Raw genomic sequence first — 227,396 nt, 5'->3', positions numbered from 1 at the left:
TCCGGCCGGCGGGCCGCCCGCGCCGCCGCCGTGGCGAGCGCCCGCACCGGCTGGAGCGTCGGATGCAGGTAGCCGCCGCTGAGCGCGGCCGTGCCGTCCGGCGCCGGGGTGAGCAGCCACGACACCCCCGACGCGTCCACCGACCGGTCTCCGAGCGTCACCGCCTGCCAGTCGTGGTCGGGCGGTTCACAGGCGGCCTCGGGCCGCGGTGCGGCGAACGCCCCGCTGCCCGGCCGCGTCACGACGAGGCCCTCGGCGGCCAGGAGGCCGAGCGCCCGGGACACCGTGACCGGGCTGACGCGGTGCCGGTCGACCAGCGCCCGGCTCGACGGGAGGCGCTCCCCGGGGGTCATCCGGAGGACCTCCGCGCGCAGCCTGCCGGCCAGCGCCGCCACACTGCTATCGTCTTTCATGAGGACACAAGATAGCGCTACTGCCCCCCGGGCGATAGCGGCCGGCACTTCGGGGGCGGGGCTGGGGCTCGCTGCCCTCGGCGTCCTGACCTTCTCATTCACCATTCCGACCACGGTCCTCGGGCTCGAAGGGCTCGACCCGTACGTCATCGGCATCGGCCGTTCCGCCGCCGCGGGCGTCCTCGCCGTCATCGCACTGCTATCGGTCCGGGCGCGCCCGCCGCGCCGCGGGCAGTGGGCGAGCCTGGCGGTCGTCGCCGCCGGAGTGGTCTTCGGGTTCCCGCTGTTCTCCACCCTCGCGCTGGACCACGGCGCCTCCGCCGCCCACTCGGCCGTCGTCGTCGGGCTGCTGCCCGCCGCCACCGCCGTGCTCGGGGTCCTGCGCGCGGGGGAGCGCCCGTCCCGCGTCTTCTGGCTGGCGAGCGCGGCCGGCGCGGCCTGCGTCACCGGCTTCGCCCTGGTCCGCGGGGCGGGCCGCGTCACGCCCGCAGACCTGCTGCTGTTCACCGCCCTCCTCACCTGCGCCGCCGGCTACGCGGAAGGCGCGCGCCTGGCCCGCGACATGCCGGGCTGGCGCGTCATCTCCTGGGCGCTCGTGCTGGCGGTCCCCGTCACCGTCCCGGTCACCGGGTGGCTGCTCGCCACGACCCGTCCCGTCTGGACGGCCCACGCCGTGCTCGGCTTCGGCTACGTGTCCGTCTTCTCCGCCTACCTCGGCTTCTTCGCCTGGTACGAGGGCCTGGCGCGCGCAGGGATCGCCCGCGCCAGCCAGATCCAGCTCACCCAGCCCATGCTCACGCTGCTCTGGTCGGGTGTGCTCCTCGGCGAGCGGATCGACGCCACGACCGCGCTGGCGGCCGTGGCCGTGCTGGTCTGCGTGGCCCTCACCCAGCGCGCCCGGATCCGGCGCACCCTGCCCGATCTCGCGCAGGAGCGCGCGGTCGGCATGCCCGCCGGGCACGCCCGGCACGGGTGAGGTCAGTCCTTGACGATCTGGGCCAGGAGCGTGACGACCGCCACGCCCACCCCGATCGGGATCGCCAGATCCGGGGCGGCGGCGGCGAGCGCGGCGGCGCCGACCGCCGCGAGGACGATCACGAGGGCCCGCGTACTGATCAGGGGGCGGGGCTCGCCCTGCCTCGGTGGGACTCGCATGCCGGTTGACCTCCATCCGCGTGGACGGTAAGGGCCGAGCGGCTCCCCATCGTGACCAACGGGCCGACACCACGAGCCGCCTCGTGAATACAAGGTTCCCCCGTTGTCAACCGCTGCCGCGCGCGGCGCGCGAACACGTCCCAACCATGATCATTTTATGGCCGGACCGTGGGGCGCGGCTGGGGCGCCGCTGGGACGGCGGCGCGCTCGCGCCCGGCTCATCCGCCATGATTGCGCGATGCGGGTTTTGGGGCGGGTCGGACGGATTCTGGGGTGGGCGGCGGCCTACGTGCTCGGCCTGGCCGCGCTCGTGCTCGCCGGGGCCTGGGTGTGGTGGCAGCCCGAGCCCCTGGCGCGCGGCACCGAGGCCAACGCCCTGTGGGCGCGGCACCAGTGGGTGGGGGAGCCCCACAGCGACGCCGAGTACCAGGCGCTCGGAAAGCTCCTGGCGGAGAACCGCATCACCGACGTCTTCTTTCATACGGGGCCGTTCGAGGCGGACGGCACCGTGCCGGAGAGCAAGTACCGCTACGCGCGGCAACTCATCGCCGCCATGCGAAAGTACGCGCCGGGCGTCCGCGCGCAGGCGTACCTGGGGCAGATCCGGATGGTGGACGGCAAGGGCGTCATCGACCTGGACGACCCCGCCGTGCGCGCCCAGGTGGTCAGGACGGACGCGACCCTCCTCGACCTCGGGTTCGACGGCATCCACTACGACTTCGAGCCGATCTACCCCGACGACCGCGCCTTCCTCGCGCTCATGGACGCCACCCGCGAGCTGACCCGGGCGAAGGGGAGGCTGCTGTCGGTGGCGCTGGAGCAGCCGACTCTCCTGGACGCCGTCCAGCCCGTCTACAAGGCCCTCATCCCGCGCACGGGGAAGATCCACTATCCGCCGCGTCCGACGGAGGACTTCCTGCGCGCCGTCGCCGACCGCGCCGACCAGGTCGCGATCATGACCTACGACGTGGCGCTGCCGACGCGCGCCCTCGCCGGGTGGCACTTCGCCCGGCACACCCGCAGGACGCTGGAGCTCATCGGCGACCGGACCACGGTCTTCATGGGCGTCCCCACCTACCGGCCCCTCGCGGAGTGGGCGGAGGACCTGTCCGTCGCGCTGCGCGGCGTCCGGCGGGGGATCGACGACCTGGAGCGGCCGCCCAGGCGCCCGTACGGGGTGGGCGTGTACGCCGACTGGACCACGAACCCGTCCGAATGGTCACGTTACCGCGCAACCTGGCTACCCCGGGCGACAGGAAGTTTTGGCGGCTGAGAAACCCGCGCCGTCACGTTCCGAAACGCCGGTATCCCCAGGTAAAAAGGGGTGGATATCCGTACATCCACGGGGGTAGTGGAGGGTGCGGAAGGTCAAGCTTCGACTGGCGGATGCCAAAGGAAGTGGAGACGGCCGATGGGCACTCAGCAGTCCGCGCGGTACGACGCCGACCGGATCGGCGAACTGGCGGCCGAGTTCGCCGACTGGCGGATCGGCAGGGGCGGGTCCGGCCAATGGTGGGCGGTCCGGGGGAACGACCTCGTGCGCACCTCCGACGTCGAGGAGCTGCGTGTCCGACTCCATGAGATGACCGATGGGTCACGTTATCCAACCGAGTCCGGGACGTGGCCGGACTGACCCCGTAACGCGGCTTTTGCGTGCCACGATGTGCGTTGTGGGAGCCGCCGCCACGCGTACCCCCGAGCGTGTGGCGGCGGCTTCCTTCCGTTTTCGCTCGTTCTGCTTCGACCTGCGGGTCCAAGTGGATGGGCCGGAACGGTACCGTTCGTTGCATGGCACCCAGCACATCCACTGGCGCTCCGTTCGGACGGATGCTGACCGCCATGGTCACCCCGTTCCTGCCCGACGGCGGCGTCGACTACGACGGCGCCGCGCGCCTCGCGACCCACCTGGTCGATGAGCGGCGCCATGACGGCCTCGTCGTCAACGGGACGACGGGCGAGTCGCCCACGACGAGCGACGAAGAGAAGAGCACGCTCCTTCGCGCGGTCATCGAGGCGGTCGGCGACCGCGCGGTGATCGTCGCCGGTGCCGGGACCAACCACACCGAGCACAGCCTGAAACTCGCGCGGCAGGCCGAGGCGGCGGGCGCGCACGGCCTGCTCGTGGTCACGCCGTACTACAACAAGCCCCCGCAGGAGGGCCTCGTCCGCCACTTCACGGCGGTGGCCGACGCGACGGGGCTGCCCAACATGCTGTACGACATCCCGGGGCGCGCCGGGGTGCCGATCCAGAACGACACGCTCGTGCAGCTCGCCGAGCACCCGCGGATCGTCGCCGTCAAGGACGCCAAGGGCGACCTGTTCGGCGCCTCCAGGGTGATGGCCGAGACCGACCTCGTCTGGTACTCCGGTGACGACAACCTCAACCTGCCGTGGCTGTCGGTCGGGGCGGCGGGGTTCGTCAGCGTGGTCGGCCACGTGGTCGGGACCGAGCTCCATGAGATGATCGACGCCTATCTGGCCGGCGAGCACGGCCGGGCGCTGGAGATCCACCGGCGGCTGCTGCCCGTGGTCGCCGCCATCATGACCCGTACGCAGGGCGCCATCGCCGTCAAGGCAGCGCTGAACCTGCTCGGCCTCCCCGGAGGCGGCCCGCTCCGCGCGCCGCTGGTGGAGGCCTCGCCGGAGTTCGCGGCGCGCCTGCGAGAAGACCTCACGATAGGGGGAGTCAAAGTGCCGGAGGTCGTCATCCCGGAGGTCGCCCGGTGAGCCATCCTCACCCGGATCTCTCGGAACCGCCCGCACCGCCCAAGGGGGGCCTGCGGATCGTCGCGCTGGGCGGGCTCGGGGAGATCGGCCGCAACATGACGGTGTTCGAGTACGGCGGCCGCCTGCTCATCGTCGACTGCGGCGTGCTCTTCCCCGAGACCGAGCAGCCCGGCGTCGACCTGATACTGCCCGACTTCGAGTACATCAGGGACCGGCTCGACGACATCGAGGCCGTCGTCGTCACGCACGGCCACGAGGACCACATCGGCGCCGTCCCGTACCTGCTGCGCGAGCGCCGCGACATCCCGCTGGTCGGCTCGCGGCTGTCGCTGGCGCTGCTGGAGGCCAAGCTCACCGAGCACCGCATCAAACCCGTGACCGACGTGGTCGCGGAGGGGGAGCGCCGCTCGTTCGGGCCGTTCGACTGCGAGTTCCTCGCCGTCAACCACTCCATCCCGGACGCCCTCGCCGTCGCCGTGCGCACGCCCGCCGGGCTCGTCCTGCACACCGGCGACTTCAAGATGGACCAGCTCCCGCTGGACGGCCGGCTCACCGACCTGCCCGGGTTCGCCCGGCTCGGCGCCGAGGGCATCGACCTGCTGATGTCGGACTCGACGAACGCCGAGGTGCCCGGCTTCGTCACCAGCGAGCGCAACATCGGGCCGGTCGTGGACGAGGTGTTCCGCACGGCGCAGGGGCGGCTCATCGTCGCCTGCTTCGCCTCGCACATCCACCGCGTCCAGCAGGTCCTGGACGCCGCCGTCGCCAACGGCCGCAAGGTCTGCTTCGTCGGGCGGTCCATGGTCCGCAACATGGGCGTCGCGCGCGAACTCGGGTACCTGAACGTCCCCGAGGACATCATGGTCGAGCAGAAGGTGATCGACGACATCCCCGGCGACCGGCTCGTGCTGGTGTGCACCGGGTCGCAGGGCGAGCCGATGTCGGCGCTGTCGCGGATGGCCAACCGCGACCACTCGATCCGCATCACCGAGCGCGACACCGTGATGCTGGCGTCGTCGCTGATCCCGGGCAACGAGAACGCGGTCAACCGCGTCATCAACGGCCTCACCCGGTGGGGCGCCCGCATCGTCCACAAGGGCAACGCGCTCGTGCACGTGTCCGGGCACGCCTCGGCGGGCGAACTGCTGTACGTGCTCAACATGACGAAGCCGGCGAACTTCATGCCGATCCACGGCGAGTGGCGGCACCTGCGCGCCCACGCCAAGCTCGCCGCGCTCACCGGCGTGCCGGACGAGGGCATCGTCATCGCCGAGGACGGCGTCGTCGTCGACCTCGTCGACGGCCAGGCCAAGATCGTCGGTGCGGTCCCCGCCGGGTACGTGTACGTGGACGGCCTGTCGGTCGGCGAGGTCACCGAGACCTCCCTGAAGGACCGGCGCATCCTCGGCGAGGAGGGGTTCGTCTCCATCGTCATCGGCGTCGACTCCAGTTCCGGCAAGCTCGTCGCCGGGCCCGAGGTGCACGCCCGCGGCGCCGGCATCGTCAACGAGGACTTCGACGAGGTCATCGCGCGGATCGAGGACGTGCTGCGGGACGCGGCCGGCGACGGCGTGAACGACGTGCACCAGCTCAACCAGCTGATCCGGCGCACCGTCGGCAAGTGGGTGAGCGAGAACTACCGCCGCCGCCCGATGATCATCCCGGTGGTCGTCGAGGTCTAGCGGCGCCGCCGTCCGGACGGCCGCGGACCGGTCCCCGACCGGGGCCGGCGACCGCGGCCGTCCGCTCGACACGCCCGCCCGCCATCCCGGGAACCGGGAGGGTCCTTGGTTACTCTCATAACCATGGCCACACGTGCGTCTGGAGGCGCGAAAGCCTCCTCGCGTGCGGGGGGCACGGCGGCTCGCAAGCCCGCAGGTTCGTCCCCCCGGAAGCGACCGAGCGGCAACCCCAAGGGGAGCGGCGGCTCCAGGGGGGGCCGCGGCTCCGGCCGCGGGCGCCCTCCCCAGAAGCCCGACCCGTTCTCGCAGGCGGTGCTCGGGTTCTTCAAGCTCCTGTTCAGGCTGTACCTGCTCGCCGCGGTGACGGTCGGATCGGTGTTCCGCGCGTACGGGAACGGCGCCCGCAACCTCGACCCCGAGCACCGCCGCGACGGCCTCGGCCTCGCGCTGCTCGGCTCGTCCATCGTGCTGGCCTCCGTGACCTGGTTCCGGCCCGACGGCGTCGTCACCATCGCGCTGGAGAAGGTCGCGCGCGGCGGGCTCGGCATCCTGGCGATGGCGCTGCCCGTGCTGCTGGCGCTGCTGGCGTGGCGGACGCTGCGCCACCCCGAGCACCACGAGGACACCGGCCGCGTCGTCATCGGCATCACCGCGCTCGGCGTCGGCGTCCTGGGCATCCTGCACATCGCCGCGGGCGTCCCGTCCCCCGCGAAGGACATGGACGGCGTGCGCGGGTCCGGCGGCGTGGTCGGCTGGCTGGTGTCGGCCCCGCTGGACGCGGCGCTGAGCGGATGGGTGGCCGTCCCGCTGCTGCTGCTCCTGTCCGGGTTCGGGCTGCTGGTCGTCACCGCGACGCCGATCGCGAAGGTCCCCGAGCGGGTCGCCGACCTGTGGGCGATGGCGACGCTGCAGAACCGTCCCGAACGCCCCGCCGCCGAGGAGGCCGAGGGCGAGAGCGCGCCGAAGAAGCGGCGCCGCAAGAGCAAGTCCGAGGACGGCGACGAGCTGGAGGTCGGCGAGCACTCACGGCCGTACGACACGCCGCTGCTGGAGGACGCGCCGAAGAAGGCCGACCGGCCCCGCCGCGACCTCGCCGACGAGCTGTTCGAGCCCGACCCGTTCGGCGGGCAGGTCCCGCCCCCTGCCCCGGCCCCCGACGACGAGCCGATGGACGAGCACGTCGCCGGCGCGTCCATGGTCGACGATCCGATGGCCGCCGACCCCGTGTCCGCCGATCCGGCGACCGAGGCCGACCATCCCGAGGTCCGCGACCCGACGCCCGCCCCGCGCCGGACCGAGCAGCTGCCGCTGTCGTCGTCCGGCGAGATCTACGTGCTGCCCGACCCGTCGGCGCTGCGGCCCGGCAGCGTGTCCAAGCCGCGCACGAAGGCCAACGACACGGTGGTGAACGCGCTCACCGGCGTGCTGGAGCAGTTCGACATCGACGCGCAGGTCACCGGGTTCACCCGCGGCCCGACGATCACCCGGTACGAGATCGAGCTCGGCCCGGCGGTGAAGGTCGAGAAGGTCACCGCGCTGACCAAGAACATCGCCTACGCGGTGAAGAGCGCCGACGTGCGCATCATCTCCCCGATCCCCGGCAAGTCCGCGATCGGCGTGGAGATCCCCAACACCGACAAGGACATCGTCAGCCTCGGCGACGTGCTGCGCTCGCCCGCCGCGACCAACGAGCACCATCCGATGATCGTCGGGCTCGGCAAGGACGTCGAGGGCCGCACGGTCGTGGCGAACCTGGCGAAGATGCCGCACATCCTGATCGCGGGCGCCACCGGGGCCGGCAAGTCGACGTGCATCAACGGCCTGATCACCTCGATCCTGATGCGCGCCACCCCCGACGAGGTGCGGATGATCCTGGTCGACCCCAAGCGGGTCGAGCTGACGATGTACCAGGGCATCCCGCACCTGATCACCCCGATCATCACCAACCCCAAGAAGGCCGCCGAGGCCCTGGACTGGGTCGTCGGGGAGATGGACCGCCGCTACGACGACCTGGCCGCGTCGGGGTACCGGCACATCGACGACTTCAACAAGGCGGTGAAGGCGGGCAAGCTCACCGCGCCGCCCGGCAGCGAGCGCGTCTACACCCCGTACCCGTACATGCTGGTGATCGTGGACGAGCTGGCCGACCTGATGATGGTCGCGCCGCGCGACGTGGAGGACTCGGTCGTCCGCATCACCCAGCTGGCCCGCGCCGCCGGGATCCACCTCGTCCTGGCGACGCAGCGCCCGTCGGTCGACGTCGTCACCGGGCTCATCAAGGCCAACGTGCCGTCGCGGCTGGCGTTCGCGACCTCGTCGCTGTCCGACAGCCGCGTCATCCTCGACCAGCCGGGCGCGGAGAAGCTCGTCGGGCAGGGCGACGCGCTGTTCCTGCCGATGGGCGCGAGCAAGCCCATGCGCATCCAGAACGCCTACGTGTCGGAGAAGGAGATCCACGGCGTCGTCGACCACTGCAAGGGGCAGATGGAGGCGAGCTACCGGGAGGACGTCGCCGCGGCCGGCGCGCCGAAGAAGGAGATCGACGAGGAGATCGGCGACGACATGGACCTGCTCGTCCAGGCCATCGAGCTGGTCGTGTCCACCCAGTTCGGGTCGACGTCGATGCTGCAGCGCAAGCTGCGCGTCGGGTTCGCCAAGGCCGGGCGGCTGATGGACCTCATGGAGAGCCGCGACATCGTCGGACCCAGCGAGGGCTCCAAGGCGCGGGACGTGCTGGCCAAGCCGGATGATCTCCCCGGGGTGCTCGCGGAACTGCGCGGCGGCGGCTGAGCGCGCGCTGCCGGGGCATTGCGGAATGATGCGAAATCTTGCCCTGTTTCGAACGTGTTGGCTGTCGCCGAACGGGCACGCCCGTTCCTAGACTGGTTTCACAGTCGTGCGTGATCGGCCACGAGCTCCTCAGAGGAGGCCCGGCGTGAGCATCGGTGAGACCTTGGCGGAGGAGCGTCAGCGGGCCGGTCTCTCGGTGACACAGGTGAGCCTCCAGACGCGGATACGCGAGACGGTCGTCCGCAGCATGGAGGCCGACGACTTCTCCGCATGCGGGGGCAACTTCTACGCCCGCGGCCACATCCGCAGCATCTCGCGCGTGATCGGCATCGATCCGGAACCGCTCGTCGCCGAGTTCGACGCCGCGCACGGCGGCGCCCCGCAGCCGGTCTCGGCGGTGTCGGCGTTCGAGCCGGAGCAGCCGGTCGCGTTCCGCGAGCGCCGGTCGCCGAACTGGAGCGCCGCCATGGCGCTCGCCCTCGCGCTCGTGGTGATCTACGGCATCGTGCAGGTGGTCGGGCACGGTGGCGGCGAGCGGCGCACCGCGCGGCAGGTCGCCGGGACGCCCGCGCCGCGCACCCCGTCCGCCGCCCCGACCGCGCCGCCGACGAGCAGCTCCCCGGTCGCCGAGGCGCCGCGCACCAAGGTCGAGGTGCGGGTCGAGGCGAAGCGGACCACGTGGCTGAACGTCCAGGGCGACAAGGGCAAGACGCTGTTCAGCGGGATGCTCCGCCAGGGCGACCAGAAGGACTTCACCGCCAAGAAGAAGGTCCGGCTGGTGGTCGGCATCGGCGGCAGCGTCAACCTGACCGTCAATGGCAAGGACCTCGGATCGCCCGGCAAGGGCAAGGGCGTCCAGCGGCTGACCTTCGACCGCAACGACCCCGAGTCCGCCTGATCCGGCCCCGGGGGCTCCGGGGCGGGCGCGTCGGGCGGGACGACTTCCCACGCCGATGCCGCGGGCCGATGGTCCGCTCCGGCGCGGGCGCCCATTACCTTAGGGGCATGTCCACTCGCCGCAAGGTCTCACTCATCACGCTCGGCTGTGCCCGCAACGAGGTCGATTCCGAGGAGCTCGCCGCGCGCATCGAGGACGCGGGCTGGGACCTGGCGGACGGCGCGGACGGCGCGGACGTCGTGGTCGTCAACACCTGCGGGTTCATCGAGGCCGCCAAGAAGGACTCGATCGACACGCTGCTGGCCGCGCACGACTCCGGCGCCAAGGTCGTCGCGGCCGGGTGCATGGCCGAGCGGTACGGCAGCGAGCTGGCCGAGGCGCTGCCCGAGGCCGACGCGGTGATCGGCTTCGACGACTACACCGCGATCGGCGAGCGCCTCGACGACGTCATGGCGGGACGCCGGCGCGACGCGCACACCCCGCGCGACCGCCGCACCCTCCTGCCGATCAGCCCGGTCGAGCGGCACGGCGCCCGGGTCGCCGTCCCGGGGCACGGCGGCCAGGACGACCTGCCGGACGGCGTGGCCCCGGCGTCCGGTCCGCGGGTGCTGCGGCGGCGCCTCGGCGGCGGCCCGGTCGCGCCGCTGAAGCTGGCGTCCGGCTGCGACCGGCGCTGCACGTTCTGCGCGATCCCCGCGTTCCGCGGCGCGTACGTCTCGCGCCCGCCCGCGGAGGTGCTGGAGGAGGCGCGCTGGCTCGCCGGCCACGGGGTCCGCGAGGTGGTCCTCGTCAGCGAGAACTCCACGTCCTACGGCAAGGACCTCGGCGACCTGCGGGCCCTGGAGAAGCTGCTGCCCGCCCTCGCCGCCGTCGACGGCATCGAGCGGGTCCGGGTCAGCTACCTGCAGCCCGCCGAGACGCGCCCCGGACTCATCGAGGCGATCTGCGGCACGCCCGGCGTCGCCCCGTACTTCGACATGTCGTTCCAGCACGCGAGCGGCCCGGTGCTGCGCTCGATGCGCCGGTTCGGCGACCGGGAGCGGTTCCTCGGGCTGCTGGACCAGATCCGCGCGCTGGCGCCGGAGGCGGGCGTGCGCTCCAACTTCATCGTCGGGTTCCCCGGCGAGACCGAGGACGACTTCGAGGAGCTGGTGGAGTTCCTGTCGGCGGCCCGGCTCGACGCCGTCGGCGTGTTCGGCTACTCCGACGAGGAGGGCACGGAGGCCGCGAACCTGGACGGCAAGCTCGATCCCGCCGACGTCGCCGCCCGCGTCGAGGAGTTGTCCGGCCTCGCCGAGGAGCTGACCGCGCAGCGCGCGGAGGACCGCGTCGGCGGCCGGATCCGCGTCCTGCTGGAGGACAAGGCCGAGCAGGAGGGCGGCTTCGAGGGCCGCGCCGAGCACCAGGCGCCGGACGTGGACGGGACGGTCCTCGTCCGCGGCGAGGGGCTCGCGCTCGGCGACATCGTGGAGGCCCGGGTCGTGGGCAGCGACGGGGTGGACCTCATCGCGGACGTGTCATGATCGCCGGCACCCCGGATCCGGTCGCGGGCGCGCAGGACCCGCCGCCGGCCGGCGTCTGGAACATCGCCAACGCCCTGACGCTCCTCAGGATCGCGCTGGTGCCGCTCTTCGTCTGGCTGTTCTTCCTGGACGGCACCGCCATGCGGCTCGCCGCCTTCGCCGTGTTCGCGGTCGCCTCGATCACCGACAAGATCGACGGTGACATCGCCCGGGCGCGCGGCCTCGTCACCGACTTCGGCAAGATCGCCGACCCGATCGCGGACAAGGCGCTCACCGGCGCGGCGCTGGTCAGCCTGTCGGTGATGGGCGAGCTGTGGTGGTGGGTGACCGCCGCCATCATGGTCCGCGAGATCGGCATCACGCTGATGCGGTTCGTCGTGATCCGCCGCGGCGTGATCCCGGCGAGCAAGGGCGGCAAGCTGAAGACGATGCTCCAGGTCATCGCCATCGGCTTCTACATCCTGCCGGGCCCGCTCGACTACGTCCGCTGGGCCACGATGGGCGCGGCCCTCGTCGTCACGGTCGTCACCGGCGTCGACTACGTCGTCCAGGCCTGGCGCATGCGCCGTCCGTCCGCCGACGCCTCCTGAGCCTTCAGGACGCGGCCGGCTCAGAAGTCGCGCTCAGTTCGTCGTCCACATGGAGGGCGCCGAGCGCGCGCGGGATGCCGAGCCGGCCGAACATGATCTCGCGGACGCCGGCGAAGCGCTCGGTCCGGTAGCGGGCGAGGGCCCGCAGCGGCTCGGGGGACCGGCGCGCGGTGTCCTGGTCGGTGTTGACGATGACGCAGCGGCCGCACGGCCGGACGAGTTCGATCTCCACCCGGTCGCCGCGCAGCCGGGTGACGGCGTCCTCGCCGTAGGGGCCGAGGCCGCGCAGGACGATGTTGGGACGGAAGCGCGCCATGGAGAACCGGGCGTCCGCCCGCCGGTTCAGGTCGTCGAGCGACTCGGCCGACAGCACCGAGACGGGGTAGCCGTCGGCGTACGTCAGGGTGCCGCCGCCGAGGAGGGTGGGACGGGTCCCGGTGAAGCGGACGAGGCGGCAGGGGAGTCCGAGGATCTCGGAGAACCAGCCGGCCGCGTCGTCGCCCTGGTCCATCCCCTGGCACGGGCGGCGGTGCACGGTCACGTCGAGGGCGGGGCCGTCCACCGCCTCGCACACCAGGGGCGACGGCGCGAGCGGGGTGTGGACGCTGAGCTTCACACCGTCGAAGGCGGGGTGCAGCAGCGCCAGTTCCGGGGCCTCCCGCTGCGACAGGTGCCGCCCGTCCGGGCGGACGAGCATGAACTCCCGGTCGTGGCGCAGCCCGTCCGGGGTCAGTTCGGCCTCGGCGACCGGGACGGCCCCCGCGCTCTTGATCGGGAAGACGTTCAGCCCGGCGACGATGGCGTTCATGCGACGGACGTTACGGACCGGTTCGACCCGGTGGCCAGGGGCACGGGCCATACTTGACGCGGATTCGTCAGTTTGGAGGCCGGAGGGCATGACCGGGGACGACTTCACCTACGCCGAGGTCGGCGCGACGCGCGATGCGGAGCGCCCGGCCGGGTACCGGCACATGCGGCAGCGCATGCTCGTCGGGCAGGGGCCCGCGGCGTTCCGGAACGCCGCGGACGCGGTCATGGAGTTCTGGATGCACCGCGCGCTCCCGGTCCGGGTGGAGGCGTCGGCGCCGCGCGCCGCGCCGGGCGTCAGCGTCGTGATCGGGCTGGGCGTCGGGCCGCTGCGCCTGAAGGCGCCCTGCCGCATCGTGTGGACGCGCGAGGAGGAGCGCTACGCCGGATGGGCGTACGGCACGCTCCCCGGCCACCCGGAGTCGGGGGAGGAGTCGTTCGTCGTGCACTTGGACGACGAGGGCGACGTGTGGCTGACGGTTACCGCGTTCAGCCGTCCGGCGACGGCGGCGGCGAAGCTGGCGGGCCAGTTCGGAAGGCTGTTCCAGCGCGCCTACGCCCGCCGCTGCGGTGCCGTGCTGCGCCGCCTGTCGCGGGCCTAGGTGGGCCGCGGGACCACGCCCACCCCGGTCGTGGCCCCGCGGCCCCGCTCCAAGGGGTGCCGCGGTATTCGATTATCCCTGCCGGCGTCCGCCCGCACGAATCCACCGAATGAGTTTTGACTCACAATGTGACCTGCGCTTCTCTCGCTTGTCGGCGGCCGGAGCGGCGACGTGCGGCGACGATGCGCGTTCCGCGCGGGGCCCGTGCCGCGCGCGGTGTTCCGAGGCCCGCGCGCGGCGGACAGAAAACGCGGCCGTCCCAATTCTCGACGACGGAAAAGCGTTATGCCGGTTGGACCGTGCGAAGCGGCCGGGGCCGGTGTCGTCCTCATTCGGCCGGTTCTTCCGGTGAACCGGCGGTCCGCCGGGCCCGTCGTCGGTGCCCGCCGGTAGATTCGGGGGCGCCTGGGATTCGGGGCGCCTGCGCAACGGGGACGGATGGGGACGCGATGCGGGTCGAACTGCTCACCGTCGGGGACGAGCTGCTCCTCGGCGACACCATCAACGGCAACGCCGCGTGGCTCGGCCGCCGGCTCGCCGACCACGGCGTCGAGGTCACCCGCAGCGTGGTCGTCGGCGACGAGCTGGACGTGATCGTCGCGGCGGTGGAGTCGGCGCTCGACCGGGCCGACGCCGTCATCACCACCGGCGGGCTCGGCCCCACCTACGACGACGTGACGCGCGACGCGCTCGCCAAGGCGGCCGGCGTCGCCCTCGTCCGCGACCCGGAGCTGGAGCGGCGGCTGCGCGAGCGGGTGGCGCGGGCCGGCCGCGAGCTGCAGCCGATGGCGCTGCGCATGACCGACGTCCCCGAGGGCGCCCGGCCGCTGACCAACTCCGCCGGTTCGGCGCCCGGCCTGCGCGTCGAGCTCCCCGGCGGGGTCGTCTACGCCCTGCCGGGCGTCCCGTTCGAGATGCGCACGATCATGGACGAGATCGTGCTGCCGGAGCTCGCGGAGATCGCCGGGCTGCCCGCGGTGGCGCGCCGCACGCTGCGCACCGCCCGGCTGTGGGAGTCGGTCGCCGCGACCCGCCTCGCCGAGGTGGAGGCGATGGACGGCGTGAAGCTCGCCTACCTGCCCGATCCCGCCGAGGTGAAGATCCGCATCACCGTGTCCGGCGAGGACGCGGCCGGGCGGCTGGCGGGCGTGGAGTCGCGCGTCCGGGAGCTGCTCGGCCCGTCGGTCTACGGGGTCGAGGACGAGTCGCTCGGGCTGGTCGTGCACCGGCTGCTCCTGGACCGGGGCGAGACCGTCGCCACCGCGGAGTCGCTGACCGGCGGCCTCGTCGGCGCAGAGCTGACCGCGACGCCCGGGTCGTCCGCGACGTACGCGGGCGGCGTGGTCGCCTACGCGACCGGGCTGAAGGAGAGGCTCCTCGGCGTGCCGGGCGACCTGCTCGCCGAGCACGGGGCCGTCCACCCGGACGTGGCCGCCGTGATGGCCACCGGCGTCCGCGACGCGCTCGGCGCGACCTACGGGCTCGCGGTGACGGGCGTGGCCGGTCCCGACCCGCAGGACGGCCGTCCCGTGGGAACGGTCTATGTCGGTTTGGCCGGACCTGGAGCCTCGCCGACGGTGGTCGGCCCGAAACTCCCGGTGCCCGGCGCGGGGCCGGAGATCCGCGCGGTGATCCGGCGGATGACCGTCGTACACGCGCTTGAGCTGCTGAGACGCCGCCTTCTGGGGCTTGACGTCGAGGACGGGAGCGGAGAGGCTCAGGAAGATCGGGAAGATAGGGGCTGATTACAGCGTTACGTTCCGAGCGAACACGAAATCAACGGTCTGCCATCGCCGCCGTCAGGGCGGGTACGGTGGAACCGGCAGATGGTCCGAACTGAGGGAGGGAGCGAGACGATGGTCCTGCTTCGCCAGCTGCTCGGTGACGTACTGCGGCAGCTGCGGCTGCGCCAGGGACGCACCCTCCGTGAGGTGTCCGCGGCAGCGCGGGTGTCACTCGGCTATCTCTCCGAGGTCGAGCGGGGGCAGAAAGAGGCCTCTTCGGAGTTGCTGTCCTCTATCTGCAAGGCCCTGGGCGTTCCGCTGTCGCACGTGCTGAGGGAAGTCGCGGATCAGCTCGCCCTCGCCGAGCTTCAGCACGAGCCCGTCATGGCGGGTGCGCCGGAGCACGAGCGGATCTCCGCCGAGAGCATTCCGGAGACCCCGGAGGAGATCACCGGCGAGTTCCGCGCCGACATGGTCGCCGCCTGACCGCAGACGGCGCGTTCATGCCCCTGGCCGGGGCCGCGGGTGTGCGCGGCCTCACGGCATGAACTCGGCATTCGCGGGGATTCTCCTGTGTTGTAACGGATAAACCGTAACGATGCGGAAGGAGCCCGTTCATGGCGTCGGTCAAGAGCCCGCTCACCGAGTCGGACCTGAAGGCCGCCGGGGACGCCTTGCAGGGCGCTCTCGTCGACTTGATCGATCTTTCTCTGGTGGCCAAGCAGGCGCACTGGAACCTCACCGGCCGCAATTTCAAGGTCGTCCACGAGCACCTCGACGAGATCGTCGCGCTGGCCCGCAGCGGCCAGGACGACGTCGCCGAGCGAGCGGTGGCGATCGGGGCGAACCCCGACGGCCGCGTCCGCACGGTCGCCGACCGCACTCAGCTCCCGCAGCTGGAGGCCGGCTACCTCGACGACGACAAGGTCGTCGCCGCGATCACCGACATCCTTGCGCAGATCATCGCGCGGTTCCGGGAGCGCATCAAGGCGACCGACGAGCCGGACCAGGTGACCCAGGACCTGCTCATCGGCATCACCGCCGAGCTCGAGAAGCAGCACTGGATGTTCCAGGCGCAGACCTGACGGACGCGATCGGTCCCGAGGCGCCGCGGCCCCGGTGCCCGTGCCGGACCGATCGATGAGCCCCGGCCCCGCCGTCTCCCGACGGGGCCGGGGCTTTTCCGCGTTCGGCCGCGCTCTGCCCGCGATGCAGTGATGATGGGGGTATGCACCCCCTCTCCCGAGCCGTGCCGCTGGCCGCCGCTCTGCTCGCCCTGGCCGCCTGCGGCTCCGAAGGCGACGGCGCGGGACGGCTCTGCACGCTGATCGGGACCGATCCCGGGGTGAGCCTGGTCATCCCCGACGGGTCCCGTGCCGCGTCCGCGTCCCTGCGGGTGTGCTGGGACGGGATGTGCCAGGAACCCCGGATCGAGCTGGGCCCGACCTCGAAGACCGTGTCGACCGGCTGCGACGGCGACGGGCCGGACGCCGTCTGCGGCGCCTCCGCCTCCCCTGACGGGGGCAAGAGGGCCTTCGCCCGAGTCGAGGGTCTGCCCAAGGCGCCCGTGCGGGTGACGCTGAAGCTGCGCGACGCGGAAGGGCGGACGTTCGTCGACGAGCGGCTCGACGTCACGCCGAAGGCGACGTTCCCGAACGGGCGGCACTGCCCCGAGGGCGCGCCGCAGGTGGGGCTGACCGTCGCGAACGGCCGGGTGACCGCGCGCTGATCACGTGCGCAGGTGCGCCAGGACGGTCTCGGCGAACTCGACGGCGAGCGGGCTCAGGGCGTCCCAGCGGCGTGCCGCCCATCCCGCGGTGAGCGGCGGCAGGTCGGGGATCGGCACCAGCCGCACGTCGCCCGAGCCGTCTCCCCAGCCGGGCAGCGCGGGCAGGATCGCCTGGCCGAGGTCCAGTTCGGCCAGCAGGAGCGCGGTGTCCCAGTCGGCGACGCTCGTCGTGGACGTGAGGCGCACCCCGTGACGTTCCAGGTGCATTTCGAGGTGGACGCGGGACGTCGAATGCGCGGGCAGTTCGATGTAGCGGATCCCGGCGAGTTCGTCCAGCGCGACGGACGCCCGCTCGGCGAGCGGATCGCCGGCGTGCACGGCGAGCACCCACGGCAACTCCCGCGACGCCCGCTGCTCCACGCCCTCCAGCGGCGGCCCGATCGTGACCCACGCGAGATCGGCGGTGTGCGACCGCACCGCCTCCAGGCAGCGGCGGCTCGACCCGGCGGTCTCGAACTGGAGCGCGGCGTCGGGGTGCCGCGCCCGGAACGCCGCCACCCCCGCCGCCATGAAGTGCCGCACGGTCGTGGCCCCGGTCGCGACGCGGACCGTGCCCCCGACCCCGCGGCGCAGATCGTCGAGCCGGCGCAGCGCGGCGTCCAGCCCCGCGATCCCCTCGGCCGCGGCCGCGTGCAGGATGCGCCCCGCGCGGGTCGGCACCACGCCCCGCGGCCGGCGCTCCAGCAGCACGAGCCCGGTCTCGCGTTCGAGCCGCTTGACGTGCTGGCTGACGGCCGACTGGCTGCACGACAGGTCCCGTGCCACCGCGCTCAGGTTGCCCGCCGCGCAGACGGCCACGAACACGCGAAGGTCGTCCAAGGTCACAAATCCCCAAGCTAGACCTGGGGAGCCGCCAAGAAAACCCGAGAATTGACTTGGAGCGCTCCTCGGGCAGACGATCTCCATGAGGGCGCAGGATCCGGCGACCCGGAAAGGCGGCGACCCGCCCTGGAGCCTCAGGGGGCAGGGCGGGCGCCGACCGGCTGGCAGCGCGGGCACCAGAACGTCGCCCGCGCCGCGCCCGGAGGGCCCTGGTCCGCCCGCTCGATCCGGGTGCCGCACCGCCGGCACGGACGGCCCGCCCGCCCGTACACCCAGTGCTCCCGCCCGCGTCCCAGCTCACCGGTCGTGATGTGGCCGTGCCGCTCCTTGTTGGCGTCCAGAAGGCGCTGAGAGAGCTGCACGAGGCCCGAGATGTCGGGAACGTTCCCAACGGCGGTCCACGGGTTCACGCCCCGCAGGAACAGGACCTCGGCCTTGTAGACATTGCCGATCCCGGCGACCCTCGTCTGGTCGAGCAGCGCCTCGCCGACCGCCCGGTCCGGGTCCTCCGCCAGCCGCGCGACCGCCTCGGCTTCAAGCCGCGGCCCCCAGTCCGGATCGAGGAGGTCGGGCCCGAGGTGCCCCACCGCCGCGTCCTCCTCGTCCGTGCGCAGCAACTCGACCAGCCCCAGCGAGGACCCGACCGCCTGCCACTCGGCGTTCGCCAGCACGAGCCGCACCCGATGGTCGCGCGGAGGAGGCCCGGGCCGGCGGATCTGCCAGCGCCCCTCCATCATCAGGTGCGTGTGGATGGTCAGCCCGCCCTCCACCCGCACCAGGATGTGCTTGCCGCGCGACACCGCGTCCAGCACGGTCCGCCCGCGCAGGTCGGCCGTCGCGTACCGCGGCACGCGGAAGTCCGAACGCGTCAGCACCCGCCCCTTCAGCGCCTCGCGCAGGCGCCGGGCGGTCAGCCAGACGACGTCGCCTTCGGGCATCTCAGATCAGCGAGGGGCTTTCCCAGGCGGAGGGGTCCTCGGTCAGCTTCCGGACGGGCTCCGGCAGCTCCCCGGCGGCGATGTGCGCAAGCGTGACCTGCTCCAGGATCGCCCGCTCGCTGGCGCGCAGCGCGATCCACACCTCCTGCAGGGAGTGCGCGGGCCCCTCGTACCCCACGTGCTCGGGCCGCTCGCCCCGCACGCCGAGCAGCGGCCCGTCGATGGCGCGGATGATGTCGGCCAGCGAGATCCGCTCGGCCGGACGCGCCAGCCAGTAGCCGCCCTCGGGTCCCCGCTGGCTCCGGACGATCCCGGACCGGCGCAGCTGTCCGAGGATGTTCTCCAGGAATTTGGGCGGAATCTGCTGGGCCTCCGCGAGCTGCACCGCGGTCACCGGATGACTCCCGGCGACCGCCAGCTCGGCGGCGGCACGCAACGCGTAGTCGACCCGGGCGGACAATCGCATAGCCCCATTATCCCTTGCCGATAGAACTACTTCGGTTCATGGCAGTGCTCTCCTCCTTCGGGCCTTGGCGGCCCTCCATCGTCGAGCACTGCGGGCGATCGCTGGCATCGCTCCGTCTCGCCTTGCGGCTCGCTGCGCGATCAGGTTCTCGCTGCGCTTGAACCTGCCTTCGGACGCGATCGCGACCATTGAGGTCGTCGTGGGGTTGCGGTGCGGGCTGAGGTAGGCGCGCGCTCTGTACCTACAGGTATGTACACTTCAGGGCGACCCGCTCTTGAAGGGACACTTGACCATGCCGCTCGTCCGCATTGATGCCCTCCGCATGGACCCGCAACGGCTGGAGGCCCTGGGGGACGCGGTACATCAGGCCCTGATGGAATCGATCGGGTTTCCCGCCGAGGATCGCTTCCAGATTCTGACCAGCCACGACGGCGCCGCGAGCACGCTCCGGCACGGCACCTACCTGGACATCCCCCGCGACGACGGCATCGTCTACATCGACATCACCATGCGCGTCGGCCGTACCGACGACCAGAAGAAGAAGCTCTACGCGCGTGTATGCGCCCTAGCCCACGAGCGCGCCGGCGTAGCCCCCCACAACGTCTTCATAGTCATCCACGAGAACACCCCCGCAGACTGGTCCTTCGGCCACGGCCAAGCCCAGTACCTCCCCTGACACGACGCGCCCCCCGGAACCGGGCTCTTGTCCGGAGGGCGCGCCGTGGGTCTCGTCAGCCGCGCGACGACTTCGTGGCGCGGAGGAGAAGGGGAGTGATCAACCCAGACCCAGGAGTTCTGCTGCGGCTTGGGCGTTGGCGGCGGCGGCGCCGTAGGTGGCCAGGTGGACGGCGGGGGCGGGGCGCCAGACGGGGAGGCCCATCTCGACGACGACGGTGTCGGGGCGGGCGGCCAGCAGGGCCGTGGTGAGGGCGCGCTGGGCGGCGTGGCGGTGGGCGTCCCGCAGGACGACGATGAGGCCGCGTCCCTTGGCACGGTCCAAGACATCCTCCACCGTCCCGTCCGCGCCGTCGGCCCGGACGGCGTCGGGCGCCCACGGGTGCAGGCCCCAGGGGGTCGGGCCTACCGCGATGTTGCCGGACGACTCGGTCTCGACGACCAGGGGCGTCCCGCTCCAGGCGGGCAGCGTGCCGGTCAGGCGGAGGGCGCGGCGGGCGGCCTCCAGGCCGGCGGACCGGTCGACGACGGCGGGGCTTCGCCCGGCGAGCCACTCCCGGAGCAGGCGGGTGCGCTCGGCCGCGGCCGCCAGCCTGACGAGGGGGAGGCGTCCGGTCCGGACGGCCTCGTCGATCGCCGCGAGGGTGGCCTCAACGGTCTCGGCGTGCTCGTTCGGGCCGAGGCACAGCAGGTCGGCGCCCGCGATGAGGGCCCGCACGGACGCCTCCGGGATGCCGATCGCGCCGCTCGCGCCCTCCATGTCGAGCGCGTCGGTGACGATCACGCCCTCGTAGCCGAGGCGCTCGCGCAGGAGTCCGGTGATCGCGTCCTGGGAGAGGGTGGCGGGCGCTCCGCGCGTGATGGACGGCAGGTTGAGGTGCCCGGTCATCACCGCGCGGGTGCCGGCCGCGATCGCCGCCCGGAACGGGACCAGCTCGCGCCGGTCCAGCAGGTCCAGGTCGGCGTCGACGAGGGGGATCGCCAGGTGGGAGTCCTCCACGGTCGCGCCGTGGCCGGGGAAGTGCTTCGCGCAGGCGGCGACGCCCGCCTCCTGAGTGCCGGTGACGGCGGCGGCGGCGTGCCGCGCGACCAGCGCGGGGTCGGAGCCGAACGAGCGGGTCCCGATGACCGGGTTGTCGTCGGCGGTGTTGACGTCGACCGACGGCGCGAAGTTGAAGTTGACGCCGACCTCGGCCAGTTCGGCGCCGAGCGAGCGGTAGATGCGGCGGGTCAGCTCCGGGTCGTCCACGGCGCCGAGCGCGGCGTTGCCCGGGTAGGGGCTGCCGGTCGCGTGGCCGCCGAGGCGGGTGACGTCGCCGCCCTCCTCGTCGATCGTGACGAACGGGTCGCCGGCCTTGCGCATCTGCGCGGTGAGCGCGGCCAGCGACTCCGGGCTCGGGACGTTGCCGGTGAGCGCGAACAGCGTGACGCCGCCGAGTCCCGCCTCCAGCTCGTCCAGGAGCCAGCGCGGCGCGGTCGCGCCGGGGAACGACGGGAGCAGCGTGCCGCGGGCGAGCCGGGCGATCTCCGCCGTGGTCGTGGTGTCGTCGGTCGTCACCCCTTCACCGCCCCGGCGGTGAGGCCGGACACCATGCGGCGCTGGACGACGAGGAAGAAGGCGATGACGGGAATGGTGAGCAGCGTGGACGCTGCCATGATGGGCCCCCAGGCGTTGCCGCTGCGGCCGAAGAAGAACTGCAGCATGATCGGCAGGGTGTACTTGGTCTGGTCGTCCAGGAACGTGAACGCGAAGATGAACTCGTTCCAGGCGGTGATGAAGGAGAAGATGCTGGTCGCCACCAGGCCGGGGGCGACGAGCGGGAGCAGGACCCGGAAGAACGTCCGGACGGGCCCGGCGCCGTCGATGGCGGCGGCCTCCTCCAGCTCGCGCGGCACCGCGGCGACGAAGCCGCGCAGCATCCAGATCGCGAACGGGACGGCGAAGCCGATGTAGACGACGACGAGGCCGGCCAGGCTGTTCAGCAGGTCCAGCTGCTTCAGGTCGAGGAACAGGGGGATGACCAGCGCCTCGCACGGGACCATCTGCACCACCAGCAGCATGATCAGGAAGGTGGTGCGGAAGCGGAACCGGAAGCGGGCGACGGCGATCGCGGCCATCAGCGAGAGCAGCGCCGACACCAGGACGGTGACGAGCGCCAGGATGGCGCTGTTCCGGAAGTACTCCCAGAAGGAGACCTCCGCGATGCCGCCGTTCAGGACCAGGTCGAAGTGCTCCAGCGTCGGGTGGGACGGCAGCGGCTTCGGCGTGGTGCTGAAGATCTCGGTGTTGGGCTTGAAGGCGGTGGAGGCCATCCAGAAGACGGGGAACACCGCGATCGCGAAGACCAGCAGCCCCGTCCCGTTCAGCAGCAGCTTGCGCGGCAGGCGCCTCATCGGGTCTCCCCCTGACGGACCATGACCCGCACGTAGAGGGCGGTGACGACGAGCAGGATGAGCGTCAGCACGAGCGCGATCGCCGAGCCCATGCCGAGCTTCGGATTCAGCGAGCCGAACGCCTCGGAGTAGCCGTACAGCGACAGGTTGAACGCGTCGCGGTTGGCCATCCCGGCCATGATGAACAGCTGCGTGAACACCTTGAAGTCCCAGATGATCGACATGACGATCAGCACGAGGAAGATCGGCTTGAGCATCGGGTAGGTGAGGCTCCAGAACGTCCGCCACGGGCCCGACCCGTCCACGCGGGCCGCCTCGTACAGCTCGCCCGGGACGCTCTTCAGCCCGGCCAGCACGGACACCGCGACGAACGGGCACGCCTGCCAGACGACGCACACGGTGAGGACGGTGTAGGTGGACAGGGGCGTGGCGAACCAGTTGTAGTCGCTCCAGCCGCCGCCGACCAGGAAGTCCGGCAGCAGGTCCAGGCACCAGTTGACGAGACCGCCGGTGGTGCCGAACAGCCAGCTGAAGATGATCGCGGCGGTGACCGGCGGGGTCGCCCAGGCGACCATCACGCCGCCCGCGACGAAGCCCGACATCCGCTTGCCGAGCTTGTGGAGCAGCAGCCCCACCAGCGTGCCGACGACCAGGGTGAGGGACACCGCGACGGCGGCGAACAGCACGGTGTGCCGGAGGGTCTGCCAGAAGAACGGGTCGTTGAAGATCTTGTCGAAGTTCTCGGTCCCCACCGACTCGGCCGGCTCGCCGCGCAGCTGGCGGTTGCCGACCTTCTGGAACGACATGATCCCGATCTGGATCATCGGCCAGAACATCAGGACGGCGATCACGACCACGGTGGGCGCGATCAGCAGGTAGGGCCCGAGGCGGGGCCGGCGGCGGGGCCGCGCCCGGCCGGAGGATCTCCGGCCGGGCGCTTTCCGCACCGCGGGAGCGGTGTCGAGCATGGACGTTCCGATCAGCCGGGTACTAGGGGTTCAGCAGCGTGTTGGCCTGCTCGTTCGCCTTCTTCATCTCCTCCTCGGCGGACTTGCCCTGCATGATCGCCTTGACCGCGTTCGGCAGCACCTTCTTGGCCTGCTCGAACTCGCCCCAGCCGGCGCTGATCGGCGGGAACTTGGTGTTGCCGGCGATCGAGGTGAAGACCTCGAGCTTCGGGTCGGAGAACTTCACGTCCGACCGCATGGAGGAGAAGCCGCTGTAGTCCGCCCAGATCTTGGCGTTCTTGGCGTTGTTGAGGATCGTGATGTAGTCGAAGGCCGCGGCCTTGGCCTTGCTGTCGTTCCACACCGCGAGGTCGGAGCCGCCCGCCATGACCGGGGCGTTGCCGCCGGTCTTGCTCGGGATCGGGAAGACGCCCCACTTGTCGGCGTTCTTCGCGGAGACCTTCTTCATCTCCTTGAGCGCCCAGCTGCCGTCGACGTACATGCCGAGCTTGCCGAGCGCGAAGTCGCGCTGCGGGCCCTCCAGCTCGTTCTTGCCCACGTACTTCTCGGGCGCGACCTTCTCGGTGGTGACGAGGCCGGCGTAGTACTTGACCGCCTCGACCGCCGGCGGCTGGTCGAGCTGCCCCTTGAAGCCGCCCTTGCCGTCGTCGGCGGCGACCTCGCCGCCGTTGCCCCAGATGAAGCTGAGCAGCGCGTTGGTCTGGTCGCTCGGGATGCCGATGCCGGGCACCTTCTTGGAGTCCTGCACCTTCTTGGCCGCGGCGGTCAGGTCCGCCCACGTCTTCGGCGGCTGGATGCCGAGCTCCTGGAACCAGTCCGTCCGGTACCAGACGCCGCGGACGCCCCCATACCACGGCACGGCGTAGGTCTTGCCGTCCGCGGTGTCGTTGCCGAGGGCGGTCTTGTTCAGCGTCTTGCCGTCCGCCCAGCCCTTGTACTCGTCGGTGATGTCGGCCAGGCTGCCCTGCTCGATGTGGGACTGGACGTCGGTGTTGCCGAGCTCGGTGACGTCGGGCCCCTCGCCGCCGGCCGCCGCCTTCTGGAAGGTGGTGGCGACCTGCGGCCACGGCACGTACTTGATCTGGACGTCGGTGTTCGGGTGCTTCTGCTTGAACTCCGCCTCGACGCCGTCGAGGATCTTGGTCTGCTCGGGCGTGCCGTCGCCCATCATCCAGACCTTGAGCTGCGCCGGGTCCTTGCCCCCGTCCTTGCCGTCGCCGTCCTTGCTGTCGCCGCCGCAGGCCGTGGCGGCCAGGGCGATCGCGGCCGTCGCGGCCGCAACCTTGATGTACTTCACTGGGGATCCTTTCCGGCATCGCCTCGCGCGGCCTTGTGGCCTGCGGTGCGGGTGGAGACGGCGCGGACCCTTTAGGGTCCCAGCCATGCCCTCCTCGCGTTCGCATCGCTCGCGGGCGCCCTGCTCGCCAGTCCGCGCTCTGCGCGCGCCTCCGGCCCGGGGTACCGTGCCGGTCGGCGCTTGGGCGTAAACTAACAAGAAACTTTCCTAAACAAAACTGCTCGTTAGCGGATTGAGACATCAGAGGTGCCAGGATGGCAAGACGCCCGGGAACGCCGCGGCTGCTGCGTGAGCTGAACGACCGCGCGGCGCTGGACCTGCTCGTGGAGCAGGGCCCGCTGACGCGCGCCCAGATCGGCGAGCACACCGGGCTGTCCAAGGTGACCGCGTCCCAGTTGCTGTCCCGGCTGGAGGAGCGCGGGCTGGTCTCGGTGGTGGGGGAGCAGGCCGGGGGGCGGGGCCCGAACGCCGCGCTCTACGCGGTCGTCCCGTCCAGTGCGTACGTCGCGGGCCTGGAGGTGGGGCCGGACGGGGTCACGGCCGGCGTCGCCGACATCACCGGGAACATCGTCGCCCAGGTCACCGTCGACCCGAACGGCGCCGACGAGCCGGTGAAGATGGTGCACAGCGCCGTCGTCAAGGCGTGCCGCTCGGCCAAGGTCGCGGTGTCGAGGCTGAGCGCGTTCGTCATCGGGACGCCCGGCGTCGTCGACCCGCGCTCCGGCGACGTCCAGTTCTCCTTCGACCTGCCCGCCTGGCACGAGGGCGTCCTCGCCGCGCTGCGCACCGACCTGCGCCGCCCCGTGACCATCGAGAACGACGTGAACCTCGCCGCCATCGCCGAGCGGGCCTACGGGGCCGCGCGCGACGCCGACGACTTCGCGCTCATGTGGTTCGACCGCGGCATGGGCCTGTCGGTGATGCTGGGCGGGCGGCTGCACCGCGGCCGGTGGGGCGGCGCGGGGGAGATCGGCTACCTGCCCGTCCCGGGGGCGCCGCTGCCGGTCGGCGCCGCCCGCCGCGCGGCGCAGGACGAGGGCGTCACCGAGTCGACGACCTGGGGGATCCCGACCCTCGCCGGCGGCTACGGGGCCCTGGTGGGCGCGGACGCGGTCCGCGCGCTCGCCCACCAGCACGGCATCGCCGAGCCCACCGCCATCGACTGCGTGCGCGCGGCCGCCGCCGACGAGGACCGCGGCGGGGCATTCCTCGACGAGCTCGCCGACCGCATCTCCTACGGCGTGACCTCGGTCAACATCGTCCTGGACCCCGGGCTCGTGGTGCTGTCGGGAAGCCTCGGCCGGGCCGGCGGATGGCCGCTCGCCACCCGGATCGAGGCGATCGTCGGCCGGATCAGCCCGACCCGTCCCGCCGTCGCCGTCACCGGCGTCACGGGCAACCCCGTCCTGCGCGGCGCGCTGCACGCGGCCCTGGAGCAGGCCCGCGACGACGTCTTCTCGGCCGCGGGGGCCTAGGAGGGCGACGCGTGCGGGAGAACGCGCCCGCGGAAGCGGGAAGCGCCCCCGCCCGGCCGGCGGAGGCGCTTCCCGATCGCGCGATGGACCGTTCCCCTACGCGTCCCCTACTTGTCCCCTTAGCGTCCCCTACTTGGCGGCCGCCGCCGCGACGGCGGCCTCCTTGTGCCGCCGCGGGTCGTTCAGCGCGCGGTCGATGACCGTCTGGCTGATGATCTGGCGCTTGCGCCGGAGCGCGGCGGCTTTGCGTGCCGTAGGTGTCATGGCGAAACCCCGTTCCGCGGTGGCGCTTTCCCCTTGGCCACCGCAAACCCCGTGATGCGTCCATGGTCTCAAACGAAAGGGCCGGGGGGTATCCGCCCGAGGAATGAATTCGAGGTCAGACCAACAGCGGAGGACCACCCTGGACACCCCCCGGGGCCGCGCGCTGAGATCATGGGAACGCCGTCTTCCACCTGCCCGTTGGGGGAACCGTGAGCGACGAACCGAGGGGACGCCATGGCGCTGCGTGACCGGCTGCGGCGCCTCGTCCAGAAGCCGGGGAGCGTCGATCTGGCGCCGCTGCGCGCCCTGGCGGACGAGGCCGGGGCGCGCGAGTCCCGCGTCCGGGGGCTCTCCGACGCCGAGCTGACCGCCGCCGCGTCCGTCCTCCGCGAGAAGGAGGACCTCGCCGAGCTGTGCGCCCTCGGCCGGGAGGCCGCCCGCCGGACCCTCGGGGAGCGCCCCTTCGACGTCCAGCTCGTCGGGACGCTCGCGCTGCTGTCCGGGCACGTCGCGGAGATGGCCACCGGCGAGGGCAAGACCCTGGCCGGCGCCCTGGCGGCGGCCGGGTACGCGCTGCGCGGCCGCCGGGTCCACGTGATGTCGGTCAACGACTACCTGGCGCGGCGCGACGCCGAGTGGATGGCCCCGCTGTACGCGATGCTGGGGGTCACCGTCCGCTGGGTCGGCCAGTCGTCCACGCCCGACGAGCGGCGCGAGGCGTACCGGGCGGACGTGACGTACGCGCCGGTCAGCGAGGTCGGGTTCGACCTCCTGCGGGACCGGCTCGCCACCGGCGCCGCCGACCTCGTGCTCCCCGAGCCGTCCGTCGCGCTCATCGACGAGGCCGACTCGGTGCTGGTGGACGAGGCCATGGTCCCGCTCGTGCTCGCGGGCGCGGCCGACTCGGGCGCCGCCGACCCGCGGCACGCCGACCTGGTCCGGCGGCTGCGCCCCGGGCTGCACTACTCGACCGACGACGAGGCGCGCAACGTCCAACTCACCGCGGCCGGAGCCCGCGAGGTGGAGCGCGTCCTCGGGCTCGACCTCTACGCTCCGGAGAACCTCGGCACGCTCACCGCGGTGAACGTGGCGCTGCACGCGGAGGTGCTGCTGCAGCGCGACGTGGACTACATCGTCCGGGACGGCGCGGTGAAGCTGATCAGCGAGTCGCGGGGCCGCGTCGCCCTGCTGCAGCGCTGGCCGGACGGCCTGCAGGCGGCGGTCGAGGCGAAGGAGGCGCTCGACGCCTCCCCCAGCGGGGAGATCCTCGACTCGATCACCGTGCAGGAGCTGATCGGGCGCTATCCCGTGCGGTGCGGCATGACGGGCACCGCGATGGCCGTCGCCGGGCAGCTGACCGAGTTCTACGGGCTGCAGATCGCGGTCGTCCCGCCGAACCGGCCGTGCGTCCGCGTGGACGAGCCCGACCGCCTGTACGCGACCGCCGCCGACAAGGAGGTCGCGATCGTCGAGGAGATCGCCGCCGCGCACGCCGGGGGCCGCCCGGTCCTCGTCGGGACCGGCGACGTCGCCGAGTCCGAGCGGCTCGCGCGCCGGCTCGCCCGCGCCGGGCTGGACCGGGTCGTCCTCAACGCCAAGAACGACGCCGAGGAGGCCGCGATCATCGCGGAGGCGGGCGCGTACGGCGCGATCACCGTCTCCACGCAGATGGCCGGCCGGGGCACCGACATCCGGCTGGGCGGAAGCCCCTCGCCGACCGCCCCCGGCACGGCCCCCGCCGAACATGACGGGACCGACCACGACCGGGTCGCGCGGGCCGGGGGCCTGCTGGTCATCGGGACCGGCCGCTACCACAGCAGCCGCTTGGACGACCAGCTCCGCGGTCGAGCGGGGCGGCAGGGCGACCCCGGCGGCTCGGTGTTCTTCACCAGCCTCCAGGACGACCTCGTCACCCGCTACGCGCCGGACGAGGAGTCGAAGGCGCCCGCCGGCGACGACGGGCTCATCACCGACAAGGGCGCGCACTGGATCGTCGGCCACGCCCAGCGCGTCGCGGAGGGCGTCGACCTGGAGCTGCACCGCAACACGTGGCGCTACAACCACCTGATCGGGCTTCAGCGGCGCGAGGTGCTCGCCGAGCGCGACGCCGTCCTGCACGGCGACGCCGCCGACCGGGCCATGGCCGCCGACGCCCCGGCGCGGCACGCCGAGCTCACCGGGACCGCGGGCGCCGAGGCGGTGGCGGCCGCCGCGCGGCAGATCGTCCTGTACCAGCTCGACCGCTGCTGGGCCGAGCACCTGGCCTTCCTCGCCGACCTGCGCGAGGGCATCCACCTGCGGTCGCTCGGCCGGGGCCTGGACCCGCTCATCGAGTTCAACCGGGAGGCCGTCCCGGCGGGAAAGCGGCTCCTCGGCGACGCGCGGAAGCGGTCGGTGGCCGCCTTCGAGGCCCTCACCGCGTCCGAGGACGGCATCGACCTCGACTCCGCGGGGCTGAAGCGCCCCTCGGCGACCTGGACCTACCTCGTCCACGACAACCCGTTCGGGTCCCTGGACGAGCGGGCCCTGCGCGGGCTGATCAACATGTTCAGGGGGCGGCGGCGCTGAGCCTCCGGGGAACGATCGCCTCGGCGGCGGCCCGGGCGGAGGCGGTCGCGTCGCGGATGCCCGCGACGCTGAACGCGACGACCGCGCCCTCGTGCAGGATGAGCAGCTGGTCGGCGAGCACGCCGTCGCCCACCAGGCCGGCGTAGAGGGCGCGCACCCAGGCCTTCTGCTCGGCGGCCACCCCGTGCACCGGGTGGGACGGGTCGGGCAGTTCGGCGCACGCGTTCACCATCGAGCAGCCGCGCCCGCACTCGGTGGCCAGCCATTCCCCGAGGGCGTCGAACGTGGCGAGGACCCGCTCGCGGGGGTCGCCCGCCTCTGCGATCCGCTCGGTCATGAAGGCGCGCCACCGCTCGTCGCGGGCGCGCAGGTAGGCCAGGATCAGCGCGTCCTTGGAACCGAACCGGTCGTAGACGGTCTTCTTCGTGACACCCGCCTCGGCGGCGATCAGCTCCATGCCGACGGAGCCGATGCCGCGCTCGTAGAACAGCTCGCTCGCGACCTGGAGCACCCGCCGGGCGGCGGGGGTGAGCGGCCGGTCGTGCACGGGCATCGGGACTCCTTCCACCGGGGTGACCCTGAGTATACATACCGGTATAGCTACCGTTGTAGCTATACCGGTATGTATACATGGGAGGGTTCATGCGCGACCGTCGATCGGACGTCCTGCTGGGCGCCGCGTTCGTCGTCATGTGGAGCTCCGGGTTCGTCGGCGCCGAACTCGGCACCCGGGCCGCGCCCGCGAGCGCGCTGCTTGCCTGGCGGTTCATCATCGGCGCCGGCGCGCTCGCCGTGTGGCTGCTGTGGCGCCGGCGCCGGATCCCGCCCCGGGACCTGGCCCTGCACACGCTCATCGGGACGCTGGGACAGGTCGGCTATCTCGCCGGCGTGTTCCTCGCCGCCCAACACGGCGTCGCCGCGGGGATCAACAGCCTCATCACGGCGCTGCAGCCGCTCGTCGCGGTCGCGCTCGCCGCGCCGGTGCTCGGCGAGCCGGTCGGCCGCCGGCGGCTCGCCGGGTTCGTCGCCGGGCTCGGCGGCGTCGCGCTCGTCGTCGGCGGCGACCTGGACGGGAGCGCACCCGCCTGGGCGTACGCGCTGCCGTTCGCCGCGATGCTCTCCCTCGTCGGCGCCACCCTCGTGGAGCGCCGCACGCGCCCCTCGCTGGAGCTTCCGGAGGCCCTGGCCGTCCAGGCGGGGGTGAGCGCGGTGGTGTTCTCGGGCTTCGCCGGTGCGGACGGTTCCCTGGTCCCGCCCGCCGACCCCGTCTTCTGGACCGCCATCGCCATCCTCGTCCTGCTGGCGATGTTCGGCGGCTACGGGCTGTACTGGGTCAACGTCCGGCGGACGGGCGTCGGCCGCGTCTCCGCCCTGCTCTACCTCACCCCGCCTACGACGATGCTGCTGGGCTGGATGATGTTCGGCACGACGCTGACCTTGCCGTCACTCCTGGGCATGCTGGTGTGCGCCGCCGCCGTGACCGTGGCGCTGCGGCGCCCGCGCGATCAGGAGCGCAGGCGCAGGCCGCGCGGCGTGGGGTGGAATCCGGCCGACTCCAGGGCGGCGGCCAGCGGGGAGTCGCCGATCGCCTCGCCGTCGGCGCGTTCGACGGTCAGCTTGCCGAGCGCCCCCTCGCGGACGGCGAGGGCGAGCGCGTCCACGGCCGGTTGCAGGACGCCCGGGCCGTCGTCCCAGGTCAGGAGCGTCCGGCCGCCGCGTTCGACGTAGAGGACGAGGCGCCCTTCGACGAGGACGACGAGCGCGCCGGCCTTGCGGCCCGGCTTGTGGCCGCTGGCGACCTCGTCGTCGCGCTCGGGCCAGGGCAGGGCCGCGCCGTACGGGTTGGCGGGGTCGGCCGCCGCCAGGACGAGCGCGCGGACCTCGGGCTTGCGGGGCGACTCCCACAGGGCGGAGATGTCGTCCGGTGCAGCGGCCGTCGCCGGGCGCAGCGCGCGGAGCCGGTCGACGGCCCCCGGCAGCGCGAACTGGGCGGCCCCGAGCCCCTCGACGAAGTACCCCCGCCGGCAGCGGCCCGTCTCCTCGAACGCGCGCAGGACCGGGTAGACGGCGGAGAAACCCCCAGGGGTGCGCTCGGCCGCGACGGCGCCGCGGATGACGATGCCGTACCGCTCCAGGAGCGATTCGGCGAGGGCGTGCGAGCGCAGGGTGGCGGTGGACTCGCGCTCGGGGAGCGGCCACCAGCGTCCCGCGACCGTGGGCGGACCCGTCCGGGACGGCAGGACGGGACGCCCGCGGCGCGTCGTCCGGGACCGGTGCGTCGGACGGCCGGACCCGAGCGCGGACCGCAGCGGGGCCAGCGTGTCGTTGGTGAGATGGCCGGACCACACGAGATCCCACACGGCGGTGACGAGGTCGGCGTCGCTCGCGGTGACCTGCTTGTTCACACGGTCGGACAGCGTCCGGAAGAACAGCGCGCCCCCGTCGCCGAGGGCGTCCAGGACGGCCTGGTGCGCGGGCGAGAGCGTGATCTCGGCCGGGTGCGGCATGAGCAGCGGGGCCGTGTCGGCCAGGTACAGCGCCACCCAGCCGTCGCCGCCCGGCAGGCCGCCCTGGCCCGCCCAGACGACCTCGCCGGCGGACGTCAGCTCGTCCAGCATGGCCGGGGTGTAGCCGGGCACCCGCGAGGGAAGGATCAGCGACTCCAGCGCGGACGCGGGCACGGCCGCGCCCTGCAGCTGCTCGATCGCCTGGACGAGCGCGTCGATGCCCCGCAGCCGCGATCCGCCCGAGATGCCGTGCCAGGCCGGGAGGAACCGGCCGAGCGACTCCGGCGGGGACGGCTCGACCTCGGCGCGCAGCCGCGCCAGGGAGCGGCGCCGCAGCATGCGCAGCACGCCCGTGTCGCACCACTCGGTCGTCAGCGGCCCCGCCACGGACCCGACCGGCAGGAACTCGCCCTCGACGACGCGCCCCGCCCCGGACAGCCGCCGCAGCGTCTCGACGACCACGGCGACGCCGAGCCCGAACCGCGCGGCGGGCTCGGCCGCCCGGAAGGGCCCGTGCGTGCGCGCGTACCGGGAGATCAGGTCGCCGAGCGGGTCGTCGACCGGTTCGAGGAACGCCTCCGGAATCCCCACCGGGAGCGGTGCGCCGAGCGCGTCCCGCAGCCGGCCGGCATCCTCGATCGCGGCCCAGCGCTCCTCCCCGGCGATCCGCACGCGGATCGCCCGCCGCGTCGCCTCCAGCTCCGCCAGCCACCGCGACACCTGGACGAGCACCCCGTCCGGAACGCCCCCGCCCACTCCAGCGGTGGCGACCTCTTCCGCACGGGTCCCGGTACGCGCGGCCTCTGTACCGCCGGAGTCGGTACCGGCCGTTTCGGAACGGGCGGCCTCGGTATCGGCGGCCTTGGTATCGGCGGTGTCCGTGCCGGTGCCCTCCGCCGCGCCTGGGGCAGGGCCGGCTGCCGCGTCATCGGCCGCTGGCAGTGCCGCGCCGTCGTCCGGTGAGGCGTCGACGCCCGCGGGGAGGGTGCGTTCGGCCGTTTCCGCCGTGGTGAGCGGGCCGAGGGTGCGCAGGAGGTCGGCGACGCCCTCCAGGTCGCGGGCGCGGCGGTCGACTGCGAGGCGCTGGAGCTCGCGCTCGGTCTCGGCGACGGCGTCGGGGTCGAGCAGCTCGCGCAGGTCGGCCTGGCCGAGCAGCTCGGCGAGGAGCGCCGAGTCGAGGGCGAGGGCCTGCGCGCGGCGCTCCGCCAGCGGCGAGTCGCCCTCGTACATGAACGCGCCGACGTAGTGGAACAGCAGGGAGCGCGCGTAGGGGGACGGCTCGGAGGTCTCCACCTCCACCATGCGGACCTTGCGCCCCGACATGTCGCGCATGAGCTGCACCAGGCCGGGGACGTCGAACACGTCCTGCAGGCACTCGCGCATCGTCTCCAGCACGATCGGGAACGACGGGTACTTGCTCGCCACGGCCAGGAGCTGCGCGGCGCGCTGGCGCTGCTGCCAGAGGGGCATGCGCTTGTCGGGACGGCGGCGGGGGAGCAGCAGGGAACGCGCCGCGCACTCGCGGAACCGGGCGGCGAACAGCGCCGATCCGCCGAGCTCGTCGACGACGATGCGCTCGATGTCGTCGGCGTCGAAGACGGCCAGGTCGAGGCCGGGAGGCTCGTCCATGTCCGGGATGCGGATGACGATGCCGTCGTCGGCGTGCATGGCCTGCGCGTCGACCCCGTACCGCTCGCGCAGGCGGCCGGCTATGGCGAGCGCCCAGGGCGCGTGCACGCGCGCGCCCAGCGGCGAGTGGACGACCATGCGCCAGTCGCCGAGTTCGTCGCGGAAGCGTTCGACCACCATCGTGCGGTCGTCGGGTACGTGGCCGGTGGCCTCGCGCTGCTCGTTCAGGTAGGAGACGAGGTTGGCGGAGGCCCAGTCGTCCAGGCCGGAGGCGGTGACGCGCTCCTGCGCCTCCTGGGGGGACAACCCGACCAGTTCCCGGGTGAACGTACCGAGGGCGCGGCCCAGTTCGGCGGGGCGCCCCAGCGTGTCGCCGTGCCAGAACGGCAGCTTGCCGGGCTGGCCCGGAGCGGGGGAGACGAGCACCCGGTCGGGGGTGATGTCCTCGATCCGCCAGGAGCTCGCACCGAGGACGAACACGTCGCCCACGCGCGACTCGTACACCATCTCCTCGTCGAGCTCGCCGACGCGCGACGCCTTCTCCCCGACGAGGAACACTCCGAACAGGCCCCGGTCGGGGATCGTCCCACCGCTGGTGACGGCGAGGCGCTGGGCGCCCGGACGGTCGCGCAGGACGCCGGTGACGCGGTCCCAGACGAGGCGGGGGCGCAGCTCGCCGAACTCGTCGCTGGGGTAGCGCCCGGCGAGCATGTCGAGGGACGCCTCCAGCGCCGACCGGGGCAGCGTGGCGTAGGGGGCGGCGCGCTTGACGAGGGCTTCGAGGTCGTCGACCGTCCACTCGTCCATGGAGACCATCGCGACGATCTGCTGGGCGAGGACGTCGAGGGGGTTGCGCGGGTACCGCAGCTCCTCGATCTCGCCGCCGCGCATGCGTTCGGCCACCACGGCCGTCTGGACGAGGTCGCCCCGGTACTTGGGGAAGATGACGCCCTTGGACACGGCGCCGACCTGGTGACCGGTCCGCCCGACCCGCTGGAGCCCGTTGGCGACCGAAGGCGGCGACTCCACCTGGACGACGAGGTCCACCGCGCCCATGTCGATGCCGAGTTCCAGACTGGACGTCGCCACGACCGCGGGCAGGCGGCCCTCCTTCAGAGCGTTCTCGATGCCGGCCCGCTCCTCCTTGGAGACGGAGCCGTGGTGCGCCCTGGCGATCTCCAGGGGCGCCCCCCTGGCCGCACCCGCCTGGGCCATCGTCGCCGCGGGGGAGTGGTCCTCAGGCAGGGGCTCGCCGGCGGCGCGCTCGTAGGCGAGTTCGTTCAGCCGGCCGCACAGCCTTTCGGCCAGGCGCCGGGAGTTGGCGAACACCAGCGTCGAGCGGTGCGCCTGGATGAGGTCGAGCAGGCGGTCTTCCACGTGGGGCCAGATGCTGCGCTGGCGCGGGTCGGCCGCCCCCGAGTCGTCGACGAACTGGCCGACCTCGCCCATGTCCTCCACCGGGACGACGATGTCGAGCTCGAAGACCTTCTCGGAGGGCGGCTGTACGACGGTGGCGGGCCGCGTCCCGCCGAGGAACGCCGCGACCTCGTCCGCGGGGCGGACCGTCGCCGACAGGCCGATGCGCTGGGCGGGGCGTTCGAGGAGCGCGTCCAGCCGTTCGAGGGACAGCGCGAGGTGCGCGCCGCGCTTGGTGCCCGCCACGGCGTGCACCTCGTCGACGATGACGGTCTCCACCCCGCGCAGCGACTCGCGCGCCCGCGAGGTGAGGATCAGGAACAGCGACTCCGGCGTCGTGATCAGGATGTCGGGCGGCTTGACGGCCAGCCGGCGGCGCTCGTCGGCCGGGGTGTCGCCCGACCGCATCCCGACGCGGACGCCGGGCTCGGGCAGGCCGAGGCGGCGCGCCGCGTGGCGGATGCCGGCCAGCGGGGCGCGCAGGTTGCGTTCGACGTCGACGGCTAGGGCCTTCAGTGGCGACACGTACAGGACGCGGCAGCGGCGCAGCGCCTCCTCGGGCACGGCCTCGGTGGCGAGCCGGTCGAGGGACCACAGGAACGCCGCCAGGGTCTTGCCGGACCCCGTCGGCGCGACGACCAGCGTGCTGTCGCCGCCGGCGATGGACTCCCAGGCCCCCGCCTGCGCGGGGGTGGGTGCGGCGAACGCCCCGGTGAACCAGGCGCGGGTCGCCGGGGAGAAGCGTTCGAGCACGTCACCGCCCATGGCGCCATACTGCCTCGCCGGTCCGACAGAATGCGCCCGCGTGGTGTGTGTCACCTCAAAAAGGAGCGAAGCGATCGGGGGGTGTGGGGGTCGTCCCCCCACAGAGGGCACAGGCGAGCGAAGCGATCGGGGGGTGTGGGGGGTCGTCCCCCCAAGGAGGGCACAGGCGAGCGAAGCGATCGGGGGGTGTGGGGGGTCGTCCCCCCACAGAGGGCACAGGCGAGCGAAGCGATCGGGGGGTGTGGGGGTCGTCCCCCCAAGGAGGGCACAGGCGAGCGAAGCGATCGGGGGGTGTGGGGGTCGTCCCCCCAAGGAGGGCACAGGCGAGCGAAGCGATCCGGGGGTGTGAGGGGCGTCCCCCACAGAAACTCTTGTAAGCAAGCGCTTGTGTGGGCAAGGTATGGCGGGCAGGCCAATGCTCCGCAAAGGGAGTCCTGATGCCTTACGTCCTCCTCGCCCTGGGCCTCCTGTTCGCCCTCACGGCCGCCAACGCGTACGCCCCGCGGCGCAGCCCCCTGCTGCTCGCGGGGAGCTTCTTCGCGGGCTGGCTGACGATCGAGCTGGCGCCGCATGTCCTGGTCGCCTGGGCCGCCGCCACGGCGCTCGCCGCGGCCTTCGGGGGACTGGACGGCTGGGCCGGCTGGGCGGGGCTCGTCCTGGCGCTCCTCGGCATGGCGGGAGTCGCGGCCACTCTCGCGGCCTCGCGCCGTACGGTCGTCACCCTGCGGGAAAGCGGCGCGCCCCTCGACCTCGACCCGGAAGGCGCGCCGCGCTACCCGCTCGGCCACCTGATCGTGCCCCCGCTGTGCCTGGTCCCGCGCAGGGGAGTGAAGGTCGAACGCAACATCGTGTACCGGGAGGAAGGCCGCCTGCGCCTGAAGGTTGACGTCTTCCGTCCCGACGGTGAGCGCGATGCCGCCGGACGTACCGGCGGCGGGCTCCGTCCAGGGCTCATGCAGATCCACGGCGGAGCCTGGGTGATCGGCGACAAGCGGGAGCAGGGGCTGCCGCTGCTCAACCACATGGCCCTCCAGGGCTGGGTCGGCTTCAACGTCAACTACCGGCTCAGCCCCCGCGCCACCTGGCCGGACCACCTGGTCGACCTGAAGCACTTCGTCGCCTGGTACAAGGAGCACGCCGAGGAGTACGGAGCGGATCCCGACTTCCTCTGCGTGACCGGCGGTTCGGCCGGCGGGCACCTCACCGCGATGGTGGCCCTCACCGCGAACGTCCCGGAGTTCCAGCCGGGCTTCGAGGACGCCGACACCACCGTGCAGGGCGCGGTCCCGTTCTACGGCGTCTACAACTTCTTCGAGCCGGGCCCATGGCCTCGCCCCATGGGCGACACACGTCTCCTGGAGCGGATGGTCGTCAAGCGGCCCTTCGCGGAGGACCGGGAGGCTTACGCCAAGGCGTCCCCGGTCACCTACATCCGCGAGGACGCGCCGCCCTTCTTCGTCATCCACGGCAGCCGCGACTCGCTCATCCCGGCGGCCGAGGCCCGCCGCTTCGTGGAGCGGCTGAGGGAGGTCTCGGACTCGCCCGTCCTCTACGCCGAGATGAAAGGCGCCCAGCACGCGTTCGACGTGTTCCCCTCCTACCGGACGGCCAGGGTCATCGAGGGCGTCGAACGGTACCTGACGGGACTGCACCGCCAGTACCGCCAGGGCCGTGCTCCCGAGGTCCCCGGCGAGGTGACGCGGTCCTTGGGAGAGCCGACCGTCGGATAGCGTGGGACGTGTGCGGCTCACAGTTTTCTGGGATCGGATGAACCAGCAGTTCGGCGAGCACTACGCCGAGAGCGTGGCCAAGGACTACGTCATGGCCGAGCTGGGCGGCCGCACCATCGAGCAGGCCCTCGCAGACGGCGAATCCGCCAAGAAGGTCTGGCGGGCCGTCGTCGCCACCTTCGACGTCCCCTCCGCCCTGCAGTAGCGGCCCGCTACAGTCGTGCGGGCAGGTGCCCTTCCCATCTAAGGGTGGGGGCGGAGGTTCGGGCTGGGAGGTCATCCGGGACAGGTGCTGGGCACCTTGTATCGGAACTTCGTCACGAAGACCAAGTGCGCATGCATCTCAAGAACACCGTGCCTACAAGTGCGGATGCCGTCACTTTCAGCATCTGTCACTGACACTATGGCGACGTGCAGCTCCGTTACAACTACCGTGTGCATCCGACGCCGGGCCAGCAGGTCAAGCTGGCGAAGGCGTTCGGGTGCGCCCGCGTGGTGTTCAACGACGGGCTGCGCGCACGCCAGAACGCCCGTCAGGCGGGCCTGCCGTACATCTCCGACGGGGAGTTGTCCAAGCAGGTCATCACCGAAGCAAAGAAGACCGGCGAGCGGGCATGGCTGGGCGAGGTGTCGGCCGTCGTCCTGCAGCAGTCTCTGGCGGACCTGAACACCGCCTACCGCAACTTCTTGGCCTCCCTGACCGGTCGGCGGAAGGGGCCGAAGGTCGCCGCGCCCCGGTTCCGGTCGCGCAAGGACGGGCGGCAGGCGGTTCGCTTCACCCGCAACGCCCGGTTCTCGATCACGGCGGGCGGGAGGCTGCGCCTGCCGAAGATCGGTGATGTGCGGGTGCGCTGGTCGCGGGAGCTGCCCGCCGAGCCGTCCTCGGTCACGGTGATCAAGGATGCGTCCGGGCGGTACTTCGCCTCCTTCGTGGTCGATGTCGCCGCCGAGTCGTTGCCCGCGACGCCGGGCGAGGTGGGGATCGACCTGGGGTTGACTCATTTCGCGGTCCTGTCGGACGGCCGGAAGATCACAAATCCCCGGTTCCTGCGCCGGGCGGAGCGACGCCTGCGCAAGGCGCAGCAGACCCTCAGCCGTAAGCAGAAGGGGTCGGCGAACAGGAAGAAGGCCGTCGTCAAGGTCGCGCGGGCGCACGTCCGGGTGGCCGACGCGCGCCGCGACTTCGCCCACAAGCTCTCCACGAGCATCATCCGTGACAACCAAGCGGTGTACGTGGAGAACCTGTCGGTGAAGGGTCTGGCGCGCACGAAGCTGGCCAAGAGCATCCATGATGCGGGCTGGTCGGCCTTCACCCGGATGCTGGAGTACAAGGCCGCCCGGTACGGGCGGACCTTCGTCAGGATCGACCGCTGGTTCCCCTCGTCGAAGCTGTGTTCGGCGTGCGGCGCGGTCGCCGAGTCGATGCCGCTTTCCGCCCGGTCGTGGATCTGCGCCTGCGGCGCAGACCACGACCGGGACGTCAACGCGGCGATCAACATCCTGGCCGCCGGGCGGGCGGACAGGCTAAACGCCTGTGGAGACCCGGTAAGACGGCCGCTCGCGGTCGCGCGGGTCGACGAAACAGGAAGCCGCAGAGATGCCGCGTCAACGCGCGGCACGGACTGACTCCCCGGCCTTCAGGCCGGGGAGCACGTCAAAGCGGGATGCGGTGCGGGACGAACGACGACGTGTCGTCGGTGATGAGCCCGGACGTCTCCCTGATGCCGATCCCGGCCGCCCCGTCGTGGACCACCCACGCGCCGAGCACGGGGTGCTCGCCGTCGAACTCCGGCAGCGCGCAGAACTCCTGGAAGACGTAGCCTTCCGCGCCGTAGTCGCCCTGGGTCCTCTGCTCGGAACCGTCCGGCGTGACGATGCGCATGCTCGCGCCCTCCCGTCCGAGCAGGGGCTTCTGCACGTAGGAGGTCAGGTCCGACGGCGTGTTCAGGTAGGTGGGCAGCAGATTCGGGTGGCCTGGGAACAGTTCCCAGAGCAGGACGAGCAGGGCCTTGTTGGAGAGCACCATCTTCCAGATCGGCTCTATCCAGGACGTGGGCGTGCCCGGGATGTTGCGCCCGAACGGCTCGGCGACGATCCACTCCCACGGGTAGAGCTTGCAGAGCGTCCCGATCTCCCGCTCGTCGAGGTCGACGAACCGCCCGCGCGCGGCGTCCCAGCCGATGTCCTCCATGGCGATCGCCACACCCGGCAGGCCCGCCTCCTCGGCGGTCTCCTGCATGTAGGCGATCGTCATGACCTCCTCGCCGGTCTCGTCACCGGTCGTCCAGGCGAAATGGACCGGCCCGCCGTCCACGGCGGGCGCGAGCTCCTTCCAGCGCGCCACGAACCGCTCGTGGATGGAGTTCCACTGGTCGTCCCCGGGATGGGTGTCCTGCAGCCAGTACCACTGGACGACGGAACTCTCCACCAGGGCGGTCGGCGTATCGGCGTTGTACTCCAGGAGCTTGGCGGGGCCCCGGCCGTCGTAGCGCAGGTCGAACCGCCCGTACAGATGGGGGTCGCCGCGCCGCCACGACGCCTCGATCAGGGGCGCCACCCAGTCGGGGATGCCGAGGACGTGGTAGCGCCCGGTGGACACGACGTGCTCCACGACCTCCAGGCACATCCGGTGCAGTTCCTCGACGACGCCTTCGAGGGCCAGCACCTCGTCCATGTCGAAGACGTAGTGCACGGACTCGTCCCAGTAGGGCCGGGTCAGATGCTCGGGGTGCGCGGTGCGGTGGAAGGCCAGGCCGTGCGCCTCGACCTTCTCCGCCCAGCCCTCGCGCGGCTGAGAACGAACACGGCGCACGGGTCAGCTCCCGCCCCGGCCGCCGCCGCCGAACCCGCCCCGGCTCAGCGTCCGCCCGCCACTCGACTTGATCTTCCCCTCCGGCCGGTACCGGCTGCCGCCGGACACGAAGCCGGAACGGCTCTTCCCGCCGTAGTACCAGAAGTAGCGGCCGTAGGAGGGCGACCCGTGGTCGATGTCGCCGGTGTCGCAGTAGCCGTCCGAGACGACCTTGTACCCGCTCTTGCCCTTGGCGGGCGCGTTCCGGTCCACGCACCGCGCCGTGGTCGAACCGGAGCCGCAGGCGACGAGGGTCAACGACAGGGCGCTCACCATCCCCACCTTCACGGCGCGGGAGCTGAGCCGGCGAGGGGGCTCCTGTGGGGGCAAGAGAACACGTCCTTCTCACGCAGGGACCGACCGGACGGTCAGGGCCGTCACAGGCCATAAGACGATGAAGACCTTAATCCGGTTCGATCACGCCCACAGCAACCTGTGCGGCCGCTAGTCCGGCACCGGGAGATGCGCGTAGAGGTCCATCGCGTCCACGGACGACGGCAGGTCGCTGACCTGCCCGTCTCCGACCTCCACGACCCGCCAGGCGCCGTCCGTGCGGCGGGCCAGGTCGGTGGTGATGAACCGGCACCCCAGCGCGCGGACGGCGGGAGCCACCGCGCCCAGGTCGGGATCGAGCTCCACGCCCGGACTGTCGGGGTGCGGACCGACCAGCGCGGGCTCGCCGTCCACCCACCACACGCGCGCCTCACCCGCGTCGTCGTACTGCTCGAACTCCCGCACGACGAGGCCGCCGGCCAGATGGTCGTCCCGGAGCGCGACCATCTTGGCCGCGATGTCGTGCAGTCGGGCGAGGTTCTTCACGTCGGGGACGAAGCACGCCTCCTCCCACTCGTGCTTGCACGACTTCACGTAGTCCTTGACCACGCCGGGTCCGCTGCGCAGCGGCTTGACGAGCTCACCCAGTTCGCCGAGGGGGCCGGGGTCCTGGCCCGCGCCGAGGGGGCGCCACACGCTGTGCGGGGTCAGCCCGGCGAACGTGTCGTGCCAACCAGGCAGCTCGTGTGCGCGGCGGTAGTCGTCCGGGTGCGTCAGGAGGACAGTGCCGCTCCGTTTCAAGGCGGCGGCCATGGCGCCGTACTCGTCCGCCGAGAGCATCCACCCGCGGTACCAGACGGGGCCCAGGTCCGAGGGGACCGCGTCGACGGCGTCCTCGACGTCCCCGCGCCGCAGCGCGTCGTGGTCGATCAGGGCGATCTCGCCGTAGTGGTCCCGCACGGCGGCGGCCTCGCGGGCGAAGTGGGGGTCAACGCGCCGGGGGTGGAGCGGATCGACGCAGAAGAGGACGGTCAGCGTCATGATTGGAACCCTCCGTCAACTCCGCCAGGTTACGGGTCGGGGGCCACGATCGCACGGAGATTCCACCGCAAATCGGCATGTGGGACGATGATCGAACGGATGTTCGGTAAGCTGGTCGCGGCCCGCGGCGCCGCCGTCGGAGCGTCCAGGGGTCGAAAGTGTCGGTGGCCCGCCGTAACGTCGCCCTCGACATCGCAAGCAGCGGCCGAGAGCCGACACACCACAACGAGAAGGACATCTCAATGGCAGCGAACGACCGGGAGAAGGCTCTCGAGACCGCACTCGCCCAGATCGAGCGGCAGTTCGGCAAGGGATCGGTCATGCGGATGGGCGAGGAGGCGCGGGCGCCCGTCGAGGTGATCCCCACCGGCGCGATCTCCCTCGACATCGCCCTCGGCATCGGCGGCCTGCCGCGCGGCCGCGTCGTCGAGGTGTACGGCCCCGAGGGCTCCGGCAAGACCTCCATCGCGCTCCACGCCGTGGCGAGCGTCCAGAAGAAGGGCGGCATCGCCGCGTTCGTCGACGCCGAGCACGCGCTCGACCCCGAGTACGCCGCCAAGCTCGGCGTCGACATCGACGCCCTGCTGGTCTCCCAGCCCGACACCGGCGAGCAGGCCCTGGAGATCACCGACATGCTGATCCGCTCCGGCGCGATCGACATCGTCGTCATCGACTCCGTCGCCGCGCTCGTCCCCCGCGCCGAGATCGAGGGCGAGATGGGCGACAGCCACGTCGGCCTCCAGGCCCGGCTCATGTCGCAGGCCCTGCGCAAGCTCACCGGGGCGATCAACCAGACCAAGACCACCGCCATCTTCATCAACCAGCTCCGCGAGAAGGTCGGCGTCATGTTCGGCTCCCCGGAGACCACCACCGGCGGCCGCGCGCTGAAGTTCTACGCCTCCGTCCGCCTCGACGTCCGCCGCATCGAGACGCTCAAGGACGGCACCGAGGCCGTCGGCAACCGCGTCCGCGTCAAGGTCGTCAAGAATAAGATGGCCCCGCCGTTCCGCGTCGCCGACTTCGACCTCCTCTACGGCCAGGGCATCAGCCGCGAGGGCGGCCTGATCGACCTCGGCGTGGAGCACGGCTTCGTCCGCAAGTCCGGCGCCTGGTACACCTACGACGGCGACCAGCTCGGCCAGGGCAAGGAGAACGCCCGCAACTTCCTCAAGGCCAACCCCGACCTCGCCGACGGCATCGAGAAGAAGATCAAGGAGAAGCTCGGCATCGGCCCGAAGGTCGACAAGGAGGCCGAGCCCGCCGCTCCCGCCGCCGCGCCCGAGCCCGCCGCCGCTGCCCCCGCCAAGGCCCCCGCCGCCAAGCGGGGCGCCAAGGCCGCCAAGGCGGGTGATTCCTGACCGGGAATCCCCCGAGGCGGGTGACTCTTGACGACGAGTAAGCGATGATCTCGTATGCAGGGCGGCGGCGCCTAACCCGGCACCGCACGACCGGTGCCCGGAACTTCCCCGATGGCGCCGCCGCTCCCACGGCCAACGGCACCGCCCGGACCGGCTCCCGATGACGGACGCCCGCGATACCGACCCGGAGCCTGGGGCCCGCGAGAGGGGCCCGGAGGCGAAGGCCCGCGACACCGACCCAGAGGCGAAGGCTCGCGAGATCTGCCTGCGCCTCCTGTCCGCCTCCCCTCGCACGCGAGCCCAGTTGGCGGACGCGCTGCAACGCAAGCACATCCCCGACGACGTGGCCGAACGCGTGCTGGGCCGCTTCACCGACGTCGGCCTCATCGACGACGAAGCCTTCGCCCAGGCCTGGGTCCAGTCCAGGCACGCCGGCCGGGGCCTGGCCAAGCGCGCACTGGCCGCCGAACTCCGCCGCAAGGGCGTCCCCGACGAGACCGTCAACGACGCCGTGGACGCCCTCGACCCGGCGCAGGAAGAGCAGACGGCCCGCGCCCTGGTCGCCCGCAAGCTCCGGGCCACCCGAGGCGCCGACCCCGCCAAGCGCATGCGCCGCCTGGTCGGCATGCTCGCCCGCAAGGGCTATTCGCCCGGCCTGTCCTACCGGGTCGTGAAGGAAGCCCTGGCAGAAGAGGGCACCGACCCGGAAACCCTCCCCACCCCTCTCGACTGACCACGCGCCACCCCCTCAACATCGCCACGACCGCCACGAGCCCGAAAGACCGCGCGGCCCCAGAAGCCCACGCGAGCCGGAAGGCCGCGCGGGCCCGGAAGGGCACGCCGGGTAACGGCGCGTGAGCCCGGAAGGCGCGTGAGTCTGCAATGGCACGTGAACCCGGAAGTCCGCGTGAGCCGGGAGGGCGTGCGAGCCCGGAAGGTCGTGTGAGCCCGGAAGGTCGTGTGAGCCCGGAAGGCCGCGCGGGCTCGGAAGACCGTCCGAGTCGGGAGGCCGGGTGAGCCCGGAGGGGCTCGCCGGGTGAGGGCGCGTAAGTCGGGAGGTCGCGTGAGCCCGGGAAGGGCGCTGCGAGAGGGGCCGTGGGGTCAGGGTTGGGGCGGTGGGTGGGGGACGGGAATGGGGCGGGCGCGGGGGTGTCGGGGGGCGACACGCCGGGGCGGGGGAGGGGATGACCCGGGGCGATCGGTTCGTGACTCCGCCGGGGGCGTGATGGTGCAGGTGGTGCGGGGTCAGGGCGGTCAGGGGAGGCGGTAAGGAAGGAGTCACGCCGACGTTCGGTTAGTCCGGAATGCCCGTCGTTTGCTTGCTCATTACCTCTGTGCCGCTTACCGTTACGGCAGTGAGGAGTTACTCCGCGTCTTGCGGATTGCCATACGACCGAGCACGTTCCAGCAGCTGAGAGGCATAAAGGACACGTTCGTCGACCGGATTCGGCCGGGTCGCCGGGACGCGCCCGCGCGCGGTCCCGCGATGTCGTGCATCCGTGCGCGAGTAAATCCTCGCTAGGCAGGGCCCCGCACACCGGACGGGCCCGCGGCGAGGGAGGATCTGCCTCATGGAGAGCGTCCTGCTGGGTGCAGCGCTGCTGGTGACCCTGGTCGCTCTCGTGATCGTCGTCGTATGGCGTCCCGGCACGCCCGGCAAGGCCGCCGCGGAGATGGCGCGGGCGCAGGGCGACGCGGACGAGGTCAGGGCGAAGGCCGCCAAGGAGGCGCAGGCCGTCCTGGAGAAGGCCGAGCAGGAGGCGCAGCAGGTCGCCGCCGCCGGGCGCGCGGAACTCGACGAGGAAGGCCGCGCCCTGCGCGACGACATCCGCACCCTCCGCGAGGACCTGGAACGCCGGGAGGCCCGCCTCGCGGAACGGGAGCAGCGGCTGGACGCCGAGATGCGCCGCCTGGAGGAGTGGCAGGGACGGCTCGCCGAGACCAAGAAGGCGCTGGAGGCCCGCAGGCAGGAGCTCGACGGCATCGCCGAGGAGCGGCGCAAGGTCCTGGAGCAGGCCGCCGGGCTGACCGCCGAGCAGGCCAAGGCCGAACTCGTCGCGGCGGTCGAGAACCAGGCGAAGCGCGAGTCCATCCCCATCGTGCGGGAGATCGAGAACGCGGCGCGGGCGGAGGGCGACAAGCGCGCCCGCAAGATCGTGACGCTGGCGATCCAGCGGGTCGCGAGCGAGCAGACGGCCGAGTCGGTGGTGTCGGTGCTGCACCTGCCGAGCGACGAGATGAAGGGCCGCATCATCGGCCGCGAGGGCCGCAACATCCGCGCCTTCGAGACGACCACCGGCGTGAACCTCATCATCGACGACACGCCGGAGGCGGTGCTGCTGAGCTGTTTCGATCCCGTGCGCCGCGAGGTCGGGCGGCTGACGCTGGAGAAGCTCGTCCTGGACGGCCGGATCCACCCCCAGCGGATCGAGGAGATCTACGAGCGCAGCCGCAGCGACGTCGAGCAGCTGTGCGTCCGGGCCGGTGAGGACGCTTTGGTCGAGGTCGGCATCGGCGACATGCACCCGGAGCTGATCGCGCTGCTCGGCCAGTTGCGGTACCGGACGTCCTACGGGCAGAACGTGCTCAAGCACCTGATCGAGTCCGCGCACATCGCGGGCATCATGGCGAGCGAACTGCGGCTGCCGGTGGAGGTCGCCAAGCGCTGCACGCTGCTGCACGACATCGGCAAGGCGCTCACCCACGAGGTGGAGGGCAGCCACGCGCTGATCGGCGCCGAGATCGCCCGCCGCTACGGCGAGCACGAGGACGTCGTCCACGCCATCGAGGCGCACCACAACGAGGTCGAGGTCCGGACCGTGGAGGCCGTGCTCACCCAGGCCGCCGACGCGGTGAGCGGCAGCCGGCCGGGGGCGCGCCGCGAGTCCCTGGAGGCGTACGTCAAGCGCCTGGAACGGCTCGAGGAGATCGCCCGCGACAAGCACGAGGGCGTGGAGAAGGTCTTCGCGATGCAGGCCGGACGCGAGATCCGGGTGATGGTGAAGCCCGACGCGGTCGACGACATCCAGGCGCAGGTCATCGCCCGCGACATCGCCAAGCAGGTCGAGGACGAGCTGACCTACCCCGGCCAGATCCGCGTCACCGTCGTCCGCGAGTCCAGGGCGATCGAGTTCGCCCGCTGACCCCCTGACCCGCTGACCCCCCGACCCCCTGATTTAGGGGTCGGTGGAGCTGTTTCGGTGGAATTCGGTGGCTGGTCTGGTGTTCGCCAACTTCCGCGGTGATGATCAAGTCATTTCCAGGCGGGAGGATCTCTTGAACAGGATCGCCATGATCGGGGGCGGGGCCGTGCTGGCCGCCGCCGTCGCCCTCGCGGGCAGCGCACAGGCCGCGCCGGAGACCACGGGCAAGCGGACGCACGTGGTGGTGCTCGGGCACCGCGGGTCGCCGGGGCAGGCCCCCGAGGAGACGCTCGCGTCCTACCGCAACGCGCTGCGCGACAAGGCGGACGTGCTCGAAGGCGACGTGCAGCTCACGTCCGACAAGCAGATCGTGCTCCTGCACGACGACACGCTCGCCCGGACCACCGACGTGGAGCAGGTCTTCCCCGACCGGGCGCCGTGGCGGGTGGGTCAGTTCACGCTGGCCGAGATCAAGAGGCTGGACGCCGGGTCCTGGTTCGACGCGCGGTACGCGGGCCAGCGGGTGCCGACCCTGAAGGAGCTCCTCGCCGTCAGGGACCGGCGGACCGGGCTGAGCCTGGAGCTGAAGTCCCCGGCCAACAGCCCGGGCATCGCGACGCTGCTCGCCCAGGAGTTGAACGCGGCGCGCGTCACCGACGGCGGGACGCTCCCCTCGGGGGCCTACCGGGTGCAGGTCCATTCGCGCGACCAGGCGGCGCTCAAGGAGTTCCACGAGTCCGCGCCCAAGGTGCCGCTCTCGTACCTGACCGGCGGGAGGATGCTCGCCGACGACGAGCTCGCCGCGCTGGCGGGCTGGACGGTCAGCGTGTACGCCCACCCCCGGGTGACCAGTGCGGACGACGTCAAGCGCGCGCACGCCAAGGGGCTGAAGGTGTTCAGCGACCCGGTGGACAGCCAGGCCGAGGTCTCCATGGGGGCGAACCAGGGCTACGACTGGCTCGCGACGAACTTCCCGGCGACGACGCGGCGGATCCTGGACGGCCGGAAGCCGTTCCCCGAGGCGAGCGGCGTCGTGATCGACAGTGTCCTCCCCGACCCGAGCGGCGACGACGTGCAGCCGGAGAAGAGCGAGCACGTGGTGCTGCGGAACACGACGTCGAGGCCGATCGACGTCGGCGGCGGCTACCTGCGCGACCAGGCGAGCAACCTGATGAAGATCGGCCCTGGCTACGTGATCCCGCCGGGCAGCCTGCTGCGCGTCCACGTCGGACCGGGCACGAACCGCCCCGACGCCTACTACAACGGCCTGACGGCCGGCTTCCTGAACAACACTTCAGGCGACACGGTGTCGTTCTTCGGGGCCGACCACAAGCTGCTCGACATCTCCTCCTACGTCCTGCCCTGAGCGGTCAGCCGACCGTCAGGTTGATGGGCTCGACGTCGCGCGGCTCGAACCCGAGGGTCTGGCCGTAGAACGCGAGCTCCGCCTCCAGGCAGCGGATGACCGTGTCGGCCTTGCGGAAGCCGTGCGACTCGCCCTCGAAGGTGAGGTAGGCGTACGGCATCTTCTTCTCGGCCAGCGCCTGCGCGAACCGCTCCGACTGGTCCGGCGGGACGATCGGGTCGTTCAGCCCTTGCAGGAGCAGCACGGGGCAGGCGGTCTTGTCGGCGTGGTTGATCGGCGAGCGCTCCTCGTAGGCGCGCTCGAAGCCGGGGAGGGGGCCGATGAGGCCGAACAGGTAGTGGGACTCGAAGTCGTGGGTGCTCTCGGCGAAGCGCTGCAGGTCGCTGATCCCGAAGTAGGACGTGGCGGCCTTGAACACGTCGGTCTTCGTGACCGCCGCGAGCGTCGTCCAGCCCCCGGCGGAGCCGCCGCGGATCGCCAGCCGCTGCGGGTCGGCGATGCCGCCGTCCACGAGGGCCCGGGCGGCGGCGACGGCGTCCTCGACGTCGACCACGCCCCACTGGCGGCGCAGCCGCTCCCGGTAGGCGCGGCCGTAGCCGGCCGACCCGCCGTAGTTGACGTCGATGACGCCGATGCCGCGGCTGGTGAAGTACGCGCGCTCCATGTCGAGCACCGTGGACACCCGCCCGGTGGGGCCGCCGTGCACGAACACCACGTACGGCGGCAGCTCGTCCTCCGGACCGGCGGCCTCGGGGTTGGTCGGCGGGAACACGTAGGCGTGGACGGGACGCCCGAACGGCCCCTCCAGGCGTTCGGCGCGCGGCCTGGACAGGTAGGCGACGTCGGGCAGTTCGGCCCGCTCCCGGCGCAGGCCCTCGACGCGCCCGGTCGTCGTGTCGACCCGCACGACCGAGGCCGGCAGGTCCGGGCCGCCGGCGATCCCCACGATCGTCGTGCCGTCCGTGGACAGCTGCGGCGCCCAGTGCTCGTAGGGGACCTCCAGGTCCACCAGGTCGAGCGTGTCGGTGTCGTAGACGCCGAGCCGCATGTCGCCCTCGCCGTGCAGGACGGCGAGGCGCCCGTCGCCGAGCAGCGCGTACGGCATGCCGCCGAGCTGCCACAGCGGCGCGGCGAACTCCTCCTCGGCCGGGTAGAGCGCCTGCGCGGACTCGCCGTGCAGGCCGACCTGGTAGATGTTCCACCAGCCGGGCCAGTCGGAGATCACGTACAGGGACTCGTCGTCGCGCCACAGCGGTGCCAGGGCCGACTCGGTGAGGCCGCCCTTGACGGTCCGCGGGGCGACCACAGCACCGTCCTCGATCGCCGCCACGCGCACCTCGGTGCCGTCCCACGGCATGCGCGGGTGGTTCCACTGGACCCAGGCCAGGTGCCCTCCGCTGGGGGACGGCGCCGGCCCGGCGTAGAACTGCGCGCCCGACACCATCTCGCGGATCGCGCCGGCGTCCCCGGCGGCGCTGCCGTCCAGCGGGACGGCCACGATGGCGCGCCGGATGCCCGTCACGGGCTGTTCGTCGGCGCTCTCCGCACCCTCGGCGCCCTCGGCGCCTTCAGGGGCCGGCTCGGCGATGTGCCCCTCGCAGACGCACCAGATCTCCGTCCCGTCCGGGGACAGGACGTAGTCGGCGTAGCGCAGCCCCGCTGGCACGGCCGGTTCGGGCGTCAGCGGGTACGGCTTGGGGTCGCCCTCGTCGAGCCGGTGGAGCCGCTGGTCCTCGTAGTTGGAGAACACGATCGACCAGCCCGCGCCGGTACGGATCGGCAGGTACGACCGGCCCCCGTACTCGTGGACGCGGGTACGCGCGTCCCAGGGCGCCTGCAGCAACTCGGTGCGATGACCGTCCTTCAGATGGATGACCGTGGTCCGGCCGCCTTCCTCGGGCCGCGTCTCCTGCCACCACACATCGTCACCCGAGACGGTGGGAAAGCTGAGGCGCAGCCGGGCGCGGGCGACATCGGCCGCAGAGATGGGTGAAGGCCATGAGCCGTAGGGAAGGGTCGCACGAGCGGTCATAACAGGAATCGTCCCGCATACGGGGATCGGTTGGGGCCATGACGGGCCGTTTGAGGTCGGAAAGATACAAGCCCGTCGCCGGAAAACCCGCCGGTAACACCAAGGTTCGCCGGGTTCGACGCGTGAGGGGTGCCGCCGGACTCCGGCGGCACCCCTCACGCGTCAGACCGGGGCCCGGTGGCACTCAGAGGCGTGCCGCGCCCCCGCCGATCTGGCCGGCCGCGGCCATGCCCGGAGCGGGCGGGGCTCCGACGTCACCGCCCATCGTCCTGCCCGCCGTCTTGCGGCTGCGGCGTCCCCGGGCCTCCAGCCACGTGGCGAGCCGGCTCACCAGCATGTTGAGCGCGATGTAGATGATCGCGACGACGATGCCGGCCTGGAGCTTGTTGTTGTGGTAGTTGGCGGGCACCTGCCGGAACCCCGCCGACAGCAGCTCGGAGTAGGCGATGATGAACCCGAGTGCGGTGTCCTTGAGCAGGACCACGAGCTGGCTCACGATCGCCGGCATCATGACCGTGACCGCCTGCGGCAGCAGCACCAGGCGCATGACGCCGTTCTTGCGCAGGCCGATCGCGTAGGCCGCCTCGGACTGCCCGTTCGGGATCGACTGGACGCCCGCGCGCACCACCTCGGCGAGCACCGAGCCGTTGTACATCACGAGCCCGAACACGACGGCGGCGAACGCCGGCACCGTGATGGTCCCCGCGTTGATCTCCACGCCGAAGATCGAGAAGAAGTTGTCCACCAGCACCCGCTGCAGGGTGCCGAACTGCGAATCCGCGATGACCGGGCTGATCTTGTTCGGGACGAAGAACGCCAGGAAGATCAGGATCAGCAGCGGGATCGCCCTGAAGAACTCCACCACGACGCCGGCCGGGACCCGCAGCCACCAGTGGTCCGACAGCCGGGCGAGGCCGAACACCACGCCGAACAGGAGCGCGAGGACGGACGCCACCGCCGCGGCCTTCAGGGTGCTCCACAGGCCGGGCAGGATCAGCTTGTCCCAGACCGTCCACTTGAGGAACGGGGTCCACAACTCGCTCTCGAACTGTCCCCGCTCGTCGAAGCGCCAGATCAGCGCCGCGAAGAGGGCGAGCAGCACGGCGGTCGTGACGACGGTCACCGCCCTGTTCCGCGCGCGCGCCCGGGGCCCGGGGGCGTCGAACAGGACGGTCGCTTCCTGGCTCATCGGGCCACCGCCATCCGCTTGTGCAGCCAGCCGAAGAAGAATCCGGTCGGCAGGGTGAGGATCATGAAGCCGATGGCCACGCCGATGAACAGCGGGAGCGCCCCGCTGGTGAACGAGGGCAGGTCCAGCAGGTCCTTGGTGACCGCGGCGGCCTCGCCGTAGCTCGCGGCGGAGGCCACGGTGGTGTTCTTGATCATCGCGATGAGGACGCTTCCCAGCGGCGCGATGACCGAGCGGAACGCCTGCGGGAGGATGATGATCCGCAGCGACTGGGTGAAGGTCAGCCCGATCGAGCGGGCCGCCTCCGCCTGCCCCAGCGGCACGGTGTTGATCCCCGCCCGCAGCGACTCGCAGACGAACGCCGCCGTGTACCCGGACAGGCCGAGTACCGCCCACCAGTAGTACGTGGTGGGGGGGTTGTCGGAGAACTGCAGAGCCAGGACGTCGTTGAGCCCGAGGCTGCACAGCAGCAGGACCAGGGTCAGCGGCGTGTTGCGCACGACGTTGACGTAGGTGGTGCCGATGACGCGCAGCAGCGGAACCGGCGCGACCCGGAAGCTCGCGAGAACCGTGCCGATCAGCAGGGACAGGACCGCGGAGAGGGCGGCGAGCCGCACGGTCGCGTAGAACCCGTCGAGGATCTTGTCGAAGTTGTCGAAAAACGCGCCGAAGTCAAACATTGCTCAGCTGTTCCATGGCGGTCCAAGGGGTCGGGCCATCACCGGGACCCCCCGGGGGAGACGCGTATGCCTTCCCCGGAAGGCCCCGGCGTGACGATGTTCAGCCCAGGATCAGGCGCAGCCTTCCATCTGCGGCGCGGTCGTGACGAGCTTGAGCCCGGTGCCCGCGAAGTGCTTCTCCAGCAGGGTCTTGGCCGTGCCGTCGGAGTACATCTGGGCGATGGCCTTGTTGACGGCCTCGCAGGTCTCGGTGTCGCCCTTCTTGAGGCCGACGCCGTACTTCTCGTCGGTGAAGGGGTCGTTGATGACCTTGAAGGCGCCCTTCTGCTGGTTGGCGAAGCCGGCGAGGATCAGGTCGTCGGTGCTGACCGCGTCCACCGCGTCCGACTTCAGCTTGGCGACGCAGTCGGAGTAGCTGGAGGCGTCCACGAGGGTGACGCCCTTGATGTTGAGCTTGCCGTCCGGCGGGCCCTCGGTGATGCGGCGGAAGGAGTTGGAGCCGGCCGCCTTGCAGAGCTTCTTGCCCTTGAGGTCGGTGGCCTTCTTGATGCTGGTGTTGTTCGCCTGGACCATCGTGTCCTGGTGGGCGACGTAGTACGGGCCGCCGAAGGTCACCTGCGACTTGCGCGCGTCGGTGATGGAGTAGGTGGCGACCACGAGGTCGACCTGCCCGCCGCCGAGGAACGACTCGCGGTTGGCGGAGGTCGTCTCCTTGAACGTGATGCCGTTCTCGGGGACGCCGAGCGACTTCGCGATGTACTTGGCGACGTCGACGTCGAAGCCGTCGTAGCTGCCGTCGGGCTTCTTCAGGCCGAGGGCCGGCTGGTCGAACTTGATGCCGATGGTCAGCTTCTTGTCGTCCTTGGCCTTCTGGACGACCGTCTTGGCCTCGGTCTTCTCGGTGTCGCTGCCGCACGCGCTGAGCGCCAGCGACAGCGCCATCCCCGCCCCGATGAGGGCGCCGAAACGACGTACTCGCATTTTCGTCCTACCTCTGCTCTCTGCCGGAGCCCCGCGGCTCAGTGCGTGAGGATCTTGGAAAGGAAGTCCTTCGCGCGCTCGGTCCGCGCGTTGGTGAAGAACTCGTCGGGGGTGTTCTCCTCGACGATCTGGCCGTCCGCCATGAACACGACCTTCTGGGCGGCCCGCCGCGCGAAACCCATCTCGTGCGTGACCACGATCATGGTCATGCCCTCGCGGGCCAGTCCCGTCATGACGTCCAGGACCTCGTTGACCATCTCCGGGTCCAGCGCCGAGGTCGGCTCGTCGAAGAGCATCACCTTGGGCTTCATCGCCAGGGAGCGCGCGATCGCCGCCCGCTGCTGCTGCCCCCCGGACAGCTGAGCGGGGTACTTGTGCGCCTGGTTGGCGATGCCGACCCGGTCGAGCAGTTCCATCGCGTGCTTCTGCGACTCCTGCTTGCCCTGCTTGCGGACCTTGATCGGCCCGAGCATGACGTTCTCGAGGATCGTCTTGTGGGCGAACAGGTTGAACGACTGGAACACCATGCCCACGTCGGCGCGGAGCCTCGCCAGCTCCTTGCCCTCCTTGGGCAGCTCCTTGCCGTCCACGAGGATCTTGCCGTCGTCGATCGGCTCCAGCCGGTTGATCGACCGGCAGAGGGTCGACTTCCCGCCGCCGGAAGGGCCGATCACGACGACGACCTCACCGGAGTCCACGGTGAGGTTGATGTCCTTGAGGACGTGCAGCTCGCCGAAATGCTTGTTGACGTGCTCGACCACGACGAGGGGCCGGTCACCTGCGGCGGCCGGCTCCGGGGCGGAGACCTCCGGCCCGGTCTTGGTGAGCTCGGGCCCGCTTTCGCTGTCCGTCATGGGCTCGGACTTTACGTCATCGCCGGCGCTGCCCGAGTTGCCCTGCGGTACCGATACGATCACGAATACCCACGTCGGACGGGGTCCGGCCGTGGCGGAGAGTGATCATCAGAGCTGGCGGCGCGGTGCGCCGTCCGTTCGGCCATGTAACGGCGGGCCCGTACCCTTGATGACTGTCATGAGTGCGCCTATGGAGACGGCACCGCGTACGTACGAGATCCGTACCTACGGGTGCCAGATGAACGTCCACGACTCCGAGCGGCTGTCGGGCCTGCTGGAGTCGGCCGGGTACGTCCGCGCGGTGGACGCCGAGCCCGACGTCGTGGTCTTCAACACCTGCGCGGTGCGGGAGAACGCCGACAACCGGCTCTACGGCAACCTCGGCCATCTGCGGCCCGTCAAGGACGGCCATCCCGGCATGCAGATCGCCGTGGGCGGCTGCCTGGCGCAGAAGGACCGCGACACCATCGTCAAGCGCGCTCCCTGGGTGGACGTGGTGTTCGGCACGCACAACATCGGGTCGCTGCCCGCGCTGCTCGAACGCGCACGGGTGCGGAGCGAGGCGCAGGTCGAGATCGAAGAGTCGCTGGTGACCTTCCCCTCGACGCTGCCGACGCGCCGCGAGTCGCCCTACGCCGCCTGGGTGTCGATCTCCGTGGGGTGCAACAACACCTGCACGTTCTGCATCGTCCCGTCCCTGCGCGGCAAGGAGCGCGACCGCCGGCCGGGGGAGATCCTCGCCGAGGTCGAGGCGCTGGTCGCCGAGGGCGCCCTGGAGATCACGCTGCTCGGGCAGAACGTCAACGCCTACGGCTCGGGCTTCGGCGCCCTGTCCGCCGCGCCGGACGACGTCCGCGCGATGACCCGGGACGGGCAGTCGGCGTTCGCGGGTCTGCTGCGCGCCTGCGGCGGCGTCGAGGGCCTGGAGCGGGTCCGGTTCACCTCGCCGCACCCCAAGGACTTCACCGACGACGTGATCGCCGCGATGGCCGAGACGCCCAACGTGATGCCGTCCCTGCACATGCCCCTGCAGTCCGGGTCGGACGGCGTGCTGCGCGCGATGCGCCGCTCGTACCGGCAGGCGCGCTACCTCGGAATCATCGAGAAGGTCAGGGCCGCGATCCCGGACGCGGCGATCACCACCGACATCATCGTGGGCTTCCCCGGCGAGACCGAGGCCGACTTCGAGGAGACCCTGCACGTGGTGCGGGAGGCCCGGTTCGCGTCGGCGTTCACGTTCCAGTACTCCAAGCGCCCCGGCACCCCGGCGGCGACCATGGACGGCCAGCTGCCGAAGGAGGTCGTCCAGGAGCGGTACGAGCGGCTCATCGCGCTGCAGGAGGAGATCTCCTGGGCGGAGAACCGCAGGCAGCTCGGCCGCACCCTGGAGGTACTGGTCGCCGAGGGTGAGGGCCGCAAGGACGAGGCGACGCGCCGGCTCTCGGGCCGGGCGACCGACAACCGCCTGGTCCACTTCAGCGCGCCGGAGGAGCCGGTCCGCCCCGGCGACATGGTCACCGTCGAGGTCACCTACGCCGCGCCGCACCACCTGGTCGCCGACAAGCCCGCGCTGGGCGTCCGCCGCACGCGCGCGGGCGACGCGTGGGAGGCCCGCCAGGGCGGCGGCGGCGGGGCCAGGGGCGTGTCGCTGGGCATGCCGTCGATCGGGCGGCCGGCCGCGTCGGCCGCGCCCGCGCCGGGCTGCTCGACCCGCCCCTGAACTCCGGCATGATCGGGTGGTCCCCGGCGGCCGGCCCGCCCTCAAGGAGGCAGCGTGCTCGTATCGGCGGCGGTGTGCCCGCATCCGCCCCTCCTCGTTCCGGAGATGGCGGGGGAGGCGGCACCGGAGCTGGACGCGCTCCGGGGCGCCTGCGACCGGGCCGTCCGCGGCCTGGCGGGAGCGGACGCCCTGATCGTGGTCGGGGGAGGGCCGGAGACCCGCGCGTACGGGAGTGACGCCTACGCGACGCTGCGCCAGTACGGCCTCGACTGGACGATCCCCACCCGGGTCACGCGCGATGCCGAGGCGCTGCCCCTCTCTCTCACCATCGGGTTCTGGCTGCTGGAGCGGCAAGGCTTGGGCGCAGGGGCGCGCTACCAGGCCGTCGGATTCGACGCCTCTCCTGACGATTGCCTGGCGCTGGGACGTGAACTCGCCGAATCGGCCGACCGTGTCGCCCTTCTGGTGATGGGGGACGGCTCGGCATGCCGCTCGGAGAAGGCTCCCGGCTACCTCGATGAGCGCGCGGCCCCGTACGACGAGGGTGTGGCGCGCGCGCTCGGGCAGGGCGACGCCGGGGCCTTGGCCGCCCTCGATCCGGAGCTCTCCCGGGCCGTCCGGGCGGCCGGGCGTGCGGCGTGGCAGGTGCTCGCCGGTGCGGCCGCTCAGGACGGCGACGCGTTCACGGGCGAACTCCTCACCGACGAGGCCCCTTACGGCGTCGGTTACCTGGTGGCGGGCTGGTCACGGGCAGGCGGGCCCGCCTAGTAGGGCTGCCCGCCAGTGCCGCCGGGCTGTTCCCCCGTGCCGCCGGGCTGCCCCGGCTGCCCGGGCTGTTCCCCCGCACTGCCGTGCTGCCCGGGCTGCCCGCCTTCGCCGCCCCCGCGGTCGATGTACTTCTCGGCCTGCTCCTGGACGCGGTCGACCTTGTCGGCGTACTTGCCGCCGGTGCGCTGGTCGAACTTGTCCCCGGCCTTCTCCACGCCCTCCTTGGCCTTGTCGGAGTGCTGCCCGAGCATCTGCTTGACCTTGTCGACGATGGACATCGAATCCCCCCGGATCCCTCGTCCCGTTCGGCGCCGCCGGGCCGGTGCGGCGCCCGTTCATCCCGGCCATACCCGTTCTGTTGCCACAATCGATCCCGTGACCCCACCCAATGCCCCGCATGTGATCGCGGTCGTCGGCGCCACGGCGGCCGGCAAGTCCGACCTGGCCGTCGAGCTGGCGCTCCGCCTGGACGGCGAGGCGGTGAACGCCGACTCGATGCAGCTGTACCGCGGCATGGACATCGGCACCGCGAAGCTGTCGGCGGACGAGATGCGCGGGGTCCCGCACCATCTCCTGGACGTGTGGGACGTGACGGTCACCGCGAGCGTCGCCGAGTACCAGCGGCTCAGCGCGGACGCCATAGCGGAGATCAGGGGCCGGGGGCGGCTGCCGGTCCTGGTCGGCGGGTCCGGGCTCTACGTCCGCGCGGCCCTCGACCGCCTGGAGTTCCCGGGCACGGACCCGGCCGTGCGGGGGCGCCTGGAGGAGGAGCTGGAGCGCGTCGGGCCCGGCGCCCTGCACGAACGGTTGCGCGGCCTCGACCCCGCGGCGGCGGAGGCGATCCTGCCGAGCAACGGCCGCCGGATCGTGCGGGCCCTGGAGGTGATCGAGATGACCGGCCGCCCGTTCACCGCGACCCTGCCCGAGCACCGGTACCGCTATGACTCCGTGGTGCAGATCGGGCTGAGCGTGCCCCGCGGCGAGCTGGACGAGCGCATCGCCCTGCGGGTGGAGCGGATGTGGGAGGCGGGCCTGGTCGACGAGGTCCGGGAACTGGAGAAGCGGGGCCTGCGGGACGGCCTGACCGCCGGGCGCGCCCTCGGCTACGCGCAGGTGCTGCGGTTCCTCGCGGGGGAGTGGACGGAGGACCAGGCCAGGGAGGACACCGTCCGGACGACGCGGCGCTTCGCCCGCCGCCAGGAGTCGTGGTTCCGCCGCGACCCGCGCGTCCAGTGGCTCCCCTACGACGCCCCGGACCTGGTCGATCGCGCCCTGGCGCTGGTGAGCCGGGGGACGGCGGACCCCATATGATCGGGGGCATGCGGTTCGTCAAGGGGCACGGCACCGAGAACGACTTCGTGATCCTTCCCGATCCGGACGGCGTCCTCGACCTCACGCCGCGGGCCGTCGCGCGGCTCTGCGACCGGCGGGCGGGCATCGGCGCCGACGGCGTCCTGCGCGTGGTCCGGACGAAGGCCGCGGAGCTCGACGCCGACGCCGAGTGGTTCATGGACTACCGCAACGCCGACGGCAGCATCGCCGAGATGTGCGGCAACGGGGTGCGCGTCTTCGCCCGCTACCTGGTCGACGCGGGCCTGGCCCCGGCAGGGGAGTGGGACGTCGCCACCCGCGCGGGGCTGCGGCGCGTGTCGCTCGGCCCGTCCGGCGACGTCAGCGTGGAGATGGGCCTGCCCGAACTCCTCGGTCCAGGGGAGGCGTCCCTCGCGGGGGCGGCCTTCGCAGGCGAGCGGGTCAGCGTCGGCAACCCCCATCTGGCGTGCCGCGTCACCGGGCCGGTCGCCGCCCTGGACCTGTCGCGCGCCCCCGGGTTCGACCCGGCCGCCTTTCCCGACGGGGTGAACGTCGAGTTCTTCCGGAGCGTCGGGGAGCGGCACGTGGAGATGCGGGTGTACGAGCGCGGCTCCGGCGAGACGCGGTCGTGCGGCACCGGGACCGTCGCGGTCGCCGCGGCCGCGGCCCGCGGCGCCTTCGACGGCGCCGAGTGGACCGTGGACGTCCCGGGCGGCCGGGTGGCCGTCGTCCTCGACGGCGACACCAGCCACCTGAGGGGCCCGGCCGTCCTGGTCGCCGAGGGCGAGACCCGGCCCGGCTGGATCTGACCGGCCTTCCCTTCGACCTGGACTGGTACGGGTGCCGCTCCCGGTCCCGGCACAGACGGGACAACGGTCCCTCTCCAGCGGGACCTTCCCCCGCATAACTTCTTTCTTGCACACCCTCTGGTGAATGGCCCGTATGGACCGGGATGGGAGCCCCGGGGCCGTACGGAGCCTGAGGGCCGGTGGCGACCTTCTTGGCGGGGGGCGGTCACCGGCCCTCCCACCCGGAGGGTGCGGCACCTCAGGGCTCTCGGGGGAGCCCTCAGGACGAGACGCCGTTGACCGGCAGTCTGGCGCGGACCAGGGTCCCGCCCTTGGGGCCGGGCCCCACCGTGCATGATCCGCCCAGTTCGGCCGCGCGTTCTCGCATGGAGGACATGCCGATGCCGGAGCGCACCTGGTAGGGCAGCCCCACACCATCGTCGTCGACCGTGACGTGCAGATCACCGTTCAGATGCAGCCGCACCTCGGCGCGGCCCGCCTTGGCGTGCCGGTGGACGTTCGTCAGCGCCTCCTGGACGATCCGGTACGCGGCGACCTCGGCCGCGGCCGGCAGGCCCTTCAGGTCGCCCACGACGCGCACGTCCACCTGGGGGCCGTCCCCGGAGGCGACGACGCCGCCGAGCGCCTGGATCGCGCCCTCCAGCCCGAGGTCGTCCAGAGCGGGAGGCCGCAGGCCGTACACGAGCTCCCTGATGTCGCCGATGGTGCGCCCCATGGTGGCGCGCAGCTCCTCCAGCAGCCCGTCGACCGCCTCCGGGTCGGTCTTGAGCGTGATGCGCGCGGCGTCCACCGTCATGGCGAGGCTGGCCAGCGTCGGGCCGAGGCCGTCGTGCAGGTCGCGGCGCAGCCGGCGGCGCTCCTCCTCCCGCGTGCGCAGGATGTGCTCGCGGGACCGCTGGACGTCCGCGGCGAGCCGCGCCGCGTTCGCCAGCTCGGCCAGGTTGCGGGCGAGGACGTTCGACAGCCGCGCGTCCGGGGTGCGGGTGACGCCGAACAGCAGCCGCCCCACCGGCTCGCCGTGCCACACCAGCGGGATGAGCTGCGGGCGGTCGCCGAGCACGCCGTCCTCCGCCGCGATCTTCCGGCCGTCGCGGTCCAGCACCTCGATCGTGACGCCGGTCGCGTGCAGGGCCGAGCGCGCGACCTCGGCGGCGACGGCGAGCGCGGCGCCGGGGTTGGCGGCGGTCTGCAGCCGCCGGTTGAGGCGGTCGGCGATCCGGTACGGGTCGCGCTCGCCGTGGATGAACCCGTCCACCGTGCGCTGGAGCCGCCGCCGGACCGGTTCGAACACCGCGCCCGCGACGATCGCCCCGGCGAGCCCGGCGAGGGTGCCCCGGCCGTGCGCGAGCAGGCTCGCGGTGCCGACGAGCGCGAAGTACACGCCGGTGATCACGACCACGAGGCCCGCGTACACCAGCGTCCGGCTGACCACGAGGTCGATGTCGTACAGCCGGTAGCGGGTGATCGCGATGGCGATGCAGATGGGGACGGCGACGATGGTGAGGTCGCGCAGCGGGTCGCCGATCGGGCTGTTCTCGCCGACGAAGATGATCGCCTCGGCGACGATCCCCGGATAGACCACCCAGGCGATCTGCCGCCGGACGTCCGGCGGCGCCTGGACGAACCGCACGGCCACCGAGAACAGCCCCGCGGCCAGGGCGGTGACGATGACCACGCTGATCGGGAGCGGGATCCGGTCGAACGGGTAGACCGAGACGCCGTTGTGCCAGCGGCGCACGTCCGGGTCGATCGTCAGGTGCACGCACACGACGACCGGGACGAGGCAGGCGAGGGCGAGGGCCGGACGGAACCACCGCGACACCAGCCGCCCGTCCGGGAAGATCAGCGGCAGCACCAGTGTCAGGGCGTAGGTGTCAACGGCCCACAGCCAGACTCCGAGCCACTGGACGAACCCGGCCCCGGGCAGGCGGTGCAGCTCGAACCAGGGGCCGAGGTTGAGCGAGAGCACGTAGAGGGAGGCGCTGAACCCCGCGCCGACCATGAGCCAGGCGACCTTCAGCCCCGGCCGGTGGCGCAGCAGGACGGCGCCCACGGGCGTCCAGGCGAGGGCCACCAGGATCTCGGGATGCCACCACACCATCCGCTGCTCGGACGGGAGGCGGCCCCCGATGACCAGGGACGCCGCGACGGACACGACCGCGCCGAGCGCGAAGAGGGCGCCGATGCGCCGCGCCGCGCGGTCGTGCTCTTCCGTCTGCATGCACACTCCCCGCCGAAAGTAATGGAATGTTAAAACGCCCGGCTCTCTGTCCTGCAGTCCAAAACGCGACCGCCTCAGGACACCGCTGATCGGGTTCGGCGGAGGATTCCCCGGTCGCGATGCGGGCGGACGTGTCGTGATGGTAACCGTGGATACGCCTGAAATGAACGGAAGACGCAGGTCAGCGTCCTGTTCCGGTCGCCTTACCACACGCTGGGCGCGGTCGGCGCGGTGTGCGGGCGCGGTCGGCGCGCGGGGGTGGGCGCGGCCGGGGTTCGGGAGGCGGGTGCGGGTCAGACCGTGAGAGTCAACATGCTGTCGCGCGTCAGCGCCTTCACCCCGCGCCGCATGTCCTCGGGAGAGAAGTCCTTGAGGAGCAGGCGCTGGATCAGGAAGCCGGGGAAGAGCGCGAACAGCGTCTTGCCGGCGGCCGTGACATCGGTGTCGGCGGGGAGCAGGCCGGCGTCGACCAGCCGGCGGATGTAGCGGGTCCAGGTGTCGCGCAGGCCGATGACGTTGTCGGCGACGTACGCGGCGATCTCGGGGTCGTGCATGGCGAGCGCCCAGGCCTGGGGCGCGAGCCGGAGCGGGCCGTTCTCGCCGGAGAGGGCGACGATGTGGTCGGCGAGCCGCTCGGCCATCTCGTCGACCGGGAGCAGCGGGTCGCTCTCGGCGAGCGCCGTGAAGAACGCGTGCAGGTCGCCGACCACGGTGGCGATGTTCGCCTCGACGATCTCGTTCTTGCTCTTGAAGTACCGGTAGACGGCACCGGCGGAGAGGCCGGCCTCGGCGAAGATGTCCTGCATGGACGTCGCGTGGATGCCCTTGCGGATGAAGCAGGTGCGGGCCGCTTCCAGGATCTGGCGGCGGCGGCGCTCCAGGTGCTCCTCGCTGACTCTCGGCATGGCGCCAATATAAAACGAACGTTCGTTTCTTGACAAGCCCAGAGCGCGGTGCGACTCTGGCGGCGTCAAAAGAGAACGGACATTCGTTTTTTTGGAGGAGATCGTGCGGTCCTCCCCTGCCGCCCGCGCCATGGGCGCGGCCGTCGGCGCGGCGCTGCTGCAGCTCATCATGATCGTCGCCTTCTCGTGGCCCGCCGCGCGGACGGAGCCGCGCGACGTCCCGATCGTCGTGACCGGCCCGCAGGCCGCCGCGGTCGCGGGCGCGCTCGACCGCCGGCGGCCGGGCGCCTTCGACGTGCGGGTCCGTCCGGACGAGGCGGCCGCGCGGGCGGCGATCGCCGATCGCGAGGCGTACGGCGCCCTCGTCACGGCGCCGTCCGGCCCGAAGGTGCTCACCGCCTCCGCCGCCTCGCCCCTGGTCGCCCAGCAGCTCGGAGCGATGGCCGCGGAGCTCCGCGCTGGGGGCGCACCGGCCTCCGCGCCCGTCCAGGACGTCGTCGCGGTGGACGCCGACGACCCCCGCGGGGCCGGTTTCGGCGCCCTCGCGCTCCCGCTGGTCATGTCCGGGCTCGCGGCCGCGGTGCTGCTGACGTTCGCCCTCCCGTCCCTCGCCTGGCGCGCCGCCGGCACGGCGATCTTCGCCGTGCTGGGCGGGCTGGACGTCGCGTGGATCGCGCAGGGCTGGCTGTCGCTGCTTCCCGGCCCCTACGTCACGCTCGCCGGGGTCATGTCGCTGACCCTTTTCGCCGTGACCGGCACCGTCGTCGGCCTGGCCGCCGCCATAGGCCGCGCCGGAATCGGCCTCGGCGGGCTCACGCTGCTGCTGCTCGGCAATCCGCTGTCGGCGGCGACCTCGGCGCCGGAGCTGCTGCCGCAGCCGTGGGGGACGATCGGCCAGTACCTGCCGCCGGGTGCGTCGGCCACCCTGCTCCGGTCGGCCGCGTACTTCGACGGCGCCGGAGGCGCCGGCCCGCTCGCCGTCCTCGCCGCCTGGGTCTTCGCCGCCCTCGCGCTCATGGTCCTGGGCGGTATGCGGAGGCGCTCGAGAGGCGAGTTCGTGCCCGACCGCGAACCGGTGCCCGCGTGAAGTCCTTGCGCGACTCTGGGCGATTCCATGCGCGATCCGTACTCGCTCAATAGCATTCTGTGACACTTGAGTGGTGCGGAGGGCGAGACGGTGGCGGTGTTCGTGGTCCGGCGGCTGGCGAGCCATGCGGTGCTGGCCGTGCTCGCCGCCAGCCTCGGCTACCTGCTCGCCGCCGCGGCGCTCGATCCGCGGGCCGCTCTCGAAGGCGGCGCGCTCCGTCCGCCGGAGGCCGTCATCGACGCCAGGCTGGACGCCCTCAACCTCGATGACCGGACGCCCCTGGCCGAGCGGTACCTCACTTGGGCCGGGGGCGTCTTGCGCGGCGACTTCGGCCGGACGTGGGAGGGCGAACCGGTCAACGCCGAACTCTGGCGCCGTCTCGGTGTCAGCCTGCGCCTGGTTCTTCCAGGAGCCGTTTTGGGAGCCGCGATAGGGGTCGCTCTCGGCGCCTACGCCGCCGTCCGGCATGGTCGGGCGGCCGACAGGCTCATCTCGAGCGGCTCCTACCTGCTGCTGGCGGTTCCCGTGTTCGTCCTGGCGGTGCTCTTACAGATCCTCGCTGAAGAAGCCAACGACGCCATGGGCTTGCGGGTGTTCGCCTGGGTGGGCGAATCGACGCCGGGGGCGTCTCACGGCGCGCTGTGGAGCCTTGCGGATCGAGCACGCCACCTGCTGCTGCCCACGGCCGCGATCGCGCTGTGCCAGTCCGCTCTCTACGCCCGCTACCAGCGGGGCCTGATGCTGGACGCGCTGCATGCCGACCACGTGCGCACCGCGCGGGCCAAGGGCCTCCGGCGGCGCAGCGCGCTGCTGCGGCACGGGCTCCGGACCGCGCTCGTCCCGATGACGACCTACTTCGCCTACACGGCGGGCCTGGTGCTCCTAGGCGGGGTCTTCACCGAGACCGCCTTCGGGTGGCACGGCCTGGGTGAGTGGCTCGTCGACTCCATCTCCCGCGGTGACGTCAACGCGGTGGCCGCCATCGACTGCCTCGCCGCCTGCGCCGTCCTGCTGGCGGCTCTCGCGTCCGACGTCCTGACCGCCGCGCTGGACCCCCGCGTCCGCGCGGGGGTCCTGCCATGACCGGCGGACGGCGTGCGGTGGCCGGGGGCGTCCTGCTAGTGCTCCTGGTCCTGCTGGCGTTCGCGGGGCCGCTCGCGTCACCGTGGGGGTGGGACGAGACGGACTTCGCGGCCTTCCGGCAGGGGCCGTCCGGAGAGCACTGGCTCGGCACGACCCAGAGCGGGCGGGACGTCTTCTCACTCACCCTGCGCGGGGCGCGGAACTCGCTGTCGGTCGGGTTATGCGCCGCGGTGCTGGCGACCGGATTCGCCGCCGTCGCGGGGACGGCGGCCGGGTTCCTGGGCGGCGCCGCCGACCGGATGCTGATGTGGGGCGCCGACCTGCTCCTGGTGCTCCCGTCCCTGCTCGTCGTCACCGTCCTGGCGTCCAGGGCCGCCGGGGGATGGCCGGTGCTCGTGCCGCTGCTGGCCGCGTTCATGTGGATGCTCACCGCCCGCGTGGTTCGGGCCGCGACGCTCTCGCTGCGGGAGCGCGAGCACGTGCTGGCCGCCCGGTACCTCGGCCTGGGCGCGCCGCGCGTGATCGCGCGGCATGTGCTGCCCCATCTGGCGTCCCTGCTGGCCGTCGACGCGAGCCTGAACGTCAGCGTCGCGGTCGTCGCCGAGAGCGGGCTGTCCTACCTCGGGTTCGGGGTGCGGCCGCCGGACGTCTCGCTCGGCTCGGTGATCGCCGACGGCCGGGGCGGGGCGACCGCGCTCCCCTGGGCGTTCGGGTTCGCCGCCGGGCTGCTCGTCCTGATCGTCGTCGCGGTGAACCTGGTCGGGGACGGGCTGCGGGACGCTCTCCACCCGGAGGCGGGGCGTTGACCGTCCTGCGGGTCGCGGACCTGACCGTCCGCCACGCCTCCGGCGCCCGAGCCGTCCGCGGGGTGGGCTTCGCCGTCGAGGAGGGGGAGGCGCTCGGGATCGTCGGCGAGTCGGGAGCCGGCAAGACCGCGCTGGCCCTCGCCCTGACGGGCCTGCTGCCAGAAGGGGCCCACGTGGCCGGGAGCGTGCGGCTGCGCGGTGCGGAACTGCTGGGACGGACCGACGCCGAACTCTCCCGGGTGCGCGGCAAGGACCTGGCGATGGTCTTCCAGGATCCGCTGTCGGCCCTTTCACCCGTCCAGAAGGTGGGCGACCAGATCGCCGAAGCCGTCCGGGTCCATTCGGCAGCGGGCCGCGCGGCGGCGCGATCACGTGCCGTCGACCTGCTCGAACTGGTCGGCATGCCCGACGCGGCCCGGCGGGCCCGCGCCTACCCGCATGAGCTCTCCGGCGGAATGCGGCAGCGCGTGATGATCGCCATGGCCCTCGCCCACGACCCGGTGGCGATCGTGGCGGACGAGCCCACCGCGGCTCTGGACGCGACCGTCCAGGCGCGGGTGCTGGACGTCCTGCGGGCGGCCCGGGAGGCGAGCGGCGCCGCCGTCGTGCTGATCAGCCATGATCCCGGCGTCGTCGCCGGGTTCGCCGACCGCGTGATGGTCATGCGCGAGGGACGGGTGGTCGAGGCGGGAACGGTGGAGGAGGTCTACCGGCGGCCTCAATCGCCGTACACGCGCGGCCTGCTGCGCTCGACGCCGCGCCCAGGCGATGTCTCTCGGCCCCGCACCGGGCGTCCGGTCGTGCTCCGGGTGGAGGGCCTGGCCCGTCACTACCCCCTCACCAGAGGGACGCTGACGCGGCGGCGGGTCGGCGAGGTGCGGGCCGTGGACGGCGTGAGCTTCGACGTCCGCGAGGGGGAGACGCTCGCGCTTGTCGGGGAGTCAGGATCCGGCAAGACCACGACGCTGATGGAGGTCCTGCGGCTGACCCGCCCGCAGGAGGGGCGCGTCATCGTCTTCGGCCACGACACGGCCGCCTTGCGCACCGCCCACCGCAAGGCCCTGCGCAAGGACGTCCAGGTGGTGTTCCAGGACCCGTACGCCTCGCTGAACCCTCGGATGCGGGTGGCCGACATCCTCGCCGAACCGCTCACAGCGCACCGCATGCCGATCGGCGGGCGCGTGGAGGAGTTTCTGGCGATGGTGGGCTTGGAACCCGGTCATGCACGGCGCTTCCCCCATGCGCTCTCAGGCGGGCAGAGGCAGCGCGTGGCCCTGGCCAGAGCGCTCGCACTGGAGCCCCGCCTTCTGCTCTTGGACGAGCCCGTGTCGGCGTTGGACGCCGCCGTACAGGCGGGCGTCATGGAGCTGCTGGAGGGGCTCCGGGAACGCCTCGGCCTGGCGTGCCTGTTCGTCACCCACGACCTCGCCCTGGTCCGGGGCTTCGCCGACCGGGTCGCGGTCATGCACAGGGGCCGCGTCGTGGAGATCGGGTCGGTGCCCGATGTGTACGGCGCTCCCGCCCACCCGTACACGCGGGCGCTGCTGGACGCGATCCCTTCACCCGATCCAGAACGAGACCGACGTACCCGCTTCCTTCTGCACGATGACCCGTCCGATCCCAGGCCCATGGGCATTGCCTTGGGCTGCCGGTTCCGGACCCGCTGCCCGCACCACGCCACGCTCACCCCCGACGACAGACACCTATGCGAAGACCACGATCCGATGCCGCGTGCCATAGGCGCGGACCACTCCGCCGCCTGCCATCACCCGCTCGTCCCGGCGAAGGCCGAACGATGAGACATCTCCTCGCCGCGGTCCTCCTGGGGATCGCGCTCCTGAACGGCACCGGATGCACGGCCCCTGAAGCGTCGACGCCGGGCACACCTGGGCGCCTGCCTGCGGCGGACATCAACCCGACCCCGCGTGACCGTGTCTCCGGCGGCGGGACGCTGCGCTGGCCCCTGCCCGAATTCCCGTCCCAGTGGAACTCGGGCCATGTCAACGGCGCCAAGGGCGCGGTCGAGCACGTCATCCAGGCCGTCATGCCGTATCTGATGCGCGCCGATGAGAAGGCCGTCCCGCGCCCCGTTCCGGAGTATCTGGAATCGGCCACCTTGAAGCGGACCCGGCACGGCCAGACCGTCACCTACAGGCTCAACCCGCGCGCCAGGTGGTCGGACGGCAGGCCCATCGGGTACGCCGACTTCCGGGCGCAGGCCCATGCCCTGTCTGGACGCGACCCCCGCTACGAGGTCTCCGCCGTCACCGGCTACCAGCAGATCAAGCGCGTCGAACGCGGCGCTGACGAGCACGTCGTCAAGGTGACGTTCGCCCATACCTACGCGGACTGGCGCGGCCTGTTCAGCCCTCTGTATCCGGCTTCCGCCTACTCCAGCCCACGCGCGTTCAACACCGCATGGACGGACCGCATACCCGTCACGGCCGGACCGTTCAGATTCCAGCGGATCGACCGGACTGCCAAGACGCTCACCCTGGTGCGGGACCCGGCGTGGTGGGGCGCGCCCGCGAAACTCGACCGGATCGTTTACCGCGCCATGCACACCAGCGCGATGCCCGGCGCGTTCGCCAACAAAGAGATCGACCTGATGGACGTCGGCCTCGACGCTGATGCGCTGCAGCGCGTCCGGCACGTCCCCGGCGCCGTCGTCCGGAGGGCGGGCGGGCCGGACTGGCGGAACTTCACCTTCAACGCGGCCGGGCCCATCCTGTCGGACGCCCGGGTACGGCGGGCGGTGACGCTCGGCATCGACCGGCGCGCCATCGCGCGGTCCGACCTGTCCGGTCTCGGCGTGCCGGTCCAGCCGCTCGGCAACCATTTCTACGTCGGCACCCAGGCCGGCTACCAGGACAACTCCAGCGAGTTCGGCGGCTACGACCCCGCGCGGGCCGGGCGGCTCCTGGACGAGGCGGGCTGGAAGCCCCACGGCAAGTACCGCGCCAAGGCGGGACGCACGCTCGCGCTGCGGTTCGTCGTGCCGTCGGGGGTCCCGATCAGCAGGCGGGAGGGGGAGCTGACGCGCGCGCTGCTCGAACGCATAGGCGTCCGAGTGGACATCCAGGTCGTTCCCGCCGACGACGTCTTCGAGCGGTACGTCACGCCGGGGAACATGGACATCGTCCCGTTCTCCTGGCTCGGCACCTCGTTCCCCGCTTCGGAGATGAAGGCGGTGTTCGCCCGGCCTCACGGACGCAGCGTCCAGCAGAACTACTCCCGGATCGGCAGCGCCGCCATCGACGCGGCGATGGACCAGGCCATCGCGGAGGTCGACCCGGGCAGGGTCCACGTCCTGGTGAACAGGGCCGACCGGCTCATCTGGCGCCAGGCGTCGGTCCTCCCGCTGTTCCAGCGCCCCCAGCTCGTCGCCGTGCGCGCGGAGCTCGCCAACGTGGGGGCGGGCGGCTTCGTTGACCTCGCCTACCAGGACATCGGCTTCAGGAAGCGGTGAGGCTTCCGGATCCGTTCAGGTCAGGGGAAGGCGAGCTGGACGCCCTTGCGGTCGCTGGTGAAGCGGGCGTTCCACACGTACAGGCGCAGGTCGTCGGCGGAGAGGTCCTCCTTGACCGGGAGGTCGGAGGCGATGCGGACCACGTAGGAGGCGCCCGCCGGCATCATCGTGTCGCCGCCGTCCTCGACAGGTGCCTTGGACCCGCCCACCCGCGCGGTGATCGTGCTGTGGTTGGGGAGGGTGCACATGTCGTCCGGGATGCCGGCCTGCGGCATGCACCGCTCCTGCGCCGACGACGGGACCTGCGACTTCGGCATGAACAGGTCGGCGGGGAAGTCCAGCAGGACGGGCCGCCGCTGGCTGTTGGTGAGGATGTAGTCGGCGTAGGCGTAGGTCGTCCCGTCCGGCGGGGCCTGCGTGGCGCCGAGCGGCTGCCGGGACGTCCCCGCCATGACGGCGGCGAGGCTGTAGCCGTAGCCCTCCGGCGTCGTGAAGCCGACCGGCGGGCCGGCCTTCGGAGCGGGCACGGACGAGCCGCCCCCGCCGTCGCCCTGGCTCGCGAGGACGGGCGGGGCGGGGTCCCCGCCGCCCGTGCCCGGCCGCAGGAACACGATCACGCCGGCCACCGCGGCGATCCCGACGGCGCCGGTGACGGCCCCCGCGAGGCCGAGCCTTCCTGCCTGGCTCTTCTTCCTGCGGCGGTGCGAGCGGTACGGCTGGCGGCTGTTGGCCATGGTCGCTCCCTCGGGCCCTCTCCAGCTCGGTCGGCGTGTCCTTCCCACGGCGGGCAGGCCACGATACCGGACAGCCGGATCGGCGGCGGTCCTGACCTGTGGATTACGAACCGCGCGCGATAAGGGCGTCGCGGCCGAGTCCCCGCAGGGAGGCGTCCAGCACCTGCGCGGTGTGCGCGACGGCGATGCCGGCGCCGCGCCGGCGCAGCGCTGTGGCGATCTGCATCGAGCAGCCGGGGTTGGCGGCGACGAGCAGTTCGGCTCCGGTGGCGTCCACGTTCACCGCCTTCCGGTCGCCGAGTTCTCCGGCGGCCTCCGGCTGGAACAGGTTATAGGTCCCGGCGGAACCGCAGCAGATGTCGGGTTCGGCGATCTCCCGGACGGTGAGCTGGGGGATAGCGGCCAGCAGTTCGCGGGGCTGGAGCCGGATGCCCTGGGCGTGGGCGAGGTGGCAGGCGTCGTGGTAGGCGATCGTGACCGGAAGTGGCCGCCGTTCCGCGCGGGGCCCGAGTTCCACCAGGTACTCGGCGAGGTCCCGGGTCTTGGCGGAGAGCGCCTCCGCCCGAGCGGACCATTCCGGGTCGTCGGCGAGCAGCGCCCGGTACTCCTTCATCGCGGACCCGCATCCGGCGGAGTTCACCACGATGACGTCGACGGCCTCGAACGTCTCGACCGTCCGGCGGGCGAAGGCGCGGGCCTCGTCCTCGCGCCCGGAGTGCATGGACAGCGCCCCGCAGCACCCCTGCCCCCGGGGGATGACGACGTCGCAGCCCTCCATCGCCAGGACCCGGGCCGTGGCGGCGTTGACGCCGGGGAAGAACTCGCTCTGGACGCATCCGGTCAGCATCCCGACCGTGGCGCGGCGCTCCCCGCGTGCGGCGACGCGCTCGGGCAGCCTCGGCGCCCTGCCGAGGGGCGGGGCCAGCCGCTCCATCGCGGCGAGGGACGGCGAGATGCGCTCCAGGATGCCGGTGCGCCGCACGAGCCGTTCCAGACCCGACCGCTGGTACGCGCGGAGGGGCCCGCGCAGGGCGCGGAGCCTGCGCTTGTACGGGAAGAGTTGGAAGACCATCTCCCGTATGACGCGCTCCTTCACCGGGCGGGGGTGCTCCCGCTCGACGTCGGCCCGGGTCGTCTCGATGAGACGGTCGTACTGCACCCCGGACGGGCAGGACGTCACGCAGGCCATGCACCCCAGGCACCGGTCGAAGTGCTCGACCATCGGTCCGCTGAGCGGTTCGCCGTCCGCGTGCTGCTGCATCAGATGGATGCGGCCCCGGGGAGAGTCCATCTCCTCGCCCCAGAGCACGTACGTCGGGCACGTCGGAAGGCAGAACCCGCAGTGCACGCAGTCGCTGAGCAGGTCCGGGAGGTCGTCCTGTGCGCTCATCAGATCCCTCCCACGAAGCGGCCGGGGGACAGCCGGTGATCCGGGTCGAACTGGTCCTTCACCCGCCGCATCAGCGCCAGCGCGGGAACCGGCCCCCACAGGTCGATCTCGCCGCGCACCTCTTGCGGCGCGTAGCGGACGACGGCGTGCCCGCGGTGCTTCCTCAGCACGTCGCGTAGGCGGCCGAGGACGTCGGCCACCTCGTTGGGGCCGGACTCCGCGGGAAGGCCCACGTGGCCTTGCCCGCTGCCGCTCCAGGTGGCGGCGGCCCCCGGCCCGAGCACGGTGAGGACGTCGCGGAGCGATGGCGGCGGGGCGCCGATGTCGATGAGGGTGGTGCCGTCCGGGTAGACGCCCCACCCATCGGGTGCGGTGTCGGAGATCTCGGCCTTCTCGCCGAGGAGCTCCGCGGTCTGCCGAGCGCGCGCGGCGACACCGTCGGGAACGCCCTCCAGGAACACCGCCACCGTCCCTGGGCTGATGTACTCGACCGCACTCGGCGCGACAGGGGAGTGGAGGACGGTCTGGACCGCGTCGTGCGCGTCCTCGGGCCCGTCCACGGCGCAGGTCACGTACGCCGTCGCGGCGGGGACCGGATGCAGGCGGAACGTGGCCTCCACGATCAGGCCCAGCGTCCCGTAGGAGCCGCAGAAGAGCCGCCCCAGGTCGTACCCGGCGACGTTCTTGACGACCTTGCCGCCCGACCGCGCGACCTGCCCGTCCGCCCGGACGACCGTGAGCCCGATGACCAGGTTCCGGGGCGTCCCGTACAGGGTGCGCAGGGGGCCGGCCGCGCCCGTGGCGACCGTCCCGCCGACGGTCGAGCCCGGCAGCGGCACGTCGAGCGCGAGCCGCTGCCCCCGCTCCGCCAGCCGCTCGGCGAACTCCTCCATCGCGAGCCCGGCCTCCGCCTTGGCGACGAGGTCCCCGGCCGTGTGCTCGACGAGCCGGCCGAGCCGGTGGGTGTCGACGATCAGGTCGCAGCGCTCCGGAGGCAGCCCCCAGTCCAGCCGGGTCTCGGCCCCGCGCGGGACGACGGCAAGCCCCTTCTCGGCGGCCACGCGCATGACGTCGGCGGCCTCGGCCAGGTTCTTCGGCGCCGCGACGATCGCGGGCTCCACGCCGAGCACGCCTTCCGCGGGCTCGCCGGGCCGGACGTCGCCGCAGACCTTCGCCAGGGCGTCCAGGGGCCGCATCAGAAGATGTCCGCCTTTCCCTCGTACGGGTGCGGGCCCTTGCGCTTGCCGGGCACCTCGCCGCACAGCCGCGGCGTGGGGAAGACCTTGCCCGGGTTGCACAGCCCCGCGGGGTCGAAGCCGCAGCGGACCATCTGCATCGTGTCCAGGTCGGCGTCGGTGAACATGCGCGGCATGTAGCGGGCCTTGTCCACGCCGACGCCGTGCTCGCCCGTGATGGAGCCGCCGTGCTCGATGCACAGGTCGAGGATCGCGCCCGACACCTCCTCGGCGCGCGCCTCCGCGCCCGGTTCGGCGTCGTCGAACAGCACCAGCGGGTGCAGGTTGCCGTCCCCGGCGTGGAACACGTTCGCGACCCGCACGCCCGACTCGGCCGACAGGGCGTCGATCCGGGCCAGGACGTCGGGGAGGACCGTCCGGGGGATGACGCCGTCCTGGACGAGGTAGGCCGGGCTGATCCGGCCCACGGCCGCGAACGCCGACTTGCGCCCCTTCCAGATCAGCGCCCGCTGCACGTCGTCGTCGGCGATGCGGATCTCGAAGGCGCCCGCGTCCCGGCACAGCCGCTCCACCTCGGCGAACTGCGCGGCGACCTCGGCCTCCGGGCCGTCCAGCTCCACGATCAGCACCGCGCCGGCGCCCGGCGGGTACTCGCAGCGCACCGCCGCCTCGGCCGCCTCGATCGCGAGGGCGTCCATCATCTCGATCGCCGCCGGGAGGACCCCCGCGCCGATGATCGCCGACACCGCGGCGCCGCCCGCCTCGATCGACCCGAACGCGGCCAGCAGCGTCTGCACGGTCTCGGGGACCCGCGTCAGCCGCACCGTGATCTTGGTGGTGATGCCGAGCGTGCCCTCCGCGCCGACGAACACGCCGAGCAGGTCGTAGCCGGGCCCGTCCGCCGTGAGCTCCACGAGCTCGCCGTCCGGGGTGACGACCTCGCAGGCCAGCACGTGGTGCGCGGTGAACCCGTACTTCAGGCAGTGCGCGCCGCCGGAGTTCTCCGCGACGTTCCCGCCGACCGAGCAGATCTGCTGGCTGGAGGGGTCGGGCGCGAAGTAGTACCCGTACGGGCGGACGGCCCGCGTCACGTCCAGGTTGATCACGCCGGGCTCCACCACGGCCCGCTGCCCCGGGACGTCGATCTCCAGGATCCGGTTCATCCGGGACGTGACGATCAGCACGCCGTCCGCGCGGGGGAGCGCGCCGCCCGACAGGCCGGTCCCGGAACCGCGCGCCACGTAGGGGATCCCGGCGGCCGCGCACTCCCGCACGATCGCGGCGATCTGCTCGGCCGTGTCGGGCAGCACGACGACGCCGGGCGTGGACCGGTGGTTGGTCAGGCCGTCGCACTCGTAGGTGCGCAGCCGCACCGGATCGGTGATCACCCGGTCGGCCCCGAGCAGCGCCTCCAGCCTGGGCGCGAGCGCCGTGAGCATGGTCTCCATCCCTTCCACGATCCCTCGCACGCGAGCCCGTCGCAAGGGGCGCCGGGCCGTCCGGAAACCGTTTCCCGGACGGCCCGCCGCCCCCTACGGACTGCCGGCCGGAGCCCGGCCCCTTACGGGAACTGCTGGTAGGCCGGGGTGGTGAGGAACTCGGAGTACTCGTCGGCCAGCGTGACCTCCTTGAAGAGCTTCACGGCCTGGTTGTAGCGGGGCTCGTTGTAGGCCTGGCCCAGGTCCTCGCGGATCTTGGCGAGCTCCTCGTCCAGGAGCTGCTCGACCCACTCCTTGGTGATCTTCTGGCCCTCGGCGGTGGCGACGCCGTTGTAGATCCACTGCCACACCTGGGAGCGGGAGATCTCCGCGGTGGCGGCGTCCTCCATCAGGTTGTGGATCGCGACCGCGCCGGCGCCGTCCAGCCAGGTGGCGAGGTAGCGCAGCGCCACGTCGATGTTGTTGCGCAGGCCCGCCTCGGTGATCTCGCCGGGGGTGGCCTTGACGTTGAGCAGGTCGGCGGCGGAGACGTGGACGTCCTCGCGGAGCCGGTCGCGCTGGTTCGGCTTGTCGCCGAGCACGCCGTCGAACACCTCGCGGCAGACCGGGACGAGGTCGGGGTGGGCGACCCAGGAGCCGTCGAAGCCGTCCCCGGACTCGCGGGTCTTGTCGGCGCGGACCTTCTCCAGCGCGACCCGGTTGACCTCCTCGTCGCGGCGGGACGGGATGAACGCCGCCATGCCGCCGATCGCGTGCGCGCCGCGCTTGTGGCACGTCCGGACGAGCAGCTCGGTGTAGGCCCGCATGAACGGCGCGGTCATCGTGATCGCGTTGCGCTCGGGCAGCACGAAGTCGGCGCCCCGGTCCCGGAACTTCTTGATCACCGAGAAGAGGTAGTCCCAGCGGCCCGCGTTCAGGCCGGCGGAGTGGTCGCGCAGCTCGTAGAGGATCTCCTCCATCTCGAACGCGGCCGGGATCGTCTCGATCAGCACGGTCGCGCGGATGGTGCCGCGCGGGACCTCCAGGGCGTCCTGGGCGAGGTTGAACGCGTCGTTCCAGAGCCGCGCCTCGAGGTGGCTCTCCATCTTCGGCAGGTAGAAGTAGGGGCCCTTGCCCTTGGCCAGCTGCCTGCGGGCGCAGTGGAAGAAGTAGAGGCCGAAGTCGAACAGCGACCCGGACATGGGCTCGCCGTCGACGAGGAGGTGCTTCTCCTCCATGTGCCAGCCGCGCGGCCGGACGACGATCGTCGCGAGCTCCCCGTCGTCCTTCAGCGCGTAGGACTTGCCGCTCTTGGCGTCGGTGAAGTCGATGGTGCGGTCGAGGGCGTCCCGCAGGTTGAGCTGCCCCTCGATCATGTTGTTCCACAGCGGGGTGTTGGCGTCCTCGAAGTCGGCCAGCCACACCTTGGCGCCCGAGTTCAGCGCGTTGATCGTCATCTTCCGGTCCGTGGGGCCGGTGATCTCGACGCGGCGGTCCTCGAGGCCGGGCGCGGGCTCGGCGACGCGCCACGAGTCGTCGCCGCGGACGCCGGCGGTCTCGGGCAGGAAGTCGAGGGTGCCGCCCGCGGACAGCTTGCGCTGCCGCTCGGCGCGCGCCCCCAGCAGCTCCTTGCGGCGGGCGCCCAACTCGCGCTGCAGGGCGGCGAGCAGGCCGAGCGCGTCGGGGGTCAGGATCTCCTCGTACCGCTCGCCGAGGGGTCCGGTGACCTCGATGCCTTCCAGTCCAGCCATCTGCCTGCCCTTTCGTATAGCGAAATTCGACTTCTGTTACGTGGAGAACGGTACTCGCCGGTACGGAGACCGGTCAAAGCAGGGTTCCTTGCAGACCTCCCCGCGCGCGCTTGCGTCAACCCAAGGGGAAACCGGGTGATAACCACGTGACCGCTGGGGAGGGTGCGTGAGACGATCGCGGGGAAGATACGGCCGCGAAGCGGCGTTCTACGAGGACATATGACTGAACCTTTCTCTGCAGACCAGGCCCGGATCCAGGAGGAGCTCGAGTACGAGCCCCTGACGGGCGAACTCGATCTCGAAGACAGGCGGGCACTGCGCCGCGTCGCGGGCCTGTCCACCGAACTCACCGACGTCACCGAGGTCGAGTACCGCGCCCTCCGGCTGGAGCGGGTCGTCCTGGTGGGCGTCTGGACGGAGGGGACGGCCCAGGAGGCCGAGAACTCCCTGCGCGAGCTGGCGCTGCTCGCCGAGACCGCGGGCTCGCAGGTGCTCGAAGGGCTCGTCCAGCGCCGGACCCGCCCCGACCCGGCGACCTACATCGGCTCCGGCAAGGCCGCGGAGCTGCGCGACATCGTGATCTCCACCGGCGCGGACACCGTCATCTGCGACGGCGAGCTGGCCCCGAGCCAGCTGCGCCACCTGGAGGAGACCGTCCAGGTCAAGGTGATCGACCGGACCGCGCTGATCCTGGACATCTTCGCCCAGCACGCCAAGAGCCGCGAGGGCAAGGCGCAGGTCGAGCTCGCGCAGCTCGACTACCTGCTGCCGCGGCTGCGCGGCTGGGGCGGCAACCTGTCCCGGCAGGTCGGCGGGCGCGCCGCGGGCGGCGTCGGCATCGGCGGCCGCGGGCCCGGCGAGACCAAGATCGAGCTGGACCGGCGGCGGATCCGCACCCGGATGGCCAAGCTGCGCCGGCAGATCGGTGAGATGTCCAAGTCGCGCGACACCAAGCGCGGCGAGCGGCGCCGCCACCGGGTGCCCGCCGTCGCCATCGCCGGCTACACCAACGCGGGCAAGTCGTCCCTGCTCAACCGGCTCACCGGCGCCGGGGTGCTGGTGGAGAACGCGCTGTTCGCCACCCTCGACCCCACCGTCCGGCGCGCCGAGACGCCGGGCGGCCGCGCCTACACGCTGGCCGACACGGTCGGGTTCGTCCGGCACCTGCCGCACCAGCTCGTCGAGGCGTTCCGCTCGACGCTGGAGGAGGTCACGGACGCGGGGCTCGTCTTGCACGTCGTGGACGGCTCCGACGCCGACCCCGAGGCGCAGATCGACGCCGTCCGCGAGGTGCTGCGCGAGATCGGCGCCGACCGCATCCCGGAGATCATCGTGATCAACAAGGCGGACGCGGCCGACGAGCTGGCGATCGCGCGCCTGCAGCGCCGCGAGCCGCACAGCGTCGTGGTGTCCGCCCGCACCGGGTTCGGCATCGAGGAGCTGCGCGCCGCGATCGAGGCCGACCTGCCGGGCCTGGAGAGCGAACTGCACGTCCTCGTGCCCTACGAGCGCGGAGACCTCGTCGCGCGCGTCCACGAGCGCGGAGAGGTGCTCAAGCAGGAGCACGTCGCCGAGGGCACCGTCATGCACGCCCGGATGCCCGCCGACCTCGCGGGCGAACTCGCACGGTACGAGACCGTCTCCCCGACGGCCTGAAGTCCTGTCCCCGCCGGGCCCTTCCGAGGGCCCGGCGGGTTTTGGACCGGTCGTTCGGCCGCTTCGTGATCGTCCGAAGGGGCGTCCTGGTCCCCGAACGGTGACAGCTTGTCCATTCCGCTTGACGATGCGGTTGAAATCCGTACCGTCGAAGAGCCAAGGGGCGGGGTGATGGGTGTCGATGCGCTGCGATCAGAGGTTGTCGGACGGGCCTTCGGTGCACTACCGTGACGAAACCGATATCTCCGGTCTCGTTGCCAGTGGTGGCCCCCCGGTCACCCGACCCTCCACAGGTGGAGCCGCCGGCACCCAGCCGGCGTTTCGGATCGAGAGCAGGTGGCCCAACCATGGCAGGTCCGAACGCCGACACGAGGGCCCGCGGCCCGCACCTCCGCCCCGCATCCTGCAGCGCGCCCGCGTGCGCACGGCCCCATCCAGGTCGGTGACCCTATGACGGTACGGCTGTTGACGAACATCGGCAGGCTCTGGACGGGCACCGACGTCTGCAGCAACGCCGCGGTTCTCATCCACGACGACCGCGTCGTCTGGGCCGGGCCCGCCTCCGACCTCCCGCAGAGCGTCCCCGGCATCATCGACGACATCGTCGACGTCGACCACGTCGAGAACCTCGGCGGCGGCCTCGTCACGCCCGGCCTCATCGACGCGCACTCCCACCCCGTCTACGCGGGCAACCGCTGGGCCGAGCTCGCCATGCGCACCAGCGGCTCGTCCCACTCCGCGATCACCGCGGCGGGCGGCGGCGTCAACTCCACCGTGACCGTCACCCGGGGACCGACCCCTGGACGCTGTGCAACGGCGTCCGCGAACGGCTCCGCCAGTGGATCCTCGCCGGGACCACCACCGTCGAGGCCAAGACCGGCTACCACCTCACCCGCGACGGCGAGCTCGCCGACATCCGGATGCTGCGGTCGCTGGAGGGCGAGCCCTCCATGCCCCGCATCCACGCCACGTTCCTCGCCGCGCACATCCTGCCGCCCGAGTTCTTCGGACGCCGCCGCGACTACATCGAGGCCGTCCGCCTCTGGGCCGGCGACGCCGCCGTCGCCGGGGCCGACTCGATCGACGTCTACTGCGACGAGGGCCACTTCACCGCCGAGGAGGCCCGCGCCCTCCTGCTCACCGGCAAGCGCGCCGGCCTCAAGGCCCGCATGCACGCCTGCGCCAACGAGCGCATCGGCGCCGCCCAGGTCGCCGCCGAGGTCGGCTGCGCGTCCGCCGACCTGCTCACCCAGGCCAACGACGACGACATCAAGGCCCTCGCCCACGCCGGCGTCACCGCCACCGTCTGCCCCGGCAGCTCCCTCAACAGCAGCCGCGCCCCCGCGCCCGTCCGGCAGATGCTCGACCGCGGCGTCACCGTCGCCCTCGGCACCGACCACAACCCCGGCCAGTGCGGCATCACGTCCATGCCCCTCGTCATCGGGCTGTCGGTCGCGATGTTCGGGCTCAGCGTGACCGAGGCGCTGCGCGCCGCCACCCTCGGCGGAGCCGCCGCGCTGCGCGTCGGCGACCGCGGCTCCCTCGCCCCGGGCATGCTCGCCGACATCGTCCTGTGGGACGCCGACCACGAGGGCGCCTTCGCCTGGGCGTTCGGGCTCCGCGCCCTGCGCATCTGGCGCGGCGGCGTGCCCGTCCAGCCCTGACGCGGAACCCGCGGCGGCGGGTAGGGTCGCCGGCATGGGCAGTGCGGGCGGCAGTGGCGGTGCGGTCGCGGTCGTCACCGATTCCACCGCCTACCTTCCCCCCGGGCTCGCCGAACGGCACGGGCTGACCGTCGTCCCCCTGCAGATCGCCGTCGGCGGCACCACGCGGGACGAGGGCGACATGAGCACCGCCGAGGCCGCCCGGGCGCTGAAGGAATGGCGTCCCGTCACCACGTCCCGTCCCGCACCCAGGCGGTTCGCGGACGCCTACAAGGCCGCCGCCGCCTCGGGCGCGCGTGCGGTGGTCTCCGTGCACCTGGCCTCGGGCATGTCCGGGACGGTCGAGGCCGCGCGCCTCGCCGCGGAGGACGCGCCCGTGCCCGTGCGGGTCGTCGACAGCGGCACCATCGGCATGGGCCTCGGATTCGCCGCCCTCTCCGCGGCGGCCGTCGCGATGCGGGGCGGGTCCGCGGAGGAGGCCGTGTCCGCCGCCGTCCGGCGGGCCGGGCTCACCCGCTCCCTCATCTACGTCGACACCCTGGAGCATCTGCGGCGGGGCGGCCGGATCGGCGCCGCCGCCACCCTGTGGGGCTCCGCGCTGATGGTGAAACCGCTCCTCGAGATCACCGACGGCGGCATCGCGCCGCTGGAGAAGGTCCGCACGTCGTCGCGGGCGCTGGGCCGGCTGGAGGAACTGGCCGTGACCGAGGCAGGTGACCGGCGCGTCGACCTGGGCGTCCAGCACCTCGCCGCCGCCGCCCGCGCCGAGACCCTGGCCGCCCGGCTCCGTGAACGCGTCCCGCACGTCCAGGACGTCTACGTCGGCGAGGTCGGCCCCGTCATCGGCGCCCATGTCGGCCCCGGCATGCTGGGCGTCGTCGTGGCGCCCCAGCTCTGACCCGCGCCTGCCGCCGCCCGGGGCCCTGAGGGGCGCAGGAGGCTGCGCAGGACGGTCGGCGGATGACCGGTCTCCGCCCTGATGGTGCGAGTGAGATGCGCGTGGTCGGCGAAACCGAGGTCGGCGGCCAGGCCCGCCAGATCCCGCTCGCCCTGCTCCAGGCGGTCGAGGGCGCGCCCGACCCGGATCCGGTTCCGGTAGCGGGTGACGGACATGCCCGTCTCGCTGCGGAACGTCCGGCTCAGGTGGGAGGGGGAGACCTCCAGGAGGCGCGCCAGCGGGACCAGGCCGGCCGCCTGCGGATGGCGGCTCGCCATGGCCTCGCGCGCCTCGTCGACCACGGCGCGGCGCCTGCCGCCCTGCTCGTCCACGGCCAGGTGGGCGAGGAGGTCCATGAGCCGCTCGGCAGTCTCGTATCCCACGTCGGGGCCGGCTCGCAGTAGGAGGCGATGGGCGAGGTCCGCGCGCGCGCTGACCCTGACAGTCCCGGACGGGCGTCGCCAGAGGGCGGGGGAGAGCATGATGGCCGTGCACACGTCGCCGCCTGCGGGATGCGCGAACTGGCCCTCCTCGCCGGTGGTCTGGGTGTAGCCCGTGGTGGGGTCGAGGACGTCGCGTCCGTGGCGCGAACGCATGCGGAACCGTCCCGCCCGCACCAGGACGATCTGGTCGCCGTCGAACGGCTCAGGCTCCGACCAGCCGGGCCGGTGCCCGGTGCAGCGCACGGCGTGGACGGCGAAGTCGTCCGTTTCCGCCACGATGGTCGACTCGCGCATGCCCGCCATCGTACGCAGGGCAAACATGTTCAAGCGCTGGTACGGGGCGGTCGGCACACTCGCGGAATGGTCAAACGATGGCTGCTCGCGGTGCTGCTCACCGGGCAGACGATGGTGTCGATGGACGGGTCCATCGTGGCGGTGGCGATGCCCGACATCGCGGAAGGGCTGCACTCGTCCGGCTCCCTGCTGCAACTCATCACGGGCGGCTACATCTTCGCCTTGGCCGTCCTCGTGGTCACAGGCGCGCGGCTGGGCGACGGCTACGGCCACCGCACGATGTTCTTCCTGGGGCTGTTCGGTTTCACCGCGTCGTCGCTGGCCTGCGGACTGGCGCCGACCGGCACCGTCCTGGTCGCGGCGAGGATCTTCCAGGGAGCGTCGGCCGCGCTGCTGCTGCCGCAGATCCTGTCGCTGATCCAGCTGGCCTTCGAGGGGCCTGCCAGGGCGCGCGCTCTCGGCCTCTACTCCATGGTCCTGGCGCTGGGGGTCGCCCTGGGCCAGGTGGCGGGGGGCCTCATCGTGACCCTCGGCGGCAGCTGGCGGCCCATCTTCCTCGTCAACGTCCCCATCGGAGCCGCGCTTCTCGTGATCGGGCCGCGCCTGATGCCGCCGGAGCACAGGAAGCCCGTCCGCCTGGACCTGCTCGGCGTGGTGCTCCTCTCCCTCGGGATGATCGCCTTCGTCGTGCCCCTGGTCCTGGGCAGGGAGCAGCACTGGCCGCTGTGGACGTGGCCGTCCATGGCGGTGGGGTGCGCGCTGCTCGCCGTCTTCTGCGTCTACGAGCTGAGGACGGCGTCACCGCTGCTGGACCTCTCGGTGCTGCGCAGACCCTTCGTCGCACCCGGCCTGTTCGCGTCCTGCGCGGTGATGGGCGCCTACACCGGCTTCCTGTTCACGCTCGCGCTCTACTTGCAGAACGTTCTCGGCTTCTCGCCGCTCCACGCCGGTCTCACCTTCATCCCGTACACGGCGGGTTTCGCGACGGCGGGTCTGGGATGGACACGTCTGCCCCCGCGGATGAAGGCGAATCTTCCGGCTTTCGGCCTGCTCGCCTTCGCCGCCGCCGCGTCGGCGCTGGCCCTGCTGACCGGGGACGGCTGGCCGGCGCTGCTGTCGATACCGCTCCTGTACACCGCCGGGCTGGGGCACGCGGCGGGCTTCAGCCCCCTGGTCGATCGGATCACCAGCGCGGTGGGGCCCGCCCAGGCCTCGTCCGTCTCCGCCCTGACGAACACGGGCGCGCTGCTGTCGAACGTCCTCGCGATCGCCGTCTTCGGCGGGGTCTACCTCTCCTCGCCCGGAACGCTGACCCGCGTCACGGCCCTTCTGGTCGCGCTCCTGGTGCTCGCGGCCGCGGCCTCCCGGCGGCGCTGACGAGGAGTTATCCACAATCCACGAACCGCGCGCCCGCCCTCATCCGGCCTCCTTAACGTCGGGCGCCATGAGACCCGACACGGAAGACCGCCTGCACGCGATCACAGGCCGGTGGAAGCCGTCCGCCGCTCCGGCCGACGCGCCGCCCGCGGCCCGGTTGCGCGCGACGCCCGAACGCTCCCACATCCGCATGCTCGTCCTCGCCGGGGTGCTCGCCGCGCTGGTGGCCGCCGGCTACCTGTGGCTCGCCCGGCCGCGTCCCCAGCCGGCGGCCCCGGCGGCGAACGCGGCCGTCAGCGAACCGCGCCCCGCGATCTCAGCCGGGGCGGCGGCTGCGGCGTCCCCGGCGGCGTCCTCCTCGGTGGTCGTCCACGTCCTCGGCAAGGTCGAGCACCCGGGCGTGGTCACCCTGCCGTCGGGCTCGCGGGTCGCCGAGGCGATCAAGGCCGCGGGCGGGGTGCGCCGGGGCGTGAGGACCGGCACCCTCAACCTGGCCCGCCCGCTGGTGGACGGCGAGCAGATCCCGGTCGGCGTCCGCGCGCCGTCGCCGTCCCCACCGCCGCCCGCCGGCGCGGCCTCGCCCGCGCCGGGGGCGCCCGGCACTCCGGTCGACCTCAACGCGGCGACCCCCGACCAACTCGACGACCTCCCCGGCGTCGGGCCCGTCCTCGCCCAGCGCATCGTCGCCTACCGCACCCAGCACGGCGGCTTCCGCTCCGTCGAGCAGCTCCAGGAGGTCAGCGGCATCGGCGCCCGGCGCTTCGCCGACCTGAAGCCGATGGTCCGCGTATGACCCACGACCTCCGCCTCCTGGCCCCGGCCCTGGCCACCTGGCTAGCCGCCGCCGCGACCATAGGCCTCCCCCAGCCCCTGACCTACGCCCTCGCAGCCATCGCCGCCATCACGTCCGCCTACCTCCTAACAACCCACAAACCACCGCACCCCCTGGCCAGCGCTCACCAAGAACCCCCGAACCGGCCCCCACAACCCACAAGGCACCCCGGCAACACCCCCACACACCACCCAGACGATGGTTGGTGCGCGCGGTTTCTTAGCCGGGTTCCCTTGCCTGCGTGGTGGCCGGGGGGTGGGGGCGTGCGGCAGGCGGGTGGGGGGCGGCGGCTTCTTGCGGGGGCGGCCCTGGCGTGTGCTGCGGCGTCCGCTTGCGGGGTCGGGCTGCGGACGACGGCCGTCGGCACGGGGCCCGTGCGGGAGATGGCCCGGGCCGGGCGGTTCGCTACGGCCGAGGCCGTGGTGACCGGCGATCCGCAGGCGCGCCCCGGCAACGGACGGCAGATGATCATCATTCGGGCCCGGGCGGAGGCCGTCGGGCGGACCCGGGTCCGCGTCCCGGTCCTGCTGATCGCCGGGGACCCGCGCTGGCTCCGGCCGATCCCGAGCCAGCGCGTGCGGCTCCTCGGGCGCTTCGTGCCACCGAGGGGCCCCGGTCTGCTGGCCGCGGTCGTGATCGTCCGCGGGCCGCCCACCCTGCTCGGGGCACCGTCCGCGGTCCAGCGCGCCGCGGAACACGTGCGGGCACGGCTGCGAGCGGCGGTGGCGCGGCTCCCGCCCGACCGGCGCGGAGTCCTGCCGGGCATGGTCGTCGGCGACACCTCGCGGCTCGACCCGGCCCTCGCGGAGGAGTTCCGCATCGCCGGGCTCACCCACCTCCTGGTGGTCTCCGGCGCGAACCTGGCGATCGTCGTCGGGGCGGTCCTCGGGCTGTGCCGGCTCGCGGGCCTCGGACGGCGCCGCGCCCCGCCCGTCGCCGTCCTCGCGGTGTGCGCGTTCGTCGTCGTGGCCCGTCCGGAACCGAGCGTCCTCCGCGCGACCGTCATGGGCCTGATCGGCCTCCTGGCGCTCTTCACCGGACGCGGCCGCCAAGGGCTCCCCGCGCTGGCGGCGGCGGTGCTCCTCCTGGTCCTCATCGATCCGGAACTGGCGCGCTCCTACGGGTTCGCCCTGTCGGTCCTCGCGACGGCCGGCCTGCTCGTCCTGGCCCCGCCCTGGCGCGAGCGGCTCGCCCGCCGGATGCCGGGTCCGCTCGCGGACGCCCTCGCCGTCGCGGCCGCCGCCGAGGTGGCCGTCGCGCCCGTCCTGGTGCTGCTGTCCGGTGAGATCGGCGTCGTCTCGGTGTTCGCGAACCTGCTCGCGGCCCCGGCCGTCGCCCCCGCCACCCTCCTGGGCGCGCTCGCCGCCGTCACCGCGCCCGTCTCCCTGCCGCTCGCCCGCCTGATCGTGCGGCCCGCCGGCCTGGCCGTCGGCTGGATCATCTGGGTCGCCCGGACGGCCGCGTCGGTGCCCTACGCGACGATCCCCTGGGCAGGGGGCGCGCTGGGCGCGTCCACACTCCTCCTGGGCGCGGTGGCGGCGGTCCTGATCCTGCGCAGCCGCCGCCTCCGCCTGCTCGCGGCCGCCGCCTTGACCGGCGTCCTCGTCGCGGTCGTCGCCCTGCGCGTCATCGCCCCTCCGTGGCCGCCACCCGGATGGCAGTTGGCCGCCTGCGACGTCGGCCAGGGAGACGCCCTGGCACTAGCCGCGGGCCCAGGCCAGGCGGTCGTCGTGGACACGGGCCCCGACCCCGCGCCGGTGGACCGCTGCCTCCACCGCCTCGGCGTCACCGAGGTCCCGCTCCTCGTCCTGACCCACCCGCACGCCGACCACATCAACGGCATCTCCGGCGTCCGCCACGGCCGCACCGTCCACCAGGTCCTGATCACTCCGCGCACCTCGGGCCGCGAGGCGCGTCGCACCTCCGGCCTCCGCACCGCCCCCGCCGAGCCCGGACAGCAGTGGCGAGTGGGGGACCTCACCCTCTCCGTCCTCGCCCCGCTGACCACGAGCCCCGCCCTCTCGCCCGAGGACGACGGCACTGCGATCAACAACGCGAGCGTGGTCCTCGTCGCCCGCCGACCGGGATTCAGCGCCCTTCTGGCCGGCGACGTGGAACTGGAGGCACAACGCGCCCTGGAGGCGAGCGTCCCCCACGTCCAGGTCCTCAAGGTCCCGCACCACGGCTCACGCAGCCAGGACCCCGGCTTCCTGGCCGCCGCCCACGCGTCCATCGCCCTGATCTCGGTCGGCGCCCGCAACGACTACGGCCACCCGTCCTCCGCCACCCTGGCGCTCCTCCACCGCCTCCGCACCCAGATACACCGCACCGACAAGGAAGGCGACATAGCCATAGCCCGCACCCGCTCCGGCCTCACCACCGTCCCCCGCCGCTAACCAGCCCCTCACCCCACACTAGGTCCGTGTCGTGGGGCGGGCGCGCGGGGTGGGGGAGCGTGGCATGCTGCTGGTGTGTCGGTTGAGTCCATCATTCTGGTCGTCGGTGATGAAGAGCTGCTCGTGGACCGGGCGGTCGCGGACGTCGTCGCGTCCGTGCGGGCGGGGGACCCGGAGATCGAGGTCATCGATCTGGCGCCCGGAGCGCTGGAGCCCGGCCGCATCTCGGAGCTGACGTCGCCGTCGCTGTTCGGCGGCGGGAAGGTGCTCGTGCTGCGGTCGGCGCAGGACCTGGGCAAGGACCTGACGGCCGAGGTGCTGCGGTACGCCAAGGCCCCGGCGGAGGACACCGTGCTCATCGCCGTCCATCCCGGCGGTGCCAAGGGCAAGGCGCTCGTGGACGGGCTGACCAAGCTCAAGGCGCGCAAGATCGCATGCCCGAAGGTCACCAAGGCCGGCGAGCGGGTCGACTTCGTCCGGAACGAGATCCGCAGGGCGGGCGGGAAGATCTCGGCGGACGGCGCACGGGGGCTGATCGAGGCCGTCGGCAACGACCTGCGCGAGCTGGCCGCCGCGTGCAGCCAGCTCGTCGCCGACACCGGCGGGAAGATCGACGATGCGGCCATCGCCCGCTACTACCGGGGACGCGCCGAGGTCAGCGGGTTCACCGTGGCGGACAAGGCCATCGAGGGGCAGCTGGCCGAAGCCCTCGAACAGCTCCGCTGGGCGCTCGCGACGGGCGTCGCGCCCGTCCTGATCGTCAGCGCGCTCGCCCAGGGCGTGCGCGGGCTGGCGAAGGTCGGCGGGGCGCCGCGGGGGGCGCGCGGCGCGGCGCTGGCCAAGGACCTCGGCATGCCGCCCTGGAAGATCGACCGGGTGCAGAAGCAACTCCGCGGCTGGTCCGGAGACGGGGTCGCACGCGCGCTGACCGCCGTCGCCGAGGCCGACGAGGCGGTCAAGGGCGGCGCCGCCGACCCCGCCTACGCCCTGGAACGGACCGTCGCCCGAATCGTCGCCGCCCGAGGCTGACCCGGTCGCCCGAGGCTGCTCCGCTTGAGGGCGTGCCCACCGCTCGGGGTCGGCGCACCCGAGGTTGCTCCGTCTGAGGTTGGCCTGCCCGGGCTGACCCGGTTGGCTAGGAGCGCCGAACATTACGGACGGTCACGCCGGCCGATGGTGTGATCAGCGGCGATCGTGAGACGTCTTCGGGTCGGCGGCCTCATGGACGGCGCCGGTGTGGCAGTCGCCGAAAGGACGGGAGGCGCCGCATCCTGCTCGAACCGGTCGCACGCGCGGCAGACGATCAGCGGTAGCCCCCGGGCCCCGGCCTCGTCCACGGCCCAGCGCAGCGCGCGCTCGCCAACCGTGACTCGTCGTACCCGACGAGGACGGGCCGCGCTTGCCGGCCTTCGGTCATGGGGCTCCTCCAGCGGCCGGGACGCCGCGTCGCGTACGGCCCTAGCCCCGGCGACCGGCCGCACGGAACGCGGTGTCCCCGCGCCCGGCGCGAGGGCACCGCTGGGTGCGTCAGTGCGAGGTGATGGAGATGGCCTCGACGAGCTCGCGGGCCTTCTCCTCGGGCAGCTTGGCCGCGAGGTCCGCCTGGCTGATGATCCCGACGATCTCCTCGTGGTCCAGCACGGGCAGCCGGCGGATCTTGTGCTCGACCATGTGGTGCAGCACCTCGTCGACGTCGGTATCCGGTTCGACCCACCACAGCGGGGCCTCGCCGATGAGGTCGCCGGCCTTGACCTTGCTCGGGTCGCCGCCCTTCGCGACGCACTTCACGACGATGTCGCGGTCGGTGATGATCCCCCGGAGCCGGCTGTTCTCGCAGACGGGCATCGCCCCCACGTCGAGTTCCGACATCCGCTTCGCCGCCGTGCCGAGCGTCTCCTCGATGCCGAGACATTCCACACCGAAATGCATTACTTCGCGGGCTGTTGTCATCTTAATCCCCCTTTGAGTGCTTCCTTCTCGCGGCTTCCGGTCCCGAAACGTGCCCTCACCTGCGCGTCCGGCGTCCGGTCCCGAGCCGTCTAATCGCCGGTAGGCGGCTGGGAGCGCTCCTCCTGCATCCGCGCCCTCATCCGGTCGAGCTCCTCGTCCACCGCCGCCCCGGTCACGGCCCGGTCCAAGCGGGCCTGGAGGTCCGGCCGCACGGGCTCCTGTCCGATGTCCAGCAGCGGATCGCGCAGCGTCCCCGTCTCGAGCAGCTCGTCGAGGACCTCGGCGCGGGCGTGCGCCTCGGCCGTCCTGTCCTCCGCCCGCTCCTCTCGGGCCATGTCGGCGGAGATCCCCGACACGGTCTCGTCCACGTACGTCTCCGCCTCCGCGAGCGTGTAGCGCGCCTTGAGCGCCTCCTTGTCGTGGGAGAACGCCTCGACCTTGGCCTGGAGACGGCCGGCGGCGGCGGTGAGCCGCTCCTCCTCGGCCCGCAGGGCGGCGATCCGGTCGTCCAGCCCGTCGATCCGCTCCAGCAGCCTCGCGCGCTCGGCGAGCGCGTCGCGGGCGAGGTCGGCGTGGCCCGCGGCGAGCACCTTATCCGCCTGCTCCTGCAGGTGCGCCGCCGAGCGCCGCAGCCCGTCCCGCCGCTCCTCGGCGCGCCGCCGCGCGGTCGCGACGTCCACGACGCTGCGGCGGACGTCGGAGAGCAGGTCCCGCTGCAGCGCGTACGAGTAGTCCAGCAGCTCGCGCGGGTCCTCGGCGCGGTTCAGTGCCGTGTTCGCCTTGACCCGGAACATCTCCGCCATCCGATGGGGCAGGCCCATCCGACTCACCTCCTCGTTCACCTTCCCCCTTCCCACCGCGGACCGTCTCCTCTAGGGACAAAGGTCCCCAGTGCGGCAGGCCCGTGCGCCCACCCGGACCGCCGGACGCCGGCCACGACGCACCAGAGGGGGACGGTCCTTTGCCCGACGATCAGCGAGCGATATCGATCGTCCTCCTCGGCGCGGCGACCGCCCTGAGCACGGTGGCGGCGGCGCCCGCCAGCCCGGCCGCCCTGCACGCCGCCGGCCCGCACGCGGCCGCGGGCCGCTCCTCGACGACCACGCGACTGGTCCGGGACGGGGTCGCGGGCGCTGACCGCCGTCGCCGAGGCCGACGAGGCGGTCAAGGGCGGCGCCGCCGACCCCGCCTACGCCCTGGAACGGACCGTCGCCCGAATCGTCGCCGCCCGAGGCTGACCGCCGCCCGAGGCTGACCCGCGCCCGCCCGCCGCGACACCCGCAGCTTGTTCTAGGTGAGGGCCTGGATTATGGCCAGGGTGTTCTGGTATTCGCGCCACAGGGTTATCTGGGCGTCGCGGATCGTCAGGACGCCGATGAAGGTCGCGGTGGACTGCTTGGACGTGGTGGTGTTCGTGCCGGTCAGTTCGTACTCCACCACGATCGTGTTGGGGTCGGCGGTGTCATGGACGGCGAGGGTGCGGCAGGCGTCGAACCGGACGGGGAGCGCTGCCCGCTGGGGCTCGGCGAACTCCAGGAACCTCTGCCTGCCCTCGAACCTCGTCGGTCGGCCGAGTGGCGCGAAGGGGGTCTCGATGACGACGTCGTCGGCTAGGAGATCCCCGATGAACGTCGTCGGGTGGCCTAGCCAGCGCTGCTGCATGCGCTGGAACATCTCGCGCGGCGTGGCTTGCATGGAGTCCGCCTCCTAAGATGAGTGGTGACTCATGATTGCGAAGATAATGAGTCCAGACTCATGTTGTCCAGGGGAGGTCGGGCCGATGCGCGCGGACGCGCTGCGCAACCGGGAGCGGATCCTGGAGGCGGCGGAGGAGGTGTTCGCCGACGCGGGGCCGGAGGCGTCGACGGAGGAGGTGGCGCGGCGCGCGGGGGTGGCGATCGGCACCGTGTTCCGGCACTTCCCGACGAAGGCCGACCTGCTGCGCGCGTTGATGAAACGGCTGTTGCAGCAGGTCACGGACGACGCCGCCGAGCTCATGGCGCACGGGGATCCGGCAAGCGCGCTCTTCGAGTTCTTCGCGCGGCTCGTGGAGCGGACGGCGGCGAACCGGACGGTGGTCGGGCTGCTCGCGGGCGAGGGGATGGAGATTCCGATCACCGGGCCGCTGGGATCGCTCAGCGGCGCGGTGGGAGGACTGCTCGCCCGCGGTCAGGAGGCGGGCGCGGTCGCCGCCGAAATCCGTCTGGACGAGGTGATGGCCCTGCTGGTCAGCGCGTGTCAGGGCGCCCTGCTGGGCGGCTGGGACGCCGACCTGCGCCGGCGGACGCTCGACATCATGCTCGCCGGCCTGCGTCCGACCGCCTGACCGCGCGCGGTCTAGCCCTGTTCGGCCTTGGCCTTCAGGCCCTCGGCCTCCATCACGACGTAGCGGCGGGTGAGGCGGCCGGCGAGGAGGGCGAAGACGGGGGCCAGCGGGCCCTTCTGGTCGAGGGTGAGGCGGACGGTGGACTTGCCGTCGGGAGTGGGGACGATCTCGTGGGCCCCGGTCGTGGTGACGCCGGGGGAGCGGGACTCCCAGGTGAAGGTCCGGTTCTCGTCGTAGGCCGTGACCGTCCAGACGGCGGCGGGGAGTTTCGGCTGGTGGACGCGGGCCCGGCTGCCCAGGGTGAACGGCTCGTCCAGGACTTCGACGCGGTCCATCGAGGCGGTCATGTCGGGCCAGCGCTCGACGTCCTTCAGGAGGTTCCAGACGGTCTCGGGCGCGGCGTCGATGTCGACGGAGGTCTCGAAGTGCACGGCGTGCTCCTCAGCGATGTGCGGATGGCGGTCAGGAGGTCCGCGACGAGGGGGTCGTCGGCCCTGTCCGGCAGGTGGAGAGCGTAGTAGGGGACGGCGGGCAGGTCGATGATCTCGCGGGCAGCCAGGCCCGGGGGAGGGGGGACGCAGCCGTTGACGACGGCGAGCCCGACGCCGAGGGACGCGAAGTGCAGCATCAGGGGCCAGCCCGCGGCCTCGACCGCCAGGGACCAGGGCACCTCGGCGGCGCGCAGGGCGCGTTCGAGGGTGGCGCGGTGCGGGCCCTCGGCGGGCGGGACGACGAGGGGGGCGCCGGCGAGGTCGGCGAGCGTGAGGTGCGGCTTCGCGGTAAGGGGGTGGTCGTCCGGCATGACGAGCGTCTGGGGGAAGGACGCCAGCGGGACCGCAGCGACGTCGGCGGGCAGGACGTCCAGGACGGCGACGCCGACGTCGGCGCGGCCGGTGCGGACGGCGGCGAGGGTGCGGGCGCGGTCGCCGTTGACCAGGCGGAGGCCCGGGCGGACGACGCCGCCGAGGAGGTAGAGGTAGGCGCCCTCGCCTGCGGCCAGGGTCGGGACGCGGGACGGGGACGTGCCCTGGACGTCCGCGAGGAACGCCGTCATCCGGGCGTCGAGGTCGCGGGCGAAGCGGGCGACCTGCTCGCCGGCGGGGGTGAGGGCGAGGCGGCGCCCGTGCCGGGTGTAAAGGGGGCGGCCCAGGGTGTCGGCGAGTTTCTGCACCTTGACGTGGAGGGCCGGCTGGGAGATGTGGAGTGCCTCGGCGGCGCGGGTGAAGTTGAGGTGGTCCGCGAAGACGGCGAACGAGGCGAGCGCGTCCGTGGACAGGCGGCTCAGTTCCATAGGCGCTGACTATAGCTATCGCAATGATTGATAGTTCTGCTTTAGGGCTGTTCCACCCGAAAGTTGGGCCATGGACAACGAACCGCGACTCGGCGTCGATTTCGGCCGGGTCATCCATGGCGGGCTCAGAGCCCCAGGTGAGAACGACACGGTGTTCCTCGACGGCACCTTCGAGCAGGCACTCGCCTCCCCGGCGACGGACGGCGTCTACGAGGTGCTGCCCGGGCTGATCGAGGCGTTCGGAGGACGGGCGTGGATCATCTCCAAATGCGGCGACCGGGTGCGCGAAAGGACGCTGGCCTGGCTCGACCACCACGACTTCTACGGGCGGACGGGCCTGCCGCGGGGCAACGTGCGGTTCTGCCGGAAGCGGCAGGACAAGGCGCTGCACTGCGCGGAACTCGGGATCACCCACATGATCGACGACCGCCTTGACGTGCACCGCGCCATCCGCGAGATCGTCCCGTACCGGTACCTGTTCGGGCCGAAGGGAGGGCCCGAATGGGTGCGGCACGTCCCCGACTGGACGGCCGCGGAGGCTATTCGCTCAGATATCGCGGTGGGACCGCGTCGACCAGCCACACACCGTTCGCGCTGACACGGAACTCGTGGCCGTCGGCCGCCATCCGCCCGGCCTGGACGGTCAGCACGACGGGGACGCCGCGCCTGGCGCCGACGCGCCGGGCCGTCTCGCGGTCGGGGGACAGGTGGACGGCGTGCCGCCCCATGGGCAGCAGGCCCTCCCGCAGGATGGGGTCGACTGAACGGCGCACGGTGCCGTGGTAGAGCAGGTCAGGCGGGGGCGTCACCGGCAGGTTCAGCGCCACGGGGACCGAGTGGCCCTGGACGGCCCGGATCCGGTTCCCCGCGAGCTCGTACCGCTTCTTGTCGTTGACCGCCACCACGTGTTCGAGCTCCGCGCGGGTGAGCGCGAAGCCGTGGGCCGCGGCGGCCGAGAGCAGCTCGGTGACGTCCGCCCATCCCTCGGGATCGAGCGTGATGCCGATCCGCTCGGGGCGGTGCCGCAGATGCTTGGCGAGATACTTGGAGATCTTGACCGCGCGGCGCTCGTCCATGGACATGCGTCGGGGCCGGCGCGCGGCCGGCCCCGGGCGTGCGGTCCTACTTGGCCTGCAGGGCGGCGGCCTGCTTGGCGATCGCCGACTTGCGGTTGGCGGCCTGGTTCTTGTGGATGACGCCCTTGCTGACGGCCTTGTCCAGCTTGCGCGCGGCGACCCGCTGCGCGGCGACGGCGTCGTCCACGTTGCCGGCCTCGGCGGCCTCGCGGAACTTGCGGATCACCGTCTTCAGCTCGGACTTGACGGCCTTGTTGCGCAGGCGGGCCTTCTCGTTCTGCTTGTTGCGCTTGATCTGGGACTTGATGTTAGCCACGTCGTAGAGCCTCAGCTTGGTCGCGATCCTGGGCCTGCGCGTATCGGCAGGCGCTGACGAAATGTCTGAACGGGGGCGGGACGGTGCCCCCGGGGCACGACGCTACGCCACACGCAGTCGCACAGCTTACCAATCACCGGGGCCCGTCCCAAACCGGGCCGTGCACGGAGCATCGCGCCGGACATGGGACTATGGGAGACACAGATCCCTGTCCACCTGTGAGCATTGCGAACGGACCCCGGTGCCAGCGCCCCAGCCTGACAAGACCGATCCCGCGATCATCCGCAACTTCTGCATCATCGCGCACATCGACCATGGCAAGTCGACCCTCGCGGACCGGATGCTGCAGCTGACCGGAGTGGTCGAGGAGCGCCAGATGCGCGCCCAGTACCTCGACCGCATGGACATCGAGCGCGAGCGCGGCATCACGATCAAGAGCCAGGCGGTCCGGCTGCCCTGGACGTCGGGCGGCGTCGACCACGTCCTCAACCTGATCGACACCCCCGGGCACGTCGACTTCTCCTACGAGGTGTCTCGGTCGCTCGCGGCGTGCGAGGGCGCGGTCCTGCTGGTGGACGCGGCGCAGGGCATCGAGGCGCAGACGCTCGCCAACCTCTACCTGGCACTAGAGGCCGACCTGCACCTGATCCCCGTCCTCAACAAGATCGACCTCCCGGCGGCGCAGCCGGAGAAGTACGCCGAGGAGCTGGCCGGGATCATCGGCTGCGACCCCTCGGACGTGCTGCGCGTGTCGGGCAAGACGGGTGAGGGCGTCCGCGAGCTGCTCGACAAGATCGTCGAAGAGGTGCCCGCGCCGGTCGGCGACCCCGACGGGCCCGCCCGGGCGCTGATCTTCGACTCGGTGTACGACACCTACCGGGGCGTCGTCACCTACGTCCGGATCGTGGACGGGCGCCTCTCGCGGCGCGAGAAGAGCCTGATGATGTCGACCGGGGCCGCGCACGAGACCCTGGAGGTCGGCGTGATCTCCCCGGAGCCCAAGCCCGTGCAGGGCCTCGGCGTCGGCGAGGTCGGATACCTGATCACCGGGGTGAAGGACGTCCGGCAGGCGCGGGTCGGCGACACCGTGACCGGCGCGTCCCGGCCGGCCCCCGATTCGCTCGGCGGCTACCGCGACCCGAAGCCGATGGTGTTCTCCGGCCTGTACCCGGTGGACGGCGACCAGTACCCCGAACTGCGCGACGCGCTCGACAAGCTGCGGCTGAACGACGCCGCGCTCGTCTACGAGCCGGAGACGTCGGCGGCGCTCGGGTTCGGGTTCCGCTGCGGCTTCCTCGGCCTGCTGCACATGGAGATCGTCCGGGAGCGGCTGGAGCGCGAGTTCGACCTGTCGCTGATCTCGACCGCGCCGAACGTGGTGTACCGGGTCGTGATGGAGGACGGCTCGGAGCACACCGTCACCAACCCCAGCGAGTTCCCCGAGGGCAAGATCGGCGCGGTGTACGAGCCGGTGGTGAAGGCCACGCTGCTGTCCCCGTCCGAGCACATCGGCGCGATCATGGAGCTGTGCCAGGGCCGCCGCGGCGTGCTGCTCGGCATGGACTACCTGTCGGAGGACCGCGTCGAGATCCGCTACACGCTGCCGCTCGCCGAGATCATCTTCGACTTCTTCGACCAGCTGAAGTCGAAGACGCGCGGGTACGCCTCGCTCGACTACGAGCCCAGCGGCGAGCAGGAGTCCGACCTGGTGAAGGTCGACATCCTGCTGCAGGGCGAGTCGGTGGACGCCTTCAGCCAGATCGTGCACAAGGACAAGTCCCGCGAGTACGGCCTGATGATGACGGCCAAGCTCAAGGAGCTGATCCCGCGGCAGCAGTACGAGGTGCCGATCCAGGCCGCGGTCGGGGCCCGCATCATCGCCCGCGAGAACATCCGCGCCATCCGCAAGGACGTCCTCGCCAAGTGCTACGGCGGCGACATCTCCCGCAAGCGCAAGCTGCTGGAGAAGCAGAAGGAGGGCAAGAAGCGGATGAAGACCATCGGGCGGGTGGACGTCCCGCAGGAGGCCTTCGTCGCCGCCCTCTCGACCGGCGGCGGCGGCGACGCCGACAAGGGCAAGAAGTAGCGGCCGCTACCGATGTGCGGGCCGGTGCTCCGGCTTTCGGGCCGGGGGTGAGGGCCCGCGCGGGAGGCCCGCCAGGCCTGAGTGTGTTCTAACCCGGCTGGTTCTGCTGCTCGATGTAGTGCCGCAGCGCGGTGAGGGGCGGGCCGCCCACGCTCCCGGCGAAGTAGGACGCCGACCACAGTTTGTTCGCCCGGTAGTAGTGGCGGACCAGTTCGGGGAACTCCTGGCGCATCCTGCGGGAGGACACGCCCTTGAGCGAGTTGACCAGTTTGGACACCGCGACCTTGGGTGGGAAGTGCACCAGCAGGTGCACATGGTCGGCCTCGCCGTTGAACTCGGCCAGCTCGGTGTCGAAGTCGGCGCACACGTCTCGCATGATCTGCTCCATGCGCTCCAGTTGTGTTCCCGTGAACACCGGATGCCGGAACTTGGTCACGAAGACCAAGTGCGCATGCAGCATGAAAACGCAGTGTCTGCCGGTCCTTATATCGCCGTGATCTTCCATAGACCAATAGTAGGATCAGGGTGTGCGGCTGAGGTATCAGTTCCGGCTCCACCCGACCCCCGGCCAGCAGGAATTGCTGGCGCGGGCGTTCGGGTGCGCGCGGGTGGTGTACAACGACGCCCTGCGCGCACGGGAGGAGGCGCACGCGGCCGGGCTGGCGCACCCCTCGGACGGGGAGTTGTCCAGGCGGGTCATCACCGAAGCGAAGAAGACCCCCGAGCGGGCATGGCTCGGGGAGGTCTCGGCCGTGGTGCTCCAGCAGGCGCTGGCGGACCTGAGCACCGCCTACCGCAACTTCTTCGCGTCGGTGTCGGGGAAGCGGAACGGCCGCAGGGTCGCGGCGCCCCGGTTCCGGTCGCGCAAGGACGGGCGGCAGGCGATCCGCTTCACTCGCAACGCCCGTTTCACGGTCACGGCGGGCGGGAGGTTGCGCCTGCCGAAGATCGGGGACGTGCGGGTGCGGTGGTCGCGTCCGCTGCCGTCCGAGCCGTCGAGCGTGACGGTGATCCGGGACGCGGCCGGGCGGTACTTCGCGTCGTTCGTGGTGGAGACCGCGGACGAGCCACTGCCGGACGTGGCGGCCGAGGTCGGGATCGATCTGGGGTTGACGCATTTCGCGGTGACCTCGGACGGCCGGAAGATCACCAGCCCGAGGTTCCTCCCGTCCAGGGAGGCAGGACCCGGCGAAACAGGAAGCCACAGAAGTGCCGCACACGCAGCACAGGCTGAATCCCCGGCCTTCAAGCCGGGGAGCGCGTCAATTCAGCAGGGGCCAGGCAACCGCGGACGGCACGCGCCTGAACTCGCCGCGGTTGGCGGCCCTGCCCGCGTACACCAGGAAGAACATCACCACGGCCGTGAACAGCAGCGGCACCCAGATGAAGAAGTCGACGGCCAGCGACAGCAGCCCGAAGACGATCCAGACGGCGATGCTCGCGATGCCCATGTTGAGGCCCTGCGCGGCGTGCCTGCGCACGAACGGCGAGCGGGCCTTGCCGAGGTAGACCACGGCCGGGGCGATCGCGCCGAAGAGGAACTGGCCCACGTACGCCATCAGCGACCACGTCTTCTCGTCGTCGGTGACGGGGCCGAAGCTCCCGGGGATCTGGGCGGTGTTGCTCCCGCCCTGCGGCTGCTGCTGCCAGCCCATGCCAGGCTGCGGCTGCTGCGGCTGCTGCCAGGCGTTTCCGGGCTGCTGCCAGGGGGCCTGTTGCTGCTGCTGCCACTGGGGCTGCTGTCCCTGGCCGGGCGGCGGGGGAGGCCCGTAGGCCATGGCGGACGTCCTCTCCGGGGTCGCTATGCAAGCTATTGGCGAAGTGTATGACTCCTTGGACGCCTGTGGAGTTCGCCCGGGTTCCCGATGAACAGGGACCCGTGGCCGATTCGCGCCACGGGCCCCTGTGCGGTGCCTGGTGTCGGGTCAGGGGTGCCAGATGACGGCGGTGGGAGCCGCCTGCGTGAGCGTGACCGAGCCCTTCCACTGGACGGACGAAGGCTGCGGCTGGAACGAGTCGTCCAGGAAGAACCCGCGGTTGACGGACGTGACCATGGCCGGCGCGCCGTTGTCCCCGAGCCCGGTGGGCCGGCGAAGGGCCTCGATGCTCGCGATGTCGGCGACGCCCGTCCCCTCGGGCAGTTCGACGGTGGTGGCCACGGCGCCGTCCCGCTCGATCGACCAGGTCGGCTCGTCGTGGTCGGAGCGGTACAGCCGGGACGGGTCGGACTTCAGCCGCACCCCCAGCGCGACCCCCGGAGCCGACCCGGACCCGGTCGCGGCGCCCGTCGTCTTGGCGAACTCCACGAACAGGTACGTCCGCTGGTCGCCCACTTCGCGCGTCGCGGGGTCGGACGGGTTCTCGATCTTCCCTTCGCGGACCATCTCCTGCGCCGCGATCCGGTAGGTCCACGGCTCCCGGTCCATGACGACCTCGCGGGCGCGGCCGTCCGGGCGCGTCCCGGTGGCGTCCGGCAGGAAGCGCAGCGGAGCGCCGGGCGAGACCACGTCGCACATGTTGTTGTTCTGGGTGCAGGTCTGCAGCACCGGGTGGTCGCCTTCGTAGCGGCCCGTGAACTTCAGGGTCATGTGCATGGGTGCCTGGTAGACGGCGGTGCCGTCCACGCGCCGGCCGGACGCGTCGACCTCGACCCGGTAGATCCACTCGATGTCGGTCGTCCGGCCCCAGCGGGCCATCAGCGCGGGCGTGTCGGTGCCGCCGTCCTCGTTGCTCCACACCACCGAGTACTCGATGATCTGGTGGCCGGGAGCGGCGGCGGGACGGGTCTCGTGCCAGGCCACCAGCGGGGTGTCGGTGGTGGCGTTCTGGTACGGGTCGCCGGTCGGCCACCCCGTGCGGCCGACGACGACGGGCGCGTGGCGCAGGGCGAGCGCCTCCGCGTCCGGCATGCTGACCCGGGGGTGCCGGAGCGTGACGCGGCGGGCCGCGGGCGCGCTGCCCTTGGCGAACCGCAGCGTCACCTTGTGGCGGCCCCGCCCGACGTGCCCGAGGCCGAGGCTGCGGGGGATCGGGTCGGACGAGGGGACGACGAGGTCGGTCACGTGGTGCCCGTCGACGGCGATCGACACGACGGCCGACTCGGCGCCCCGGCGGACCCAGGAGACGCCCGGGGCGGAGGCGGAGAAGGAGATCAGCGCCTCCCCGTCCCGGCGGGCGGTGAAGGGCAGCGACCGGGCGGGGCCGCCGCGGTGGACGTTGATCGTGCCGGGCGGTCCGGCGGCGTGGGCGGGGGAGGCGGTGAGGGAGAGGGGAGCGCCGGCGAGGACGGCGCCGGTCACGGCGAGCACGGCATGGCGCGCGCGGCTTCTCATGATCGGGGAACCTAGGCGGCCGCGGTTGCGTTCGGGTGACGAGGCGGTCCCCCGTGGGTGTCGTCTCCGTGTGCGCCGGGAGTCGGCCGATGGGCCGGGTGCGTCAGGAGCCGGTCCACAGCGGCGACAGCGCCGCCGGCACCCCCAGGGACACGCCGGTGAACCGCTCCGCCCCGTCCGCCCCGTCCGGGGCGTGGAGCGTGAGCCCGGAGGCCGCCAGCCGGACGGACCGGCCGCGCCTGACGATCTCGTGGTCCAGTTCCCGCAGCAGCGCGACGACGTCGCCGGCGGGCTCGTCGAGCAGGTCGACCCCGTCGAGCCGGAACCGCATCTCCGGGTTGCCGCTCCAGCCGGGCGACCGCGTCCCGCAGATCTGCGCGAGCCGCTCCACGCCGTCCTCGCCCCGGCCGGTGGACAGCGCCAGCGTGCCGCGCCCGACCCGGACGCTGCGGTGCCCGGTCCAGCCGCAGAGGAACGACGGCTTCGGCGGGAGGGTGCCGCAGCGCTCGGCGACCGCGTCGAGGGTCGTCCAGGCGTCCGCGGCGCGGGTGGAGAACAGCAGGCTCGCGTCCGGCAGCAGCGCGCCGCGGCCCGGCTCCAGCGTGACCACGAACGGCGGCACCCGGCCGGGGAACCGCGCCGGGTCGGCCTCCCGCAGGGTGACGATGCCCTCCCACTCGACGGGCTCCGCCACCGCGAACCAGGTGATCACGGCCTCGGCGCCGAACTCGCGGAACGTCGCGTCGGTCAGCCGCTCGGCGACCGCCTCCCGCAGCCCCTCGGCCGTCTCGGCGAGCCTGCGGCGCCACCACGCCGGCTCCGGGTCCGGCCGGCCGCCCGCGGCCCAGCGCGTCCCCGCGCCGGCGAAGTCCGAGCGCCGCTCGGCGCCCGCGTCGTCCACCAGCACCCAGTGCCAGCCGTCCGGCTCGCCTCGCAGCAGCACCCGGGCGGGCACGCGCTCCCGGCCGGTCCCACCCTCGTTTCGCATCCGGACGACAATATCCGTATTCGTTGCGGTGTCTCAGCCGGTCGGCGGCCGAAGTGCCGTCGGTCGGCCGCGACACGGCGGCGGCTGCTTGGCACGGGCGCGGACGGAGGTACGGTCGGACGGGTACGGTGCCTGATCGAAACGAACCGGCCGACCTCGCGGAGGCAGTGTGACCCACCCCGAGCAGGTTCTGCGTTCCGCGAAGGAACGGGAAACGGTGAACGGCGCGGTCCGCGCGCTGCGTTCCGCCGCCCCCGCGGGCTGGCAGCGGCTCGACTTCGAGTTCCGCGCGACGGTCGGCATCGACAGCGCCTCCTTCGAGGTCGAGGGCCCGGACGGAGGACGCCGTACGGCTCTGCCCCCGGGCCAGGCCGTCGGGAAGATGGACGAGCTGCGCCGCGTCATGTACCGGTCCGACAAGGGGGCCTGGTTCACGGCGCGCCTCCAGGTGGAGCGCTCGGGCCACTTCAGCGCGGAGTTCGACTACGACGGCGAGCCCGACTTCACCCCGCCGCTGGCCCCGTCCGCCTATGTCCAGGACCTCGACCGCTTCCCCCGCGCCGACGAGCACATCCCCGACTGGCTCCGCGACAAGCTCGGGGAGGCCTGAGCGGCCGAAGCAGGGGGCGGAGCGGGGCAGACTTGAGGGGTGCCCTCGACGCTTCCTGACGGCGACCCCGTACCGACAGACGGTGCGCTGCCCCGCAGTGCCCTGCACGGCCTGGGTGAGCGCCCGTTCGCGTTCTACGTGCACGTGCCGTTCTGCGTGACCCGGTGCGGGTACTGCGACTTCAACACCTACACGGCGACGGAGCTGGGGCCTGGGGCGAGCCGAGACTCCTACGCCGACACCGCCATCCGCGAGGTCCGGATGGCCCGGCGCGTCCTCGGGGAGGCGGACCTGCCCGTCGAGACCGTCTTCGTCGGCGGCGGTACCCCGACCCTCCTAGCGCCGGACGACCTGGGCCGCGTGCTGGCCGCGATCGACGCCGAGTTCGGCCTGGCCCCAGGGGCGGAGGTCACCACCGAGGCCAACCCCGAGTCGGTGGACGAGGCGTACATCGGCAAGCTCCGCGAGGCCGGGTTCACGCGCGTCTCGTACGGCATGCAGAGTGCGCGCGAGCACGTCCTCGCCGTCCTGGAACGCGCGCATACGCCCGGACGCGTCCCGCAGGTCGTCGAGTGGACCCGCAAGGCGGGCTTCGAGCACATCAACCTCGACCTCATCTACGGGACGCCAGGGGAGACGGACGACGACTGGAGGGGCTCCCTGGAAGCGGCCTTGGCGGCGGAGCCCGACCACGTGTCCGCCTACGCGCTCATCGTCGAAGAGGGCACCCGCCTCGCGGCGCAGGTGAGGCGCGGCGAACTGACCGCGCCCGACGACGACGCCATGGCCGACCGCTACCTGATCGCCGACGAGCTGCTCAGCGCCCACGGCCTGCACTGGTACGAGATCTCCAACTGGGCCGCCGACCCACGCGCCGCCTGCCGGCACAACATGCTCTACTGGACGGGCGCCGACTGGTGGGGCGTCGGCCCGGGCGCCCACAGCCACGTCGGCGGAACCCGCTGGTGGAACGTCAAGCACCCCGCCGCCTACGCCGCCCGCCTCGCCGAGGGCACCACCCCCGCCCACGCCCGGGAGATCCTCACCGACGAGGACCGGCACATCGAACGCGTCATGCTCGAACTGCGCCTGGCCCAGGGCTGCCCCACCCGCCTCCTGGACGACGAGGCCGCCCGCAGCCTGATAGCCGACGGCCTGATCGAACCCGCTCCCTACGAGCAGGGGCGAGCCGTCCTCACCCTCAAGGGCCGCCTCCTAGCCGACGCAGTAGTCCGAGCGCTGTGCTAGCCCAGGGGGTCGCCCCCCTGGGAAGACACAGTGCGGGCAGGCGCGTGGAGCGAGTGCAGCGAGCGCAACGCGCATGCCCGCCGACGCAGGCGACCGCAGCGACGCCTCACACGTCGTCACGGGCACGACAGGCCGCAACGGCGGCGTGAGGATCGCCTGCGTCGTGACGGGGGTTCCAGGGGGTCGCCCCCCTGGGTCTACACAGTGACAAAGTCGATCAGTTCTTCTACGCGGCCTAGTAGGGCTGGTTCCAGGTCGGTGTAGGTGTTCACCGAGTTGAGGATGCGTTTCCAGGCGGCGCCCGTGTCGTCGCCCCAGCCGAGTTCGGCGACCACGCCCTCCTTCCAGGGGATGCCTCGGGGGATGCGGGGCCAGGCGCGGATGCCGACGGCCGCGGGCTTGACGGCCTCCCAGATGTCGATGAAGGGGTGGCCGGTGACGAGGACGTACGGCGAGGTGACCTGGGCGGCGATCCGGGACTCCTTGGAGCCCTCCACGAGGTGGTCGACCAGGACGCCGAGGCGCCGGTCCTCGCCGGGTTCGAACTCCTCGACGATGGCGGGCAGGTCGTCGACGCCTTCGAGGTACTCGACGACGACGCCCTCGACGCGCAGGTCGTGGCCCCAGATCTTCTCGACCAGCTCGGCGTCGTGGACGCCCTCCACGTAGATGCGGCTCTCCTTGGCGACCTGCGCCCGCAGGCCCTGGACGGCGATCGAGCCGGAGGCGGACCGCGCCGGGCCCCTCGGCGCGGCGCTCGGCCGGACGAGGGTGACGGGCTTGCCGTCGATGAGGAACCCGGACTTGGTCAGCGGGAAGACCCGGCGCTTGCCGAACCGGTCCTCCAGGGTGACCCCGAACTTGTCGCAGCCGACCACGGCGCCGCAGAAACCGCTGTCGGGGTCCTCGGCGACGAGGCCCGGCTCGGCGGGCACCTCCGGGATCTGCCCCTTGCGCGGCTTGCGCCAGTCGCCCGCCAGCACGTCGTTTCCGTACTTCTTACTCCGCACAGGTCCGCACATTAACCCGCCGGGAGGCGCGTGCCCGGGCGGCCCGCTTTCCTCGGCGTGGCGTCCGTTCCGGGGCCGGATAGGATCACGCAGCCATGCGGAGAGTGCGGGGGCGCTCCAGCCGAGCCTTCCGGGCCGTAGACTTGGCACTCGAAAGCAAGGAGTGCCAGGAGCACGGCCCGGCCGGACGAAGGAGGTGACCACGTGCTGGACGACCGGAAACTAGCGGTCCTGCGCGCCATCGTCGAGGACTACGTCTCCACCAACGAACCGGTGGGGTCCAAGGCGCTGGCCGACCGGCACAACCTCGGCGTCTCGCCCGCGACCATCCGCAACGACATGGCGGTGCTGGAGGAGCAGGGCTACATCGCCCAGCCCCACACCAGCGCCGGGCGGGCCCCCACCGACAAGGGGTACCGGCTGTTCGTCGACCGGCTTTCCACGATCAAGCCGCTGTCGGTCGCCGAGCGCCGCGCCATCGAGACGTTCCTGTCCGGGGCGTACGACCTCGACGACGTCGTGGGCCGCACGGTGCGGCTGCTCGCGCAGCTGACCCGGCAGGTCGCGGTGGTGCAGTACCCGTCGCTGACCCGCTCGGCGGTGCGGCACGTGGAACTGGTCCCGGTGGCGGAGGGGCGGCTGCTGCTCGTCCTGATCACCAACACCGGGCGGGTGGAGCAGCGCGTCATCGAGACGGGGCCGATCTCCGAGGAATCGATCGGGCACCTGCGGGCGTTGCTCAACACGTGCCTGGACGGGCTCGGCTTCGGCGAGGTCCCGGCCGCGGTGGCGGACCTGCCCGACAAGGTGGGCCCGGACGACCGGCCGGTGGCGGCGGCGGTGCTGTCGGTGCTGCTGGAGACGCTCGTCGAGAAGCACGAGGAGAAGATCGTCTTCGCCGGGGCGGCCAACCTCGCCGCCGTGGACTTCTCGCAGAGCCTGCGGGACGTCCTGGTGGCGCTGGAGGAGCAGGTGGTCCTCATGCGGTTGCTCGGCGAGACCGGCGACTCCTCTACAGTTACGGTGCGGATCGGCACCGAGAACCCCGACCAGGGGCTGAAGTCGACCTCGGTCGTCGCCGCCGACTACGGGGTGGGCGACCTCACTCTGGCCCGGCTGGGAGTGCTCGGGCCGACACGCATGGATTACCCCAGCACGATGGGAGCGGTACGGGCAGTGGCACGCTACGTGGGACAGATCCTGGCGGGGTCGTAAGTGGCGAACGACTACTACGCGACCCTGGGCGTCCGGCGGGACGCCAGCGCCGACGAGGTCAAGAAGGCCTACCGCCGGCTCGCGCGGGAGCTCCACCCGGACGTCAACCCGGATCCGGAGACCCAGGAGCGGTTCAAGGAGATCACCCAGGCCTACGAGGTGCTCTCCGACCCCAAGAAGCGCGAGATGTACGACCTCGGCGCGGACCCCTTCGCGTCCGCCGGGGGCGCGGGCGCCGGCGGGTTCGGCGGCGCCGGGTTCCCGTTCAGCGACATCATGGACGCCTTCTTCGGCACCGCGACCTCGCGGGGCCCGCGCTCGCGCGCGCGGCGCGGCCGCAACGCGACGCTGCGGGTCGAGCTCGACCTCGCCGAGACCGCGTTCGGCACGACGCGGGAGCTCTCCATCGACACCGCGGTCGCCTGCACGACCTGCGAGGGGTCGGGCTGCGCGCCCGGCACCCACCCGGAGACCTGCGAGACGTGCCACGGCCGCGGCGAGGTCCAGCAGGTCCAGCGCTCGTTCCTCGGCCAGGTCATGACGGCCCGGCCGTGCCCGGCGTGCGGCGGCTTCGGCTCGGTGATCCGCAACCCGTGCACCGAGTGCTCCGGCGACGGCCGGGTCCGGACCCGCCGCACCGTCAAGGTGAAGATCCCGGCCGGGGTGGAGAACGGCATCCACATCCAGCTCGCCGGCGAGGGCGAGGTCGGCCCGGGCGGCGGCCCGCCCGGCGACCTGTTCCTGGAGATCGTCGAGAAGCCGCACCCCATCTTCGAGCGCGAGGGCGACGACCTGCACTGCACGGTCGAGATCCCGATGACGGCGGCGGCGCTCGGCACCAGCGTCACGATCGAGACGCTGGACGCGGCCGAGAGCGTCGACATCAAGCCCGGCACGCAGTCGGGGCAGGTCATCACGCTCTACAACCGGGGCGTCCGGCATCTCAACGAGAGCGGCCGCGGCGATCTGATGATCCACGTCAACGTGGAGACGCCGAACCGGCTCGACGAGGAGCAGGAGGAGCTGCTGCGGCGGCTCGCGGTGCTGCGCGGCGAGGAGCGCCCGCCCGGCAGGTTCGCCCCCGGGCAGCGCGGCGTGTTCTCCCGTCTCAAGGACGTCTTCAACCAGCACTGAAGCGCGGTGGCGGCGGCCTACCAGGAAGGCCGCCGCGGCGACTAAGAGCATGGCGGCAGGCCCCCGTACGAGCGGATCGGAACCGGGTGCGGGGGACGGCCTCGTGGGGAGCAGCGATGTGTTCAGCTGACCGGGCGCCCGCGCGCCGCGGGCGGCTCGGATGAGCCCGCCGGTCTTCCTCGCCGGGACGGACGCGCTTCAGCGCGACAGCGTGCTGCTGGACGGCCCCGAAGGGCGGCACGCGGCGGCCGTGCGGCGGCTGCGGCCGGGGGAGCGGGTCGACCTGACCGACGGCGAGGGCCTGCTGGCCGAGTGCGTCGTCACCGCCGCCGACCGGGCGACCCTCACGCTCGACGTGCTGGCCCGGCACCGGGAGCCGCCGCCCTCGCCCCGTCTGGTGGTCGTGCAGGCCCTCCCGAAGGGCGACCGGGGCGAGCTCGCGGTCGAGACCATGACCGAGGTCGGCGTGGACGAGATCGTCCCGTGGTCGGCGTCCCGGTGCGTCACCCGCTGGCGCCCGGAGCGCCGCGACAAGGCCCTCGGGCGCTGGCGCGCGACCGCCCGCGAGGCCGGCAAGCAGGCCCGGCGCGGCAGGCTGCCGGCGATGCCGGAGCTGGCCTCCACCGAGGACGTCGCCGAGCGGATCTCCGCCGCGGCCCTCGCCCTGGTCCTGCACGAGGAGGCCGAGGCGCCGCTGAGCGCCGTGGAGCCGCCCGCGGAGGGCGAGATCATCCTCGTGGTCGGCCCCGAGGGCGGGATCAGCGAGGACGAGCTGGAGCGCTTCCGCGCCGCGGGCGGTCGCCCAACGCGGCTCGGCCCGACCGTGCTGCGCACCTCGACGGCGGGCGTCGCGGCGGCGAGCGTCCTGCTGGCCGCCACCGGCCGCTGGTAGCGCCCGCCGGTCAGGGCGTCGTCGACGCGCCCTGCTCGGTGACGCTCGCGGGCTCGCTCGTCTCGGCCGGCGGCGTCGGCTGCTCGGTCGGCTTGCTCGACGGCTCGGGCGTGGTCGGGGCGGGCGGCGAGGAGGGCGTGGCCGGCGTCGTCTGCGTCGGCGTCTCGCTCGGGCACGGCGTGGTCGCCGGGGTCGGCGTGGAGGACGCGCTGGCCGAGGCGCCCGGCGAGGGTATGCGGCAGGACGAGAGCCCCGGCGAGGAACTGCTCGTCGGCGCCTCCGAGCTGCTCGGCTCGCCGGACTGGCTGCTCCCCGGCGACGAGGGGTCGGGGAACTGGGGGTCGTCGCCCTGTCCGGTGCGGTCGCCGGCGGCGTCGCCGCCCTCGTGGCCGGACCGGCTGCTGTTGCCGACCGACTGCTGGATCAGGTCGATCGTCCGGGGCGCCGTCACGCCCAGCCCGGCGATCAGCACGGCGGCGGCCACGGCGAGGACGGGCCGGGCCCAGTTCACGGTGAACCGGTCGAACCCGAAGCGCGCCGGGCCGAAGCGTCCGAGACCGAACCGGCGGCCGTGGCCGTCGGCGATGCGGGCCCGGATGCGCTCCAGGCCGTCGCCCGCGGGGTTGACCGAGTCCGCCTCCGCGTGCAGGGCGCGGCGGAGGATCTCGCCGTGCTCGTCGTGGGGGTCGGTGGTCATGAGAACTGCTCCAGGACGTTGCGTAGCGCGGTCATGCCGCGCGCCGTATGACTCTTCACGGCGCCGCGGGAGATGCCCATCGCGTTGGCGATCTCCGCTTCGGACAGATCGGCGTAGTAGCGAAGGACGAGCGCCTCCCGCTGGCGGGCGGGGAGCCGGGACAGCGCGTCGATCACCGCCGAGCGTTCCAGCTCCCCGATGGCCCCGGCTTCCGCGCTCGGCGCGTCGGGCAGCCCCTTGGGGGCGTACTTCTCGACGACGGCGCGGTGCCGGAGCACCGATCGCGACCGGTTGACCACCGACTGCCGCAGGTACGACAGGGCCTTGTCCGGGTCGCGCAGCCGGCGCCAGCCGCCGTGCATCGCGACGAACGCGTCCTGCACGACCTCCTCGGCCGTCCCCGCGTCCCGGACGAGCATGGCCGCCAGGCGCACCAGCGAACGGTAGTTGGCGCTGTAGAGGGCGGTCACCGCCTGATCGGCGTCCCAGGCGGCGGCCACCACGCCCGCCGTGCCCCTGGCCACGAGGGTCTCGGTCACGTCAGTGGGACGCGCACCCTCGTCGTTCGGTTTACGAAAGGGCATGTCCTGGTTTGCCTCGGTCACCTATCCGCCGCCTTTGCCGGCCCCCCGCCGTCCATTCGGACGATCGCGTCCGGCCGGCATGTACCGGGCGTTCCCGCCGGGGCGAGATGCGTCGCGACGCCTTGCGAACCGGGGGGTTACGCCTTGAGCTGACAACCTTAGCCAGTGGCCGGTCGAAATGCCGACGGCTACAGGGAGTCGATTGACGAAACCCTATCCGCCACGGGCGGCCGTGATCCACGGCTCCGCCGGTCCCGATAGGATTTCCGGGCGGTCCGCGACCGCCCGCGAGGGGAGACAGATGACCGACTGCCTGTTCTGCAAGATCGTTTCCGGGGACGTGCCCGCCACGATCGTCCGCGAGTCGGCGGGGACGGTGGCGTTCCGCGACATCAACCCGCAGGCGCCGACGCACGTGCTGGTCATCCCGCGCGACCACCACTCCACGGCCGCCGAGCTGGCCGGAGCCGACGCCGAGCTGCTCGCCGAGCTGGTGCGCGAGGCCCACCAGGTCGCGGCCGACGAGGGCATCGCCGAGACCGGCTACCGGGTCGTGTTCAACACCGGCCCCCAGGCGGGGCAGACGGTGTTTCACGTGCACGCCCACGTGCTGGGCGGGCGCGGCCTGAACTGGCCGCCCGGCTGAGCCCGCCCGCCGCGCGGAAAATGCGGCGGCGGTGTGTCGGGGGTCGCCAGTACGATGGAACCGGTACACCAGGACACCCGGAGCAGACAGAAGGCAGGTCCGATAGGCCGCAAGGCCCGGCTGATGGTCGAATCAACTCACGCGAGGGCAACCCGCACGGGGCGCGACGACCGGACAGGCTCGCGCTCGCAGATCAAGATCGTGGTGCCGGACGAGCATTCGATGGTGAGCCTGCTGGGCTCCCGCGACGAGCTGCTCCACGCGATCGAGCACGGTTTCGGCGCCGACATCGACATCCACGTCCGCGGCAACGAGATCACCGTGACCGGCCCGGAGGGCGAGACCGACCTCGTCTCCCGGCTCTTCACCGAGATGCTCGAACTGCTGAAGGGCGGCACCCAGCTCACCCCCGACGCCGTCGAGCGCAGCCTGGCGATGCTGCGCGGCGAGAGCGGCGCGCGTCCGGCGGAGGTCCTCACCCTGGACGTGCTGTCCAGCCGTGGCCGGACCATCCGCCCGAAGACGCTGAACCAGCGGCGGTACATCGACGCGATCGACAAGCACACGATCGTGTTCGGCATCGGCCCCGCGGGCACCGGCAAGACGTACCTGGCCATGGCCAAGGCCGTCCGCGCGCTGCAGGACAAGCAGGTCAACCGGATCATCCTCACCCGCCCGGCCGTCGAGGCGGGCGAGCGGCTCGGCTTCCTGCCGGGCACGCTCTACGAGAAGATCGACCCGTACCTGCGCCCGCTGTACGACGCGCTGCACGACATGGTCGACCCCGACTCGATCCCGCGCCTGATGGCCGCCGGGACCATCGAGGTGGCCCCCCTGGCCTACATGCGCGGCCGGACGCTGAACGACTCGTTCATCATCCTCGACGAGGCGCAGAACACCTCGCCCGAGCAGATGAAGATGTTCCTCACCCGGCTCGGGTTCGGGTCGAAGGTCGTCGTGACCGGCGACGTCACCCAGGTCGACCTGCCGAACGGGCAGATGAGCGGGCTGCGCGTCGTCCAGGAGATCCTCGACGGCGTCGGCGACATCGACTTCTGCCGGCTCGACAGCCGCGACGTCGTGCGGCACAAGCTCGTCACCGACATCGTCGACGCCTACAACCGGTACGACGAGAAGCAGGTGCCGCCGTTCAAGCAGGGCGCGGCGCGCGGCGGCCCCCGCAAGCGGGGGCGGCAGTGAGCGTCGAGGTGCTGAACGAGTCGGGCGTCGAGGTCGACGAGCAGGGCATCGCCGCCCTGTCCCGGCACGTCCTCGACGGGATGCGCGTCCATCCGCTGGCGGAGCTGTCGGTGCTGCTGGTCGACGAGGCCGCGATGACCGAGCTGCACGAGAAGTGGATGGACGAGCCGGGCCCGACCGACGTGCTGTCCTTCCCCATGGACGAGCTCCGCCCCGGGCACATGTCCGGCGGCGCCGACGAGGACGGCGAGACCGACCCGGGGCTGCTGGGCGACGTCGTGCTGTGCCCCGCCGTCGCCGAGAAGCAGGCGCGGGAGGCCGGGCACAGCACCGCGGAGGAGCTCGAGCTGCTGTGCACGCACGGCATCCTGCACCTCCTGGGCTACGACCACGCCGAGCCGGAGGAGCACCGGGAGATGTTCGGCCTGCAGGCCGAGCTCCTCACCTCCTGGCGGGAGGAACGCGGCGGCTGATGAGCACCGCGCAGGCGTGGCTGTCCGCCCTGGCGGTGGGCCTGGTCTTCCTGGCGGGCCTGCTGGCCGGCACCGAGACCGCGCTCGCCCGGGTGTCGCGCGTCACCGTCGAGGAGGCCGTCCGGGAGGGCCGCCGCGGCGCCCGGCGGCTGGCGGAGGTCGTCGCCGACCCGGCCCGCTACGTCAACATGGTCCTGCTGCTGCGGATCGGCTGCGAGCTGGTCGCCACGGTCATCGTCGCCGACCTGTGCATCTCCTGGCTTGACGAGACCTGGCGCGCCTACGTGACCGCCGCCGCCGTCATGATCGTCGTCAGCTACGTGGCGATCGGGGTGGGGCCGCGCACCCTCGGCATCCAGCACGCCGACCGGATCGCGCTGGCGGGCGCCGCCGTGATCCACCCGGTGACCCGGGTGTTCGGGCCGCTGCCGCGGCTGCTGATCCTGCTCGGCAACGCCCTCACGCCCGGCAAGGGCTTCCGGGAGGGCCCGTTCGCCTCCGAGGCGGAGCTGCGCGACCTGGTCGACCTCGCCGAGCAGCGCAGCCTGATCGAGCCGGTCGAGCGGGAGATGATCCACTCGGTGTTCGAGCTGGGCGACACCCTCGTCCGCGAGGTGATGGTGCCGCGCACCGACATCGTGTTCATCGAGCGCACGAAGACGCTGCGGCAGGCGATGTCGCTGGCGCTGCGCAGCGGCTTCTCCCGCATCCCCGTCGTCGGCGAGAACGAGGACGACGTCGTCGGCATCGCCTACCTCAAGGACGTCGTCCGGCGCAGCCAGGAGCACCGCGAGGGCGAGTCGGTCGAGACGGTCGACTCGGTCATGCGGCCCGCCACCTACGTCCCCGACAGCAAGCCGATCGACGAGCTGCTGCGCGAGATGCAGGCGCGGCAGATCCACGTCGCGATCGTGATCGACGAGTACGGCGGCACCGCCGGCCTGGTCACCATCGAGGACATCCTGGAGGAGATCGTCGGGGAGATCACCGACGAGTACGACGTGGAGATCCCGCCGGTGACGTGGCTCTCCGACGACGCGGTCCGGGTCACCGCCCGCCTGCCCGTGGAGGACCTCGCCGAGCTGTTCGACCTGGAGATCGACGCCGAGGACGTCGAGACGGTCGGCGGGCTGCTCGCCCACGCGCTCGGCCGCGTCCCCATCGAGGGCTCCACCGCCGAGGTCGCCACGATCGAGGCCGGGACCGGCGAGCCGGGCCCCGCGCTGTCCCTCAAGGCCGAGACCATCGCCGGCCGCCGCAACCGGGTCGGCACCGTCCTGGTGCGGCGCCTCGGCGCGCCGGCCGCGGACGCCGAGAGCCGCGCGGCCTCCGACCACTCCGGCTGACAGCTGGGCCGTCGTCCCGGCCGCCGCCCTTCTCCGGCTCTGCCCGCCTCTGCGGGCGGAGGGGCTCAGGCGCCGATGGTGTCGCGGAGGGTTCCGTCGGGGGCGGCGAGCAGGACCGGGGCCTTGGGGCCGAGGTCGCGGACGGCGCTGACGTCGGAGGGGTCGGGCGCGTCCGCGGCGGTGACGAGGGCGGCGGCCTCCAGGTCCTCGGCGCCGCTGGAGACGGCCATCGCGACGGCGACCTTGAGCGCCGAGAGCTTCAGGGACGGCAGGTCCACGCTCGTGGCGGAGTAGGTGCGGCCGGTCTCGTCGCGCACGGCGGCGCCCTCGGCGGCGCCCGTGCGGGCCCGCGCGGACCGGGCCAGGGTGATGATCTTCGCGTCCTCGGCGTTCAGCTCGCTCACGCCCCCAGCGTACGGGCATCGCGAGCGGGCGGCGCGACCGGCGGGGTCACCCGCGCGGAGCGGGCGGGCCGCAGGTCCGCGGGCCGGCCAGGCGGGCCGCAAGTCGGCGGCAAGTGGACGGCAAGGGGCGCACGCGAGCCTGTAGGGCGTCGAACAATGCCGTTCTGGGGGAGAAGTGATGTCCCGTCTGCTCTACCGCCTGGGGAGGGCCGCCGCCATGCGGCCCTGGCGGTTCATCGTGGTGTGGCTGGTGCTCGTCGCCGCGATGGCCGGGCTCTCCGGCGTCGCCGGGGGCACCCTGCACGACAACTACACGCTGGCCGGGACGGGCTCGCAGCAGGCCACCGACCTGCTGCAGGAGCGGTTCCCAGCGCTGTCAGGGGCCGACGCCCGGGTCGTGGTGCACGCGAGGTCGGGGAAGGTCGACCCGGCGAAGCTGGCCGCGGCGGCGGGGGAGCTGCGCGGGCTGCCGCACGTCAGCGGCGTCGACCCGGCGCAGTTCGGCAAGGGCGGGGCCACCGCGCTGATGACCGTCCGGTACTCCGTGCCGGTGACCGACCTCGGGCCGAAGGAGACCCTCGACCTGCTGCGGGCGGCGACGCGGAACCTGGACGCCGCCGGCTACCAGGTGGAGTTCGGCGGCCAGGTCCCCGAGAACGTGACCGCGCCCGGCGGCGTCGCCGAGGCCATCGGGATCGTGGCCGCCCTGGTCATCCTGCTGCTGGCGTTCGGGTCGGTGGTGGCGGCCGGGCTGCCGCTCGCCGTCGCGCTGGCCGGGCTCGGCGTCGGCGTGTCCGGGATCACGCTGGTGGCCGCGTTCACCGATGTCGCCACCACCGCGCCGACGCTCGCCACCATGGTCGGGCTGGGGGTCGGCATCGACTACGCGCTGTTCGTGCTGACCCGCCACCGGGAGGGGCTCGCGGAGGGGCTCGACGTCCCGGAGTCGGTGGGACGCGCCAGCGCGACGGCGGGCCTGTCGGTGATCTTCGCGGGGTTCACGGTGCTGCTGGCGCTGTGCGGGCTGGTGCTGTCGCGGATCCCGGTGTTCATGACGATGGGGTTCACCACCGGCATCGTCGTCGCGGCGACCGTGCTGAGCGCCGTCACGCTGCTGCCGGCCGTGCTGGGCCTCGCCGGCCGCCGGGTGCTGCGCCGCCGCGACCGGGCCGCGGGCGCGGCGATCGCCGTGGACTCGCCGCGGGTCCGGCGGTGGGCCGTGCACGTCGGACGGCACCCCTGGCCGTGGCTGCTCGCCGCCGCCGTGCTGATGCTGACGCTCGCCGCCCCCGCGCTCGGCATGCGGACGTGGCCGAGCGACGCCAGCAGCGAGCCGACGTCCAACACCGTCCGCAACGCCTACGACCTTGTCGCCGACGGCTTCGGGCCCGGCGCCAACGGCCCGCTCATCGTCGCGGTCGACCTGCGCAAGACCGACCGGGCCGCCCTGCCGGCGCTCCGGGACCGGCTTGCGGCCACCGAGGGCGTCGCGTCCGCGGCGCCGCCGCAGGCCTCCCCGCGCGGCGACGCCGCGGTGATCATGGTCACCCCGAGGTACGGGCCGCAGGACGAGCGGGTGACCGGGCTCGTCGACCGGATCCGCGCGGACGTCCTGCCGCCGGACACCGAGATCACCGGGCTGACCGCCGCCTACGTGGACCTGTCCCGGATGCTCTCGGACCGGCTGTGGCCGGTGATCGGCGCGGTGGTGGCGACCTCGTTCATCATGCTGATGATCGTGTTCCGGTCGCTGCTGGCGCCGCTGAAGGCCGCGGTGATGAACCTGCTGTCGATCGGCGCCGCGTACGGGGTGCTCACGGCCGTGTTCCAGTGGGGCTGGGGCGCCGAGCTGCTCGGCCTCCCGCACAGCGTCCCGGTGTCGTCGTTCATCCTGCTGCTGATGTTCGCCGTGCTGTTCGGCGTCTCCATGGACTACGAGGTCTTCCTGCTCTCGCGGGTCCGGGAGGAATGGCTGCTGCACGGCGACGCGCGCGGGTCGGTGTCCACCGGGCTGGCCGCGACCGGCCGGGTGATCAGCAGCGCGGCGCTGATCATGGTGGCGGTGTTCCTCGGCTTCGCCGCCGACCCCGGCCTGGTGATCAAGCAGATGGGGGTCGGGCTCGCGGTGGCGGTGGCGCTGGACGCGACGGTCGTCCGGCTGGTGCTGGTGCCCGCCACGATGTCGCTGCTCGGCCGGGCGAACTGGTGGCTGCCGAAGCCGCTCGCCCGGGTGCTGCCGACGATCGACCTGCACGGCGGCGCGGCGCCCGCCGAGGCCCCCGTGCGGCGGCCCGAACCCAGCCGCGCGTAACCGGGGGAGTGATCAGAGGAGGGCGGCATGTCCCGGTTAGGCTGATCGGGACATGTCGCCTGTCGTACGCGTTCTCGGGGCCTTCGGAGCCGAGGTGGCGGGGGCCGCCGCCGACCTCGGCGGTCACCGGCAGCGCTCCGTGCTCGCCCGCCTCGTCGCCGCGCGGGGCCGGATGGTGCCCGCCGAGAGGCTCGTCGACGACCTGTGGGCGGGCACGGCCCCGCCGCGCGCCGCCGCCGGCCTCCAGTCGTTCGTGTCCCACCTGCGCCGCGCGCTCGAACCGGACCGCCCGCCCCGCACGCCCGCGCGGGTCCTGGTCACCGAGCCGCCGGGGTACGCGCTGCGGCTGCCGGACGGCGCCGTCGACGCGTGGCGGTTCGACGCGCTGATCGACCAGGCCGCCGAGCTGTCGGACGCCGACCCGCCGGAGGCCCGCCGCCGCGCGGAGGCGGCGCTCGCCGAGTGGCGCGGGCCCGCCTACGCCGAGTTCGGCGACCTGCCGTGGGCGGCGGCCGAGGCCGCCCGCCTGGACGAGCGGCGCCGGCTCGCGGTCGAGCACCGCGCCGGGGCGATGCTCCGGCTCGGCGCCGCCCCCGAGGCCGTCCCCGACCTGGAGACCCACGCCGCCGCCAACCCGCTGCGCGAGGAGGCGTGGCGGCTGCTGGCCCTCGCCCTGTACCGCGCCGGACGCCAGGGCGACGCCCTCGGCGCCCTCCGGCGAGCCCGCGCGACCCTGACCGAGGAACTCGGCGTCGACCCCGGCCCGGCGCTGCGCCGCCTGGAGGCCGGCATCCTTGCGCAGGACCCCGCCCTCGGGGAACCGGAACGGCCGGCGACGGCCCGTCCTGCGCTGCGGCTCGCGGCCGAGCCCCGCGCCGAGGACGGCCCCGCCTTCGTGGGACGCGTCCAGGAACTGGCGCGACTGGAGGAGGCCGCCCGGAGCGCCGCCGCGGGCCGCGGCGGCGCCGTCCTCCTCTGCGGCGACGCCGGCATGGGCAAGACCGCGCTCGCCGAGAGGTTCTCGCGCGACCTGGCCGCACGGGGCTGGACGTGCGGATGGGGGACGGCGCCGGAGACCGGGGGAGCGCCCGCGGCCTGGCCCTGGGCCGAGCTGCTGCGCGGGCTGGCGGCCGCCGCCCCGCCCGCCGCCGGCCTCGCCGGACGGCTCGGGCCGCTGCTGGACGACGCCGTCGTCGAGCGCGGCGAGGCCGACGTCGTCACGGGGCGCTTCCGCCTCCACCTGGCGGTCGGGGACTTCCTCGCCGAACTCGCGGACACCGCGCCGCTCCTGCTCGTCCTGGACGATCTGCACTGGGCGGACGAGGAGACCCTCGCCCTGCTCATCCGGCTCGCCGGGCGGCTGCGGGACCGTCCCGTCCTGCTGCTGGCCACGTTCCGGCAGACCGAGGTCCCGGACGGTCTCGCCGCAGCGCTGGCCGCCCTCGCCCGGCACGAGCCCGCGCGGATCGAGCTGGCCGGGCTGTCGCCGGCGGAGGTCGCGGTCCTCGTCCGGGACACCTGCGCCGCCGGGCTGGACGACGCGGAGCTGTCCGCGATCGCCGAGCGCACGGGCGGCAACCCGTTCTTCACCCGGGAGACGGCCCGGCTTCTGGACGCCGAGGGGCTGCCCGCCGCCACGCGCCGGGTACCCGCCGGCGTCGGCGACGTGCTGCGGCGCCGCATCGCGCGGCTGCCGGGACCGGTCCAGACCGTGCTGCGGGATGCCGCGGTCGCCGGCCGGGACGCCGACCTGCGCGTTCTGGCCGACCTGTCCGGGGACGAGGAGACGGTGATCGACGCCGTGGAGGCGGGCCTGGCCGCGGGCCTCGTCACCGAGCCCGCGCCCGGCCGGATCCGGTTCGCGCACGCCCTCGTCCGCGACACCCTCTACACGGGCCTGTCCCGGGCCCGCCGCACCCGCGTGCACGGCCGGGTCGCCGCCGCGCTCGAACGGCACCTCCCGGACGAGGCCGCCGCGATCGCGCACCACTACCTCGAATCCGGCACAGACCCGGACAAGGCCGTCCGGTACGCGCGGCGCGCCGCCGCGGCCGCCGAGATGCGGTTCGCGCACGGAACCGCCGCCGACCTGTGGGTCCGCGTCGTCGAGACGCTCCGCGCGCAGGGCCCCGAGGCGACCCGCGACCGGCTGGAGGCGGAGGTCGCCGCGATCCGGTCGAGCGCCCTCGCCGGGCAGGTCGTCGACGCCAGGGTCCGGCGGATCGCCGCCATCGCCGACGCCCGCGCGTTCGGCGACGTCCGGCTCCTCGCCCGGATCATCGTGGGCTTCGACGTCCCGACGCTGTGGACGAGCCGGGAGTACGGGAGCCTCGACCTCGACACCGTGGAGGCCACCGAGGAGGCGCTGGCACGCCTGCCCGAAGCCGAGCCGGAGCTGCGCGTCAGATTGCTGACCACGCTGGCGATCGAGCTGGAGGGCGAGCAGCACGACCGGGGCGCGGCGGCCGCCGAGGCGGCGCTCCGCCTGGCCCGCGAGCTGGGCGCGCCCGAGCTGGTCGCCCTGGCCCTCAACGGCGCCTACATCAACTCCTACCGGAGCGCGGAGGGGCTCACCGAGCGCCACCGGTTCGCTTCCGAGCTGCTGGCCCTCGCCACCGAGCACGACCTCGGCACCTACCGCGTCCTCGCCCACCTGCAGCTCCAGCAGACGAGCGTCGCCGCGCTCGACCTGCCCGCCGCGCACCGGCACCGTACGGAGGGGCGCCGGCTCGCCGAGCAGTACGGGCTGCCGCTGCTCGCCCGCATCGCCGACTGGTACACGGCGCTGGTGCGCGCCTTCGCCGCCCGGCCGGAGGAGGCGGAACGCGCGTTCGCCGAGGTCGGCGGCTCCATCGGCCGGACCCGGATCTGGTTCAGCGAGCGCGGCATGGCCCTTCTCGGCCCGTTCTGCCTGCGGCTGGTCCTGGGGCGGGCCGAGGAGGCGATGGACGAGGCCGCCTGGCTGCACGAGCAGTGGGGGCACGTCGGGGCGACCGCGGACATGTACGCGCTCACCCTGGCCGCCGCCGGCCGCCTCGCCGAGGCCCGCCGGGTCGTCGCCGGTGCCGGGCCCGTCCGGCGCGACTACTTCTTCGACCTGACCATGGCGGTCCGCGGCCTGCGCGCCGTCGCCCTCGGCGACCGCCCCCTGGCCGAGGAGGCCTACGCGGCGCTGCTGCCCTACGAGGGCCACTTCACCGGCGGCGCCACCGCCGTCGCCACGGTCGGCCCCGCCGCCCAGGTCCTCGGCGACCTCGCCCGCTTCCTGGAAAGCCCCGCCGACGTGGCCGCCGCCCACTACCGCAGAGCCGCCGACGTCGCCGCCCGCCTGGAGGCCCCCTTCTGGACCGAGAAGGCCGCCGCGGCCCTCGAAGGCCTCGGCACCGCGGCGTGACCGCTCTCTCCTGCAACCCGACTAAACTGGCATCCCCAGCCGCGGACGGAGGGCCGCTGGGCCCGAACAAGGAGAAAAAGCCATAAGCGCACCCGTCTCCATGGACGCACTGGCCCTGGCCACCGCCGCAACCCCGCAACGACCTCTATGGTTGCGATCGCGTCCGAAGGCAGATTCGAGCTTGCGAGAATCTGATCGCGCAGCGAGCCGTCAGGCGAGTCGGAGCGATGCCAGCGATCGCCCGCGTTTCTCGACGATGGAGGGCCGCCAGGCCCGAAGGAGGAGAGGAACGCAATGAATACAGGGTTCGCTTGTTTTATCGGGCGGCCCAATGTGGGCAAGTCGACGTTGATGAACGCGCTGGTCGGGACGAAGGTGGCGATCACCAGCAGCCGTCCGCAGACGACGCGGCGCGCCATCCGGGGGATCGTGCACCGTCCGGACGCGCAGCTCGTCGTCGTCGACACCCCCGGCCTGCACAAGCCCCGGACGCTGCTCGGGGAGCGGCTCGACAGCCTCGTCCGGTCCACGCTGACCGAGGTCGACGTGATCGGGTTCTGCGTGCCCGCCGACCAGCCGGTCGGCCCCGGCGACAGGTACATCGCCAGGGAGCTCGCGGGGGTCAGGAAGACGCCCGTGGTCGCGATCGTCACCAAGACCGACCTCGCCGCGCCCGAGCAGGTCGCCGAGCAGCTCCTCGCGGTCGGGGGGCTCGGCGAGTTCGCCGACATCGTTCCGTGCTCGGCCGAGAGCGGCTTCCAGGTCGGCCTCGTGGGCGACCTGCTGATCTCCCATCTGCCTGAGGGCATGCCGCTCTACCCGGAGGGCGACCTGACCGACGAGCCCGAGCAGGTCCTGGTCGGCGAGCTGATCCGCGAGGCGGCGCTGGAGGGCGTCCGGGACGAGCTGCCCCACTCGATCGCCGTCGTGGTGGACGAGATGGCGCCCCGCGAGGGCCGCGACGACCTCGTCGACGTCTACGCGCACCTGTTCGTCGAGCGGTCCAGCCAGAAGGGGATCATCATCGGGCACAAGGGCTCGCGGCTGCGGGAGGTCGGCGCGGCGGCGCGCCGCCAGATCGAGGCCCTGCTCGGCACGAAGGTGTTCCTCGACCTGCGCGTCAGCGTCCTCAAGGACTGGCAGCGCGACCCCAAGCAGCTCCGCAGGCTCGGCTTCTACGACTGACGGTCGGCGTCAGTCCGCGTCCCGCCGGGGCGCCGTCCCTTCGGGATCGGGCCGGTCCGTCCCGGGCTCGCCGTCGGGCGGCGCGGGCTCCTCGTGCGGCTGCCCCTGGCGGCCCCACGCCTGCTCCTCCGAGGGCCAGGCGGCGTACTCACCCGTCGGGTACTGCTGGGCCGGGTACTGCTCGCCTGCGTACTGCTCGCCTGCGTACTGCTGGCCCGTGTACTGCTGGTCGGCATGGGGAGGCTGCGGGTAGTCCTGCTCCTCTTGGCTCTGCGACTTCGCGACGCGGTCGCTGACGGGGCGGGCGAGGCTGAAGCCGACCACGAGCAGGGACGTGATGACCGCGAGGTACCAGCCGAACCGGACGGTGATCTGGTAGCCGAGGTCGAGGCCGGTCTGGGGCAGGTCGTCGCGGACGTCGCCGAGCCGCAGCACGAAGATCCCGCACACCAGCAGGGCGAGCATGCCGGGGACCGCGGCGAGCCCGCCGATCCGGGCGTCCCGCCCGATCAGGTCCCAGGCGGCCAGCGCGATCGCGATCACGGCGAGGACCGGGACGGCGAGGACGATGTCGTCGGCGTCGATGCCCGCGATGCTGCCGAGGTCGCGGCTCAGCGAGCGGCCGAACAGGTCGACGACGACCTCTGCGCGAGCCCACGGCAGGAACGCCGACACCAGCAGGCCGGACGCGGCGATGATCAGGGCGGCGATCCAGGCGCCGCCGCCCCGCCGCGGGTACGGGCCGGGAGCGGCGGGGACGGCCTCGGCCGGCCCGTCGTGCGGCGGCGGATAGCCGTCGACGGGCGGCAGGAAGGACGGGCGCGACCGCGCGCGGCCCGCGTCGGATCCCAGGTCACCGGTCATGAACCCAGCGTAAACGTACGAAGGGCATTGCCCGGGACGGCCACCTCCCCCCGCGCGGATCTGTAGGTTGGAACGAAGTCCGTTATGGGAGGAGAGCGCCGGTGTTGCTCGTTTTTGGCCTGACGGCGGTGTTCCGTACGGTCAGCGAGGGGACGTTCCACTGCCCGCAGTGCGGGGGCGACCGCGCCTACCGGAGGCGCGCCGGACGCCGCTGGTTCTCGGTGTTCTTCGTCCCGATGGTGCCGCTGTGGCGCCTCGGGCACGCCGTGGAGTGCCGCACGTGCCGCGCCCGCCTTCCCGTGTCCGCCCTGCGGACGCCGACCGCGCAGCAGATGGCCGAGTCCCTGGCCGCCGGGATGCGGGCGGCCGCGGCCCTGGTGCTGCGCTCCGGCGATCCCGCCGACGCCGCCGCCCGCGCCCGCGCGATCACGACGGTCACCGGCTACGGCGAGCCCGACTACGACGCGGCCGCCGTGGACGCCGACCTCGCGCTGCGCCGGACGTTCCTGGAGCAGGAGGTCGTCCAGGCCGGGGCGCACCTCGCCGTGGAGGCCAAGGAGTGGTTTCTCGCGCAGGCCGTCCGGATCGGGCTGGCGGACGGCCCGCTCGGCGAGGGGGAGCGGTCCGCCCTGCACGGCATCGCCGCCCTGCTCGGCATGTCCCGCGCCTACGCGCTCGGCGTCATCGTGACCACGGAGGGGGCGGCGCGCTGACATGCCTTCCGCCGCAGGCCCCGCCTCCGCGGGCAGCGCACTGGTCAGGCCGCCCGGACCGCGCCTCGCCGAGGGCATCGTCACCCACGCGGACCGCCGCCCGGTGGACGTGGGGCTCGCGGCGCGCCAGCACGAGGCGTACGTCGCGGCGCTGCGGGCCGCGGGCTGGCGCGTCCGCGCCGTCGCGCCCGCCGACGACCTGCCCGACGCCGTCTTCGTCGAGGACGCCCTGGTCGTCTGCGGCGGCCTGGCCGTCGTCGGCCGGTCGGGTGCGCCGAGCCGCCGCGGCGAGACCCCCGGCGCGGAGCAGGCCGCGCGCGACCTGGGCCTGCGGGTCGAGCGGATCAAGGAGCCCGGAACGCTGGACGGCGGGGACGTCCTGCAGGCCGACGGCACCGTCTACGTGGGCCGCGGCGCCCGGACCAACGAGGAGGGCATCTGCCAGCTCGCGCACCTGCTGGGCGGGCGGAAGGTCGTCCCGGTGGACATCCGCGGCTGCCTGCACCTGAAGTCGGCGATGACCGCGCTGCCGGACGGCGGCCTGATCGGCGTCCCGGAGATGGTGGACACGTCGGTTCTGCCGTGCCTGCGGGTCGTCCGCGAACCGGAGGGCGCCCACGTGGTGGTGCTGGGGCCCGACCACGTCCTCATGGCGGCGTCGGCGCCGCGCACGGCCGCCCGGCTGGCGGCCGACGGCCTGCGCGTCACGAGCGTCGACATCAGCGAGTTCGAGGCGCTCGACGGTTGCGTGACCTGCCTCTCCGTCCTCGTACCCTGACAGGGGCAGGACCGCGGGGGAGGACGTTGTGTCTCAGGATGCGGACGTTCGTTTCCGTAACACGGATGGCATCTGTTAACTTGGCGAACGTGTTGCGTGAGCTGCTCCTCCTTAGCGGCCGCAGCGGGGCCCTGTAAGCAGGCCGGCTCCCTCGCTGCGGGGCTTCGCCGTGGACGTCGGCCGCGAGGTTCGAGCAGAGAGAACTCACAGGATGTATCCGCAACAGCAGACTTCCGGCATGCCCTTCCAGCGCTACGCGCCGTTCGCCCCCGTCAGGCTGGCCGACCGGACGTGGCCGGACCAGGTGATCACCGAAGCTCCGCGCTGGTGCGCCGTCGACCTGCGCGACGGCAACCAGGCGCTGATCGACCCGATGGACTCGCACCGCAAGCTCAAGATGTTCGAGCTGCTGGTACGGATGGGCTACAAGGAGATCGAGGTCGGGTTCCCGGCGGCGAGCCAGACCGACTTCGACTTCGTCCGGCAGATCATCGAGGAGGACCGGATCCCCGATGACGTCGTCGTCCAGGTGCTGACCCAGGCCCGCCCCGAGCTGATCGAGCGGACCTTCGAGGCGGTGCGCGGCGCCAAGCAGGCGATCGTCCACCTGTACAACTCGACCAGCACGCTGCAGCGCCGCGTGGTGTTCGGGCAGGACAAGGACGGCATCACCGCGATCGCGGTCGAGGGCGCCAAGCTGTGCGCCAAGCTCGCCGAGGACATGGGCGACACCGAGATCTACTTCCAGTACTCGCCGGAGTCGTTCACCGGCACCGAGCTGGAGTACGCGGTCGAGGTCTGCAACGCCGTCAACGACGTGTGGAAGCCGACGCCGGACCGGAAGGTCATCGTCAACCTGCCCGCCACGGTGGAGATGGCCACCCCGAACGTGTACGCCGACCAGATCGAGTGGATGAACCGGAACCTCTCCTACCGGGACTCGGTCATCCTGTCGCTGCACCCCCACAACGACCGCGGGACGGCCGTCGCCGCCGCGGAGCTGGGCTACATGGCGGGCGCCGACCGCATCGAGGGCTGCCTGTTCGGCAACGGCGAGCGCACCGGCAACGTGTGCCTGGTCACCCTCGGCCTGAACCTGTTCACCCAGGGCGTCGACCCGCAGATCGACTTCTCCGACATCGACGAGATCCGCCGGACGGTCGAGTACTGCAACCAGCTGCCCGTCCACGAGCGGCACCCCTACGGCGGCGACCTGGTCTACACCGCGTTCTCCGGATCCCACCAGGACGCCATCAACAAGGGCTTCGACCACCTGCGCCGCGACGCCGAGGCCGCAGGCGTGCCGGTGGAGCGGTACCGGTGGGAGGTCCCGTACCTGCCGATCGACCCGCACGACGTCGGCCGCACGTACGAGGCCGTGATCCGGGTGAACAGCCAGTCCGGCAAGGGCGGCGTCGCCTACATCATGAAGACTGAGCACGCGCTGGAGCTGCCGCGCCGGCTGCAGATCGAGTTCTCCCGGGTCGTGCAGGAGCACACCGACGCCGCGGGCGGCGAGGTCACCCCCGAGCGCATGTGGGAGATCTTCGAGGCGGAGTTCCTCACCGGCGGCCCGCGCGCCGGGCTGCTGGCGCACCGCGCGACGTCCCGGGTGGACGAGAAGGACGCGCTCAGCTGCGACATCCGCGTGAACGGCGAGATCCGCGAGATCGAGGGCGTCGGCAACGGTCCCGTGTCGGCGTTCGAGGACGCGCTCGCCACGATCGGGATCCACGTCCGGGTGCTGGACTACGCCGAGCACGCGATGAGCGCGGGCGGCGACGCGCGCGCCGCCGCCTACGTCGAGTGCGACGTGCGGTTCGGCGACGGGGAGGACACGACGGTGTGGGGCGTCGGCATCGACGGCAACATCGTCACCGCGTCCCTCAAGGCGATGCTGTCGGCCGTCAACCGGGTGGCCCGCGCGCAGGGACGATGAGCGGTCTGCGGCCTCGGGTTCAGGTCCCCCCGGGCGCCTGAACCCGAGACAGGACGGTCATATGCGTCCGAGGACGTGGTGGACCAGCTCCCGGAGGGGGCCGTGGAGCTGGGTCTCGCCGACGGTGGTCCGATCGCCGTCGATATCGATCTCGTAGAGGAACTGGTCGGGGATTCGGCCCGGCGGCGGCACTCTTTTCAGATCGACGCGGCCGACGAGCCTCGACAGCATGGGATCGCTGGCGCTGTCGGACTCGCCGCGCCGCTCGATCCCCGCGAACCCACCGCTGCGGACGACTGTCACCTTCACTGCGTCTCGTTCGCCCCCAAGGAGACTCCTACCCCCGTCCAGGCCCTGCTCACCGCCTCGGTCTCGTCGGCGCCTGCTCCGTAGAGCGCGGTCGCGGCCTTCACGGTCGCGGCGGCGAAGCCGGCGAAGTCGACGTCGGAGGCGAGGGAACCGCCGGTGAGCGCGTCGTACCAGATGCGGCCGGCCTTCTCCCAGGCGTTGCCGCCGATGGCGGTGGCGGCGAGGAAGAAGGCGTGGTTGGGGATGCCCGAGTTGATGTGGACGCCGCCGTTGTCGCGGTAGGTGTCGACATAGTGGTCCATGTGGGCGGGCTGCGGGTCCTTGCCGAGCTGCGGGTCGTCATAGGCGGTGCCCGGCTCCTTCATGGAGCGGAGCGCGACGCCGTGGACGCCGGGGGCGAGCAGGCCCTCCCCGATGAGCCAGTCGGCCCGGTCGGCGCCGTGGCCGAGATGCCACTGCTTGACGAGCGAGCCGAACACGTCGGACACCGACTCGTTGAGGGCGCCGGACTGGCCGTAGTACTCCAGGCCCGCGGCGTACTGGGTGACGCCGTGGACGAGTTCGTGCCCGGTGACGTCGAGCGGGGCGGTGAAGTCGGTGAACAGGACGCCGTCGCCGTCCCCGTACACCATCTGCTCGCCGTTCCAGAAAGCGTTGTCGTAGCGGTCGCCGTAGTGGACGGTCGAGACCATCGGCAGGCCGCCGCCGTCGATCGAGTCGCGCCGGTACACGGCCTCGAAGAAGTCGAAGGTCGCGCCCAGCCAGTCGTAGGCCCGGTCTGCGGTCGCGTCGCCGGTGGCGGGGGCTCCCTCGGCCCGGACGGTGCGGCCGGGCAGCTCCTCGCGGTGCCCGGCGTCGTTGATCGTCCGGTTGGGGACGAAGTCCTCGGACGGGGAGGGGGCCGCGGCCGCGGCCGTCCGGCGCTCGACGAACTGGGCGGAGGTGAGCGCCAGCGTACGGCGGGCCCGGCCGCGTATGGCCGGGTCCTCGGCATCGCGGGCGATCCGTTCCAGCATGTGCGGTGGCACGATGTGGCATCTCATGCCACAACGCTGCCAGCAACCCGTCGTGCGGGCCATGGCTTTCGGGGGACCACTACGGCCGAATCCGGTCACGTTGCGTGTTCGTTATGAAGCGCAGCGGGGTCACTGAGTGACTTGTGGAGATCCTGCGGAAATGCTCCCGGCGCACCGAGGCACCGGGTGACGTGCGTCAGAATGAACGGGTGACCCTGTACCGCGACGAAGGCATCGTCCTGCGCACCCAGAAGCTGGGCGAGGCCGATCGCATCGTGACGGTGCTGACCCGGCGGACCGGCCGGATCCGCGCCGCGGCGAAGGGGGTCCGCAAGACCAGGTCCAGGTTCGGCGCCCGGCTGGAGCCGTTCACCCACGTGGACCTGCAGCTCTACGAGCGGCGCTCGCTCGACCTGATCACGCAGGCCGAGACGCTGCGCCCGTACGGCGAGGCGCTCGTCAGCGACTACCCCCGCTACACGGCGGGGACGGCGATGCTGGAGACCGCGGAGAAGCTCACCAGTGAGGAGGGCGAGCCCGCGCTGCGGCAGTTCCTGCTGCTGGTCGGCGGGCTGCGCACGCTCGCCGAGCGCGTCCACGACCCCCGGCTGGTCCTGGACGCCTACCTGCTGCGCTCGCTGTCGGTCGCCGGCTGGGCGCCCGCGCTCGACGAGTGCTGCCGGTGCGGCAACCGCGGCGGGCTGCGCGGGTTCGCGATCGCGGCGGGCGGGGCGGTGTGCGCGAACTGCCGCCAGCCGGGCGCCGCGACCCCGGCGCCGCCGACGTTCGCGCTGATGCTGGCGCTGCTGCGCGGCGACTGGGAGTACGCCGACGGCAGCGAGCAGCGCCACCGGATGGAGACCAGCGGCCTGGTGGCCGCCTACCTGCAGTGGCATCTGGAGCACGGGATCCGTTCCCTGCGCCATGTGGAGCGCGAGACGCGCGACGACGACACCGATAGGGAGAGAGTTTGAGCAGGGCCGTATCGCCTCCGGATCCGCACCGGGACGGCGCCACCCCGCCCCCGATCCCCGCGGACCTGGTGCCGCGGCACGTCGCCATCGTCATGGACGGCAACGGCCGCTGGGCGAAGGAGCGCGGCCTGCCGCGCACCGAGGGGCACAAGCGCGGCGAGGACTCGCTCTTCGACGTGATCATGGGCGCGATCGAGCTCGGCGTCCCGTACCTGTCGGCGTACGCGTTCTCCACCGAGAACTGGAAGCGCTCGCCGGACGAGGTGCGCTTCCTCATGGGCTTCAACCGGGACGTGATCCGCCGCCGCCGCGACCAGCTCCACTCGATGGGCGTGCGGGTGCGGTGGGCGGGCCGGCGGCCCCGGCTGTGGCGCAGCGTCATCAAGGAGCTGGAGACGGCCGAGGAGATGACGCGAGACAACGACGTCCTCACCCTGCAGTTCTGCGTGAACTACGGGGGCCGCGCCGAGATCGCGGACGCGGCGGCGGCGATCGCCAGGGACGTCCGGGACGGCCGGCTCGACCCCGGCAAGATCAACGAGAAGGTCTTCGCCCGCTACCTGGACGAGCCCGGCATCCCCGACGTCGACCTGTTCCTGCGCTCCTCGGGGGAGCAGCGCACGTCCAACTTCCTGCTCTGGCAGTCGGCCTACGCGGAGATGGTGTTCCTCGACACGCTCTGGCCCGACTTCGACCGCCGCCACCTCTGGCACGCCTGCGAGATCTACGCCTCCCGCGACCGCCGCTATGGAGGAGCCGTGCCTAATGCGGTCTTTTCGGGTCAGGCGCCCGGGGGCGCCTGACTGTGTTCATTGCAGTTGGGGCGGGTCGGGCGCCTGGGGGCGCCCGACCCGCCCCAACTGCGTGCGATCGCTGCATCGCTCCGGCTCGCCTAACGGCTCGCTGCGCGATCAGTTTCTCGCTTCGCTCGAAACTGCCTTCGGACGCGATCGCGATTGTTCAGGTTGTCGCGTGGCCGGGAAGGGGCTGGGCTCGGCGCGCCCGTTCCCCGGCCGGGCTCGGCCGGTCAGACCAGGCTTGCGTCGAGGGTGATGGTGGTGCCGGTGAGGGCCTTGCTGACCGGGCAGCCTTCCTTGGCGGCCTGGGCGGCCTTCTCGAAGTCGGCGGCGGACAGGCCGGGGACGCTGGCCCGGACGGTCAGGTGGATGCCGGTGATGCCCTCGCCCGGCTGGAAGGTGACCTCGGCCTTGGTGTCGACCTTCTCCGGCGGGGTGCCGGCGCCGGCGAGGCCGTGCGAGAGGGCCATCGAGTAGCAGGTGGAGTGGGCGGCGGCGATGAGCTCCTCGGGGCTCGTCCGGCCGTTCGGCTCCTCGGACCGCGACGCCCAGGTCACGTCGTAGGTGCCGAGCTTCGAGGAGTCCAGCGAGACGGTCCCCTGCCCCTCCAGGAGGGAGCCTTCCCAGTGCGCGTTCGCGGTTCGTGTCGTAGCCATGCCCCGATTCTTCACCATGGCGCGGCGGGTGGATCACCCGAACCGCGGGAACGCCCCGCGCCGGAGGCCGGCGCGGGGCGTTCCGCCCGGATCGGGGCTAGTTGACGTTCACCGCGGACCAGGCCGCGGCGACGGTGTTGTACTGGGTGCTGCCCGAGCCGTAGAGGTCCTTGGCCGCGTTCAGCGTCGCGGTGCGCGCGCCCGCGTAGTTGGTCGAGGACGTCATGTAGGTGGTCAGCGCCCGGTACCAGATCTTCGTGGCGGCGTCCCGGCCGATGCCGGTGATCGTGGAGCCGTTGGACGTGGGGCTGTTGTAGGAGACGCCGTTGATCGTCTTCGCGCCGCTGCCCTCGGACAGCAGGTAGTAGAAGTGGTTGGCGACGCCCGAGGAGTAGTGCACGTCGAGGTTCTTGGTGTTCGTCGACCAGGAGTCGGCGGAGCTGCCGTCCCTGCTGGGCTTGTCCATGAAGCGCAGCGCGGCCTTGCCGAAGCCGGGCAGGACGATCTCCTCGCCCACCAGGTAGTCGCCGACGTCGTTGGAGTTGTTCGCGTAGAACTCCACGGCGGCGGCCATGATGTCGGAGGTGGCCTCGTTCAGGCCGCCGGACTCGCCGCTGTAGGTGAGGTTCGCGGTGGAGCTGGTGACGCCGTGGCTCATCTCGTGCGCGGCCACGTCCAGGGACGTGAGCGGGCCGAGCTGGCTGCCGTCACCGTCGCCGTAGGTCATGCAGAAGCACGAGTCGTCCCAGAAGGCGTTGGCGTAGCCGCTGCCGTAGTGGACGCGGTTGTAGGACCCCTTGCCATCGCCGGCGATGCCGGTGCGGCCGAAGACGTTCTTGTAGAAGTCCCAGGTCGTGTTGGTGCCGAACTGGGCGTCCACGGCGACGGTGGCGCGGTCGGACGTCGTGCCGCTGCCCCAGTGGTTGTCGGCGTCGGTGAACAGGGTGGCGGGGGCCCGGTGGAAGCACCAGCTCAGGAAGCAGAGGTCGGTGTCGTTCTGGGCGTCCCCGGTGTAGGTGTTGCCGCGCGTCGGGTCCTTCAGCTGGTAGGTGCTGCCGGACAGCGTCGTCTCGAGCGGGACGGTCCCGGTGTAGAGGGACTTCCCGTCGCCCGCGGCGGTCCGGATCGTCTCCTCGCGCAGCAGTACCTTGCCGGTCGCGGCGTCCACGGAGGTGAAGACGCGGCTGGGCGTCCCGTCGGCCTTCTTCCCGACGGTCTGGACGCGCCAGGCGAGGCGGGGGGCGTGGTCGGCGGTGCGGGCCTCCACGACGAGCGCGGGGGCGCCGTCCGCCTTGCGGCTCTTGGTGGCGGCGCGCTTCTCGGCGGTCTTGGCGGAGACCTCCGGGCTGGAGTCCGACGGCGCCTTGGCGAGGGTGAGGCTGGTGCCGCGCCACGCGCCGGCCGCCGACTCGTGGACGACGATGTCGCCGCCCAGGACGGGAAGGCCGTTGTAGGTGCGGGTCATGCGGGTGTGGGAGGTGCCGTCGCGGTCGATGCCGACCCCGACCACCTGGAACGCCTGCCCGCCGCCGCCGCGGACCTCCGCGGCGCGGCCGGTGAGCGCCCGGAGCGCGTGCTCGGCGGCGGCGCGCGGACCGGGTGGGGACGCCGGCTGGCGTGCGGAGGCGGGGAGCGCGGTGGCGGCCGTCGCGAGCAACGTCGCCGAGGCCAGGAGCGCGGTCCTTCGGCTGGTGAACGCCCGTCTTGTCATGAACGCCCTCTCGTGCGGGCGCCACGCTCCCCCGAGGGCCCGCCGTCGGGCCCGCCGTGGCGACGGGACATTTATGACATAGGGCTACTGGGAAGTAGATATAGCAATTTGACAAGAAATGCCTACGCAGCGTGTGAGATACCGACTCTGTCCGAGTTCAGAGGGCAGCGACAGGTCGGCAAAAAGTGCGCGGGAAGGGCGTTTTCGGACTTCAGGACTGCTTCGCGGCGCAGTTCGCGCAGGTCCCGAAGACCTCCACCGTGTGGGTGATGTCGGTGAAGCCGTGCTCGGCGGCGATCGTGTCGGCCCAGCGCTCCACGGCCGGGCCCTCGACCTCGACCGTCCGGCCGCAGCCGCGGCAGACGAGGTGGTGGTGGTGCTGCTCGGTGCGGCAGGCGCGGTACACGGCCTCGCCCTCGTCGGTGCGCAGCACGTCGACCTCGCCCGCGTCGCTGAGCGCCTGCAGCGCGCGGTAGACGGTGGTGAGGCCGATCTTGGAGCCGTCGGCGCGCAGGTCGGCGTAGATGTCCTGGGCGCTGCGGAAGCCCTCGCAGCCGGCCAGCACCTGACGTACCGCGTCCCGGCGGGCTGTCGTCATCCCCCTAGCACCTCCGCCTCGGCATCCACGCGCGGCTCGACGCCGGGCCCGGCGCCCCTCGCGGGGACGGCGCCGGCCACGGCACGGGCACGCCGGCGGCGCACCACCGAGCCCCCGGCGACCGCGGCCACGAACACCGCGAGCGCCAGCAACACGATCGAGGGGCCCGGAGGGAGATCGTACTGGAAGGAACCCGCCAGACCCGCCACGGCCGACAGTACACCGATCCCCATCGCGGCCAGCATGGTGCTCCAGAATCCCCGCGTGAGCTGCTGCGCCGCCGCGACCGGGACGACCATCAGCGCGCTGACGAGCAGCAGCCCGATCGCCCGCATCGAGATCACCACCGTCACCGCGGCGGTCGCGGCGATCAGCACGCTGAGGAACCGGACGGGCAGCCCGGCCGCCCGCGCGACCTCCTCGTCCTGGCAGAGCAGGAACAGCTCGCGGCCGAACACCGCGACGACCGCGAGCACCGCGGCGGCGAGCCCCGCGACGACGTACAGGTCGCTCACCGTCACGCTGCTGATCGAGCCGAACAGGTAGGACTGCAGGCCCGCCGAGCCGCCGCCTGCGGCGCTGGTCAGGAGCACTCCGCCCGCCAGCCCGCCGTAGAACAGCAGGGCGAGCACGACGTCCGCGCCGCTGCGGCTGCGCGCCCGCAGGACCTCGATCGCGATGGCGCCGAGCACCGACACGGCCAGCGCGGCGAGGACGGGGGAGGTGCTGGTGAGCAGCCCGAGGCCGATGCCGGTCAGCGCGATGTGGCCGATGCCGTCGCCGAGCAGGGACAGTCTGCGCTGGACGACGAACGTCCCCACGGCGGGGGCGGTCAGGCCGATGAGCACCGCCATCACCAGGGCGATGCGCATGAAGTCGTAGTGCAGCATCTCGCTCACGCGGGCCTTTCGAGGGTCTGCCGGGCGGTCTCGCGGACGGCGCGGCCGTGGTCGAGCTCGACCGTGCGGGTCACGAGCGGCTCCATCGGCCCGAGCTCGTGGGCCACGAGGACGACCGTGCGCCCGGCGCGGGCCAGCCCGTGCAGCGCGGACGCGAGCGCCGCCTGGCTGCCGGCGTCCACCCCGGCGGTCGGCTCGTCCATCACGAACACGTCGGGTTCGCCGGCGAGCGCGCGGGCGATCAGCACCCGCTGCTGCTGGCCGCCCGACAGCAGGTGCGACGAGTCGCGGGCCCGCGCGGTCAGCCCGACCGTCTCCAGGGCGCGGTCGACGGCGGCGCGGTCGGCGGCCCGGTCGGCGAACGGCGCGGGCCGCCAGCGCGAGCGCCGGGCCACCCGTCCGGATGCCACGACCTCGCGGACGGTCGCGGGCACGCCGCCGCCCATCGGCAGCCGCTGCGGCACGTAGCCGATCCGCCGCCAGTCGCGGAACCGCGCGGGCGGCTCGCCGAAGATCTCGGTCCGGCCGCCGGCCAGCGGGACGAGCCCGAGCAGCGCCCGGACGAGGGTGGACTTGCCCGCCCCGTTCGGCCCGAGGACGGCGAGCACGTCGCCGGCCTCCACCCGCAGGTCGACGCCGGCGAGCACCGCGCGGCCGTCCCGCCGGACGTGCCCGCCGGTCATCGCGAACGGCGGGGCGGTGGTCGCGCTCATTGGGTCTCCTCCGTGGATACCCCGGCTTTCAGGCCGGGGAGGGAACGGGCTCCTGCGGAACAGCTCGAGGAAACCGGGACGTTTCGGCGTCCGCCGGGTCGGCTCGGGCCGGGGCTGCTAGAACGTGGGTCATGGCGCGGCAGGTCAGGCGGGCGTTCAAGTACCGCTTCTACCCCACCGGCGAGCAGGCGGCCGAGCTGTCGCGCACGTTCGGGTGCGTGCGGCTGGTGTACAACAAGGCTTTGGAGGAGCGCACCCGGGCCTGGCATTGCGAGCGGCGCCGGATCTCCTACGCGCAGTCGTCGGCCTTGCTGACGCAGTGGAAGAAGACCGAGGAACTGGCCTTCCTGTCCGAGGTGTCGTGCGTGCCGCTGCAGCAGGCGCTGCGGCATCTGCAGACCGCGTTCACCAACTTCTTCGTCAAGCGCGCCGCCTACCCAAGGTTCAAGTCGCGCAAGCGGTCGCGTTGCTCGGCCGAGTACACCCGCAGTGCCTTCACCTGGCGCGACGGGCACATCACGCTGGCGAAGATGACCGCGCCGCTGGACATCCGGTGGTCGCGTCCCCTGCCCGAGGGCGCCGAGCCGAGCACGGTGACCGTGTCGCGCGACAGCGCCGGACGCTGGTTCGTCTCGATCCTGTGCCAGGACACCATCCCGGCCGCTCCCGCCACCGACGCGGCGGTCGGGATCGACACCGGGATCACCTCCCTGGCGGTCCTGTCGACCGGGGAGAAGATCGTTAACCCCCGGCACGAGCGGCGTGACCGCGCCCGCCTGGCCAAGGCGCAGCGGAACCTGGCCCGCAAGGTACCCGGTTCGGCGAATCGGGAGAAGGCTCGCCGGAAGGTGGCGCGGGTGCACGCGCGGATCGCCGACCGGCGCCGTGACTTCCTGCACAAGCTGTCGACCCGTCTCGTCCGTGAGAACCAAACGGTCGTGATCGAAGACCTCGCCGTTGCCAACCTGCTTAACAACCGCACGCTCGCCCGCGCCATCTCCGACGCCGCGTGGGCGGAACTGCGCTCGATGGTGGAGTACAAGTGCGCCTGGTACGGCCGCGACCTGGTCGTGGTCGACCGCTGGTTCCCCTCCACCAAGCTGTGCGGAACCTGCGGCACCGTCCGCGAGGGGCTGCCGCTGGACGTCCGGGAGTGGACGTGCGGTTGCGGCAGCGTGCATGACCGCGACGTGAACGCGGCGCGCAACATCCTGGCCGCCGGGCTGGCGGTGACCGCCTGTGGAGACGGTGTAGGACCTCAACGGGGCACCTCCCGGATGGGGCGGTCGTCGGTGAAGCAGGAAACCCAGCGGGCGACCGCTGGAACCCCCTGCCTTCAGGCGGGAGAAGTAGTCAAGAGCACTCCAGGGCGGGGCGCAGGGCCCGCAGGTTCTGTCGCATGATCGTCAAGTAGTCGCCAGACGCCCCGTCCGCCACGCCCTCGGCCGGGTCGAGCACGGCCGTCCGCACGCCCGCCTCCCGCGCCAGGGCGCCGGCGACCCTCGGGTTCGCCAGTGTCTCGGTGAAGACCGTCGTCGCGCCGGTGGAGGAGACGAGCCGCGCCAGCTCGGCCAGCCTCTTCGGGGACGGCTCGCCGGACGGGTCCACCCCCGCGACCGGGATCTGCCGGAGCCGGTAGCGGTCGGCGAGGTAGCCGAACGCGGCGTGCGCGGTCACGATCTCCCGCCGCGCGCAGGTGGCCAGCCCGTCCCGGAACTCGCGGTCGAGCCCGGTCAGCCCCTGCGCGGTGGAGCGGGCGCGCTCCCGGTAGCCGGCCGCGTGCTCGGGGTCGGCGGCGGCCAGCCGCTCGCCCAGCGCGGTGGCCACGGTCGCCATCCGGCTCGGATCGAGCCAGATGTGCGGGTCGTAGGGCGCCTCCTGGTGCCGAATCCCGTCGTGGGCCTCTTCGTCGTCGGTCTCGCCCGGCGGAGGGAGCTTCGGCACGAGACTCGCGGCGTCGAGCGACCTGCCCCGCGCGTGCTTGCGGACCGCGTCGTCCACGGCGGGCTGGACGCCCTTGACGTAGACGGCGTAGTCGGCGTCCTCGACGTTCGCGACCTGCCGCGCCGTCAGCTCCAGATCGTGCGGCTCGGTTCCGGGCCTGGTGAGGGTCCGGACGGACACGTCGTCGCCGCCGACCTTCCCGGCCAGCCAGGCCATCGGGTAGAAGGACGCGACCACCGCGGTCCTGCCGGGCGGGACGTCCGCGCCCGCGTCGGCGCAGGCCGTCAGGCCCGCCGCCGCGCCGGCCAGGGCGACGGCCGCGGCCGTGGCGGTTCGCAGGGCTGCGCGGATACGGGGCACGTTGCGATTATGGACGAAGATGAAAACGGTTGTCAAAACCGACCGATGCCGCGTCCCAGGGCGAACCCGACCAGAACCACCAGTGCGGCGACGCGCAGGAGCCGTCCCGAGCCGTCCAGCGCGGGCCAGTTCAGGTAGGCGAACCAGCCCAGCGCCGCGGCCAGCGCCAGCAGCCCGGCCGCGGCCACCCAGCCGGTCCCGGCCATGCCGACCACCAGCAGCACGAACACGGCGGCGAGCAGGACCCATCGCGGCAGCCGGTGCAGGAACACCACCGGCGCCGCGCTGCGCCGCTCGACGGCCGCCCGCAGCCCCGTCCCGCGCTCACCTCTCGTCTCCACACGCCCAACGTACTGCCAGGATGGACGGATGATCGCGATAACCCGGTACCGGGTGCCGGAGGAGGAGTCCGGCGGCTTCGCCGAGAGCATGACCGCGGTGCTGGAGGCGCTGGCCGCCAGCACCGGTTTCCGCTCCGGACGCCTCGCCCGGACCGTCGACGACCCCGGCCTGTGGGCCCTCGTCACCGAATGGGACGGGGCGGGGCACTACCGCCGCGCGCTCGGCGCCTACGAGGTGCGGCTCCGGTTCATGCCGCTCGCCGCCCTCGCCGTGGACGAGCCCGGCGCCTACGAGGTGGTCTCCTCGGCCTGAGCGCCCCGCCCCGGCGACCGCCAGGCGGCGCGCCCGGGCGGCCGCTCCGGAGGCACGGTCAGAACGCGGGAAACCGGTGGTCAAGAAGCGACCCGTCCCGGTTTCGGCGACCCGGTCAAGGTCATCCTTTCCGCACATGATCATGCATTCCGCGGGGGAGATGTGATGCGCCGTGCCGTCCTGTTCAGCGTCTCGTCCGGGGCGGCGGCCGTCGCCGCCGCCCTCACCGTCGCCGGGACGGCCCCCGCGCGGCCCGCGTCCCATCAGGCCGCCGCGCTCACCGGACGGGGGCCGGCGGGCGGCGCGGCGACCGCGCACGGTCCCCGGGTGGTCGAGTACCGGGGGCTGCGCGTCCCCGTCCCGGCCGGCTGGGAGGTGCACCGGCTCGACCGGGAGCCGTCCCGCTGCGTCCGCTACGACCGGCACGCGGTCTACCTCGGCCGCCCCGGCCCGCAGCCGGACTGCCCGGCCCGCGTCGTCGGCCGGACCGAGGCCCTCCACATCCAGCCCGCGGGGAACGGGCGCGCCGCCCGGACCGTGCACGCCCGGAGGCTCGCCTCGCTGACCGTCGCGCGGACCGCCGGCCACGAGACGCGGCTCACCCTCCCCGAGGCCGGTGTCACGATCACGGGCGTGTACGGCACGGATCCGGCGAGGCTCCAGCGGATCCTGCGCGGCACCCGGCTGTCCGGGAAGTGGAAGGCCGGGCCGGGCGCCCGCCGCACCGCCGTCCCCTCGCCGCCGGAGGAGGGCGCCTCCCCCGACGAGGGCGCGGAGTCCGGCGACGGGCCGGCGCCCGTCGGGAGCCCGGAGCCCAGCGGAGGCCCGGTGCCCACCGACGTCCCCTCGCCCAGCCAGGGGACGGCGCTGGAGCGCCCGTGGGTGCGCGGGAGGGGGTTCGACACCTGCACGGCCCCGTCCCTCGCGACCATGAGGGCCTGGCGCCCCTCATTCAAGGTCACCAACATCTACATCGGGGGAGCGGCGCGCGGATGCGCCCAGCCGAACCTCACGGCGTCCTGGGTGAGGCAGGTGCGCGCGATGGGCTACCGCCTCACCGCCACCTACGTGGGCCTCCAGGCGCCGTGCGGCTACCGCCGGCAGCGGTTCACCGCCGGGAACGCCGCGTCGCAGGGCGCCCGGGCCGCCGCGGACGCGGCCCGCAGGGCCAGGGCGCTCGGCATCCCGGAAGGCAATCCGCTCTACTACGACATGGAGGGCTACAGGCACGGGAACAGCGCCTGCAGGGCCGCCGTCCTCCGGTTCGTCGACAACTGGGTCGACCGGCTGAAGTCCGAGGGGTACGTGCCGTGCCTCTACAGCAGCTCCACGTCCGGGATCCGCGACGTGGGCCGGTCCTCGATCAGCAAGCCCTTGGGCATCTGGTTCGCCAACTGGGACGGCCGGGCCAAGGTGTACGGCGACCCCCACCTGCCGGACGGCTGGTGGTCCCCGCACCGCCGCATCAAGCAGTACCGCGGCGGCCACCGGGAGACGCACGGCGGGGTCTCCCTGCTCGTCGACAGCGACATCGCCGACGGGCGCGTTTACTAGGTCCTGTCCAACGGCCCCCGTGCCCTAAGCTGGGGAACACTCTCCGGCGGCGGCGGCGACCGCGCCGGAGCACATCACCGGGGATCACACTCGCCGCCGCCCGCCGTCGCCGCGGGACCGGGGCGCACTCACTGTTCCCGCCGACCGCCAGCCGGATGGAGAATCTCTCATGGCACGCCGTTCCGATGTGCTGGACACGATCGTCAACCTCGCCAAGCGGCGGGGCCTGGTCTACCCGTCGAGCGAGATCTACGGCGGGCTCCGCGCCTCCTGGGACTACGGCCCGCTCGGTGTCGAGCTGAAGAACAACGTCAAGCGCCAGTGGTGGAAGTCGATGGTGCAGGGCCGCGACGACGTCGTCGGCCTCGACTCGTGCGTCATCCTGGCGCGCGAGGTCTGGGAGGCCAGCGGCCACGTCCAGGCGTTCGTCGACCCGCTCACCGAGTGCCAGTCCTGCCACAAGCGCTTCCGGGCCGACCACCTGGAGGAGGCCTACGAGGAGAAGCACGGCCGCCCGCCCGCGAACGGCCTCGCCGACATCACGTGCCCGAACTGCGGCGTGAAGGGCTCGTTCACCGAGCCGAAGATGTTCAACGGGCTGCTCAAGACCTACCTCGGCCCCGTCGAGGACGAGTCGGGCCTGGCCTACCTGCGCCCCGAGACCGCGCAGGGCATCTTCATCAACTACCTGAACGTCCAGCAGTCCGCGCGCCGCAAGGTGCCGTTCGGCATCGGCCAGATCGGCAAGTCGTTCCGCAACGAGATCACGCCCGGCAACTTCATCTTCCGGACCCGCGAGTTCGAGCAGATGGAGATGGAGTTCTTCGTCAAGCCCGGCAGCGACGAGGAATGGCACCAGTACTGGATCGACGAGCGCATGCAGTGGTACGTCGACCTCGGCATCCGCAAGGAGAACCTGCGGCTGTTCGAGCACCCGCAGGAGAAGCTGTCGCACTACTCCAAGCGCACCGTCGACGTGGAGTACCGCTTCGACTTCGTCGGCAGCGAGTGGGGCGAGCTGGAGGGCATCGCCAACCGCACCGACTACGACCTGACGACGCACTCCAAGGCGTCCGGCGCCGACCTGTCGTTCTTCGACCAGGAGTCCGGCGAGCGGTTCACCCCGTACGTGATCGAGCCCGCGGCCGGCGTCGACCGCTGCACGCTCACCTTCATGATGGACGCCTACGCCGAGGACGAGGCGCCGAACGCCAAGGGCAAGCTGGAGAAGCGCGCCGTCATGCGGCTCGACCGGCGGCTCGCCCCGGTGAAGGTCGCGGTGCTGCCGCTGTCGCGCAACACCGACCTGTCCCCGAAGGCCCGCGACCTCGCCGCGCAGCTGCGCCGCAACTGGAACGTCGAGTTCGACGACGCCGGCGCCATCGGCCGCCGCTACCGCCGCCAGGACGAGATCGGCACCCCGTTCTGCGTCACCGTGGACTTCGACACCCTGGAGGACGACGCGGTGACCGTCCGGGAGCGCGACACGATGAGCCAGGAGCGCATCGCGATCAGCCAGGTCGAGTCGTTCCTCGCCGCGCAGCTCGTCGGCTGCTGACCCGGCTTCGGGGCCGAGGGCCCCGGTGACGACGTGACGGGCCGCCCCATATCGGGGCGGCCCGCTTTCCTGGGAGCACGTACTGGGAGGGGCCCTGCCGCCTCCTGGGGAGCTCCGTTCCGGCCTCCCGTCAGCTCGTGACGTAGAGGGCCTGGTCGTAGGTGCCGGATCCGGCGACCGACTCGCCGCGCAGCGCGTACGTGGCGGTCACGGTGGCGGTGGACGGGCAGAGGAAGCTGCTGCCCGACTGCTTGTTGACCGTGGCGTTCTGCACGCCGACCTGCGCGTCGCCGCTGGAGGTGACGGGCCGCGAGGCGTTGTCGCCGTTGTAGCCGTTGGCGGTGAGGTTGCCGCCGAACACGCAGGTGATGCCGCCGAAGATGTTCACCACGGCCTTCACCTTGAAGTTGGCGATCGTGACGGTGGCGTCCCGGCCGCCGGTGTGGTTGGGGTCGTAGGTGACGTTGCCGCCCGTCCACGGCAGGCTCTGCGCGGTGATCGTCGAGCTGGTGCTGCCGCTGCAGGGGCCGCCGCCGTCGCCGGTGAAGGTCGCCGAGCTGACGTTGAGTCCGCTGCCGTCCGAGCTGATGGCGCCGGTCATCGTCGACTGGCTGCAGGAGCCGCCGCCGAGCGAGCTGCTGACCGTCGCGGTGCCGAGCAGCGAGGCCTGCACGTTGCCGGAGTAGGCAGCGGCCGTGGCCGAGCCCTTGCGGATGGTGGTGCCCGCGGCGTACGCGGGGGCGACCCCCGCGGCGAGGACGGCCAGCGCGGCGGTCCCGACGATCGCGGTCTGTCTGATTCGTGCCACCGGATACTCCTCTGTCCGGTTCGGGGTGGGCATACGCGAAAGTAATTCGCATAAATGGCGCAGGCAATGGCGGGCGGTCGACTGCGGCGTGGCCGGATCGGGACACTCGCCAGTGTCTGCTGGTAAGGCCGGGTGCGCGGGGGAGGGCAAGGGCTTTGTCACGCAACCCCTTCTTGACGAGCCTGCTTTCACGCTTTCGCCTGCCAGGTCAGGGTGCGCGCCGCCCGGAGGAAAGTGGGCTAGGTTGGCGGGAACGGCCGGGCGAGCGGCCGCCGGAGACCTGGGAGGGAGGGCGGAATGGGCGACGAGCGCCACCCCGCCTTCCGCCGTCCCGTCGCCCGGCTGCTCGTCGTCGTGCTCGGCCTCCTCGGCTTCGTCGCCGGACCGGTCGGCGCCGGCGTCCCGGCCGGCGCGGGCGCGCCGGGCAGGGCGCCCTCCACCGGGACGGTCTCCGGCGTCCGCGCCGGGGTGGTGCAACAGGCGCCGTCCCGCACCCGGCTCTCCGGCAAGCAGCGCGCGGCCGGGCGTACGCAGACCGCGATCGCCGCCGCCGCGCTCCACGCGGCGGGGGCGGCGGCGCCGAGCGCCCAGCCCGAGCACGCGACGCTCCCGGCGTCCGGCGCCGCGACCGAGCCGCGGTCCGGACGCCTCGTCCGGGCCGCCGCCGCGCACGTCCCGCCCGACGTCGCGCCGAGGGGCGCCCCGCGCGGGCGCGCTCCGCCCGCCTCCACAGGGATCTGAGTTCTCCGTCCCCGGTGCCGCACGCCCGCGTGCGGTGCCGTAGCCCCTGTGTGGAGGTTCCCCTTGACTCGCGCCAACGTGGTGCGGGCGGTACTGGCGTTCGCCGTGCTCGCCACATCGTTCTACTTCGCCTGGTCCAAACCCGCCCGCCTCGGCCTCGACCTCCGCGGCGGCACCCAGATCGTCCTGGAGACGCAGGACTCCCCGACCGTGAAGGCCGACCGGGAGTCCACCGACCGCGCCCGCGAGGTGCTGCACCGGCGCGTCGACGCGCTCGGGGTCGCCGAGTCGTCCATCACCCGGTCCGGGGACCGGCGGCTGATCGTCGAGCTGCCGGACGTCCAGGACCCGACCCGCGCCGCCGAGGCCATCGGCAAGACCGCGCAGCTCACCGCCCATCCGGTGCTGGCCGGGGGCGGCGCTCCGGCCAAGGGGCAGCAGCAGATCCCGGATGAGAGCGGGCAGCAGATCCTCATCGGCCCCGCCGCGCTCACCGGCGCCGGGATCGGCTCGGCGAGCGCCTCCTACGACCCGCAGAACCTCGGCGGCTGGGCCGTCGACGTCAAGTTCAAGGGCGGCGGGGGCGCCACCTGGGAGCGGCTGACCGCCAAGGCCGCCTGCGCGGTCGGCGACGAGCGCCGCGTCGCCATCGTCCTGGACGGCAAGGTGATCTCCTCGCCGCAGGTCACCGAGAGCGTCGCCTGCGGCGTCGGCATCACCGGCGGCTCCACCCAGATCACCGGGGACTTCAGCCCGGACGAGGCCAAGGACCTCGCGGCGCTCATCCAGGGCGGCTCGCTGCCCGTCCCGGTGAAGATCATCGAGCAGCGGGTGGTCGGCCCGACGCTCGGCGACGAGGCGATCGACGCCAGCGCCCGCGCCGCCGTCATCGGCATCCTGCTGACCGGCCTGTTCATCGTGGCCGTCTACCGGCTGGCCGGCCTGCTCGCCACGGTCGCGCTCGCCGGGTACGCGCTGATCTCCTACGGCGCCCTCGTCGCCGTCGGCGCCACCCTGACGCTGCCGGGCCTCGCCGGGTTCGTCCTGGCCATCGGCATGGCGATCGACGCCAACGTGCTGGCCTTCGAACGCGCGCGGGAGGAGCGGGCCGCGGCGCCGGGCCGCGGCGCGCGGGCGGCGCTGGCCGTCGGGTTCGACAAGGCCTGGTCCGCGATCGCCGACTCGGCCGTCACGACCCTGCTGGCCGGTGGCCTGCTGTTCTTCCTGGCCTCCGGGCCGGTCCGGGGCTTCGGCGTCACGCTGACCATCGGCGTGCTGGGCTCCCTCGTCTCCGCGATGCTGCTGAGCCGGGTCCTCACCGACGCCGCCGCCGCGCGCATGCCGAGGCTCAGCAAGGGCAGGGCGGGCGGCCTCGGCGGCTCCGGCCGCATCCGGTCGTGGCTGGAGAACAGCGGCCCCGACATCATGAAGCGCAGCCGGCTCTGGCTGGGCCTGTCCGCGCTCGCCGTCGTCCTCGCGGTCACGGGGATCTTCGCCCGCGGCCTGAACTTCGGCGTGGAGTTCACCGGCGGCCGCCTGGTCGAGTACTCCACCAGCAGGCACGTCGACATCGACACCGCCCGCGCCGCCGTCGCCGACGCCGGGTTCCCGCGCGCCGTCGTCCAGACCTCGGGGAAGGACGACATCTCCGTCCGGACGTCCGACCTGGGCAACGCGGAGGAGAAGCGCATCCAGGACGCCCTCGCGAAGGAGGGCGGCGGCGCCGTCAAGCAGCGCGACGAGCTGATCGGCCCCAGCCTCGGCGACGAGCTGCGGACCAAGGCGCTCATCGCCCTCGCCGTGGCCCTGCTGGCCCAGCTCGCCTACCTGACGATCCGGTTCCGGTGGACGTTCGCGGCGGGCTCGGTCCTCGCGATGTTCCACGACATCACGATCGTCACCGGGGTCTTCGCCTGGCTCGGCAAGCCGATCGACGGCGTCTTCCTCGCCGCGCTGCTCACGATCATCGGCTACTCGGTGAACGACTCGGTGGTCGTGTTCGACCGCGTCCGGGAGATGTGGACGGCGAACCCGAAGGGCCGGTTCGCCGACATCGCGAACCGGGGCACCCTGCAGACCGTCCCGCGGACGATCAACACCGGGGTGGGCGCCCTGTTCATCCTGGCGGCCCTGGCCGTCCTCGGCGGCGACTCCCTGACGGACTTCGCCGTCGCGCTCCTGATCGGCATCGTCGTCGGCACCTACTCCAGCGTCTTCACCGCGACGCCGCTGGCGGTGGTGCTGGAGCGCCGCACGAAGGCCCCGCCGCCCCAGCCGAAGCAGAAGTCCAGGCCCGCCCGCCGCACCCCCGACGACTCGGGCGCCGTCGTCTGACCCCGTCCGGGCCGCCGCCCGCTGTGGCGGCGGCCCGGCGGGGACGTCACTTCTTCGGCACGAACGACCGCTTGAGCGGCCCGTTCCTGCCCGTGATCAGGCAGTACACGTCCCGATTGCCGGATTCCCAGCTCTCCTTGGTCGGCGCCGAGTACGTGGGGTCGACCTTGTCCAGCGGCGGGTCGCTCTTCCAGACCTTCACCGCGCGCTCCGCGCAGCCCTCCAGGATCATCTCGTCGAGTCTCTTGTCTCCCGGGTACTCCTTGCCCCGCAGCCTGTACGTCGCCAGCACCTGGTACTGATGCGGCAGATCGCAATCCACGACCGGAGGGGCCATGTACTCGTCCCACTTCTCCAGGCAGTCGCCCTGCTCGAAATCCGTCTCGTACTTGGGGACGATGAAGGCGCGGTCGAGCGGTGCGGTGAGCGTGTTGTTCTCGCCGACGTAGACGAGCGTGCACGTCACGGTCCGCTTCCCGCTCTCCCAGTCCTTGCGCCCGGGGACCTCGGCCCGTGGGTCGAAATCCTTGGCCGTGACCCTCTTCACGCTGTCCGGGGTTCGTTCCTTGCACAGCGCCGCCGCTTGGGCCGTGAGCCGCTGGACTCCTGGGAACGGCCCGGCGGGCAGCGCCGCCTCGGCGACCACCTCACCGTTGTGGGGGTTGGCACAGGGGCTGGGATACACGTAGTGGTCGGCCGAGTCATGGGTCTGCGCCGTGAAGCAGTCGCCCACCTTCAAGGTCGACGGCAGCACGTACCCGTCCCGGCGGCGCGGGTCGGATTCCCCGTCTTCGGCCGAGAACAGCGAATCGCCGAACAGCGCCGCGACGACCGCCGCCGCCGCGAGCCACGCCGCCGAGGCGCCGAGCCCGCCGAGAGCGAGGCCCGTGCCCCTGCCTCCCCGGCGGCGGAGTTGGACGAGCGCGGCGACGGCGAACGCGATCGAGAGCAGCGCCAGGCCGACAATGCCGGTGACCAGGGCGGCGATGGCGAACCGGTTCGTCCGCGGCCGGCCGGGCCGCTCGTCGCCGCCGGAAGGACGCTCCGGACCGTCCTCCGGCGGGGGCTCGTGCGCGGTGTCCGCCGGCGGGGTCTCGTCCGTCGGGCCGGGCGCGACGTCCGCGTCGGATGTGAGCGTGTCGGGAGGTGCCCAGTCGGGGCTCGGAGCGGAGGCGTCCGAGATGTCGTCAGGGGATGGTGGCGTGGTCACGGCGAAACGGTAGGCCGGACAATTGGTAAAAGCCGGGCTTTTCGGCGGTCGTCGCCGAGTCGTGATCAAGGAATCCCGTGGCCGGGGACGGTCCCGGCCACGGGCGCGGGGGCAGGCGAGGGGCGGCTGGTCCTCAGGGTTGTCAGCCCATCGGATCCCGGTGAACGACTCGGTGGTCGTGTTCGACCGCGTCCGGTAGCCGGCGGGGACGTCACTTCTTCGGCACGAACGACCGCTTGAGCGGCCCGTTGCCCGCGATCAGGCAGTACACGTCCCGATAGCCGCGTCTCCACTCCTGCTCGGTCGGAGTGGAGAACGTGGGGTAGACGCCGTCGGGCGGCGAATCGCTCCCCCAGATGTCCGCCGCCCGCTTCGCGCAGCCCTTCGAGACCATCCTCTCGAGTTTCCCTCTGCCCGGGTACTCCTTGCCCTGGAGCTTGTACGTCGCCAGTACCTGGAACTTATGCGGCCGGTCGCAGTCCACGACCGGAGGGGTCATGCTCTCGTCCCACTTCTCCAGGCATTCGCCCTGCTCGAACATCGCCTCGTGCCGGGGAGTGATCACGGCGCGGCTGAGGGGAGTGATGAGCGACTTGCCCTCGCCGACGTACTTGCCCTCGCCGACGTAGACGAGCGTGCACGTCACAGTCCGCTTCCCGTTCTCCCAGTCCTTGCGCTTGGGAAGCTCGGCCCGCGCGTCGAAATCGTCGTCCACGACTTTTTTCACGTTGTCCGGGGTGCGTTCCTTGCACAGCGCCGCCGCCTGGGCGGCGAGCCGTCCGACTCCGGGGAAGGGGCCGGCGGGGAGCGTCGGCTTGGCCACCACCTCACCGTTGTGGGGGCTGTCACAGCGGCTGGGAAACACGTTCGGATCGGCCGAGTCACGGGTCTGCGCCGTGAAGCAGTCACCCACCTTCAGGGTCGACGACAGCACGTAGCCGTCCCGCTGGCGCGGGTCGGCCTCTCCTTCTCCGGCCGAGAACAGCGAGTCGCCGAACAGCGCCGCGATGATCGCCGCTGCCGCGAGCCAGGCCGCCGAGGCGCCGAGCCCGCCGAGAGCGAGGCCCCTGCCGCGGCCTCCCCGGCGGCGGATCTGCACCAGGGCGGCGACGGCGAAGGCGATCGCGAACAGGACCAGGCCCACGGCACCGGTGACCAGGGCGGCGATGGCGAAGCCGTTCGTCCGCGCCCGAACGGGCCGCTCGCCCGCGATGGGCGAGGGTTCCGGACCGTCCGCGGGCGAGGTCTCGTCCGCGCCGTCCGCCGGCGAGGCCGCGTCGGCCGGGCCGGGCGTGGCGTCCGTGTCGGACGTGGGCGTGTCGGACGTGGGCGTGTCGGGAGGTGCCCAGGCGGGGTCCGTCGCGGGGCCGTCCGGGACGTCGTCAGGAGATGGTGGCGTGGTCACGGCGAAACGGTAGGCCGGACAATCGGCAAAAAACCCGCCCTCCGGGCGGTCGTCGCCGAGTCGTGATCAAGGGACCCCGTGGCCGGGGACGGTCCCGGCCACGGGTGCGGGGGGTCAGGCGAGGGGCGGCTGGTCCTCGGGGTTCTCGGCCCTGATCACCTGCATGACGGCGTTGATCAGCGCCAGGTGGGTGAAGGCCTGCGGGAAGTTGCCGAGGTGGCGGCCGGTGTGCGGGTCGATCTCCTCGGCGTACAGCTGCAGCGGGCTCGCGTAGGACAGCAGCTTCTCGCACAGGGCGCGGGCCCGCTCCAGCTCGCCGATCATCACCAGGGTGCTGACCAGCCAGAAGGAGCAGATCGTGAAGGTGCCCTCGTCCGACTCGAAGCCGTCGTCGGTCTCCGCCGCGCGGTAGCGCAGGACGAGGTCGTCCTCAGACAGCTCGTCGGCGATGGCGAGGACGGTCTCCCGGACGCGCTTGTCGTCGGCGGGCAGGAAGCCGAGCAGCGGGATCAGCAGCGCCGAGGCGTCCAGCGCCGTCGCGCCGTAGTGGGCGGTGAAGACGCCGCGCTCGTCCAGCGCGTTGGCGAGCACGTCGGCGTGGATCTCGTCGGCCGCGGCCTGCCAGCGGCGCGCCCGCTCCTGGTCGCCGCGGATGCGCGCGAGCCGCGCCCCGCGGTCGGCAGCGACCCAGCAGAACACCTTGGACGAGGTGAAGTGCTGCGGCTCGCCGCGCACCTCCCACATGCCGCAGTCGGGCGTCCGCCAGTTGGCCAGGGCGTCCTCGACCTGCTTGACGACGATCTTCCAGAGCCGGTCGTCGAGCCGGTCCCGCTTGCGCACGAACAGGTAGATGGAGCCGATGATCGCGCCCCACACGTCGTGCTGCGCCTGCATGTACGCCTCGTTGCCGATGCGCACCGGGCGGGCGTTGTCGTAGCCGGTGAGGTGGTCGAGCGTGGACTCGGGCAGCTCCTCCCGCCCGTCCAGCCCGTACATGATCTGCAGCTTGCCCTCGGCGGCCTCGGCGACGTCGGTGATGAAGTAGAAGAAGTCGTTGGCCTCCCAGTCGTAGCCGAGCGTGTAGAACGCCCACAGCGCCATGGTGGAGTCGCGGATCCAGGTGTAGCGGTAGTCCCAGTTCCGGTCGCCGCCCGGCGCCTCCGGCAGCGACGTGGTCGCCGCCGCGGCCACCGCGCCGGACGGCGCGAACGTCAGGCCCTTCAGGGTGAGCGCGCTGCGCTGCAGGTGGCTGCGCCACGGGTGGTCGGGGAAGCGGCCCCGGTCGAGCCAGTGCTGCCAGTGGTGGACCGTCCAGACGAGCCGGTCCTGCGCCTCCTCCCACGACGAGGGCGCCGCGTGCTCGCTCCAGGACAGCGCGACGAACCGGGACTCGCCCTGCTTCAGCAGCGTCCGCGACGTGGCGAGCGACCCCTCGAAACCGACGTTCATGTCGGTGGTGAGCCGCAGCCCGACGCCGTTGCCGCGCGCGGCGGCCTCGTGGTAGCCGGAGCCGGTGTGCTCCCAGCGCGCCGGCGTCTGCCCGTAGTCGAACACCGGCATGCAGTCGAGCCGGACCTGGACCTGCCCGTTCACGCAGCGCACCATCCGCAGCAGGACGTGGTCGGCGTCGTAGTCGGTCGGCGCCCTGCGGTGCGTGTGGGACCGTTCCGTCTCGTGGTGCCAGGGCCCCATGAGGAGCGCGTCCGTCACGACGAGCCAGCCGCCGTGCACCCACCAGGTGGTCTCCATCACCATGGTCCCGGGGATGTAGCGCTGCGCGGCGGGCACCTCCACGCCCGCCGGGCCGACCCGGAAGTATCCGGCGTCGCGGTCCAGGATGGAGCCGAACACGCTCGGCGAGTCCATCCTGGGCAGGCACATCCACTCGATGTTTCCGCTGGGGGCGACCAGGGCGGTCGTCTCGCAGTCGGACAGGAACCCGAAATCGGCGATGGGGGCGAACGGGTCTCCCGCTCGGCCGCCGGCGACCTTCGGCCTCACAACGTCACCTCCTTGATTCATCATTCCCTCTCCCGCGCAGTGGGTACGTCATGGGTGCGCGCCGCTCCCGGGGCGGGGGGTGCCCGGGGCGGCGGTTTGTGGCGGTGTGTCCTTGGTCTCCCTATTGGAATAGACCATTATCCGCGGTCTGACCTGCGACAACGCTCCTCGGCGCACCGGGCGCCGAGCAAGTCCCGAGTTCGCGGGTACAGTCCCGGCAAACAGGGCAGCGGACCCGCCGCCCGGGGTGGTGCGACGCCGCGCCGCCCCGCGGGCGCGGGCCCGGAACTGCCACTGGGTGGAACCGGAGCGAGAAGGAGCTCCCCGTGCCGAAGTTCGTGTACGACTTCACTGAGGGAAACAAGGACCTCAAGGACCTCCTGGGGGGCAAGGGCGCCAACCTGGCCGAGATGACCAATCTCGGGCTGCCCGTGCCGCCGGGGTTCACGATCACGACCGAGGCCTGCCGGCACTACCTCGAGCACGGGAGCCTGCCCGAGGGACTGGCGGACGAGGTGAACCGGCACCTGGCCGACCTGGAGTCGGCGATGGGCAAGAAGCTCGGCCAGAGCGACGACCCGCTCCTGGTCAGCGTGCGGTCCGGCGCCAAGTTCAGCATGCCGGGCATGATGGAGACCGTCCTCAACGTCGGGTTGAACGACGAGTCCGTGCACGGCCTCGCCACGCAGGCGGGCGACGAGCGGTTCGCCTGGGACTCCTACCGCCGGCTGATCCAGATGTTCGGCAAGACCGTCCTGGACATCGACGGCGACCTGTTCGAGGACGCCGTCGAGGACGTCAAGCGGGCCCGGGGCAGCGACGACGACGGGGACCTGACCGCCGAGGACTTCAAGGAGCTCGTCGACCGGTTCAAGGTCATCGTACGGGAGAAGGCGGGCCGCGACTTCCCGACCGACCCGCGCGAGCAGATGGACCTGGCCGTCAAGGCGGTGTTCGACTCCTGGAACGCGCCCCGCGCCATCCTCTACCGGCGGCAGGAGCGCATCCCCGTCGACCTCGGCACCGCCGTCAACATCTGCTCGATGGTCTTCGGCAACATGGGCCTGGACTCGGGGACGGGCGTCGCCTTCACCCGCGACCCCGCGTCCGGCCAGCAGGGCATCTACGGCGACTACCTGCAGAACGCCCAGGGCGAGGACGTCGTCGCGGGCATCCGCAACACCGTCCCGCTGAAAGAGCTGGAGCGCATCGACAAGGCGTCCTATGACCGGCTTCTCGAGATCATGGAGACGCTCGAGAACCACTACCGCGACATGTGCGACATCGAGTTCACGATCGAGCGCGGGAAGCTGTGGATGCTGCAGACCCGGGTCGGCAAGCGGACCGCCGGCGCGGCGTTCCGGATCGCCTGCCAGCTGCTCGACCAGGGGCTCATCGACCTGGACGAGGCCGCCCGCCGCGTGACCGGCGACCAGCTCGCCCAGCTCATGTTCCCCCGCTTCACGGCCAAGGTGGACGGGGTCAAGAAGCTCACCAAGGGCATGAACGCCTCCCCGGGCGCGGCCGTCGGCAAGGCGGTGTTCACCTCCGAGCGCGCCGTGGAGCTGGCCGACCGGGGCGAGGACGTGATCCTCGTCCGCCGCGAGACCAACCCCGACGACCTCGCCGGCATGGTCGCCGCCAGGGGCGTCCTGACCTCCCGCGGCGGCAAGACCTCGCACGCCGCCGTCGTCGCCCGCGGCATGGGCAAGACCTGCGTCTGCGGCGCCGAGGAGCTCGACGTCGACGTCAAGGACGGGCACTTCACCGCGCCCGGCGGCGTCACGGTCAGGGAGGGCGACGTCATCTCGATCGACGGGTCGTCCGGCGACGTCTACCTCGGCGAGGTGCCCGTCGAGGACTCGCCCGTCGTCCGCTACTTCGAGGGGCAGCTGACGGCCGAGGACGGCGACGACCTCGTCAAGGCCGTGCACCGCGTCATGGAGCACGCCGACGCGCGGGCCGCGCTGAAGGTCCGCGCGAACTCCGACAACCCGGAGGACTCGGCGCGCGCCCGCCGGTTCGGCGCGGCCGGCATCGGGCTGTGCCGCACCGAGCACATGTTCCTCGGCGACCGGCGGCAGCTCGTCGAGAAGCTCATCCTCGCCGAGGACGTCGACGAGCGGCAGGCCGCGCTGGACGCCCTGGAGCCGCTGCAGAAGAGCGACTTCGAGGGCATCTTCGAGGCCATGGACGGACTGCCCGTCACGATCCGGCTCATCGACCCGCCGCTGCACGAGTTCCTCCCCGACATCACCGAGCTGTCGGTCAGGGTCGCGCTCGCGGGCGACGAAGCGGACGCCAAGGACCGGAGACTGCTCGAGGCAGTCAACCGACTGCACGAGCAGAACCCTATGCTGGGCCTGCGCGGAGTGCGGCTCGGTTTGGTGATTCCCGGCCTGTTCGCCATGCAGGTGCGCGCGATCGCCGAGGCCGCGGCGGACCGCAGGCGGGCGGGCGGCGACCCGCGCCCGGAGATCATGATCCCGCTGGTCGGCGCCGTCCAGGAGCTGGAGGCCGTCCGCGACGAGGCGCGCGGCATCCTGGCGGCGGTCAAGGAGTCGAGCGGGGTGGACGTCCCGGCGCTGATCGGCACGATGATCGAGCTGCCCCGGGCCGCGCTGACCGCCGGGCAGATCGCCGAGGCCGCCGAGTTCTTCTCCTTCGGCACCAACGACCTCACCCAGACGACCTGGGGCTTCTCCCGGGACGACGTCGAGGCGGCGTTCTTCTCCCGCTACCTGGACCTCGGGATCTTCGGGGTGTCGCCGTTCGAGACCCTCGACCGCGAGGGCGTCGGCAGGCTCGTGCGCATCGCCGCCGAGGAGGGCCGCAAGGCGCGTCCCGGCCTCAAGCTCGGCATCTGCGGCGAGCACGGCGGCGACCCCGACTCGGTGCACTTCTGCCACGAGGTGGGCCTCGACTACGTGTCCTGCTCGCCGTTCCGCATCCCCGTCGCCCGGCTGGAGGCGGGCCGCGCGGCCATCGAGGCCGCGGACGCCTCCGGCGGCAGCGACAGCCGCTGACGTCCCCCCGGCGGCCGGCCACCGCGCCTCCGGCACGGCCGCCGGGACCGATGTGGGACGGATGACACGCCGTCCTGGCGAACCTCGGGCGCGTGCCGCACCATCTCACTAACGTGTCCGATGCGATGACGGTGGAAGCGGAGTTGCCGGAGTTCAGGCCGGAAGACGACGAGGCGGACGGGCCCGACGAGCGGGCGGGCGGGCCGCGGCGGAGCCGTGGGCGCGGCAGGTGGCGCCGGTCGCCCTGGTTCAGGGTGCCCGCCGGCGTTCTCATCGGGCTGCTGGCGGTCGCGGTGCTGACGCCCCTCACGGTCGGGGCGCGGATCTGGTACCAGGCCCGCCAGGACGAGCGGCCCCGCTCCGACGCGATCATCGTGCTGGGCGCCGCGCAGTACAACGGGGTGCCGTCCCCGACGCTGAAATGGCGGCTCCAGCACGCCCTGGAGCTGTACCGCGCCGGCGTCGCGCCGGCCATCGTGACGGTCGGCGGCAAGGCGCCCGGCGACAACTACACCGAGGCCGGCGCCGGCCGCAGCTGGCTGATCGGCAAGGGCGGGGTGCCCGCCTCCAAGGTCTTCGCGGTGCCGGTCGGGCGCGACACGCTGGAGAGCATGAAGGCCGTCGGCAAGGAGTTCGACCGGCACCACTGGTCCTCGGGCGTGATCGTCACCGACCCGTGGCACGGGCTGCGCTCCAAGAAGATGGCCGAGGACAGCGGGATCAAGGCCGCCGCGTCGCCGACCCGCAGCGGCCCGAGCGTGCAGACCCGCGACACCCAGTTCCACTACATCGTCCGCGAGACCGGCGGGTACCTGTCCTACGTGCTGCTGGGCAAGAGCGTCCAGGTGCCGGACGAGACCATCAAGCGGATCCACATCGACCCGTCCGGGACGCCCTCCTCGTCGCAGGCCCCGCCCTCCTCGGCGGGCCCCTCCGCGTCGTCGGCCCCTTCCTCCTCGCCGCCGGGCCGCTGAGGCCCCCGGCCGCCCTTTACCCTGGATAGGGACATGACGATCAACACGACCCCGGGCTACGACGCCCGCGCCAGGGAGCGCTGGGCGCCCGAGCCCCCCAAGCGCCGCGACCGCACGGCGTTCGAACGCGACCGGGCCCGCGTCCTGCACAGCGCCGCGCTGCGCCGGCTGGCCGCCAAGACGCAGGTGGCCTCGCCCGGCGCCGACGCCGCGGCCGACACGGTGCAGAGCCTGCGCACCCGCCTCACCCACTCCCTGGAGTGCGCGCAGGTCGGCCGCGAGCTGGGCAAGTCCCTCGGCTGCGACCCCGACCTGGTGGAGACGGCCTGCCTGTCCCACGACATCGGGCACCCGCCGTTCGGCCACAACGGCGAGTACGCGCTCGACATCGTCGCGCGCGACTGCGGCGGGTTCGAGGGCAACGCGCAGAGCCTGCGCGTGCTGACCAGGCTGGAGCCCAAGTCGTTCGCGGCGGACGGCCCGCCCCTGCACGGCCGCAGCGTCGGCCTCAACCTGACCCGCGCCGCGCTGGACGCCGCGATGAAGTACCCGTGGTCGCAGGCCGAGGCGGTGAACGGCAAGTTCGGCGTCTACGACGACGACGCGGACGTGGCGCGCTGGGTGCGCGACGGCGCCGAGCCGGGCCGCACCTGCTTCGAGGCCCAGGTCATGGACTGGAGCGACGACGTCGCCTACTCCGTCCACGACCTGGAGGACGCGCTGGTCGCCGGGCACGTCGACTTCGTCCGGCTCGCCGACCCCGGCGAGCGCCGGCTCGTCGCCGCCACGGCCGCCAAGCTGTACTGCCCCGACGCCGGCCAGGCCGAGCTGGAGGAGCGCTTCGCCGCGCTGCTCGCCGAGCCGTACTGGCCCGACCGCTACGACGGCACGCCCCGCAGCCTCGCCGCCCTCAAGAACCTGACCAGCACGCTGATCGGGCGGTTCTGCCTGGCCGCCGAGGCCGCCACGCGCGCGGCCTACGGCGACCGCCCGCTCACCCGCTACGCCGCCGAGCTGATCGTCCCGCGCGCGCAGCGGTTGGAGAACGCCCTGCTCAAGGGCATCACGGCGCACTACGTGTGGATCAGCCACGAGGAGGTCAGGGCCCGCCAGCGGACGCTGATCACCGAGCTGGCGGAGATGATGCTCGCGGGCGCCCCGGACACGCTCGACCCGGGCTTCCGCGACGCGTTCGTGGACGCCGGCGACGACGCGGCCCGGCTGCGCGCCGTGATCGACCAGATCGCCTCGCTGACCGACCTGTCGGCGATGGCCCGCCACCGCATGCTGGGCGGACGCGGGTACTGACCCCGGGGCCGCGGGTGCGGCGGCCGGCCGGGGGCCACGGGGAGGAATCCGCCCCGACGCGCCAGACGATGCCCCTTGTCTCGTTACAGAGGCCACTGTAGGGATAGCTACAGGTCAACTACAGGAGGTCGCCATGCCCGAGGAGACGTTCGTCATCGCCGGCGCCGGCCTGGCCGGGGCCAAGGCGGCGGAGACGCTCCGGGAGGAGGGCTTCTCGGGCAGGGTGCTGCTGGTCGGCGAGGAGATCGAGCGGCCGTACGAGCGGCCCCCGCTGTCCAAGGGGTACCTGCTGGACAAGGAGCCCCGGGAGAAGGCCCACGTCCACGAGGCCGACTGGTACGACAAGCACGACGTGGAGCTGCGGACGGGCACGTCCGTCGCGTCCATCGACCGGGGCGCGCACCAGGTGCGGCTGTCCACTGGGGAGCCGGTGTCCTACGACAGGCTGCTGCTGGCGACGGGCGCCTCCCCGCGGCGGCTGGACGTGCCGGGGTCCAAGCTCCAGGGCATCCACTACCTGCGGACGATGGCCGACTCGGCGGCGCTGAAACAGGCGCTGGCGCCCGGCGGCCGCCGGGTCGTGGTGGCCGGGGCGGGCTGGATCGGGCTGGAGACGGCGGCGGCCGCCCGCGCGCACGGCAACGAGGTGACGGTCATCGAGCCCGAGCCGGTGCCGCTGCACGCCGCGATGGGGCCCGAGCTCGGCGGCATGTTCGCCGACCTGCACCGCGAGCACGGCGCCGTCCTGCGGATGGACGAGGGCGTGGCCGGGTTCTGGGGCGCCGGGCAGGTGTCGGCCGTGGTGACCTCCGGCGGCGCCGAGGTGCCCGCGGACGTCGTGGTCGTCGGCATCGGCGTGCGGCCCAACAGCGGGCTCGCGGAGCGGGCCGGGCTGGAGGTGTCCGACGGGATCCTGGTCGACCAGTCGCTGCGCACGTCCGACCCGGACATCTACGCGGCCGGGGACGTCGCCAACGCCTACAACCCGCTGCTCGGCCGCCGGATCCGCGTGGAGCACTGGGCGAACGCGCTGAACGGCGGGCCCGCCGCGGCCCGGGCGATGCTCGGCCGGGACGTCGTCTACGACCGGGTGCCGTACTTCTTCAGCGACCAGTACGACCTCGGCATGGAGATGTCGGGCGTCGCGGCGCCGGGGGAGTACGACGAGGTCGTGTACCGCGGGGACGTCCCGGGGCGGGAGTTCGTCGCGTTCTGGCTGTCGGAGGGCCGGGTCGTCGCCGGCATGAACGTCAACGTGTGGGACGTCACCGGGGACGTCCAGGCGCTGATCCGCTCCGGTCGCCCGGTGGACGCCGCCCGGCTCGCCGACCCGGGGGTGCCGCTCGCGGAACTGGCGTGACGCGGCCGGGCCCCGGCCCGGTCGCGTAAGCCACGTACAGTCTGCCGAGTGGTCACCGAGAAGATCGCGGTGCCGGCCCGCGCGCGCCTCGCGGTGACGCTGGCGTTCGCCGCGCACGGCCTGCTCGGCGCCGCCTGGGTCGCCCGCATCCCCCAGATCAAGGAGCATCTCGGGCTGAGCGAGGGCACGATGGGCGTGGCGCTGCTCGGCGCGCCCGTGGGCGTCGTCGCGGCCGTCCGGTTCGCGGGGCGCGTCATCGGCCGGTGGGGCAGCCGCGCGACGACGGTCGCCGCCGGGGTCGCCGGGGCGCTGTCGCTGGTCCCCCTCGGCCTCGCCTGGAACCTCGGCGCGCTGGTCCTCTCGCTCCTCCTGCTGGGCGCGTCGCTCGGCCTGATGGACGTGGGGATGAACGCCCAGGGCGTCGCCGTCGAGCGCGGCTACGGGCGCCCGCTGATGTCCGGGCTGCACGGCTCCTACAGCATCGGGACGCTGCTGGCGGCGCTGGCCGGGGCGGCGGCCGCGCACGCGGGCGTCCCCGTCCCGCTGCACCTGGCGGCCGCGGCGGCCGTGCTGATCGCCGTGCTGGCCTCCGGCTGCCGGGGCCTGCTGGACCGCTCCGCCGACGAGCCGCCCGAGCCGCACGAGGACGCCGCCGCCTCCGCGCGGTCCCCGCGCCTGCCGCTGATCATGCTCGGCGTGATCGGGCTGTGCTCGTTCGTCGGCGAGGGCGCCATGGCCGACTGGAGCGCGATCTACCTGCGGGAGGGCCTCGGCACCGGCCCCGGCGTGGCCGGGCTCGGCTACGCCGGGTGCGCGGTGGCGATGACCGTGGGGCGGCTCACCGGAGACCAGGTCGTCGCGCGCTTCGGGCCCGTCCCGGTGCTGCGGGGCGGGTCGCTGGTGGCCGCGCTGGGGCTCGGCCTCGGGCTCGCCGCGGGCGACCCGACGGCGGCGGTGGCCGGATTCACGCTGTTCGGCCTCGGCGTCGCGGTCGTGGCGCCCGTCACCTTCAGCGCGGCCGGCAACATCCCCGGCGTCCCGGCCGCGACCGGGATCTCCCGGGTCACCGGGGTCGGGTACCTGGGCCTGCTCGGCGGCCCGCCCGTCATCGGGTTCGTCGCCCAGGGCGTGGGCCTGGCATGGGCGCTGGCCGTGCCCGTCGCGCTGGTCGGGCTGATCGTCCTGCTCGCCCCGGCCGCGGTGACGGCCGAGCGGTGACCCTGCCGTTTCCGGCGGGACGCCGACGGCGCGACGGTAACGGTGGGTCACGGATCTTTGGGGTTACGACCTTCGTATATGTCCTACTCAGGTAAGGTCTGGGCGAGTGAGCACCATGCAGCGGTCGCGACCGGCGAAAACGGTCCCGCCCGCCCCGGCGTTCCGGACATTCCTGAGCGAGCTGCTCAGCTTCGGTTTCGTGGGATGCCTCGGCACGCTGATCATGATCTTCGGCGCCAACCTGATGCGCGCGTGGCTCGGCGGCAGCCCGGTCACGAGCGTCGTCGTGCCGACCGTGGTGTCCACCCTGTCCTCCTACCTGCTCAACCGGTTCTGGACGTTCCGGCACCGCGACAGCGACGGCTCCGGCCGGGAGGTCGCGATCTTCTTCGCGCTGAACGGCGTCGGGCTGCTGATCCAGGTGCTGTGCACCGGCTTCACCTACTACACCCTCGGCCTGCACGGCGGGATCGCCTACAACCTGGGGCTCCTCGCGGGGGTCGGCCTCGGCTCGGCGTTCCGCTACTGGTCGTACAAGAAGTGGGTCTTCACTCCCGCGGCGGCATGAAACCGCGGCCTCGCGAGTTGTCTCCCACGGAAGCCAAGCCGAAGCACGGAGCGGGCGTGAGCCGACTCGACGAGGAATGGGCCGAGCACAGGCCCGCGGTGTTCGGCGCCGCGTACCGGATCACCGGGAGCGTCGCGGACGCCGAGGACATCACCCAGGACGTGTGGCTGCGCGCCTCCGCGCACGAGCCGCTGGACGACGTCCGCGACCTGCGCGCCTGGCTGGTCACGGTGGCGGCGCGCCGCGCCTACGACGTGCTCGGGTCCGCCCACGCGCGGCGCGTCGACTACGTCGGGCCGTGGCTGCCCGAGCCGCTGCTCACCGGACCGGACGCCGCCGAGCCGGTGCTCGTGGACGAGACGGCCGGCACCGCGATGCTCGTGGTGATGGAGGAGCTGTCGCCGCCGGAGCGCGTCGCGTTCGTCCTGCACCAGGCGTTCGAAGTGCCCTACGAGCAGATCGCCGGGGTGCTCGGCAGGTCGGCCGCCGCGTGCCGGCAGCTCGCCTCCCGCGCCCGGCGCAAGATCGCCGCGGCGCTGCCGGCACGCCCGGCCCCGGCGCCGGAGCGGGACAGGGTGCTGGAGGCCTTCCGGTCCGCCTACGAGCGCGGCGACGAGGCCGCGCTGCTGGCCCTGCTGGACCCGGACGCCACCTACACCACCGACGGCGGCGGGCACGTCTTCGCCGCCCGCAAGGTCATCGCCGGGGCGGGCCGGGTGGCGACCGCCCTGCTGCGCGTCGGCGCGCGCAACGCGTTCCGGCTGGAGTTCGCGGAGGTCAACGGCCGCCGCGAGCTGCTGGTGCGGCGGGAGGGCCGGCTGGCCGCGGTCGACACCGTGGAGGTCGCGGACGGCCGCATCACCGCCGTCCGCCGGGTCCTCAACCCCCGCAAGCTCGCGTCCCTGCGCGGAGTCTGAGTCGCCGCTCTACAGCGACGCCGAGCGCGCGGCGCTCGGCTACACCGAGGCCGTGACGCGGCGCGAGCCGGTGAGCGACGAGCTGTGGGAGACGCTCCGCAAGCACTACCCGGAGCGCGAGCTCGGCGACCTCGCCGGGCTGGTCTCGCTGATCAACGCGCTGAACCTGTTCGGCGTCCCGCTGCACCTGCGGCCGCCGCTCGACTGAGCCGGCCGTCCCGCGCGCCGCTCCGCACCGCGGCGCGCGGGACGGGGGCTCAGCGGCCCGCCGGGACGATCTTCTCGGTCTGGGCGAGGGCCTCGGCGAGGATGCCCGGGAGGTCCTGCCCGGTGCCCTGGGAGAAGATCACGTGGTCGATGCCGCGCTCGGCGAGCCGTCCGACGGTGTCGACGGCGGCGCCGACCGAGGGCGTGCCGGTGAAGAAGGTCAGGGCCGTCTTCTCGATCTCGGTGTGGTCGCGGCCCTCGCGCTCGCAGTGCTCCCGCAGGACGTCCAGCTTGCGGGGCAGTTCGTCGCCGTCGAAGATGTTGCACGCGTCGGCGTACTTCGCCACGAACCGCAGCGTCTTCTTCTCGCCGCCGCCCCCGATGAGGATCGGGGGGTGCGGGCGCCGCAGCGCGGGCGGGGAGTTGATCGGGCGCTCCAGCGTGTAGTGCCCGCCCTCGAACGCCGACTCGTCGCCCTCCCACATCCGGTGGGCGATGCGCAGCGTGTCCTCCAGCCGCTCGAACCGCTCGGCGGTCGGCGGGAAGGGGACGCCGAGGCCGCGCGACTCCTCGTCGTTCCAGGCCGCGCCGATGCCGAGCCACGCGCGCCCGCCCGACAGGACGTCCAGCGTGGTCACGGTCTTGACCAGGATGCCGGGATGCCGGTAGGTGACCCCGGTGACCATCGTCCCGAGCGTGATCCGCTCGGTCAGGGCCGCCGCGTACGCGAGCGCGGAGTAGGCCTCCAGCATGGGGTCCTCCGGCGGGCCCACCATCTCGATCTGGAAGAAGTGGTCCATCACCCAGAGCGAGTGCAGCCCGCCCTGGTCGGCCTCGCGGGCGACGCGGCCGAACGTCGGGCCGATCTGCTCGGGCCCTCCGGGGAAGGTGAAGCTCGGAACCTGCAGTCCAATGCGCATGGCAGTCCTTCGCGTGCTTCGCGGTGTGCGTCTCCTTCCACTCTGCGACCTGGAGCGCGCTCCAGGTCAAATCACGCCCGCCGGACGTTGACCTGGAGTGCGCTCCAGGTGCGATCCTGGGACGCGTGAGCTCCTACTCTCCAGGCGAGACCGCCGAGAAGAGCGGTTTCAGCATCGACACGTTGCGTTACTACGAGAAGATCGGGCTGCTGTCCGGCATCGCGCGGAACGCGTCGGGACGGCGCGTGTTCACCGACGACGACCTGCAGTGGCTCTGGATGCTGCGCTGCCTGCGCGGCACCGGGATGCCGATAGCCGAGATGCTGCGCTACTCCGAGCTGGCCCGCGGCGGCGCCGAGACCGTCCAGGAGCGGCTCGAACTGCTCCAGGCACACGACCGCCGGGTCGAGGAGCAGATCGCCACGCTGCGCGCGCAGCAGGAGCAGATCAAGATGAAGATCGGCTTCTACCGCGAGGCGTCGACGATCTGCGGCGCGGCGCCCTCCTCGAACTGAGCGAGGACGCGCTCCGCGCGCGCCCACGTCTCCGCTGGCTCGAAGGCTTCCGTCTGCCAGGTGCCGGCGCGGATCGTCCCGCGCCGCCGGAACCCGCGCATGACGGCGACATGCGGCGGCCAGGCGACGAAGCCGCGCAGCGCGGCCTCGTCCGTCCACACCGAGACGGAGCCGCACCTGCGCCGGCGGAGGTCGGTCCACAGCCACAGGCCGACGGCGCCCTCCAGTTCCGGCCACGACCGGCGCAGCGCCATCCCCGCGCGGAAGGCTCTCGCCAGGTCGAGCGGACGCGCGCAGGTGAAGTCGGTGACGCTGACGAGGACCGGGCCGGTCGCCCGGACCGGCCCGGCGCGCCACGCCGTCCTCAGCAGCGCCATGAGGGGTCCCGGCCGAGGAGGGCGAGCAGGCGGTCCCGCGGCTCCGCGCCGTCCGAGGAGGGGACGGACGGGGCGAACGAGTCGCCGGGGCCCCGGCCCTCCTCGGGGACGATCGCGGCGACCCTGAGGGACGCCTCCACGAGTTCGCCGGACGGCTCCCAGGCGGCGCCGATCGAGGCGGCGACGTCCCAGGCGTGCACGACCAGGTCGACGAAGTGGAAGCTGATGGCCAGCGAGGCGGGGAAGGCGCCGCCGTCGCGGATCTCGGGAAGGGACAGCTCGGCGTCGAGGGCCACACCGGCGAAGGCGTCCGCCACGAGGCTGGCGGACGCCCGCGCGGCCGCGTAGGGGTCGTCGCCGAGGTCGCCGCCGCGCCACTCCGACAGCCGCGCGCCGCCGCCCCGGGCGGCGGCCGCGAAGCCCTCGTCCTGGCTCACCTGGTGGCGCAGCAGGCCGTGCAGCGTCCAGTCGGGGCAGGGCGTCGGAAGGCGCAGCGCGTCCGGCTCCACCTGCGCGACGACGGACAGGTAGAGATCGGCCGCCTTCCGGTCGAGCGGCCGGAAGTCGGTCGTGAGCAGTTCGGTCAACAGGTCCATGCGGCCACGCTAGGGACCCGTAGAGGCCCAGGTACAGGTCCAAAATTGCGCCGAATGACTGAGCCGATTTAGAGTCGGCGCCGTGGATCTCCACGTGAGCCTGGTGGGGCGCCGCGACCTTGCGGGCCAGATCTACGCCCAGCTGCGCGCCGCGATCCTGGACGGCCGGCTGCGCGCCGGGGAGGCGCTGCCGCCCACGCGGGAGCTGGCGCGGCGCCTGTCGATCTCCCGCAACACGGTCGGCGTCGCCTACGACCGCCTCGCCGCCGAGGGGTTCCTGACGAGCCGGGTGGGCGCGGGGACGTTCGTCCGGGAGACCGGGTCCGCCGCGCGCGGCGCGCCCGCCGCGTCGCCGCTGCGGCCGCGCGGCGTGTGGAACGGGGTGTCCGCCTGGCCCCCGCCGATGCCCGGCGTCCGGTGGGACTTCCGCGCCGGCCTGCCCGACGTGCGGCTGTTCCCCTACGAGGCGTGGCGGCGGATCATGTCGGGGCTGCTGCGGCCGTCGGCGCTGGCCGACCCGGCCTCGGCGGGCGACCCGGCCGGGCTGCCCGCGCTGCGGGAGGCCGTCGCGAGGCACGTGGGAGTCTCGCGGTCGGTGCGGGCCAGCGGGGCCGACGTCGTCGTCACCTCCGGCGTCCAGCAGGCCCTCGACCTGATCGTCCGGGTGCTGCTCGAACCGGGCGACGTGGTGGCGGTGGAGGACCCCGGGTACCCGCCCGTGCGGATGCTCCTCACCGCGGCCGGGATGCGGGTGCGCGGGGTGCCGGTCGACGCCGAGGGCCTGCGGGTGGACGCGCTGCCCGGCGAGGCGCGGGCCGTCTACGTCACCCCGTCGCACCAGTTCCCGCTGGGCATGCCGATGTCGCTGCCGCGCCGCAGGGCGCTGCTCGACTGGGCGCGGCGCCGGGACGTGGTGGTCGTGGAGGACGACTACGACACCGAGTACCGGTACGGCGGGCGGCCCGTCGAGCCGCTGCAGAGCCTCGACGAGGACGGCCGCGTCCTCTACACGGGGACCTTCTCCAAGATCATGCGGCCGGTGCTGCGGCTGGGGTTCCTGGTGGCGCCGCCGTCACTGCACCACGCGTTCCGGATGGCGCGCTACGTCTCGTCCTGGCACGCCGAGCTGCCCGCCCAGGCCGCGCTCGCCCGGTTCATCGACGAGGGGCTGCTCGCCCGCCACATCCGCAGGTCGCGCCGCGAGTACCGGGCGCGGCACGAGCGCGTCGCCGAACTGGTCGCCGGGCTGCCGGGGGAGCGGCTGGAGCTCGTCCCGTCCGAGGCGGGGCTGCATCTGAGCGCCGCGTTCCGGGACGGCACCGACGACGCCGCCGCGGCCGCGCGGGCGCTCGGCGCGGGCGTCGGGCTGTTCGCGCTGTCGGAGTTCGCCGTGACCGGGCCGCCGGTCGCGGGCCTGGTCTTCGGCTACGGCGCCGTGACGCCGCCCGAGATCGACGAGGGGATGCGCCGGCTCGCCGCGGTCCTGGCCCGGCCGGCGGCGGACCGGCCCGGCTAGCGCTGGACGGGCGTGATGCGCCGGCCGTCCGCGCCGAAGAACAGGACCCGGTCGAGGTCGACCGCCAGCGCGACGCGGTCGCCCCGGTTCGGCCGCCCGCCGGGCGCGATGCGGAAGACGAGGTCGGAGCGCCGGTGGTGGCCCGCGTGCTCCTCGTGCGGCTCCTCCTCCTCGGCCGGCCGCCCGAACAGCGACCGCACCCGGTCGCGCAGCGCGGGCCGCTCCGCCGCGAGGACCTGCGGCCGCGCGGGGCGCCCGACCTCGTTCGCGTCGACCGTGGGGATGCCCGCCTCGGCGTAGGCGAGCCATTCGTGCCCGTGGAACTCCAGCGCGCGGACCTGGCCGGACAGGACGGTCCCGGGCGCCGCGGGCGAGCCCGGGGCGATCGGCATCATCGTGTCGGGGCGGATCCCGACGATCACGGGCCGGCCGTGGTGGCTGATGAGCGCGGACGCCCGCGGGTCGTCCCACGGCAGGGTCAGCCGCTGCGGCCCGAGGTCGAGCACCAGCCCCTCGCCCTCGACGGCCCAGAGGGTGGCCTGGAGCAGGTTGATCGGCGGGGAGCTGAGGAACGCGGCCACGAACACGGTGCCCGGGTCCTCGTAGATCTGCTCGGGGGTGCCGACGTCCTCCAGGACGCCGTCGCGCAGCACCGCCATCCGGTCGGCCATCGTCATGGCCTCGACCTGGTCGTGCGTGACGTAGACGGTGGTGGTGCCGCTCGAGCGGACCAGCGCGGCGATCTCGACGCGCAGCTCCGTGCGCAGCCCCGCGTCCAGGCTCGACAGCGGCTCGTCCATGAGGAACAGCGACGGCTCGCGGATCAGCGCCCGCCCGATCGCGGCCCGCTGCCGCTGCCCGCCGGACAGCGTGCGCGGCAGCCGGTCGATCATCGTGTTGATGCCGAGCGCGCGCGCCAGCTCGACGACCTTCGCCGACGCCTCGGCGCGGTCGTCCCCCGACACCTCCAGCGGGAACATCATGTTCCCCTTGACCGTGCGGTGCGGGTAGAGCGCGCCCTCCTGGAACACCATTGCCACGTTCCGTTCGCGCGGCGCCAGGTCGTTGGCGACGGTGCCGTTGAGCCAGAGGTCCCCCGCGGTGATCTCCTCCAGTCCGGCGATCATGCGCAGGATGGTCGACTTGCCGCACCCGGACGGTCCCAGCAGGACGAACAGCTCCCCGTCGTTGATGCGCAGGCGCACGTTCCTGACGGCCACCTGGCCGCCGGGATAAACCTTGTCGACGCCGTCCAGCACAACATCCGTCATCGGGTCCGCCTGGGGGTGGGCAAATCTTCGGTGCGCCATCTCATCGCGGGGCGGTCCGCATTGTCCAGAGTGAATCCGGGGTTACCAGCCGTTAACCCGGCCGAGTTCGGCCACTGGATCGTATATTCCGGGCATCAAAGGATGTATCCGGCTCCGACCGGATTGGCGCATGCCCGCGGACGGGGACGCCCGCCGGCCGCCCCTGCCGCCCCGCCTCGCCCGTGAGGGTTGCGAAACCGGTTGATCACCGGAGCGCCCGGCCGGCAACACGGCTCTTACAGAACGCGGCGCCGCCCGAAATGGAACGCTCCCAGACTTCCCGGACGAGAGATCTTGGAGGTGTTCCTTGGCGGATACGGCAGAGCCGACGAGTGTCAGCAGACGTGGTTTCCTCACCCGGGTCGGGGCCACCGGCGGGGCGGGCGCGATGTTCGCCACCATGGGCGCGCTGGGCCTGGCCCCGAGCGCGGAGGCGCGCACCCGCGTCCCGTTCCAGCCCCCGCGGGAGTCGGACTTCCGGCTGCGCGGCCGTGCGGCCGCGAAGATCGTGGTGCTCGGCGCGGGCGTCGCCGGGCTGGCCACCGCGTACGAACTGGGCAAGGCCGGCTACCGGGTCACCGTGCTCGAGGCGCAGGACCGGGTGGGCGGGCGCAACCGCACGCTCCGCGGCGGCGACCGCCTCACCGAGACGGGCGGCGAGACCCAGCGGGTCGGGTTCGGCGACGGCACGTACATGAACGCGGGCCCGGCGCGCATCGCGCAGTGGATGACGACCATGGACTACTGCCGGGAACTGGGCGTCCCGCTGGAGGTCTTCACCAACGCGAACGCCCAGGCCTACCTCTTCAACGAGTCGGCCGGGATGACGTCCCCCGTGCGGTGGCGCACCGCGAAGGCCGACGTCTACGGGTACATCTCCGAACTGCTCGCCAAGGCCACCGACCAGGGCGCCCTCAACGAGCGGCTCACCTCGACCGACAGGGAGAGGCTGCTGTCGTTCCTGTCGGGCTTCGGCGCCATCGGGGCCAAGACCGACGGGTACGCGTACAAGGGCACCGACCGGCGCGGCTTCACCGTCGACCCCGGGGCGGGCGACGTCGAGGGGACGGTCCTCGGCCCTCCGCCCTCGCTGTCGGACGTCCTGGCCAGCGGCGTGGGCCGCTACTTCTCCTTCGAGTTCGGCTACAGCCAGGCGATGCTGATGTTCCAGCCCGTCGGAGGCATGGACGCCATCCCGCGCGCGCTGGCCAAGGCCGTCGGGAAGGACCGGATCCGCACCGGCGCCAAGGTCACCCAGATCACGAACCTCGCTCAGGGCGTGCGGATCCAGTACGAGGCGGACGGACGCACCCGCGTCCTGGAGGCGGACTACTGCATAGCCACCCTGCCGCCGCAGGTGCTCGCGAGGATCCCGCACAACCTGGGTGCGGCGGTCCAGGCCGCGCTGGGCACGCCCGTCCCGGTCTCCACCGGCAAGATCGGACTGGAGTACCGGAACCGCTGGTGGGAGACCGAGGAGAAGATCTACGGCGGCATCACGAACACCGACCTGGACCTGTCCACCATCTGGTACCCCTCGTACGGCTACCACGGCCGCTCCGGCCTGCTCGTCGGCTACTACAACTTCGGTGCGCAGGCCGACACCTACGCGCGGATGGGGCACGCCGGACGGCTCGCCCGCGCCCTCGACCAGGGGGCGAAGATCCACGGCGACCGCTACCGGAAGGGCATCGCGGCGTCCGCGTCCATCGCCTGGATCCGGCAGCCGCACATCGAGGGCGGCTGGGTGAGCTGGCCGTCCCTCGGCGCCGAGTACAAGCTCCTCAACCAGCCGCAGGGGAACGTCTACTACGCCGGCGACTGGCTCAGCCATGAGATCGCCTGGCAGCACGGCTCGTTCGAGTCCGCGCGCAAGGTCGTGACCGAACTCCACCAGCGCGTCCTGAAGGGATGACCGTGCTGAGAAGCAGAATCCTCGTCGGCGGACTCGCCACCGCCGCGTTCGTCGGAGTCGCGGGGGCCGCGTCCGCCGCGCCCCAGGGCTTCGTGAAGCCGCCTCGCCCCAACGAGGTGCGTCCCGCGCTCCCCGCCGGGCAGAACAACCCGGCCATCGCCGACGGCGTCGCCGTCGGAGGGCGCGTAGCGACCTACACGGCCAGCGGCCTCGGCCCCAAGGAGGTCGACCCCTCCGCCCCGCCGGGCAGCCCCGAGCGCTACAGCGAGTACCCGGCGCCGCCGCCCGGCGTCACCATCACCGAGGCCCAGTCGCTCAACGTCCTCAAGCAGATCACCGCCAACCTCAGGGCCCAGGGCCTCACCCTCCGGGACGTGATCTCCATGCGGGCCTACCTCGCCAACGCCCCCGGCGCCGCCGCGGCGGACTTCGCCGGCTGGAACCGCGCCTACCGGCAGTACTTCGCCAACACCGACCTCTCCACCGGCGCGCCCGTGAACGTCCCGCTCGGCACCGCACCGCCCGCCCCTCCCATGTACGTCAATCCCGCGCGGCCGTCACGGGTGACACTGGAGATCGAGAACCTCCCCGTGTCAGGCTGGCTAGTCGAGGTGGAGGTCGTGGCCGCGTTCCGTTAGCGCGGCTCCGTCCGTCCAAGGTCCGGGAGCGTTCTGCGGCCCCCGCCGGGCGCTCCCGTCCGTCGAAGGAGGAGCTCCCCCCATGTCCGACTCCCCAGCCTCCGTCACCCGCCGAACCTTCCTGCACCGCACGGGTGCGGGCGCCGTCCTGCTCGCGGGCGGCGTCCTCGCGGGCGGCACCGCCGCCGCGGCGCCCGGCGGCCGGTCCGTCCTCGCCGGCCCCGCGCGCCGGCCCGCGCCCGCCGACCTCGACCCGCTGGCCCTGCTGAAGAAGATGCTGTCGTTCGACACCCAGAACTTCGGGGAGGGAGGCGTCACCCGCCCCTACGCCGAGATGCTCAAGGCGGTCTGGGAGTCCGCGGGCGTCCCCGCGGAGATCATCCCCACGCCGAAGAAGGACAACGTGCATCTCATCGCCCGGATCAAGGGCACCACGGCGGCGCCCCCGCTGCTCCTGCTCGGCCATTCCGACGTCGTGCCGGTGGAACGTGACAAGTGGTCGGTCGACCCGTTCGCCGGCGTCGTGAAGGACGGCGAGGTCTACGGGCGCGGGGCCCTGGACATGAAGGGCGCCAACTCCGCGAACATCGCCGCCCTGCTGCGGCACGTGAACGAGGGCGCGAGGTTCGACCGCGACATCATCGTCCTCACCGACTGCGACGAGGAGGCCGGGCAGTACGGCTCCCACTGGCTCGCCGAGCACCACTGGGACAAGATCAACGCCGGCATGGTGCTCACCGAGGGCGGCTGGTTCCTGGCCCAGAAGGACCGCAGGACGCCGATGCTCATCACGGTGACGCGCCAGGACAAGGTCTACTTCAACCTCGACCTCGTCGCGGACGGCACCGCCACCCACTCCTCCAAGCCCAACCCCGACTCGGCCATCGCCAAGCTCTCCCGCGCCGTCACCGACATCGACACCTGGCTCGCGCCCGTCGCGCTCACCCCGGTCACCCGGGAGTACTTCGGCGCGCTGGCGAAGGCCACCGACGACCGCCCGTTCGAACGGGCGCTGCGGCTGCTGCTGTCCGCGCGCTCCCAGCAGGCCCGCGAACGGGCGGCCGCGCTCGTCGTCAAGCGCAGCTCCTACCCGTGGCTGCACCAGGCCCTCCTGCGCACGACGCACGCGTTCGTGATCGAGGACGCGGGCTACAAGGAGAACGTCATCCCGTCCAAGGCCACGCTGCGCCTCAACTGCCGGGGCGTGCCCGGCGGCCAGCGGCCCCGCGACTTCCTGGCCGCGATCCGGCGGCGCCTCGCCGACCGGGACGTCGCCGTCAGGCTCGCGGGCAACCCGGGGGAGTCGGAGGAGGACGCCCTCAAGCGGCTGGACCAGACCTGGGCCAAGCCTCCGTCCAGCCTTGACTCCCCGCTGTTCAAGGCGATCGGGGACGCCGCCGCCGCGACCTACCCGGACGCCGTCTTCTCGCCCGCCCTGTTCGAGGCCGGGACGAGCCTGTCGCCGTGGACGTCGAAGGGCGTCCCCGGTTACGGCGTCTACCCCTACGTCGTCGACAACGACCAGCTGATCGGAATGCACGGCAACGACGAGCGCATCACCGTCGACGCCCTCAGGCAGGGCACGGAGTTCATGTACAGGCTCTTCGGCCGCTTCCGGGTGGGCTGACCTGGCGCGCCCCCGTCCCACCGCGGCACCGTCCCGCCGCGGGACGGGGGCGCACCCATGCCGGTCGCGGCGCGATGCCCTCGATGTCACGGGGCGGCCGTAGACTCCATGGTCGTGGCAGGCCGGATTCGCAATGAGGACATCGCGCTCGTTCGCGAGCGCTCGTCCATCGCCGACGTCATCGGCGAGTACCTGCAGCTGCGCAGCGCGGGCGGCGGCAACCTCAAGGGCCTCTGCCCGTTCCATGACGAGAAGTCCCCCTCGTTCAACGTGACGCCCTCGCGCGGGCTGTACTTCTGCTTCGGCTGCGAGGCGGGCGGCGACGTCATCAAGTTCGTCCAGGAGATCGAGCACCTCACGTTCACCGAGTCGGTGGAGCGGCTCGCCGCCCAGGCCGGCATCCAGCTGCGCTACGAGGAGGGCGGCGGGCGCGGCCCCCGCCAGGACTCCGGGCAGCGCGCCCGGCTGGTCGAGGCGCACCGGGCGGCCGCCGAGTACTACGCCGAGCAGCTGGCCTCCGCCGCCGGCGCGCCCGGCCGCGCGTTCCTGTCCGAGCGGGGCTTCGAGGCCGCCGACGCCGAGCACTTCGGCGTCGGGTTCGCGCCCCGCGAGTGGGAGGGGCTGGTCCGGCACCTGCGCGGGCGCGGCTTCGCCGACCGCGACATCGTCGCCGGCGGCCTGGCCAAGGAGGGGCGGCGCGGCCCGATGGACCGGTTCCGCGGCCGGCTGATGTGGCCGATCCGCGACCTGTCCGGCGACGTCATCGGGTTCGGCGCCCGGCGCCTCTTCGAGGACGACGACGGGCCCAAGTACCTGAACACCCCCGAGTCGCCGCTCTTCCACAAGAGCTCGGTGCTGTACGGGGCCGACCTCGCGAAGAAGGAGATCGCGCGGCGGCGGCAGGCCGTGGTGGTCGAGGGCTACACCGACGTGATGGCCTGCCACCTGGCGGGCGTCCCGACGGCCATCGCCACCTGCGGCACGGCGTTCGGCGACGAGCACATCAAGGTGCTGCGCCGCCTGCTGATGGACCAGGACGAGTTCCGCGGTGAGGTGATCTTCACCTTCGACGGCGACGCGGCCGGGCGCAAGGCGGCGCTGCGCGCGTTCGACGACGAGCAGAAGTTCGTCTCGCAGACGTTCGTCGCCGTCCAGCCGGACGGCCTCGACCCGTGCGACCTGCGCATCCGGCACGGCGACGCGGCGGTGCGCGACCTCGTGGCGTCCCGGCTGCCGCTGTTCGAGTTCGCGGTGCGCAGCGCGATCGAGCAGCACGACCTCGACACGGTCGAGGGGCGGCTCAGCGCCCTGGACGCGGCCGCCCCGGTCGTCGCCGCGATCAAGGACCGCTCCCGCCGCCACATGTACGCGGTCAACCTCGACCGCTGGCTCGGCATCATGGACGAGCAGTTCGTGCTGCGGCGCGTCCGCGAGCTGGCCAACCGCGCGCACGGCCGCGCCCAGGCGGGCAACGGCCGCGGCCGCCCCGGCGGCGACCGGGGCCAGAACGGCAACGGCCGCGGGCAGGACGGCGGCGGCCGGGCGAACGGCTCCGCCGCGGAGAACGGGCGCAACGGCGACGCGGAGGCCCGGGCGCCGCGGCGGCCCGCCTTCGACCCCTCCGATCCCGAGGTCCAGCGCGAGCGCGAGCTGCTGAAACTGGCGGTCCAGCGCCCGGCGCTGCTCGGCCCGGCGTTCGACGAGGTCCCGGTGGAGGCGTTCATCGCGCCCCCGCACGCGGCCGTGCGGGCGGTGCTCGCCGAGGCGGGCGGCGTCACGGCCGCCGGGAACGTCGCCGAGTGGGTCGCGCTGCTGCTGGAGCGGGCGCCGAACGACCAGGTCAGAGATCTGGTGACCAAGCTCGGAGTGGAGCCCGTACGGTCCGCGCAGGAATCGGATGACCGATATGCCGCGGAATTGCTGGCCCGAATTCAGGAACGCCAGCTCACGCGCATGATCGCGAGCGTGAAATCTAAACTCGGGCGGCTGAATCCGGTCGAGGCGGCCGAGGAGTACAACCGGCTCTTCGGTGATCTTGTCGCGCTTGAGCAGCAGAGACGGGTGTTGCGGGAGCGAGGGCTTGGGTCCCAGTAGGCGGCCGGCCCGCGAAAATGGGTCCTGTGATCTAGGCCCCATTTGACGCAGACTGTCTGCGTGGGCCCTTCGGTGCTGCCAAGCGAGGCGCCATCGGTTGATCAGGTGGCGGACCTCGTCGCACGCGGCAGAGAACGCGGCGGTGTGACCGTCGAGGACGTCGCTGCCGCGCTCGATCGCTCGGACTTGCCGGACGACTCCCTGGAGCGGGTCGTCCGGATGCTCGCAGAGCAGGGGGTGGAGGTCCTCGAGTCTCAGCAGGAGACCGAGGACGTCACGCGAGCGGATGAGGGAGACCTCGGCAAGCGGGCGCCGACGAGCGACCTGGTTCGCATCTACCTGAGAGAGATCGGTCGCGTACCGCTGCTCACGGCAGAAGATGAGGTAGAACTCGCGAAATCGATCGAGGCGGGACTCTTCGCCGAGGAGAAGATGGCGCGCACCGCCGTCCTCACCCGCGGCGAACTGCTCGACCTCGAACTGCTCTCCCGCGAGGGTGCGCGGGCGAAGCAACGGCTGATCGAGGCCAATCTGCGGCTGGTCGTCTCGATCGCCAAACGGTACGTCGGCAGGGGAATGCTGTTCCTCGACCTGATCCAGGAGGGAAATCTCGGACTGATCCGCGCGGTCGAGAAGTTCGACTACACCAAGGGGTTCAAGTTCTCGACCTACGCCACCTGGTGGATCCGGCAGGCGATCACCCGGGCGATCGCCGACCAGGCCCGGACGATCCGCATCCCGGTCCACATGGTGGAGACGATCAACAAGCTGGTCCGCGTGCAGCGCCAGATGCACCAGGACCTCGGCCGGGAGCCGACCCCCGAGGAGATCGGCCTGGAGATGGGCCTGTCGCCCGTCCGGGTCGTGGAGATCCAGCGGATCGCGCAGGAGCCGGTGTCGCTGCAGTCGCCGATCGGCGAGGAGGACTCCGACCTCGGCGACTTCATCGAGGACGCCGACGCCGTCGTGCCGATGGAGGCCGCGGCGTTCATCCTCCTGCAGGACCAGCTGGAGGACATCCTCGGCACGCTGTCGGAGCGGGAGCAGCGCATCATCCAGCTGCGCTTCGGCCTGGCCGACGGCCACCCGCGCACCCTGGAGGAGGTCGGGCGCGAGTTCGGCGTGACGCGCGAGCGGATCCGCCAGATCGAGTCCAAGACGCTGGCGAAGCTGAGGCACCCGTCCCGGGCGCAGATGCTCCGCGAGTACCTGGACTGAGGCGCCGGCCCGCGAGGGCGACGGAGCGCCGGCCGTCCTCCCGGCCTGTCCGCCGGGAGGACGGCCGCATGCCCGGCCCGTGCCGCCGGGCGCCGGTGGTGCGGTGTCATGCGGTGCGGCGCGGTGCGTGAAAACCGGCTTCACGTCGCATTTCGTCCGGACAGTGTCCTACCGTGGTGACCATGCTGATCGTGACGACTGATGGCGTGGCCGGGTACGAGATCAGGAGCGTGCTCGGAGAGGTCCTGGGGACGGCCGTCCAAGCCGATCAGGGCGGGGTCCACCAGCCCGGACAGGGCGGGAGCAGCGCGACGTTCCGCGTGACGGGGGAGCAGCCGGGCGCCAGTCTGGCCGCGGCGCGCCGGGAGGCGGTGGACCGGCTCGGCGAGGAGGCCCGCCGCAAGGGCGCCAACACGGTGGTCGGCATGCGGTTCGACACCGCCGTGCTGGGCGGCGGCATCGAGGTGTGCGCGTACGGGACGGCCGTCTGGGCGGAGCCGGCCGCGCAGCAGCGCGAGCAGGCGCCCCAGTACCAGCAGCAGCCGCAGCAGCACCCGGGGCATCTGCCTCCCTACGGCGACCCGCAGGCCGGCGGCCCGCCGATGGCCGCGCGCAACCTCACGATGGGCCTCCACGACCGCCCGCGCTAAGGCCGCGACCGGATCCGCACCGACATCGCACCGAGATCGCGGGGAGGTCGCACCAGGTCGAACGGCGTGGGATGACTCACTGTCTCCCGGCCCCCTTGACGTGCTGAGGTTAGCTTTCGCTAACTTAGGAAAGCCTAACCATGTGTTGCACGTCTTCTGGAGAGCCTGATGCGTCCTGTGTCCGTCCTCGCGCTCGCCGGCGCCGCCGCGGTGTCGATGTCCCTTCTGACGGCGTGCGGCGGTGACGGGGACGAGGCGGGCGCGTCGGGCGCCGTCCCCGTGACGGCCACCGACGACACCTGCGAGGTCGCCAAGACCGACCTCCCCGCGGGCCGGACCACCTTCAAGGTCGCCAACAAGGGCTCGAAGGTCAACGAGTTCGAGGTGCTCAAGCCGGACGGCAAGATCCTCGCCGAGCGGGAGAACATCGGCCCCGGCACCACCGTCGACTTCGTCGTGAACCTGCCCGCCGGCCGGTACAAGCTGCTCTGCAGCGCCGGGCAGACCGGCAAGGGCCCGTCCGAGGAGGTCACGGTCACCGGCGGGTCCGCGGGCGGGGCGGACGCGCGCCTCGACAAGGCCGCGGCCGACTACAAGGCCTTCGTCATCGCCCAGACCGACGACACGATCGCCAAGACCAGGAAGTTCGTGGACGCGGTGAAGGCCGGCGACGTCGAGAAGGCCAAGGAGCTGTACGCGCCGTCCCGCGTCGGCTGGGAGACGATCGAGCCCGTCGCCGAGAAGTTCGGCGACCTCGACCCCAAGGTCGACGCGCGCGAGGCCGACCTCAAGCCGGAGGAGAAGAAGGACTGGTCCGGCTGGCACCTGCTGGAGAAGGCCCTCTGGAAGGACGGCTCCGTCAAGGGCAAGGAGAAGTACGGCGACCAGCTCCTGAAGGACCTCGACACGCTGAAGTCGCGGCTGCCCGGCCTCACCCTCGACCCGGTCAACGACATGGCGGGCGGCGCCAAGGAGCTGCTGGACGAGGTCGCCACCGGCAAGGTCACCGGCGAGGAGGAGGCGTTCAGCCACACCGACCTCGTCGACTTCAAGGCCAACGTGGACGGCGCCAAGAAGATCCACGAGCTGCTCAAGCCGGTCGTCCAGGAGCGGGACGCGCAGCTCGCGAAGGACCTCGACGACAACTTCGCCGCCGTCGAGGCGCTGCTGAAGAAGCACGAGAAGGGCGACGGCTACGTCTCCTACGACAAGGTCGGCGAGGACGAGCGCAAGGAGCTGGCCGACGCGGTGAACGCGCTGGGCGAGCCCCTGTCCAGGCTCGCCGCGGCCGTCGCGAAGTGATCCGGAAGTGAGCGGGACGAGAGGAGCCGTGGCGCCATGACGGGCGAGGGGACGCAGGAGCGGCCGGGCATGTCCCGGCGGCGGATGCTCGGGTTCTCGGGTGCGAGCCTGCTCGCCGGGGCCGCCGCGGGGGCCGGCGTCGACCGGGTCGCCGCCGCGCAGGAGGACGACCGCGCGGCCGCCGCGATCCCGTTCCACGGCGCGCACCAGGCGGGCATCGCCACCCCCGTGCAGGACCGGCTGCACTTCGCGGCGTTCGACGTGACGACGGGCGACCGCGACCGGCTCGTGCGGATGCTGAAGGAGTGGACGGCCGCGGCCGCCGCCATGACCGCGGGCAGGCCGGTCGGCGACGGCGCGGTCGGCGGCCCCGCGGTCGCGCCGCCCGACGACACCGGCGAGGCGCTCGGGCTGCCGCCGTCCCGGCTCACGCTGACGATCGGCTTCGGCCCCTCGCTGTTCGAGAAGGACGGCAAGGACCGCTTCGGCATCAGGGCGCGCCGCCCCGCCGCCCTCGTCGACCTGCCGCACTTCCCCGGCGACAACCTCGACCCGAACCGCAGCGGCGGCGACATCGCCGTGCAGGCCTGCGCCGACGACCCGCAGGTGGCGGTGCACGCCGTCCGCAACCTGGCCCGCATCGGGTTCGGGGTGGCCGCGATCCGCTGGTCCCAGCTCGGGTTCGGCAAGACGTCCTCGACGACGCCGGACGCGCAGACCCCGCGCAACCTGTTCGGCTTCAAGGACGGCACCGAGAACATCGCCGGGACCCAGGGCGACCTTCTCGACCGGCACGTGTGGGCGACCGGGAGCGACGGCTCCGACTGGATGGCGGGCGGCTGCTACCTCGTCGCCCGCCGCATCCGGATGCACATCGAGACCTGGGACCGCACGTCGCTGCGCGAGCAGGAGGACATCTTCGGGCGGGACAAGGGCGAGGGGGCGCCCGCCGGGCTGAAGAAGGAGCGCGACAAGCCCGACCTCGCCCGCATGAAGCCGGACGCGCACGTCCGGCTCGCGCATCCCGACTCCAACCAGGGGACGCGCATCCTGCGGCGCGGCTACTCGTTCACCGACGGGTCGGACGGACTCGGGCGGCTGGACGCGGGCCTGTTCTTCATCGCGTTCCAGCGCGACCCGCGGACGGGCTTCATCCGCGTCCAGAACTCCTTGGCCACCGACGCGCTGAACGAGTACATCCAGCACGTGGGGTCGGGCGTCTACGCGTGCCCGCCGGGTGTGCGCAAGGGCGGCTACTGGGGCGACACCCTCTTCGGCAAGTAGGGCCTGACGAGCGCGCGCCGCCGGCCGGGACGCCCCGGCCGGCGCCGCGGAACGCAGCAGGCCGTTCCGGTGCCCCGCGTCCGGCGGGGCCGCCGTTCCCGAGCGGTGAGCGTCCGATGACCCACGGCTTCGTTTCCGGATACGGCCATGCGCTGGATCGCGGCCACCGAGTTCTGGTGGGTTGATCCGCTAATCAGTGGATAAAAGGGCATGTATTCATGTCGGCGTGGGACTTCCGCGTGCGACGAGTGCGCACCGCAAACCGGACGAGGACGTGATGGACGAAGAGAGGCAGCCGGCGGGAACGCGGCGGTCGGGCCGGAGCGACGAGGTGGTCCGCCCCACCTCGATCGAACGCGCGCGCCCCGCCTCGACCGTGTCCGCACGGGACCTGAGCGGGCGCCCGATCGGCACGCGGCGCCCTATGGAGCCGCAGCGCGGCGGCGAGGGCGGCCTGGCCCACGTGGTGGAGGTCCTGCTGGACAAGGGGCTGGTGATCAATGCCGACATCATGGTGTCGGTCGCCGGCGTGGAGCTGCTCGGGATCCGGCTGCGGGCGGCGCTGGCCTCCTTCGAGACCGCGGCGCGCTACGGCCTGGAGTTCCCCTCGGGGACGAACCTGGAGACGGCCGCCTGGAAGGAGACCGAGGACCCGAAGGAGACCTGCCCCGAGTGCGGCAAGCGGTCTCCCACCAAGCAGCTGCTGGAGGAGTACTGCCCGTGGTGCGGCTGGCGCAGCGCCAGGTCGCTGACCGAGGCCGCCCGCGCGGACGGCGCGGGCGACGCGGACGGCGCGTCACAGGACGGCGATGCCGGCTGAGATGCGCACCGGATCTCCGATGACGGCGCCGTCCGCGCCGCTGCGCCCCACCCGCGACCCCCAGGTCACCTTGGACGACCTGCTGGAGGTCGTGCTGAACAAGGGCGCGGTGCTGCATCTGGACCTCATCATCGCGGTCGCCGACATCCCGCTGATCGGGGTCAACCTGCGCGCGGCCATCGCCGGCATGGAGACCATGCTGGAGTACGGGCTGCTGCGGCAGTGGGACGCCGACACGCGCGCCTGGGCCGAGCGCGCCACCGCGGCGACGCCCGAGCTGGAGGAGGGTGAGCGGGTGGTGATCCGGTCGTTCGGCGGCCACTATGACGACACCGGCCTGTCCCACGTCTGGCGGCCCGGCACCCTCTTCCTCACCGACCGGCGCATCCTGGTCTACCGGCGCGAGCCGCGCGAGGCGCTCTGGGAGGCCCGGCTGGAGGACGTGGCCGCCACCCGCCTGCAGAGCGAGCGGACGGTCGGAGGCGAGGAGCGGCTGCGGGTGCGCGTGGAGCTGGCCGGCGGGGGCGGCGCCCTGCTGTCGGCCGCGAACCCCGGGGAGTTCGACGAGAGCCTGCGCCGGATCGCCCCGCACGTCCGGTCGCGCGAGCCCCGGCCCCTCGTCGCGGACGACGACGCCCCCGAGTGCGAGGGCCATGTCTGGTACCACGAACCGCGCCGGGACGGCGCCGTGTGGCGCGGCGGCCGGGCCCGCCTGGAGAACGGCCGCCTGACCTGGAAGGCGCCGACCGACGGGCGTCCGGCCGTCGTCCTTGACATCGGCCGGATCAGCGACGTGCGGCTCGAACCCGGCTCCACGCCGTCGGGCGGCCTGGACCGCCTGGTCGTGGAAGCGCCGGGGGAGAGGATCGTGCTGGCCACCGAGGAGGCGCCGCGCTGGATGCGGGCCCTGGCACCGAACGCCCCGGCCGCCGGCGCCGGCCCTGACCGGAAGGAGGCCCATGGCCATCACCGTTGACGAGAACAGCCTGAAGAACGGCGTGCTCACGCTCGTCGTCACCCTGGTCGAGGTGATCCAGGAGGCGCTGGAGCGGCAGGCCGTGCGCCGGATGGAGGGCGGCGACCTCACCACCGAGGAGCTGAACCGGCTGGGCGACGCCCTGCTGGAGCTGGACGAGGCCATGGAGGAGATCAAGGCCGACCACGGCATCACCGCCTCGGTGGCGGACCTGCACCGCGGCCTGGACGAGGTCGTGGACGAGGTGGTCGACCGGCTGGCCAACCCCCGGCGCTGGGCCGAGGAGATCGAAGGCGGGAGCGAGCGGCGGTGACCGGCGAAGCGCTGTACGTGTACGGGCTGGTCGCCGATCCTCCGGAGGGCGCCGAGCCGCCGGGGGAGGGCATCGACGGCGCGCCGCTGCGGCTGGTCCGCGCCGAGGACTGCGGGCTGGCGGCCCTCGTCCACGAGGCCCCGACGCAGCCCTACCAGGGTCCGGACGACGAGGTCCGCCGCTGGATCCGCGCCCACGACGACGCCCTGGAGGGCATGCGGCGCGCGGCGGGCGGCGTGCTCCCGATGACCTTCAACGTGCTGGTCGCCCCCGGCCCGGACGGCGACGCCGCGAGCCGGCTGCGCGCCTGGCTGCGGCAGAACCGCGACGACCTGCGCGCCCGCCTCGACCGGCTGCGCGGGCGCGCCGAGTACCGTGTGGAGATCGCGCTGGAGTCCGCGGCCGTGCCGACCGGCGACGCCTCCGTGCAGGAGATCGAGGAGCGCATGCGCGACAGCTCGCCGGGCCTGCGCCGACTGCTCGGCAAGCAGCTGGAGGCCAAGCGCAGGGCCGCGGCCGAGTCCTTCGCCGACGAGCTGCACGCCGACGCCCGGCGGCGGCTCGGCGCCGTCGCCGAGGACCTGGCCGACCGCCGGGCCGCGGCGCGCCGTCCCGAGGAGACTGAAGTGCTCTCGCTTGCCCTGCTGGTGCACGACGACGAGGTCGACAACGTGGGGCTCATCCTCTCCGACCTCCAGGAGAGCCATCCCGCCGTCCGCGTGCGCTTCCTCGGTCCGTGGCCCCCCTACTCCTTCACGGGGGACGAGCTCGCGACACCGGACGCCGCCCGCGCCGCGCCCTCGCGCTGAGGCACGCCCGCTACCTGCCGGACCGCCGGCCGGCGGCCCGGCAGGCTGCCTCGCGGCTAGGGCCTGCCTCGAAGTGGCCTTGGCCACGCGCGCGAACGCGTGACCTGGCCGGTGGAGCGAAGCCGGAGGCGAGCGGAACCGGGCAGATCGCGAAGCGATGCCGCGTTCGCCCAGGCACGGTCACGTAGCGAGCCGCCAGGCGAGCGAAGTGGGCCGGGACTGTGTTAACACTGCCTAGCGCTGCTGGGCTCGCTCCGAGCGGATCCGCGTGACGACGTCGCCGGCGGCCGTCTTGATCGACTCCAGCTCCTGGAGGTAGGCCCAGTAGTCGGGATGGGCGCCGGTGAGCCGCTGCGGCGCCCTCTCCAGCCGATCGACGAGCGAGTCGAGCACGCGGGCGTGCTGGGGCGGGGGGCCGCCGGGCTGCGCCATGGCGAGCCGCTGGGCGTCGCGCACCGCGAACCGGACGCTCTCGGCGGGCTTCGCCGGATCCTCGGCGACCGCCCTCAGCTCCTCCACCCGCCCGGTGACCTGCCCGGCGCGGCGGTCGGCGGCGTTCAGCTCGGTGCGCGCGGCGGTGAGCGACTGCTGCGCCTGCTTCCACTCGGTGCGGTTCGCGTGCGCGGACGCCTCGTTCAGCCGCTCGCGGGCCCGGGTGACGGCCGCCTCGATCGACTCGGGGGCGCCCCTGAGGTCCTGCCAGCACGCCTGCGAGTAGCCGCGCACCAGGACGCGCATCGCCTCCTGGACGGGCCCCACGCGGTTCGCGACGGCGTCCGCCCGCGTCCGGACGGAGGCGAGCGAGTTGCGGACCTTCTGCGCCAGCAGGGGCAGCTCCGCGGCCGCCTCCCGCGCCCGCTCGGCGATGCCGCGGACCTCCTCGGCCTTGCGGATGGCGCCGTCGAGGCCGAGCCCGCCGAGCCCCTGCGAGCCGAGCTGCGCGAGGACCTGCTTGGCGCGCCCCAGCTCCGCCTCCGGATCGGAGGCGTCCATCCCGGCGGCCTTCGCCGCGGCCACGGCCGCGTCGGCGGCGGCGACGGCGTCGCGGGCGGCGGTGAGCCGGGGCGGGAGCTGGTCGAGCGCGGACTCCAGCCGGGCCATCTGCGGGGCGAGGCGCTCGGCGAAGCCGTTCAGATCGTGGGTGATCTTCTGCAGCCGCTCGGTGGACGCGACGAACGCGCGCCGCGCGGCGTCGTACTCGGCCGGTGACCGGTCCCGGTCATCGAGATCGTGGGCGTCCAGGACGGAGATGTAGGCGACCGAGGCGGCGTCGGCGGCCTCGGAGAGCCGGGTGAACTCCCGGCGGGCGGGCTCGGCGGCCCTGGCGTCCAGGTCCTCGAACACGGTGACCCGGCCGTCGATGTACTTCTGCGCCTGGTCCATGTCGTAGAAGGCGGACGCGGCCGCCTCCCTGGCCTCGACGGCGCCGGCCGCCGCCTGTGCCCCGCGGCCGCCCCGGCGGCGCTGGTCGCCCGGTCCCCGCAACGCAGCCTCCCTTCGTCCGCCCCCAGTCTTGCGCAACCCGCCCGGGTTTCGTCCATCCGCGAAGGCGGCCGGGGGCGGGAGGACGGCCGGGCGGCGGCCGAATCACAAATATTGTCGCCATCCCTTCATAAAGGATGGAACGGATAGCATCGCTGCTACGTCGATAAGGCTGGGCGCCGGTTCGGCGTCCGATCCGGCATGCGATCTTGGAGGCTCATCGTGCCCGTCAGCCTGAGCAAAGGCGGCAACGTCTCGCTCACCAAGCAGGCCCCCGGCCTGTCCGCGGTGACCGTCGGTCTCGGCTGGGACCTGCGCACGACCACCGGGACCGATTTCGACCTGGACGCCTCCGCGATGGTCCTGGACGCCTCCGGAAAGATCATCACCGACCAGCACTTCGTCTTCTTCAACAACCTGCGCACCCCGGACGGCGCCGTCGAGCACACCGGCGACAACACCACCGGCGCGGGCGAGGGCGACGACGAGCAGCTCAAGGTCAACTTCGGCGCGATGCCCGCCACGGCCGAGCGGGTCGCGTTCGCGGTGTCGATCTACGACGCCGACAGCCGCGGGCAGAACTTCGGGCAGGTCCGCAACGCCTTCATCCGGGTGCTGAACCAGGCCGACGGCGCGGAGATGGCGCGCTACGACCTCACCGAGGACGCGTCGATGGAGACCGCGATGGTCTTCGGCGAGCTGTACCGCAACGGGACGGAATGGAAGTTCAGGGCGGTGGGCCAGGGCTACGCGTCGGGCCTGGCCGGCATCGCGGCGGACTTCGGCGTCAACATCTGAGCAGTCTGAACAGCCCGAACGGACCAGACAGGAAGGGAGCAGCCCGCACATGGGGGTCTCACTCGCCAAGGGCGGCAACGTCTCGCTGACGAAGGCCGCGCCGAACCTCACCGCGGTCACCGTCGGCCTCGGATGGGACGTCCGCGCCACCACCGGCGCCGACTTCGACCTGGACGCCTCCGCGCTGATGCTGGCGAGCACCGGCAAGGTCATGTCGGACCAGCACTTCGTGTTCTTCAACAACCTGCGCAGCCCGGACGGCTCGGTGGAGCACACCGGCGACAACCTGACCGGTGAGGGCGAGGGCGACGACGAGTCGATCAACGTCGACCTCCGCGCGGTGCCGGCCGAGTGCGACCGCATCGTGTTCCCCGTCTCGATCTACGACGCCGACAACCGGCAGCAGAGCTTCGGGCAGGTCCGCAACGCCTTCATCCGGATCGTCAACCGGACCGACGGCAACGAGCTCGCCCGCTTCGACCTCACCGAGGACGCCTCCACCGAGACGGCGATGGTCTTCGGTGAGCTCTACCGGCACAGCGGCGAATGGAAGTTCAGGGCCGTCGGACAGGGGTACGCCTCCGGTCTGGCGGGCATCGCGATGGACTTCGGCGTCAACGTCGGCTGAGTGCCGGCGCCCCCGCAATCCGGCCGCACCGCCCGGCCGTCCTTCCTAGCAGAAATACGCGCATGATTCTTCGCACCTTCGGGTGGTCCTTCGGCGTCACGGTCGTCGGCCTGCTCCTCGCCCTGCTCTACGACGGGCCGACCGGGCTCGCCCTGGTCGCCGTTCTGGCCGTCCTCGAGGTCTCGCTGTCGTTCGACAACGCCGTGGTGAACGCCAAGGTGCTCGACCGGATGAGCGCCTTCTGGCAGAAGATCTTCCTCACCGTCGGCATCGCGATCGCGGTGTTCGGGATGCGGCTGGTCTTCCCCCTGCTGATCGTGGGGATCACGGCCAAGCTGTCCCCCGTCGAGGCGTTCGACCTGGCCCTCAACGACTCGCACCGCTACCACCAGCTGATGAACGACGCCTACCCGATGATCGCGGCGTTCGGCGGCATGTTCCTGTTGATGCTGTTCCTGGACTTCGTGTTCGAGGAGCGCGCCGACAAGTGGCTGCCGTGGCTGGAGCGGCCGCTCGCCCGCATCGGCAAGCTGGACCAGCTGTCGGTCGTGGTGGCGGGCGGCTCGCTGGCGTTCGTGGCGTGGCTGGCGGCCTCCGACCCGGGCAGCGTCATGATCGCGGGCGTGCTCGGCATGGTGACCTACATCCTGGTCAACGGGCTCGGCGAGCTGTTCTCCGAGGCGAGCGAGGACGACGACGAGGACGACGGCGAGAACGAGGACGAGGCCGGCGCGGAGGCCGGGAAGGGCGGCGGGCGGTCCGGGCCGAGCTCCCTGGCCCTCGCCACCGGCAAGGCGGGGTTCTTCCTCTTCCTGTACCTGGAGGTGCTGGACGCCTCGTTCAGCTTCGACGGCGTCATCGGGGCCTTCGCCATCAGCACCGACCCGATCGTCATCGCGCTGGGCCTCGGCATCGGCGCCATGTACATCCGGTCCCTCACGGTCTTCCTGGTCCGCAAGGGCACCCTGCACGAGTACGTCTACCTGGAGCACGGCGCGCACTGGGCGATCGGCGCCCTCGCGGTCTGCATGCTGGTCAGCATCGGCCACCACGTCCCCGAGTGGATCACCGGTGGGCTCGGCGCCGGGCTGATCATCGCCGCGTTCGCCAGTTCCGTGGTCCGCAACCGCAGCCACGGCGGCGACTCGCCCGACTCGGCGGCGGGCGGCGACCGGCCGCTGCACTCCACCCAGGTCTGACCGGCGTACCTCCGACCCCGCGACATACATCGATCATCGAAGGAGTCGACGATGTCCATATCGCTGCAGAAGGGGCAGAAGGTCTCGCTGGCCAAGCCGGGCGGTGGCACCCTGACCAGAGTCAAGATGGGCCTCGGCTGGGACGCCGTCGCCAAGAAGGGGCTGTTCGGCAAGGGCAAGGCGCAGTCCATCGACCTGGACGCTTCGTGCCTGCTGTTCGACGCCTCCGGCAACCTCGCCGACCAGGTTTGGTTCCGGCAGCTGCGCAGCACGGACGGCTCCGTCCAGCACACCGGCGACAACCTGACCGGCGCGGGCGAGGGCGACGACGAGGTCATCAACGTCGACCTGCAGAGCGTCCCCGCGAACGTGACCCAGCTGGTGTTCACCGTGAACTCCTTCACCGGCCAGGACTTCACCCAGATCGCCAACGCGTTCTGCCGGCTGGTGGACGAGAGCACCGGCCAGGAGATCGCGCGCTACGACCTGAGCGGCGCGGGGCAGCACAACGCGCAGATCATGGCCAAGGTGTCGCGGGACGGGCAGGGCTGGTCGATGACCGCGATCGGCGCGACCGCGACCGGCCGCACGTTCCAGCACCTGCTCCCGGCCGTGGCGACGCACCTGTGACCCGGCAGACCCGGCACCGCTCCGCCGTGCACCGCTTCGCCGCCCGGGCACGACCCTCGGCGCCCCCCGCCGAAAGCACCGTCTGACGAGGGGTTCATGCGGCATTTCGACCACATCGACGCCGCGCGTCGCAAGCACCTGTTCTACCGTCATCCGCGCCCGTTCGGCCGGCACGACGACCCGGCCGTGCTGGCGGTCGCGCTCGGCGCGACGCTGTACTGCCCCGCCACGCGCCCGCTCCTCGCCGCCGACATCGAACGGGCGGCGAGGCGGGGCGTGATGAGCATGGTGGTGTGCCTGGAGGACGCGATCGCCGACGACGAGGTCGAGGCCGGCGAGGCCAACCTCGTGACGCAGCTGCGCACGCTGCACGGCTCTTCCGAGACGCCTGGCGCGGAGGTCCCGCTGCTGTTCGTCCGCGTCCGCGACCCCCGGCAGATCGGCGACCTGATCCGCCGGCTCGGCGACGCGGCGGAGCTCGTCAGCGGGTTCGTGCTGCCCAAGTTCACCGCGTCGGGCGGTGGAGCGTTCCTGGACGGGCTGGCGGACGCGGGCGACGCCTCCGGGCTGCGGCTGCTGGCGATGCCGGTGATCGAGAGCCCGGAGGCCGTGTACGCCGAGACGCGCGCGGAGATGCTGCACGACGTGGCGCGGCTCCTCGCCAAGCACCGGTCGCGGATCCTCGCCGTCCGGCTGGGGGCGACCGACATGTCCGCCGCGTACGGGCTGCGCCGCCCGCCCGACCTGACGATCTACGACATCCGGCCGGTCGCGGGCGTGATCTGCGACGTGGTGAACATCCTCGGCCGCGCCGACGGCACCGGCTACGTGGTGACCGGGCCCGTGTGGGAGTACTTCTCGCAGGGGGAGCGGATGTTCAAACCGCAGCTGCGGCAGTCGCCGTTCGAGCGGCAGCACGCCGCGCCGCTGCGGCAGCGGCTCATCACCTCCGACCTGGACGGGCTGATCCGCGAGGTGCACCTCGACAAGGCGAACGGGCTCACCGGCAAGACCGTGATCCATCCGAGCCACGTCGCGGCCGTCCACGCCCTGTCGGTGGTGACGCACGAGGAGTACAGCGACGCCGCCGACATCCTCGGCGTCGCCGGGGGAGGGGCGATGGCCAGCTCCTACGCCAACAAGATGAACGAGGCCAAACCGCACCGCGCGTGGGCGCAGCGGCTGATGCTGCGCGCCCAGGTGTTCGGGGTGGCGGCGGAGGGCGTCACGTTCGTCGAGCTGCTGGAAGCGGCGGACAGCCGGTGACCGCTTCCTGGGTGGCCGCGCGGCTGGGCGTGCGCCTGGTGGACGGCGCGCGGCCCGCAGGCGCCGGGCTCTCGTCCCTCGTCGGGCTCGCCGTGCGCCGCAATCCGAAACGCGCGCACCTGCTGGTGTCCGCCGTGCTGGGCAAGCACGTGCCGACCGATCCGCGCCTGGTGTACGGGTCCGGGCTGCTGCTTGGCGAGCTTGTGCGCGCGCGCCTGCGAGGCGACGAGCCGTCCCGTCCTGGTTCGCTTCTCTTGGACGGCCTGCGCGGCGAGCCGAACGCCGCCACCGCGCTACGTGACCTCCTGCGCGTTCCGCAGGCCCCCGTGGACGCGATCGTCCTGGGCTATGCCGAGACCGCGACGGCCTTGGGGCATTCGGTGGCGGACGCTCTAGGCGGCGCCTACTACCTGCACTCCACGCGGCGTCCCGTTGAGGGGTTCGCCCCCTACGGCGGGTTCGAGGAAGAGCACAGCCACGCAACGAGTCATCTGCTGCTGCCCGCCGATCCCGCGCCGCTCGATCGCGACGTACCGGTGGTGCTGGTGGACGACGAGCTCTCCACCGGCCGGACGGTGCTGAACACCATCGAGGCCCTGCACGCCGTCCGTCCCAGGAGGCATTACGTGCTCGCGGCCCTGGTCGACCTGCGCGGCCCTGCCGACCGGGCCCGCATGGACGCTCTAGCCGCTCGCCTGGGGGCTCGCATAGACGCGGTGGCGCTGGCCGGGGGACAGGTCGAGCTTCCTGAGGGCGTCCTTGAGGCGGGCAGGGCGATCGTCGCTGGGATCTCGTCCCCGTCCGCCATGCCTGAGGGCGGGCCGGGCCTCGACGTCACCCGGGTCGAGATGGATTGGCCCGCCGGACTGCCGGACGGCGGACGCCACGGGTTCCTGCCCGACTACCGGGCGCGGCTGGAGAAGGAACTGGCCCGGATGGGCGACGCCCTCGCGGCGGGCCTCGGAGAGGCGTCCCGCGTTCTCGTCCTCGGATTCGAGGAGCTGATGTACGCGCCGCTGCGCCTCGCGGAGGCGCTCGCCGACGCCCGGCCGGACGTGGACGTCCGCTACTCGACGACGACGCGTTCCCCCGTACTGGCCGTGGACGACCCGGGTTACGCGATCAGGACCCGCCTGGTCTTCCCGTCCCATGACGACCCCGCCGATGGGCCGGGGGAGCGGTACGCCTACAACGTCGCCCCTGGGACGGGGCAACGCCCCTTCGACAGGATCGTGTTCGTGGTGGACGACGTCGGCGACACCCAGGCGCTCGCCGGCGGCCTCCTGGAACGGCTGCGCGCGCTCGCCCCTGTGACGGTCGCCACTGTCCCGTCCTATAGGAGGGCATCGTGAAGCCGCTGTACGGGCCGGCCTTCGGCAGCTACCCGGCCGAGGACGTCGCCTGGCTCCTCAAGGATCTCTCCCATGCGCGGCTGGAAGCGCCCACGGAGGAACGCGAGGCGGCCATCCAGTCGGGACGGGCGCACTACGCCGAGTCGCTTCCGGTCGAGTACCAGCCGGGTCCGGAGTACCGGAAGCTCTTCCACGAGGCCCTGGACGCGTCCGCCGAGCGGCTCGCCTACGCGACCGGGCTGGTCACCGAGATGATCCTCGCCGAGCGCGGGCCGGACGCCGTCCTGGTGTCGCTGGCGCGTGCCGGGACGCCGGTCGGCGTCCTGATGCGCCGCTGGGCGCGGTTCGCCCACGGCCTCGACGTCCCGCACTACGCGGTCAGCATCGTCCGGGGGCGGGGCATCGACACGGTCGCGCTGCGGTACCTCGCCGAGCACCACGACCCGGCGTCCGTCATGTTCGTGGACGGCTGGACCGGCAAGGGCGCCATCACCAAGGAACTGACCGCCGCCTTGGCGGCGCACCCGTTCCCGTCCGATCTCGCCGTGCTGGCAGACCCGGGGCGGTGCACCTCCCTGTACGGCACCCGGGACGACTTCCTGATCCCGTCCGCCTGCCTCAACTCGACCGTGTCGGGCCTGGTGAGCCGCACGGTCCTGAACGACTCCCTCATCGGGCCCGGCGACTTCCACGGCGCGAAGTTCTACGCCGAGCTGGCCCCGGACGACGTGTCGGAGGTCTTCCTCACCGCGGTCTGCGCGCGGTTCGAGGAGGTCGCCGAACGCGTCGCCAAGGACCTGCCGGAGCTCCGCGCTGCCGACCGCGCGCCCGACTGGTCGGGATGGGAGGCCGTCCGGCGCTGCGCCGACGCGGAGGGCATCGACGACCTGAACCTCGTCAAGCCGGGGATCGGCGAGACCACGCGGGTGCTGCTGCGGCGCGTCCCGTGGAAGGTGCTCGTGCGCGCCGACGCCCATCAGGAGGTCGCCCACATCAAGCTGCTCGCCCGAGAGCGCGGGGTGCCCGTCCACGAGGTCGAGCCAGACCGGTTCCCCTACGCGTGCATGGGGTTCATCCATCCCCGGTTCGGCAAGGGGGCCGTTCAGTGACCGTCCTGGTGTGCTCCGACCTGGACCGCACGCTCATCTACTCGACCGCGGCCTTCGCCTTGGACGGCCCAGACGAGACCATGCCGCGGCTGCTGTGCGTGGAGTTCTACCAAGGCGCCCCGCTCTCGTACATGACCGAAGCCTCCGCGCGCGCACTGGAGGCCCTCACGGCCGCGGCCGCGTTCGTCCCGACGACGACGCGCACCTCTGAGCAGTACCGGCGCGTGAACCTGCTGGAGAAGCCGCCCCGGTACGCCATCTGCGCGAACGGCGGCCACATCCTCGTGGACGGCGAGGACGACCCTGACTGGGCGGCGGCCGTCCGGGAACGGCTCGCCGACGGGTGCGCGCCGCTCGCGGACGTCCGGGATCACCTCGCCCGCAACGGCGGCGACTTCGTCCTCAAGCGGCGCACCGCGTCCGACCTGTTCGCCTACACCGTCGTGGACCGGGCCGCGCTCCCGCCCGGCTGGGTCGAGGACCTCACCGGATGGTGCGCCGAACGCGGCTGGCGCACGTCCCTCCAGGGCCGCAAGGTCTACTGCCTGCCCGCCGGCCTGACCAAGGCCGCCGCCGCCCGGGAGGTCGCCCGCCGCGCCGGCGCGTCCACGATGATCGCCGCAGGGGACGCGCTCCTGGACGCCGAGCTGCTGGCCGCCGCCGACCTGTCGATCCGCCCCGCCCACGGGGAGCTGCACGACACCGGCTGGACGGCCCCGGCCACCGCCGTCACCGCCGCGCGCGGCATCGCCGCCGGCGAGGAGATCGCGCAGTGGCTCCTGGCGCGGGCGGCGGCACCGCAAATATTCACCGGACGGGCCCCCGTCCGGTAGACAACCGTCGCTGCCCCGGGGGTCGCCGTGACCGCGATCTGAGGCGACAATCAAGAGGCACCCTTCTCGCGCGCAGGGGGAGGCCACCTGGATCACATGAGCTCCCGTCTCACCGGCGACGAGACCGCGCTGTGGAAGGCCGCGGCCCGGGTCCTCGACGCGAACTGGACGGGCACCGCCACCGCCGCCTCGCCCGGCCTCTACCCGCACCAGTGGAGCTGGGACTCGGCCTTCATCAGCATGGGCCTCGCCCGCCACCGGCACGACCGGGCCGAGGCCGAGCTGCTCTCCCTGTTCCGCGGCCAGTGGGCGGACGGGATGGTCCCCCACATCGTGTTCAACACGAGCCTCGACCGGCGCGCCTTCTTCCCCGGCCCCGAACTGTGGCGCAGCGACCGGCAGCCCGGCGCCCCGCGCGGCGTCCACACCTCCGGCCTCACCCAGCCGCCGCTGCACGCCCTCAGCGCCCTCCGCCTGCACGAGTGCGCCGCAGACAGGGACGGCAGCCGGGCGTTCCTGGCCCGCCTGTACCCGATGCTGACGGCCCAGCACGGCTACCTCGCCCGCTGCCGCGACCTCGACTCCAGCGGCCTCATCGCCATCTGCCACCCCTGGGAGTCGGGCCTCGACAACAGCCCCGCCTGGGACCGTCCCCTCGGCGCGCTCCCGCTCCCGCCGTCCTCCTACGCACCCGGCCTGCGCCCCCACACCCTGCCGACCGGCGAGGACTACGACCGCTACGTCCGGCTCGTCGCGCTCATGCGGGACGCGGGCTACCGGCCCGGCTACCTCCGCGACACGCACCCGTTCGCCGTCGAGGACCCCCTCGTCAACGCCGTCTACCTCGCCTCCACGCACGCCCTCGCCGCCATCGCCGAGATCATCGGCGCCGACCCCGTCCCGCACCGCGAACGCGCCGAGCGCGTCCACCGCGCCGTCCTCGACCGGCTCTGGGACGCCGAGACCGGCTGCTTCCGCGCCCGCGACCTGCGCGACGACCGGCTGCTGCCCGTCGTCACCGCCGGCTCGTTCGGCCCGCTGCTCGACCCCGAACTCCCCGAACCGGTCGTCCGGAGCCTCGTCGACCTCCTGCTGTCGGCGCGCTTCGCCGGCGCCGCCGGCTACCCCGTACCCACCTGCGACATCCAGGCCCCCGCGTTCGACCGCGCCGGCTACTGGCGCGGCCCCACCTGGATCAGCACCAACTGGCTCGTCTGGTACGGCGCCCTAGGCCACGGCCTGCCCGTCGTCGCCGACCTGCTCTACGGCTCCACCATGCGGCTCGTCCGCCAGTCCGGGTTCCGCGAGTTCTTCGACCCGTTCGACGGAACCGGGCGCGGCAGCCACGACTACGCCTGGTCGGCGGCGCTCGTCCTCGACCTCCTCGGGGCCCGCCGCGCCCCCCAGGCCGCCTGATCGCCTACCGTGGGGGCATGCGCCTACACCGGGGCCCCCTGCCCGCCGCGGTCCGCGACGCGCTCGCGCTCGAACGCGGCGAACGCGTCCTCGCGGCGGCCCCCACCCGCGGCGGCTCCTACGTCACCGCCACCGTCCTCGCCCTGCACGTGCCGACCCCCTCCGGCGGCTTCACCCGCATCCCCTGGGAACGCGTCGACCACGCCACCTGGAAGGACGGCTGGCTGCACGTCAAGGAGACCTCCGGCGGCGGCGAGCACCACGTCCGCCTCACCGACCCCGGCTCGGTGCCCGAGACCGTCCGGGAGCGCGTCACCGCCACCATCGCCGTCACCCACCAGGCGGCCCTGCCCGGGGGCGGCAAGGTGCGCATCGCCGGCCGGCGCCCCGCTGCCGGCGGCGATGTGCGCTGGACGTTCGTCTTCGATGCGGGGCTCGACCCGTCCGACCCGGGCCTACGCGCCCAGGCCGAACAGGTCCTCGAAGAGCTGCGCCGTCAGACCGGCCTCTAGCCGGGGTACGGCTGCTCCTCCTTGCGGCCCCCCGTCACCTGCTCGGGCACGCGGTCCTTCAGGTGGCCCGCCTTGTCACGCGCGACCTCGGCGAACGTCTCGCCCTTCGACCGCAGCTTCCCCGCGGCCTCCTGCACGTTCGGGTTCTCCGAGACCTGCTTGGACAGCTGCCTGAGCTGCTCGTACCGCTCACGTCCGGCCTTCGTCCCGAAGACGTAGCCGACCGCGGCGCCTGCGATGAACATCGTGCGAGCCTTCATGTCCAACTCCTACTGACGGCGGAATCGTGACACCCCCTATACCCGCCCTAGGCGCCTCAACCCCTGCGCGTGCGCGAACAGCCCCGGACATGCGCTAACCTAGACGCGCCGCCAGGGGCCGACAGACCCCGGCGGACGCACGATCCCGCGTAGCTCAATCGGCAGAGCAGCCGGCTGTTAACCGGCAGGTTATTGGTTCGAGTCCAATCGCGGGAGCTTCCTTACCTCCGCGTTACACCAGATCAGGCCCGCTCCCACCGAGGGAAGCGGGCCTGACCCGTCTAGTGAGTACCGAACCGAGTACCAGACGCCCTAGTTGTACTGCCCAGGCAGGTTGGTTGAGGTTGTGTGACGACACGGTGTGAATGTGCGTGAAGGGTGAAGGCCTCCGGTTGTGGAGTGGAGCTGTCTAGGAACCGCTCCGCCAACAGGAGGCCTTCGTGTCCCACGCTAACGCTGCCCTGACCCCTCGCGGGCGTCTTCGGCTGGCGCGTCTGGTCGTCGATGAGGGCTGGCCCGTCGCGCGGGCGGCCGAGCGCTATGAGGTGTCCTGGTCGACTGCCAAACGCTGGGCCGAGAGGTACCGGGCCCAGGGCGCGGTCGGCATGGCCGACCGGTCCTCTCGGCCGCGTCACAGCCCGTCCCGCACCCCGCAGCCGGTGGTCCGCAAGATCGTGCACCTGCGGTGGAAGCAGCGGCTGGGCCCGGTGCAGATCGCCGGACGGCTGGGCATGCCGGCCTCGACCGTCCACGCCGTGCTGACCAGGTGCCGCCTCAACCGGCTCTCGCACATCGACCGCGCCACCGGCGAAGCGATCCGCCGCTACGAACACGACCGGCCCGGCGCGATGCTGCACGTGGACGTCAAGAAACTCGGCAACATCCCCGACGGCGGCGGCTGGCGGTTCGTCGGCCGCCTCCAGGGCGAACGCAACCGCGAGGCCACCGCCCGCCGCACCGGTGCCCGCAACACCCGCTACGAACCGCGGGTCGGCACCGCGTTCGTGCACACCGTCATCGACGACCACACCCGCCTCGCCTACGCCGAGATCCACGACGACGAAACCGCCGCCACCGCCATCGGAATACTCGGCAACGCCGTCGCCTGGTTCGCCGCCCGCGGCGTCACCATCGAACGGGTGCTCAGCGACAACGGCTCGGCCTACAAATCCCACGCCTGGCGCGACGCCTGCATCGAGTTGGGCATTCGACCCAAAAAGACCCGCCCCTACCGTCCACAGACCAACGGGAAGGTCGAACGCTTCCACCGCACCCTGGCCGACGGCTGGGCACTGGGCCGCTTCTACAGCTCCGAACAAGCCCGCCGCAAAGCCCTCCCAGCATGGCTGCACTTCTACAATCACCACCGGCCCCACACCGCAACCGGCGGCAAACCACCCATCACCAGATTGACCAACGTCCCTGGGCAGTACACCTAGTTGGGGTTCGGGAAGATCAGATCCATGGCCTGCGCGCCGTCCTGGATCACGGGCCGGATCTGCTGCCGGTACACCTTCTCAGTGACCTGCGTTCCGCTGTGGCCCACCAGTAGGGCGATCTTGTCCAGCGGCATCCCGCTGTCCGACAGCAGGGAGACGAAGCTGTGCCGCAGCTCGCGCGGCGTCCAGGCGTCCGGGTCCAGCCCCGCCGGCGCCATGACCTCGCGGCGGAAGGCTCGCAGCACGGTCATCGCCCCTCGCACGGCGCCGGCCTCGCCGGGGAACAGCAGCGCCTCGGGATCGAGTGGCTGGGGGAGACTCGCCCAGAGGTCCCGTAGGGCCACCACGCAGCGGCGGGGGAGTTTGAGCGTGCGGCGGGACTTCTTGGTCTTCGTGTCGCCGCGCGCTCGGACGGACCGCCAGACGTAGACGGCGAACTCCTCGTGTACCCACCCTGCTTCATGCACCGGACGCCACTGCCCGCGGCCCTTGTCGTAGGCGACGACATGTGACCACGTGAGCTTCCGAAGCTCCTCCGTCCGCGCGCCGGTGAGCAACGCGAGGATGACGTACTGCCGTATGTCCGACTGCGCACGCTCAGCGGAGGCGAGCACCTGCATTGCATGGGCGAAGTCCAGCGCTTTGGACGGGCGGCCGGCGCGCTTCCCGGTCGGCACTTCGCAGAGCTGGACGACGTTCCGGGTCACGCGCTCGTCACGCCGCATCACTCGATCAATGGACCGCTTGAGCACCGACCGGACTTCGCGAAGCGACTTCGTCGCGAGCACCTCGGCACGGCCTTCCAGCCAGCGTTCACAGTCGTCGGCGGTGAGTTCCCGGACGGTCAGGTGCCCCAGTTGCGGGGTGATGTGATGCTCGGCGAGGCTGCGCGCGTTCGTGACGGTCGATTCGTCCCGCCCCATGAGTCCGTACGCGCGAGCTAAAGGGCGCCGCGTAAGATCTCTCGTTCCTCTGCTAGTCGGAGAGGAACTTGTTGGCCCAATCTGGGGAGCGATCTTTCCGCGGGTTTTTTTGGTTTAGTTTGACTGCTCCCGATTCGGCTGTCGGCAGTCGCTTTACCCATCAAGGCGGCGGCTGGGCTCCTCGACGACCGTAGCGTCCCCTATACAGGCCAGAGGGCACGCTGTTAGTACATCTACCTGCGCTGGAGACTTTTCCAATCCACGCATAGCGGGATAAATCTCCAACTGTCGGGCGAACGGCCCTTGATGAGATAGTCTTACGGTAGAGCATTGGGTGGCGTAGAGGAGGAACAGTGAAGGTCTTTCTGAGTTGGTCGGGCGACAAATCAAAAGCCGTTGCAGAGGTACTCAAAACCTGGCTGCCGGACGTGATCCAGGCAATAGAGCCCTGGGTTTCTTCTCAGGACATAGCAAAAGGAAGTCGAGGTCTCAAGGAGTTGGCGGATGAACTAAAAGGAAGCGATTTCGGAATAGTCTGCATCACTTCGGACAATCAAGATGCAAAGTGGATCAACTTTGAGGCGGGCGCCCTGTCCAAGATAGTTGAAGGGTCCTATGTCGTGCCTTTCTTGTTGGATATAAACGTTCAAGATCTCAGTGGCCCATTGGCTCAATTTCAAGCAACTCGCAGCAACTCGAAAGAAGATGTCAAAAAACTTATTTTCGACATAAATGAAGCACTTGGGGCAAACTCCATAAGCGTTGAACGCTTGGAAAGGGCGTTTGAACGTAACTGGGAGGATCTCGACAGTTCGCTGCGAGGAGTGAGAGAGCAGAGTCAGCGACCGATGAAGGCCAGTAGGTCTGACTCGGAGATCTTGGCAGAGATCCTAGTGTTGGTTCGCCAGCAAGAGCGCCGACTTGTAGATCTCGAGTCGCTGGTAAGCAACAGTCAAGTAGGTATTGCAGCAAATATTTCGGATATCAAGACCCTTAGTCGGGTGTCTAGGCAAGAGCGGGAGGATATTGCTAATCGACGGGAGAGTATTACCGATCAAATTGTTGTCGAACTTGGAAAGGTCGGCTTTAGGGAGTTCCGCATCAACTTCCACGATGATGTAATTAATGTCATTTCCGATCCGCCACGTGCCAACTTTACTTCGAAAGATATTGACCTTTCGAAGACTGCCTCCCTGGCGGAACGCAGTATTGTAATTCAAGATACTAAAGGTCGAATAATCCACACGGCACACTTTCCGTTCTAAGGGTTCGGCGCTTGGGGGGAGTGTGGGCCTGCAGAGGCTTTCGCGAGTACCGAAGTGAGTATCAAGCGGGATGGACGCGCTTGGACTCAAGTGGACACGCACGTGGCTTCAAGGCTGTGCTGGCGACAGTCACAGCGCACCCTTCTGCTGGGGCGGCCGGTTCGAGTCCAATCGCGGGAGCCGAGGCGGGGTCCCCTGCTCGTTGAGCTTTGCTCGCCTTCGCCGGGGCCCGCCGTGCCAGCCCGGGGGGCGCCCCCCGGAACCCCCGGTGGGGAGCTTCGCTCGTCGGCTCCCGGTTGCGGCTTTCGAATGTGTTCTGGCTCGTCGCTGGTTGCGTCCCCGGAACCTCTTGCTTATCCCCGGTTTGAGCCCGGAATCGTGTTCGAAATGCCCCCGGTAGATTTTCCTGTCTTGCGATACCCAGCCCAGACCGCCATTCCACCTCGCGGTGAGGGTCTTGGAACAACCCTGGGGATTGACCGAAGGTCTGCGGCCCGGTGCAGCGGGTTCCATCGGGATGTCTGGGGATGTAGGCCAGACCGTGGGCGCCGGGTTCGCCTTGCTTGGCGATGTCCAGTCGGTTGAGGGGCTGCATCGACTTCAGGTCGATGATGTCGACCGTTGACGAGGCGGCCGAGAAGACCGTCAGTTGGCCGGGGACGCACGGGAGGGATATCTGGTTGTCGCCGTTTGGTGGGGCGGCCAGACTCGGGTCCGTGATCGACGACCGGGGTGGGGTGCGTGCGGGCGGGCGGGCGACGGTGACGTTGTGGCGGCCGGTCGGCCCGGCGGAGCTGGTGCTGGTGCGTGCGTCGGAATGGCGGGCCTGGCCGCCTCGGCTGCCGGATCAGCCGATCTTCTATCCGGTGCTGAACGAGGCGTACGCGGTGAAGATCGCGCGGGACTGGAACGTGGCGGCGTCGGGCGCCGGGTTCGTGACGCGGTTCGAGCTGGACGCGGACTTCGCGCGCCGCTACCCCGTCCGGCAGGTCGGCGGGCGGAGCATCCTGGAGCTGTGGGTGCCGGCCGAGGAACTGGAGGAGTTCAACGCTCATCTGGTCGGGCCGATCCGCGTCGTTCGCGACTTTCACGCCCGGGGCTGCACCTGGCTGGCGATGCGGGTCGCCGATGCGGCCGCCGGTCGGGGGCCCTCGGACGAGGTCGCGGGGATGTTGGAGGTCGCATCCGCGGCGACCTGGATCGGGCTCGACCGGGCGTTGCGCTCTCCCGAGGTGGTGTACAGGGAGAGCCCTGCCGAGGCGGAGGACGGGCTGCCCAGGGACGGGCGGCTTTCGCGGCTGGTGGCGGCCTGCTCCCCGGACGGCCGCCGCCGGGAGTCGGCCGTCGCGGACCCGGTAGTGGGCGCCGATGAGGTGCTGCTGCCCGCCCTGGTGCTGCGGACCGCCGATTGGGCGCCGCAGGTGCGCGAGGTCGCGCGCGGGTCATTGGCCGCTGCGTTGCGGTCGGCGGATACCGCCGCGTTGGTGGCGGCAGCCGGTGTGGCGGTGGCGATCGAATCGTGGGAGCGCGGCGGACATGCTCTGGAGGCCGTCGCCGGGGCGCTGCGCGCGGCGCCGGACGAAGTGCTGGCGTCGGTTCGGGGGCACCATGATGTCGGGGTGCGGCGGCTGGCGTACCGGTCGTGGCTGGCATCGGACCGTCCCCGGCACGAGGAGGTCCTGCTCGCTGCTTTGGACGAGCAGGATGTGGTCTGCCAGATGCTTTGTGCGGAGTGGCTGGTGTCCGATGCCCTCCGGTGCCGGCGTGTTGACGGGCTGGAGCGGCTGCTGGGAGAAGGAGGCGCAAGGGCCGGCGTCGCGGCGCTCACCGCACTCGTGGAACTCGGCCGTCCCGACGCGGGTGTGGCCCACCTGGCGGATCGGTCGGCGATGATGCGCGCCACCGCGCAGTGGGCCGCCCGCCGCGCCGGACGCGATCCCGCCGTGATCTACCGCGACGCCTTGGCCTCGGATCGGGCACCTGGCCGGGTCCGCGCACTGGTCGCCGGGCTCGGGGAATGCGGCACGCGTCAGGACGTGGATGTGCTACTGCCCTTCCTGGAGGACCCGAGGCCCCGGGTGCGGGCCGAAGCGGTGCGGGCCGTCCGGCGCCTGGGCGGCCCCGCCGCCCCGATCGTCGGCATGCTCGCCGATCCCGCCCCGGTGGTCGTCCGAGCGGTCAGGCGGGGACTGCGCGGCGAGCCCGGTGCGGTGCCGGCCCCGCGCCTGTGGGCCCTGCTGGCCGCCGATTCACCGCCGCACGTTCGCGTGGGGGCTTACGAGCAGCTCTGCGGCATGGACACCTGGACCCGCGTCCATGCCGACCTCCACCTGCTGGCCGCCCGCGACGCGGAACTCGGCGCCCGGGCTCGCGACGACCTGATCGACTGGTCGCGCCGCAGTGCCGTCACCGCGTTCCGCATGCCGTCCGAGGAAACGGCGCTACACCTCGGAAAGCTGATCGACACGGCCGAGCCGGTGCTCGGCGCCCGGCAGGCCGGCCGGCTGCGCTGGATCCTCGGGCGGCGTGCGGCCGGACCGGCAGGCGGCGGGGGCGGGAGCCGGTCAGCGTAGGGCGGCGGCGAATTTCAATAGGCGGGCCGGGTCGCCGTAGGGGCTGATGAGTAGGTCCGTGGCGCCGGCGTCTTCAAAGCGGCGCAGGTGGCGGGCGACCGTTTCCTCGTCTCCTACGATCACCGTCTCGTGGACGCCGGTCAGGCCCTGGCGGTCGAGGACCGCCCGGTAGGCGGGGAAGTCCGACGCGGGGCCGAAGCGGTCGGCCAGGTCGCGGCGGACGCCGTCCGGGTCGTTGGTGAGGGCCACGATGACGCCTGCGAGCACGCGCGGTGCGGGGCGTCCCGCGGCCTCGGCGGCCTTGGTGATCGACGGGACGATGTGGTCGGCGATCGTGTCGGCGCCCACCCAGGTCGTCACGGTGCCGTCGGCGAGTTCTCCCGCCGCCCGCAGCATGGCCGGGCCCAACGCCGACACGATCACCGGGGGCGGGGTGGCGCCGGGTGCGTCGAGAGTGCCTACCGCGGTCAATGTCTCGCCGTGGTGGTCGACCTCCTCGCCGCGCAGCAGCGGACGCAGCGCGGACAGGTATTCGCGGACGTGCCGCACCGGGCGCTCGTAGGCGATGCCGTGCAAGCCCTCGATGACCTGCGGGTGGCTCGGCCCGATGCCAAGGGTGAAGCGGCCGCCCGTCATCGCCTGCGCGGTGAGCGCCTGGCTCGCCAGCGCGAGGGGATGGCGCGGGTAGGTCGGGACGATCGCGGTGCCCACCTCGATGCCGGGGACCTCGCGTCCGGCGACCGCCGCGGTCATGAGGGCGTCCCAGGACGCCGTGTGCCCGAAGAAGACGCTGTCGAGGCCGGTGTCCCGGGCGAGGCGGACCTGGGCGACGAGGTCGTCCAGGGGCGCCGCTCCGGCGATGGCGAACAGTCCGATGCGCATGAGCCGCTCCAAAGGTGAATCGGATCTTCCGGTTCTGCTTGGGCAGGATAACCTGAATCCCTTGTTCCGGTTACCTCTGGGAGTGACACGATGCGGGCCGACGCGAAGCGCAACCGCGAGCGGATCGTCACCTGCGCCCTCGACCTGTTCGTCGAGCGGGGGCCCGGCGTCAGCATGGAGGAGATCGCACGGGCCGCCGACCTTGGCGTGGGCACCCTCTACCGGCACTTCCCGGACCGGCGAGCGCTCGTCGAGGAGATCGCGAGCAGTGCGCTCCGGCGCCTTGGATCGGAGATACGGCGGCTTCGGGAGCAGGAGATCCCGCGCTGGGACGCGCTGACCGAGCTGGTGGCCTTCTGCGCCGGCCAGCCGTTCGCGCTCGTGAAGTCCGTCGCGGACGGCGATGCTCCGAAGGAGCGGCTCGCCTTGCAGGACGAGGTCGACGGCCTTTTCCTGGAGTTCGTCAAGGAGGTGCAGGAAGCGGGCGCGATGCGCGACGACATCAGCCCCGCCGAGGCCGTCGAGATCCTCAGCACCGCCGTCTGCCGCCCTGGCGCCCAGCCTGGCGACGCCGTCACCCGCGTAATGCTGGACGGCCTCAGAGCCAAGCCTTCGGCGTCGTGACGTCCACCGGTGGCCGGGGAACTCCGGGGGTTCGATCGCTGAGTTGAAGCGCTGACGTCCCCTCGCTCGGTGTTGGAGCGCCTGGCCCGTGGGCGGGTCGGGCGCTCTTTTGTGTGTCGGTGCTGTTGGGGGCCGCGCGGGGTTCGCATACGGCGGGATGGTCGTTTCGGGGGTGTTGATCGGGTAGGTGGGAGGCGACGTGCCTTGCGGAGGGGGGCTGCGGCGGCATGCTCGCGCTGGTTCTCGCCTATGCCGTCGTCGCGGTCGCGGTGCCCTGGGCGCTCGGGCGGCGTCGGCGCCTGATGGCGTGTGCGGCGGCGGTCCTGCCGGCGGTGACGGCCGGGTGGGCCGCCGCGCAGGTCGGGCGGGGGCCGCTCACGGCGCGGTTGGACTGGGCGCCGGATCTGGGGCTGGTGTTCGACTTCCGGCTGGACGCGCTGTCCATCGTCATGCTGCTGCTGATCGGCGGGGTCGGGGCCGTCGTCCTGTGCTACGCGGGGTGGTACTTCGAGCGTTCCGAGAGGCTGATGGTCGGGACGCTCGTCGCGTTCGCGGGAGCGATGACGGGGCTGGTGCTGTCCGACAACCTGCTCGTCCTGTACGTGTTCTGGGAGCTGACCACCCTCAGCTCGTTCGTCCTCATCGGCGCGCCGCGGCCCGAGCGGGCGGAGGACCGGCGGGCGGCCGCGCAGGCGCTTCTCATGACGACCGCGTTCGGGCTGGTCATGCTCGCCGGGTTCGTGCTGGTCGGGCAGACCGCCGGGACGTACCGGATCTCCGCGATCGTGGCCGACCCGCCGGGCGGCGGCCTCGCGACGGCGGGGGTGGTGCTGGTGCTGCTCGGCGCGTTCGCCAAGTCGGCGCAGGTGCCGCTGCACGCGTGGCTTCCCGCCGCGATGGTGGCGCCCACTCCGGTCAGTGCCTATCTGCACGCCGCGGCCATGGTGAAGGCCGGCGTCTACCTGGTGGCGCGGCTGACGCCCGCGTTCGCGGGCGCCGGGGTCTGGCGCCCGCTGGTGCTGAGCGTGGGGCTGCTGAGCCTGCTGACGGGCGGGGTCCTCGCGCTGCGGCAGCATGACCTGAAGCGACTGCTCGCCTACGGGACGATCAGCCAGCTGGGCTTCCTCATGGTCCTGCTGGGGGACGGGACGCGGATCGCGGCGCTGGCGGGCACCGCGTTGCTCCTGGCCCACGGTCTGTTCAAGGCACCGCTGTTCCTGACGGTCGGCGCGCTTGAGCACGAGACGGGCACGCGCCGCGCCGACCGGCTCTCGGGGGCGTGGGGACGGCTGCCGGTGCTGGCGGTCGCGGCGGCGGCGGCCACGGCGTCCATGATCGGGCTGCCGCCCTTCCTGGGGTTCGTGGCTAAAGAGGCCGCCGTGGAGGCCTTCGCGCATGGGGGCTGGGCCGTCGTCGTCCTCGTGGGGGTGGTGGCCGGGTCCACGCTGACCGTGGCCTACGGGATCCGGTTCTTGTTCGGTGCCTTCGCCGGTCAGGCTGAGGTGTCGCCCAAGGAGCGCTGGGGATTGGTGGGGCCCGTCGTGGTCCTCGCCGCGGCCGGATTCGCCTTGGGCGTCGTCCCCGGGGTGATGCAGAAGCTCGTCGGGCCGTACGCGGACACGCTGCCGGGGGACGGCGAGTACAAGCTCGCTCTGTGGCACGGGCTCGCGCTGCCGATCGCCCTGTCCATGCTCGCGCTCGTGCTGGGCGTCGTGGTGTTCGTCCTGTTCGGGCGGACGTTCCCCGTCGGGCGGGCGCGGTGGCGGTTCCTGGACGCGCAGCGCGGCTACGACGGCGCGGTCGAGGGGGTCCTCGCCGGGGCGCACGCGCTCACCGCGCGCGTGCAGATCGGCTCGCTGCCCGTCTACCTCGGCGTGATCGGGGCGACGGTGCTGGTGGTGCCCGGCTCGGCGCTGGTGGCCGGGCTGGTCCGCGGGACGGGCCCCGGCATGCCGGTGGACCGGTTCCGGGCGTGGGACGATCCCGCGCAGGTCGTCCTCGCCGTCGTCGTGATCGGGTGCGCGCTCGCGGCGCGGCGGGCCCGCCGCAGGCTCACGGCCGCGCTGCTGCTCGCCGGGACGGGCTACGCGATCGGCGGGCTGTTCGTGGCGCAGGGCGGGCTCGACCTCGCGCTGACGCTCTTCGTCGTGGAGACCCTCTCGTTGATCATGCTGGTGCTGGTGCTGCGGCGGCTGCCGGTGCGGTACCCGCCGCGGCGCCGCACGGGGCCTGCCAGGGCCGCGGGGGGAGCGATCAGCGCGTGCCTGGGCGGGTTCGTCGCGCTGTTCCTGGTGGTGGCGGCGCTGAGCCGGAACACCCGGCCGGTCGGCGCCGGGTACGCCCCTCTCGCGGCCGAGGAGGGGGCCGAGAACATCGTGAACGCGATCCTCGTCGAGATGCGGGCGCTGGACACCCTCGGCGAGATCGCGGTGCTGGGCGTCGCGGCGATGGGCGTCGTCGGCCTGGTGACGAGCGGACGGCGGCTGCCGAGCCCGACCGGCGGGGGGCGCGGGCCCGGCGAGCCGGGGAGCCGCTGGCTCGCGGCGCCGGGGCGGCCGCCGCTGGGCGGTTCCTCGGTCGTCCTGGAGGCGGCGGCGCGGCTGATCGGCCCGACCGTCCTGGTGTTCTCCCTCTACCTGCTGATCGCGGGCCACAACCGCCCGGGCGGCGGGTTCGTGGGCGGGCTCGTGGCGGGCATGGCGTTCGCCCTGCGCTACCTGCCGGGCGGCCGCCGGGAACTGGCGAGCGCGCTGCCGGTGCGGCCGAGCGTCCTGCTCGGCGGCGGGCTGGGCCTCGCGGTCGCGACCGGCGCGGCCGGGTGGGCGGACGGCGGGTTCCCGCACGGGCAGTTCCTCCAGGGCGAGGTCTGGAGCGCCTCGCTGCCGGTCCTCGGCGAGGTGAAGCTGCCCACCAGCCTGTTCTTCGACATCGGGGTCTACCTGCTGGTGCTCGGGCTGGTCCTGACGATCCTCTCCACGCTCGGGGCGAGCCTGGAGGACGAACCGGATGAAGACGACGAAGAGGAGGAGACGGCATGACCGGTCCCGCGCTCGTCCTCGTGCTGACCGTCGCCGTGCTGTTCGCCGCCGGGTTCGACCTGCTGATGCAGCGGTCCCTCATCCGCGTCGTGGTCGGCTTCATGCTCCTCGGGCACGGCGCCAACCTCGTCCTGCTGCTGGCGGGCGGGGCCGCCGGGGCGCCGCCGCTGCTCGGCGCGAAGGCGGACCGGGCGATGTCCGACCCGCTGCCGCAGGCCATGGCGCTCACCGCCATCGTGATCACGTTCGGCGTCACGGCGTTCCTGCTGGCGCTGGCCTACCGGAGCCGGCGGCTGCTCGGCGAGGACGAGGTGCAGGACGACGTGGAGGACCGCCGGATCTGCGCCGAGCACATCCGCGCGTCCTGGGACGAACCGCCGGAGCGGCGCGACCCGCTGGAGGAGGACGAGAGCGGATGAACGTCCTGCTCCCCATGCCGTTCGCGCTGCCGCTGCTCGGGGCGGCGCTCGCGATGGCCAGCCGCCAGCGCCGGTCCTGGCTGCGGATCCTCGCGCCGCTCGTCGGGGCGGGCGTGGTGGCGGCCGCCGTGGCGGTGCTGGTCGCGGTGGCGCGGGACGGGGTCGTCGCGGTGCAGGCCGGGGGCTGGGCGGCCCCGCTCGGGATCACGCTCGTCGCCGACCGGCTGTCGGCGCTGCTGCTCGTGGTGTCCAGCACCGTGCTGCTGGCGATCATGCTGCACGCGGTGGCGGAGGGCGCGGGCGCGCTGGAGCGCCGGAGCGAGCCGGGGGTGTTCCATCCCGCCTACCTCGCGCTGACCGGCGGGGTCTGCCTGGTCTTCCTGGCCGGGGACCTGTTCAACCTGTTCGTCGCGTTCGAGGTGATGCTCGCGTCGAGCTACGTGCTGATGACCCTCCAGCCGACCGCCGCGCGCCTCCGGGCGAGCATGACCTACACGGTCGTCAGCCTCACGTCGTCCATCATGTTCCTCACCGCGCTCGGCCTGACCTACGCGGCGGCGGGGACGGTGAACCTCGCCGACCTGTCCGAGCGCGTCCCGCACCTGCCGGCGGGCACCCGCACGGCGCTCGGGCTGCTGTTCCTCGTGGTGTTCGGGATCAAGGGCGCGATCGTGCCGATGCACCTGTGGCTGCCCGACAGCTACCCGGCCGCCCTCACCAAGGTCACCGCCGTGTTCGCCGCGCTGCTGACCAAGGCCGCGGTGTACTCGCTCATCCGCGTCCAGACGCTGGTGTTCCCCCGCGAGCACGGGTCGTGGGTGATGCTCCTCCTCGCCGCCGCGACGATGGTCGTGGGCACGCTCGGCGCGCTGGCGAACGACGACATCCACCGGGTGTTCTCGTTCACCCTCGTCGGCCACATCGGCTACATGCTCTTCGGCCTCGCGCTGTTCAGCGTCGCCGGGCTCACCGGGGCGATCCTCTACCTCGTCCACCACATCGTGGTGCAGGCGACGCTGTTCCTGGTCAGCGACCTGATACAGGCGCGCACGGGGGAGATCTCCCTGCACCGCCTCGGCGGCATCGCGCGCCTGTCGGCCTTCATCGCCGTGCTGTTCTTCATCCCCGCCATGAGCGTGAGCGGGGTGCCGCCGACCTCCGGGTTCGTCGCGAAGCTCGCGCTGTTCCAGGCGGGCCTCGGGTCGGGACGGCCGCTGGCGTACGCCGTCACGGGGTTCGCGGTGCTCGCGAGCCTCCTCACGCTCATGGCGATGGCGCGGATCTGGGCCCTCGGGTTCTGGCGCCCCCGCCCGGAGGAGGCGGGGGAGCCGCCCGCCGCCGAGCCCTACACGCGCGGCGGGGTGCGGGCCATGCAGGCGGTGACCGCACTGATGGTCGCGGGCGGGCTCCTCATCGCCCTGTTCGCCGGTCCGCTGTCGGCATGGAGTGCCCGCGCCGCGGCCGACCTGGTGGAGCCCACCGCCTACCGGCACGCCGTGCTGGACGGGAGGACGCCGTGAACCACACGCTCCGCAGGGTCGGCGCCCGGCTGGGCATGACGGCGTGGCTGCTCGCGGTCTGGGTGCTGCTGTGGGGACGGGTCGACGCCCTGATCGTCGTCGGCGGCGTCATCGCCGTGGTCATCGCCTACGCGGCCAGCAGGCTGCCCGCCGTCCCGCTCGTCAGGCGGATCCGGCCGCTCCGCCTCGCCGAGGCCGGCGCGGAGCTCGCGTGGGACCTGCTCGTGTCGAGCCTCGTCATCGGGTGGCACGCCCTGCGCGCACCGCGCCGGGCCAGGGGCGCCGTCATCGAGGTGAGGGCCCGGACGCGCTCGGAGCTCGTCCTGCTCGCGGTCACGACGAGCATCTCGCTGCGCCCCGGCACCCTGCTCGTCGACCTCGACTGGGACCGGTCGGTCCTGCGCATCCACTGCATGCCGGTCCGCGACCGGCGGGAGGCCGACGCCGCCCGGGACGGCGTGCTCCGGACGGAGCACAGGCTGATGCAGGCCCTCGTGACACCGGAGGACACAGCGGAGGAGGAACCGCGTTGACCGTCGTCTACACCCTCACCATGGCCCTGCTGGGCGCGGCGATCCTGATGACCGCCGCGCGGCTCGTCCGCGGCCCGACCTCCTTCGACCGGATCATGGCCGTGGACGTCCTGGCGGTCCTGCTGGTCAGCGGCATCGCGGTGCACTCGGCCGTGTGGGGGGAGCCCGCGCAGGCCACGATCCTGGTGGCCTTCGTGCTGCTGGGGTTCGTCGGGTCGGTCACCGCCGCCCGGCTCGCGGCGCGGCGGGAGGGGGACTCGTGAACGCCGGCGACGTCGCCATCGCCGTGCTGATGCCCGCGGGCGCCGCCTTCTGCGCGGTGGGCGCGCTCGGCGTGCTGCGGTTCCCCGACCTGCTCACCCGGCTGCACGCCGCGACGAAGCCGCAGACGATCGGGCTGCTGCTCGTCCTCGCGGGCGCGGCGCCGCAGGCGGAGTCCGTCGCGGCCGCCGCGCCGCTGCTGCTGGTCGCGGTCTTCCAGCTGATCACCGCGCCCGTCGCCGCCCAGACGATCGGCGCCGCCGCCTACCGCGCCGGCGCCCTCGACCGCTCCGTCCTGACCGTCGACGAGACCGGCGCCGGATCAGGTGAAGGCGAACGGTAGCGGTTCGCCTGGCCGGCGGGGTTCTCCGAGGCGGATCACGGGAGCCAGCGGGACACGAGGTCTCGCGGGACGCCTTCTCCCATGCTCCAGAGCTTCAGCTCGTTGTGCCATCTCAGGGCGTAGGGGTTGCCGCCCGCCTTGACGAGGCTCTTGAACTCGTCCTTCTCATCGAACGGGACGGATACGTACAGCCGACCGTGGACGACGTCGCCCGCGCCCGGGCGGTCCCCCTCGGACGGACTCCGATCGGCGCGAGGAGCCTGCCCTTCGCCTCGTGGGCGCGGGGTGCGTGCGGGGCGGTCCATCCGGGCAGCGTCGATGATCCGCCGGACGCGTTCGCATGCTCCCCGGTCGGTCATGCGCATCATGAGGTCGGTCGAGCCGCTGTGGGCGAGCAGGTTCAACGATCCATGCCAGAGAACGGTGTCGTCGAGGATGAGAATCTTCTCGTGCATGCGCTCCCGCTGCGTCACCTGGCAGCCCTCGCCGCGCAGCAGGTCGATGAGCCTGGCCTGGGGCGAACCGGGCTCGGGCGGGCGGGTGTGCACGGTGACTCGGACGCCTTCCGAGATGCGGCGGGCAAGGAGGCGCCGCCATTTCCGGACCGCGCTGTCGTTGAGGAAGGCGCAGTAGACGTCGATGCCGGTCTCGGCCCTGGCGATGTCCCAGGCCACGGCGCGTGCGACTTCGTCGGCGGGGAAGAAGGCCGGGCGGGCCAGTTCCTTCTCGTCGAGTCCTCCCAGGTCGGAGGCCGCTCGAACGGGCACCAGGTCTTCGACCGGTAGCCGCTGCGCGTGGGTTGCGAGGTGGCGGAGCATCCGTGCCGCCTCGCCGTGCGGCGGCAACTCCCGGCGCAGGAACTCGACGTCGGCCACGACGACCAGGTGGTCCTGCGCCCGGCTGAGCGCGACGTTGAGGAGTCTCGTCGTCGTCGACGCCAGGCCGACGTCCTCGTAGAAGAAACCCAGCCTGCTGCCCGCGCCGGCGACCGTGTCGATGATGACCATGGGCCGCTGGCTTCCTTGAAACCGGTGGACCGTGTCGACCAGGCCGTCGTATTCCACGCCGAAGCGTTCTCTGAGGCTCGTGCCGAGAGCGTTCACCTGGTTTCGGTACGGGGTGATGATGCCGAGCGAGTCCGTCGGCCCGCGCCGCTCCGGGGGGACGGGATGCTTGCGTGCGGGCAGTACTCCGTCGTACTGCAGGCCGCGAATCAGCTCATGAATGACCGCTTCGTGTACCGGGTTGGATTTGTGCGCCTCCCTGCCGACGGTGTTCGCGACCCGCCGGCTGGACGTGTCGACGAGCACGAGCGGTTCCTCGACAAGCGAGGACGGCAGACGGCTGCGCTCGGACCGGCCCGTCGCCAGCGGAGAGTCCCGGTAAGCGACTTCGTTGACGATGGCGCAGATGGCGTGCCGCATGCGGTACTGCTCGTTGAGGCACACCATCCTTGCGTCCGGGCGGGCCCTGCCGCTCTCGTCCACGAGGCCGGCGGCGTGGAACGCGTCGCGGTCCATCCACTCGCGAGAGTGCTTCCTGGCGTCCGGGGACGCCTTCCGGCTGGAGGAGCCGTGGGTGATGGCGGGCAACTGGCGGAAGTCGCCCGCCAGGACGACGCGCTTCCCCGCGAGGCCGGCCACGAACCACGCCGACGGCAGGTTCACCATCCCCGCTTCGTCGATCACGACGACGTCGATGCCGTCCATCAGCGTGCGCGTCTGTACCGCTTTCGAGACGGTCGTGCCCATCACGCGGCAGCGGCCGCGCACCGCCTCGGCGATCTGCTGCCGCTGCCGCCGCAGTTCTTTGAGCCGGTCGGCCGATCGGGGGACCTCGGTGCGGAGCCAGGACTCCGCAGGCACGTCGCGCACCCGGAGACCGAGTTCCTCGGCCCCGCTCCTCGCAGCAGCGAACTCGGCGGCGCGGATCTCGTGGTCGCGTATGGCCGCCTGCCTGTGCTGGTCGATCTGCCACGCCTTCCCCTCCTGGACGGCGAGGCCCGCCTGCAGCTCCGCCAGCTTCGCGGCCTTTCGCTGGGCGAACAGCCCGGACGGCCGGCCGAGGTCGGTGATCTGACGCCGGAGGACCTCGATCGCCTGGAGCGCGGCCGACCGGTCGTGCTCGATCTCGGACAGCGCCCGGATGATGCCCTCCATCTCGCGGGCCAGCCGGTCGCGGTGCCCGAGCAGGGCCGCGTACTCCTCGTGGACGGCGAGGTGGCCCCGCATCCCGTCGAGGCGCTCCGACTCCTCCGCGATCCGGGAGTCCAGCTCGCCGCCCAGGCGCTCGGCCACGCGTTCGGGGACGATCTGGTCGCCGTACTTCTCCGTCAGCGAGGCGACGGCGATATCCCCCGCCCGCTGGACGAGCCCGCCGTCGAACCCGTCCTCACAGGCCAGCAGCGCGCAGACGCGTTCGAGCGCCTGGTCGACCGCGACCTTGGTCGGGGCGACGAACAGGACGCGGTGCCCCTGCCGGTAGCAGCCCTCGACGATGGCGGAGACGACCTCGGTCTTGCCGGTGCCGGGCGGCCCCCACACGAAGGTGATCTGACTGCCCAGTGCCTGCTCGACGGCGGCGCGCTGGCGCGCGTTGAACCGGCGCTCCGCGTATCCGCGAATGAACCGCGCCGGGGTGGAGCAGCGGTCGATGCGAGGGCGGCCCAGACCGAAGACCCAGGACGCGACAGGGAGCTTCAGTGGCGAGTCGGAGTCGCCGGCCTGCGCGAGCCTGTCGGCCAGGACCTCCCAGCCGGACGTCTCGTCCTCCGTGAGGGTCGCGCCCTCGGGGCGCTGGCCGAGATCGGCGGCGGTGACGACGCGGACCTTTCCGTCCGGCGACCGGGTCGCGACGGCCCGCTCCCAGGGCGCCTTGGAGCGCGCCGCGCGGATGAGCAGGTCCTTGCCCACCAGGGCCTTGTTCCACCGCCTGCATTCGAAGACGTGCTCGTGCTCATCGCCCGCCTGCGCCACAAGGCGCCCGGCACGCAGCGTGATCTTCGGCGCACCCGCCCGGTCGTCGTGCAGCAGGGCGGTGATCTCGGCGCGGGTCGCCTGGAGCAGGTCGGGAATCGGGTGAGTGAGTGCCCTCTGCTCCGCCAAGGCGGTCTCCTCGAATTCTCGTCGTTGAGATCAACCATCATCACCGATGCCGCGACTCGCTGTCAGGTGATCGTCAAGGCCGGTGACGCCCGCGCGAACGGGGCGGAGGCGGCCCGGTCGCCGAGGCCGGTCGTAGCGCGTCGAACGGCGGCGTGCGGTGGCCGGGTGACCGGCTTGCGGGGCCGCCTCGCCACATTGGATCCACCATGGCCGGCTTCTTTGATTAATCGCTCCACGGCTTCTGGTATTCGATTTAAAATCGGGAGAGCGAGATGAATGCCTGGAAAAGTCCCCCTGGCGCAGTCGAAACCGGTGCTGCCCTCCGGCCTGTGGAGTCAACGATGCCCCGTCGTCCTCGTGATCTCGAAGTCCCGAAAACTCCCATCGAGTACTTCGGTGCTGAACTACGCGCCTGTCGCGAAGCGGCAGGTCTCGGGCGCCCGCAACTCGGTGCGAGACTCGGCTACTCGCCTCAATGGGTCGGCCAGATAGAGCGCGGAGACAATGCGCCCTCCGAGGATTTCGCGAAGGACTGCGACACGTTCTTCGAGACGAAAGGGGCATTTCTTCGCTTATGGGAGTGGATCCAGCGGCTCGGCCACCTGCAGATCCTCCCGCCCGGCTTCGCGGAGTTCCTCCAGCGCGAAGCGGTGGCGCGGGTGATTCACACCTTTGAGGCCATGGCCGTGACCGGTCTCTTCCAGACGCGGGAGTATGCGCACGAGCAACTGAAGGCCGGACGGAGCCCGGAGGAGGCGGAGGAACTGGTGGCGACGCGGCTGTCTCGCCAGGCGATCCTCGAAGGTGAAGACCCCTGCCATGTGGTCGTGGTATTCGACGAGTACGCGCTCAGGAGGCCGGTCGGAGGACCGGAGGTCATGCGCGGTCAGGTGCAGCACCTGATCGATCTGGCCGATCGGATGAACATCACGCTGCAGATCGTCCCGGGTGCCAAGGGGTCCTACCCCGGGGTCATGGGGGCGTTCATGATCCTCGGCTTTGGTGAGGAGCCGGATCTCGCCTACGTGGAGGGGCACGTGGGCGGCCAGTTGATCGAGAGAAGAGGTACGGTTCGGGCGTATGCGCTACGTTTCGATCTGATCAGGGGAGTGGCGCTGCCCACGGACGAGTCCCTGAAGCTCCTTCACGCGATCCTGGAGGACTTGTGAGCATCCGTAGCGTGTCGAAGATCCAGTGGCGGAAGAGCAGTCGTAGCGGTGACACCGGTGGCGCCTGCGTGGAAGTGGCGGGACTTGCCGCGAACGTCGGCGTGCGGGACTCCAAGGACCCCGACGGACCGAAGCTCGTCTTCGCCTCCGCCGAGTGGCTCGCGTTCGCGCGGCGAGTGAAGAGCGGCGCCCTGGACCTGGGCTGACCCGACCGTTCCCCCGGGGCATGCCGGTCCGCCGCCCGCCTCCAGAGATGGTGCTCCGCCCGGAGGCGGGGTGTCACTCCTCGGTGGCGGGGCTGCCGCCGGCGACGACCTCGGCGAGCAGGTCCTCCTCGGTGGAGCCGCGCCGCCAGTAGCCGGTGAAGACGACGGCGCGGCGGTCCAGCCCGCGCTCGGCCACCAGGTGCCGCCGCAGCGCCTTGACCACGGCGGACTCGCCCGCGATCCACGCGTAGGCGCCGTCCGGGACCTCCGCCGCGCGCACGGCGTCCAGCAGCCCGCCGGGGGAGACCCAGGTGACCTGCGCGTCGGCCGCGGTCGGCAGGTCCTGCCGGTCGCCGGGATGCGGGACGTCGATCCAGACCCGCGCGGACGTCCCGGCGGGCAGCCAGGCGAGGTTCCCGGCGATGGCGGGCAGCGCGGTGAGGTCGCCCGCCATCACCACCGGGGCGCCGGGCGGCGGCCGGAAGTCGCAGCCGCCGTTGTCGGGACCCGTCGGGCCGAGGACGGTGACGCGGTCGCCCGCGCTCGCCGCCGCCGCCCAGCGGGCCGCCGGGCCGGACGCGCCGTCCATGTGCAGCGCGAAGTCGACGTCCAGCTCGCCGGGGCGCTTGCCGCGGACGGTGTAGGACCGCATGATGCCGCGCACGGCCGGGTCCAGCGCCCGCCAGTCGGCGAACCACGTGTCGGCGCCGCTCCCGCGCGGCATCACGGGGGCGTTCTGGTGCGGGTGCGGCAGGAACAGCTTGAACCGCTGGTCGCGCCCTCCGCTGACGAAGCCGTCCACGGCCTCCCCGCCGAAGGTGACGCGCACCATGGACGGGCCGAGCCGCTCGGCCCGCAGGACGTGCAGGTCGAAGAAGGCGTACGGGTGCGCCGGTGTCCTCGGCATCGTCCGCCTCTCAGCCCGTCTTCTTCGCCGACCGGATGGACGCGGCGAGCGCCTCGACGACCGGCGCGCAGCCCTCGTAGGAGAAGCGGGGCTCGGCCTGCCAGGCGATGACCTGGCCCGCCTTCACCGCGGGCAGGTCCTTCCAGGACGGCTTGGAGCCGAGGTCCTTCGGCTGGAGCGCCTGCGTGCGGGAGTCGAGCAAGATGACGTCGGCCTTGTACTTGTCGGCGTTCTCCCAGCTCAGCTCCTCGAAGTAGCCGTCCTTGCCCGGCTTCTCCGGGACGATCAGGTCGACGCCGAGTTCCTTGAAGTAGATGAGGTCGGTGTTCTTGGCCGGGCTGGAGGCGTAGAACAGGTCGGGGCTCGCGGAGGCCGCCAGCACCTTCAGCCCCGGCTTGGCCTCGGCTGCGGCGCGCAGGGACTCGGCCGCCTTGTCGAACCGCGCCTTGGCGGCGGTGACCTTCGCCGACTTCAGGTCGGCGCCGAGCGCCGCGGCGAGCGCGGCGGTCCGCTCGATCGGCTTCGGCAGCGCGACGGCGCCCGTGGAGATGCCGGCGGAGGCCGCCAGCGCGAAGATCTTCTCCTTGCTCTCGGCCGGGACGTAGAAGAGCTCGCCCGGCACGAACATGTTGTCGACGAGCAGGTCGGGGCGCAGCGCGGCGTACTTCTCGATGTTGAACTCGCCGTAGGCGTTGCCGATGACCTCCAGCCGGTCGACGGGCAGGTTCCCGGCCTGCGGGTCGGGCTTGCCGTCCGCGAGCTTCGTCGGGCCGTACACGCCGACGAGCTGCCGGTCCACGCCGAAGTCGTAGAGGGCGGCGGCGGCGCCGACGTACGCCACGACCCGCTGCGGGCGCGCCTTCAGCCGGATCCGCGTGCCGCGGTCGTCGGTGAACGCCCAGGCGCCGCCGCCCGGCGAGGCCGTTCCGCTCGCGTCGTCACCGCCTCCGCACGCGCTGATGAGGGCCCCGAGGGCGAGGGCGCCGCCCGCGCCGAGCAGGCCGCGGCGGGTGAGGCTCTGTGCCCCGATGTTCGACATTTCCGACGTTCTCCCAAATCAAGGTGCACGGCCGGATGGTCGGCCGATGGCGACTTAGGTTAACCTAACCTAAGATCTTGTCCAGAGTGGGGGCCGTCACGGTGGTCCCCGGCCCTCCCCCGGAGCCCGTCACGTGTCGTCGACGAAGTCGCCGCCGGTCGCGCCGCCCGCGCCCGCCCCGCGGCCGGCGCCCGCCCCGCCGCCGGGCGCGCGGTGGGCCGCCGGGCTCGCCGGCGCGCTGCTGCTCCTGCTCGCCGCCGTCGTGCTGAGCCTCGGGGTCGGCGCGAAGCCGCTGCCGCCCGGCCAGGTCTGGGACGGGCTGCTGCAAGCCGATTCGCCCGCGTACGCGCTCGTCCGCGAGATGCGCCTGCCGCGCACCCTGCTCGGGCTGCTCGCGGGGACGGCGCTCGGCCTCGCCGGCGCGGTCATGCAGTCGCTCACCCGCAACCCGCTCGCCGACCCCGGCATCCTCGGCATCAACGCGGGCGCCGCCGCCGCGGTCGTGTCGGCCATCTCCTTCCTCGGCGTCACCTCGTTCACCGGGTTCGTGTGGTTCGCGTTCGCCGGCGCGGGCGCCGTCGCGGTCCTGCTCTACGCGGTCGGCGGCGGGCGCGCCGCCACCCCGGCCCGGCTCGCCCTCGCCGGGTCGGCGCTGAACGCCGCGCTCTACTCCTACGTGAACGCGGTGCAGCTGCTCGACACGGCGTCCCTCGACCGGATGCGCTTCTGGACGGTCGGGTCGCTCGCCGCCGCGCAGGGCTACACCGTCGTCCGCGTCGCGCCGTTCGTCCTGGTCGGCTTGGCGGCGGCCCTGCTGCTCGCCCGCCCGCTGAACGCGATGGCGATGGGCGAGGACGCCGCCCGCGCGCTCGGCGCGGACCCCGTCCGCGTCCGGATCGCCGCGATCGTCACCGTCACGCTGCTGTGCGGCGCGGCGACGGCGGCGTGCGGGCCGATCGTCTTCGTCGGGCTGATGGTGCCGCACCTGGTCCGCGCGCTGACCGGCCCCGACCTGCGCCGGCTGATCCCGTACTGCGCGGTCCTCGCGCCCGCCCTGATGCTCGCGGCGGACGTCCTCGGCCGCGTGGTCGTGCGCCCCTCGGAGCTCCAGGTCGGGGTCGTGATGGTCGTCGCGGGCGGGCCGGTCTTCCTGTACTTCGTGCGGCGGCCCAGGAGGTCCCTCTCATGAGCGGAGCGAACCGGGGGGCGTGGGGGGTCGTCCCCCCACAGGAAACGCAGAGCGGAGCGAACCGGGGGGTGTGGGGGGTCGTCCCCCCACAAGGAGCTCGCAGCGGGGCGACCCGTTCCGTCGTTGTCCGGACATCGGGGGTGTCGTTCCGGTTCCGGCCGCGTGCCCTCGTCGTCGCCGGGGCCTGCCTCGCCGTGGCACTGGGGACGGGCGTGCTGCTCATCGGCAGCGGCGACTTCCCGATGAGCCCCGCCGACGTCGTGCGGACGCTCGCCGGGCGGGGGTCGCCCGCCGACTCGCTCATCGTGAACCGGATCCGGCTGCCGCGCGTGGCGGCCGGGCTGGCGGTTGGCGCGGCGCTCGGGCTCGCCGGGGCGGTCTTCCAGTCGCTGGTCCGCAACCCGCTCGGCAGCCCCGACATCCTCGGGTTCAGCCAGGGCGCCGCGACCGGCGTCCTCGCCGTGATCGTGCTGACCGGCGCCGGCAGCATCGCGGTCGCTGCGGGCGCGGCCGCCGGCGGCCTGCTCACCGGCCTGGTCGTCTACTTGGTGGCCGGGCGGCGCGGCGCGCACGGGCAGCGGCTCATCCTGGTCGGCATCGGCGTCGCCGCGATCCTGACCGGCGTCAACGGCTACCTGATCACCCAGGCGCAGATCACCGACGCGGCCCGCGCGGTGCTGTGGCTGACCGGCAGCCTGGACGGCCGCGACTGGGCGGACGCCGCGCCCGTCATCGCGGCGCTCGCGGTGCTCGGCCCGCTCGTGCTCGCCGGGTGCGGGCGGGCGCTGCGAATGCTGGAGATGGGCGACGACGCGGCGCATGGCCTCGGCGTCCCGATCGACCGGGTCCGGGTGCTGCTCCTGGCCGCGGCGGTACTGCTGACCGCGCTCGCCGCCGCGGCGGCCGGGCCGGTCTCGTTCGTCGCGCTGACCGCGCCGCAGCTCGCCCGCCGCCTCACCCGCACGGCCGGGCCGAACCTGCTCCCGGCCGCGTGCATGGGCGCCGCGCTGCTCGTGGCCGCCGACTTCGCGGCGCAGCGCGGATTCCCCGGCCGCCAGCTCCCGGTCGGCGTGGTGACCGGGCTGCTCGGCGGCGGGTACCTGGTCTGGCTCCTCATGACCCAACGCAGGACGGGACGGATGTGATGAAGGACGCGACCGCGCGGCTCGCCGGCGCCGGGCTCACCCTGGCCTACGACAAGCGCACCATCGCCGAGGACCTCGACGTGGCGGTCCCGGAGGGCTCGTTCACGGTGATCGTGGGCCCGAACGCGTGCGGGAAGTCGACGCTTCTGCGGGCACTCGCGCGGATCCTCAAGCCCGCGGCCGGGACCGTGGTGCTGGACGGCCGCCCCATCGCCGACTGGCCCGCCAAGAAGCTGGCGCGGACACTCGGGCTGCTGCCGCAGTCGTCCATCGCGCCGGAGGGCATCATGGTCGCCGACCTCGTCTCGCGCGGCCGGTATCCGCACCAGAGCCTGCTGCGGCAGTGGTCGAGGGAGGACGAGCGGGTCGTCGCCGAGTCGATGGCCGCGACCGGCGTCGGAGACCTCGCCGACCGGCACGTGGACGAGCTGTCGGGCGGGCAGCGCCAGCGCGTCTGGATCGCCATGGTCCTCGCCCAGCAGACGCCGCTGCTGCTGCTGGACGAGCCGACGACCTACCTGGACATCGCGCACCAGATCGAGGTCCTCGACCTGTGCGCGCGGCTGCACGAGGAGGGCCGGACGGTCGTCGCCGTCCTGCACGACCTCAACCACGCCGCCCGCTACGCCACGCACATGATCGCGATGCGGGACGGCCGGATCGCGGCCGAGGGCGACCCGTCGTCCGTCGTCACCGCCGAGCTGGTGGAACAGGTCTTCCGGCTGCCGTGCCGGGTGATCGACTGCCCGGAGACCGGGACCCCGCTGGTCGTCCCGGCCGCCCGCACCCGCGTCGCCGCGCCGAACTGAGGCGCCCCCCGCCGGACGGGCGGCGGCCGGAATCGTTGTAGCCTAATAATGGTTGTAGGGCTATAACGATTGGAGGCGGCGTGCCCGAACTCAGCCCCCGGCGCAGGCTGGCGGTCCTGGCCATCTGCTGCCTGAGCCTGCTCATCGTCAGCCTGGACAACACCATCCTCAACGTCGCGCTCCCGTCCCTGCAGCGCGACTTCGGCAGCTCCCTGTCGGGGCTCCAGTGGACGATCGACGCGTACCTGATCGTCCTGGCGTCCCTGCTGATCCTGTCCGGCTCGACCGCCGACCGGCTCGGGCGGCGCCGCGTGTTCCAGACGGGGCTCGCCCTGTTCTCCGTCGGGTCGGTGCTGTGCAGCCTCGCGCCGTCCCTCGGCCTGCTCGTCGCGGCCCGCGTCGTGCAGGCGGTCGGCGGATCCATGCTCAACCCGGTCGCGATGTCGATCATCACGAACGTGTTCACCGGGCCGCGCGAGCGGGCCCGCGCCATCGGCGTCTGGGGCGGGGTCGTCGGGCTCAGCATGGCGATGGGGCCGCTCGTCGGCGGGGTCCTGGTCGACTCGGTCGGCTGGCGGTCGATCTTCTGGCTGAACGTGCCGATCGGGCTGGCGGCGCTCGTGCTGACCGCGCTGTTCGTCCCCGAGTCGCGCGCCCCGCGCCCGCGCCGGCCCGATCCGCTCGGCCAGGCGTTCATGATCCTGCTGCTCGGGACCCTGACCTACGCGATCATCGAGGCGCCCGGCCGCGGCCTGGCCGACCCGGCCGTCTACGGCGCCGCGCTCGTGGCAGCCGCGTCCCTGGCCGGGTTCGTCGTGCACGCCCTGCGCGCCCCAGAGCCGCTGATCGACCTGCGCTTCTTCCGCAGCGTCCCGTTCTCCGGCGCGACCGTCATCGCGGTGAGCAGCTTCGCGGCGCTCGGCGGGTTCCTCTTCCTCAACACCCTCTACCTGCAGAACGTGCGCGGGCTGTCGGCGCTGCACGCGGGCCTGTTCCTGCTGCCGATGGCGGCGATGACCGCGCTGTCCGCCCCGCTGTCGGGACGGCTCGTGGGCAGCCGCGGCCCGCGGCTCCCGCTCCAGATCGCGGGGGCGGCGATGCTCGCCAGTACGCTGCTGTTCGCCGCGTTCGACGCCGAGACGCGCAACGCCACGCTGTTCACCGCGTACGTGCTGTTCGGGATCGGGTTCGGCATGGTGAACTCGCCGATCACGAACACCGCCGTGTCGGGGATGCCGCGCGCCCAGGCGGGCGTCGCCGCGGCCGTCGCCTCCACCAGCCGGCAGATCGGGCAGGCGCTCGGCGTCGCGGTCATCGGTGCCGTGCTCGCGGCCGGGACGACCGCCGCCGCGCACGCCGCCGCGCCGGCCTTCGTCTCCGCCGCCCGTCCGGCATACTGGGTCCTCGCCGGATGCGCCGCCGCCGTCCTGGCGCTGGGCACGGCCACCACCGGCCGGCGGGCCGCCCGCAGCGCCGCGCGCACCGCCGACCTGTTCGGCGCCGACGAGCCGGCGCCGGACGCACGCGATGTGACGGGAGCGAGTGCGCGATGACCGATCCCGCCGTCCAGCACGCCGACACCGCCGCGCGAGCCTGGCACAACCTGCGGGTCCTGCTGCACGAGCGCGGCGACCGGCGCCGCGAGGCGACCGAGGCCCTCGGCATGAGCTTCTTCAGGGTCAAGGCGCTGCGGTACATCGCCGCCGCGACCGCGCCGCTGACCCTGCGCGGCCTCGCCGAGCTGCTGCTCACCGATCCCCCCTACGTCACCCTGGTGGTGGACGACCTGGTCGGGCGGGGCCTCGTCGAGCGGACCGAGAACCCCGCCGACCGCCGCTCCAAGATCGTGACCGCGACGGCGGCGGGGCGGGCCGCGGCGGCGGAGGCCGAGCGGATCCTGGACACCCCGCCGCCGTCGCTCTACGACCTCCCGGCCGAGGACCTGGAGGTCCTCGACCGGGTCGCGGCGCGGCTCGTCTCCGAAGGCTGACCGGGCCGGGGCCTCAGGAGCCGGCGGGGACCTTGTAGGTCTCGGCGGCCTCCGACTCCATGGGCTGCCGCTCGACGACCAGGCCGCCGAGGGCCTTGGCGTCCGTCCGCAGGATGTAGGTCTTGCGGGTGCCCGGCTCGTCCACCTTCGAGAAGTCCATCGGCGTGCCGTAGCCGCCGTCGTGGGCGGTGGTGGAGCGGTGCGCGGTGACCAGGCCCTCGCGGGTGAGGTCCTTGGCGGCGCACGCCTTCTTCAGCGCGTCCGTGAAGATGACCGCGCCCGTGTAGCCGTTGACGACGGCGCTGTCGCGCGGCTGCCCCGGGTACTTCCTGCCGTAGTCGTCCGCCAGCTTCTTGATCGGCGCGAGGTCGGCGGAGATGGGCGCGCCGGCGCTGGCCAGGTAGAAGTCCTTGAGCAGCGCGGGCGCCGCCGCGGTCTGCAGGAGCTGCGGGGAGAACCCGGAGTTGCTCGCCACGATCGGCGCCGCCATGCCCTTGGCGCGGGCGAGGCCCGCCAGCGACGCCGACTGCTTCGGTCCGGCGCTCATCAGGATCGCCTTGACGCCCGCGCTCTTCAGCGCCGCGACCTGGGCCGACATGTCGTTGTCGGTCGCCTTGATCTTCTGCTCGACGAGCGTCAGGCCGAGCTCGCCCGCCGCGTACTTCGCGCCGGCGAGCGCGCTCTCGCCGTAGTCGCCCTCGAAGTACACGTGCCCGACCTTGTCGCCCTTCGCGAGGCCCTTCTCCCGGGTGAGGAAGTCCAGCGCGTTGATCATGTCGATGTCGTAGGTGGTGCCGGTCACCTGGATGTACCTGCTCCCGAGCAGCGTGGTCGACCAGGCGTTCGGGATGACGAACATCTTGTCCGCCGTGATGCGCCGCTTGAGCGCCGTCACCATCGGCGAGCCGACGAACTGGGCGATGCCGATGACGCTCGACTGCATCTCGCTGTACCCGGCGACGGCCTTCTGCACGTCGTAACCGTGGTCGCGGACGACCAGCTCGATCTTGCGGCCGCAGACGCCGCCCTGGGCGTTCAGCTGCTCGAAGTACAGCTGCTGCGCCTGCGTGAGGCTCTTGCCGAGCGGCGCGTACACGCCGGTCAGGTCGGTCTCGACGCCGACGCGGATCGTGTCGTCGGTGACGCCCGGCCCGGTCTTGACGCCGTCCTTGCCGGTACCGCCGGATCCGCCGGACGCCTTGCCGCTGCAGCCCGCCGCCATGCCCAGCGGCAGCGCCACGGCCAGCACGGCCGCGGCGAGCCGGACCGCGCGGGGCCTTCGGATGCGCTTCATATGGGTTGCTCCTCTTGCTCGAATCGGGTGAGGGGACGCGCGGCCCGGCGCCGGGACGCGGCGGCGCGCAGCCGCGTCCACGCCCCGGTCAGGCCGCCGGGAAGGAACAGCACGACGGCGACGACGGCGGCGCCGTACAGGATCCGGGCGGCCTCGGCGGGGGAGACGCCGCCCGAGCCCGGCGCGGCGACGAGCGGCAGGTCGTCGCCGAAGCGGGTGAGGAGCTGGGGCAGGACGGAGACGAACACCGCGCCCGCGACGGCACCGGCCGCGGTGCCGAGCCCGCCGATGACGATCATGGCGAGGTAGTCCAGGGACAGGAACACGCCGAAGTAGTCGGGGACGGTCCGCCGGAACGCCAGCGCGAGGAGCGCCCCGGCCGCGCCCGCGTACATCGACGACAGCACGAACACCCCGGCCCGGTAGCGCGCCACCGGGACGCCCATCACCGCCGCCGCGGTCTCGTGGTCGCGGATGGTGTTGAGGGCCCGTCCCGGCCGGCCGCGCAGGATGCCGCGCGCGATCCACACGGCCGGGACGAGCAGCGCGACGGCGAGGAACCACAGCCGCTCCAGCGCGCCGAGCGGCACGGCGAACACCACCAGCTCGGGCGCGTCGTCGAAGCGGAACCCGGCGATCTCCAGCGGCGGGACGTCCCGACCGTTGAACCCGCCGGTGACGCTCTCGGCGTTGAACAGCAGGTGCTGCCCGATGAAGATCAGCGCCAGGGACGCGATGCCGAGGTAGGTGCCGCGCAGCCGTCCGGCGATGGGGCTGAACAGCCCGCCCGCGACGCCCGCGAGCACGATCGCCCCGGCGAACGCCAGCGGCGTCGGCAGCCCGAGGCCCGCGAGGCGCGGCCCGGAGTCGGACGCGAGGTAGACGTACCCGTAGGCGCCGACCGCCAGGAAGAAGGCGTGCCCCATCGACAGCTGCCCGGTGGCGCCGGTCAGCAGGTTCAGGCCGATGGCGCCGATCGCCGCCGACATCGCGAACAGGCCCGTCTGCAGCCAGAACGCGTCCAGGTAGAACGGCAGGGCGAGCAGGACGAGGGTGCACGCGGCGGCCGCCGCGCACCGGATCCGGAGGTCAGACACGCGACAGCTCCCTCGTCCCGAACAGCCCGGCGGGGCGGACGAGCAGCACCGCGAGCATCACCAGGAACGGCGCCACGTCGCCGATGCCGCGCCCGAGGAACGCCAGGTCGCCCTGGTACCCCGTCACCAGCGACTCGGTGAGGCCGACGGCGAGGCCGCCGACGAGCGCGCCCGTCGTGGAGTCCAGGCCGCCGAGGATCGCGGCCGGGAACGCCTTCATCGCGGCGAACGAGGTCGCGCGGTCCAGGCCCGGGGTGGGGAAGACGGTCAGGAACAGCGCCGCCACCGCCGCGAGCGCCCCTGCGATCGCCCACGCGGCGAGCGAGACGCGGGTCAGCCGGACGCCCATGAGCGCGGCCGTCTCGCCGTCCTCGGCCGCCGCCCGCATCGCCACGCCCCACGGCGTGAAGCGGAACGCCAGCAGGAACGCGCCGATCAGGACGGCCGCGGTCACGAAGGCGGCGATGCGCGTCTGCGCGATGCCGACGCCCGCGACGTGGACGATCCGGTCGCCCCACGGGTCGCCCGGCGACAGGACCTGCGTGCCGATCTCCCGGGTCAGCGCCGTGGTCAGCACGATGTCGACGCCGATCGTGACGATCGCCAGCACCGAGTGGTCCTCGACCCGGGCGCGCCGCAGCACCAGCAGCTCCACCAGCGCCCCCGCCGCGGCCGCCGCGGCGACGCCCGCGCCGAGCGCCGGCAGGAAGCCGATGTCGTCGTGCAGCACGGCGGTCACGTAGCCGCCCGCCAGCAGCAGCGACGCGTGCGCGAAGTTGACCACCTCGGTGGCCTTGAAGATGATCACGAAGCCGAGGGCGATCAGCGCGTACACCGATCCCGCCGACACCCCGTTGACCACCAGCTCGATGAACGTGCTCAAGGATTTCCCTCCGAGTCGGGGGCGGCCGCGGGCTCGTGCGCGGCGCCGAGGTAGGCGCGGACCACCGCGGGGTCGCGCTGCACGGCCTCGGGCGCGCCGCCCGCGATGCGCCTGCCGAAGTCCAGGACGGTGACCTCGTCGGCCAGCCGCATGACCATCCCCATGTCGTGCTCGACGAGCAGGACCGAGAGGCCGAGGTCGGCGCGGGCGCGGAAGACGACCTCGGACATCCGCCGCCGCTCCGCGCCGTTCATCCCGGCCACCGGCTCGTCCAGGAGCAGCAGCCGGGGTTCCATCGCGAGCGCGCGGGCCAGCTCGACCCGCTTGCGCACGCCGTAGGACAGCAGCCCGACGGGCGCCGCCAGGTGCTCGCCGACGCCGACGAACCGGGCGATGTCGCGGACGCGGGCACGGTGCCGCGCGTCCTCCCGGCGCGCCCGGGGCAGCCGCAGGCCGGCCGAGGCGAACCCGGCCCGGGTGAGGCGGTGCCGCCCGAGCATCAGGTTGTCCTCGACGGACAGGTGCCGAGACAGCGCGATGTTCTGGAACGTCCGGGCGACGCCGAGGGCCGCGATCCGGTGCGGCGGCAGCGCGGTCAGCTCCGCCCCGCCGAACCGCACGCTGCCCTCACCCGCCCGGTAGACGCCGGACAGGACGTTGAAGCAGGTCGACTTGCCCGCGCCGTTCGGCCCGATGATCGCGTGGATGCTGCCGGGCGCGACGGTGAAGTCCACCCCGTCCAGCGCCGTCAGCCCCGCGAACCGCACCGTGAGCCCGCTGACGCGCAGCTCGCCCGCGTCTTCCCCGCCGCCGCTCATCCCGCGGACCACCGCTCCAGCGAGGGGCCGTCCTCGCGGCCGGGCGCGGCGGCGTCCTCGCCGCCCACGCCGAGGTAGCGGCGCCTGACCTCGTCGCTCGCCGCCAGCTCCGCCGACGGGCCGTGCAGCGTCACCGCGCCGACCTCCAGCACGTGCGCGGACGACGACAGCTCCAGCGCCAGCGCCGCGTTCTGCTCGATCAGCAGGATCGCGGTGCCCTGCAGGTTGATCTCCCGGACGGTCTCGGCGATGCGCTCGGCCATCAGCGGCGCGAGCCCGAGCGTCGGCTCGTCCAGCAGCAGGACGGCCGGGCACGCCATGAGCGCCCGCCCGATCGCGAGCATCTGCTGCTCGCCGCCCGACAGCAGTCCGGCGCGCTGGCGCGCCCGCTCGGCCAGCAGCGGGAACAGCGCGAGCACCCGCGCGCGGGCCTTCGCGGCGTCGGTCCGGCTCGGCGCGCCGAGCGCGCCCGCCCGCAGGTTCTCCTCGACGCTGAGCCGGCCGAACACCCGGCGGCCCTCCGGCACCTGCACCACCCCGGCCGCCACGACGGTGGCCGGGTGCAGCCCCACCAGGGACCGCCCGCCGAGCCGCACCGTACCCGCGTCCACCGCGCCGCGGTGGAACGGCAGCGTGCCCGAGATCGCGCGGAGCAGCGTCGTCTTGCCGGCCCCGTTCGCGCCGAGGACGGCCGTGACCGATCCCGCCGGGACGTCCAGCGAGACCTCGCGCAGGGCCCGCACCGCCCGCCCGTAGCTCACCGACAGACCACGGACCGCGAGGGTCCCGTTCGCCATGCGCCCCTCCAGAAGACTCGTGTGACCGGCACCCCAGCACGGGCCCCCGACCTGCGTCCACGGGCCGCGGGCAAGACGTGGCGGGCGTCCAATCGAACGTTGTTCGGGTTGTGCGGGGAGCACAGTGCGGCCCGAATCGGGCGGGCGTTCGACCTTCCGGGGGCCCGGGTGCGTATGACCCGTCATGAGGCAGACGGCACGGAACCGTTCGCGGCGGCCCGGCGCTCTCGCCGGCGCTCTCGCGCTGGCCGCCGCGCTCACGGGCGCCTGCGGGTTCGACCCCGCCCAGTCGGGCGCGGCCCGTCCCGCCGCGCAGGGCACCCGGGCCGCGTCCGGCGCGCCGGCCGGGGGGACTCCGCGCGGGTTCGACGAGCGCGAGTTCCAGGAGGACGTCGGAACCGCCGTGACGATCACCGACGACTTCTGGCGGCGGCACTGGGACCGCCTGTTCACCGGTGAGTACGACTCACCGCGCGTCGCCGGCCTCTACGACGGCCGCGACCCCGCCTCGGCGCCGGTGTGCGGCCGCGAGCGCCTCGAACCCGACAACGCGGCCTACTGCCCGGCCGGGGACTTCGTCGCCTGGGACGCCCACCTGATGCGGTCGGGCTACGCGCGCGGCGACGCGTGGGTCTACCTGGTGATCTCGCACGAGTGGGGCCACGCGATCCAGAACCGGCTCCGCCGCGGGCTGGTGTCGCCCGCGGCGGAACTCCAGGCCGACTGCCTCGCGGGCGCCGTCCTCTACGGCTCGTCCGACGACGGCACGCTGAAGTTCGAGGACGGCGACGAGCAGGAGCTGGTGGACGCCTTCAAGGTCATCGGCGACAAGGCGCCGTGGACCAAGCCCGGCGACCACGGCTCGGCGGTCCAGCGGCTGCGCAGCTTCTCGCGCGGCGGCGAGAACGGCGTGCGCGCCTGCTTCACCTGAGGCGGCGCTCCACCGACTCGACCTTGGCGTCGAGGGCGCCGGTCACGCCGGGCCGGATGTCGGCCTTGACGACGAGGCTCACCCGCGGCGCCCTGGCCGCGACCGCGTCGGTGGCGGCCTTCACCACGGCCATCACCTCGTCCCACTCGCCCTCGATCGTGGTGAACATGGCGTCGGTCCGGTTGGGCAGGCCGCTCGCCCGCACCACCCGGACCGCCTCGGCGACGAGTTCGCCGACCTCCTCGCCCGCACCGAGCGGGGTGACCGAGAACGCGACGAGCATCGCGCACCTCCCGAACCTAGGGCTGGACGACCTGCCTCACCACGATCTCATCCAGCCGCCGCTCGACGACCACCCCCACCGGCCAGTCGCGCACGAGGCAGCGCAGCAGCGCCGCCTCGTGCTCGGCGAAGGAGGGGTCGCAGCCCTGCTGCTCGAGGCTGGAGCGGATCGCCAGGACGTAGTCGGCGTCGGTGAAGCCGGGGACCTCGCGGACCATCGCGGTGGTCGTGGCGCGGTGGGAGTTGAGCCCGGCGAAGGAGCGGCCGCATCCGCAGCCGCCGTCGGGATCGTTCCGGTCGCGGGCGCACACCATGCCGATGTGGACGAGTTCGCCTTCGACGCACCAGTCGAAGTCGTTGTCGCGGAATCCCTGGCTGGAGTTGGTGGCGGTGAGAAGTTTCAAGGCCATGCCCCCCTCGGCTCGCGGACGCCCGACCACCGTACGACGAGGGTCTGACGTAACGTCGGGGACATGAGCGAAGACGACGTCCTGCTGCACCGCGACGGCCCCTTCACCACGATCACGATGAACCGGCCGCGCCGCCGCAACGCGCTCTCCCGCGCCTTCCTCGTCCGGCTCACCGAGGCGTTCCAGGAGGTCGGCGGGACCGACGCCCGCGGGGTGGTCCTCGCCGCGAACGGCCCGGTCTTCTCCGCCGGGCACGACTTCGCCGACATGGCCGGGGCGTCCCACGCCGACGTCCGCGACCTGCTGCGGGTGTGCACCGACCTGATGCGGACGATCCAGTCCGTCCCGCAGGTGGTGGTGGCGCGCGTGCACGGCCTCGCGACCGCCGCCGGCTGCCAGCTCGTGGCGAGCTGCGACCTGGCCGTCGCCGCGCGGAGCGCGGGCTTCGCGGCGCCCGGCGGCAAGGGCGGCTGGTTCTGCCACACGCCCCTGGTGGCGATCTCCCGCAACGTCGGCCGCAAGCGCGCCGCCGAGATGGCCCTCACCGGCGAGGTGTTCGACGCCGCCACGGCCGCCGAGTGGGGCCTGGTCAACTACGCGGTGCCCGACGAGGAGCTCGACAAGGCCGTCCAGGACCTCCTGCGGCGCGCCACCCAGGGCAGCCCGCGCAGCAAGGCCCTCGGCAAGCAGGCGATGTACGCCCAGTTCGACCGTCCCGAGCAGGACGCCTACGCCTACGCGGTCGAGGTGATGGCCGCCTCCAGCCAGACCCCGGAGGCGCAGGAGGGCATGACGGCGTTCCTGGAGAAGCGCCGCCCGGAATGGCCCGCCTAGGGCCTGTACAGGGGGATACCGGAAAGGGCCGCTCCGTTCTCGGGAACGGTTCGCCGGGTGTGTAGGGCGGGCGGGACTCGAACCCGCGACCGGGAGATTATGAGTCTCCTGCTCTGACCAGCTGAGCTACCGCCCCGTGGCGTCGCCCCGCACCGTCCGGGGACTTCGCCGGGTGCAATCCTAGCGGCGGGCGTTTCACGGCGGCCACCGCGAACGCCGATGTCCCCTCAAACGCGATGTCTCCGCAACGGGATGTCCTGCCTGAGGGGTGGGATGTCCTCGGTCTCCTTCGTGGACGCCCAGGTCTTCAGGGAGGGGAGGAAACGGGAGATTGGGGGCAAGGTCAGGAAAGCCGGGACGTTTCGATGTCCGCCAGGCTGGCTGGCACCGAGGCTGCTAGAACATGAGCCATGGCGCGGCAGGTCAAGCGTGCGTGCAAATACCGCTTCTATCCCACGAGCGAGCAGGCGGCCGAGCTGTCGCGCACGTTCGGCTGTGTGCGCCTGGTGTACAACAAGGCCCTGGAGGAACGCACCCGGGCCTGGTACGACGAGCAGCGCCGCATCTCCTACGCGCAGTCGTCGGCCGCGCTGACGCAGTGGAAGAAGACCGCGGAACTGGCCTTCCTGTCCGAGGTGTCGTGCGTGCCGCTCCAGCAGGCGCTGCGGCACCTGCAGATGGCGTTCGCCAACTTCTTCGCCAAGCGTGCCGCCTACCCGAGGTTCAAGTCGCGCAAGCGGTCGCGGGCGTCGGCCGAGTACACCCGCAGCGCCTTCACCTGGCGCGAGGGATGTCTGACGCTGGCGAAGATGACGGCGCCACTGGATATCCGCTGGTCGCGGCCCCTGCCCCAGGGCGCGGAGCCGAGCACGGTGACGGTGTCGCGCGACGGCGCGGGCCGCTGGTTCGTGTCCCTGCTGTGCCAGGACACCATCCCTGCGGCGCCGGCCACGGAGAACGCGGTTGGGGTGGACGCGGGGATCACCCGTCTGATGGCCCTGTCCACCGGGGAGAAGATCGCCAACCCTGGGCACGAGCGGCGTGACCGCGCCCGCCTGGCCAAGGCGCAGCGCGAGCTGGCCCGCAAAGCCCCGGGTTCGGCGAACCGGGACAAGGCCCGCCGCAAGGTCGCGCGCGTGCACGCGCGGATCGCCGACCGGCGCCGCGACTTCCTGCACAAGGTGTCGACCCGTCTCGTCCGTGAGAACCAAACGGTCGTGATCGAGGACCTCGCCGTTGGCAACATGCTCAAGAACCGCAGCCTCGCCCGCGCCATCTCCGATGCGGCGTGGCGGGAACTGCGCTCGATGCTGGAGTACAAGTGCGCCTGGTACGGCCGCGAACTCATCGTGATCGACCGCTGGTTCCCCTCTACCAAGCTGTGCGGAACCTGCGGAACCGTCCGCGAGACGCTGCCGCTGGACGTCCGCGAATGGACGTGCGAGTGCGGCGCGGTGCATGACCGCGATGTGAACGCGGCGCGGAACCTTCTGGCCGCCGGGCTGGCGGTGTCCGCCTGTGGAGACGGTGTAAGACCTCAACGGGGCTCCTCCCGGACGGGGCGGTCGTCGGCGAAGCAGGAAACCCGGCGGGCGACCGCTGGGGTCCTCCGCCTTCAGGCGGAGGAGGAAGTCAAACCTGGTACCGAGTGACGGGTCCGGGTACCCGTCGGTAGGGTCCCGCGTATGTCCAGACGCATCCTCGCTCTCGTGCCCGTCCTGCTGGTGCTGGTCTTCGCCGGCGCCTGCGACGGCGGGTCCGGCGGGCCCGCGAAGAAGGCCGACTTCGACGCCGCGCAGACGCTTCGGCAGGCCGCGCAGGCCATGGGGGCCCTGAAGAGCGTCGCGTTCACCCTGGAGTCCGACGGCAAGACCCCGGTCATGGTGAAGAGCGGCGACATGAAGCTGCTCCGCAGCGGCGACGCCCAGGGGACGCTGACGGTCGAGCAGCAGGGCCAGAACGTCGAGATGAAGGTCGTCGCGGTCGGCGACAGCATCTACCTGGACGCCGGGACGGGCGGCTGGCGCAAGCTGCCGAAGGCCCTGGCGGCGAGCGTCTACGACCCGGCGGCGGTGCTCGATCCGCAGCGGGGGATCGTGAAGCTGCTGACGTCGGCGCGGGAGCCGTCGCCGGAGGCGGTGGAGAAGGTGGACGGCAAGGAGGCCTACCGGGTGGCCGCGAAGCTGCCGAAGGACCAGGTCGCGGGCCTCATCCCGGGCATCAACGAGGACATGGACGGCCAGGTGTGGGTGAGCAGGGCCGACCACCGGCTGCTCAAGGTGCGGGGCGCGTTCCCGAAGGGGCAGGGCGCCGTGGTGATCAGGTTCACCGAGTTCGACGCGCCGTACAAGATCAGCGCGCCGCGGTGAGCGCGCGTCGCCGGGTCGCGATCGGGGCCGGCGGCGCGGTGGTGCTGCTGGCCGCGCTGGACGCCTACGTCGTCACGACGATCCTGCTGCCGGTGGTCAAGGACCTCGGGATCCCGGTGAACCGGCTGGAGCGGGTGACGCCCGTCCTGACCGGGTTCCTGCTGGGGTACGTGGCGGCGATGCCGCTGCTCGGGCAGCTGTCGGACCGGTTCGGGCGCCGGCCGGTGCTGCAGGCCTGCCTGGTGTTCTTCGCGGTCGGGTCGGTGGTGACGGCGCTGGCGCAGGACGTCCCGGTGCTGACGGCGGGCCGGGTGGTGCAGGGCGTGGCGGGCGGTGCGCTGCTGCCCGTGACGATGGCGCTGGCCGGTGACCTCTGGGAGGAGCGGCAGCGGCCGGTCGTGCTCGGCGCGGTGGGCGCGGCGCAGGAGCTGGGGAGCGTGCTGGGCCCGCTGTACGGGGCGGGGATCGCCGCGGCGTTCGACTGGCGGGCGGTCTTCTGGATCAACCTGCCGCTCGTGGCGGTCGCGATGGCGGCCGTGCAGGCCGCCGTGCCGGGCGGGCGCGCGGCCGGGTCCCCACAGGAAGCGCGGCCGGGCGTGGACGTCGTGGGCGGCCTGCTGCTGGCGCTCGGTCTCGGGTTGCTGGTCGTCGCCGTCTACAACCCCGAGCCGGAGGAGGCGGCGCTGCCGTCGTGGGGCCTGCCGGCGCTGGGCGCGGGCGCCGTCGTCCTGGCGGTGTTCGTGCTGTGGGAGATCAGGTCCCGGACGCGGCTGCTCGACCTGTCGGGCGTGCGGCGCGGGCCGCTGCTGGCGACGCTCGGCGTGAGCCTGCTGTCGGGCGCGGCGCTGATGGTGACGCTGGTGGACGTCGTGCTGGTCGCGCAGACCGTCCTGCACAAGGACGCGACGGACGGCGCGCTGCTGCTGACGCGGTTCCTCGTGGCGCTGCCCGTCGCGGCGGTGGCGGGCGGACTGGTGGCGCGGCGGGTGGGGGAGCGGTGGCCGATGGCGGTGGGGATGGCCGTCTCCGCCGGCGGCTACCTGCTGATCGCCGGCTGGCCGGCCGACCTGGCGAGCGCGTCGTACGGCCCGCTGCCGAGGATGGACGTCGACCTCGTGGTGACCGGCCTCGGCCTCGGCCTGGTGATCGCGCCGGTGTCGTCGGCGGTGCTGGCGTTCGTCCCGGCGGCGCGGCACGGCGTCGCGTCCGCGGCCGTGGTCGTCGCGCGGATGATGGGGATGCTGCTCGGGATCTCCGCGCTGACCGCGTGGGGGTTCCACCGGTTCCACGCCCTCACCGCCGACCTGAAGCCGCCGCTGCCGTTCCTGATGTCCAAGGACGAGTTCGCGCGGCAGATGAAGACCTACAACGCCGCCCTTCAGGACGCGCTGCGGACCGAATACCAGGAGATCTTCTGGATCACCGCCGGAATGTGCCTGCTGGGCGCGCTCCTCGCCCTGGCCGCCGGGGGCCCGCGAGGCGCCGGGACGCCGGAGGGCGCCGGGGCCCTGCCCGATGGCCGGATCCGGTCATCGGCTCGGCATAACGGCCCTGAAATGGGAAATGATTCGGCCACCGGAGATGTGCCGATCAACGAACGCGGGAATATCCTGGGAAAGGACGGCTAAAGGCCTCTTGCCGGGAGGGCACACCCGGGGAGGTGATCGCAGATGCGCGGGTCCGGCATCGGGCCGGGAGGCACGCCGGCCGCCAGGCTGCGCCGGCGGCTCGGTCTGGAGCGCAGCGAACTGCGCCGCCCGGTCGACCGCGTCCAGCGGCTGATCGCCCTCGGCCTCCTCCTGCTGCTGCTCGCCGTCGCCCCGCCGCTCGCCGCCTGGACGGCGTCCTGGTCCTACTCCGCGGGGACGCGCGCCGAGCAGGCGGAGCGGGCGGAGCGCCACCAGGTCGTCGCCACGGTCACCTCGACCGGCGGCCTCGGCTCCTCCGGCGACCGCTACATCCACGAGACCGTCCAGGCCAGCTGGCCGGGCGCGGACGGCCGGCCCCACGTCGGGACGCTGCCGAGCTGGAAGAACGCCAAGGTCGGCGCGCACCGGACGATCTGGGTGGACCGGCAGGGCGAACCGACCGTCCGGCCCCGCCCGCACAGCCGCACCGTCACCGACGCCGCCTACGCGGCCGGCGCCACCGTGCTCGGCTGCGCGGTCCCCGTCCTGTGCGCCTACGCCTTCGTCCGCCGCCGCTGCGACCGGCACCGCGACGAGATGTGGGAGGCCGACTGGGCCCGCCTGGACTCCGCGGGCCACAACCCGCGCTCCTGACGCGGGCCCCGCATCGCCTAGGGACCCGCCTAGGGCAGGAGGGCGCGGGCCGTCTGGACGAGCACCGCGTTGTCGGTGGCGGGCGAGCCGTCGGGCAGTTCGAGGGTGTCCTCCAACCCGATGCGGACGTCGAGGTTCAGCCGGACGGCGAGCCGCAGCACCGGCCAGGCCCCGCCCTCCTCGCCGTGCAGCAGGATCGGGCGCGACAGCCGGGTGCCGAGCTCGTGCAGGAGGTCCTTGGCGGTGTCGGTCGCCGTCTCCGGGTCGGTGTCGGTGACCTCCGCCAGGATCCGCAGCACGTGGTGGGCGTGCGGCCAGCGCAGGAACCGCTCGGCCGCGTCGGTGCCGGAGAAGACGCCGGCCTCGATCGCGACGCCGCGTTCGAACAGCGCCTCGGCGACCAGCTCGGCGCCCTCCTCGTGGAAGTTCACCGAGGCGTGGTCGGGAAGCACCGTCCAGGAGCGCACCAGGGCGGCGCGCTCGACCGGGTCGGGCGCGGCCCAGGCGCCGGTCGTCACGCCGACGGGCATCGACGGGACGGCGGCGCGGACGGCGGCGACGGTCTCGGCGACGCGGGGCGCCCGCAGCGTGTCGGCGCCCGCGTCGTCCTTCGGGTGCAGGTGGGCGTCCTGAGCGCCCACGTCGGCGGCGGCGCGGACCGCGGCGGCGATCTCCTCCGGGGACGTCGGCACGCCCTCGGTCCGGCTTCCGTTCGGGCAGACCTGGAGCATGCCCACGATCATCTCAGGTGCCGGTCAGGGCGTGATCACGCAGGGTCCCCCGCCGCAGACGTCCACGACGGTGCCCGTCGTGAGGAACACCGCCTTCTGCCGGCGCGCGTCGGCGTTGTTGCGCGGATCCGAGTGCGGATCGCGCCCCTCGGTGGGGGGCGTGTTCGTGAGCGGCGGGACCGGCGAGCCGCTGTCCCAGACGACCATGGCGGAACCGCCGTAGGACGAGCCGAACGTCGGGATGCCCCAGTAGGGCGCCTCGTCCGGGACCCGCCCGGGGACGACGGTCGGCGCGTGGACGCGGGCGCCGATCGTGCGCGCCTCGACCTCGGCGGCGACCGGCGCGACCTGGTGGTCGCCGAACGCCACGTGCATGAGCACCCGGTGCTTCGGCGTGTTCGGGAGCGGGTCGTCCGTCATGTGCCACGCGTAGCCGTTGGCCTCGCCGCGGTCCCACAGCATCTGGATCAGCGCGAGACCGATCTGCTGGTCGAGCCTGTCCGGGTAGAACAGGTCGAGGACCTTCGCGTACTGCGGGAAGTCGGCGCTGCGGTTGAGCAGCGTGCTGTAGTTCATCGCCGGGACGCCGAGGACGGCGCGGCGGACGTCGGGCGAGACCGCGGTGAGCGCGCCGCCCATGATGCCGCCCTGGCTGTTGCCGTCGTAGGTCAGCTCGGCCCCGGTGTCGATCAGTGGCGCGCCCGCGGCGTTCTGGAACGCCTGGTTCCCGGCGAACCCGCGGGTCATCGCGCGTCCGAGGAAGGTGAAGTTCACGAGGCTCTGCTGGAGGCGGTCCGCGACCGTCCGGAAGCGGGTGAGGTCGGCGAGCGCGGAGACGACGTTCGGAACGTCCTCGTCCGCCATGCCGATCCACTTGGTCGCGCAGAACACGAAGCCGTGCTCGGCGGCCATCGCCTTGACGTTGCCCGCGTCGACCTCGCCCTCGTTGCCGAGCAGGCCGTGCCCGTAGAGGGCGGGGCGCGCGGGCCGGGTGAGCGCCGAGCGCGGGATCTCGCACTGGAACGGGACGGCCTGGGAGTTGCCCGGCAGCCGCGAGGGCAGGCCGTCCGCGCCGCGGTGCAGGGACGATCCGGGCACCCCGCCGTACTGGTCGAGGTAGCTCGGCGCCCAGACGATCCCCTTCACCTCGCGGGCGATCTTGTCGTCCACGTCGTCGGCGACCTGCGTCACGAGGAACGAGGGGGAGCGGTCGCCGAGCCCGCGCAGCGCGTCGTCGCGCATGTGCAGCACGGGCCCGGTGAGGCTCTGCCGGCTCGCGACGGTGAAGTCCCAGGCGAGGTAGAGGCCGTCCCGGCCCACCCCGCGGGCCTTGAGCGCGGCGAGGACCCGCTTCTCCTGGCGCTGCCGCGCCGCGAGCGGGTCGGTCGACGGCAGGTCCGGCCCGAGGATCTTGGCGAACGCGGCGTTCGGCCCGATCGGGTTCCCGGACGCGTCGCGCAGGTTGCGCAGCGCGACGGCGTAGCGATGGCCCTCGCGGAAGTTGCGGGCCGGGCGGACGATCAGCGCCCGGCGGTCGGCGGGCGCGTTGGCGTCCAGTTCCGCCCAGTACGGCCAGCGCTCACCGGTGGCGGTGTCGACGATCACGATCGGGGCGTCGTCGCGCAGCGAGGCGCCGATGTCGGTGACGGGCGCGGCGCCGGTGCGGGCGAGGTCGAGGCCGGGGACGCGGCTGAGCAGCATCGAACCGGGGGAGAAGCCGTCCGCGCGGTTCCACTCGGCCGGCGACACGGGGACGCCGAGCGCGTTCTTCAGCGTGGTGCGCATGTGGACGCGGCGGCCGGTGGCCGTGCCGCCGTCCGCGACCGTGTACCAGTCGTTCGGGAACGGCAGCAGGCACGCGGCCGGGTCGATCGGGTCGCAGCCGTCGCCCTCCTGCGCCGCGGCAGGCGGCGCGGCGGCCGGGCCGGTCAGCAGCGCGAGGGACGCGGCGAGCGCCGCGAATGCCGACAGGGTGCGCTGGGGGAGACGCAACGTCCACCTCCGGGGGATCCGCGGCGATAGCGGGATCTTGGTCTCAGTGCACGCTCAGGTCAATGGGTGTCCGGAACTGGTCAGCCTTCTTGTCGGCTGAGGTCGGCCCGTAGGAGCGCAGGACGACGGGCGCGCCCAGCGCGTCCTCGATCGTCTCCACGGGATCGCCGAGCGGGGCGTAGACGGGGCGCGCCGCCAGGAGGCGGCGGGTGAGGGCGGCCTGGCGGTCGAGGTCGGGCGGCCCGGTCTCCAGCCGCCCGACCCGTCCGCCGTCCATCTCGTAGGAGCGGCAGACACGCAGGTCCGGACGTGCCCCCGCTACGTCCAGGTGCGTGACCGCCAGGCCGTCCACGCCGCCCGCCGCCTCCAGTGCGTACCGGAGGGCGACGGCGTCCAGGTGGCCGACGCGGAACGCGCCCTGCCAGCGTCCCGTGCCGTTGTGCGGGTCGGGGAGGTCCGCGGTCAGCGCCGGGTCCTCGGTGACGAACGGGCCGGGGCCGTGGCGGGTCGCGTACGCGCGCAGCACCCCGAGCCGCGCCGCGGACGCGCCCGCCTCGGCGAGCAGCGTCTCGGCGTTGGCGAACGTCGTCGTCGACCACGTCGTGTACGGGTGGAAGCCGTGCCACTCGTCCAGCAGGACGCCCTGGGCGCCCTCGAACACAACGTCCCCGGCGCGGAGCAGGGCGGCCAGGTGGTCGGGGCCGACCATCCGCACGTGCTCGGCGAAGGCGGTGAAGGCGTCGGCGCAGGCGCCGACGTCCGGGACCTCCTCGCCGTCGGGGAACACGGCCCTGTACCAGTCGCGGACGGCGGCGAGCCGGCGCCGCAGCCGGGCGGGCGACAGGCAGTCGCCCGCCCGCGGCGCGTCGTCGTGCGCCAGGGCGTAGGATGCGGTCTCGCCGACGCCCATCCCGCACGACCCGTGCCGGGCCGCACCGCGCGCCGACTCCCGCGCGCGGTTGGCGGCCCGGTGGTAGGGCGTCGTCAGCAGCGCGTCCCGGTCGACGGTGAGCCGGGCGAGCGCGTCCGTGACGCCGAGCGTCCGCAGGTGGTCGGCCTCGGCCGCGAGCGCCAGGGGGTCGACCAGCATGAACCGCGACAGGTGCGTGCGGACGCCCGGCACGAACGTGCCCGAGCCGAACTGGGCGAACGTGTGGTGCCGCCCGTCCGGCGCGACGACGTTGTGCGCCGCCTGCGCGCCGCCGTTGAACCTCACGACCGCCCTAGGGGGCGCGGGGAGCGCGGCGGTGCGGCAGAGGTGGTCGACGACCGTGCCCTTGCCCGCGTCCCCGAAGCCGAGGTCGACGACGATCACGTGGCCCATGGCTCAGAGGCGGGTCGTCGCGGACGGGCCGGCGGAGTCCAGGCCGGGCGGCGTGGCGGAGACCGCGACCGGGGCGCGGGCGGCGTCCAGCCGGGCGAGCGCCCGCGACACCGAGGCGCCGGCGTCCGAGCCCGCCTCCGCCAGGTGCTCCAGCCCCTCGCCGAGGTCGATGGCGTCCTCGGCGAGCCCGATCGTCAGCGCGATCGTCTCGCAGACCGCGTCCAGGTCGTCCAGGTAGAGCACGTTCTGGCCGAGCAGGCCCTGCCAGAAGTCCTTCAGCTCGCGGCTCCCGGAGTGGTAGGCGCCCTCGGGGATGATGAAGTACACGTCGTACTTGCGCCGCAGCTCGCGGACGAGCTCGGCGATCGGCACGTCCTCGTCCGGCTCGCCGCCGATCACCGCGGCGATCTCGCGCCGCTTCGCCGCCGGGTAGGCCAGCTCGTCCCCGATCATGAAGAGGTAGCCGCGCCTGCCGCGCTTCTCGAAGCAGTCGATCGAGGTGTGCCGCGCCATGAAGTACATGGCCAGCTCGTACGACTCGCGCATCTGGCCGCCGCCCCCGCCCTCGAGGAGGATCTTGCCGAGGTCGTCGTCCATCCGGTTGTCGGCCTCGAACTGCCCGATCTGCAGCGGCGCCCGGTCGCAGGTCGCGTCGCCGACCGCGCCGAACAGGATGTGCGGGTGCTCGACGTACCCCTTGCGCAGCAGCAGCCCGAGCAGGTCGGGGAGCTTGGACTGGAGCGTGCGCGGCACGGTCCCCATCGAGCCGGTCACGTCGAACAGCACGCCGATCGCGACCGACTCGGGGTGGTCGTCCGAGTCCCGGCTCTCCCGGGCGGTCACGCCGCGCGGGTCGAGGTCGGGGTGGACGGTGGTGGCGCCGCCGTCGGAGTAGGCGAACGCGCTGGCGCCGGTGGACGCGCGGTAGCTCGCGCGGGCGGCGTAGACGTCGGTGGACCAGTTTCCGCTTCCCATGGTCTCTCCTTCAGGCGGGAACGGGCAGGTGGAAGGGGCGGAAGCGGCGCGGGCCGTAGAGCCGCTCCAGCAGCTCGTCGAGTTCGGCCAGCAGTCGCCAGGCGTCGGAGGGGCGCCGGTTCTGCGCGGGCAGCGTGCAGCCGCGCGCGAACGAGCGCATCGCCTTCGGGGCCTTGTCGCCCATGAGTTCGGTCATGCACCGGGTGGCCATGAAGATGTCGGTCGCCGGGCTCGCCGGCCGCCGTCCCGGCACCTCGGGCGGGTACCGGCCGGCGTACCGGTCGACCATCGCCGGGACGCGCCCCGAGGGGTCGGTGTGCGCGTAGCAGCCGGGGACCGAGTAGCACCAGTCGACCAGGACCAGGCCGTGCTTCTCCGGATGGATCATCACGTGGTCGGGGAGCACCGCGCCGTGCAGCACGCCGGCGCGGTGCGCGAAGCCGAGGCCCGCCAGCAGCCGCCGCCACATCCAGGCCGCGTCGCGCGGGTCGACGCCGCCGGGGTAGGCGCGCCCTACCTCGGCCAGGGTGTGGAAGCCGTCCAGCGCCTCGATCGCGTTGACCTGCCGCTGCGCGCCGGTGGCGGCGTCGCGGTGCCGGAACGACTCGACCAGCCGCGGGACGTACGGCAGGAACCGCCCGTCGCCGTCCTTGACCAGCTGGCGGAGCGCCACGGCCTCCCGTTCGACCAGGTCGCCGTCGGCCGGGTCGCGCGGCATCTTCAGCAGCACCTCGCGGCCGGGCTCCGGGCGCGCCGCGTACAGCACCGCGAGGTCGCCGCCGATGGGGTCGCCCTCCAGCCGGTACGCGTGGCGGCGCGTGGTGATCAGCGTCTCGTCGCCGCGGTTGTAGGCGCGCCAGAGCGAGGTCAGCCTGACGAACGCGTCCCGGGTCCGGCCGCCGTTCGCGTCGGGGTGGACGAGCCGGGCCAGCCGCCGGTAGCGCCGCACCGCCTCCGCCTCGTCGTCGCCGAAAAGGTCCGCGGGCACCCGCGCCCCGTCCAGCAGCGCCAGCGCATCCTCCAACCCGACCACACTCATCTGTGCTCCCTGTGGGGTGGCGACCCCCCACACCCCCCGGTTCGCTCCGCTCATCTGTGCCTCCTGTGGGGGGCCGACCCCCCACACCCCCCGGTTCGCTCCGCTCATCTGATTTCCTCCTCCCTGCTCGGCCGCAGCAGCGCCGGGTGCAGGAGGCGGGCGTCGCCCGCGCGGTAGAGGCGGGGGCGCGGGCCGCCGCGCCGGCCGCCGCGGTCGGACGTCGCGCCGGTGCTCTCCACGAACCCGGGCACCGACAGGACCTTGCGGTGGAAGTTGCCGGCGTGCAGCTCCTCGCCCCACACCGCCTCGTACACCGCGCGCAGTTCGGGGATGGTGAACTCGCCGCCGCAGAACGCCGTGGCGAGCGGGGTGTACTCCAGCTTCCCGCGGGCCCGCTCCAGCCCGTCCGACAGGATCCGCGCGTGGTCGAACGCCAGCCGGCGGGTGGTGCCGGGGCGCTGGTCCCCGGACTCGGTCAGGCCCAGCGCGTCCACCGGCACCCACGCGGCGTCGGCCGCGTCGCCGCCCGCCTCGGGGTCCGGCAGCTCGGGCGCGAACGCCAGGTGGGCGACGGAGATGACGCGCATCCGAGGGTCGCGGCCGGGGGAGCCGTAGGTGCCGAGCTGCTCCAGGTGGACCCGGCCGAGCATGCCGCCCTTGGCGCTGAGCCCGGTCTCCTCGGCCAGCTCCCGGACGGCCGCGTCGGGCAGGTCCTCGGCGTCGGTGCCCTGGAGCGGGCCGCCCGCCTGGACGAACCCGCCGGGCAGCGCCCACATCCCTTCGTAGGGGGCGTTCCCCCGCCGCACCAGCAGGACGTGGAGGGCGCCGTCGCGGATGGTGAGCGCGACCACGTCCACCGTCACGGCGACCGGGTCGTAGTCGCGCGGATCGTAGTTCGCGAGGAACTCGCTCTCTTCGCGCCTCGGCTCGGGGGCCATCCGCTTCCTCCCATCGATCTCGGACTGAGTAAATCTCAAAGTGAGTTCATCTCGATATGAGAAGAACATAACCCGGACGGAGGCCGCTGTCCAGTCCGTTCCCCGGAGACGGAACGAGGGCGCCGCCCCGGGAAGGGGGCGGCGCCCTCGTTCGAGACGCCCTCGGGTGTCCGGTGGAGCCTCGGTTCGGCGGAACTCTACAAAACAGAAGTTCTCCGGCGCGGACTCGTCAGCGGCGGTGCCGGCCGCCGTGCGGTGGCTCGTGGTGCTCCCCGCCCTGGCCGCGCCCGCCCTGCGGGCCGTACGGTCCGGCCCGGTGGCCGCCGGAGTCGTGGCCGCCGGACGAGTACGGGTCCGGGACGCCCGGATCCAGCGCGTACGGGTCTTCGACCGGGCCGGACGGGTACCGCTCGCCGGGCTGGGGCTCGCGGGCGAACTGGCCGCCCGGCTGCCGTCCCGCCGAGTACCGGCCGGTCGGGTAGGGGGTCTCCGGCGTGCCGGGCCGCCGCTCGGCCGGCCAGCCTCCCGTCCCGTAGGGCCCGGGGGAGGAGTAGGGGTCCCGCGTGCCGGGCGGCGGCGCCATGCCCGGGGGTGGCGCCATGCCGGGCGGCGGTGCCATGCCGGGCGGCGGGGCGGGGGCGAGCCGCGCGGCGAGCGGGCGCTCGGGCGGCGAGTCCAGGAGCAGCTTCATCTGGCTCTTGCGGCGCCCGTAGAGCAGGTAGATGACGAGCCCGACGGCCATCCAGACGGCGAAGTACCCCCACGTCCGCACGTTGAGGTTCAGCATCAGCCAGCCGACCGCGACGATCGTCACGAGGACGACCAGCGGCGCCGCGGGCATCCGGAACGGGCGGTGCAGGTCGGGCTGCGAGCGGCGCAGCGCCAGCACCGCCGCCGCGACGAACAGGAACGCGAACAGCGAGCCGATCACGACGAGCTGCTCCAGGGTGAGCACGTCGATCGTCTGCGACATCACCACGGCCGCGCCGCCGGCGAGGAGCGTGGCGCGGGAGGGCACCTTGTAGCGGCTCATCGCGGCCAGGGGGCGCGGCAGCAGGCCGTCCCGCGAGATCGAGAACACCACCCGGGTCAGGCTGATCATCAGCACCAGGATCACGGTGGTCAGCGCGAGCATCGCGCCCACGTCGACGATCTTGCCCATCGCGCCCGCGCCGACCGAGTCGAACGCGGCGGCGAGCAGCAGCTTGTCGGAGTTCAGCTTGGCGATGCCGTCCATCCCCATCATGCCGACCAGCGCGAACGCGACGGCCACGTACAGCACGATCGCGGTGAGCAGGGCGGTGAGGATCCCGCGCGGGACCTTGCGGGGCGCGTCGTCGGTCTCCTCCGACGCCGTCGCGATCAGGTCGAACCCGATGTAGGCGAACGCGATCACGGGCGCGGCCGCGAACATGCCCCAGGCCCCGAACACCTGCGGGGTGCCGCCGCCGACCGCGCCGAGCACGGCGTCCAGCACCGTCTTGTCGCCCGCGGGCGCGGGCTGGGAGGGCGGCAGGAACGGGGTGAGGTTGCCGGGGTGGAAGAACTTCAGCGCGGTCGCGATCACGAGGCCGATCACGATGACCTTGGCCATCACCATGAACCACAGCGACTTCAGGCTCAGCCGGCTGCCGCTGGCGAGCATCAGGACGACCAGCAGCAGGATGCCGAGGGCGAACACGTCCGGCCCCTTCTGCTGGCCGATCACGTCGCCGAGCCAGCCCGGGATCGGCACCCCGAAGTCGTGCAGGGCCTGCGTCGCGTAGAGGGACCAGACGCGCGCGAGCACCGACGCGGCGAGCAGCAGCTCCATGAGCAGGGCCCAGCCGACCACCCACGCCCAGACCTCGCCGAACGCGACGTAGCTGAACGAGTAGGCGCTGCCCGCGACCGGGATGATCGAGGAGAGCTCGGCGAAGGCGAGCGCCGCCAGCACGCACACGCCGCCCGCGATGAGGAACGACACGAGCACGCCGGGTCCCGCCGTGCTGGACGCCTGCTCGCCGGCGATCTTGAAGATGCCGGAGCCGATCATGACGCCCAGGCCGAGCACCACGAGGTCGCGGGTCCGGTAGACCACGCGGAGCCGGTGCCGCCCGCCGTAGAGCCGGCCGGTCGCCTGCTCGACGGGCAGCCGGCGGAACATGTTGTTGCGCATGCGCACGTCCAAGGTCATAGGT

General features: G+C 72.6%; 204 protein-coding genes, 2 tRNA genes and 4 pseudogenes (1 of these 210 cut by a window edge). 125 read left to right on the top strand and 85 right to left on the bottom strand.

Features of this window, described 5'->3' with window-relative positions; translation table 11 throughout:
- On the bottom strand, positions 1-413 hold the 5' end (the start) of the coding sequence (locus K4S16_RS05720) for a PLP-dependent aminotransferase family protein (RefSeq protein WP_149257684.1). Its footprint begins 985 nt before the window's first position; 413 of the gene's 1,398 nt are visible here — the first part of the coding sequence; the start codon lies at positions 411-413; its stop codon lies beyond the left edge, outside the window.
- Between K4S16_RS05720 and K4S16_RS05715 the strand changes: the two genes are divergently transcribed.
- Entirely contained in the window at positions 412-1,389 is a 978-nt protein-coding gene (locus K4S16_RS05715) for a DMT family transporter (protein ID WP_149257683.1), read from the top strand. The genes K4S16_RS05720 and K4S16_RS05715 overlap by 2 nt on opposite strands.
- 2 nt (positions 1,390-1,391) lie before the next feature.
- Here the strand turns inward: K4S16_RS05715 and K4S16_RS44240 are convergent, their stop codons facing one another.
- A complete protein-coding gene (locus K4S16_RS44240) occupies positions 1,392-1,568 on the bottom strand; it encodes a hypothetical protein (protein ID WP_160160852.1) in 177 nt (58 codons plus the stop codon).
- 238 nt (positions 1,569-1,806) lie between these two features.
- On the opposite strand from K4S16_RS44240, the gene K4S16_RS05710 reads away from it, so the two are divergent.
- The 8 genes from K4S16_RS05710 to pgsA all read left to right on the top strand — a co-directional run bounded on the left by K4S16_RS05710 (position 1,807) and on the right by pgsA (position 11,778).
- Positions 1,807-2,841: a hypothetical protein gene (locus K4S16_RS05710; protein WP_235036589.1), complete on the top strand. Its 1,035-nt coding sequence runs from the start codon at positions 1,807-1,809 to the stop codon at positions 2,839-2,841.
- Between the two features lie 138 nt (positions 2,842-2,979).
- Complete coding sequence (locus tag K4S16_RS05705) at positions 2,980-3,201, top strand: hypothetical protein (protein ID WP_149257682.1); 222 nt, start codon at positions 2,980-2,982, stop codon at positions 3,199-3,201.
- 155 nt (positions 3,202-3,356) lie between these two features.
- Positions 3,357-4,295, top strand: a complete 939-nt coding sequence (dapA, locus tag K4S16_RS05700; RefSeq protein ID WP_149257681.1) for a 4-hydroxy-tetrahydrodipicolinate synthase — start codon at positions 3,357-3,359, stop codon at positions 4,293-4,295.
- A complete protein-coding gene (locus K4S16_RS05695; protein WP_149257680.1) occupies positions 4,292-5,977 on the top strand; it encodes a ribonuclease J in 1,686 nt (561 codons plus the stop codon). Before dapA ends, K4S16_RS05695 begins: the two co-directional genes overlap by 4 nt.
- Before the next feature lie 123 nt (positions 5,978-6,100).
- The gene (locus K4S16_RS05690; protein ID WP_149257679.1) at positions 6,101-8,767 is read left to right on the top strand and encodes a DNA translocase FtsK; all 2,667 of its coding nucleotides are present in this window, start codon (positions 6,101-6,103) and stop codon (positions 8,765-8,767) included.
- 145 nt (positions 8,768-8,912) lie between these two features.
- Positions 8,913-9,665, top strand: coding sequence for a helix-turn-helix domain-containing protein (locus K4S16_RS05685; RefSeq protein WP_149257678.1), 753 nt, complete (start codon positions 8,913-8,915; stop codon positions 9,663-9,665).
- A gap of 107 nt (positions 9,666-9,772) precedes the next feature.
- Positions 9,773-11,188, top strand: coding sequence for a 30S ribosomal protein S12 methylthiotransferase RimO (gene rimO, locus K4S16_RS05680; protein ID WP_149257677.1), 1,416 nt, complete (start codon positions 9,773-9,775; stop codon positions 11,186-11,188).
- Positions 11,185-11,778 carry a CDP-diacylglycerol--glycerol-3-phosphate 3-phosphatidyltransferase gene (gene pgsA / locus K4S16_RS05675; protein WP_149257676.1) on the top strand — a complete coding sequence of 198 codons (594 nt, stop codon included), beginning with the start codon at positions 11,185-11,187 and terminating at the stop codon, positions 11,776-11,778. Before rimO ends, pgsA begins: the two co-directional genes overlap by 4 nt.
- 4 nt (positions 11,779-11,782) lie before the next feature.
- Here pgsA and K4S16_RS05670 read toward each other — a convergent pair whose 3' ends face one another.
- Positions 11,783-12,586 carry an MOSC domain-containing protein gene (locus K4S16_RS05670; protein WP_149257675.1) on the bottom strand — a complete coding sequence of 268 codons (804 nt, stop codon included), beginning with the start codon at positions 12,584-12,586 and terminating at the stop codon, positions 11,783-11,785.
- An 88-nt stretch (positions 12,587-12,674) separates the two neighbouring features.
- Here K4S16_RS05670 and K4S16_RS05665 point away from each other — a divergent pair, with 88 nt between their 5' ends.
- The 5 genes from K4S16_RS05665 to K4S16_RS05645 all read left to right on the top strand — a co-directional run bounded on the left by K4S16_RS05665 (position 12,675) and on the right by K4S16_RS05645 (position 16,640).
- Positions 12,675-13,187, top strand: a complete 513-nt coding sequence (locus K4S16_RS05665) for a DUF1990 family protein (RefSeq protein ID WP_149257674.1) — start codon at positions 12,675-12,677, stop codon at positions 13,185-13,187.
- 449 nt (positions 13,188-13,636) lie between these two features.
- Positions 13,637-14,932 carry a CinA family nicotinamide mononucleotide deamidase-related protein gene (locus tag K4S16_RS05660; RefSeq protein ID WP_149257673.1) on the top strand — a complete coding sequence of 432 codons (1,296 nt, stop codon included), beginning with the start codon at positions 13,637-13,639 and terminating at the stop codon, positions 14,930-14,932.
- Positions 14,933-15,043: 111 nt separating this feature from the next.
- Positions 15,044-15,397 (top strand): helix-turn-helix domain-containing protein, encoded by a 354-nt coding sequence (locus K4S16_RS05655; RefSeq protein ID WP_141577403.1) that lies wholly within the window; start codon positions 15,044-15,046, stop codon positions 15,395-15,397.
- Between the two features lie 131 nt (positions 15,398-15,528).
- Positions 15,529-15,996 (top strand): Dps family protein, encoded by a 468-nt coding sequence (locus K4S16_RS05650; protein WP_149257672.1) that lies wholly within the window; start codon positions 15,529-15,531, stop codon positions 15,994-15,996.
- A gap of 143 nt (positions 15,997-16,139) precedes the next feature.
- A complete protein-coding gene (locus K4S16_RS05645) occupies positions 16,140-16,640 on the top strand; it encodes a hypothetical protein (RefSeq protein ID WP_149257671.1) in 501 nt (166 codons plus the stop codon).
- Here K4S16_RS05645 and K4S16_RS05640 read toward each other — a convergent pair whose 3' ends face one another.
- The 3 genes from K4S16_RS05640 to K4S16_RS05630 form a co-directional block, all read right to left on the bottom strand.
- Positions 16,641-17,525: a LysR family transcriptional regulator gene (locus tag K4S16_RS05640; protein ID WP_149257670.1), complete on the bottom strand. Its 885-nt coding sequence runs from the start codon at positions 17,523-17,525 to the stop codon at positions 16,641-16,643. It lies immediately after the preceding gene.
- A gap of 131 nt (positions 17,526-17,656) precedes the next feature.
- A complete protein-coding gene (locus K4S16_RS05635; RefSeq protein WP_149257669.1) occupies positions 17,657-18,460 on the bottom strand; it encodes a DNA-formamidopyrimidine glycosylase family protein in 804 nt (267 codons plus the stop codon).
- Position 18,461: 1 nt separating this feature from the next.
- Positions 18,462-18,926, bottom strand: coding sequence for an Rrf2 family transcriptional regulator (locus tag K4S16_RS05630; protein WP_149257668.1), 465 nt, complete (start codon positions 18,924-18,926; stop codon positions 18,462-18,464).
- A 292-nt stretch (positions 18,927-19,218) separates the two neighbouring features.
- Between K4S16_RS05630 and K4S16_RS05625 the strand changes: the two genes are divergently transcribed.
- Positions 19,219-19,602 carry a tautomerase family protein gene (locus K4S16_RS05625; protein ID WP_149257667.1) on the top strand — a complete coding sequence of 128 codons (384 nt, stop codon included), beginning with the start codon at positions 19,219-19,221 and terminating at the stop codon, positions 19,600-19,602.
- A gap of 99 nt (positions 19,603-19,701) precedes the next feature.
- Here the strand turns inward: K4S16_RS05625 and K4S16_RS05620 are convergent, their stop codons facing one another.
- Genes K4S16_RS05620 through K4S16_RS05605 form a run of 4 tightly spaced genes read right to left on the bottom strand, consistent with a single transcriptional unit; the run spans position 19,702 to position 24,260 of the window.
- Positions 19,702-21,159, bottom strand: a complete 1,458-nt coding sequence (locus tag K4S16_RS05620) for a glycoside hydrolase family 3 protein (protein ID WP_200841694.1) — start codon at positions 21,157-21,159, stop codon at positions 19,702-19,704.
- Positions 21,156-21,995: a carbohydrate ABC transporter permease gene (locus K4S16_RS05615; protein WP_149257666.1), complete on the bottom strand. Its 840-nt coding sequence runs from the start codon at positions 21,993-21,995 to the stop codon at positions 21,156-21,158. The genes K4S16_RS05620 and K4S16_RS05615 overlap by 4 nt, the downstream gene beginning before the upstream one ends.
- Entirely contained in the window at positions 21,992-22,963 is a 972-nt protein-coding gene (locus K4S16_RS05610; RefSeq protein ID WP_149257665.1) for a carbohydrate ABC transporter permease, read from the bottom strand. Before K4S16_RS05610 ends, K4S16_RS05615 begins: the two co-directional genes overlap by 4 nt.
- Before the next feature lie 22 nt (positions 22,964-22,985).
- Entirely contained in the window at positions 22,986-24,260 is a 1,275-nt protein-coding gene (locus K4S16_RS05605; protein WP_149257664.1) for an extracellular solute-binding protein, read from the bottom strand.
- 254 nt (positions 24,261-24,514) lie between these two features.
- Between K4S16_RS05605 and K4S16_RS05600 the strand changes: the two genes are divergently transcribed.
- A complete protein-coding gene (locus K4S16_RS05600) occupies positions 24,515-25,735 on the top strand; it encodes an ROK family transcriptional regulator (RefSeq protein WP_149257663.1) in 1,221 nt (406 codons plus the stop codon).
- Between the two features lie 129 nt (positions 25,736-25,864).
- On the opposite strand, the gene K4S16_RS46375 is transcribed toward K4S16_RS05600, so the two are convergent.
- Positions 25,865-25,999: a hypothetical protein gene (locus tag K4S16_RS46375; protein WP_268843210.1), complete on the bottom strand. Its 135-nt coding sequence runs from the start codon at positions 25,997-25,999 to the stop codon at positions 25,865-25,867.
- Positions 26,000-26,233: 234 nt separating this feature from the next.
- On the opposite strand from K4S16_RS46375, the gene secA2 reads away from it, so the two are divergent.
- Entirely contained in the window at positions 26,234-28,567 is a 2,334-nt protein-coding gene (gene secA2, locus K4S16_RS05595; RefSeq protein ID WP_149257662.1) for an accessory Sec system translocase SecA2, read from the top strand.
- Here secA2 and K4S16_RS05590 read toward each other — a convergent pair.
- The gene (locus K4S16_RS05590) at positions 28,548-29,120 is read right to left on the bottom strand and encodes a TetR/AcrR family transcriptional regulator (RefSeq protein ID WP_149257661.1); all 573 of its coding nucleotides are present in this window, start codon (positions 29,118-29,120) and stop codon (positions 28,548-28,550) included. The genes secA2 and K4S16_RS05590 overlap by 20 nt on opposite strands.
- 77 nt (positions 29,121-29,197) lie before the next feature.
- On the opposite strand from K4S16_RS05590, the pseudogene K4S16_RS05585 reads away from it, so the two are divergent.
- Positions 29,198-29,995, top strand: a pseudogene (locus tag K4S16_RS05585) (DMT family transporter); the annotation flags it as partial.
- 77 nt (positions 29,996-30,072) lie between these two features.
- Here K4S16_RS05585 and K4S16_RS05580 read toward each other — a convergent pair.
- On the bottom strand, positions 30,073-34,884 hold the full coding sequence (locus K4S16_RS05580) for a DEAD/DEAH box helicase (protein WP_149257660.1): 4,812 nt from the start codon (positions 34,882-34,884) through the stop codon (positions 30,073-30,075).
- 437 nt (positions 34,885-35,321) lie between these two features.
- Between K4S16_RS05580 and K4S16_RS05575 the strand changes: the two genes are divergently transcribed.
- From K4S16_RS05575 to K4S16_RS05565, 3 genes are all read left to right on the top strand, one after another.
- On the top strand, positions 35,322-36,614 hold the full coding sequence (locus tag K4S16_RS05575; protein WP_149257659.1) for an alpha/beta hydrolase: 1,293 nt from the start codon (positions 35,322-35,324) through the stop codon (positions 36,612-36,614).
- A 10-nt stretch (positions 36,615-36,624) separates the two neighbouring features.
- Positions 36,625-36,819: a DUF3046 domain-containing protein gene (locus K4S16_RS05570; protein WP_149257658.1), complete on the top strand. Its 195-nt coding sequence runs from the start codon at positions 36,625-36,627 to the stop codon at positions 36,817-36,819.
- A 206-nt stretch (positions 36,820-37,025) separates the two neighbouring features.
- Positions 37,026-38,240, top strand: a complete 1,215-nt coding sequence (locus K4S16_RS05565; protein WP_149257657.1) for an RNA-guided endonuclease TnpB family protein — start codon at positions 37,026-37,028, stop codon at positions 38,238-38,240.
- Positions 38,241-38,268: 28 nt separating this feature from the next.
- Here the strand turns inward: K4S16_RS05565 and K4S16_RS05560 are convergent, their stop codons facing one another.
- The 3 genes from K4S16_RS05560 to K4S16_RS05550 form a co-directional block, all read right to left on the bottom strand.
- Positions 38,269-39,426: a glutathionylspermidine synthase family protein gene (locus K4S16_RS05560; RefSeq protein ID WP_149257656.1), complete on the bottom strand. Its 1,158-nt coding sequence runs from the start codon at positions 39,424-39,426 to the stop codon at positions 38,269-38,271.
- A 3-nt stretch (positions 39,427-39,429) separates the two neighbouring features.
- Positions 39,430-39,795 carry a hypothetical protein gene (locus tag K4S16_RS05555; protein WP_235036588.1) on the bottom strand — a complete coding sequence of 122 codons (366 nt, stop codon included), beginning with the start codon at positions 39,793-39,795 and terminating at the stop codon, positions 39,430-39,432.
- Between the two features lie 114 nt (positions 39,796-39,909).
- Entirely contained in the window at positions 39,910-40,779 is an 870-nt protein-coding gene (locus K4S16_RS05550) for an ATP-grasp domain-containing protein (protein WP_149257655.1), read from the bottom strand.
- A 242-nt stretch (positions 40,780-41,021) separates the two neighbouring features.
- Between K4S16_RS05550 and recA the strand changes: the two genes are divergently transcribed.
- The 4 genes from recA (at position 41,022) to K4S16_RS05530 (ending at position 46,646) form a co-directional block, all read left to right on the top strand.
- The gene (recA, locus tag K4S16_RS05545; RefSeq protein ID WP_141577386.1) at positions 41,022-42,137 is read left to right on the top strand and encodes a recombinase RecA; all 1,116 of its coding nucleotides are present in this window, start codon (positions 41,022-41,024) and stop codon (positions 42,135-42,137) included.
- A gap of 160 nt (positions 42,138-42,297) precedes the next feature.
- Positions 42,298-42,870, top strand: a complete 573-nt coding sequence (gene recX / locus K4S16_RS05540) for a recombination regulator RecX (protein WP_149257654.1) — start codon at positions 42,298-42,300, stop codon at positions 42,868-42,870.
- An 850-nt stretch (positions 42,871-43,720) separates the two neighbouring features.
- The gene (gene rny / locus K4S16_RS05535) at positions 43,721-45,280 is read left to right on the top strand and encodes a ribonuclease Y (protein WP_375708323.1); all 1,560 of its coding nucleotides are present in this window, start codon (positions 43,721-43,723) and stop codon (positions 45,278-45,280) included.
- Positions 45,281-45,413: 133 nt separating this feature from the next.
- Complete coding sequence (locus K4S16_RS05530) at positions 45,414-46,646, top strand: glycerophosphodiester phosphodiesterase family protein (RefSeq protein ID WP_149257652.1); 1,233 nt, start codon at positions 45,414-45,416, stop codon at positions 46,644-46,646.
- 4 nt (positions 46,647-46,650) lie between these two features.
- On the opposite strand, the gene K4S16_RS05525 is transcribed toward K4S16_RS05530, so the two are convergent.
- The 5 genes from K4S16_RS05525 to K4S16_RS05505 all read right to left on the bottom strand — a co-directional run bounded on the left by K4S16_RS05525 (position 46,651) and on the right by K4S16_RS05505 (position 52,289).
- The gene (locus K4S16_RS05525; protein ID WP_149257651.1) at positions 46,651-48,678 is read right to left on the bottom strand and encodes a prolyl oligopeptidase family serine peptidase; all 2,028 of its coding nucleotides are present in this window, start codon (positions 48,676-48,678) and stop codon (positions 46,651-46,653) included.
- A gap of 184 nt (positions 48,679-48,862) precedes the next feature.
- Positions 48,863-49,867, bottom strand: a complete 1,005-nt coding sequence (locus K4S16_RS05520; RefSeq protein ID WP_149257650.1) for an amino acid ABC transporter permease — start codon at positions 49,865-49,867, stop codon at positions 48,863-48,865.
- Positions 49,864-50,547, bottom strand: coding sequence for an amino acid ABC transporter permease (locus tag K4S16_RS05515; protein ID WP_149257649.1), 684 nt, complete (start codon positions 50,545-50,547; stop codon positions 49,864-49,866). Before K4S16_RS05515 ends, K4S16_RS05520 begins: the two co-directional genes overlap by 4 nt.
- Positions 50,548-50,658: 111 nt before the next feature.
- Positions 50,659-51,528, bottom strand: a complete 870-nt coding sequence (locus K4S16_RS05510) for a glutamate ABC transporter substrate-binding protein (protein WP_149257648.1) — start codon at positions 51,526-51,528, stop codon at positions 50,659-50,661.
- Positions 51,529-51,566: 38 nt separating this feature from the next.
- Positions 51,567-52,289 (bottom strand): amino acid ABC transporter ATP-binding protein, encoded by a 723-nt coding sequence (locus tag K4S16_RS05505; RefSeq protein WP_235036635.1) that lies wholly within the window; start codon positions 52,287-52,289, stop codon positions 51,567-51,569.
- 283 nt (positions 52,290-52,572) lie between these two features.
- Here K4S16_RS05505 and miaB point away from each other — a divergent pair, with 283 nt between their 5' ends.
- Together miaB and K4S16_RS05495 are read left to right on the top strand one after the other, a co-directional pair.
- Positions 52,573-54,102: a tRNA (N6-isopentenyl adenosine(37)-C2)-methylthiotransferase MiaB gene (miaB, locus tag K4S16_RS05500; RefSeq protein WP_235036587.1), complete on the top strand. Its 1,530-nt coding sequence runs from the start codon at positions 52,573-52,575 to the stop codon at positions 54,100-54,102.
- Between the two features lie 54 nt (positions 54,103-54,156).
- Positions 54,157-54,870, top strand: a complete 714-nt coding sequence (locus K4S16_RS05495; RefSeq protein WP_149257645.1) for a class III extradiol dioxygenase subunit B-like domain-containing protein — start codon at positions 54,157-54,159, stop codon at positions 54,868-54,870.
- Here K4S16_RS05495 and K4S16_RS05490 read toward each other — a convergent pair.
- On the bottom strand, positions 54,867-55,148 hold the full coding sequence (locus tag K4S16_RS05490; RefSeq protein ID WP_149257644.1) for an antitoxin: 282 nt from the start codon (positions 55,146-55,148) through the stop codon (positions 54,867-54,869). The genes K4S16_RS05495 and K4S16_RS05490 overlap by 4 nt on opposite strands.
- A gap of 121 nt (positions 55,149-55,269) precedes the next feature.
- Here K4S16_RS05490 and miaA point away from each other — a divergent pair, with 121 nt between their 5' ends.
- Positions 55,270-56,181 (top strand): tRNA (adenosine(37)-N6)-dimethylallyltransferase MiaA, encoded by a 912-nt coding sequence (gene miaA / locus K4S16_RS05485; protein ID WP_235036634.1) that lies wholly within the window; start codon positions 55,270-55,272, stop codon positions 56,179-56,181.
- An 8-nt stretch (positions 56,182-56,189) separates the two neighbouring features.
- The gene (dapF, locus tag K4S16_RS05480) at positions 56,190-56,990 is read left to right on the top strand and encodes a diaminopimelate epimerase (RefSeq protein ID WP_149257642.1); all 801 of its coding nucleotides are present in this window, start codon (positions 56,190-56,192) and stop codon (positions 56,988-56,990) included.
- A 259-nt stretch (positions 56,991-57,249) separates the two neighbouring features.
- Here dapF and K4S16_RS05475 read toward each other — a convergent pair whose 3' ends face one another.
- Both K4S16_RS05475 and K4S16_RS05470 read right to left on the bottom strand, forming a co-directional pair.
- Positions 57,250-59,211 (bottom strand): sensor histidine kinase, encoded by a 1,962-nt coding sequence (locus K4S16_RS05475; protein ID WP_149257641.1) that lies wholly within the window; start codon positions 59,209-59,211, stop codon positions 57,250-57,252.
- A gap of 293 nt (positions 59,212-59,504) precedes the next feature.
- Entirely contained in the window at positions 59,505-60,116 is a 612-nt protein-coding gene (locus tag K4S16_RS05470; protein WP_149257640.1) for a TetR/AcrR family transcriptional regulator, read from the bottom strand.
- A gap of 103 nt (positions 60,117-60,219) precedes the next feature.
- On the opposite strand from K4S16_RS05470, the gene K4S16_RS05465 reads away from it, so the two are divergent.
- The 5 genes from K4S16_RS05465 (at position 60,220) to K4S16_RS05445 (ending at position 66,561) form a co-directional block, all read left to right on the top strand.
- Positions 60,220-61,203 carry a hypothetical protein gene (locus K4S16_RS05465; protein ID WP_235036586.1) on the top strand — a complete coding sequence of 328 codons (984 nt, stop codon included), beginning with the start codon at positions 60,220-60,222 and terminating at the stop codon, positions 61,201-61,203.
- Between the two features lie 66 nt (positions 61,204-61,269).
- Positions 61,270-62,286, top strand: a complete 1,017-nt coding sequence (locus K4S16_RS05460; RefSeq protein WP_235036585.1) for an ABC transporter permease — start codon at positions 61,270-61,272, stop codon at positions 62,284-62,286.
- The gene (locus tag K4S16_RS45555) at positions 62,283-63,092 is read left to right on the top strand and encodes an ABC transporter permease (RefSeq protein ID WP_149257639.1); all 810 of its coding nucleotides are present in this window, start codon (positions 62,283-62,285) and stop codon (positions 63,090-63,092) included. The genes K4S16_RS05460 and K4S16_RS45555 overlap by 4 nt, the downstream gene beginning before the upstream one ends.
- Entirely contained in the window at positions 63,089-64,891 is a 1,803-nt protein-coding gene (locus K4S16_RS05450; protein WP_149257638.1) for an ABC transporter ATP-binding protein, read from the top strand. The genes K4S16_RS45555 and K4S16_RS05450 overlap by 4 nt, the downstream gene beginning before the upstream one ends.
- Positions 64,888-66,561 carry an ABC transporter family substrate-binding protein gene (locus K4S16_RS05445; protein WP_149257637.1) on the top strand — a complete coding sequence of 558 codons (1,674 nt, stop codon included), beginning with the start codon at positions 64,888-64,890 and terminating at the stop codon, positions 66,559-66,561. Before K4S16_RS05450 ends, K4S16_RS05445 begins: the two co-directional genes overlap by 4 nt.
- A gap of 20 nt (positions 66,562-66,581) precedes the next feature.
- Here K4S16_RS05445 and K4S16_RS05440 read toward each other — a convergent pair whose 3' ends face one another.
- From K4S16_RS05440 to aceB, 5 genes are all read right to left on the bottom strand, one after another.
- On the bottom strand, positions 66,582-67,295 hold the full coding sequence (locus tag K4S16_RS05440; protein ID WP_149257636.1) for a hypothetical protein: 714 nt from the start codon (positions 67,293-67,295) through the stop codon (positions 66,582-66,584).
- A gap of 103 nt (positions 67,296-67,398) precedes the next feature.
- Positions 67,399-68,685: a (Fe-S)-binding protein gene (locus K4S16_RS05435; RefSeq protein ID WP_149257635.1), complete on the bottom strand. Its 1,287-nt coding sequence runs from the start codon at positions 68,683-68,685 to the stop codon at positions 67,399-67,401.
- Entirely contained in the window at positions 68,685-69,881 is a 1,197-nt protein-coding gene (locus K4S16_RS05430; RefSeq protein ID WP_149257634.1) for an FAD-binding oxidoreductase, read from the bottom strand. The genes K4S16_RS05435 and K4S16_RS05430 overlap by 1 nt, the downstream gene beginning before the upstream one ends.
- Complete coding sequence (locus K4S16_RS05425) at positions 69,881-71,329, bottom strand: FAD-linked oxidase C-terminal domain-containing protein (RefSeq protein WP_149257633.1); 1,449 nt, start codon at positions 71,327-71,329, stop codon at positions 69,881-69,883. Before K4S16_RS05425 ends, K4S16_RS05430 begins: the two co-directional genes overlap by 1 nt.
- A gap of 113 nt (positions 71,330-71,442) precedes the next feature.
- Entirely contained in the window at positions 71,443-73,050 is a 1,608-nt protein-coding gene (gene aceB, locus K4S16_RS05420) for a malate synthase A (protein WP_149257632.1), read from the bottom strand.
- A gap of 219 nt (positions 73,051-73,269) precedes the next feature.
- Here aceB and hflX point away from each other — a divergent pair, with 219 nt between their 5' ends.
- The 3 genes and pseudogenes from hflX to K4S16_RS05405 all read left to right on the top strand — a co-directional run bounded on the left by hflX (position 73,270) and on the right by K4S16_RS05405 (position 77,268).
- Positions 73,270-74,706, top strand: a complete 1,437-nt coding sequence (hflX, locus tag K4S16_RS05415) for a GTPase HflX (RefSeq protein ID WP_149257631.1) — start codon at positions 73,270-73,272, stop codon at positions 74,704-74,706.
- Positions 74,707-75,156: 450 nt separating this feature from the next.
- Positions 75,157-76,370, top strand: a pseudogene (gene hutI / locus K4S16_RS05410) (imidazolonepropionase).
- A 34-nt stretch (positions 76,371-76,404) separates the two neighbouring features.
- Positions 76,405-77,268 (top strand): DegV family protein, encoded by an 864-nt coding sequence (locus K4S16_RS05405; RefSeq protein ID WP_149257630.1) that lies wholly within the window; start codon positions 76,405-76,407, stop codon positions 77,266-77,268.
- Here K4S16_RS05405 and K4S16_RS05400 read toward each other — a convergent pair.
- A complete protein-coding gene (locus tag K4S16_RS05400) occupies positions 77,187-78,044 on the bottom strand; it encodes an AraC family transcriptional regulator (protein ID WP_149257629.1) in 858 nt (285 codons plus the stop codon). The genes K4S16_RS05405 and K4S16_RS05400 overlap by 82 nt on opposite strands.
- Positions 78,045-78,110: 66 nt before the next feature.
- On the opposite strand from K4S16_RS05400, the gene K4S16_RS05395 reads away from it, so the two are divergent.
- The 4 genes from K4S16_RS05395 (at position 78,111) to holA (ending at position 83,678) form a co-directional block, all read left to right on the top strand.
- Entirely contained in the window at positions 78,111-79,421 is a 1,311-nt protein-coding gene (locus tag K4S16_RS05395) for an MFS transporter (RefSeq protein ID WP_149257628.1), read from the top strand.
- A 67-nt stretch (positions 79,422-79,488) separates the two neighbouring features.
- Complete coding sequence (locus K4S16_RS05390; protein ID WP_149257627.1) at positions 79,489-80,214, top strand: ComEA family DNA-binding protein; 726 nt, start codon at positions 79,489-79,491, stop codon at positions 80,212-80,214.
- Between the two features lie 422 nt (positions 80,215-80,636).
- Complete coding sequence (locus K4S16_RS05385) at positions 80,637-82,649, top strand: ComEC/Rec2 family competence protein (RefSeq protein WP_235036633.1); 2,013 nt, start codon at positions 80,637-80,639, stop codon at positions 82,647-82,649.
- Between the two features lie 75 nt (positions 82,650-82,724).
- Positions 82,725-83,678 carry a DNA polymerase III subunit delta gene (gene holA / locus K4S16_RS05380; protein ID WP_149257626.1) on the top strand — a complete coding sequence of 318 codons (954 nt, stop codon included), beginning with the start codon at positions 82,725-82,727 and terminating at the stop codon, positions 83,676-83,678.
- A gap of 498 nt (positions 83,679-84,176) precedes the next feature.
- Here holA and K4S16_RS05375 read toward each other — a convergent pair whose 3' ends face one another.
- The 3 genes from K4S16_RS05375 to K4S16_RS05360 form a co-directional block, all read right to left on the bottom strand.
- The gene (locus tag K4S16_RS05375; RefSeq protein WP_149257625.1) at positions 84,177-84,599 is read right to left on the bottom strand and encodes a CBS domain-containing protein; all 423 of its coding nucleotides are present in this window, start codon (positions 84,597-84,599) and stop codon (positions 84,177-84,179) included.
- Between the two features lie 89 nt (positions 84,600-84,688).
- On the bottom strand, positions 84,689-85,420 hold the full coding sequence (locus tag K4S16_RS05370) for a PspA/IM30 family protein (RefSeq protein ID WP_149257624.1): 732 nt from the start codon (positions 85,418-85,420) through the stop codon (positions 84,689-84,691).
- Positions 85,421-85,889: 469 nt separating this feature from the next.
- Entirely contained in the window at positions 85,890-86,294 is a 405-nt protein-coding gene (locus K4S16_RS05360; RefSeq protein ID WP_149257623.1) for a nuclear transport factor 2 family protein, read from the bottom strand.
- An 85-nt stretch (positions 86,295-86,379) separates the two neighbouring features.
- On the opposite strand from K4S16_RS05360, the gene K4S16_RS05355 reads away from it, so the two are divergent.
- Complete coding sequence (locus K4S16_RS05355; protein WP_235036584.1) at positions 86,380-86,925, top strand: TetR/AcrR family transcriptional regulator; 546 nt, start codon at positions 86,380-86,382, stop codon at positions 86,923-86,925.
- A gap of 11 nt (positions 86,926-86,936) precedes the next feature.
- Here the strand turns inward: K4S16_RS05355 and K4S16_RS05350 are convergent, their stop codons facing one another.
- Entirely contained in the window at positions 86,937-87,356 is a 420-nt protein-coding gene (locus tag K4S16_RS05350) for an SRPBCC family protein (RefSeq protein ID WP_149257622.1), read from the bottom strand.
- Complete coding sequence (locus K4S16_RS05345) at positions 87,296-88,216, bottom strand: LysR family transcriptional regulator (RefSeq protein ID WP_149257621.1); 921 nt, start codon at positions 88,214-88,216, stop codon at positions 87,296-87,298. Before K4S16_RS05345 ends, K4S16_RS05350 begins: the two co-directional genes overlap by 61 nt.
- A gap of 70 nt (positions 88,217-88,286) precedes the next feature.
- Here K4S16_RS05345 and K4S16_RS05340 point away from each other — a divergent pair, with 70 nt between their 5' ends.
- Positions 88,287-88,814: a hypothetical protein gene (locus K4S16_RS05340; protein WP_149257620.1), complete on the top strand. Its 528-nt coding sequence runs from the start codon at positions 88,287-88,289 to the stop codon at positions 88,812-88,814.
- Here K4S16_RS05340 and K4S16_RS05335 read toward each other — a convergent pair.
- Together K4S16_RS05335 and rpsT are read right to left on the bottom strand one after the other, a co-directional pair.
- Positions 88,756-89,292 (bottom strand): RNA 2'-phosphotransferase, encoded by a 537-nt coding sequence (locus K4S16_RS05335; RefSeq protein WP_149258047.1) that lies wholly within the window; start codon positions 89,290-89,292, stop codon positions 88,756-88,758. The genes K4S16_RS05340 and K4S16_RS05335 overlap by 59 nt on opposite strands.
- Positions 89,293-89,338: 46 nt before the next feature.
- Entirely contained in the window at positions 89,339-89,608 is a 270-nt protein-coding gene (rpsT, locus tag K4S16_RS05330; RefSeq protein ID WP_149257619.1) for a 30S ribosomal protein S20, read from the bottom strand.
- A 241-nt stretch (positions 89,609-89,849) separates the two neighbouring features.
- Here rpsT and lepA point away from each other — a divergent pair, with 241 nt between their 5' ends.
- A complete protein-coding gene (lepA, locus tag K4S16_RS05325) occupies positions 89,850-91,694 on the top strand; it encodes a translation elongation factor 4 (RefSeq protein WP_149257618.1) in 1,845 nt (614 codons plus the stop codon).
- 88 nt (positions 91,695-91,782) lie between these two features.
- Here lepA and tnpA read toward each other — a convergent pair whose 3' ends face one another.
- On the bottom strand, positions 91,783-92,199 hold the full coding sequence (tnpA, locus tag K4S16_RS05320; protein ID WP_149257617.1) for an IS200/IS605 family transposase: 417 nt from the start codon (positions 92,197-92,199) through the stop codon (positions 91,783-91,785).
- A gap of 22 nt (positions 92,200-92,221) precedes the next feature.
- On the opposite strand from tnpA, the pseudogene K4S16_RS05315 reads away from it, so the two are divergent.
- A pseudogene (locus K4S16_RS05315) lies at positions 92,222-92,872 on the top strand (RNA-guided endonuclease InsQ/TnpB family protein); the annotation flags it as partial.
- A gap of 84 nt (positions 92,873-92,956) precedes the next feature.
- On the opposite strand, the gene K4S16_RS05310 reads toward K4S16_RS05315, so the two are convergent.
- The 3 genes from K4S16_RS05310 to K4S16_RS05300 form a co-directional block, all read right to left on the bottom strand.
- Entirely contained in the window at positions 92,957-93,472 is a 516-nt protein-coding gene (locus K4S16_RS05310; protein WP_149257616.1) for a DUF4870 domain-containing protein, read from the bottom strand.
- Between the two features lie 147 nt (positions 93,473-93,619).
- Entirely contained in the window at positions 93,620-95,026 is a 1,407-nt protein-coding gene (locus K4S16_RS05305; RefSeq protein ID WP_149257615.1) for a hypothetical protein, read from the bottom strand.
- A 103-nt stretch (positions 95,027-95,129) separates the two neighbouring features.
- Positions 95,130-96,014: a hypothetical protein gene (locus K4S16_RS05300; RefSeq protein ID WP_149257614.1), complete on the bottom strand. Its 885-nt coding sequence runs from the start codon at positions 96,012-96,014 to the stop codon at positions 95,130-95,132.
- Positions 96,015-96,231: 217 nt separating this feature from the next.
- On the opposite strand from K4S16_RS05300, the gene K4S16_RS05295 reads away from it, so the two are divergent.
- Together K4S16_RS05295 and hemW are read left to right on the top strand one after the other, a co-directional pair.
- Positions 96,232-96,624, top strand: a complete 393-nt coding sequence (locus tag K4S16_RS05295) for an antitoxin YezG family protein (protein ID WP_235036583.1) — start codon at positions 96,232-96,234, stop codon at positions 96,622-96,624.
- A gap of 39 nt (positions 96,625-96,663) precedes the next feature.
- Positions 96,664-97,872, top strand: coding sequence for a radical SAM family heme chaperone HemW (gene hemW / locus K4S16_RS05290; RefSeq protein ID WP_149257612.1), 1,209 nt, complete (start codon positions 96,664-96,666; stop codon positions 97,870-97,872).
- 197 nt (positions 97,873-98,069) lie between these two features.
- On the opposite strand, the gene K4S16_RS05285 is transcribed toward hemW, so the two are convergent.
- A complete protein-coding gene (locus tag K4S16_RS05285; protein ID WP_149257611.1) occupies positions 98,070-98,882 on the bottom strand; it encodes a DUF3097 domain-containing protein in 813 nt (270 codons plus the stop codon).
- Positions 98,883-99,086: 204 nt separating this feature from the next.
- On the opposite strand from K4S16_RS05285, the gene hrcA reads away from it, so the two are divergent.
- From hrcA to K4S16_RS05270, 3 genes are all read left to right on the top strand, one after another.
- Positions 99,087-100,097: a heat-inducible transcriptional repressor HrcA gene (hrcA, locus tag K4S16_RS05280; protein ID WP_149257610.1), complete on the top strand. Its 1,011-nt coding sequence runs from the start codon at positions 99,087-99,089 to the stop codon at positions 100,095-100,097.
- Positions 100,098-101,231: a molecular chaperone DnaJ gene (gene dnaJ / locus K4S16_RS05275; protein WP_149257609.1), complete on the top strand. Its 1,134-nt coding sequence runs from the start codon at positions 100,098-100,100 to the stop codon at positions 101,229-101,231.
- A gap of 160 nt (positions 101,232-101,391) precedes the next feature.
- Positions 101,392-102,123, top strand: coding sequence for a 16S rRNA (uracil(1498)-N(3))-methyltransferase (locus K4S16_RS05270; protein WP_149257608.1), 732 nt, complete (start codon positions 101,392-101,394; stop codon positions 102,121-102,123).
- Positions 102,124-102,133: 10 nt separating this feature from the next.
- Here K4S16_RS05270 and K4S16_RS05265 read toward each other — a convergent pair whose 3' ends face one another.
- Both K4S16_RS05265 and K4S16_RS05260 read right to left on the bottom strand, forming a co-directional pair.
- Positions 102,134-102,820, bottom strand: coding sequence for a hypothetical protein (locus tag K4S16_RS05265; RefSeq protein ID WP_149257607.1), 687 nt, complete (start codon positions 102,818-102,820; stop codon positions 102,134-102,136).
- Positions 102,817-103,404 carry a SigE family RNA polymerase sigma factor gene (locus K4S16_RS05260; protein WP_149257606.1) on the bottom strand — a complete coding sequence of 196 codons (588 nt, stop codon included), beginning with the start codon at positions 103,402-103,404 and terminating at the stop codon, positions 102,817-102,819. The genes K4S16_RS05265 and K4S16_RS05260 overlap by 4 nt, the downstream gene beginning before the upstream one ends.
- Before the next feature lie 301 nt (positions 103,405-103,705).
- Here K4S16_RS05260 and K4S16_RS05255 point away from each other — a divergent pair, with 301 nt between their 5' ends.
- From K4S16_RS05255 to K4S16_RS05240, 4 genes are all read left to right on the top strand, one after another.
- Positions 103,706-104,050 carry a histidine triad nucleotide-binding protein gene (locus tag K4S16_RS05255; RefSeq protein ID WP_149257605.1) on the top strand — a complete coding sequence of 115 codons (345 nt, stop codon included), beginning with the start codon at positions 103,706-103,708 and terminating at the stop codon, positions 104,048-104,050.
- A 123-nt stretch (positions 104,051-104,173) separates the two neighbouring features.
- Positions 104,174-105,250, top strand: coding sequence for a PhoH family protein (locus K4S16_RS05250; protein WP_149257604.1), 1,077 nt, complete (start codon positions 104,174-104,176; stop codon positions 105,248-105,250).
- The gene (gene ybeY, locus K4S16_RS05245) at positions 105,247-105,723 is read left to right on the top strand and encodes an rRNA maturation RNase YbeY (RefSeq protein ID WP_149257603.1); all 477 of its coding nucleotides are present in this window, start codon (positions 105,247-105,249) and stop codon (positions 105,721-105,723) included. Before K4S16_RS05250 ends, ybeY begins: the two co-directional genes overlap by 4 nt.
- Positions 105,723-107,069, top strand: a complete 1,347-nt coding sequence (locus K4S16_RS05240) for a hemolysin family protein (protein ID WP_149257602.1) — start codon at positions 105,723-105,725, stop codon at positions 107,067-107,069. The genes ybeY and K4S16_RS05240 overlap by 1 nt, the downstream gene beginning before the upstream one ends.
- Positions 107,070-107,134: 65 nt before the next feature.
- Here the strand turns inward: K4S16_RS05240 and K4S16_RS05235 are convergent, their stop codons facing one another.
- Complete coding sequence (locus K4S16_RS05235; RefSeq protein WP_149257601.1) at positions 107,135-107,473, bottom strand: cytidine deaminase; 339 nt, start codon at positions 107,471-107,473, stop codon at positions 107,135-107,137.
- 178 nt (positions 107,474-107,651) lie between these two features.
- Between K4S16_RS05235 and K4S16_RS05230 the strand changes: the two genes are divergently transcribed.
- From K4S16_RS05230 to era, 3 genes are all read left to right on the top strand, one after another.
- Positions 107,652-109,784: an MMPL family transporter gene (locus K4S16_RS05230; protein ID WP_149257600.1), complete on the top strand. Its 2,133-nt coding sequence runs from the start codon at positions 107,652-107,654 to the stop codon at positions 109,782-109,784.
- Positions 109,785-109,836: 52 nt separating this feature from the next.
- Entirely contained in the window at positions 109,837-113,178 is a 3,342-nt protein-coding gene (locus K4S16_RS05225; RefSeq protein WP_149257599.1) for a BTAD domain-containing putative transcriptional regulator, read from the top strand.
- A gap of 294 nt (positions 113,179-113,472) precedes the next feature.
- Positions 113,473-114,363, top strand: coding sequence for a GTPase Era (era, locus tag K4S16_RS05220; RefSeq protein ID WP_149257598.1), 891 nt, complete (start codon positions 113,473-113,475; stop codon positions 114,361-114,363).
- 9 nt (positions 114,364-114,372) lie between these two features.
- On the opposite strand, the gene K4S16_RS05215 is transcribed toward era, so the two are convergent.
- Positions 114,373-115,227, bottom strand: a complete 855-nt coding sequence (locus tag K4S16_RS05215; protein ID WP_149257597.1) for a hypothetical protein — start codon at positions 115,225-115,227, stop codon at positions 114,373-114,375.
- A 101-nt stretch (positions 115,228-115,328) separates the two neighbouring features.
- On the opposite strand from K4S16_RS05215, the gene K4S16_RS05210 reads away from it, so the two are divergent.
- The 3 genes from K4S16_RS05210 to leuA all read left to right on the top strand — a co-directional run bounded on the left by K4S16_RS05210 (position 115,329) and on the right by leuA (position 118,657).
- Positions 115,329-115,940 carry a hypothetical protein gene (locus K4S16_RS05210; protein WP_149257596.1) on the top strand — a complete coding sequence of 204 codons (612 nt, stop codon included), beginning with the start codon at positions 115,329-115,331 and terminating at the stop codon, positions 115,938-115,940.
- A gap of 1 nt (position 115,941) precedes the next feature.
- Entirely contained in the window at positions 115,942-116,718 is a 777-nt protein-coding gene (ddaH, locus tag K4S16_RS05205; RefSeq protein ID WP_149257595.1) for a dimethylargininase, read from the top strand.
- A gap of 211 nt (positions 116,719-116,929) precedes the next feature.
- A complete protein-coding gene (gene leuA / locus K4S16_RS05200; RefSeq protein ID WP_149257594.1) occupies positions 116,930-118,657 on the top strand; it encodes a 2-isopropylmalate synthase in 1,728 nt (575 codons plus the stop codon).
- Positions 118,658-118,714: 57 nt separating this feature from the next.
- Here the strand turns inward: leuA and K4S16_RS05195 are convergent, their stop codons facing one another.
- Together K4S16_RS05195 and K4S16_RS05190 are read right to left on the bottom strand one after the other, a co-directional pair.
- Complete coding sequence (locus tag K4S16_RS05195; RefSeq protein ID WP_235036582.1) at positions 118,715-118,966, bottom strand: protealysin inhibitor emfourin; 252 nt, start codon at positions 118,964-118,966, stop codon at positions 118,715-118,717.
- Positions 118,963-119,982 carry a M4 family metallopeptidase gene (locus K4S16_RS05190; RefSeq protein WP_235036581.1) on the bottom strand — a complete coding sequence of 340 codons (1,020 nt, stop codon included), beginning with the start codon at positions 119,980-119,982 and terminating at the stop codon, positions 118,963-118,965. Before K4S16_RS05190 ends, K4S16_RS05195 begins: the two co-directional genes overlap by 4 nt.
- A gap of 209 nt (positions 119,983-120,191) precedes the next feature.
- Here K4S16_RS05190 and recO point away from each other — a divergent pair, with 209 nt between their 5' ends.
- Both recO and K4S16_RS05180 read left to right on the top strand, forming a co-directional pair.
- Positions 120,192-120,956, top strand: a complete 765-nt coding sequence (gene recO, locus K4S16_RS05185) for a DNA repair protein RecO (protein ID WP_149257592.1) — start codon at positions 120,192-120,194, stop codon at positions 120,954-120,956.
- Positions 120,953-121,759, top strand: a complete 807-nt coding sequence (locus K4S16_RS05180) for an isoprenyl transferase (protein WP_149257591.1) — start codon at positions 120,953-120,955, stop codon at positions 121,757-121,759. Before recO ends, K4S16_RS05180 begins: the two co-directional genes overlap by 4 nt.
- A 224-nt stretch (positions 121,760-121,983) precedes the next feature.
- Here the strand turns inward: K4S16_RS05180 and K4S16_RS05175 are convergent, their stop codons facing one another.
- The 5 genes from K4S16_RS05175 to K4S16_RS05155 all read right to left on the bottom strand — a co-directional run bounded on the left by K4S16_RS05175 (position 121,984) and on the right by K4S16_RS05155 (position 126,330).
- Positions 121,984-122,409, bottom strand: a complete 426-nt coding sequence (locus K4S16_RS05175) for an OsmC family protein (RefSeq protein ID WP_149257590.1) — start codon at positions 122,407-122,409, stop codon at positions 121,984-121,986.
- A 97-nt stretch (positions 122,410-122,506) separates the two neighbouring features.
- Positions 122,507-124,120 carry a M4 family metallopeptidase gene (locus K4S16_RS05170; protein WP_149257589.1) on the bottom strand — a complete coding sequence of 538 codons (1,614 nt, stop codon included), beginning with the start codon at positions 124,118-124,120 and terminating at the stop codon, positions 122,507-122,509.
- A gap of 211 nt (positions 124,121-124,331) precedes the next feature.
- Positions 124,332-124,718 carry a Fur family transcriptional regulator gene (locus K4S16_RS05165; protein WP_149257588.1) on the bottom strand — a complete coding sequence of 129 codons (387 nt, stop codon included), beginning with the start codon at positions 124,716-124,718 and terminating at the stop codon, positions 124,332-124,334.
- Positions 124,715-125,617, bottom strand: coding sequence for a metal ABC transporter permease (locus tag K4S16_RS05160; protein ID WP_149257587.1), 903 nt, complete (start codon positions 125,615-125,617; stop codon positions 124,715-124,717). Before K4S16_RS05160 ends, K4S16_RS05165 begins: the two co-directional genes overlap by 4 nt.
- The gene (locus tag K4S16_RS05155; RefSeq protein ID WP_149257586.1) at positions 125,614-126,330 is read right to left on the bottom strand and encodes a metal ABC transporter ATP-binding protein; all 717 of its coding nucleotides are present in this window, start codon (positions 126,328-126,330) and stop codon (positions 125,614-125,616) included. Before K4S16_RS05155 ends, K4S16_RS05160 begins: the two co-directional genes overlap by 4 nt.
- A gap of 131 nt (positions 126,331-126,461) precedes the next feature.
- Here K4S16_RS05155 and K4S16_RS05150 point away from each other — a divergent pair, with 131 nt between their 5' ends.
- Entirely contained in the window at positions 126,462-127,733 is a 1,272-nt protein-coding gene (locus K4S16_RS05150) for an RNA-guided endonuclease TnpB family protein (protein WP_149257585.1), read from the top strand.
- Here the strand turns inward: K4S16_RS05150 and K4S16_RS05145 are convergent.
- Positions 127,684-128,634, bottom strand: a complete 951-nt coding sequence (locus tag K4S16_RS05145) for a metal ABC transporter substrate-binding protein (protein WP_235036580.1) — start codon at positions 128,632-128,634, stop codon at positions 127,684-127,686. The two genes, K4S16_RS05150 and K4S16_RS05145, sit on opposite strands and share 50 nt — an antisense overlap.
- A gap of 32 nt (positions 128,635-128,666) precedes the next feature.
- Entirely contained in the window at positions 128,667-128,975 is a 309-nt protein-coding gene (locus K4S16_RS45550; protein ID WP_235036579.1) for a DUF6703 family protein, read from the bottom strand.
- A gap of 28 nt (positions 128,976-129,003) precedes the next feature.
- On the opposite strand from K4S16_RS45550, the gene K4S16_RS05140 reads away from it, so the two are divergent.
- The 3 genes from K4S16_RS05140 to K4S16_RS05130 all read left to right on the top strand — a co-directional run bounded on the left by K4S16_RS05140 (position 129,004) and on the right by K4S16_RS05130 (position 132,400).
- The gene (locus K4S16_RS05140) at positions 129,004-129,288 is read left to right on the top strand and encodes an antibiotic biosynthesis monooxygenase (protein ID WP_149257583.1); all 285 of its coding nucleotides are present in this window, start codon (positions 129,004-129,006) and stop codon (positions 129,286-129,288) included.
- Between the two features lie 165 nt (positions 129,289-129,453).
- Positions 129,454-130,842, top strand: a complete 1,389-nt coding sequence (locus K4S16_RS05135; protein WP_149257582.1) for a DUF1906 domain-containing protein — start codon at positions 129,454-129,456, stop codon at positions 130,840-130,842.
- A 169-nt stretch (positions 130,843-131,011) separates the two neighbouring features.
- Complete coding sequence (locus K4S16_RS05130; protein WP_149257581.1) at positions 131,012-132,400, top strand: glycine--tRNA ligase; 1,389 nt, start codon at positions 131,012-131,014, stop codon at positions 132,398-132,400.
- A gap of 130 nt (positions 132,401-132,530) precedes the next feature.
- On the opposite strand, the gene K4S16_RS05125 is transcribed toward K4S16_RS05130, so the two are convergent.
- A complete protein-coding gene (locus K4S16_RS05125) occupies positions 132,531-133,208 on the bottom strand; it encodes a hypothetical protein (RefSeq protein ID WP_149257580.1) in 678 nt (225 codons plus the stop codon).
- Between the two features lie 297 nt (positions 133,209-133,505).
- On the opposite strand from K4S16_RS05125, the gene K4S16_RS05120 reads away from it, so the two are divergent.
- A complete protein-coding gene (locus tag K4S16_RS05120; protein WP_149257579.1) occupies positions 133,506-133,949 on the top strand; it encodes a hypothetical protein in 444 nt (147 codons plus the stop codon).
- A gap of 63 nt (positions 133,950-134,012) precedes the next feature.
- On the top strand, positions 134,013-136,283 hold the full coding sequence (secD, locus tag K4S16_RS05115; protein ID WP_149257578.1) for a protein translocase subunit SecD: 2,271 nt from the start codon (positions 134,013-134,015) through the stop codon (positions 136,281-136,283).
- A gap of 46 nt (positions 136,284-136,329) precedes the next feature.
- Here secD and K4S16_RS05110 read toward each other — a convergent pair whose 3' ends face one another.
- The 3 genes from K4S16_RS05110 to K4S16_RS05100 all read right to left on the bottom strand — a co-directional run bounded on the left by K4S16_RS05110 (position 136,330) and on the right by K4S16_RS05100 (position 140,899).
- On the bottom strand, positions 136,330-137,493 hold the full coding sequence (locus K4S16_RS05110) for a septum formation family protein (RefSeq protein WP_149257577.1): 1,164 nt from the start codon (positions 137,491-137,493) through the stop codon (positions 136,330-136,332).
- Between the two features lie 211 nt (positions 137,494-137,704).
- Complete coding sequence (locus K4S16_RS05105) at positions 137,705-138,898, bottom strand: septum formation family protein (RefSeq protein WP_149257576.1); 1,194 nt, start codon at positions 138,896-138,898, stop codon at positions 137,705-137,707.
- 114 nt (positions 138,899-139,012) lie between these two features.
- Positions 139,013-140,899, bottom strand: coding sequence for a glycoside hydrolase family 15 protein (locus tag K4S16_RS05100; protein ID WP_235036578.1), 1,887 nt, complete (start codon positions 140,897-140,899; stop codon positions 139,013-139,015).
- A gap of 326 nt (positions 140,900-141,225) precedes the next feature.
- Here K4S16_RS05100 and ppdK point away from each other — a divergent pair, with 326 nt between their 5' ends.
- The 8 genes from ppdK to K4S16_RS44235 all read left to right on the top strand — a co-directional run bounded on the left by ppdK (position 141,226) and on the right by K4S16_RS44235 (position 150,478).
- Positions 141,226-143,925, top strand: a complete 2,700-nt coding sequence (gene ppdK / locus K4S16_RS05095) for a pyruvate, phosphate dikinase (protein WP_149257575.1) — start codon at positions 141,226-141,228, stop codon at positions 143,923-143,925.
- Positions 143,926-144,050: 125 nt separating this feature from the next.
- Positions 144,051-144,899 carry a YdcF family protein gene (locus K4S16_RS05090; protein WP_149257574.1) on the top strand — a complete coding sequence of 283 codons (849 nt, stop codon included), beginning with the start codon at positions 144,051-144,053 and terminating at the stop codon, positions 144,897-144,899.
- Positions 144,900-144,932: 33 nt separating this feature from the next.
- Positions 144,933-146,207, top strand: coding sequence for a deoxyguanosinetriphosphate triphosphohydrolase (locus tag K4S16_RS05085; RefSeq protein ID WP_149257573.1), 1,275 nt, complete (start codon positions 144,933-144,935; stop codon positions 146,205-146,207).
- A gap of 133 nt (positions 146,208-146,340) precedes the next feature.
- Positions 146,341-147,567 (top strand): NAD(P)/FAD-dependent oxidoreductase, encoded by a 1,227-nt coding sequence (locus K4S16_RS05080; RefSeq protein ID WP_149257572.1) that lies wholly within the window; start codon positions 146,341-146,343, stop codon positions 147,565-147,567.
- Between the two features lie 48 nt (positions 147,568-147,615).
- Positions 147,616-148,785, top strand: coding sequence for an MFS transporter (locus K4S16_RS05075; RefSeq protein ID WP_149257571.1), 1,170 nt, complete (start codon positions 147,616-147,618; stop codon positions 148,783-148,785).
- A gap of 115 nt (positions 148,786-148,900) precedes the next feature.
- Positions 148,901-149,353, top strand: a complete 453-nt coding sequence (locus K4S16_RS05070) for a GtrA family protein (protein WP_235036632.1) — start codon at positions 148,901-148,903, stop codon at positions 149,351-149,353.
- Positions 149,354-149,409: 56 nt separating this feature from the next.
- Positions 149,410-150,270: an RNA polymerase sigma factor SigJ gene (gene sigJ, locus K4S16_RS05065; RefSeq protein WP_235036577.1), complete on the top strand. Its 861-nt coding sequence runs from the start codon at positions 149,410-149,412 to the stop codon at positions 150,268-150,270.
- A 52-nt stretch (positions 150,271-150,322) separates the two neighbouring features.
- On the top strand, positions 150,323-150,478 hold the full coding sequence (locus K4S16_RS44235) for a hypothetical protein (RefSeq protein WP_160160851.1): 156 nt from the start codon (positions 150,323-150,325) through the stop codon (positions 150,476-150,478).
- Between the two features lie 49 nt (positions 150,479-150,527).
- On the opposite strand, the gene K4S16_RS05060 is transcribed toward K4S16_RS44235, so the two are convergent.
- On the bottom strand, positions 150,528-151,397 hold the full coding sequence (locus tag K4S16_RS05060; protein WP_149257568.1) for an LLM class F420-dependent oxidoreductase: 870 nt from the start codon (positions 151,395-151,397) through the stop codon (positions 150,528-150,530).
- A 125-nt stretch (positions 151,398-151,522) separates the two neighbouring features.
- Between K4S16_RS05060 and K4S16_RS05055 the strand changes: the two genes are divergently transcribed.
- Positions 151,523-151,912: a MerR family transcriptional regulator gene (locus K4S16_RS05055; RefSeq protein WP_149257567.1), complete on the top strand. Its 390-nt coding sequence runs from the start codon at positions 151,523-151,525 to the stop codon at positions 151,910-151,912.
- Here K4S16_RS05055 and K4S16_RS05050 read toward each other — a convergent pair.
- Positions 151,864-152,289 (bottom strand): hypothetical protein, encoded by a 426-nt coding sequence (locus tag K4S16_RS05050; protein ID WP_149257566.1) that lies wholly within the window; start codon positions 152,287-152,289, stop codon positions 151,864-151,866. The genes K4S16_RS05055 and K4S16_RS05050 overlap by 49 nt on opposite strands.
- On the bottom strand, positions 152,277-152,885 hold the full coding sequence (locus K4S16_RS05045) for a TIGR03086 family metal-binding protein (protein WP_149257565.1): 609 nt from the start codon (positions 152,883-152,885) through the stop codon (positions 152,277-152,279). The genes K4S16_RS05050 and K4S16_RS05045 overlap by 13 nt, the downstream gene beginning before the upstream one ends.
- An 82-nt stretch (positions 152,886-152,967) precedes the next feature.
- On the opposite strand from K4S16_RS05045, the gene K4S16_RS05040 reads away from it, so the two are divergent.
- Positions 152,968-154,401, top strand: a complete 1,434-nt coding sequence (locus K4S16_RS05040; RefSeq protein WP_149257564.1) for a PLP-dependent aminotransferase family protein — start codon at positions 152,968-152,970, stop codon at positions 154,399-154,401.
- On the opposite strand, the gene K4S16_RS05035 is transcribed toward K4S16_RS05040, so the two are convergent.
- The gene (locus tag K4S16_RS05035; RefSeq protein ID WP_149257563.1) at positions 154,398-155,672 is read right to left on the bottom strand and encodes an ABC transporter ATP-binding protein; all 1,275 of its coding nucleotides are present in this window, start codon (positions 155,670-155,672) and stop codon (positions 154,398-154,400) included. The two genes, K4S16_RS05040 and K4S16_RS05035, sit on opposite strands and share 4 nt — an antisense overlap.
- Positions 155,673-156,018: 346 nt before the next feature.
- Here K4S16_RS05035 and K4S16_RS05030 point away from each other — a divergent pair, with 346 nt between their 5' ends.
- The 12 genes from K4S16_RS05030 (at position 156,019) to K4S16_RS04975 (ending at position 169,357) form a co-directional block, all read left to right on the top strand.
- Positions 156,019-157,626 carry an FAD-dependent oxidoreductase gene (locus K4S16_RS05030; protein ID WP_149257562.1) on the top strand — a complete coding sequence of 536 codons (1,608 nt, stop codon included), beginning with the start codon at positions 156,019-156,021 and terminating at the stop codon, positions 157,624-157,626.
- Between the two features lie 2 nt (positions 157,627-157,628).
- Entirely contained in the window at positions 157,629-158,264 is a 636-nt protein-coding gene (locus K4S16_RS05025; RefSeq protein WP_235036576.1) for a Rid family hydrolase, read from the top strand.
- An 82-nt stretch (positions 158,265-158,346) separates the two neighbouring features.
- Positions 158,347-159,891 (top strand): M20/M25/M40 family metallo-hydrolase, encoded by a 1,545-nt coding sequence (locus K4S16_RS05020; RefSeq protein ID WP_149257560.1) that lies wholly within the window; start codon positions 158,347-158,349, stop codon positions 159,889-159,891.
- A 114-nt stretch (positions 159,892-160,005) separates the two neighbouring features.
- Positions 160,006-161,985: a DNA primase gene (gene dnaG / locus K4S16_RS05015; RefSeq protein ID WP_149257559.1), complete on the top strand. Its 1,980-nt coding sequence runs from the start codon at positions 160,006-160,008 to the stop codon at positions 161,983-161,985.
- 72 nt (positions 161,986-162,057) lie between these two features.
- On the top strand, positions 162,058-163,203 hold the full coding sequence (gene rpoD, locus K4S16_RS05010; protein WP_149258044.1) for an RNA polymerase sigma factor RpoD: 1,146 nt from the start codon (positions 162,058-162,060) through the stop codon (positions 163,201-163,203).
- 182 nt (positions 163,204-163,385) lie between these two features.
- A complete protein-coding gene (locus K4S16_RS05005) occupies positions 163,386-163,853 on the top strand; it encodes a YbjQ family protein (protein WP_149257558.1) in 468 nt (155 codons plus the stop codon).
- 168 nt (positions 163,854-164,021) lie between these two features.
- Entirely contained in the window at positions 164,022-165,155 is a 1,134-nt protein-coding gene (gene efeO / locus K4S16_RS05000) for an iron uptake system protein EfeO (protein ID WP_149257557.1), read from the top strand.
- Positions 165,156-165,191: 36 nt separating this feature from the next.
- Positions 165,192-166,439, top strand: a complete 1,248-nt coding sequence (gene efeB / locus K4S16_RS04995; RefSeq protein WP_149257556.1) for an iron uptake transporter deferrochelatase/peroxidase subunit — start codon at positions 165,192-165,194, stop codon at positions 166,437-166,439.
- Positions 166,440-166,665: 226 nt separating this feature from the next.
- The gene (locus tag K4S16_RS46710; RefSeq protein ID WP_305790866.1) at positions 166,666-167,259 is read left to right on the top strand and encodes a gas vesicle protein; all 594 of its coding nucleotides are present in this window, start codon (positions 166,666-166,668) and stop codon (positions 167,257-167,259) included.
- Positions 167,260-167,278: 19 nt separating this feature from the next.
- On the top strand, positions 167,279-168,235 hold the full coding sequence (locus K4S16_RS04985) for a gas vesicle protein (RefSeq protein WP_200841688.1): 957 nt from the start codon (positions 167,279-167,281) through the stop codon (positions 168,233-168,235).
- The gene (locus K4S16_RS04980; RefSeq protein WP_149257555.1) at positions 168,219-168,548 is read left to right on the top strand and encodes a gas vesicle protein K; all 330 of its coding nucleotides are present in this window, start codon (positions 168,219-168,221) and stop codon (positions 168,546-168,548) included. Before K4S16_RS04985 ends, K4S16_RS04980 begins: the two co-directional genes overlap by 17 nt.
- Complete coding sequence (locus tag K4S16_RS04975; RefSeq protein ID WP_149257554.1) at positions 168,545-169,357, top strand: GvpL/GvpF family gas vesicle protein; 813 nt, start codon at positions 168,545-168,547, stop codon at positions 169,355-169,357. Before K4S16_RS04980 ends, K4S16_RS04975 begins: the two co-directional genes overlap by 4 nt.
- A 234-nt stretch (positions 169,358-169,591) precedes the next feature.
- Here the strand turns inward: K4S16_RS04975 and K4S16_RS04970 are convergent, their stop codons facing one another.
- A complete protein-coding gene (locus tag K4S16_RS04970; protein WP_149257553.1) occupies positions 169,592-170,842 on the bottom strand; it encodes a molecular chaperone DnaJ in 1,251 nt (416 codons plus the stop codon).
- A 219-nt stretch (positions 170,843-171,061) separates the two neighbouring features.
- On the opposite strand from K4S16_RS04970, the gene K4S16_RS04965 reads away from it, so the two are divergent.
- The 10 genes from K4S16_RS04965 (at position 171,062) to K4S16_RS04925 (ending at position 180,582) form a co-directional block, all read left to right on the top strand.
- Complete coding sequence (locus K4S16_RS04965; protein WP_149257552.1) at positions 171,062-171,637, top strand: TerD family protein; 576 nt, start codon at positions 171,062-171,064, stop codon at positions 171,635-171,637.
- Between the two features lie 49 nt (positions 171,638-171,686).
- On the top strand, positions 171,687-172,265 hold the full coding sequence (locus tag K4S16_RS04960; RefSeq protein ID WP_149257551.1) for a TerD family protein: 579 nt from the start codon (positions 171,687-171,689) through the stop codon (positions 172,263-172,265).
- A 62-nt stretch (positions 172,266-172,327) separates the two neighbouring features.
- Complete coding sequence (locus tag K4S16_RS04955; protein WP_149257550.1) at positions 172,328-173,464, top strand: DUF475 domain-containing protein; 1,137 nt, start codon at positions 172,328-172,330, stop codon at positions 173,462-173,464.
- 51 nt (positions 173,465-173,515) lie between these two features.
- Positions 173,516-174,094, top strand: coding sequence for a TerD family protein (locus K4S16_RS04950; RefSeq protein WP_149257549.1), 579 nt, complete (start codon positions 173,516-173,518; stop codon positions 174,092-174,094).
- Between the two features lie 96 nt (positions 174,095-174,190).
- Positions 174,191-175,360, top strand: coding sequence for an HpcH/HpaI aldolase/citrate lyase family protein (locus K4S16_RS04945; RefSeq protein ID WP_149257548.1), 1,170 nt, complete (start codon positions 174,191-174,193; stop codon positions 175,358-175,360).
- The gene (locus K4S16_RS44960) at positions 175,357-176,712 is read left to right on the top strand and encodes a phosphoribosyltransferase family protein (protein ID WP_200841687.1); all 1,356 of its coding nucleotides are present in this window, start codon (positions 175,357-175,359) and stop codon (positions 176,710-176,712) included. The genes K4S16_RS04945 and K4S16_RS44960 overlap by 4 nt, the downstream gene beginning before the upstream one ends.
- On the top strand, positions 176,709-177,821 hold the full coding sequence (locus tag K4S16_RS44955; protein ID WP_235036574.1) for a cysteine protease StiP family protein: 1,113 nt from the start codon (positions 176,709-176,711) through the stop codon (positions 177,819-177,821). The genes K4S16_RS44960 and K4S16_RS44955 overlap by 4 nt, the downstream gene beginning before the upstream one ends.
- Complete coding sequence (locus K4S16_RS04935) at positions 177,818-178,654, top strand: HAD family hydrolase (RefSeq protein WP_149257547.1); 837 nt, start codon at positions 177,818-177,820, stop codon at positions 178,652-178,654. Before K4S16_RS44955 ends, K4S16_RS04935 begins: the two co-directional genes overlap by 4 nt.
- 96 nt (positions 178,655-178,750) lie before the next feature.
- Entirely contained in the window at positions 178,751-180,070 is a 1,320-nt protein-coding gene (locus K4S16_RS04930; protein ID WP_149257546.1) for a hypothetical protein, read from the top strand.
- 17 nt (positions 180,071-180,087) lie between these two features.
- On the top strand, positions 180,088-180,582 hold the full coding sequence (locus tag K4S16_RS04925) for a hypothetical protein (protein ID WP_149257545.1): 495 nt from the start codon (positions 180,088-180,090) through the stop codon (positions 180,580-180,582).
- Here K4S16_RS04925 and K4S16_RS04920 read toward each other — a convergent pair.
- Positions 180,579-180,842, bottom strand: coding sequence for a YtxH domain-containing protein (locus K4S16_RS04920; protein ID WP_149257544.1), 264 nt, complete (start codon positions 180,840-180,842; stop codon positions 180,579-180,581). The genes K4S16_RS04925 and K4S16_RS04920 overlap by 4 nt on opposite strands.
- 143 nt (positions 180,843-180,985) lie before the next feature.
- Between K4S16_RS04920 and K4S16_RS04915 the strand changes: the two genes are divergently transcribed.
- Together K4S16_RS04915 and K4S16_RS04910 are read left to right on the top strand one after the other, a co-directional pair.
- Positions 180,986-181,058, top strand: a tRNA-Asn gene (locus tag K4S16_RS04915).
- Between the two features lie 224 nt (positions 181,059-181,282).
- A complete protein-coding gene (locus K4S16_RS04910; RefSeq protein WP_149257543.1) occupies positions 181,283-182,281 on the top strand; it encodes an IS481 family transposase in 999 nt (332 codons plus the stop codon).
- Here the strand turns inward: K4S16_RS04910 and xerC are convergent.
- Positions 182,278-183,204 carry a tyrosine recombinase XerC gene (gene xerC, locus K4S16_RS04905; protein ID WP_149257542.1) on the bottom strand — a complete coding sequence of 309 codons (927 nt, stop codon included), beginning with the start codon at positions 183,202-183,204 and terminating at the stop codon, positions 182,278-182,280. The two genes, K4S16_RS04910 and xerC, sit on opposite strands and share 4 nt — an antisense overlap.
- A gap of 353 nt (positions 183,205-183,557) precedes the next feature.
- On the opposite strand from xerC, the gene K4S16_RS04900 reads away from it, so the two are divergent.
- From K4S16_RS04900 to K4S16_RS46890, 3 genes and pseudogenes are all read left to right on the top strand, one after another.
- Positions 183,558-184,469, top strand: coding sequence for a TIR domain-containing protein (locus tag K4S16_RS04900; RefSeq protein WP_160160850.1), 912 nt, complete (start codon positions 183,558-183,560; stop codon positions 184,467-184,469).
- A gap of 737 nt (positions 184,470-185,206) precedes the next feature.
- Positions 185,207-185,557: pseudogene (locus tag K4S16_RS45540) on the top strand (ADP-ribosylation/crystallin J1); the annotation flags it as partial.
- A 27-nt stretch (positions 185,558-185,584) separates the two neighbouring features.
- Positions 185,585-187,042: a HEAT repeat domain-containing protein gene (locus K4S16_RS46890; protein WP_375708322.1), complete on the top strand. Its 1,458-nt coding sequence runs from the start codon at positions 185,585-185,587 to the stop codon at positions 187,040-187,042.
- Here K4S16_RS46890 and K4S16_RS04885 read toward each other — a convergent pair.
- Positions 187,034-187,924 carry an LLM class F420-dependent oxidoreductase gene (locus K4S16_RS04885; RefSeq protein WP_149257539.1) on the bottom strand — a complete coding sequence of 297 codons (891 nt, stop codon included), beginning with the start codon at positions 187,922-187,924 and terminating at the stop codon, positions 187,034-187,036. The two genes, K4S16_RS46890 and K4S16_RS04885, sit on opposite strands and share 9 nt — an antisense overlap.
- Positions 187,925-188,014: 90 nt before the next feature.
- Here K4S16_RS04885 and K4S16_RS04880 point away from each other — a divergent pair, with 90 nt between their 5' ends.
- The 7 genes from K4S16_RS04880 to mnhG all read left to right on the top strand — a co-directional run bounded on the left by K4S16_RS04880 (position 188,015) and on the right by mnhG (position 194,662).
- A complete protein-coding gene (locus tag K4S16_RS04880; protein ID WP_149257538.1) occupies positions 188,015-188,548 on the top strand; it encodes a TetR/AcrR family transcriptional regulator in 534 nt (177 codons plus the stop codon).
- Positions 188,549-188,775: 227 nt separating this feature from the next.
- Positions 188,776-191,586 (top strand): hydrogen gas-evolving membrane-bound hydrogenase subunit E, encoded by a 2,811-nt coding sequence (gene mbhE, locus K4S16_RS04875; RefSeq protein WP_149257537.1) that lies wholly within the window; start codon positions 188,776-188,778, stop codon positions 191,584-191,586.
- Positions 191,583-192,005, top strand: a complete 423-nt coding sequence (locus tag K4S16_RS04870; protein ID WP_149257536.1) for a Na(+)/H(+) antiporter subunit C — start codon at positions 191,583-191,585, stop codon at positions 192,003-192,005. The genes mbhE and K4S16_RS04870 overlap by 4 nt, the downstream gene beginning before the upstream one ends.
- Positions 192,002-193,525 (top strand): Na+/H+ antiporter subunit D, encoded by a 1,524-nt coding sequence (locus K4S16_RS04865; protein WP_149257535.1) that lies wholly within the window; start codon positions 192,002-192,004, stop codon positions 193,523-193,525. The genes K4S16_RS04870 and K4S16_RS04865 overlap by 4 nt, the downstream gene beginning before the upstream one ends.
- Positions 193,522-194,058: a Na+/H+ antiporter subunit E gene (locus K4S16_RS04860; RefSeq protein WP_160160849.1), complete on the top strand. Its 537-nt coding sequence runs from the start codon at positions 193,522-193,524 to the stop codon at positions 194,056-194,058. The genes K4S16_RS04865 and K4S16_RS04860 overlap by 4 nt, the downstream gene beginning before the upstream one ends.
- Positions 194,055-194,321 (top strand): monovalent cation/H+ antiporter complex subunit F, encoded by a 267-nt coding sequence (locus K4S16_RS04855; RefSeq protein ID WP_149257533.1) that lies wholly within the window; start codon positions 194,055-194,057, stop codon positions 194,319-194,321. The genes K4S16_RS04860 and K4S16_RS04855 overlap by 4 nt, the downstream gene beginning before the upstream one ends.
- Positions 194,318-194,662, top strand: coding sequence for a monovalent cation/H(+) antiporter subunit G (mnhG, locus tag K4S16_RS04850; RefSeq protein ID WP_149257532.1), 345 nt, complete (start codon positions 194,318-194,320; stop codon positions 194,660-194,662). Before K4S16_RS04855 ends, mnhG begins: the two co-directional genes overlap by 4 nt.
- Positions 194,663-194,697: 35 nt before the next feature.
- On the opposite strand, the gene K4S16_RS04845 is transcribed toward mnhG, so the two are convergent.
- Positions 194,698-197,766: an AAA domain-containing protein gene (locus tag K4S16_RS04845; protein WP_149257531.1), complete on the bottom strand. Its 3,069-nt coding sequence runs from the start codon at positions 197,764-197,766 to the stop codon at positions 194,698-194,700.
- 341 nt (positions 197,767-198,107) lie between these two features.
- Between K4S16_RS04845 and K4S16_RS04840 the strand changes: the two genes are divergently transcribed.
- Complete coding sequence (locus K4S16_RS04840; protein ID WP_149257530.1) at positions 198,108-198,935, top strand: helix-turn-helix transcriptional regulator; 828 nt, start codon at positions 198,108-198,110, stop codon at positions 198,933-198,935.
- Positions 198,932-199,141, top strand: coding sequence for a DUF397 domain-containing protein (locus tag K4S16_RS04835; RefSeq protein WP_149257529.1), 210 nt, complete (start codon positions 198,932-198,934; stop codon positions 199,139-199,141). The genes K4S16_RS04840 and K4S16_RS04835 overlap by 4 nt, the downstream gene beginning before the upstream one ends.
- A gap of 73 nt (positions 199,142-199,214) precedes the next feature.
- Here the strand turns inward: K4S16_RS04835 and K4S16_RS04830 are convergent, their stop codons facing one another.
- A complete protein-coding gene (locus tag K4S16_RS04830; RefSeq protein ID WP_149257528.1) occupies positions 199,215-200,048 on the bottom strand; it encodes a siderophore-interacting protein in 834 nt (277 codons plus the stop codon).
- Between the two features lie 10 nt (positions 200,049-200,058).
- Positions 200,059-201,087 (bottom strand): ABC transporter substrate-binding protein, encoded by a 1,029-nt coding sequence (locus K4S16_RS04825; RefSeq protein ID WP_149257527.1) that lies wholly within the window; start codon positions 201,085-201,087, stop codon positions 200,059-200,061.
- A 133-nt stretch (positions 201,088-201,220) separates the two neighbouring features.
- Between K4S16_RS04825 and K4S16_RS04820 the strand changes: the two genes are divergently transcribed.
- From K4S16_RS04820 to K4S16_RS04800, 5 genes are all read left to right on the top strand, one after another.
- Positions 201,221-202,276, top strand: a complete 1,056-nt coding sequence (locus K4S16_RS04820; RefSeq protein ID WP_149257526.1) for an iron ABC transporter permease — start codon at positions 201,221-201,223, stop codon at positions 202,274-202,276.
- Between the two features lie 140 nt (positions 202,277-202,416).
- Complete coding sequence (locus tag K4S16_RS04815) at positions 202,417-203,421, top strand: iron chelate uptake ABC transporter family permease subunit (RefSeq protein WP_235036573.1); 1,005 nt, start codon at positions 202,417-202,419, stop codon at positions 203,419-203,421.
- On the top strand, positions 203,421-204,230 hold the full coding sequence (locus K4S16_RS04810) for an ABC transporter ATP-binding protein (protein ID WP_149257524.1): 810 nt from the start codon (positions 203,421-203,423) through the stop codon (positions 204,228-204,230). Before K4S16_RS04815 ends, K4S16_RS04810 begins: the two co-directional genes overlap by 1 nt.
- An 80-nt stretch (positions 204,231-204,310) precedes the next feature.
- Complete coding sequence (locus tag K4S16_RS04805) at positions 204,311-205,783, top strand: MFS transporter (RefSeq protein ID WP_149257523.1); 1,473 nt, start codon at positions 204,311-204,313, stop codon at positions 205,781-205,783.
- Positions 205,780-206,220 carry a MarR family winged helix-turn-helix transcriptional regulator gene (locus K4S16_RS04800; RefSeq protein WP_149257522.1) on the top strand — a complete coding sequence of 147 codons (441 nt, stop codon included), beginning with the start codon at positions 205,780-205,782 and terminating at the stop codon, positions 206,218-206,220. Before K4S16_RS04805 ends, K4S16_RS04800 begins: the two co-directional genes overlap by 4 nt.
- A 13-nt stretch (positions 206,221-206,233) precedes the next feature.
- Here K4S16_RS04800 and K4S16_RS04795 read toward each other — a convergent pair whose 3' ends face one another.
- From K4S16_RS04795 to K4S16_RS04775, 5 genes are read right to left on the bottom strand one after another with little or no spacing between them, the layout of a single operon-like run.
- The gene (locus tag K4S16_RS04795) at positions 206,234-207,514 is read right to left on the bottom strand and encodes an ABC transporter substrate-binding protein (RefSeq protein ID WP_149257521.1); all 1,281 of its coding nucleotides are present in this window, start codon (positions 207,512-207,514) and stop codon (positions 206,234-206,236) included.
- The gene (locus tag K4S16_RS04790) at positions 207,511-208,611 is read right to left on the bottom strand and encodes a branched-chain amino acid ABC transporter permease (protein WP_235036572.1); all 1,101 of its coding nucleotides are present in this window, start codon (positions 208,609-208,611) and stop codon (positions 207,511-207,513) included. The genes K4S16_RS04795 and K4S16_RS04790 overlap by 4 nt, the downstream gene beginning before the upstream one ends.
- A complete protein-coding gene (locus K4S16_RS04785) occupies positions 208,604-209,494 on the bottom strand; it encodes a branched-chain amino acid ABC transporter permease (protein WP_149257520.1) in 891 nt (296 codons plus the stop codon). Before K4S16_RS04785 ends, K4S16_RS04790 begins: the two co-directional genes overlap by 8 nt.
- Positions 209,491-210,312, bottom strand: coding sequence for an ABC transporter ATP-binding protein (locus K4S16_RS04780; RefSeq protein ID WP_149257519.1), 822 nt, complete (start codon positions 210,310-210,312; stop codon positions 209,491-209,493). Before K4S16_RS04780 ends, K4S16_RS04785 begins: the two co-directional genes overlap by 4 nt.
- A complete protein-coding gene (locus K4S16_RS04775; protein WP_149257518.1) occupies positions 210,309-211,109 on the bottom strand; it encodes an ABC transporter ATP-binding protein in 801 nt (266 codons plus the stop codon). The genes K4S16_RS04780 and K4S16_RS04775 overlap by 4 nt, the downstream gene beginning before the upstream one ends.
- A 184-nt stretch (positions 211,110-211,293) precedes the next feature.
- On the opposite strand from K4S16_RS04775, the gene K4S16_RS04770 reads away from it, so the two are divergent.
- Positions 211,294-212,040 carry a neutral zinc metallopeptidase gene (locus tag K4S16_RS04770; protein WP_149257517.1) on the top strand — a complete coding sequence of 249 codons (747 nt, stop codon included), beginning with the start codon at positions 211,294-211,296 and terminating at the stop codon, positions 212,038-212,040.
- On the opposite strand, the gene K4S16_RS04765 is transcribed toward K4S16_RS04770, so the two are convergent.
- Positions 212,033-212,323, bottom strand: a complete 291-nt coding sequence (locus K4S16_RS04765) for an MTH1187 family thiamine-binding protein (protein ID WP_141577257.1) — start codon at positions 212,321-212,323, stop codon at positions 212,033-212,035. The two genes, K4S16_RS04770 and K4S16_RS04765, sit on opposite strands and share 8 nt — an antisense overlap.
- A 16-nt stretch (positions 212,324-212,339) precedes the next feature.
- On the bottom strand, positions 212,340-212,732 hold the full coding sequence (locus K4S16_RS04760; protein WP_149257516.1) for a hypothetical protein: 393 nt from the start codon (positions 212,730-212,732) through the stop codon (positions 212,340-212,342).
- A 63-nt stretch (positions 212,733-212,795) separates the two neighbouring features.
- Between K4S16_RS04760 and K4S16_RS04755 the strand changes: the two genes are divergently transcribed.
- Entirely contained in the window at positions 212,796-213,566 is a 771-nt protein-coding gene (locus K4S16_RS04755; RefSeq protein ID WP_149257515.1) for an enoyl-CoA hydratase-related protein, read from the top strand.
- Between the two features lie 62 nt (positions 213,567-213,628).
- Here K4S16_RS04755 and K4S16_RS04750 read toward each other — a convergent pair.
- Positions 213,629-213,702, bottom strand: a tRNA-Ile gene (locus K4S16_RS04750).
- A 274-nt stretch (positions 213,703-213,976) separates the two neighbouring features.
- On the opposite strand from K4S16_RS04750, the gene K4S16_RS04745 reads away from it, so the two are divergent.
- From K4S16_RS04745 to K4S16_RS04730, 4 genes are read left to right on the top strand one after another with little or no spacing between them, the layout of a single operon-like run.
- Positions 213,977-215,218, top strand: coding sequence for an RNA-guided endonuclease TnpB family protein (locus K4S16_RS04745; protein WP_149257514.1), 1,242 nt, complete (start codon positions 213,977-213,979; stop codon positions 215,216-215,218).
- A 33-nt stretch (positions 215,219-215,251) separates the two neighbouring features.
- Positions 215,252-215,935: an LppX_LprAFG lipoprotein gene (locus K4S16_RS04740; protein WP_149257513.1), complete on the top strand. Its 684-nt coding sequence runs from the start codon at positions 215,252-215,254 to the stop codon at positions 215,933-215,935.
- The gene (locus tag K4S16_RS04735; protein ID WP_149257512.1) at positions 215,932-217,563 is read left to right on the top strand and encodes an MFS transporter; all 1,632 of its coding nucleotides are present in this window, start codon (positions 215,932-215,934) and stop codon (positions 217,561-217,563) included. Before K4S16_RS04740 ends, K4S16_RS04735 begins: the two co-directional genes overlap by 4 nt.
- Before the next feature lie 42 nt (positions 217,564-217,605).
- Positions 217,606-218,217 carry a hypothetical protein gene (locus tag K4S16_RS04730; protein ID WP_149257511.1) on the top strand — a complete coding sequence of 204 codons (612 nt, stop codon included), beginning with the start codon at positions 217,606-217,608 and terminating at the stop codon, positions 218,215-218,217.
- A 29-nt stretch (positions 218,218-218,246) separates the two neighbouring features.
- Here K4S16_RS04730 and K4S16_RS04725 read toward each other — a convergent pair whose 3' ends face one another.
- The 7 genes from K4S16_RS04725 to K4S16_RS04695 form a co-directional block, all read right to left on the bottom strand.
- Positions 218,247-218,948, bottom strand: coding sequence for a 3-keto-5-aminohexanoate cleavage protein (locus tag K4S16_RS04725; RefSeq protein ID WP_149257510.1), 702 nt, complete (start codon positions 218,946-218,948; stop codon positions 218,247-218,249).
- A gap of 24 nt (positions 218,949-218,972) precedes the next feature.
- Positions 218,973-220,940: a hypothetical protein gene (locus tag K4S16_RS04720; protein WP_235036571.1), complete on the bottom strand. Its 1,968-nt coding sequence runs from the start codon at positions 220,938-220,940 to the stop codon at positions 218,973-218,975.
- A 43-nt stretch (positions 220,941-220,983) separates the two neighbouring features.
- On the bottom strand, positions 220,984-222,264 hold the full coding sequence (locus K4S16_RS04715) for an adenylosuccinate synthetase (protein WP_149257509.1): 1,281 nt from the start codon (positions 222,262-222,264) through the stop codon (positions 220,984-220,986).
- A gap of 3 nt (positions 222,265-222,267) precedes the next feature.
- Positions 222,268-223,239, bottom strand: coding sequence for a hypothetical protein (locus tag K4S16_RS04710; protein WP_149257508.1), 972 nt, complete (start codon positions 223,237-223,239; stop codon positions 222,268-222,270).
- 10 nt (positions 223,240-223,249) lie between these two features.
- The gene (locus tag K4S16_RS04705; protein WP_149257507.1) at positions 223,250-224,278 is read right to left on the bottom strand and encodes a molecular chaperone DnaJ; all 1,029 of its coding nucleotides are present in this window, start codon (positions 224,276-224,278) and stop codon (positions 223,250-223,252) included.
- 104 nt (positions 224,279-224,382) lie between these two features.
- Positions 224,383-225,216, bottom strand: a complete 834-nt coding sequence (locus tag K4S16_RS04700) for an NUDIX domain-containing protein (RefSeq protein ID WP_149257506.1) — start codon at positions 225,214-225,216, stop codon at positions 224,383-224,385.
- 229 nt (positions 225,217-225,445) lie between these two features.
- Complete coding sequence (locus K4S16_RS04695; RefSeq protein ID WP_235036570.1) at positions 225,446-227,392, bottom strand: amino acid permease; 1,947 nt, start codon at positions 227,390-227,392, stop codon at positions 225,446-225,448.
- Between the last annotated feature and the right edge of the window lie 4 nt (positions 227,393-227,396).

The sequence above is a fragment of the Actinomadura sp. K4S16 genome (genome assembly GCF_008327685.1).
Classification (GTDB): domain Bacteria; phylum Actinomycetota; class Actinomycetes; order Streptosporangiales; family Streptosporangiaceae; genus Spirillospora.
Note: the sequence above shows the minus strand (reverse complement) of the source record. Positions and strands in the feature narration are given on the sequence as shown.

Bases quoted from the DNA above. Each gene is read 5' to 3' on its own strand.
- K4S16_RS05715 (WP_149257683.1), top strand. From the start codon at position 412: ATGAGGACACAAGATAGCGCTACTGCCCCCCGGGCGATAGCGGCCGGC.
- K4S16_RS44240 (WP_160160852.1), bottom strand. From the start codon at position 1,568: ATGCGAGTCCCACCGAGGCAGGGCGAGCCCCGCCCCCTGATCAGTACG.
- K4S16_RS05710 (WP_235036589.1), top strand. From the start codon at position 1,807: ATGCGGGTTTTGGGGCGGGTCGGACGGATTCTGGGGTGGGCGGCGGCC.
- K4S16_RS05705 (WP_149257682.1), top strand. From the start codon at position 2,980: ATGGGCACTCAGCAGTCCGCGCGGTACGACGCCGACCGGATCGGCGAA.
- dapA (WP_149257681.1), top strand. From the start codon at position 3,357: ATGGCACCCAGCACATCCACTGGCGCTCCGTTCGGACGGATGCTGACC.
- K4S16_RS05690 (WP_149257679.1), top strand. From the start codon at position 6,101: ATGGCCACACGTGCGTCTGGAGGCGCGAAAGCCTCCTCGCGTGCGGGG.
- rimO (WP_149257677.1), top strand. From the start codon at position 9,773: ATGTCCACTCGCCGCAAGGTCTCACTCATCACGCTCGGCTGTGCCCGC.
- pgsA (WP_149257676.1), top strand. From the start codon at position 11,185: ATGATCGCCGGCACCCCGGATCCGGTCGCGGGCGCGCAGGACCCGCCG.
- K4S16_RS05670 (WP_149257675.1), bottom strand. From the start codon at position 12,586: ATGAACGCCATCGTCGCCGGGCTGAACGTCTTCCCGATCAAGAGCGCG.
- K4S16_RS05665 (WP_149257674.1), top strand. From the start codon at position 12,675: ATGACCGGGGACGACTTCACCTACGCCGAGGTCGGCGCGACGCGCGAT.
- K4S16_RS05660 (WP_149257673.1), top strand. From the start codon at position 13,637: ATGCGGGTCGAACTGCTCACCGTCGGGGACGAGCTGCTCCTCGGCGAC.
- K4S16_RS05655 (WP_141577403.1), top strand. From the start codon at position 15,044: ATGGTCCTGCTTCGCCAGCTGCTCGGTGACGTACTGCGGCAGCTGCGG.
- K4S16_RS05650 (WP_149257672.1), top strand. From the start codon at position 15,529: ATGGCGTCGGTCAAGAGCCCGCTCACCGAGTCGGACCTGAAGGCCGCC.
- K4S16_RS05645 (WP_149257671.1), top strand. From the start codon at position 16,140: ATGCACCCCCTCTCCCGAGCCGTGCCGCTGGCCGCCGCTCTGCTCGCC.
- K4S16_RS05635 (WP_149257669.1), bottom strand. From the start codon at position 18,460: ATGCCCGAAGGCGACGTCGTCTGGCTGACCGCCCGGCGCCTGCGCGAG.
- K4S16_RS05630 (WP_149257668.1), bottom strand. From the start codon at position 18,926: ATGCGATTGTCCGCCCGGGTCGACTACGCGTTGCGTGCCGCCGCCGAG.
- K4S16_RS05625 (WP_149257667.1), top strand. From the start codon at position 19,219: ATGCCGCTCGTCCGCATTGATGCCCTCCGCATGGACCCGCAACGGCTG.
- K4S16_RS05615 (WP_149257666.1), bottom strand. From the start codon at position 21,995: ATGAGGCGCCTGCCGCGCAAGCTGCTGCTGAACGGGACGGGGCTGCTG.
- K4S16_RS05610 (WP_149257665.1), bottom strand. From the start codon at position 22,963: ATGCTCGACACCGCTCCCGCGGTGCGGAAAGCGCCCGGCCGGAGATCC.
- K4S16_RS05600 (WP_149257663.1), top strand. From the start codon at position 24,515: ATGGCAAGACGCCCGGGAACGCCGCGGCTGCTGCGTGAGCTGAACGAC.
- K4S16_RS46375 (WP_268843210.1), bottom strand. From the start codon at position 25,999: ATGACACCTACGGCACGCAAAGCCGCCGCGCTCCGGCGCAAGCGCCAG.
- secA2 (WP_149257662.1), top strand. From the start codon at position 26,234: ATGGCGCTGCGTGACCGGCTGCGGCGCCTCGTCCAGAAGCCGGGGAGC.
- K4S16_RS05590 (WP_149257661.1), bottom strand. From the start codon at position 29,120: ATGCCCGTGCACGACCGGCCGCTCACCCCCGCCGCCCGGCGGGTGCTC.
- K4S16_RS05580 (WP_149257660.1), bottom strand. From the start codon at position 34,884: ATGGGCGGTGACGTGCTCGAACGCTTCTCCCCGGCGACCCGCGCCTGG.
- K4S16_RS05575 (WP_149257659.1), top strand. From the start codon at position 35,322: ATGCCTTACGTCCTCCTCGCCCTGGGCCTCCTGTTCGCCCTCACGGCC.
- K4S16_RS05550 (WP_149257655.1), bottom strand. From the start codon at position 40,779: ATGACGCTGACCGTCCTCTTCTGCGTCGATCCGCTCCACCCCCGGCGC.
- recA (WP_141577386.1), top strand. From the start codon at position 41,022: ATGGCAGCGAACGACCGGGAGAAGGCTCTCGAGACCGCACTCGCCCAG.
- recX (WP_149257654.1), top strand. From the start codon at position 42,298: ATGACGGACGCCCGCGATACCGACCCGGAGCCTGGGGCCCGCGAGAGG.
- K4S16_RS05525 (WP_149257651.1), bottom strand. From the start codon at position 48,678: ATGACCGCTCGTGCGACCCTTCCCTACGGCTCATGGCCTTCACCCATC.
- K4S16_RS05520 (WP_149257650.1), bottom strand. From the start codon at position 49,867: ATGAGCCAGGAAGCGACCGTCCTGTTCGACGCCCCCGGGCCCCGGGCG.
- K4S16_RS05515 (WP_149257649.1), bottom strand. From the start codon at position 50,547: ATGTTTGACTTCGGCGCGTTTTTCGACAACTTCGACAAGATCCTCGAC.
- K4S16_RS05510 (WP_149257648.1), bottom strand. From the start codon at position 51,528: ATGCGAGTACGTCGTTTCGGCGCCCTCATCGGGGCGGGGATGGCGCTG.
- miaB (WP_235036587.1), top strand. From the start codon at position 52,573: ATGGAGACGGCACCGCGTACGTACGAGATCCGTACCTACGGGTGCCAG.
- K4S16_RS05490 (WP_149257644.1), bottom strand. From the start codon at position 55,148: ATGTCCATCGTCGACAAGGTCAAGCAGATGCTCGGGCAGCACTCCGAC.
- dapF (WP_149257642.1), top strand. From the start codon at position 56,190: ATGCGGTTCGTCAAGGGGCACGGCACCGAGAACGACTTCGTGATCCTT.
- K4S16_RS05475 (WP_149257641.1), bottom strand. From the start codon at position 59,211: ATGCAGACGGAAGAGCACGACCGCGCGGCGCGGCGCATCGGCGCCCTC.
- K4S16_RS05470 (WP_149257640.1), bottom strand. From the start codon at position 60,116: ATGCCGAGAGTCAGCGAGGAGCACCTGGAGCGCCGCCGCCGCCAGATC.
- K4S16_RS45555 (WP_149257639.1), top strand. From the start codon at position 62,283: ATGACCGGCGGACGGCGTGCGGTGGCCGGGGGCGTCCTGCTAGTGCTC.
- K4S16_RS05445 (WP_149257637.1), top strand. From the start codon at position 64,888: ATGAGACATCTCCTCGCCGCGGTCCTCCTGGGGATCGCGCTCCTGAAC.
- K4S16_RS05440 (WP_149257636.1), bottom strand. From the start codon at position 67,295: ATGGCCAACAGCCGCCAGCCGTACCGCTCGCACCGCCGCAGGAAGAAG.
- K4S16_RS05435 (WP_149257635.1), bottom strand. From the start codon at position 68,685: ATGAGCGCACAGGACGACCTCCCGGACCTGCTCAGCGACTGCGTGCAC.
- K4S16_RS05430 (WP_149257634.1), bottom strand. From the start codon at position 69,881: ATGCGGCCCCTGGACGCCCTGGCGAAGGTCTGCGGCGACGTCCGGCCC.
- K4S16_RS05425 (WP_149257633.1), bottom strand. From the start codon at position 71,329: ATGGAGACCATGCTCACGGCGCTCGCGCCCAGGCTGGAGGCGCTGCTC.
- aceB (WP_149257632.1), bottom strand. From the start codon at position 73,050: ATGGCTGGACTGGAAGGCATCGAGGTCACCGGACCCCTCGGCGAGCGG.
- hflX (WP_149257631.1), top strand. From the start codon at position 73,270: ATGACTGAACCTTTCTCTGCAGACCAGGCCCGGATCCAGGAGGAGCTC.
- K4S16_RS05405 (WP_149257630.1), top strand. From the start codon at position 76,405: ATGGGCAGTGCGGGCGGCAGTGGCGGTGCGGTCGCGGTCGTCACCGAT.
- K4S16_RS05400 (WP_149257629.1), bottom strand. From the start codon at position 78,044: ATGCGCGAGTCGACCATCGTGGCGGAAACGGACGACTTCGCCGTCCAC.
- K4S16_RS05395 (WP_149257628.1), top strand. From the start codon at position 78,111: ATGGTCAAACGATGGCTGCTCGCGGTGCTGCTCACCGGGCAGACGATG.
- K4S16_RS05390 (WP_149257627.1), top strand. From the start codon at position 79,489: ATGAGACCCGACACGGAAGACCGCCTGCACGCGATCACAGGCCGGTGG.
- K4S16_RS05385 (WP_235036633.1), top strand. From the start codon at position 80,637: ATGGCCCGGGCCGGGCGGTTCGCTACGGCCGAGGCCGTGGTGACCGGC.
- K4S16_RS05375 (WP_149257625.1), bottom strand. From the start codon at position 84,599: ATGACAACAGCCCGCGAAGTAATGCATTTCGGTGTGGAATGTCTCGGC.
- K4S16_RS05370 (WP_149257624.1), bottom strand. From the start codon at position 85,420: ATGGGCCTGCCCCATCGGATGGCGGAGATGTTCCGGGTCAAGGCGAAC.
- K4S16_RS05360 (WP_149257623.1), bottom strand. From the start codon at position 86,294: ATGCAAGCCACGCCGCGCGAGATGTTCCAGCGCATGCAGCAGCGCTGG.
- K4S16_RS05355 (WP_235036584.1), top strand. From the start codon at position 86,380: ATGCGCGCGGACGCGCTGCGCAACCGGGAGCGGATCCTGGAGGCGGCG.
- K4S16_RS05345 (WP_149257621.1), bottom strand. From the start codon at position 88,216: ATGGAACTGAGCCGCCTGTCCACGGACGCGCTCGCCTCGTTCGCCGTC.
- K4S16_RS05340 (WP_149257620.1), top strand. From the start codon at position 88,287: ATGGACAACGAACCGCGACTCGGCGTCGATTTCGGCCGGGTCATCCAT.
- K4S16_RS05335 (WP_149258047.1), bottom strand. From the start codon at position 89,292: ATGGACGAGCGCCGCGCGGTCAAGATCTCCAAGTATCTCGCCAAGCAT.
- tnpA (WP_149257617.1), bottom strand. From the start codon at position 92,199: ATGGAAGATCACGGCGATATAAGGACCGGCAGACACTGCGTTTTCATG.
- K4S16_RS05310 (WP_149257616.1), bottom strand. From the start codon at position 93,472: ATGGCCTACGGGCCTCCCCCGCCGCCCGGCCAGGGACAGCAGCCCCAG.
- K4S16_RS05305 (WP_149257615.1), bottom strand. From the start codon at position 95,026: ATGAGAAGCCGCGCGCGCCATGCCGTGCTCGCCGTGACCGGCGCCGTC.
- K4S16_RS05300 (WP_149257614.1), bottom strand. From the start codon at position 96,014: ATGCGAAACGAGGGTGGGACCGGCCGGGAGCGCGTGCCCGCCCGGGTG.
- K4S16_RS05270 (WP_149257608.1), top strand. From the start codon at position 101,392: ATGAGCCCGCCGGTCTTCCTCGCCGGGACGGACGCGCTTCAGCGCGAC.
- K4S16_RS05265 (WP_149257607.1), bottom strand. From the start codon at position 102,820: ATGACCACCGACCCCCACGACGAGCACGGCGAGATCCTCCGCCGCGCC.
- K4S16_RS05260 (WP_149257606.1), bottom strand. From the start codon at position 103,404: ATGCCCTTTCGTAAACCGAACGACGAGGGTGCGCGTCCCACTGACGTG.
- K4S16_RS05255 (WP_149257605.1), top strand. From the start codon at position 103,706: ATGACCGACTGCCTGTTCTGCAAGATCGTTTCCGGGGACGTGCCCGCC.
- K4S16_RS05250 (WP_149257604.1), top strand. From the start codon at position 104,174: ATGGTCGAATCAACTCACGCGAGGGCAACCCGCACGGGGCGCGACGAC.
- K4S16_RS05240 (WP_149257602.1), top strand. From the start codon at position 105,723: ATGAGCACCGCGCAGGCGTGGCTGTCCGCCCTGGCGGTGGGCCTGGTC.
- K4S16_RS05230 (WP_149257600.1), top strand. From the start codon at position 107,652: ATGTCCCGTCTGCTCTACCGCCTGGGGAGGGCCGCCGCCATGCGGCCC.
- K4S16_RS05225 (WP_149257599.1), top strand. From the start codon at position 109,837: ATGTCGCCTGTCGTACGCGTTCTCGGGGCCTTCGGAGCCGAGGTGGCG.
- era (WP_149257598.1), top strand. From the start codon at position 113,473: ATGAATACAGGGTTCGCTTGTTTTATCGGGCGGCCCAATGTGGGCAAG.
- K4S16_RS05215 (WP_149257597.1), bottom strand. From the start codon at position 115,227: ATGACCGGTGACCTGGGATCCGACGCGGGCCGCGCGCGGTCGCGCCCG.
- ddaH (WP_149257595.1), top strand. From the start codon at position 115,942: ATGCCTTCCGCCGCAGGCCCCGCCTCCGCGGGCAGCGCACTGGTCAGG.
- leuA (WP_149257594.1), top strand. From the start codon at position 116,930: ATGTATCCGCAACAGCAGACTTCCGGCATGCCCTTCCAGCGCTACGCG.
- K4S16_RS05190 (WP_235036581.1), bottom strand. From the start codon at position 119,982: ATGCTGGAACGGATCGCCCGCGATGCCGAGGACCCGGCCATACGCGGC.
- K4S16_RS05175 (WP_149257590.1), bottom strand. From the start codon at position 122,409: ATGGCTACGACACGAACCGCGAACGCGCACTGGGAAGGCTCCCTCCTG.
- K4S16_RS05170 (WP_149257589.1), bottom strand. From the start codon at position 124,120: ATGACAAGACGGGCGTTCACCAGCCGAAGGACCGCGCTCCTGGCCTCG.
- K4S16_RS05165 (WP_149257588.1), bottom strand. From the start codon at position 124,718: ATGACGACAGCCCGCCGGGACGCGGTACGTCAGGTGCTGGCCGGCTGC.
- K4S16_RS05155 (WP_149257586.1), bottom strand. From the start codon at position 126,330: ATGAGCGCGACCACCGCCCCGCCGTTCGCGATGACCGGCGGGCACGTC.
- K4S16_RS05150 (WP_149257585.1), top strand. From the start codon at position 126,462: ATGGCGCGGCAGGTCAGGCGGGCGTTCAAGTACCGCTTCTACCCCACC.
- K4S16_RS05140 (WP_149257583.1), top strand. From the start codon at position 129,004: ATGATCGCGATAACCCGGTACCGGGTGCCGGAGGAGGAGTCCGGCGGC.
- K4S16_RS05135 (WP_149257582.1), top strand. From the start codon at position 129,454: ATGCGCCGTGCCGTCCTGTTCAGCGTCTCGTCCGGGGCGGCGGCCGTC.
- K4S16_RS05130 (WP_149257581.1), top strand. From the start codon at position 131,012: ATGGCACGCCGTTCCGATGTGCTGGACACGATCGTCAACCTCGCCAAG.
- K4S16_RS05120 (WP_149257579.1), top strand. From the start codon at position 133,506: ATGGGCGACGAGCGCCACCCCGCCTTCCGCCGTCCCGTCGCCCGGCTG.
- K4S16_RS05090 (WP_149257574.1), top strand. From the start codon at position 144,051: ATGACGGTGGAAGCGGAGTTGCCGGAGTTCAGGCCGGAAGACGACGAG.
- K4S16_RS05085 (WP_149257573.1), top strand. From the start codon at position 144,933: ATGACGATCAACACGACCCCGGGCTACGACGCCCGCGCCAGGGAGCGC.
- K4S16_RS05080 (WP_149257572.1), top strand. From the start codon at position 146,341: ATGCCCGAGGAGACGTTCGTCATCGCCGGCGCCGGCCTGGCCGGGGCC.
- K4S16_RS05070 (WP_235036632.1), top strand. From the start codon at position 148,901: ATGCAGCGGTCGCGACCGGCGAAAACGGTCCCGCCCGCCCCGGCGTTC.
- K4S16_RS05060 (WP_149257568.1), bottom strand. From the start codon at position 151,397: ATGCGCATTGGACTGCAGGTTCCGAGCTTCACCTTCCCCGGAGGGCCC.
- K4S16_RS05050 (WP_149257566.1), bottom strand. From the start codon at position 152,289: ATGGCGCTGCTGAGGACGGCGTGGCGCGCCGGGCCGGTCCGGGCGACC.
- K4S16_RS05045 (WP_149257565.1), bottom strand. From the start codon at position 152,885: ATGGACCTGTTGACCGAACTGCTCACGACCGACTTCCGGCCGCTCGAC.
- K4S16_RS05035 (WP_149257563.1), bottom strand. From the start codon at position 155,672: ATGACGGATGTTGTGCTGGACGGCGTCGACAAGGTTTATCCCGGCGGC.
- K4S16_RS05020 (WP_149257560.1), top strand. From the start codon at position 158,347: ATGTCCGACTCCCCAGCCTCCGTCACCCGCCGAACCTTCCTGCACCGC.
- K4S16_RS05005 (WP_149257558.1), top strand. From the start codon at position 163,386: ATGCTGATCGTGACGACTGATGGCGTGGCCGGGTACGAGATCAGGAGC.
- efeO (WP_149257557.1), top strand. From the start codon at position 164,022: ATGCGTCCTGTGTCCGTCCTCGCGCTCGCCGGCGCCGCCGCGGTGTCG.
- efeB (WP_149257556.1), top strand. From the start codon at position 165,192: ATGACGGGCGAGGGGACGCAGGAGCGGCCGGGCATGTCCCGGCGGCGG.
- K4S16_RS04985 (WP_200841688.1), top strand. From the start codon at position 167,279: ATGACGGCGCCGTCCGCGCCGCTGCGCCCCACCCGCGACCCCCAGGTC.
- K4S16_RS04980 (WP_149257555.1), top strand. From the start codon at position 168,219: ATGGCCATCACCGTTGACGAGAACAGCCTGAAGAACGGCGTGCTCACG.
- K4S16_RS04960 (WP_149257551.1), top strand. From the start codon at position 171,687: ATGGGGGTCTCACTCGCCAAGGGCGGCAACGTCTCGCTGACGAAGGCC.
- K4S16_RS04955 (WP_149257550.1), top strand. From the start codon at position 172,328: ATGATTCTTCGCACCTTCGGGTGGTCCTTCGGCGTCACGGTCGTCGGC.
- K4S16_RS04950 (WP_149257549.1), top strand. From the start codon at position 173,516: ATGTCCATATCGCTGCAGAAGGGGCAGAAGGTCTCGCTGGCCAAGCCG.
- K4S16_RS04945 (WP_149257548.1), top strand. From the start codon at position 174,191: ATGCGGCATTTCGACCACATCGACGCCGCGCGTCGCAAGCACCTGTTC.
- K4S16_RS04930 (WP_149257546.1), top strand. From the start codon at position 178,751: ATGAGCTCCCGTCTCACCGGCGACGAGACCGCGCTGTGGAAGGCCGCG.
- K4S16_RS04925 (WP_149257545.1), top strand. From the start codon at position 180,088: ATGCGCCTACACCGGGGCCCCCTGCCCGCCGCGGTCCGCGACGCGCTC.
- K4S16_RS04920 (WP_149257544.1), bottom strand. From the start codon at position 180,842: ATGAAGGCTCGCACGATGTTCATCGCAGGCGCCGCGGTCGGCTACGTC.
- xerC (WP_149257542.1), bottom strand. From the start codon at position 183,204: ATGGGGCGGGACGAATCGACCGTCACGAACGCGCGCAGCCTCGCCGAG.
- K4S16_RS46890 (WP_375708322.1), top strand. From the start codon at position 185,585: ATGCGGGTCGCCGATGCGGCCGCCGGTCGGGGGCCCTCGGACGAGGTC.
- K4S16_RS04885 (WP_149257539.1), bottom strand. From the start codon at position 187,924: ATGCGCATCGGACTGTTCGCCATCGCCGGAGCGGCGCCCCTGGACGAC.
- K4S16_RS04880 (WP_149257538.1), top strand. From the start codon at position 188,015: ATGCGGGCCGACGCGAAGCGCAACCGCGAGCGGATCGTCACCTGCGCC.
- mbhE (WP_149257537.1), top strand. From the start codon at position 188,776: ATGCTCGCGCTGGTTCTCGCCTATGCCGTCGTCGCGGTCGCGGTGCCC.
- K4S16_RS04870 (WP_149257536.1), top strand. From the start codon at position 191,583: ATGACCGGTCCCGCGCTCGTCCTCGTGCTGACCGTCGCCGTGCTGTTC.
- K4S16_RS04865 (WP_149257535.1), top strand. From the start codon at position 192,002: ATGAACGTCCTGCTCCCCATGCCGTTCGCGCTGCCGCTGCTCGGGGCG.
- K4S16_RS04840 (WP_149257530.1), top strand. From the start codon at position 198,108: ATGCCCCGTCGTCCTCGTGATCTCGAAGTCCCGAAAACTCCCATCGAG.
- K4S16_RS04830 (WP_149257528.1), bottom strand. From the start codon at position 200,048: ATGCCGAGGACACCGGCGCACCCGTACGCCTTCTTCGACCTGCACGTC.
- K4S16_RS04825 (WP_149257527.1), bottom strand. From the start codon at position 201,087: ATGTCGAACATCGGGGCACAGAGCCTCACCCGCCGCGGCCTGCTCGGC.
- K4S16_RS04810 (WP_149257524.1), top strand. From the start codon at position 203,421: ATGAAGGACGCGACCGCGCGGCTCGCCGGCGCCGGGCTCACCCTGGCC.
- K4S16_RS04800 (WP_149257522.1), top strand. From the start codon at position 205,780: ATGACCGATCCCGCCGTCCAGCACGCCGACACCGCCGCGCGAGCCTGG.
- K4S16_RS04795 (WP_149257521.1), bottom strand. From the start codon at position 207,514: ATGAAGCGCATCCGAAGGCCCCGCGCGGTCCGGCTCGCCGCGGCCGTG.
- K4S16_RS04780 (WP_149257519.1), bottom strand. From the start codon at position 210,312: ATGAGCGGCGGCGGGGAAGACGCGGGCGAGCTGCGCGTCAGCGGGCTC.
- K4S16_RS04775 (WP_149257518.1), bottom strand. From the start codon at position 211,109: ATGGCGAACGGGACCCTCGCGGTCCGTGGTCTGTCGGTGAGCTACGGG.
- K4S16_RS04770 (WP_149257517.1), top strand. From the start codon at position 211,294: ATGAGGCAGACGGCACGGAACCGTTCGCGGCGGCCCGGCGCTCTCGCC.
- K4S16_RS04765 (WP_141577257.1), bottom strand. From the start codon at position 212,323: ATGCTCGTCGCGTTCTCGGTCACCCCGCTCGGTGCGGGCGAGGAGGTC.
- K4S16_RS04760 (WP_149257516.1), bottom strand. From the start codon at position 212,732: ATGGCCTTGAAACTTCTCACCGCCACCAACTCCAGCCAGGGATTCCGC.
- K4S16_RS04755 (WP_149257515.1), top strand. From the start codon at position 212,796: ATGAGCGAAGACGACGTCCTGCTGCACCGCGACGGCCCCTTCACCACG.
- K4S16_RS04745 (WP_149257514.1), top strand. From the start codon at position 213,977: ATGGCGCGGCAGGTCAAGCGTGCGTGCAAATACCGCTTCTATCCCACG.
- K4S16_RS04740 (WP_149257513.1), top strand. From the start codon at position 215,252: ATGTCCAGACGCATCCTCGCTCTCGTGCCCGTCCTGCTGGTGCTGGTC.
- K4S16_RS04730 (WP_149257511.1), top strand. From the start codon at position 217,606: ATGCGCGGGTCCGGCATCGGGCCGGGAGGCACGCCGGCCGCCAGGCTG.
- K4S16_RS04725 (WP_149257510.1), bottom strand. From the start codon at position 218,948: ATGCTCCAGGTCTGCCCGAACGGAAGCCGGACCGAGGGCGTGCCGACG.
- K4S16_RS04715 (WP_149257509.1), bottom strand. From the start codon at position 222,264: ATGGGCCACGTGATCGTCGTCGACCTCGGCTTCGGGGACGCGGGCAAG.
- K4S16_RS04710 (WP_149257508.1), bottom strand. From the start codon at position 223,239: ATGGGAAGCGGAAACTGGTCCACCGACGTCTACGCCGCCCGCGCGAGC.
- K4S16_RS04705 (WP_149257507.1), bottom strand. From the start codon at position 224,278: ATGAGTGTGGTCGGGTTGGAGGATGCGCTGGCGCTGCTGGACGGGGCG.
- K4S16_RS04700 (WP_149257506.1), bottom strand. From the start codon at position 225,216: ATGGCCCCCGAGCCGAGGCGCGAAGAGAGCGAGTTCCTCGCGAACTAC.
- K4S16_RS04695 (WP_235036570.1), bottom strand. From the start codon at position 227,392: ATGACCTTGGACGTGCGCATGCGCAACAACATGTTCCGCCGGCTGCCC.